This window comes from Streptomyces sp. NPDC050448 (assembly GCF_040655295.1).
In the GTDB taxonomy this organism is placed as follows: domain Bacteria; phylum Actinomycetota; class Actinomycetes; order Streptomycetales; family Streptomycetaceae; genus Streptomyces.
On the sequence record NZ_JBFAJR010000002.1, the window covers coordinates 140,835 to 366,690 of the forward strand.

A 225,856-nucleotide genomic window follows, 5' to 3' on the forward strand; every position below is an offset into this window, starting at 1 on the left:
AGCTGCTGGCCGTCTGGGACGGGAAGCCTGCGTGGGCGTACGGCGGCACCGCCGACGTGGTGGCGCATGCAGAGCGCACCGGGGTCCCCGTGCGGGTTCTCTGGCCCGAGGGTGCAAGTCACTGACCCATGCACGCAAAAAGGCCCCCTCACCTCCTGGTACATCTGGGTCGGCTGATGGGGAGGCCGGGGCCGGGGATCGTCAGCACACGGACAGAGAGAACGAAGCGCTGTTGCGGTCACCCCGCAGGCGCGCCACGAGGCCCTTCAGCAGCAACACGGCCACGCCGACACCGGCCGCGCCTGCGGCATAAGACGACTAACGGCCCGGCCGCACGAAGCGGTCGGGCCGTTGTCATGTGCGCTCTGACCAGCAGCGCAGGGAGATCCCTTGGGCGCCCAAGATCAGGCGGCCTTGGTCTCCCAGAAGATGCGGTCGATCTCGGCGATGAGCTCGAGGGCCTTCTGGCCGGTCGCCGGGTCGTTCGACGCCTTGGCGGCCGAGAGGGCCTTCAGGGTGTCGTTGACCAGGGTGTGCAGCTGCGGGTACTTCTCGAAGTGCGGGGGCTTGAAGTAGTCGCTCCACAGCACCGAGACGTGGTGCTTGGCGAGCTCGGCGCGCTGCTCCTTGATGGTGATGGCGCGCGCGCGGAAGTCGGCGTCCTCGTTGGCCTGGTACTTCTCCTGGACGGCCTTGACGGACTCGGCCTCGATGCGGGCCTGGGCAGGGTCGTACACGCCGCACGGAAGATCGCAGTGGGCGGAGACCTTCGCCTTGGGGGCGAAGAGGCGGGAAAGCATGGAGTGTGTCCTCCTCGTGATCGTCTTCTCAAGAGGGGAGATTACTCCGTGGGACAGGGGATTTCGCGAGCGGCCCCGTGGGCTTAGGACAAAAGTCCAGGGTGGTGTCCGGACCGGTGAGCGAACGTACGGGAGTGTGCGGCAGCATGCGCAGTGAGGCGAGAGCGGGCGAGGAGGTCGCGCATGGCGGAGAGAAGGGGCTCGCGGGTGGCGTTCGAGGTGCTGGAGGTGGCGGGGCCCTCGATGGTGCCGACGCTGCTGCACGGCGACCGGCTGGTGGTCCGGTACGGGGCCTCCGTGCGCCCCGGTGACGTGGTGGTGCTGCGGCACCCGTTCCAGCAGGACCTGCTGGTGGTCAAGCGGGCGGTGGAGCGGCGGCCGGGCGGCTGGTGGGTGCTCGGGGACAACCCGTACAACGAGACCGGCGACAGCACCGTCTACGGGACGGTGCCCGAGGAGCTGGTGCTGGCGACGGCGGTGCTGCGCTTTCGGCCGCGCGCGGCGGATCAGAGTTCGCTGAGGGCGCGGCTGTCCTGGGCGGTGTCGGCGCTGCGGCCGCTCTGGCCGGACGCCTCGGCTTCCAGCCGTTTGCGGGCCCGGTAGGCGGCCACGTTGGCGCGGGTGGCGCAGCGGTCGGAGCAGTAGCGCCGGGAGCGGTTGGTGGAGGTGTCGAGGTAGGCGTTGCGGCAGGGCGCGGCCTCGCACAGGCCGAGGCGGTCGGGGCCGTGCTCGGTGAGGTGGAAGGCCAGGCCGAAGGACGCGAGCGCGGCGTAGCCGGCGGAGGCGTTCGAGGGGTGGTCGGCGAGGTGGATGTGCCAGTTCGGGCGGCCCTCGTCGTCGAGGTACTCGTGGCCGGAGACCTGGGGGCTGACCGGGAACTCCATGAGCAGGGAGTTCAGCAGGTCGACCGCGAGGACGTGGTCGCCGCCGTCGGCTGCCTCGAAGACGGCGCGCAGCCGGCCGCGGACGTTGCGGAAGCGGGTGACGTCGGCGTCGGTGACCCGGCGGGCGGCCTGGACCCCGGTGCCGAAGAGGCCCCGGACGGCGTCCACCGAGGTGAGCGAATCCTTGTTGCGGGCCGGCTCCTCGGTGTTGACCAGGCGCACGGCGTAGTCCGAGTAATGGGCCAGTTCCACTTGTAGTCCTTACGGCTGCGGATTAATGTCTCGGGTAACGGCTGAGACGTATTCGAGGGTATTACGGCTGGAGGGGTGAACGATGGCGGAGACCACGACCGACTGGCAGGCCTGGCAGGAGAGCTGGGACCGGCAGCAGGAGTGGTACATGCCCGACCGCGAGGAGCGGTTCCGGGTGATGCTGGACATGGTCGAGGCGCTGGTGGGCCCTACCCCCCGGGTGCTCGATCTGGCGTGCGGTACGGGAAGTATTACGGACCGCGTCCTCACGCGGTTCCCGGAATCCACCAGTACGGGCGTCGATCTCGACCCGGCACTGTTGACCATCGCCCGCGGCCACTTCGACGGCGACCGGCGCGTCACGTTCGTCACCGCCGACCTCAAGGACCCCGGCTGGACCTCGGCGCTCCCGTACGACACGTACGACGCCGTCCTCACGGCCACCGCCCTGCACTGGCTGCACAGCCCGCAGCTCGCCGTGCTCTACGGGCAGCTCGCCCCGCTGGTGCGCACGGGCGGCGTCTTCATGAACGCCGACCACATGCCCGACCCGGCGACCCCGCGGATCAACGCCGCCGAGCGTGCCCACCGGCACGCCGGGATGGACCGGGCGCGCGCGGCCGGCGCGCTGGACTGGGCCGACTGGTGGGCTCTCGCGGGCGCCGACCCGGTGCTCGCCGAGCCGACGAAGCGGCGGTTCGAGATCTACGGCGAGCACGCCGACGGGGACACCCCCGACGACGCCTGGCACGCCCGGACCCTGCGCGAGACGGGCTTCGCGGAGGCCCGGACGGTCTGGCGCTCGCCCTCCGACGGGCTGGTCCTAGGACTGAAGTAGCACCCTTGTAGGAAAGTGAGAACTTCCACGGCGTGCGAGAGGGGCGGTACGGGAATCCCGTACCGCCCCTCTCACGCATGCGGCTCACGCGTTCGGCGCGCTTACAGCACCTTGGACAGGAACGCCTTCGTCCGGTCGTGCTGCGGGTTGCCCAGGACCTCGCGCGGGTGGCCGGACTCGACCACGACGCCGCCGTCCATGAAGACGAGGTTGTCGCCGACCTCGCGGGCGAAGCCCATCTCGTGGGTCACCACGATCATGGTCATGCCCGACTCGGCCAGGTCCCGCATGACGTCGAGGACGTCGCCGACGAGCTCCGGGTCGAGCGCCGAGGTGGGCTCGTCGAAGAGCATCAGCTTCGGCTCCATGGCCAGCGCGCGGGCGATCGCCACGCGCTGCTGCTGGCCGCCGGAGAGCTGCGAGGGGTAGTTCCCGCCCTTGTCGCCCAGGCCCACGCGGTCGAGCAGCCGGACAGCGCGCTCGCGCGCCACCGCCTTGCTCTCGCCCTTGACCATGATCGGGGCTTCCATGACGTTCTCTATGGCGGTCATGTGCGGGAACAGGTTGAAGCGCTGGAAGACCATGCCGATCTCACGGCGCTGGGCCGCGACCTCGCTGTCCTTCAGCTCGTAGAGCTTGTCGCCCTTCTGGCGGTAGCCCACCAGCTCGCCGTCCACCGAGAGCCGCCCGGAGTTGATGCGCTCCAGGTGGTTGATGCACCGCAGGAAGGTCGACTTGCCGGAGCCGGACGGGCCGACCAGGCAGAAGACCTCGCGCGGGGCGACCTCGAGGTCGATGCCCCGCAGGATGTGGGCGGCGCCGTACGACTTGTGGACGCCCTCGGCCTTGACCATCGGCTGAGTGGTCATCGCGCGACCTCCGTACGGCGGAACATGTTCAGGTTGGCACGCAGGCGCTGGAACGGCGTCGGCGGCAGGTTCCGCGTGGAACCACGGGCGAAGCGGCGCTCCAGGTAGTACTGGCCGACGCTGAACACACTGGTCAGAGCCAGGTACCAGAAGGAGGCCACGAACAGCATCTCCATGATGGCACCGGCCGTGTTGCCGATGTTCGACGAAGCCCGCAGGAGTTCCGTGTACTGCACCGCCGAGACCAGCGACGAGGTCTTCAGCATGTTGATGAACTCGTTGCCCGTGGGCGGGATGATCACGCGCATCGCCTGCGGCAGCACGATCCGGCGCATGGTCTTCGTCTGCGGCATGCCGAGCGCGTGGGCGGCCTCGGTCTGGCCCTCGTCGACCGACTGGATGCCGGCCCGGACGATCTCCGCCATGTACGCGCCCTCGTTCAGGCCGAGGCCCAGGAGGGCGACCATGAACGGGGTCATGACGTCGACGGTCTCGTTCTTGTAGATCGGACCCAGGTTGATGTACTGGAAGATCAGCGACAGGTTGAACCACACCAGCAGCTGCACGTACACCGGGGTACCGCGGAAGAACCAGATGTAGAGCCAGGAGACGGCGCTCGTCACCGGGTTCTTCGAGAGGCGCATCACCGCGAACACGATGCCGAGCGCGAGGCCCAGCGCCATGGACGAGATGCTGATGATCACGGTGTTGCCGAGACCGTTCAGGACCGCCGGGTCGAACAGCTTGTCGCGGACCGTCGCCCAGATGACGTTGCCGTTGGCGAACGCGTAGACGATCCAGGCGAGCAGCGCAATGACCACGACGCCGCTGACCCAGCGGCCGTAGTGCCGCACCGGGATGGCCTTGATGGCCTCGTACGGGGTGCCCGAGGCGCCGGGTCCGGCCGGCTGGTTATCGGCCGGACCCTTTTCGATCTTGTCAGTCACAATGACTGCCCTTCAGTGGAGCGTGGAGCGCTGGACTTACTGACCTGCGTTGACCGTCGCGGCCTTGACGGCACTGTCCTGCACGTTCCACTTCTCCAGCGCCTTGCCGTAGGAGCCGTCCTTGATCGCGGCGTCGAGGGCCTGCTTGAGGGCGTCGCGGAGCTGGTTGTTGTCCTTGCTCACGCCGATGCCGAAGAGGCCGACGTCGCTCTGCTGGCCGGCGACCTCGAAGTCGTTGCCGCCACCGGAGGTCTTCACCGTGTAGGCGGCGACCGGGTAGTCGTTCAGGTCGGCGACGGCGCCGCCGGCCTTGACGCGGGTCTGCGCCTCGGCGTCGGTGTCGAAGGCCTGGATGGTGAGCTTCTTGTCGCCGCACTTGTCGGCCTGGGCCTTGAAGCTGTCCTCGTAGATCGTGCCGCGCTGGACGGCCACGGTCTTGCCGCAGAGGTCGTCCATGGACTTGATGCCCTCGGGGTTGCCCTTCTTGACGAGGAGCGAGAGGCCGGAGGAGAAGTAGTCGACGAAGTCGATCCCCTTTCCGATCTTCTGGCCCTTGTCGTCCAGACCCTCCTGGCGCTTCTTGTTGTCGGTGATCGACGACATGATCGCGTCTTCACGGCCGGTGTAGATCGAGGTGATCAGGCCGTCGAAGGTGCCCGCGGTGAACTGGAACTTCACACCGAGCTGCTTGCCGAGCGCCTCGGCGATGTCGGGGTCGACACCGACGATCTTGCCGCCCTCTACGAATTCCATCGGGGCGTAGGCGGAGTCCGTGCCGACCTTGATGACACCGGCGTCCTGGATCTTCTTCGGCAGGGCCGAGAAGAGCGGGGCGGAGCTGTCCTTCGAGGTACCACCGGAGGGCGTCGACGAGGAGCCCTTGTCCGTCTGGTCTCCACAGCCGGTGAGGATCAGGGCGCCGGCGACCGCGATCGCGCCGACCGCGGCGATCCGGGACCGTGCGGCGGTCGTACGACGGGTGGTGCTTGCGGTCATGAGCTGGTTCCTCCGGGTGGCTGGGGAAAGCATCCGAGAGCGGTCGGGCACGCATCTTCGAGTGTCGCGACCTCGTGTGATTACGGCATCTTGCCATTCGGACTGCCGCATTCAGGCAGTTCGTCAGGTCAAAATCGGATAACGGGTGGGTGGGGGTGCCCAACAGGACTGCGGGAAGGGGCTCCTGCGGCCGCAGAAACCGCCGCGACCTGGCCCTTTTGACGGACTATTTGCGGTCCGTCTCGCCCATTGGACAGAGGCGTTTGGACCTTTCGCCAAAAACAGGACAAGAGGTCTACTGTCGAGCAGGAATCGACTCGTCTGGGTGAGCGTTCTTCGGGTACAACGGATCCTTACACCCCTCATCCGGGGCTCAGGGCGCGCGTGCGGCGCGCCCGCGCGTACGAACCTCCCCTTCGCGGAGACGGGCCAACCGTCGATGCGGAGTACGGACGCGGTGCCCGCCCACCCCTTAACCAGGTGTGGTCACCCTCAATGATTCAAAGACTTAAGGGGCCAAGAAAGTGGCAGCGGAGATCGTCAATCCTCGCAGCGACAGCGCGACGGACAACAACCCGGACGCGGTGTTCGCACTGCACCGGGGCGGCAAGATGGCCATCCAGGCCACGGTGCCGGTCCAGAACAAGGATGACCTGTCCCTCGCGTACACGCCCGGCGTGGCGAAGGTCTGCAGCGCCATCGCGGAGCAGCCCGAGCTGGTGAACGAGTACACCTGGAAGTCCAACGTGGTCGCCGTCGTCACCGACGGCACGGCCGTGCTCGGACTCGGTGACATCGGTCCCGAGGCCTCCCTCCCCGTGATGGAGGGCAAGGCCATCCTGTTCAAGCAGTTCGGTGGTGTGGACGCGGTGCCGATCGCGCTCGCGACCAAGGACACGGACGAGATCATCGAGACGGTCATCCGCCTCGCCCCGTCCTTCGGAGGGGTGAACCTGGAGGACATCTCCGCCCCCCGCTGCTTCGAGATCGAGCGCCGGCTCCAGGAAGCCCTGGACATCCCGATCTTCCACGACGACCAGCACGGCACGGCGATCGTGACGCTGGCCGCCCTGCGCAACGCCGCGAAGCTGACCGGGCGCACGCTCGGCGACCTGCGCGCCGTGATCTCGGGTGCGGGCGCGGCGGGCATCGCCATCGCCAAGATCCTCGTGGACGCGGGCATCGGCGACGTCTGCGTCACCGACCGCAAGGGCGTCGTCTCGGCGGACCGCTCCGACCTGACGGACGTCAAGGCGGAGATCGCGGGCCTGACGAACAAGACCGGCCAGACCGGCTCCCTGGAAGCGGCCCTGAACGGCGCGGACGTGTTCATCGGCGTCTCCGGCGGCACGGTGCCCGAGGAGGCGGTGGCCTCGATGGCGAAGGACGCCTTCGTCTTCGCCATGGCCAACCCGAACCCGGAGGTCCACCCGGACGTCGCGCACAAGTACGCGGCGGTCGTGGCCACGGGCCGCTCGGACTTCCCGAACCAGATCAACAACGTGCTGGCGTTCCCGGGCATCTTCGCGGGCGCCCTGAAGGTCCGCGCCAGCCGGATCACCGAGGGCATGAAGATCGCCGCCGCCGACGCCATCGCCGGTGTCGTGGGTGACGAGCTCGCCGCCGACTACGTGATCCCGTCGCCGTTCGACGAGCGCGTCGCCGAGGCCGTTGCGGCCGCGGTCGCCGCGGCGGCCAAGGCCGACGGCGTGGCCCGCCTGGCCTGACCCGGCGGCAGACGCGAGGAGGGGCCCGACCGGATGAACCATCCGGTCGGGCCCCTCCTTTTTCACGCACCTTCGCGTACTGCGCGCACGGGGCACACCCTCCCCGCCCCCGAACCGGGAGGGGATGCTCCGCCTCTGCGCCTCGACGAAGCTGACGCTTCGTCAACAGGGATGCGGCCAAAAAGTGGCAGGCTCATGACCAGCCGGGCCGCATGGCGTGAATATTACCGCTACCCAAGGCTTGATTTTGACGTTCCGCTTTCCCCCTCCGCCGGCACAAGACCGCACGTGCGACCCATGGTTGAGCGCGCAACGAACGGTTCCGCTCAGGCTCCGCGCGGGCCCAGTACGGACGCACGGAGACCCCCGTCCGGTTCCCGCCGACGGACACCGACTCCTACGGACGGCCGTGCGACGAAGGCCTCACCTGCAGAGCGCCGACAGGACTGGCCCGCCGCGCTACCGGGCGGTAGCGTCGCGGCATGTTCGCTGCCTACGCCGCCCGAATCGACCGTGACCAGCCGCTGAGCGGCCTTGTGCTGGGCGAGCGCCCGGCCCCCGAGGACCGCCCCGGCTGGGTGACCGTGAACGTCAAGGCCGCCTCCCTCAACCACCACGACCTGTGGTCGCTGCGCGGGGTCGGCCTCGGCGAGGACAAACTCCCGATGATCCTCGGCTGCGACGCCGCAGGCGTCGACCAGGACGGCAACGAGGTCGTCCTGCACTCCGTGATCGGCCAGACCGGCCACGGGGTCGGCCCCGACGAGCCGCGCTCGATCCTGACCGAGCGCTACCAGGGCACCTTCGCGGAGCAGGTGACCGTCCCCGCCTGGAACGTGCTGCGCAAGCCCGCCGAGCTGTCGTTCGAGGAGGCCGCGTGCCTGCCGACGGCATGGCTGACGGCGTACCGGATGCTGTTCACCAACGCGGGCGTGCGCCCCGGCGACTCGGTGCTCGTACAGGGCGCGGGCGGCGGGGTCGCGACCGCCGCGATCGCCCTCGGCAAGGCGGCGGGCCTGCGGGTCTTCGCCACCAGCCGCGACGAGGCCAAGCGCAAGCGGGCGGTGGAGCTGGGCGCGGTGGAGGCGTACGAGCCGGGCGCGCGGCTGCCGCAGCGGGTGGACGCCGTGATCGAGACGGTCGGCGCGGCCACCTGGTCACACTCCGTCAAGTCGCTGCGCCCGGGCGGCACCCTGGTCATCTCGGGCGCCACGAGCGGGGACCGTCCCGCGCACGCCGAGCTGACCCGGATCTTCTTCCTGGAACTCAAGGTGGTCGGCTCCACGATGGGGTCGAAGGACGAGCTGGAGGACCTGCTGGCGTTCTGCGCGGCGACCGGGGTGCGACCGGTGATCGACGAGGTCCTGCCGCTCGACCGGGCGCGGGAGGGCTTCGAGAAGCTGGAGGCCGGCGACCTGTTCGGCAAGATCGTCCTGACCGTGTGAGCCGGGACCTCCCGCCGCTTCGTCAACGATGATTGACACCGTCGCGCTCGTCAACCTACATTGACAGGCATGACAGAAGCGACCGATCTCGCCGAGCGGGCCGGCGACCGTGACCCGCGCGTGGGCCTGCGTGCCGTGACCGCGCTCCGGAGGCTGCTGGAGCAGTTGGAGGCCGTACAGGTGCGCAGCGCCCGCGCGCAGGGGTGGTCCTGGCAGGAGATCGCGGCCGAACTGGGCGTCAGCCGCCAGGCCGTACACAAGAAGCACGGGAGGGTCTGATGTTCGAACGCTTCACGCAGGACGCCCGGGACGCCGTGACGGGCGCCGTGGCCGGGGCCCGGCACGCGGGGGCCGCCACCGTCACCGAGGAGCACCTCCTCCTCGCCCTGCTGGACCGGGGCGCCCTGGACCCGCTGGGCGTGGACCGCGCCGCGGTGGCGGCGGACCTCGCCGCGGCCCGCCGCCGGGGCGGCATGTCCCGGGCGGACGAGGAGGCCCTCGCGGGCCTCGGCATCGACCTCACCGAGATCGTCTCGCGGGTCGAGGAGACCCACGGCGAAGGCGCACTGGCCTCGGCGACCCCGCGGCGGCGGTCCCTGGGCTCCTCGCTCCGCTCGGCGCTGGGCCGCCCGGAGCCGGAGAGGCGCCACGTCCCCCTCACGGCGGGCGCGAAGAAGACCCTGGAACAGTCCCTGCGCATCGCGCTGGGCCGCCACGACCGCCACATCGCCACCCTGCACCTGCTACTCGCCCTGCTCTCCCGCCCGGGCACGGCCGCCGAGGTCCTGGCGGACCACGGCGTCACGTACGCGGCGGCCGAAGCGGGCCTGGCGGCCTGATTCGCGACCTATCGCGACGGCCGGAGCGTCGCGGCGAGGCGGTCCGCCGCCGCCGCGAGGTGGGCACGGGCCTCGGCCAGCTTGGCCGGGGTGACACCGTGGTCGCGGGCCGCGTCGCGGACGTCGTCGCGGAAGCGGTCCAGCAGGCGGTCCAGGTCGCGGGCCGGGTCGCCGGTGGGGGTGAGGTCCTCGGCCCAGTGCGGGTCCGCCGCCGCGGCGCCGGCGGTCTCCGCGGCGGCACCGGGCGCGGCATCAGCGCCGGTGCCGGGCCCGGCGCCGGTGGTGGTACCCGCACCGGTCGTGCCGCCGCCGAGCCAGGTGCCGGCCAGATTGCCCAGCACCCCGCCGGACTTCGCGAACTGCTCCTGAAGCTGGCCCGCGATCCGCATGACCTCCTCGCGCGCCCGCTCCTGCGCCTCCTTGGCCTGGCGGCGGGCCTGCTGGGCCTCCTCGCGCGCCCGGCGGCTCTCGTCCTTCGCCCGGCGCGCCTGCTCCTTCCACTCCTGCCTGGCCTTGCGCAGCTCCTCCTTGGCCGCCGCCCAGGACGCGTCCTCGACCGGGGCCGCCGTCGCGGAGGCCGCGGCCCGCATCTCGCGCCGCAGGGCACCCGCCGCACCCCGTACGTCGTCACGGATCTCGGCGGCCAGCTCGGAGACCGAGTCTCGGATCTCCAGCTCCAGGTCGGCGAGCTCACCGCCGCGGTCGGCCAGTTCGGCGCGGCCCGCCTCGGTGATGGAGTAGACCTTGCGCCCGCCTTCGGTGGCGTACGTGACCAGCCCCTCGGCCTCCAGCTTGGCCAGCCGGGGGTACACCGTGCCCGCGGAGGGCGCGTACAGGCCCTGGAAACGCTCCTCCAGCAGGCGGATCACCTCGTACCCGTGCCGCGGGGCCTCGTCCAGCAGCTTGAGCAGGTAGAGGCGGAGGCGGCCGTGGGCGAAGACGGGCGGCATGTCAGAGCACCTTCTTGTCGAGCACGAGAGGAGCGGCAGGGGTGTCGGCGGCCGGGCGGCGCAGCAGGGCGATGGCACCCGAGACGGTGGTGGCCCGCAGGGTGCCGGTGCCGGCGCCGAGGGTGCCGGTGATCCGCTTGGCGCCGAACTGGCCGGAGACGTGCAGGTCCTCGAAGGCGTTGGAGACGCCACCGCTGGCCGTGTTGGCCTCCACCCGCGCGTCGGCGGGGTGCGGAAGGCGGATCGCGACCTGCCCGGACACGGAGTTCAGGCAGATGTCCACCGGCCGCGGCTCGGCCGGATCGAGGGCCAGGTCGATGAGCATGTCACCGCTGACCGAGTCGGCCCGTACGTTGCCGCCCGCGCCGTCGACCACGGTCAGGCCGCCGGAGACGGAGTGGAAGCCGAACTCGCCGGTGACGGACTGGGCCTCGACGCCGCCGGAGACGGTCCTCGCGTTGACCCTGCCGGACAGGCCGACCAGCGTGACGTCGCCGGAGACCCCGCCGACGTCGGTGCCGCCGCCGATGCCGGAGACGACCGAGGTGGCGCTGACCGCCGCCAGCTGGAGGTGGGTGGCGGCGGGGACGGTGAGGGTGACGGTGGCGCGGCGCTCCCAGGCCTTGCGGCCCGCGCCGGAGCGGGACCAGACCTTCCAGGGCTTGGCGTCGAACCACTCCTTGAAGCCCTGGGAACCGTTCCAGGGCAGGTCTTCGTAGGACACGGTGAGGGTGCCGCCCTCCTGCACGACGTACAGGGGCGGTCCGTCGACCGCGGCCACCTCCAGACGGGCCGGACCCTCGTCGGCGACGACGTTCACCGTGCCGCCGACGACACGGACACGGAGCTCGGTCACCGGCTCCTCGAAGGTGAGCTTCTGCGGTTCGGCGACGGACCACGTCTTCTGCTCTGCCATGGTGCAGATCCTCCTCGGCGTACGGACACGGCACGCAACATATCGCGTCTTCTGGCTAACACGATATATCGCGGTAGCGCGAAGTCAAGACCGTTCCGACGCCGAGCCGCTCGCGACACCGAGGACCGCTGCGCGGGGCCCCGCTCCCCGCAGCGGCGGCGCAGGGGGGCAGCGGGGGTCAGCGGTGGTCAGTGGGGGGGCAGCGGGGGTGGCGGTGCTGGGCGGCTACGACCGCGTCCGCGCACCGTGCCGCCCACGCCCCGGTGCCGCCGACGGCTAGGCCGCCAGCAGCGGGCTCGCGTGGTGGTGGAGCCAGGCCCGGTACGGCGGCGTGCGGAGGGCGGCTTCGCGGTAGGCCGCCCGGAGGTCCTCGAAGACCTCGGCATGCGCGCCGGGCCGGGTGGCCAGCAGCAGCCGGACCGCCAGGGGGTCGCCGGACAGCGGCCGGATGGCCATGTCGTCGCGCGGCCCGGAGGTCGGCTGGCAGGGGGCCACCGCCTCACCGGAGACGATCAGCGAGGTCGCGGTGTGGTAGTCGGCGTGCAGTACGGGCGGGTCCAGCCCGGCCCCGGCGAACACCCGCCGCAGACCGTCCCATTCGCCGTCCACGGAGGGGTCCACCGTCCACCGGTCGGCCGCCAGGTCCTGCAACTCCACCACGGGACGCCGCGCCGCCGGATGATCCCGGGACATCGAGACGAACTGCGGCTCCCGCTCCATCAGGACCCGCAGCTCCAGACCGGCCGGCACCCGCAGCGGACTGCCCTCCAGCTCGTGGACGAACGCCACGTCCAGCTGCCCGGAAGCCGCCATCCGGAGCAGGGCGTTGGCGGACACGTCCACCACCAGCGAGGTCTCGGTGTCGGGCAGCCGCCGGTGGATCCGGCGCAGCCATCCCGGCAGGGCGCGGCTGGCCGTGGAGCCGATGTTCAGCCGCGGGCCGCGGGCCAGCGCCCGGGCCTCGGCGACGAGCGCGGCCATCTCGGCCAGCAGCGGGCGGGCCCGGCCGAGGACGGTGCGGCCGAACGGGGTGGGCCGGCAGCCGGTGCGCTCACGCAGGAACAGCTCGCCGTCCAGGGCGCGTTCGATGCGGCGCAGCTGGGTCGTGAGGGAGGGCTGGCTCACGCCGAGCGGCCCGGGCACCTCGTGCCAGAACCCCTACCCGGACAGCACGGAGCGCTCGCGCGTGGACCAGCTGTGGCGCAACGGTCTGGCCGCGTCGGGGCTGGGCACGAAGAGCTAGGGCGCGGGGAACCGGGGACTCGAAGAGCTAGGGCAGCTTCCCCACCTCGGGTATGTATTCCGGGCAGTCCGGGTTCCGGCAGGGACCCGGCACCCACTCCGGGATGAAGATCCCGAGCGCTTTGCGCCGCCGTACGACGGTGTCGACGGAGCGCCCGCAGACCGGGCACGTGTGCTGCTCGTGCCCGGCCTGCGGAGCGACCGTCTCGTGCGGGTACGGGTGGCGCCGATCGTGCCGTTGGTGCTGTTCGCCGGCCATACCTCCACGGTAGGCCGGTTCCGCGCGTTCGGCCGGTTTCAGCGCTTGCGGGCGTACGTGGTGACGATCTGGCCGCCGCCGAAGGTGCGGACGCCGGTCAGCTCCAAGGGGCGCGCCCCGAAACCGGCGCGAGACATCGGCATGCCGGTGCCGGCGAAGAACGGGTAGGTCTTCACGATGATCTCGTCGATCTCGTCGATCAGCTGGGTGGCGAGGTCCGCTCCGCCGCACAGCCAGATGCCGAGCCCGTCCCGGGCCTTCAGCTCCCGCACGCGGGCGACGAGGTCGCCGCTGATCAGCTGCACGTCGGGGTCCGGCGAGGTGGCGAGGGAGCGCGAGACGACGTACTGCTCGGGCAGGTGGCCGTAGGGGCTGGTCATGCCCGCCTTGAGGCCCGGCTCGTACGTTTTGCGGCCCATCAGGATCGCGTCGAAGCGCTTCGGAGGGGTGTCGTCGACCCCGAGCCGGGCGCGCCCCTGGGCGGCGATGGTCTCGGGGTACTCCGCCGCCAGGAACCCGATGAACTCGGGGTCCAGGAAGCCGTAGAAGGACTCGGCGTCACCGTCCGGGGCTCCGATGAAGCCGTCGACCGAGGTGGCGACGAAGTACGTGAGCTTGCGCAAGCGAGGTCTCTTTCGTCAGACAGTGCCGCCACTCCGGGGCACGCCAGTTAAAGTACTGCGCATGCAGTGGTTATGCAATCACGATTTACGCGGCCCCCTGCGGCTTGCGCCACATCGGCCACATCGGCGGCCCTTCCGGCAGCTGCACCGCCTCGCCCGTGAACTCCCAGCCGAGCCGCTCGTACAGCCCCTTGCTGCGCGCGCTGCTCGCCTCCAGGTACGCCGGCACGCCCTCGCGGTCGCAGCGCTCGAGCACCGGCCGCATCAGCGCGGTCCCGAGCCCCTCGCCCTGCCGCCCCGGGGCGACCGCGATCATCAGCAGGTACTCGTGCTCCTCGGCGGTCGGGTGCACCGCGCCCGTCAGCCGGCCGACCAGCTCGCACCGCTCGTTGCCGGGGTCGGCGACCGCGCGCATCTTCGCCGGGACCGGGTCCTCCTCCTCCGGCTCGCCGGCCGGGATCCGCAGCCACAGGGCGGCCGCCGAGCCGTCCACTGCGTAGTCGATCCGGCCCTCGGCCAGCGCCACGTCCACGAAGACGCCCAGGAACGCGCCGTGGACCGCGGCCCGGTGCTCCGGATCCGGGAAGACCCAGCTGCTCACCGGGTCGGTGCGGAAGGCCTCGTCGAGCAGCCGCGCCACCGCGTCCCGGTCCGACTGATCCGCCTGACGTATCTCCAGCGCCACTGGTCACACCCTTCGCTCAGGTTTCAACTACCGCGAGCGATCCTAGAGTTGGCCCGGAACAGCGGAAAGCCCCGTTCCGGCACCATGCGGTGCCGGAACGGGGCTTGCGCACGGCCTCTTCCCCGTTACGGGCTCACCGGGTACGCCGGGTGACGAACTCCGCGAGCGCCAGCAGCCCGCCCGCCGCCCCGAGGTCCGGCACGGCCCGGGACAGCAGCTGCACCGCCCGGCCCATCCGGTCCGCGGCATGGGCCTGCGCCCAGTCGCGCCCGCCGGCCCGGTCCACCGCGTCGGCGGCCTTCCGCACGTCGTCCCCGGTCATGGGACCCGCGTACAGGGCCGCCAGCTCGTCGCCGGCCGCGGTGCCCGAGGTGAGGGCGGCCACGACCGGGAGGGACTTCTTGCGGGCGATCAGATCGGCCCCGGCGGGCTTGCCGGTGTGCCCCGGATCCCCCCAGATGCCGATCAGGTCGTCGATCAGCTGGAAGGCCAGCCCGGCCTCCCGCCCGAAGGCGTCCATCGCGTCGACCTCGTCCGGCCCGGCGCCGGCGTAGAGCGCGCCGAGCGCACAGGCGCAGCCCAGCAGGGCCCCGGTCTTGGCCGTCGCCATGGTCAGGCACTCGTCGAGCGAGACGTACGGCCGCTGCTCGAAGGCGCAGTCCGCCTGCTGGCCGGCGCACAGCTCGATGATGCAGGCCGCGAGCCGCGCCGAGGCCCGCGCCGAGGCCGGGTGCGGATCCTCCGCCAGCAGCCGCAGGGCGAGCGCCAGCATGGCGTCGCCGGTGATGATCGCGTCCGGTATCCCGAACACGGTCCAGGCCGTGGGCCTGCCCCGGCGCTTCGCGTCCTTGTCGATGACGTCGTCGTGCAGCAGCGTGAAGTTGTGCGCCAGCTCCACGGCCGCCGCCGCCCGTACCGCACCCCCGGCCTTGGCGTCCGGGCCCCCCAGGGCCTGGGCCGCGGCGAGCACGAGGGCGGGGCGGATGGCCTTGCCCGCGTTGCCCGCGGCCGGGGCGCCGTCCGCGCGCTCCCAGCCGAAGTGGTACATCGCCACGCGCCGCATCGAACCCGGGAGGCTCTCGACCGTGCGGCGCAGTTCCGGGTTGACCGTTTCTCTTGTCCGCTCCAGCAGGGCCGCAGCCTCCTGCCCCTCGCCGGTCGTGATCGCCTCAGTGGTCCCCATGGCGTGTCCCCGATCCCGATCCCCAGTGGTTCTCGGCAGCCCGCTCAGCGCCAGCGGGCGATCTCGACGTTCTCCAGGATGCCGAGCGCGTCCGGCACCAGCACCGCGGCGGAGAAGTAGGCGGTGACCAGGTAGGAGATGATCGCCTGCTCGCTGATGCCCATGAAGCGGACCGACGTGCTCGGCTCGATCTCGTCCGGGATCCCCGGCTGGTGGAGGCCGATGACGCCGGACTCGTCCTCGCCGGTGCGCATGCAGAGGATGGACGTGGTCCGGGCGTCGCTGATCGGGATCTTGTTGGACGGGAAGATCGGCACCCCGCGCCAGGACGGCACCCGGTGCCCGTCGATCTCGATCGACTCCGGGTACAGGCCGCGCTTGTTGCACTCGCGGCCGAAGGCGGCGATGGCCTTGGGGTGGGCGAGGAACAGCTTGGAGCCGCGCCGCATGCTGAGCAGCTGGTCCATGTCGTCGGGGCTGGGCCCGCCGTCGTGGGGCTGGATGCGCTGGTCGTACTCGGCGTTGTGGAGCAGGCCGAACTCGCGGTTGTTGAGCATCTCGTGCTCCTGGCGCTCGCGCAGCGCCTCGACCGTGAGCCGCAACTGCTGCTCGGTCTGGTTCATCGGCTGGTTGTAGAGGTCGGCGACGCGCGTGTGCACCCGCAGGACCGTTTGTGCAATGGAGAGTTCGTACTCGCGCGGCTTCGCCTCGTAGTCCACGAAGGTGCCGGGGAGGACGGCCTCGCCCTGGTGGCCGGCGGAGAGGTCGATCGCGGCCTCGCCGTACTTGTTGGTGCGCTGGGCGGGCAGGGACCGCTGGGTCTCCACGTGCGCGCGCAGCGAGCCGACCCGGTCGGCGAGGAGCTGGAAGTCCTGGCGGGACAGGACGAGCGCGGTGCCGGAGGTGACGGCGCGGGCGGTGTACTCCCAGATCGCCTCCTCGTCGACGAGGGAGTCCTCGCCGAAGTAGGCGCCGTCCGCGACGGTCCGCAGGACCGCGTCCTCGCCGTAGGGGCCGGGACCGACCTGTTCGACGCGCCCATGGGCGAGCAGGAACACCTGGTCGGAGGCGCTGCCGAAGGAGGTCAGCTCCTGGCCCGCCTCGAAGTCGACCTGCCGGCACCGCTGGGCGAGCTCGGAGAGCACGTCCAGGTCCTCGTAGGTGCGCAGCAGCGGGAGCTCGCCGAGCTCGGCCGGGATGACCTGGACCTGGGTCCCGGTCTTGATGAAGTCCACGCGTCCGTCGCCGACCGAGTAGCTCAGCCGCCTGTTCACCCGGTACGTGCCGCCCTGGACGGACACCCACGGGAGCATCTTCAGGAGCCACCGCGAGGTGATCTCCTGCATCTGCGGCGCGGACTTGGTCGTGGTTGCCAAGTTCCGCGCGGCCGATGTCGCAAGACTCCGCTGCGGTGTCTGGACCTCGGGATCGGAACCTGCCTGGACCGACATGTGTCTCCCTTTCGATCACTCCATGGATCTGCGGGATGCAGCCTTCCAGCACGGAACGTGGTGGGACCATTACACAAAAGGGTGGGACTACTCCGTCGGGGCGTGGGCACCCTTTGGAGTTCACCCCATTCCCACGAGGCCACTCCCATCCCACTGGTTCCAGCCACACCGACCCCCGGAGGGCCGTTAACTTGCATCCCAGATGTGAGTTTTCTAGGGTGAGGCCATGCGGCTGACCCGATTCACCGACCTGGCGCTGCGCGTCCTGATGCGCCTGGCCGTCGCGGAGACGGACCTCCCGACCACGCGCGACGTGGCGGCGACGATGGAGGTCCCGTACACGCACACGGCGAAAGTGGTCGCCAGGCTGCAGCATCTCGGCCTGGTCGAGGCGCGGCGCGGCCGCGGCGGAGGGCTCGCCCTGACCACCGCCGGACGGGCCGCCTCGGTGGGCGGGGTGGTCCGCGAACTGGAGGGCGCGGGCGACGTCGTGGACTGCGAGGGCACCACCCCCTGCCCGCTGCGCGGGGCCTGCCTCCTGCGGGGCGCGCTGCGCCGGGCCCAGGAGGCGTTCTTCGCCGCACTGGACCCGCTGACGGTGGAAGACCTGGTCGCGGCACCCACCGGCCCGCTGCTGCTGGGCATTTCGGGCGGCCCTCCGGGGCGGACCGACAGCCCCTGAACCCGGGAGCGGATGGCCGGTTCCCATGGCCTGCCACCCTCGACCCGAACGGGTGTACCCACACCCAAAAATACGCATCTCACATACCAATTATCGAACGAGGAGCTCCGCATGCTGTCCGAGAAGTCGACCGAGACCGTACGTGCCACCCTGCCCGCCGTCGGCGCGGCCATCGGCGACATCGCGGAACTCTTCTACGCGAAGCTGTTCGCGGCCCACCCGGAGCTGCTCCGCGACCTGTTCAACCGCGGCAACCAGAACGCCGGCCTCCAGAAGCAGGCCCTCGCCGGCTCCATCGCGGCCTTCGCGACCCACCTCGTCGCACACCCGGACACCCGCCCCGACGTGATGCTGCACCGCATCGCGCACAAGCACGCCTCCCTCGGCGTCACGCGTGAGCAGTACCCGGTCGTCCACCGCCACCTCTTCGCGGCGATCGCCGAGATCCTCGGCGAGGCCGTCACCCCCGAGGTGGCCGAGGCCTGGGACGAGGTGTACTGGCTGATGGCCAATGCCCTGATCGCCATCGAGGAGCGGCTCTACGCCGAGCAGCAGGTCCTCGCCGGCGACGTCTGGCGCACCTGGACGGTCGCCGCCCGCGTCGAGGAGACCGCCGACTGCACCACCTTCCACCTGACCCCGGCGGACGACTCCCCCGCCCCCTCCTTCAGGCCCGGCCAGTACGTCTCGGTCCAGGTCGAACTGCCCGACGGCGCCCGCCAGATCCGCCAGTACAGCCTGACCAGCGCCCCCGGCTCCCCGGTCCGCTCGATCACCGTCAAGCGGGTCCACGGCCCGGCCGCCGCGGGCCCCGACGGCGAGGTCTCGAACCACCTCCACGCCCGGGTCGCGGCCGGCGACACGGTGCGGGTCTCGGCCCCGTACGGCGACCTCGTCCTGCGGGACACCGCGGGCCCGGTCCTGCTCGCCTCGGCCGGAATCGGCTGCACCCCGATGCTGTCGATGCTCGAGCACCTCGCCGACACCGGGCACGCCGCCCCGGTGACCGTCCTGCACGCCGACCGCTCCCCCGCCGACCACGCGCTGCGGAGCGACCACCGGGCGCTGACGCACAAGCTGCCCGAGGCGTCGGCCCGCTTCTGGTACGAGGCCGATGCCGAGCCGGGTGACGGCGAGGGCCTCCTCGACCTGTCGGACGTCCCGGTCGCCCCGGGCACCACGGCGTACCTGTGCGGGCCCCTCCCCTTCATGCGGGCCGTACGCGCACAGCTGCTCGCCAAGGGGATCCCGGCCTCGGACATCCACTACGAGGTGTTCGGCCCGGACCTGTGGCTGGCCTCCGCGTAAATCCCGTGACGGGCGGGCCGGTCGGGACGAGTGTCCGGATCGGCTCGCTCGCTGTACGAAGGCACTAGCCCGGAAGAACGACCTCCATTACACCGGAGTGCAACGAGGTGGACACGCAAGGTGACCATCGCGCACCGGGAGAGGAGGCGGCCATGTCCGCACCCATGTCCGCGGACCGGTTCATCAACGCGCTGCGGAACGAGGGCCTGACCGTCGTCGAGGTCGGCGCCTGGCGCACCCACAACCGCAACCACAAGGGCCCCTGGGGCCCGGTGAACGGGGTGATGATCCACCACACCGTCACGCACGGCACCGCGTTCACCGTCGCGCTCTGCCGCGACGGCGACGAGGACCTTCCCGGCCCGCTCTGCCACGGCGTGATCACCAAGGACGGCCGGGTCCACCTGGTCGGCTACGGCCGCGCCAACCACGCCGGGGCGGGCGACTCCGACGTCCTGGCGGCGGTGATCGCGGAGAAGCGGCTCCCGCCGGACCGCCACGCGGACACCGACGGCAACCGGCACTTCTACGGCTTCGAGTGCGAGAACCTCGGCGACGGCGACGACCCCTGGCCGGAGGTCCAGCTCGACGCCATGGCCCGCGCGGCGGCAGCCGTCTGCCGGGTCCACGGCTGGACCGAGCGCTCGGTGATCGGCCACCTCGAATGGAAGCCCGGCAAGATCGACCCGAAGGGCTTCCCGATGGACGCCTTCCGCGCCCGCGTCGGCGAACGCCTGGGATAGCGGGGCGCACGACCGCACCCCGGCCCACGGCCGACACCCGGCCGGATCCTGCCCGCGCACCGCGGGCAGGGCTTCGGCACCCGGGGGCGGGGCGGTATTCGAGGCGTGCACCGACGTGCGGCGTCGGGGGCGCGACCGGCACACAATGGGTGCGTGAACCGCTCCGTGGACCCCGGCGTCCTCCTGCAGCCCCGGCCGCCCTCCCCGCTGCTGGAGGTCCAGGACGAGCGGTTCGGCCGGCACGGCGTACGGCTGCTGCTGAAGCGGGACGATCTCGTGCATCCCGAACTGCCCGGCAACAAGTGGCGCAAGCTCGCGCCCAATCTGCGGGCCGCCGTCGCCGGGGGCTTCCCCGGGGTGGTGACCTTCGGCGGGGCCTACTCGAACCATCTGCGGGCCACCGCGGCGGCCGGGCGGCTGCTGGGGATGCCGACCGTCGGCATCGTCCGCGGTGACGAGCTCGCCGGCCGCCCCCTCAACGACTCGCTGGCCCGGTGCGCGGCGGACGGGATGCGGCTGCACTTCGCCACGCGCTCGGAGTACCGCCGCAAGGCCGAGCCCGAGGTGCTGGCCCGGCTGCTGGCGGGGGCCGGCGCGGCCGACTCGTACGTCGTCCCCGAGGGCGGCAGCAACGCCCTCGCCCTGCACGGGTGTGCGGAGCTCGGGCGCGAGCTGCGGGGCATGTCCGACGTCGTCGCGGTGGCCTGCGGCACGGGCGGCACCCTGGCCGGCCTGGCGGCGGGGCTGGCACCGGGCCAGCGGGCGCTGGGCGTTCCCGTCCTGGCGGGCGAGTTCATCGGGGCGGAGATACGTTCCCTCCAGCAGGCGGCCTTCGGGGGCCCGGCCGGGCTCTGGAGCCTGGCGGAGGGCTTCCACCACGGCGGCTACGCACGCGTCCCCGCGGTGCTGGACGCGTTCGCCGCCGATTTCGAGGAGCGGCACGGGCTCCCGGTCGAGCGGATCTACGTGGCCAAGCTCCTCTGGGCCCTGGCGTCCCTCACGGAATCGGGCGCCTTCCCGCCTGGTACCGCCCTGACCGCCGTCGTCACGGGGCGCCCCTAGGGGGTGTCCGGCGCAGACCGCTCCCGCTGCGCGGAGCCGTCCCCTGCCCGGCCCTTCCCCGTTTCCCGGGACTCCGCCCCGGACCCGCACGGTGCGCCGCCGTTGCCCGGGGCCGGCCCCCGCACCCCGCCCGGGGGTCAGGCCGCGTCCTCGCGGTAGGCCGCCGCCTCCTCCAGGTCCAGCCTGCGCAGCAGACCCCGCAGCATCTCGTCGTCGATCCGGCGGTGGTCCCGCAAGGTCACGAACACCTCGCGCTCGGCCGCGATCATCTCCCGCGCGAGGCGCCGGTAGACGTCGTCCGCCGATTCGCCGGTGACCGGGTTGACCTCCCCCAGCCGCTCCCACACCGCGTTGCGCCGCCGTTCCATCACCGTGCGGAGCCGCTCCGCCAGCGGCGGCGGCAGCGCGTTCTCCGGCTCGGCCAGCAGCTCCGCCAGCCGGTCCTCCGCCGACCGCGAGGCCTCGCTCTGGGCCTGGGCCTCCGCCAGCGTCTCCGCGTGCAGGTCCCGCGGCGGCAGGCGCAGCAGCCGGATCAGCGGCGGCAGCGTCAGGCCCTGCACCACCAGCGTGCCGATCACCGTCGTGAACGTCAGGAAGAGGATCAGGTTCCGGTGCGGCACGCTGATCGGCACCGAGAAGGCGATCGCCAGCGAGACCACCCCCCGCATCCCGGCCCAGCCCACGATCACCGGCGCCTTCCAGCTGGTGTCCGGCTCCCGGGTCCGGATCCGCTCCGACAGCCGGGGCACGAAGGTGGCCGGGAACACCCACACGAAGCGGGCCACCACCACCGCCAGGAACACCGCCAGCGCGTACCAGGCCGCGTGCCAGCCCTCGTACTCCACGAGCCCCTTCAGGACCACCGGCAGCTGGAGGCCGATCAGCGCGAAGACCACCGACTCGAGGATGAAGGCGACCATCTTCCACACCGCCTCCTCCTGGAGCCGGGTCGCGAAGTCGACCTGCCAGTTGCGGTGCCCGAGGTACAGCGCCACCACGACCACCGCGAGCACGCCCGAGGCGTGCACCCGCTCGGCCGCCGCGTACGCCACGAACGGGATCAGCAAGGACAGGGTGTTCTGGAGCAGCGGCTCCCGCAGCCGCTTGCGCAGGTGGTGGATCGGCACCATCAGCACCAGGCCCACGCCGACGCCCCCCACCGAGGCCAGCAGGAACTCCGCGATCCCGCCCGCCCAGCCGGCGCTCACCCCGACCGCCGCGGCCAGCGCCACCTTGTACGCGGTGATCGCGGTGGCGTCGTTCACCAGGGACTCGCCCTGCAGGATGGTCGTGATCCGGTTCGGCAGCCCGAGCTTGCGGGCGATCGCCGTCGCGGCCACCGCGTCGGGCGGCGCGATCACCGCGCCCAGCACCAGCGCCACCGGCAGCGACAGCCCCGGCACCACCAGGTACGCCGCGTACCCGACGGCGAGCGTCGCGAAGAGCACGTACCCGACCGACAGCAGCGCGATGGGCCGTACGTTCGCCCGCAGATCCAGGTACGAGCTGTCCACGGCGGCCGTGTACAGCAGCGGCGGGAGCAGCAGCGGCAGCACGATGTGCGGGTCGAGGGCGTACGAGGGCACGCCCGGGACGTACGAGGCGATCAGGCCGACGGCGACCAGCAGCAGGGGCGCGGGCACCCTGGTCCGGCGGGCGGCCCCCGCAACGACCGCGCTGACCGCCACCAGCGCCACCAGCGGCAATACCTCCATCGAAGATCCACCTTCGCTCGTCGTCGCTGATCGGCATTCGTCCTGCGGCGCCCGCACGTCAGTACGCTGGCCATCATGAGCGAGTGCATCCACGTTCCCGAACTGCCGCGCCCCGAGCCTGTCCCGACTGCCCTGACCTGCCCTGAATGTCAGGCACTCGGCAGCCATCCCGTGCAGTTGCGGATGTGCCTGGGGTGCGGATACGTGGCGTGCTGCGATTCCTCCCCGCACCGGCACGCCACGGCGCATTATCAGAGCACCGGCCATCCGGTCATGCGAAGCTTCGAGCCGGGCGAGACGTGGCGGTGGTGTTTTGTCGACGGTTCGATCGTCTGAGGCGGGGTAGGTCAACCCTCCGCCGGTTCCCCTGATTTGGGCCCGCAGACCCCTAGCCACTGTGCGTACCCATAGGCTTACCATCAGTCACTGGCCGTGGGCGGGGGCACCTGAAACGGGCGCCATGAGGGGTGCCGCGACACGATCGCCCGGATCGCGATAGCGTCACCGGCGAACAGAGCTCGTACCACCTTGGAGGTGAGGGTGTCCCAGATCGCAGGCGAGCCCGGGACCCAGGACTTCGTGGAAGTCCGGCTGCCCGCTGCGGGTGCCTACCTGTCGGTGCTGCGAACGGCCACGGCCGGCCTCGCGGCACGTTTGGACTTCACCCTCGACGAGATCGAGGACCTCCGCATCGCGGTGGACGAGGCCTGCGCGATCCTGCTCCAACAGGCCGTGCCCGGCTCCGTCCTCAGCTGCGTTTTCCGGTTGGTCGACGACTCGCTGGAGGTGACCGTCTCGGCGCCGACCACGGACGGGCGTGCGCCGGAGCGCGACACGTTCGCCTGGACCGTCCTGTCGGCGCTGGCCGGCAAGGTCGAATCCACCGTCGAGGAGGACCGGACGGTGAGCATCAGCCTCTACAAACAGCGCGGCGCGGGTCCAGGCCCGGCGTGAGCGGCGGGGAGATCCCGGTGCGGGGCGGGGATCGGCCCCGGGTACGGCACGAGGTCGACGGCGGCATCCCGGAGCAGCAGCACGCCCGGCCGCACCCGGCTGACGCGGATGCGGAAGACGGCTTTTTGGACTCGGCGGAGCGACGGGCGGGCCCTATGAGCGAGAACCAGCACGAAGAACCACACGTCTCACAGCCACCCGGGGCCGCTGCCACGGCCCCGGGCTCGGAACCGGCACCGACACCGACACCGGTGCTGCCGGCGCCCACGGCGCTGCCCGATCCGCGCGACCGCAGCGGGGCGCGGGCCCTGTTCATCGAGCTGCGGGCGCTGCCCGACGGCTCGGTGGAGAAGGCCGAGCTGCGCAACCGGCTCGTTCGGATGCACCTGCCGCTGGTCGAGCACCTCGCCCGGCGGTTCCGCAATCGCGGTGAGCCGCTGGACGACCTGACGCAGGTCGCCACGATCGGTCTGATCAAGTCGGTGGACCGGTTCGACCCGGACCGCGGGGTCGAGTTCTCCACGTACGCGACGCCCACCGTGGTCGGCGAGATCAAGCGGCACTTCCGCGACAAGGGCTGGGCCGTGCGCGTGCCCCGGCGTCTGCAGGAGCTGCGGCTCTCGCTGACCACGGCCACGGCGGAGCTGTCCCAGCAGCACGGCCGTTCCCCCACGGTCCACGAGCTCGCGGAACGGCTCGGGATCTCGGAGGAGGAGGTGCTGGAGGGGCTGGAATCGGCCAATGCCTACAGCACGCTCTCGCTGGACGTCCCGGACACCGACGACGAGTCGCCGGCGGTCGCGGACACCCTGGGCGCGGAGGACGAGGCGCTGGAGGGCGTCGAGTACCGCGAGTCGCTCAAGCCGCTGCTGGAGGGGCTGCCTCCGCGGGAGAAGCGGATCCTGCTTCTCCGTTTCTTCGGCAACATGACCCAGTCGCAGATCGCGCAGGAGGTCGGCATCTCCCAGATGCACGTCTCCCGCCTGCTGGCCCGCACCCTGGCCCAGCTGCGCGAGAAGCTCCTGGTCGAGGAGTAGGAGCGGGAGCAGGGAGCAGGAGCAGGAAGTACGCGTACGAGCCCTGCCGCTCGTACGGCTATCGGGTCCGCTCGCCGGGCCCGATTCCCAGTGCCTCGGTCGCCGTCGGGTTCACCAGCAGGGCCACGACGGCCACCGCGGCCACGGCCAGCGCCACGGCGGCGGCGATCATCGCCCCGCCCGCGGAGTACAGCGTCCACGCCACCGGCAGCGCCATCAGCTGGGTGATCAGCGCGGGCCCGCGGCTCCAGCGGCGGCCGAGGCGCAGCCCGCGGGCCGCGATCAGCGGCAGCGCGGCGAGCGCGAGCAGGGTGATGCCTCCGGTCTCGGCCTGCTGCGGGGAGTCGGGGTCGCCTGCGATGCCCACGAACAGCATGTAGACGCCGAGGCCGGCCAGCGCCAGGCCCTCCAGGGCGGTCAGCGCGGCGGCGGCGGTGAGCCGTCCGGGCAGCGGGGCGGCCGGCTGGGCCGTGGCGGGGGCGGGCTTCGTACTCACCCCAGCAGGGTAGCCGCGTGCCCGCACGCCCGGAGGGGACGGGCAGTATGGGCCGCATGTGAACGGGTCGGTAGGCTGGCGTTCATGCGTGCACTTCTCGTGGCCAACCCAGCAGCGACGACCACCAGTGCGCGCATGCGCGATGTCCTGACCCACGCCCTGGCCAGCGAGATGAAGCTGGAGGCGGTGACCACCGAGTACCGCGGGCACGCCCGGGACCTGGGCCGCACGGCGGCCGAGAACGGCATCGACCTCGTCGTGGCGCTCGGCGGCGACGGCACGGTCAACGAGGTGGTCAACGGGCTGCTGCACAACGGGCCGGATCCGGAGCGGCTGCCCCGGCTGGCGGTGGTCCCCGGCGGCTCGACCAATGTGTTCGCCCGCGCGCTCGGACTGCCCAACGACGCGGTCGAGGCGACCGGCGCCCTGCTGGACGCGCTGCGGGAGCAACGCGAGCGGACGGTGGGCCTGGGGCTGGCGGCCGGCACCCCCGGCACGGAGGACGAGTCGGTTCCGGCGCGCTGGTTCACCTTCTGCGCGGGCTTCGGTTTCGACGCGGGGGTGGTGGGGCGGGTCGAGCAGCAGCGGGAGCGCGGCAAGCGTTCGACTCACGCTCTGTATGTACGACAGCTGATGCGCCAGTTCTGGGACGACCCGAACCGGCGCCACGGCACGGTGACGCTGGAGCGCCCCGGCGCGGATCCCGTCACCGATCTGGCGCTGTCGATAATCTGCAACACCTCGCCGTGGACGTATCTGGGCAATCGTCCGCTTTATGCCTCCCCGGAGGCGTCGTTCGATACCGCGCTTGACGTATTGGCACTCAACCGTTTGTCAACTCCGGCCGTCGCCCGCTACGCCACACAGCTCCTGACCTCGACTCCTGAGCGCGGCCCGCACGGCAAGCACGCGGTGTCTCTGCACGATCTGACCGACTTCACCTTGCATTCGAAGGTTCCCCTTCCGTTCCAAATGGACGGAGACCACCTCGGCCTGCGCACCAGCGTTCGGTTCACAGGCGTACGCCGTGCACTGCGTGTGATTGTGTGAGTGGAAGGGCCCAAAGTCCTTTCACTCGAACGTTTACACGCCGGTCCACCCTCACGATGTAGGGCTGTGACCTAGTAGACACCGACGAATCAAAAAAAACTTTCCGGAAGGGGTTGTATCCCCGTCCGAGGTTTGCGAATCTCTTCATGGCGATCGGGACAGCCCGCAGAACCCGGCACCCACACAGACCGCCAGAACCCCTCCACGAGTCCCTGACTGACCTTCCAGGAAACTGGGCGGTCGCCCTTCCGTCACGGGGGGATTCGTGAAAGCGTTCACATTCACAAGCAACTTGCCCGCAATACAAGGAGATGGAGCAGCCATGGACTGGCGTCACAACGCCGTTTGCCGCGAGGAAGACCCGGAACTCTTCTTCCCCATCGGCAACACCGGTCCTGCGCTGCTGCAGATCGAGGAAGCCAAGGCCGTCTGCCGCCGCTGCCCCGTCATGGAGCAGTGCCTGCAGTGGGCGCTCGAGTCCGGTCAGGACTCCGGCGTCTGGGGCGGTCTCAGCGAGGACGAGCGCCGCGCGATGAAGCGCCGCGCCGCTCGCAATCGGGCGCGCAACGCCACCGCCTGACATCGACTTTCGAGCCTCGAGCCGCAGCGCGTAGTACCAGACAAGCGCTCAGCAACGTGCTCTTGAGCCCCGGACCGAGAACTTTTCGGTCCGGGGCTCAGTGCTGTCCGGGACGCACTGCGTCACACTGAGTGACGAGTGCGCTGCTGCTTCCGCTGCTACTTCTGCGGGCTGACCGGGATGTCGAGGACGACCTTGGTCCCGCGCGGCTCGGCCCGGAGCATGTCGAACGTGCCGCCGAGCTCGCCCTCCACGAGGGTCCGTACGATCTGCAGCCCGAGATTGCCGGCCCGCTGCGGGTCGAAGCCCTCGGGCAGACCGGAGCCGTCGTCGAGCACCGTGATCAGCAGTCGGCCGTCCGCGCGGCCGGAGCCGGTACGGGTCGCGGACACCTCCACCCGGCCGCCCTCCCCCTGGGTGAAGGCGTGCTCCAGGGCGTTCTGGAGGATCTCGGTCAGCACCATCGACAGCGGAGTCGCGACCTCCGCGTCCAGGATCCCGAAGCGGCCGGTACGCCGGCATTCCACCTTGCCCGGCGAGATCTCCGCGACCATCGCGATCACGCGGTCGGCGATCTCGTCGAACTCGACGCGCTCGTCCAGGTTCTGAGAGAGCGTCTCGTGCACGATCGCGATCGAACCGACACGGCGCACGGCCTCGTTGAGCGCCTCGCGGCCGCTCTCGGAATCCATCCGGCGGGCCTGCAACCGCAGCAGTGCGGCCACGGTCTGCAGGTTGTTCTTCACCCGGTGGTGGATCTCCCGGATGGTCGCGTCCTTGGTGATCAGTTCGCGTTCGCGACGGCGCAGTTCCGTGACGTCCCGGCACAGGACGAGGGAGCCGATCCGGGTGCCCTTCGGCTTGAGCGGGATGGCGCGCAGCTGGATGACCCCGCTGCTGCCCTCGACCTCGGTCTCGCGCGGGGCCCAGCCGCTGGCGAGCTTGACGATCGCCTCGTCCACGGGGCCGCGGGAGGGGGCGAGTTCGGCGGTGGTGGTGCCGAGGTGCTGGCCGACGAGGTCGGAGGCGAGGCCGAGCCGGTGGTAGGCGGAGAGGGCGTTCGGGGACGCGTACGTGACCACGCCGTCGGCGTCGAGCCGCATCAGACCGTCCCCGGCGCGCGGGGAGGCGTCCATGTCGACCTGCTGGCCGGGGAACGGGAAGGAGCCGGCCGCGATCATCTGGGCCAGGTCGGAGGCGGACTGGAGGTAGGTGAGCTCCAGCCGGCTGGGTGTACGCACAGTGAGCAGGTTGGTGTTGCGCGCGATCACGCCCAGGACCCGGCCCTCGCGGCGCACCGGGATGGACTCGACGCGCACAGGCACCTCCTCGCGCCACTCCGGGTCGCCTTCGCGCACGATCCGGCCCTCGTCGAGCGCGGCGTCCAGCAGCGGGCGCCGGCCGCGCGGCACCAGGTGGCCGACCATGTCGTCCTGGTACGAGGTGGGGCCGGTGTTGGGGCGCATCTGCGCGACCGAGACGTACCGGGTGCCGTCGAGGGTGGGAACCCACAGCACGAGGTCGGCGAAGGAGAGGTCGGAGAGCAGCTGCCACTCCGAGACCAGCAGGTGGAGCCACTCCAGGTCGGTTTCACTGAGAGCGGTGTGCTGGCGTACGAGGTCGTTCATGGAGGGCACGTGGCGAGCGTACCCCGGGCATGGGCCATGACTTTCCCCACGGCGACTACTCAGGAGTACCCAGGAAGGGCCGAGTCCGCGTACTGTTGGAGGAAGTGACGGGTTTCCAGGGCCCGACATTGGATGGACAGAACAGAATGGTCTAGTCCACACTGGCTTAAGCTTCCGCCCTCCCCGCACAGGAGGACGGATCGAGGTAAGCGGCGCGCTCTGCCCTGACCGCGCAGGCACCTCCCACCGGCCGCCGGGAACCGCACACCCGCCGGCCGTAAGTACTCCGGGCTACGGTGCCGGATGGGCTGAGGGTCCCGTCCTGCACCGTGGCCCAGAGGAATTTGTGGGGCGGAATTTCAGGGCGGAATTCACGGGACGGCGCGTTCGGGCCCGTTCGCCTACTGCGGCCAGGCCCCCATCGCCAGCTCCGCCACCGCTTCCAGTTCTTCCCGGCTCGCCCCGTCGCGCGACTGCTGGGACATCCCCACGAGCACCGCCAGCGCGTAGCGGGCCAGCGCCTGCGCGTCCGTACCGGCAGGCAGTGCCCCGGTGGCGACATCCGCCCGGATCCTGCGCTCGAACATCTCCAGGTTCGCGTTGCGGCGCTCGCGCAGGGCGTGCGCCACCTCCTGCGAGGTGGTGTTGACGGCCGCGCTGATCACCAGACAGCCGGGCGGGTGGGCCGGGTCGGTGTAGATCTCGGCGGCCTCGCGCAGGACGCGCCGCAGGCCGGCCCGGGCGGTGGGCTCCTCGGCCAAGGCCGCGCCCGCGAAGTCGGCGTACCGGCCGCCGTAGACCACCACGACCTCGTCGAAGAGCTTGCGCTTGTCGCCGAAGGCGGCGTAGAGGCTGGGCGCACTGATGCCGAGCGAAGCGGTCAGATCGGAGATCGAGGTCGCCTCGTAGCCGCGCTCCCAGAAGGCGAGCATGGCCTTGTCGAGGGCGGCGTCGCGGTCGAAGGAGCGGGGCCTGCCGCGCTGTCCGGTCACCATGCGCTCATTCTATAGCGGGCGCTACGGAATCTGGTACGGTTCTTTCTGTAGCGACCACTAGCAAATGCTGAAGGGGGGCGCGTCATGGGCGTGCTCAAGGGGAAGACGGCACTGGTCACGGGCGGCAGCCGGGGGATCGGACGGGCGGTGGCGGAACGGCTCGCCCGGGACGGGGCGCTGGTCGCCGTGCACTACGGGCACGGCGAGGCGGCGGCGAAGGAGACGGTCGCCGCGATCGAGGCGGCCGGCGGCCGGGCGTTCGCGATCGGGGCGGAGCTCGGGGTTCCGGGCGACGCGCAGGCGCTGTGGGCGGCGTACGAGGCGCACCCGCTGCACACCGACGCGGTCGACATCCTGGTGAACAACGCGGGCGCGGCCACCTTCGCCGGCATCGCGGACACCGACGAGGAGGCGTACGACCGGGTGCACGCGCTCAACGCGAAGGCGCCGTTCTTCGTGATCAAGCACGGGCTGACGCGGCTGCGGGACGGGGGGCGGATCGTGAACGTGACCGGTACCCCGGAGATCGCCCTGCCGGCGATCCTGGCCACGATCACGGCCAAGGGCGCGGTGAACGCGCTGACCCGGTCCCTGGCCGCCGAGCTGGCCCCGCGCGGGATCACCGTGAACTCGGTGGGCCCCGGCATCACGGACACCGACCTCAACGCGGCGTGGCTGGCGGACCCCGCGGCACGGGCGCACGCGTCCTCCCGCTCCGTCTTCGGGCGGGTGGGCACGGCCCGGGAAGTCGCCGACGTGGTGGCGTTCCTGGCCTCGGCGGACTCCCGCTGGGTGACGGGCCAGCACCTGGACGCGACGGGCGGCCTCCAGCTGTCGCTGCTCTGAGCGGTGCGGGCCCGGGCCGTCCTCAGTGCGTCTCGGTGACCTTGGCCAGCGCCCGCGGGGCATCCGGGTCCTGCCCGCGGGCGATGGTCACCTCGTACGCGAGGAGCTGGAGCGGGAGGATCTCCAGCAGGGGCTGCAGCTCCTCGGGCACGCCGTCGACGGGCAGCGCGAACCCGGTGGTCGCCTGCTCGACCTGCTCCTTCGGCCCGACGGCGAACAGGTCGGCCCCCCTGGCGCGCAGCCGGTCGAGGACGGGCTGCAGCGCCTCGCCGCCGCGGCCGTCGGGGATGACCGCGATCACCGGGGAGACGTTGTCGACCATGGCCAGTGGCCCGTGCAGCAGGTCGGCGCCGGAGTAGGCGAGGGCGGGGATGTAGCTCGTCTCCATCAGCTTGAGGGCGGCCTCGCGGGCGGTGGGGTAGCCGAAGCCGCGGGAGGTGACCACCATCCGCTCGGCGAACCGGTACCGCGCGGCCAGCTCCCGTACCTCGCCGGCCCGCGCGAGCACCTCCTCGGCGAGCCCCGGCAGCGCCGCTGCGGCCCGGGCCCCGCCCGCATCCCGCAGCGCCTCGGCGAACAGGAACAGCGCGAGCAGCGAGGCGGTGTACGTCTTGGTGGCGGGCAGGGCCTTCTCGGGCCCGGCGAGTACGTCGATCTGGTACTCGGCGACGGCGGCCAGCCCGGAGTCGGGGTTGTTGGTGACGGCGAGCGTGACCGCACCGGCGGTGCGGGCGGCCAGGGTGGAGGCGATCAGATCGGGCGAGCCGCCGGACTGGCTGACGGTGACGACGAGGACGTCGTCGAGCCGCGGCGTGGCGCCGTACGCGGTGATGGTGGACATGGAGCTGAGCCCGCAGGGCAGCCCGTGCCCGACCTCGAGCAGGTACTTCCCGTAGAGCGCGGCGTGGTCGGAGCTCCCCCGGGCGGCGAGCAGCACGAACCGCGGATGCCGCTCGGCGATCGCCCGGGCCGTCTGCGTGATGGGCCCGGCCCCGTCGGCGAGGATCCGCCGCCAGACCTCGGGCTGCTGCGCGATCTCGGCGGCCATGATGCTCCCGTGCCGCTCCACACCGTGCATGCGCCCCACCTCCGCGTACCAGAATCCCGCGCCCGTGGCTGCGCTGCACGTCCTGGCGCCGGGAGGCCGGGGGCGGGGAGCCGGATCACCATGGGAGTGGGCGGAGACCGGTCCGAGGCTCCCCACCTCTGCTAGATTGGTCTATACCACACCGTCCCACTCCAGATCGGCAGGCCCCGCGTGGAAGTTGTCATCGTCCCGGACGCCAAGGCAGGCGGCGAGCTCATCGCGGAGGCCATGGCCGCCCTGCTCCGGCGCAAGCCCGACGCCCTGCTCGGCGTGGCGACCGGCTCCACTCCGCTGCCCGTCTACAAGGCCCTGGCCGCCAAGGTGAAGGCCGGCGAGGTCGACGCGTCCCGGGCCCGCATCTGCCAGCTCGACGAGTACGTCGGCCTGCCGGCCGGACACCCGGAGTCCTACCGCGCCGTCGTGCTCCGCGAGGTCGTCGAGCCGCTCGGCCTGTCGGAGGCCTCCTTCATGGGCCCGGACGGCTCCGCCGCGGACATCGTCGCCGCGTGCGAGGCGTACGACCGCGCCCTCGCCGAGGCCGGCGGCGTGGACCTCCAGCTGCTCGGCATCGGCACGGACGGGCACATAGGCTTCAACGAACCCTGTTCCTCGCTCGCCTCCCGCACCCGCATCAAGACGCTGACCGAGCAGACCCGCGTCGACAACGCGCGCTTCTTCGACGACGACTTGGACCAGGTCCCGCACCACGTCGTCACCCAGGGCATCGGCACCATCCTCGACGCCCGCCACCTGGTCCTGCTCGCCACCGGCGAGGGCAAGGCCGAGGCCGTCGCGCAGACCGTCGAGGGCCCGCTGTCCGCGCGGGTCCCGGCCTCCGCGCTGCAGCTGCACCGGCACGCGACGGTGGTCGTGGACGAGGCCGCCGCCTCCAAGCTGAGGCTGGCGGACTACTTCCGGCACACGTACGCCGACAAGCCCGCGTGGCAGGGGCTTTAGGCGGCACCTTCCCCACGCCGCGTTGGGCCGGGCTCCCCGAGGGGGCCCGGCCCTTCCGCGTCCGGGCACCACAGGCCCCGCAGGTCCTACAGACCCCACAGCCCCACAGGCCGTACGGCAGCGCAGACGGGACCCGGGCATGCCCGTGCCCCCGGGACAGGACGTCCGGGGGGCACGGGACAGGGCGGACCGGGAGGCCCGGGGCTGGTCAGACCCCGGCGATGAGCTCCGCCGCCGCCCTGCCGCAGACCCGCGAGGCACCGTGTGTCGCGATGTACAGCGCCCCTCGGGGCTCAGCCCGCGGGACGCCCATTTCGACGACGACGGTGTCCGGGCGGGCCGCGACCAGGGTGTCCAGGACCTCGGTCATCCACGGATGCCGGTGCGCGTCGCGGACCACCAGCACGACGGTGCGCCCGCCGGCCGCCGCCAGGACGTCCCCCGCCGTGGCGCCCTCCGGGTACACCCCGGACCCGGTCCCCGGTACCAGCGCTGCCAGTTCACCGGCCACGCCCCACGGGGTCTCGTCGCCCACCGCGATGTTCGCGACCGGCGCGAGCGTGGCGACGTACGGGGCGGACACGGGCGCGGCGGCGCCGGAGGCGACCACCGCGCGGCGGGCCGCCGCCAGACCGATGCCGGGCGCGCTCCCCTCCGGCGCGCCCGGTGCGGCGGCGGCCCGCGCCTGACGGGTCCATGCGGCCAGCGCCCGTACCCGGGCGGCGGCGTCGGCGAGCCGCTCCTCCGGGAGCGCGCCCTCCCGTACGGCCGCGACCAGGGCGCCCCGCAGCCGGAGCACGGTGGCCTCGTCGGCGAGCCCGCCGCCGACGCAGATCGCGTCGGCGCCGGCCGCGATGGCGAGGACCGAGCCGCGCTCGATGCCGTACGTCCCGGCGATGGCGTTCATCTCCATGCCGTCGGTGACGATCAGGCCCTCGTAGCCGAGCTCCCCCCGCAGCAGGCCGGTCAGGATCTGCGGGCTGAGCGTGGCCGGGCGCGTCGGGTCGAGGGCGGGCACCAGGATGTGCGCGCTCATCACGGCCTTGGTGCCGGCCTCGATGGCGGCCTTGAACGGGATCAGCTCACGGGCGTGGAGCGTGTCGAGGTCCACGTCGATGCGCGGCAGGGCGTGGTGCGAGTCGACGTTGGTGTCGCCGTGGCCGGGGAAGTGCTTGGTGCAGGCGGCGACGCCGGCGGCCTGGAGGCCCGCGACGTAGGCGGCGGTGTGCCGGGCGGCGAGGTGGGTGTCGGCGCCGAACGACCGGACGCCGATCACCGGGTTGTCCGGGTTGGAGTTGACGTCGGCGGACGGGGCCCAGTTGAGGTTGACCCCGCACTCGGCCAGGCGGCGGCCCAGCTCGCGGGCGACGTCCCGGGTCAGCGCGGTGTCGTCGACGGCGCCGAGGGCCAGGTTGCCGGGGAAGGAGGAGCCGCCGCGGACCTCCAGGCGGGTGACGTCGCCGCCCTCCTCGTCGATGGCGACGAGGACGTCGTCCCGCTCGGCGCGCAGCTGGGCGGTGAGCGCGGCGAGCTGCTCGGGCGAGGCGATGTTGCGGCCGAAGAGGCCGACGGCGGTGAGGCCTTCGCCGATCCGGCGGAGCAGCCACGCGGGGGCGGCGGTGCCCTCGAAGCCGGGCTGGAGGACCGCGAGGGCGTCCCGGGTGAGCTGGTCGTCCGCATCGGACGCCGTGGTGCGGTGCGCAAGGACAGTCATGTGCCGTTATCCCTTCACGGCGCCGGCGGTCATGCCGCCGACGGCCTTGCGCTGGAGGAAGATGAAGATCACCAGGACCGGGACCGCGAACAGCGAGGACGCGGCCATGGTGGCGCCCCAGTCGTTGCCGAAGGCGGTCTGGAACTGGGTCAGCCACAGGGGCAGGGTCTGGGCGGTCTTGTCCTTGTTGAGGATCAGGACCATCGCGAACTCGTTCCAGGCGGTGATGAAGCCGAAGAGCGAGGTGGACATCAGGCCGGGGGCCAGCAGCGGGAGGATCACCTTGCGGAAGGCCTGGCCGCGGGTGCAGCCGTCGATCTGGGCGGCCTCCTCCAGCGTCACCGGGACGGCGGCGATGAAGCCGCGCAGGGTCCAGATGGTGAAGGGCAGGACCATCACGAAGTAGATCGCGGTCAGCAGCGGGAGGCTGTTCAGCATGTCGGCGTCGCGGGCGATCATGTACATCGCGATGACCATGACCTCCCAGGGGGCCATCTGCGCCATCATCACGCCGAGCACCAGGCCCTTGCGGCCCTTGAACTTCATGCGGGCGATGGCGAAGCTCGCGGCGAGGGCGACGAGCAGGGCCAGGGCGACGGCGCCGACGGTGACGAGCAGGCTGTTGCGCACGTACGTCCAGAACAACTCGACGCCGGTGGCCTTGGTGAAGTTGTCCAGGGTCGGGGCGAAGAAGAAGACGGGGTCCTTGGAGAGGATCTGCCCGGACGGCTTGAGGGCCGAGGAGAACATCCAGTAGACGGGGAAGACGAAGACCACGGCCAGGACCAGGGCGCCCAGGTTCTTCGCCACGGCGGCGGGGCGCAGCGGGCGGCGCGTGCGCAGCCGCTGCGCGGGCTTCGGGGCGGCGGGTGCGGGCTTCGGGGCGGTGGTGGTGCTCACTGCTCCTCCTCCTGCTTCAGGATCAGGCGGAAGTAGAAGGACATGACGATCACCAGCATCACGATCGTCAGGACGGAGATCGCTGCCGCGAGCGCGTAGTGGCCCTGGCTCTGGCCCTCGACGAAGGCGAAGACGGGCAGGGTCTCGGAACCGCGGTCGGGGCCGCCGCGGTTCATCGCGTAGACCTGGGTGAAGGCCTTGAAGACCCAGATCACCTCGAGGAACGTGGTGACGAGGAAGAACGGCTTGAGGTTCGGGAAGACGACCTGCCAGAACGTCTGCCAGCCGTTCGCGCCGTCCATCCGCGCGGCCTCGTACAGTTCGCCGCCGACGGTGGTCAGGCCGGCGTACATGTTGAGGGCGACGAAGGGGACGGAGCCCCAGACCACCAGGACGGTGACGATCGCCAGGGTGGAGAAGCCGGACTCGAACCAGTTGTGCTGCTCGTAGCCGGAGAAGCCGAGCGTGCGCATGACCCAGTTCATGACGCCGAACTGCTCGTCGAACAGCCACTGGAAGACGGTGACGGACGCGACGATCGGCATGGCCCAGGCCATCACCAGGGCCATCGACAGCACCAGGCGCATCCACGTGCCGAGGCGGCTCAGCAGGATGCCGAGGAGGCTGCCGATCACCATGATCAGCGCGACGTTGGCCGCGGTGAAGGCGAAGGTGCGGGCGACGACGGTCCAGAAGTGCGCGTCGCCCAGCAGCTGGGTGTAGTTCTCGACGCCGTTGAAGGGCGCCTTCCGCTGGATGAACTCGATCTTGTCGACCTTCTGGAACGACAGGATCACGTTCTTGATCAGCGGATAGAGCAGCAGCGTGGCCAGGCTGAGGACCGCGGGCCCGGTCAGGAGGTACGGCAGCCAGCCCGAGGGAAGCGACGCTCTGCCCCGGCGAGGAGACGACGGGGTGGTCCCGGTGGTGGTGGGCGGCGTCTGCTGCCGTCCGGCGGACTTCGGTGGTGCGTCCTGTGGAGCGGTCGCCGCTCCCTGGGAGTGCACGGTCATGTCTTGGTTACCTCGGCTGCGGTCGGGCGTCGCATACGTCTGTCAATGCGCGACCGGGGGTGCGGCGGGCGCGTGGGCGCCGGCCGCACCCCCCGGTGCTGCGTGCTACTTGTTGATGCGGTCCGCGATTTCCTTGTCCGCGTCCGCGCCCGCCTTGGCGGCGTCCTCACCCTTCAGGACCTTGGTCATGAACTCCTTGAGCGGGTTGGGCTCGGTCTCGACGTTCGCCCAGCCCGGGGTGACCGGGGTGATGCGGCCGCCCACGCCGCCCTTGCCCATGGCCTCGGCGAAGGAGCCCGCGGCGGGGGTGAAGTTCGCGGCGGCCTGGTTCGGGAGCAGCGCGCCCTTGGTCTCGGCGGCGTACTTCGCCATCTGGTCCTTGCCTGCGGCGAGGGCCAGCCACTCCTTGGCGAGGTCCTTGTTCTTGGAGCGCTCGGCGACCGCGAGGTTCGAGCCGCCGAGGAAGACGGTGCCCGGCTTGTCGGCGGTCTTGCCCGGGATCGGGAAGTAGCCGAAGTCGGCTTCCTTGCCCGCGTCCTTCAGGGCCTTCTCCGCTCCGCCGGCCTCCCAGCCGAGACCGATCCAGGAGGCGACGCCGCCCTTGGGAACGACGTCGGTGGACTGCTGCGGGGTGGCCTCGTCCTTGTCCTTCGGGGCGGTGGAGTAGGACTGGAGCTTCTTGTAGAACTCCATCGCGGAGGCGGCCTGGGGGGTGCCGAGACCGCCCTTCCACTTGCCGCCGTCCTTGACGGCGAGCTCGCCGCCCTCGTCCCAGACGAAGCCGGCGAGGACGTACCAGCTCTGGCCGGGGAGGTAGATCGGCTGCGTGGACGGGTCCGCGGCCTTCAGCTTCTCGAGGCCGGCGACCCACTCGTCACGGGTGGTCGGCGGGGTGACGCCGGCCTTCGCGAAGGCCTTCTTGTCGTACACGACGACGCGGTTGGCGGCGTACCACGGAGCGGAGTAGAGCTTGCCCTCGTACTCGGCCGAGGCGAGCATGCTCTTCTGCCAGGCGTCCGCGCCGAGCTCGGACTTGTCCTTGGTCAGGTCGGCGAGGCCGCCGGTGACCGCGTAGCCGGCGGTCTGGGTGTTGCCGAGCTCGAGGACGTCCGGCGGGGTGTTCTCGGAGAGGGCGGTGGTGACCTTCTCCTGGATGCCCTTCCACTGCTGCTCTTCGACCTTGACCGTGACGCCGGGGTGCTTGGCGGAGAACTCCTTGTTGACCTCGTCGATCCAGGTCTTCGGCGCGGAGCCGTCCATCACCCAGACGGTGATCTCCTTGGCGCCGCCCGCGTCGGTCTTCGCCTTGTCGTCGCCGCCGTTGCCGCACGCCGCGACACCGGCCATCATGCCCGCGACACTGACCGCCGCGATGAGCTTGCGCTTCACGCCACCCTCCTCAGGGAGCTGCCTGCAACTTCCCTCGCCCGCCGCGGTGACATGCACCAAGTACTGCCCGTGGGGCCGGGATCTGATCCATATTGGTTTAGACCAGCAACCGGAGCTTGGCCTAGACCTTTAGGGGTGTCAAGGGTCTAATGAGCGGGTGATCGGTCCGTTACCGGACCGACACCTGGGGGAGGGAGGAGGCCTGTCCTCCCACCCGTGTCACGATGTGACCGCACATATCGGAGGAGCCGGTGACGGCAGCGAAACTGGAGTCGGGAAGGCGGGCGGCGATGTCCACCGAAGGGGCGACCACGGAGCCGGAAGGCGGGGCAGCCACTCGCACGGCGCGTGTGCCCAAGTACTACCGACTCAAGCGGCACTTGCTCGACATGACCGAAACGCTGCCCCCCGGCACGCCGGTGCCGCCGGAACGCACGCTCGCGGCCGAATTCGACACCTCGCGGACCACCGTGCGGCAGGCGCTGCAGGAGCTCGTCGTCGAGGGCCGGCTGGAGCGCATTCAGGGCAAAGGCACCTTTGTCGCGAAACCGAAGGTCTCCCAGCCGCTCCAACTGTCCTCGTACACGGAGGACATGCGGGCCCAGGGGCTGGAGCCCACGTCCCAGCTCCTCGACATCGGCTATGTGACGGCCGACGACACCCTGGCCGGGCTGCTCAAGATCACCACGGGAGGCCGGGTGCTGCGCATCGAGCGGCTGCGCCTCGCCAGCGGTGAGCCGATGGCCATCGAGACCACCCACCTCTCGGCCAAGCGCTTCCCCGCGCTGCGCCGCTCGCTCGCCAAGTACACCTCCCTCTACACCGCCCTCGCCGAGGTGTACGACGTACGGCTCGCGGAGGCCGAGGAGACCATCGAGACCTCCCTGGCCACCCCCCGCGAGGCAGGCCTGCTGGGCACCGACGTCGGCCTGCCGATGCTGATGCTCTCCCGGCACTCGCTGGACGCCGACGGCGAACCCGTCGAGTGGGTGCGGTCGGTGTACCGCGGCGATCGTTACAAATTCGTCGCTCGGCTCCAGCGCCCCGCCGTGTGATTCGTAGTTGACTCTCGTTCCGCTATACGGACGGGGGCTTACGTTCACCGGGCGGCCCCCGTAGATTCCCTGCGCTTACGCAGATGATCAACGAGGGGACGAAGATCATGCCGGAACCGGAAGCAACAGGTGCAGAACGCAACGCGGCGAGTCCGAGCACGGCGACGGACTCGCCTTCCGCGTCAGGGGGGATGACCCCGAAGTCGATCGCCGCCTGGGTGCTCGTCGGACTCATCGGGGCCCTCGGCTGGGGCATCCTGGCGCTCTCGCGCGGCGAGGAGATCTCGGCCGCCTGGCTGCTCGCCGCCGCGCTGGGCTCGTACGCCATCGGCTACCGCTTCTACGCGCGCTTCATCGCCGACCGGGTCCTGAAGGTCGACAAGACGCGGGCCACCCCGGCCGAACGCCTTGACAACGGTGTCGACTTCCACCCCACCGACCGCCGGGTGCTCTTCGGCCACCACTTCGCCGCGGTCGCCGGCGCCGGCCCGCTGGTCGGCCCCGTGCTCGCCGCGCAGATGGGCTATCTGCCGGGCACCATCTGGATCGTCGCGGGCGTCATCTTCGCGGGCGCCGTCCAGGACATGGTCACCCTCTTCTTCTCCACCCGTCGCGACGGGCGCTCGCTCGGCCAGATGGCCCGGGACGAGATCGGCCCCGTCGGCGGAATCGCCGCCCTGATCGCCGTGTTCGCCATCATGATCATTCTGCTGGCGGTGCTCGCACTCGTCATCGTCAACGCGCTGGCGCACTCCCCCTGGGGTGTCTTCTCCATCGGCATGACCATCCCGATCGCCCTCTTCATGGGCTTCTACCTGCGCGTGCTGCGGCCGGGCCGGGTCACGGAGATCTCCGTCATCGGCGTCGCGCTGCTGCTGCTCGCCATCGTCGCGGGCGGCTGGGTCGCCGAGTCCTCACTGGCGAGCACCTTCACCCTGGAGAAGGAGACCCTGGTCCTCTGGATGGTCGCGTACGGCTTCATCGCGTCGGTGCTGCCGGTGTGGATGCTGCTCGCGCCCCGCGACTACCTCTCCACCTTCATGAAGGTGGGCACCATCGCGCTGCTCGCCCTCGGCGTGGTCATCGCCATGCCGACCCTGAAGATGCCGGCGGTCACCGACTTCGCCGCCCGCGGGGACGGGCCGGTCTTCGCCGGGTCGATGTTCCCCTTCGTCTTCATCACCATCGCCTGCGGCGCCCTGTCCGGCTTCCACGCCCTCGTCTCCTCGGGCACCACCCCGAAGATGATCCAGAAGGAGACCCAGGTCCGGGTCATCGGCTACGGCGCCATGCTGACGGAGTCGTTCGTCGCCGTCATGGCGATCATCGCGGCCACCATCATCGAACCCGGCCTGTTCTTCGCGGTGAACTCCCCCGCCGGCGTCATCGGCGCCACGGTCGAGACCGCCTCGCAGGCCGTGACCCACTTCGGCTTCGCCGTCTCGCCCGAGTTCCTCACGCAGGCCGCCAAGGACGTCGAGGAGGCCAGCCTGCTGTCCCGTACGGGCGGCGCGCCGACCTTCGCACTCGGAATGTCGGAGATCTTCTCGTCCGTGGTCGGCGGCGCCGGGATGAAGGCGTTCTGGTACCACTTCGCGATCATGTTCGAGGCGCTGTTCATCCTGACCACCCTCGACGCGGGCACCCGCGTCGGCCGGTTCATGCTCCAGGACACCCTCGGCAACGTGCACAAGTCCTTCAAGGACATCAGCTGGAAGCCGGGCGTGTGGCTGGCGAGCGCACTCGTCGTCGGCGGCTGGGGCTACTTCCTGTGGGTCGGCATCAAGGACCCGCTGGGCGGCATCAACCAGCTGTTCCCACTGTTCGGGATCGCGAACCAGCTGCTCGCGGCGGTGGCCCTGGCCGTCTGCACCACGCTGCTGGTGAAGTCCGGGCGGCTCAAGTGGGCCTGGGTGACCGGCGTCCCGCTGGCCTGGGACGTGGCGGTCACGCTCACCGCGAGCTACCAGAAGGTCTTCTCCGACGACGTGAAGGTCGGGTTCTTCGCGCAGCGCGACAAGTACCAGGACGGCATCGACGCCGGGAAGGTGCTCAAGCCCGCGAAGAACATGGACGAGATGCACACCATCGTCACCAACGCCACGGTCGACGGCGTGCTGTCGGCGCTGTTCGCGGCGCTGATCATCATCGTGCTGCTGGACGCGGCGCGGACCTGCCTCAAGGCGGTCCGCAGCCCGGAGGCGGTCAGGCTCTCCGAGGTCCCGTGGGCCGAGTCGAAGATCATCGCCCCGGCCGGGCTCATCGCGACGGCCGAGGAGCGGGCGGAACTCGCCGCCGCCGGCCTCGACTCGGGCGGCGGCCGCGCGAAGGAGCCGGTGGCGTGAGCGGCGTCCGCGCGGCGCTGGCGAAGGCACGGTTCTTCGTACGGGAGTTCTCGGGCGAGGCGGCGTACGACCGGTACGTCGCGCACGCCCGCACGCACGACCCGGAGGCCGAGGTCCTGACCCGGCGCGCCTTCGAACGCGCCCGCACGGACGCCCGCGAGGCCAACCCCCAAGAGGGCTTCCGCTGCTGTTGACCCACCGCGAAAGGGCCCCGTCCACCCGGCGGGGCCCCGACGGTGTCTCCGACGAGAGCGCCGGGCGCCGACAGCGTCCCGCAGACTCGTCGCCATGGACATCGTGATCAGAACAGCCGTGCCCGCGGACTACGCGGAGCTCGGGGACATCACCGCCCAGGCCTATCTCGACGACGGGCTCCTGGACGCCAACGAGGACGACTCCTACGAGCGGGCGCTGCGGGACGTCGCCGGGCGGGCCGCCGATGCCGAGGTGCTCGTGGCCACCCTCGGCGGCATGCTGCTCGGCGGGGTGACCTTCGCGCCGCCCGGCAGCCGCATGGCCGACCTCGCCGGGCCCGGCGAGGCCGAGTTCCGGATGCTGACGGTGGCCCGCGCGGGCCGCGGCCGGGGCGCGGGCGAGGCCCTGGTGCGTGCCTGCATCCAGCGGGCGCGGGCCATCGAGGGCGTGACGCGCCTGGTGCTCTCGACCCAGGCCGCGAGCCCCGCCGCGCACCGGATCTACGAGCGTCTGGGCTTCGTACGGACCCCCGAACGGGACTGGTCCCCGGTCCCGACGGTGCCGTTGCTGACCTACGCATTGGAGCTGCGCGTACCCGGGCGGTAGCGGGCCGACACAACATGTGGGGGGTCGCGCATCAACGGCCCCCCACATGTATGCTCATGCTCGCTGTCGTCGCAGGGGAATCCGGTGCGAATCCGGAACTGTCCCGCAACGGTATGAAGTACACCCATTGGTGTCACCGCAAGTCCGAGGACCTGCCGACAGTGCGCCCGGCTCGACCGAACCGGGTGCCGATACGTCCGGGCCTCGCGGTTGGGCCGGTGGACGCCGTGCGGTGTGAGCGTGCCCTGCCAGGCCCTGCCCCGCGCGCGCCCGCTCGCGCCCGCACCGCAGGTGTCCCGGAGCCGAGCGAGGGAGAGCTCCCCCCGTGACCATCGCGCCTTCCGCACCGCGCGCCGAGTCCGACCCGTCCGACACCGGAATCGAGACCGGGGGACCTGGGGCCGCGCTGCTGCGTACCCTCACCGAGCTGACGGCCGACCTCCCCGACACCGACCCGGGCCGGGTCGCCGCCGCCGCGCTCCGCGGGCGCAGCGCCGCCGCCGACGAGGCCGAGCTGCGCGGGCTGGCCACGGAGGCCGCCGCCGGTCTGATCTCCGAGGACCCGGCGTACTCCCGGCTCGCCGCCCGGCTGCTGACGCTGGCCGTCGCGGAGGAAGCCGCCGGCCAGGGAGCCACCTCCTTCTCCGCCTCCGTCGCGGTCGGCCACCGCGAGGGCCTGATCGCCGACCGCACCGCCGAGTTCGTGACGCTGCACGCGAGCCGCCTGGACGCGCTGGTCGAGCACACGCTCGCCGAGGGCGCCGACGACCGCTTCGGTTTCTTCGGCCTGCGCACCCTGCACAGCCGCTACCTGCTGCGCCACCCGATCACCCGCCAGGTCATCGAGACCCCGCAGCACTTCATGCTGCGCGTGGCCTGCGGCCTCGCCGAGAACGACAGCGTCCAGGCCGTCGAGGAAGTGGCCTCGCTGTACCGGCTGATGAGCCGCCTCGACTATCTGCCGTCCTCCCCCACGCTCTTCAACTCCGGCACCCGGCACCCGCAGATGTCCTCCTGCTACCTGCTGGACTCCCCGCTGGACGAGCTCGACTCGATCTACGACCGCTACCACCAGGTCGCGCGCCTGTCGAAGCACGCCGGCGGCATCGGCCTCTCGTACTCCCGCATCCGGGCCCGCGGTTCGCTGATCCGCGGTACGAACGGCCACTCCAACGGCATCGTGCCGTTCCTGAAGACCCTCGACGCCTCCGTCGCCGCCGTGAACCAGGGCGGCCGCCGCAAGGGTGCCGCCGCCGTCTACCTGGAGACCTGGCACGCGGACATCGAGGAGTTCCTGGAGCTCCGCGACAACACCGGCGAGGACCAGCGCCGTACGCACAACCTGAACCTGGCGCACTGGGTGCCGGACGAGTTCATGCGCCGTGTGAACGCGGACGCAGACTGGTCGCTGTTCTCCCCGGCCGACGTGCCCGAGCTGGTCGACCTGTGGGGCGACGAGTTCGACGCCGCGTACCGCAAGGCCGAGGCGGACGGCCTGGCCCGCAAGACCATGCCCGCCCGCGACCTGTACGGCCGGATGATGCGCACCCTCGCGCAGACCGGCCAGGGCTGGATGACCTTCAAGGACGCGTCCAACCGCACGGCGAACCAGACCGCCGAGCCGGGCAAGGTCGTGCACTCCTCGAACCTGTGCACCGAGATCCTCGAGGTCACCAACGACGGCGAGACGGCCGTCTGCAACCTCGGCTCGGTCAACCTGGGCGCGTTCGTCCTCACCGAGACGGGTGAGATGGACTGGGAGCGGCTGGACGAGACCGTCCGCACCGCCGTGACCTTCCTCGACCGCGTCGTGGACATCAACTTCTACCCGACCGAGCAGGCCGGGCGCTCCAACTCCCGCTGGCGCCCGGTGGGCCTGGGCGCGATGGGTCTGCAGGACGTCTTCTTCAAGCTGCGCCTGCCCTTCGACTCCGCCGAGGCGAGGGCCCTCTCCACCAAGATCGCCGAGCGCATCATGCTCGCGGCGTACGAGGCCTCCTGCGACCTGGCCGAGCGCCACGGCCCGCTGCCGGCCTGGTCGCAGACCCGTACGGCCCGCGGTGTCCTGCACCCGGACCACTACGACACCGAGCGCGCCTGGCCCGAGCGCTGGGACGCCCTGCGCGCCCGCGTCGCCGAGAGCGGCATGCGCAACTCCCTGCTCCTCGCCATCGCCCCGACCGCGACGATCGCCTCGATCGCCGGCGTGTACGAGTGCATCGAGCCGCAGGTCTCCAACCTCTTCAAGCGCGAGACGCTGAGCGGTGAGTTCCTCCAGGTCAACGGCTACCTGGTGGAGGAGCTGAAGCAGCTCGGCGTGTGGGACGCCCAGACCCGCGAGGCCCTGCGCGACTCCAGCGGCTCGGTCCAGGGCTTCGGCTGGATCCCGGCCGAGGTGCGCGAGCTGTACCGCACGGCGTGGGAGATCCCGCAGCGCGGCCTGATCGACATGGCCGCGGCCCGTACGCCGTACCTCGACCAGTCGCAGTCGCTGAACCTGTTCCTGGAGACGCCGACCATCGGGAAGCTGTCCTCGATGTACGCGTACGCCTGGAAGCAGGGCCTGAAGACCACGTACTACCTGCGCTCGCGCCCGGCGACCAAGATCGCCCGCGCCGCGCAGGCGGCCACCCCCGTCGCGCTGCCGCAGGCGGTCGCGGACGCCGAGGCGCTGGCCTGCTCCCTTGAGAACCCCGAGTCCTGCGAGGCCTGCCAGTAATGAGCTCCACCGACAAGAAGAACCTGCTCGACCCTGGCTTCGAGCTGACGCTGCGTCCCATGCGCTACCCGGACTTCTACGAGCGCTACCGGGACGCGATCAAGAACACGTGGACCGTCGAGGAGGTCGACCTCCACTCGGACGTCGCCGACCTCGCGAAGCTGACGCCCGCCGAGCAGCACATGATCGGCCGCCTCGTCGCGTTCTTCGCGACGGGTGACTCGATCGTCTCGAACAACCTGGTGCTGACGCTCTACAAGCACATCAACTCCCCGGAGGCGCGCCTGTACCTGTCGCGCCAGCTGTTCGAGGAGGCCGTGCACGTCCAGTTCTATCTGACGCTGCTCGACACCTACCTGCCCGACCCGGACGACCGCGCGGCCGCCTTCGACGCGGTCGAGGAGATCCCGTCGATCCGCGAGAAGGCGCAGTTCTGCTTCAGGTGGATGGACTCGGTCGAGAAGATCGAGCGGCTGGAGACGCAGGCCGACCGCCGTCGCTTCCTGCTGAACCTGATCTGCTTCGCCGCGTGCATCGAGGGCCTGTTCTTCTACGGCGCCTTCGCGTACGTGTACTGGTTCCGCTCGCGCGGCCTGCTGCACGGCCTGGCCACCGGCACCAACTGGGTGTTCCGCGACGAGACCATGCACATGAACTTCGCGTTCGAGGTCGTGGACACGGTCCGCAAGGAGGAGCCGGAGCTCTTCGACGACGCCCTCCGGCAGCAGGTCACCGACATGCTGAAGGAGGCCGTGGAGGCGGAGCTGCAGTTCGGCCGCGACCTGTGCGGTGACGGCCTGCCGGGCATGAACACCGAGTCGATGCGCGAGTACCTGGAGTGCGTCGCGGACCAGCGCCTGGTCCGCCTCGGCTTCCCGCCGGTCTACGGCTCGCAGAACCCGTTCTCCTTCATGGAGCTGCAGGGTGTCCAGGAGCTGACGAACTTCTTCGAGCGCCGTCCGTCGGCCTACCAGGTCGCGGTCGAGGGCACGGTCGACCTGGACGAGGACTTCTAAGTCCCGTCCGGTCGCCGTCGGTACGGCTTGATAGCGTCCCCGCCCATGGGAAGCAGCATCCGGTTCACCGGGTTCTCGGGCGGGGGCGCTTCGTCATGTCCGGGGCGGGCGGCATGACCGGCACCGGCTGGGCCGGGCGGGCCCGGCTGCGGCCGGGGGGCATGCTGTACGGGGGCGCCGTCGGGTCCGCCACCGCGCACGCGCACCACTCCGTGCAGGTCATCGCCGCGCTGGGCGGGGACGAGCTGCTGCTGGCCGGGCCGGCCGGGGAGCCCTTCAGGTGCCGGGCGTACGTGGTCCCGGCCGGGGTGCGGCACTCCGTGCTGGGCGGGACCGCACGCGGGGTGGTGCTGCACTACGACCCCCTCTCCGTGGCCGGGCGCCGGCTCGCGGCGCTGGCGGGGGACGCGGCAGACCTCGTACCGGCCACCGGCCTGCCCGCCGATCCCTTCGAGGCGGCGTGCGCGCTGGACTCCGTACTCCCCCGGGGCCCGCTGCCGGCCGCGGACCCGCATCCCGGGGTGGTGCGGGTGCTGGACTGGCTGCCCGGACGGGAACACGTACGGCTGTCCCAGGCGGCCGAGGTGGCGTGCCTGTCGGAGAGCCGCCTCGCGCACCTCTTCCGGTCCGAGCTGGGGCTGCCGTTCCGCCCGTACGTGCTGTGGCTGCGGCTGATGAGCGCCGCCGAACTCGCTTCCCGGGGGCACTCCCTGACGGACGCGGCGCACGGCGCGGGCTTCGCCGACGGGGCGCACTTCAGCCGGGTGTGGCGCCGGATGTTCGGGATCGCACCGTCGGACTTCACCCGCACCATCCAGTGGATGTAGCAGGTTCGTTCAAGCGCCGGCGGGCCCTGCGGCCGCACCGTGGACTCATGAAGAACCTGATGAAGAGCTGCATTTCCGCGTGCACGGGCAAGGCCATGCCGGCCGCCGTGCGCGAGGCCTTCGAGGCGGAGCTGCGCCGCGCCCGCGACGCCGCGCCCGACACCCCGGCCATGTGGACCGCCCTGGAGCGGGCCCACATCATCTCCCAGGCCTGGGCCAGGCCCCACACCCGTGCGCACTGGCACATGTTCCGGCTCGCGGTGCGCTGCCGGGACCGGTCGGAGACGGTGGGGCAGGTGGTGCGGATCCTGGTGGCGGGGGCCGGGTCGGTGACCGGGCGCGTGCCGTACGGCAACACGGGGCGTACGGCGGCGGGCCTCTTCACGCCGATGCCCCTCCCGGACGATCTGCGGGTGCTGCTGGGCCGCGCGTAGCCGCCGGTCGATGCGGCGCTCGCGTCGGCCCCGTACAGCGCGGGGCCCGGCAGCGCCTCACGCAGACAGGCCCTGCCCCGGACCGGGCAGGGCCTGTCGGGTGCGGAGGGGTTCTTACGCGTTCGGAACCGTCTCGTAGCGCGGGGTGCCCTCGTCCATCTGGCGCAGGGCGTCCTTGCGGTCGCGCTTCGAGAGCCGGTCGATGTACAGGTACCCGTACAGATGGTCCGTCTCGTGCTGCAGGCAGCGCGCGAAGTAGCCCGTGCCGCGCACCTTGATCGGGTTGCCCTGCGCGTCCTGGCCGGTCACCTCGGCGTAGTCCGGGCGGGCCAGCGAGGCGTACGCGGTCGGGACCGACAGGCAGCCCTCGTTGGAGTCGTCGAGCACACGGGAGCCGGCCGGCAGCTCCACGAGCTTCGGGTTGACCACGGCACCGGTGTGGCGCAGCCCGTCGTCGTCCGGGCAGTCGTAGACGAAGACCTTGGCGTCCACGCCGATCTGGTTCGCGGCCAGGCCCACGCCCTCGGCGGCCTTCTGGCTGGCGAACATGTCGTCGATCAGCTGCGCCAGCTCGTCGCCGAACTCGGTGACGTCCTTGCACTCGCGGTGCAGGACCGGGTTGCCGACCACAGTGATCGGGCGGGCGGTGCCGCGCTCGCGGTGGGCCAGCTCGCGCGCCTCACAGTCCTCGGTGTCCACGACGTACCCGTCGTTCACTACCTCGACGACCTCGTTCTCCTGCTGCGCCATGTCCGCCGTACGCCTTCCGTAAGTCCACCCGTTCACCAATGTGCCGGTACAGCCTACGGTGCCCGCTCAGCAGACTTCCTCGAGATCCCGCCACTCCCGGGTCTCCGGACTGTCCGCGACCCAGCCGTCGAGCAGTCCGCGCACCAGACCGGCCGGCGCCGCGATGCCGCATTCCCGCTCCGGCACCCACAGCGGGCCGGAACCGTTCGTACGGTGCCCCAGCGGTCCGGGATGCCCCGGTTCGCTGTGGTCGTGCGGGTCCAGGTGCTCCCCGTCGCCCTCGCCGCTCGGCATCACGCTCTCCGAGCAGGTCCGGCACAGCAGCCGCACCGACGACGACCAGTCCTCGGCGGCGAAGCCCGCGTCCGAGGCCAGCTGCTCGAGCGCGTCGCGGTCCGCCTCGGTGGCCGCCTCCAGCAGCACCACCCAGGTCGGCACCGGCGAGGGCGCCCACAGCTCGATCTCGTCGAAGACCGGGTACGAGGGCCCGGCCGCGGTGACCCGCTCGCCGTGCGGGACCCCGTCGTGCAGGACGACCTCGCCCCAGCGGCGCCCCGAGGAGGGCAGCGGGATCGAGAGGACCTCCATGCGGGCCGGGTCCAGCCGGCGGCCCCAGACCACCTCGGCCTCCCCCTCGGGGGACAGCCGCACGGCGGCGCTGCCGAGCTCCATGCCGACCGGTTCGCCGCTGCCCTTCGCCGGATGGGTGCCCGAGCCGTGCGGGTCCCCGGGCACCTTCAGCCCGTACGCCTGCCAGGCCCGGCGGGCCAGCGGCCAGTCCTGCAGCGCGGTCGCCGCGATCCCGACGTTCCACCAGTCCGGGGCGCCGGTCTCGCGGTCCAGCAGGGCCACGGCGCGCAGTCCGGCGGACCGCGCCTGCTCCCAGTCGTGCCGGAACTTGTGCAGCAGGGCGAGGTTGAACCAGGACTCGGACAGCCAGGGCTCCAGGTCCGCGGCTCTGGTCAGCAGCGCGCCCGCGTCCTCGTACCGACCGTCGCCGATCAGCGTGAACGCGCGGTCGGTGGCCTGCCGCCACGAGGCGGAGGGCCGATGCCGTACCTTCCCGAAGATCCTCACAATTCCCGCCTGCCTGGGGGCACCTCCCAGCGGTGGCTGGGGGAGAACGGTGCAGCCTTGCGGACACTCCTACTGGCATCCAACCATGCCCACTCGGACGGCCGCTCATTACCCATGGGTTACCCAGGTCGGACGGGAACAACTCTGTCACGTCCGCCCCTGGCCAGAACCCTTGCGAGACACTCCACGACCTCTGGCTGGTAGTCGCGCCCGGTACCCAGCCGGAGCTGCTCCAGGGCCGTCAGTGAGCCGCCCGGGTGACGGGTCCCGCCGAGCAGGTCGTCGTACGCGTTGACCGCCCGCACGATGCGCGCGGCGACGGGCTGCTCCCGGTACGGGTCCGCCTGCCGCTCCACGACCACCGCCACCTCGGCGGGCACCCCGGTCTGCCGGGCCACCTCCCCGCCGAGCACGGCGATCCGGCGGGCCTCGGCGGCGGGCAGCCCGGCGGTGGCCCCGGACCGGACCGGGTCGACGAGGGAGAGCTGGCCGATGTCGTGCATGAGGGCGGCGTATTCCAGCACCGTGAGCTCCCGCTCCGACAGGCCGAGCTCCCGGCCGACGGCGCAGCTCAGCGCGGCGACCCGGCGGGAGTGCCCCGGACGGGTACAGCCGGCGATCTCGGTGGCCCGGGCCAGGGAGGTGATGGTCTGGCGGTAGGTGGTGCGGATCGCGGTGATCCGGTGGAAGGACATCTGGGTCAGCAGCAGGGGCAGGCAGAAGACGGGCAGGGCCCACAGCCCGGCGACGGCCACGCCGAGGGCCATGACCACGCCGGTGGCGCAGATCGCCGAGCCGATGCCGAGCTGGGCGCGCAGCTCGTCGCGCAGCAGCGGCCCGTACGGCCGGCCCGTACGGGCACCGGACAGCGCGGCGGCGAGCACGGCGTCGCACAGGGCGGTGAGGCCGAGCAGGAAGAGCAGGAAGAGGACGAGGTACGGGCCCTGCCCGAGGCCGTGCTCGAGCCGGCCGGAGTTGTAGAGCGGCTGGAAGCAGACGGCGGCGAAGGCGAGGGTGAGGACCCGGCGGGCCAGGTGGTCGGCGGCGGGGCCGCGGCCACGGGCGATGTGCGGGACGATCCCGGCGAGCGTCGCGGACACGACGACCGTGACGATCTGGAGCACCCCGTGGTGGGTGGACTGGGTGGCGTTCGGGCCGAGCAGGGCGTACGCGAGGGCGCCGGCGGAGCCCAGGGGTGCGGGCCGGCGATCGTCGGCCGCGTCGTGGGCGGCCCGGCTGTCACGGGTGTCGCGGCGGGCGAGCTCGCCGCAGGCGATCAGGGCGCCGAAGGCCAGGGCGGTGCCGGGCTCGACGACGCCGTTCCACAGGGTGTGCCCGAGCCCGGCCAGGGTGAGCACCCCGGCGGCCCCGCGCACCGTCCACGCGACCCGGTCCCTCACGCGCCGTCCCCGCTCTCCGCGTCCCCGGCCGGTGTGCGCATGCCACGAGCGAGCAGCCGGCCCGCCGGCTCGTCGCCGCGGGCCGGGGAAGCCGGGGAAGCCGGGGAAGCCGGTGCGGCCGGGGAAGCCGGTGCGGCCGGTGCGGCCCGGCGGGCCGCGGCCGCCTCGCGGCCCTGGGCCGGGAGCGCGGGCAGTGCCGGTGCGGGGGTCCCGCCCGGCAGGGCGGCCGCCCCTGCGGCGGCGCCTGCGGATCCGGAAGCGGAACCGGCCGGGATCACCTGGACGTCGTCGTCCGCGGTGACCACCGGGTGCCAGCCGTCCCGCCCGATGGAGGTGACCAGCGCGAGGACCATCGCCGGATCGAACTGCGCCCCCGCACACCGTTCCAGCTCGGCCAGGGCCACCGGCACCGGCCGGGCCCGGCTGTACGAGCGGGTCGAGGTCATCGCGTCGAAGGCGTCGGCCACCGCCACCACCCGGGCCAGCACCGGGATCTGCTCGCCGGTCAGCCCGTACGGATATCCGGAGCCGTCGACCCGCTCGTGGTGGTGCAGGATCGCGGACCGGGCCTCCCCCAGGGAGCCGATGCCGCGCACCATCTCGTGCCCGTACTCGGGGTGCAGCTCGACGACCCGGCGCTCCTCGGGGGTCAGCGGCCCGTCCTTGCGCAGCAGCCGGGTCGGGACGCCGAGTTTGCCGACGTCGTGCAGGGTCCCGGCGATCCGGACGACTTCGAGCCGGTCCTCGGCCATGCCCAGCTCGCGGGCGATCATCGCCGAGGCCTGGCCGACGCGCTCGCCGTGGCCGCGCGTATAACGGTCCTTGAGGTCGACGGCCTGGACGAGCGCCCGGATCGCGGCCTGGTGGGCGGCCCGCTCGCGGTGGTACTGGGCGAAGACCCAGCAGGAGATGTACATCGGCAGCAGGACGAGCAGCGCGGCCGGGAACCCGTACGAGCTGCGCCACATGACGGCCATCATCAGCCCGGCGAGGCCGTGCACGCAGTACGGGGCCAGGGTGGGGGTCCCTTCGGACGAAGTCCGGGGGAGGGTGAGCAGTCCATGCCACGCCGTCCGTGCGGGCCGGCGCTCGGCGGCGGCCAGGACGCCCCCGTCGAGGGCGGTCAGTACGAGGCAGAAGGCGACGGCCGCGGCCGCCGCGGGGAGCATCGCGTACGGGAACTCTGCGATCCGGCGGCCCGCACCGGTCGGCCCGGACCCCCCGAAGGCCCCGCCGAACGTTCCGTCGAAGGGGCTTCCGCCCAGCGCGGCCGGCCCGCCCAGCAGCCCGAACGTCCGCCCGGCGGCCCAGGCGGCCGTGGCCTGCTGCGCCGCGTGCCACACCCGGCGCACCCAGGCGGGCCGCTGGACCACCGCCTGGACGAACCCGCCGGGCAGCGCCACGAGCGCGGCGGCGGCCGGCGGCAGCAGGAAGACGGCGGCGAGCACCACGGGGAAGAAGGATCCGATGCCCTCGGGGACCCGGCTGCCCGGCAGCGGGCAGATCTTGACGAGTTCGCAGCCGAGGTAGAGGACGGCGAGCAGCCCGACGGCGGGCCAGGGGGTGCCGGGGTCGGCGAGCGTGGGGGCGGTGCAGGCGAGTGCCACGAGGACGGCGCACAGGACGTATCCGCGCGCCGCCGGCGGAAGTATCCGCATGGAGCTCTCCTCCCCTGTGCCGTGCACGCACGGCACCGCATCGCACCGGCACCGCTTGGGGAGAATAGGTGGGGCCCTTTGTGCAGCGGGCCACATTTTCGTATTGCGCCGTACGGGCGCCCCCGGATTAGCACCTTCGGGTGAACGAAGTGGGTTTCCAGGGGCAGTTGTTCGATCAGCCGGTGGCGGGATCCGCGGTCACGTCGTGATCGGGGACGGCCTGGCCCGAACGAATCAGCTCGATCCGTCCCATGACCTTCGAGCGCAGATCGGTCGGCACGTCGTCCGAACCGCAGCAGCGCTTCACCAGCTTCTTCACGGCCTGCTCCAGACCGTACTTCTCCAGACACGGATTGCACTCGCCGAAGTGCGTCTCGAACTTCGTGCAATCACTGTCCGGCATCTCGTGGTCCAGGAACTCGTACAGGTGGTCCAGGACCTCAGAACACTCCGTCTCGTGCGGCTCTCCGCAGCTCATGAGCCTGAGCCTTTCAGGTCGTTCGACTCTCCCGCGCCGGCGGGAACCAGCCCGCGCTCACGGGCATAGTCCTCCAGCATTCCGCGGAGTTGACGGCGGCCACGGTGCAGTCGGGACATGACCGTACCGATGGGTGTACCCATGATGTCCGCGATCTCCTTGTACGCAAAGCCCTCTACGTCGGCAAGATAGACCGCGATGCGGAACTCCTCCGGAATGGCCTGAAGCGCTTCCTTCACATCCGAATCGGGCAGGTGATCGAGTGCCTGCGACTCGGCGGAACGCAGTCCGGTCGACATGTGCGACTCGGCGCGCGCCAGCTGCCAGTCTTCGATCTCCTCCGCCGCGCTGCGCTGCGGTTCACGCTGCTTCTTGCGGTAGGAGTTGATGAACGTGTTGGTCAGAATGCGGTAGAGCCACGCCTTGAGATTGGTGCCCTCGCGGAACTGGTGGAAGGACGCGTACGCCTTCGCATACGTCTCCTGGACCAGGTCCTCGGCGTCGGCCGGATTGCGCGTCATGCGCAGCGCGGCCGAGTACATCTGGTCGAGGTAGCCGAGGGCATCCCTCTCGAAGCGCGCATTGCGCTCCGGGGTCGTCTCCTCCGCGTGGCCTTCGTCGGTCCCAGCGACAGGACCCACCTCCTCCGACTGCGTGACGGCTCCGAAAGCGGACCCGCTCGAATCGGAGAATAGTCGACCATCCCGGCCTTCCGCCGCCTGAAGCAGGCCGCGCTTGGGCCCGGGCAGGACCGTCCAGTCCAGGCCTGCCGCCTGCGGACGGTGCTGGCTGATGACCTGGGTCATGCGCTCCCTCTCCTCCGACGAGTTCCCGTGCGTTCCGACATCCGGGACAACAGAAGGGTCGGGCCGCGCATTCCCGGGCGCGGGCGGGGTTTCCGGCCCCTGTCAGGTCGGCGCCGAAAGGTGAGCCGGATCACCCCGGATTTCCCGGAGTGCGTCATGCCCCCCTCAAGGAGATCTCCGGCGGGCCTCGAGCGGCAGTGCGCCCGGACCCGGGCGGCCGGCCCGGGGCCGAGTCAGCGGCCGGGCCGGGGCCGGGTCAGCGGCCGGGCCGGGTCAGCGGCCGGGCCGGGGCCGGGTCAGCGGCCGGGCCGGGGCCGGGTCAGCGGCCGGGCCGGGGCCGGGTCAGCGGCCGGGCCGGGGCCGGGTCAGAGGGGAAGCCCGGCGAGCCATTCGGCGACCGCTTCCGTGATCACCGCGAGGGCCTCGTCCTGGGTCAGATCCGCCTTCTTCGGCACCGCGAAGCCGTGGTCGCCGTACGGGACCTCCACCAGTTCGTACGCCGCCTGCGCGCTCGGCGGCGGGAACTCCTGCGGCCGCCCGAAGGGGTCCCGGCCGCCCTGGACGACCAGGGTGGGCCGCCCGGCGCCGGTCAGCTCCTCGGCCCGGGACTTCTCGGGCCGGCCCGGCGGGTGCAGCGGGAACGCCAGCGCCAGCACCCCGGCCGCCCCCAGCTCGGCGGCGGTCCGGCAGGCCACCCGGGCCCCGGCGCTGCGCCCGCCCGCCACCACCGGCAGCCCGGGCTTCGCCAGCGCCGGCCACAGGCCCCGCCAGCCCTCGTCGAGCACCTTGGGCGCGGCGGCCACCTTCTTCCCGGCGACCCGCCACGGCTGCTCGACCAGCGCCACGGTGACCCCCTGCGCGGGCAGGGCGGCGGCCAGGGCCCGGAGGTCGCGGGCCTCGATCCCGCCGCCTGCGCCGTGGCTGACGGCCAGCACGAGGCGGGCCGTGCGGGCGGGGGCGGGGTGCCAGGTGATGCGGGCCTCGCCCGCCGGGGTGTCGACGCTCTCGGTACGCGTGGTCATGGACCCATCCTGCACGCGCTAGAAGAGCGTGCTCTCCTCCGGCGCGGCCAGCTCGTGGAGCAGCTCCGGCCCGTTGTTGCGCACGTTGCTGACGGCGGTGGACACCGGGTACGCGCGCATCAGCCCGCCGGGCGGCGGCGCGAGCAGGGCCCGGAGTTCGTCGGTGTCGGTCCGGGCCGGGTCCAGCCAGGCGTCCCAGCGGTCCGGGGTCAGCATGAGCGGCATCCGGGGGTGGATGTCGGCGAGCGCCGCCGGCCCCTCGGCGGGGGCCACCCCCAGCGGCCCGGTCTCGGCCTCGGCGGTGATCACCGAGCAGGTCGCCCACCAGGCACGGGGGTGGTCGCCGGGGAGGGCCGGGTCGCGCCAGAACTCGTATATGCCGGCCATGGCGAAGACGGAGCCGTCGGCGGGGAGCACGAAGTACGGCTGCTTGCGGGCCCGCTTCTTCTTCCCCTCGACCTCCAGCTGCCGCTCGTCGTGGGCGGTGACCCACTCGTAGTAGCCGTCGGCGGGGACGATGCAGCGGCGCTGCGCGAAGGGGCGGCGGAAGGACGGCTTCTCGGCCAGCGTCTCGGACCGGGCGTTGATCATCCGGGCGGCGCCGTCGGGGTTCTTGGCCCAGGAGGGGACGAGCCCCCACCTCAGGACGCGCAGCTGACGAACCGGACGCGGATCCGGAGCGTCCTTCACAGGACGGTCGAGGACGACGTGGACCTCCTTCGTCGGCGCCACGTTCCAGTCGGGTGCCAGGGTCTCCTCCGGCTCCCACCGCTCGACGCCGAAGGCCTCCGCCAGGTCCTCGGGCTTGCGACTCGCTGCATACCTTCCGCACATGGCTGCCACACTGCCATCTCACCCTCTTACCACCGCAAGGAGTCCGCCACTCTATGGACAGCACCACGACCGCCGGCCTGTGGGACCGACTCACCGGCATACAGACCCCGCCGGCCCTGTGGCTGGTGATCGTGACAGGCGTGGTCGCGCTGGCCGCCGTGGCGCCGCGCCCGCTGTGGCGGTTGTCCCGCAACGCCGTGACCATCGCCCACGAGGGCGGCCACGGGCTGATCGCGCTGCTGACCGGACGGAAGCTGGACGGGATCCGGCTGCACTCCGACACCAGCGGGGTCACCGTCAGCGTCGGCAAGCCGACCGGGCCCGGGATGATCCTCACCGCCGCCGCCGGGTACCCGGCGCCCTCGCTGCTCGGGCTCGGCGGGGCCGCGCTGCTGTCGGCCCACCGGATCACGCTGCTGCTGTGGGCGGCCACCGCGCTGCTGCTCGCGATGCTGGTGATGATCCGGAACGCGTACGGCGCCCTGACGGTGGTACTGGCCGGCGGAACGTTCGTCCTGGTCTCCTGGCTCGCCCCGGCCGAGGTCCAGGCCGTCTTCGCGTACCTGGCGGTGTGGTTCCTGCTGATGGGCGGAGTGCGGCCGGTCTTCGAGCTGGGCGCCAAGCGACGGCACGGCGGGGCGCCGGATTCCGACGCGGACCAGCTGGGGCGGCTCACCCACGTCCACCCGGTGGCCTGGCTGCTCCTCTTCCACGCCGTCGCGCTGTGCTCGATCATCGGCGGCGGGCGCTGGCTTCTCAACCTCTGAGACCAACCCCCCACCGGCGGCGCGATCAAGATCTGGGTCCGGGAGGAGCCATTAAAGTGGGGGCCATGACCGAGACCCCCGCGCTCCCCGCCCTCTGGCCCGCTCCGCTTGCCGACGGTACCGTCCACGCCACCGTCACCGTGCCCGGGTCGAAGTCGGTCACCAACCGCGCCCTCGTCCTCGCCGCGCTCGCCGCCGAGCCGGGCTGGGTGCGCCGCCCGCTGCGCTCGCGCGACTCCCAGCTGATGGCGGACGCGCTGCGCGCGCTGGGCGTCGGCATCGAGGAGACCGCCTCCTCCAGCTCCGGCGACGGCGCCGGCGGCGAGGCCTGGCGGATTATCCCCGCGGCCCTGCACGGCCCGGCGACGGTCGACGTCGGCAACGCGGGCACGGTCATGCGCTTCCTGCCGCCCGTCGCCACCCTGGCCGCCGGTGACATCCGCTTCGACGGCGACCCGCGCTCCTACGAGCGCCCGCTCGGCCAGGTCATCAGTGCGCTGCGGACCCTCGGGGCCCGGATCGACGACGACGGCCGGGGCGCGCTGCCGCTGACGGTCCAGGGCGGCGGGGCCCTGGAAGGCGGCGTCGTCGAGATCGACGCCTCCAACTCCTCCCAGTTCGTCTCGGCCCTGCTGCTCTCCGGCCCGCGCTTCAACCAGGGCGTCGAGGTCCGGCACGTCGGCACCGCCCTGCCGTCGATGCCGCACATCCGGATGACGGTGGAGATGCTGCGCGCGGCGGGCGCCCAGGTCGACACCCCCGAGGCGGGCGGCGAGCCGAACGTGTGGCGGGTCGCGCCGAGCGCACTGCTGGGCCGCGACATGATCGTGGAGCCGGATCTGTCGAACGCGCAGCCGTTCATGGCGGCGGCCCTGATCACCGGCGGCACGGTCACGATCCCGGACTGGCCGCGCCGCACCACCCAGCCCGGCGACGAGCTGCGCCGGATCTTCACGGAGATGGGCGGCTCCTGCGAGCTGACCGACGCGGGCCTGGTCTTCACCGGCAGCGGCAAGATCCACGGCATCGACGTGGACCTGGGCGAGGTCGGCGAGCTCACCCCGGGCATCGCGGCCGTCGCGGCGCTGGCCGACTCCCCGTCGACGCTGCGCGGGGTGGCGCACCTGCGGCTGCACGAGACGGACCGGCTGGCGGCGCTGACCGCGGAGATCAACGGGCTCGGCGGTGAGGTCACCGAGACCGCCGACGGCCTGCACATCCGCCCGCGCCCGCTGCACGGCGGCGTCTTCCACACGTACGACGACCACCGGATGGCCACCGCGGGCGCGGTGATCGGCCTGGCGGTGGAGGGCGTACGGATCGAGAACGTGGCGACGACCGCGAAGACCCTGCCGGACTTCCCGAGGATGTGGGCCGACATGCTCGGCCAGGCGTCGCGGGTTGCCGGAGCGTAGGGGCCGTCATGCGCAGGTACGGCAAGCACACCGACGAGGACGACATCCGCCAGCGGCCCAACCCCAAGGGCAACCGGCCCCGGACCACCATCCGGCCCAAGCACGAGGACGCGGCCGAGGGCTTCGTCCTGACCGTCGACCGCGGCCGGCTGACCTGCCTGGTCGACGGCCGCGCGATCCACGCGATGAAGGCCCGCGAGCTGGGCCGCAAGGCGGCGGTGGTCGGCGACCGGGTCTGGATCGTGGGCGACCTGTCCGGCAAGAAGGACACGCTCGCGCGGATCGTGCGGATCGAGGAGCGCAAGTCCGTCCTGCGGCGCACCGCGGACGACGACGACCCGTACGAGCGGGTGGTCGTCGCCAACGCGGACCAGCTGGCGATCGTCACCGCCCTGGCCGACCCGGAGCCGCGGCCCCGGATGATCGACCGCTGTCTGGTGGCCGCGTACGACGCCGGGCTGGAGCCGCTGCTGGTGCTCACGAAGTCGGACCTGACCTCCGCGGACAAGATCCTGGAGATCTACTCGACGTTCGGCCTGAACTATGTGGTGACCAACCGCGAGGAGCTGGCGACCGGCGACGCCGCCGACCGGGTGCGCGAGCGCCTGACCGGCCGGATCACCGCCTTCGTCGGCCACTCGGGCGTCGGCAAGACCACCCTGGTGAACTCGCTGGTCACCGAGGGCCGCCAGCGTGCCACCGGCCGTGTCAACGCGGTGACCGGCCGCGGCCGGCACACCACCACCTCAGCGCTCGCGCTGCCGCTGCCGGACGGCGACGGCTGGGTCATCGACACCCCGGGCGTGCGCTCCTTCGGCCTGCACCACGTGGACCCCTCCCGGGTGATCCTGGCCTTCCCGGACCTGGTTCCCGGTACGGAGGACTGCCCGCGGGCCTGCAGCCACGACGAACAGGACTGCGCGCTCGACAAGTGGGTGGAGGACGGCCACGCGGATCCGGCGCGCCTGTACTCGCTGCGGCGGCTGCTTCAGACCCGCGAGCGCCGCGAAGGAGACTGATCGTCCGGCGGGGTTTGCAGGGCACCACGTCTGGTAAATGCATAATCGCACCACGTGACACGACGTCACCTGACGCGGGGAGGCATGCGCCATGGCGTGGCTGCTGGTGGTCGTCGCGGGAATCCTGGAGACCGGCTTCGCGGTCTGTCTCAAGCTGTCCCACGGGTTCACCCGGCTGTGGCCGACCATCGCCTTCGCCGCCTTCGCGCTCGGCAGCTTCGGGCTGCTGACCCTGGCACTGAAGAAGCTGGACGTGGGCCCGGCCTACGCGGTGTGGACGGGCATCGGGGCCGCCGGGACGGCCATCTACGGCATGGTCTTCCTCGGCGACCTGGTCTCGACCCTGAAACTCGTCTCGATCTCGCTGGTCATCCTGGGCGTCATCGGCCTCCAGCTGTCGGGGTCGGCTCACTGAGCAGGCGGAGCAGCCGCGTCAGTTCACCGAGCCCCGGGTCCTCGCCCGGGGCTATCACGTACGACAGCGCGAGGCGCACGGCGAGCTCGCACCGCTGCGCCCCCTCCCCCGGGGTGAGCGCGACGGAGGCGCGGTCGCGGACGGCCCGGGCCAGCTCCCCCGGCCCCGGGGCCGGTACTCCGGGCCGCGATCCCTGCCCGGGCGGCATCGGCAGGTTCCCGTCCCAGCACCCCGTCAGCAGGGCCCGTACGAGGGGACGCGCGCGGGCCGCCCGGACGGTCCACTCCGCGACCGAGGCGAGGCGCTCGGCGGCCCCGGCCGGCGAGCGCAGGACCCGGTCCACCCCTTCGAGGTACCAGTCGGCCTCGCGGCGCACCAGGGCCCGGCCCAGGCCCGCCTTGCCGCCGAACTCGTTGTAGAGGGTCTGCCGGGACACCCCGGCGGTGGCCGCCACGTCGACCATCCGCACGGACGGCCAGGGGCGCGCCGAGAGCGCCGCTCCCGCCGCTTCCAGCAAGGACTCCCGGGCTGCCGGCATCCGCGCCTCCCCGCTCGACTTCCCGCCAGAGTTGACGGACCGACAGATCCTGTCAAGGGCGCCTGCCGGTCGCACCGTGGACGGCGTTCGCCGGGTCCGGGGAGTCCCGATACTGTTCGGCCATGCCCGAGTATGACGATGACCTCCGCCTTGCCCTTGAGCTCGCCGACGCGGCGGACGCCGCCACGATGCAGCGGTTCCGCGCCCTCGACCTGAAGGTCGAGACGAAGCCGGACATGACCCCGGTGAGCGAGGCGGACAAGGCCGCCGAGGAGATCATCCGGGCCGGGATCGAGGCCGCGCGGCCCGCCGACGCCATCCTGGGCGAGGAGTACGGACTCAAGGGCAGCGGCCCGCGCCGCTGGGTCGTGGACCCGATCGACGGTACGAAGAACTACGTGCGCGGCGTCCCCGTCTGGGCGACGCTGATCTCGCTGATGGCGGAGGGTGCCGACGGGGTGTTCCGGCCCGTGGTCGGCGTGGTCTCGGCGCCGGCACTGGGCCGGCGCTGGTGGGCGGCGCAGGGTGGGGGCGCGTACGCCGGCGGTGCGCTGGGCGGTACGCCCGTACGGCTCGGGGTCTCGAAGGTGGGTGCCCTGGGCGACGCCTCCTTCGCGTACTCCTCACTGAGCGGCTGGGAGGAGCAGGGCCGGCTCGCCGGGTTCCTGGAGCTGACCCGGCAGTGCTGGCGCACCCGCGGCTACGGCGACTTCTGGCCGTACGTGATGGTCGCGGAGGGCTCGCTGGATCTGTGCGCCGAGCCGGAGCTGAACCTGTGGGACATGGCGGCCATCGCGGTCGTGGTCCAGGAGGCGGGCGGCCGGTTCACCAGCCTGGACGGCGCGGAGGGCGTACACGGCGGGAACGCGGCCGCCTCGAACGGGTTGTTGCACGAGGAGATGCTGGGGTATCTGCGCCCGCGCGCCTGAGCCGTTCGGACCCTGCACCCGGACAACCGTGTGCGCCCTCTTGATGACCCTGCGTGTCCATGGGAATCTGAGATTCCTCCGCTTGTGCGCTTGTGAAGGCCTTCTCTAAGTTCTGCGCCCTTCGGTGCGGACCTTCACCGGGTGCACCCACCCAAGCGGAGGAACTCTCCCCAGGAGGTGGCTCTCTTCATGCTCGTCCGTGACGCCATGAGCACCGTGATCCTCACCCTCGGACCCGCCCACACCCTCCGGCAGGCGGCCTGCCTGATGTCCGGCCGACGGGTCGGCGCTGCCGTCGTCCTCGATCCCGACCACAGTGGAATCGGCATCCTGACCGAACGCGACATCCTCAACTCCATCGGCGCGGGACACGATCCCGACCGTGAGTCCGTGGGCGCGCACACCACCAACAACGTGGTGTTCTGCACCCCGCAGGCCACCGTCCAGGAGGCCGCCGAGGCGATGGTCCACGGCGGCTTCCGCCATCTGATCGTGCTGGAGCACGGCGGGCCCGTCGGCATCGTGTCCGTACGCGACGTCATCCGCTGCTGGGTGCCGGCGCGGCGCAGCACCGTACCGGCGTAAGCCGGAGGGCCGGACCCCCGTCGGGGTCCGGCCCTTCAGCTCTCGGCGAGCGATGGGTCAGCCGCGGAGGGCCTGGACCGCGGCCTCCAGCCGCTTGCCGAAGTCACCGTCCGCCTGGCGGAAGTTGTTGATCGCGCGCTCGGCGAGGTCGTCGCGGGAGACCTTGGCGATGAAGCCGGACAGGTTCTCGATCAGACGGGACTTCTCGTCCTCGGACATCAGGCGGTAGAGGTTTCCCGCCTGGACGAAGTCGCTGTCCTCGGAGTGCACCGGGGCGGCGTGGTTGCCCGTGCCGCCGGTGACCGCGGTGGACTGCCACAGCGGACGGTCCGTCTGGAACGGGCCGCCGAAGCTGTTCGGCTCGTAGTTCTTCGCGCCCTTGTGGCGGCCGTCGTACAGGAAGCCGTCACGGGAGTTGGTGCGCGCCTCGGTGGCGTGCGGGCGGTTCACCGGCAGGTGATCGGCGTTGATGCCGACGCGGTAGCGGTGGGCGTCGCCGTACGCGAAGAGACGGCCCTGGAGCATCTTGTCCGGGGACGGGCCGATGCCCGGGACGAAGTGCGCCGGGGAGAAGATGCTCTGCTCGACCTCGGCGAAGACGTTCTCCGGGTTGCGGTTGAGCTCCAGCGTGCCGATCTCGACCGGCGGGTAGTCCTCGTGCGGCCACACCTTGGTGAGGTCGAACGGGTTGAAGCGGTACTCGGCCGCGTCGGCCGCCGGCATGATCTGGACCTGCACGGTCCAGGTCGGGAACTCGCCGCGCTCGATGGACTCGCGCAGGTCGCGCTGGTGCGAGTCGGGGTCCTCACCGGCGAGCCTGTTGGCCTCGGCCTGGGTGAGGTTCTTGATGCCCTGGTCGGTCTTGAAGTGGTACTTGACCCAGAAGACCTCGCCGGCCTCGTTGTTCCACTGGAACGTGTGCGAGCCGTAGCCGTTCATGTGGCGGTAGGACGCCGGGATGCCGCGGTCGCCGAACAGCCAGGTCACCTGGTGGGTGGACTCGGGCGACAGGCCCCAGAAGTCCCAGACGTTGTCCGCCTCCTGCGAGCCGGTGTACGGGTCGCGCTTCTGGGTGTGGATGAAGTCGGGGAACTTGATGGCGTCCTTGATGAAGAACACCGGGGTGTTGTTGCCGACGAGGTCGTAGTTGCCCTCTTCGGTGTAGAACTTCAGCGCCCAGCCGCGGGGGTCGCGCACCGCGTCGGCCGCACCGAGGTTGCCCGCGACGGTGGAGAAGCGCAGGAACGTCTCGGTCTGCTTGCCGACCTCGGACAGGAACTTCGCCCGGGTCCACTGGGAGACGTCACGGGTGAGGGTGAAGGTGCCGTACGCGCCGGCGCCGCGGGCGTGCACCACGCGCTCCGGAATGCGCTCGCGGTTGAAGTGCGCCAGCTTCTCGAGGAGCAGCTGGTCCTGGACCAGAACGGGGCCTCCGACGCCGGCCGTCTCGCTGTTCTGGTTGTCGGCGACCGGAGCCCCGGCCTCCGTGGTGAGCGGTCCCTGCGTCACGTGCGCCTCCTGCGTCATTCCTGCTGTGCCCTGTCCTTGGCCTTTGCCGTACTCGATCCTACGATGGACTTTGTCTAAGTCAAGCAAGCATCCAACTCCACACAGGTTCGGGAGTTACACCGAATCCCCTCGCTGTTAGGCTGGTGTCCATGAGTGACCTGCTGGAACGACTTCGCGGACGCGGATGGCGCATGACCGCACAGCGGCGTGTCGTGGCCGAGGTGCTCGACGGTGACCACGTTCACCTGACGGCCGACGAGGTGCACGCCCGGGCGGTGGACAAGCTGCCGGAGATCTCGCGCGCCACCGTCTACAACACGCTGGGCGAGCTCGTGTCCCTCGGCGAGGTCCTGGAGGTCTCCACGGACCGCCGGGCCAAGCGCTACGACCCGAATGCCCACAAGCCCCACCAGCACCTGGTCTGTGCCCAGTGCGGCGCGATCCGCGACGTACACCCGGCGGGCAACCCGCTGGCCGACCTCCCGGACGCGGAGCGCTTCGGTTTCGTGGTGTCGGCGGTCGAGGTGACGTACCGCGGCCTGTGCCCGTCCTGCGCGGGGGTCTGACGAACGGAAGAGGGGTCCGGGAGCATGGCTCCCGGACCCCTCTTCCGTTCGCGCCTTCGTCGGCGGAAACGACTGAAGGCCCGGATCCAGAGGATCCGGGCCTTCAGCCTTCAGTAGCGGGGACAGGATTTGAACCTGCGACCTCTGGGTTATGAGCCCAGCGAGCTACCGAGCTGCTCCACCCCGCGTCGGTAAACACGACTTTACGTGACGCCACCCGACAGATGCAAATCGCTTAACGTTCCGGCCGCACCGGCACCGTCCAGCCCCGCCGCCGTTTGGTGCGCGGGGGGGGGCAGAGCCCCCGGCAGCGGTGCCGCACCCACATCGCGGCGAAACCCCCGGCCAGGGGTCAGGCCGAGAGCTCCTCCGCGAGCGCCTCGCGGAGCCGAGCGGCACGCTCGGAGACCTCCGCCGGTCCCAGCTCCATGGCGCGGACGCACCACTTCTGCCCCTCCGCCAGGTCCCCGTGGCGCGCGGCGAGGAGCCCCAGCCGCAGCGCCGCCCGGCCGTGGCCGGCCACCGCGGCCCGGGTCCACCACAGCGCGGCCTCCGGCTCGTCCCCCTCACGGGCCAGCAGCAGCCCCAGGTTGAACGCCCCGTTCCGGGAGCCGGCCTCGGCCGCCTCCCGGTACCAGCGCGCCGCGACCGCCAGATCGCCCCGCGCGGCGGCCAGCATCCCGACCCGCACCTGCGCGCGCCGGTGCCCCAGCTCGGCGGCCCGCTCGTACCACTCCTCGCTCTCGCTGCGCTCGGCCCCGCCGACCGGCTCGCCCAGCGCCACCGGCTCCGGTGGCGGAGCCAGCGATTCCAGCAGCGCGGCCAGCCGGAACGCCGCCTCCGCGCTGCCGCCGCCCGCGGCGCAGCGCAGGTGCCGCTCGGCCGCCCGGTCCTCGCCGTCGCGGACCAGCGCGATCCCGACCTGGAGCGCCGCGTCGGTGTGGCCGGCCGCTGCGGCCCGCTCGTACCACTTCAGCGCCGTCCGGTCGTCGTCCCGGCTCGCGAACAGGATCCCGAGGTTGAACGCGGCGTCGACGCTGCCCGCCTCGGCCGCCTTCGAGAACCACGGCTCGGCCCCCGCCGCGTCGCCGACCTGGAGCAGCATGATGGCGAGGGCGTTGGCCGCCTCCCGGTGGCCGGCGTAGGCCGCCCGCCGGTACCACTGCTCGGCCTGCCCGGTCCGCTCCTGTGCGGCGCACAGCAAAGCAAGGTTGTACGCCCCGTTCTGGTCGCCCGCGTCCATGGCGGTCCGGTACCACTTCTCCGCGGTCTGGGTCTCCCCCCGCGCGGCGTGCAGCGCGCCCAGCGCATTGGCGGCGTTCCCGTCGCCGTCCTGCGCGGCCCGGTTCCACCACGCGACGGCGCTCTCCTCGTCGCCGGCGTCGCGCAGCAGGAAGCCGAGCGCGCACGCGGCCCGCGCCTCGCCCTGCTTGGCGGAGGTCAGGTACCAGCGCCCGGCCTCCTTGAGCTCCCCGCGCGCCTCCAGGAGGGCGCCCAGGTGCAGCGCGGCCCGCCGGTGCCCGCGCGCGGCGGCCTGCCGGTACCACTGCTCGGCCTCGGCGGGGTCGCCCTTGCGCAGGTGCCGGGCCAGCCGGTACGCGGCCTCGCGGTGCCCCTGCTCGGCCGCCTGGCGCAGCCAGCGCTCGACGCCCTTGTCACCTCGGTGCTCCAGCAGGTCGGCGAGCCCGTACGCGCCCAGGGCATGGCCGGATTCCGCCGCCTGGCGCAGCCAGTACTCGGCGGCGGGCTCGTCCCCGCGCTCGCGGAAGTGGCGGCCCAGCGCGTGTGCGGCCGGTGCGGATCCGGCCACGGCGGCGACCCGCCACCAGCCGGCGGCCTCCTCGGGGTAGCCCCGCTGGAGCAGCAGCACTCCCAGGTTGTTGGCGGCGGCGCGGTCCCCCTCCGCGGTGGCGCCGCGCAGGTACGGCTCGGCGCCGGCCAGGTCGCCGCGGCGCAGCAGCAGCGCCCCGAGCACGCTCATCGCGCCCGGGTCGCCCCGGTCGGCCGCGCCCCGGTGCCGTGCTTCCAGCTCGGCGTCGCTCGCCGGATCGGTCTCGGCGAACATTTCCTCCGCGAAATCCGCATCGGTCAGTGCGGTCTGCGCGTTAACGACCGGAGCCTCCTCGTTGGCCTCTGCGCCCGATTCGGCTTCCGCCCTCACAAACCGCCCTGTCTCCAGCAGAGTTGACCTGTCCCCCATAAATCCCATCGTCGCATCACCTGCTACCCGCGTACACCTGGTATGTCGCAGCCTGTGAGGTCACTACAGCGTTTTGTCGACATGCCCACAGAGAGATAAGTCAAACACGCCCCAGCCCCAACTCACCCGTCCCAGCTACCACATGGTCCCAGCGTGTCCCCCCTGGACATGACGAAGGCCCGGATCCCATGGATCCGGGCCTTCATCTTCAGTAGCGGGGACAGGATTTGAACCTGCGACCTCTGGGTTATGAGCCCAGCGAGCTACCGAGCTGCTCCACCCCGCGTCGGTGAAACCACAGTATCACGACGCGGGGCTGAGCCATTACCGATCAGCCACCGGGCTTCGGGGCCGTCAGCCTCGCCTCTGCGTCGATCGCCCGCTGCAGCGCCGCCTTGATGTCGTCCTGCGCCTTGCCGAAGGCCGTCCAGTCGCCTGCCTGGCGGGCCTTCTCCGCTGCCTCGACCGCCTTCCTCGCATCGTCGAGGGCCGCCTTGACCGTCGGGTCCTGGGCGGTCGGGGGCGTGGTGGTGCCCTCGCCCGGCGGGGTCACGGGAGTCGTGGGCACCGTCGGCGCCTCGGCTCCGAAGACCACGTTCAGCGCCTTCTCCAGGCTGTCCTCGAACGCGGTCTGGCCGCCGTACGTCACCAGCACCTTGCGCAGCAGCGGGTACTTCAGCCCCGAGCTGCGCACGTACACCGGCTCCACGTACAGCATCCCGCCGTCGAGCGGCACCGCGAGCAGATTGCCGTACTCGACCTCGGAGTCGCCGCCGCGCAGCAGCCGGATCGACTCGGCGATCTTCGGTTCGGACTGGAACTTGCTCTGCACCTGCTTGGGGCCGTCGACCGGCTTGCTGGTCGGCAGCTTCAGGACTCTGATCTTGCCGTAGTCCGGGCTGCCCGGATCGGCGTTGACCGCCATGAAGGCGCTCAGGTTGTCCCGCTCGTTCGGCGTGAACGTCGTCGTGAGCGAGAAGACCTGGTCCTTCTCCTTCTGGCCCGGCATCTTCATCGACAGGTAGTACGGCGGGACCGCCGTGCCTGCCTTGGTCGTCGGGTCGTCCGGGACGGCCCAGGCCTCACTGCCGCTGAGGAAGGTCTGCGGGTCCGTGACGTGGTACCGGGTGAGCAGCTCGCGCTGGACCTTGAAGAGGTCCTGCGGGTAGCGCAGGTGGTCCATGAGCGGCTTGGAGATCTCGCTCTTGGGCTTGACCGTCCCCGGGAACGCCTTCATCCAGGTCTTCAGGACCGGGTCCTGGGTGTCCCACTGGTACAGGCTGACCGTGCCGTCGTACGCGTCGACGGTGGCCTTGACCGAGTTGCGGATGTAGTTGACCTGGTTCTCCTGCGCCACCACCGCGCGCTGGCTGTTGGTGAGCGAGTCCGCGGTGCTCTGGCCCAGCGTGGTGCGCGAGGCGTACGGGTAGCCGTTCGTCGTCGTGTACGCGTCGACGATCCACTTGATCCGGCCGTCGATGACCGCCGGGTACGGGGCACCGTCGATGGTCAGCCACGGGGCGACGGCCTCGACGCGCTCCTTGGGCGTGCGGTGGTAGAGGATCCGCGAACCGTCGCCGATGGCGCCGGAGTACAGGATCTGCGGCTCGCTGAACGCGAGCGCGTACGCCGCCCGGTTGACCGGGTTGTCGAGGTTGACGCCGGAGTCGCCCGAGTAGCTCGTCTCCTTCTCGCCCTTGTCGTCCGAGTAGTCGAGCTCCTTCTGCGGTCCGCCGACGATGGAGTACTGCTTCGTCTGCTCGCCGTAGTAGATGCGCTGCTCGAAGTCCGTGCCGAACATCCCCTTGGAGGGGAGGTCGGACTGGGTGAAGTCCGGGGCGCCGTCCTTGACCGTGGTGCCCTTGGCCGCGACCACGCCGTAGCCGTGCGTGTACTTGAAGTGGTCGTTGATCCAGTTGTTCTTCGGGATGCCGCCGATGTTCAGCTCACGGAGCCCGATGACCGTGTCCTGGCTGCTGTACCGGTCCACGGCGAGCGTGGACGGGAAGGCGTAGTAGCCCTTGACCTGCTGGAGCTGCTGGAAGGCCGGGGAGACGATGTTCGGGTCGAGGAGCCGGATGCTGGCGGTGGTGTCGGCCGCCTGCCGCAGCTTGGTCTTGTCCTCGGTCTGCGGGACGCCCGGGTAGTCCTTGACGTCGGACTGGTCGATCCCGTACGCGTCGCGCGTCGCCTTGATGTTCTTCTCGACGTACGGCGATTCCTTGGCCTGCTCGTTCGGCTGGACCTGGAACTTCTGCACGATCGCCGGGTACAGCCCGCCGATCAGGATCGCCGAGAGCACCATCAGGCCGAAGCCGATGACCGGCAGCTGCCAGGTGCGCCGCCACAGCGTCGCGAAGAAGAGCACGGCGCAGATCGCGGCGATGGCGATCAGGATCGTCTTCGCCGGCAGGTACGCGTTCGCATCGACGTAGCGCAGGCCGGTCCAGTTGTCCGCGGCCTTGAAGTCGCTGGACTTCACGGCGAGGCCGTATCGGTCGAGCCAGTACGCGACCGCCTTGAGCGTCACGAAGAGGCCGAGCAGCACCGACAGGTGCCCGGTCGCCGCGGCGGTGGCCCGGGCGCCCGGGCTCGTCACGCGCAGCCCGCCGTACAGGTAGTGGACGACGACCGCGGCGATCACCGACAGCACGACCGCGGCGAAGCCGAAGCCGAGCAGGAACCGGTACCAGGGCAGGTCGAAGGTGTAGAACGACACGTCCAAGTGGAACTGGGGGTCCTTCTGCCCGAAGGACACCCCGTTCACGTACATCAGCCAGGTCTTCCACTGGCCCGCCGCCGAGGCGCCCGCGATCATGCCGACCAGCGCCGCGATACCGAGGAGCAGCCACTTCTTGTACGGGGCGACGCTCATCCGGTAGCGGTCGAGGCTCTGCTGTTCCATCGACATCGCGGACAGCGGCGGCCGCAGCCGGTACGCCAGCCAGATGTTCAGCCCGACGGCACCCGCCATCAGCAGGCCGAAGACGGCGAAGAGCCCGATCTTGGTCCACAGGGTGGTGGTGAAGACGGTGGAGTACTTCACGGAGCGGAACCAGAGCCAGTCCGTCCAGAAGCCCGCGAACATGATGAACGCCATGCCGAGGACGGCCAGTACGCCCAAGGTCATCAGAAGAGTGCGGGCACGCCGGGAGGGGCGGCCGACTCTCATCCGTGGCCCGGAGGGGCCTCCGCCGCGGTCCGGCATCTGGAAAGCCAAGGTGCGCACCTCGAAAGTCGCTGAGTCTCGTCGCTGGACATTTCAAAAGCTGGGCGCCCCGATGGTAGGCCCCACTCATGCAACTTACTGAGGCTTTAGTCAGTTCCCGTTATCGGGTGGAAAGGAGGCAGGATGTTGTCCATGTCCAACCTTTCGCCTTCCCCGACGCCGCCCGACAAGCCGACTCCGTCGGCGGGGCCGATGGCGGCCACCCCCCTGACGCGTGCCGTCCTCGAGATCGACGAGTACGCCTCCACCCTCGGCTGGGACAAGCCCGCCCGGCTGTTCGCGCTCGTCGACACCGCCAAGCTCCGCAAGTCGGAGCCCCGGCTCGCGAGCCAGCTCGGCCTCGACCAGGACGACGCGGGCAAGAGCCAGCTCACGCCGATCGAGCAGGACGAGGTGCCGAAGGGCACGCCGCTGGACAAGTTCCTGGGAACCCTCGCCTGGCCCCCCTCGATCGTCGGCTGCGCGCTGACGGTGGAGCGGCTGATGCTGCCGCCGTCCGCGGAGGCCTCCGTACCGGAGGGGCTCAGCGACAAGCAGCTGGCCAAGTGGGTCGCCGCGCACCCGGACCGGCAGGAGGTGCGCCTCACCGTGGGCGTCCTGCGCGACGGATCGCGGGAGTCGGCCGTACGCCTGCGCGAGAAGGACTCCTCGACCGAGGTGCTGACCGGCGCGAGCCTGGTGCCGGGGCTGGCCGACGCGCTGGCCGCGACGTTCCTCGACTGAGCGGTCGGCTGAGTGGTCGCCTCGGCGGTCGGCTGAGCGGTCGCCTCGGCGGTCGGCTGAGCGGTGCCGGCGGACCGGTCAGGGCTTGCCGCACTGCGGCAGCCCGGCCGTGTCCCCCTTGCTGATCTTCTCCAGTGCCTTCGTGGCGTCGCCGATGGTGGAGACCTTCACGAGGGTCAGGCCGTCGGGGATGTGCCGGGCGGCGGAGGAGCAGTTCTCGGCGGGCGTGAGGAAGTACTCGGCGCCGGCCTTGCGGGCGCCGATCGTCTTCATCTGGATGCCGCCGATGGGGCCGACCTTGCCCGCGTCGTCGATGGTGCCGGTGCCCGCGACGAACTTGCCGCCGGTCAGATCGCCCGGGGTCAGCTTGTCGACGATGCCGAGGGCGAACATCAGGCCCGCGCTCGGGCCGCCGACGTCGGCGAGCTTGATGTCGATGGTGAACGGGAAGGTGTGGGCGGTGCCCGCCCGGATGCCGACGATGGCGTGCCCGTCGCCCTCCGCCTTGGCGGCGGTGATCACGACCTTGGTCGACCCGGTGGGCTCGCGGTGCGCCTTCTCGGCCTCGGCCGCCTCGGCGGCGGGCACGACGGTGAACTCGACCGGCTCGCCGGGCTTGTGCTTGGTGACGAGCTTGGCCACGTCCTCGGGAGCGTTGACCGGGCTGCTGTCGACGGCCCGGATCACGTCACCGGCGTGCAGCTTGCCCTCGGCGGGGCTGCCCTTGACGACGCTGGAGACCACGACGCGGGTGCTGACCCCCGGCGTGCCCAGCTGCTTGAGGGCCGCCACCTTGGCGCTCTCCTGCGACTGGCTGAACTCCTCGGCGTTCTCCTGGGTGGACTGCTCCTCCGTCTTCCCGTCCGGGTAGAGGTTCTCGTGCGGGACGACGATGTTGTCGTCGGACAGCCAGCCGTAGACCGCTTCCAGCAGGTTCATGTCGTAGCCGGCGCCCGTGACGCGGACCGTCGTCATGTTGAGGTGCCCGCTGGCCGGGTAGGTCTTGTGGTCCGCGATGCTGATGACGGGCTCGCCGTGCGAGTCCCCGAGCGTGTTCACCGTCGGGCCCGGGCTCATTTCCGAGTACGGGACCTTGATGAACACCCCTGCGCAGAGCAGCGCGAACAGCATGAGGGTGGAGGCGAGCATCGTCGCAGTGCGGCGTGGCATGGATCGACAGTACGGGACGGCCCTGACGGGCGGCCGCCGGGGCCGGTCCGTACGGGGGCCGTACGCGGAACTCTCAGCGGATTCTCAGGGGGCCTCGCCCGGGACGCGTCATACCGCGTCGGAACCGGAGTGGGCCGCTGCCTTCGCCCTGGCCTGTTCGGCCTTGTCCATCGCTTCACGGAACCTCGCGTATCCCGCGAGTTCGGATATGTCACCTTGAGTGCGGTCGCGCGCCGCCCAGCTGCCCCATATCGCCGCTCCGATCGCGGCGAACAGCGGAATCAGCAACCACGCCAGTGACGCCATGGACGTGCCTCCCTGCCCCGAAAGTACGTGTCGTTGGTGGCTTCAACGCTCGTGCCCGGGAGGGGGTTACGCAAATCGAGGGCGTGTTGCGCGGCCGAACGGGTGGACAGTACCGCGTCGCGAGATCCTCCCCCCGCCCGGGGCCCCCAAGCCGATCAGCAGGCGCCGACCCGTCGGCCGGAATCCCGCCCGAGGCGTTCAGCAGGCGCCGACCCACTCCTCCGTGCCGTCCGAGAAGGCCCCCTCCCCCATGGCCGCCCTCGCACTGCTCGGCGCGAGGGCGCCTCACAGGCTTCGCGCCGACCGCGCCGGACTCCGCCCGCCGACCCCCCGGCCGGAGTCCCGCCCCAGCCGATCAGCAGGCGCCGACCCACTCCTCCGTGCCGTCCGAGAAGGTCTGGTGCTTCCAGATCGGGACCTCGTGCTTCAGGTCGTCTATCAGCATCCGGCAGGCCTCGAAGGCCTCGCCGCGGTGCGGGCAGGACACGGCCACGATCACCGCGAGATCGCCGACGGACAGGTCGCCGACGCGGTGGACGGCGGCCAGGGCGCGGACCGGGTACTTGGCCACCACGCGCTCGGCGACGCGGCGCATCTCCGCCTCGGCCGTCGGGTGGCAGGAGTAGCCGAGCGCGTCGACGTCCGCCCCGCTGTCGTGGTTGCGCACCGTGCCGACGAAGAGCGTCGTGCCGCCCGTCGCGTCGTCGCCGACGGCCGTGAAGACCTCGTCGATCGAGAGCGGGGTCTGGCGGATCTCGAGCAGCCGGATCGGGTCCGAAGCGGCCTGCTCGCCGGGGTGGTCGAAGTGCGGTGCCATGCAGCCATCGTGCACCACCGCTCTCACATCGCGGAATAGCTGATTCGACCGGCTGTACGACCTCCGGGTATGGAGCCTCCTACAGGATCGGCGGATCCGAGCGGTCGCCCCGGCGCGACCGGAGCGACCAAAGGCGCCTGCCCGAGCCATGACCAGGCCCGCGCCGCACGCCCGGACCGCCGCCCGGCGCCCGGACCGCGGCCGGGTACGGGTACGGGTACGGGGCCCGGCACCGGGTACGGGGACCGGCTCGGGGGCCGGGGGGCGGCTGCGGGGCGGCGGGGTCAGATGCCGCGGCGCTTGCGCGCCCGGCGGACCACCGCGGCAGCGCCCAGCAGCGCGACCGTCGCACCCGCGGCACCCGCGGCGGTGGCGTCCTTGCGCCCCAGCCGGCGGCCCGCGACCGTGTGCCGGCCCGCGACCTCCTGGAGGAGCTCGGCCAGCACCTCCTCGTTGGTCCAGCGCGGCCGCCAGCCCGCCGCGTGCAGCCCGCTGACGCTGACCACCCACGGGTGCATCGTGTACGCGAGGTCGCCGGCCGGGGACGGCGTCAGGCCGATCCGGTGCAGCCGCGCCGCCGCGCCCAGCGCGACCGCCGACGGGAGCTCCATGCGGCGGATGCCGCTCAGCTCCTCGACCTCCTCCTGCTCCAGCCAGCCCTCGCAGCCCACCGCCAGCTCGCCCTCGACCTTCTCCAAGGCGGCGTACTCCAGCGCGCTGACCAGGTCCTCCACGTGGCAGAACTGCCAGGTCGGGCGGGATCCGGCCACCACGAGCAGGCGCGGGGACTCGAAGTACCGGGTCAGTGCCGTGTCCGTGCCGCCGACCAGGACCGCCGGGCGGACCACGGTGACGTTCAGGCCCGGATGTGCGCGCGGGGCCCGGCGGCCGAGGCGCTCGATCTCCAGGAGGTCGCCGACGCCGGTCGCCTCGGCCGTGGCCCGCAGCTCGGAGTCCTCCGACAGCGGGATGTCGTTGTCCGGGAGGGCCCCGTAGACCATCGCCGAGGTGCACAGCACGACCCGGTGCACCCCGGCCGCCGCGGCGGCCGTCAGGACGGTCTGGGTGCCGCGCACGTTGTACGCCGTACGGGCCGCCGGGTCCGTCTCGAGGTCGAGGTCCAGTGCCAGGTGGACGACCACGTCGGCGCCGCGCAGCTTCTCGGCGATCGCGGGGTCCCGTACGTCCAGGACGTGCCACTGCGCGGCCGTGCAGTCGCCGCGCCGCTCGTCGATCGCCACGACCTGCTTGACCTCGTCGCAGGCGGCCAGGCGGGCCACCAGGGCGGCGCCGACCCCCGAGGCGGCGCCGGTCACGGCGATCACGGGTCCTCGTGCGGCCTGGTTTCGCGGCTGGCGAACGCCGTGGGCGCTGGCACCGTGGTCAGGGCGGTTTTCGGCGTCGTGCGGCGCGCGAACCTGCGGATCTGGGGAACTCACCAGGCGTCTCCAGCGGTTGTCTTCAGTAGGGACGCGCCGTGACGCGTACCTACCAGGTGATGTCCATCCTGCCGCAGCCCAGGAGCTGGCGGAGCACCGAGCCCGGAAGCGGGAGTGGTGTCTACGCTGGGTGGTGTTGTCGGACCCATTCCCGTCGGCCTTGCCGGCGGCCCTACGAGCCGAGGAAACCCGTGAGCGACACCCCATTCGGATTCGGCCTTCCGCCGGAGGAGCCTGAGAACGGCGACGAGGGCAAGAAGAAGGGCAATCAGGGCGGTCAGGGCGGCCCGAATCCGTTCGGGTTCCCGGGCATGGGCCTGCCGGGCGGTGCCGGCGGCCCGGGCGGCGCGGACAATCCGTTCGCCGCGATGTTCGGCTCGATGAACCCGAACGACCTGGGTGCGGCCTTCCAGCAGCTCGGCCAGATGCTCAGCTACGAGGGCGGTCCCGTGAACTGGGACATGGCCAAGGACATCGCCCGCCAGACCGTCGCCCAGGGCACGGCGGACGGGGTGAAGGACGCGAGCGTCGGCGTCGCCGAGAAGTCCGCCGTCGAAGAGGCCGTGCGCCTCGCCGACCACTGGCTGGACGGGGTGACCTCACTGCCCTCGGGCGCCACCACGGCCGTCGCGTGGAGCCGCGCCGAGTGGGTCGAGGCGACCCTCCCGGTGTGGAAGGAGCTCGTGGACCCGGTCGCCGAGCGCGTCGGCGCGGCCATGGGCAGCGTGCTGCCCGAGGAGATGCAGGCCATGGCGGGCCCGCTGCTCGGCATGATGCGCTCCATGGGCGGGGCCATGTTCGGCCAGCAGATCGGCCAGGCCGTGGGCGTGCTCGCGGGCGAGGTCGTCGGCTCGACCGACATCGGGCTGCCGCTGGGCCCGGCGGGCAAGGCCGCCCTGCTGCCGCTGAACGTCGAGAGCTTCGGCAAGGACCTGGGCGTCCCCGCCGAGGAGGTGCGGCTGTACCTGGCGCTGCGCGAGGCGGCCCACGCCCGGCTGTTCGCGCACGTGCCGTGGCTGCGCTCGCACCTGCTCGGCACGGTCGAGGGGTACGCGCGGGGCATCAAGGTCGACACCTCGAAGCTGGAGGACGTGGTCGGCCAGCTCGATCCGTCGAACCCGGAGCAGCTGCAGGAAGCCCTGCAGGGCGGCATGTTCCAGCCGCAGGACACCCCCGAGCAGAAGGCCGCGCTGGCCCGTCTGGAGACGGCGCTCGCGCTGGTCGAAGGCTGGGTGGACGCGGTCGTGCACGAGGCGGCCAAGCCCCGGCTGACCTCGGCGGACGCCATGCGCGAGACCATGCGCCGGCGGCGCGCCTCCGGCGGCCCGGCGGAGCAGACCTTCGCGACCCTGATCGGGCTGGAGCTGCGGCCGCGTCGGCTGCGGGACGCCTCGCGGCTGTGGGCCTCGCTGACCGACGCGCGCGGCGTGGACGGCCGCGACGGGCTGTGGGAGCACCCGGACATGCTGCCGACGGCCTCCGACCTGGACGACCCGGACGGGTTCGTGCACCGCGAGCAGCTGGACTTCTCCGAGATCGACAAGATGCTCGGCGAGGCCGCCGAGCAGCGCGACCAGCGCGAGCAGGGCAAGCAGGGCAAGCAGGGCGACGGCGAGGGCGAAGAGAAGAAGTGAGTCTGTACGACGATGCGGTCCTGGTCCTGAAGGGATTCGAGGGCCGGGACGAACAGCAGAGCGCGCTGCGGAACGTCTACCTGGAGCACCTGGCCGCGCACCCCGACGGGGTCTACAAGCCCTGCCAGGCCGGGCACGTCACCGGCAGCGCGCTGGTGATCGACCCGGCGGGCGGGCGCGTCCTGCTGACCCTGCACAAGAAGCTCGGCATGTGGCTCCAGATGGGCGGGCACTGCGAGACCGGCGACGCCACGCTGGCGGGGGCCGCGCTGCGCGAGGCCGTCGAGGAGTCGGGCATCGTGTCCGGGCTGACCCTGCTGCCGGGCGGCCCGGTGCGGCTGGACCGGCATCCGATCCCGGCGCCGTGCAACTGGCACCTGGACGTGCAGTACGCGGCGCTGGCTCCGGCCGACGCGGTGGCGGAGATCAGCGAGGAGTCGCTGGACCTGCGCTGGTTCCCGTACGAGGAGGTGGCGGCGGTGGCCGACACCTCGGTCGTGCGGCTGATGGAGGCGGCCCGGGCGCGGCTCTGACGCCCCGGAACGACGGAAGGGGCGGCCCCGCATCCGCGGAGCCGCCCCTTCCGTGCGCCGAGTGCCTCGTGCCGGGTACTAGTTCCAGGCGTTGTTCTGGTTCTGGGCCTGGACGCCGTGCTGGCCCATGCCGTACTGCGCGGCCATGCCCTGGCCGAGCTGGGCGTTCTGCGGCGGCAGCACCTCGCTCGGCTGCACCAGCGCGAAGCCGGTGCCGAGGAAGCTGAGCTCCCAGCCCTCGCCGGTGTTGCCGCGGCGCCGCCACACGCCGGAGGAGTGCGTCTGGGCCTGCATCTGCACGCGCAGCGAGGTGGACCAGGCGACGATCGCGTCCGCATCGGCGTTGACGTACTTGTCGGGCGTGACCTGCATCATCAGCGGCTGCCCGGAGGTCATCAGCGCGACCTTGCCGCGGCCGCTGATGTTGAGCTGGTACTTGCCGGTCCCGGAGACCCCGTACTGGCTGTCCACGGCGATGGCCTCGGTGTGCAGGGTGGAGTCCAGGGCCAGCACGTAGCTGCTGTCGACCGTGAGACCGCCCTGGTCCACGTCCACGACGTGCACGTGCTGGGCGAGGTTGGCCAGGTAGACCGTGCCCTGCCCGGAGCAGCGCATCAGGTCGAGGCCCTCCCCGGTGCGGGCGAGGGCGGTGCGCTGGGTGGTGCTCTGGTACTCGCCGTCGAAGTCGATGATCCCCTGGTAGGCGACCATCGCGCCCTTGCGGGCGAGTACGTCGTCGGAGCCGGCCAGCGTGACCCGCAGCAGCTGCGGGTTCTGGACGGCGTACCGCTCCTGGGACTGTGCCTCGGCGTGGGCGAAAAGTGGGCTCTGCATGATGTGTCCGCTCCCCCTCAGCCCCGGGTCCGGAGCCGGTCGGTGCTGTCCTCGCTGGGCTGTACGACGACGATGCCCTGGCCGGAGAAGGCCATCTGGTAGGCCTCCCCGCTGCCCCGGCCGATCATCGACGAGGCCTTGAAGCTGCGCTTGCCCTTCACCTTGAGGTTCGGGGACCAGGCGACGAGCGCGTCGGGGTCGACGTACGTCTCGTCCTCGCCGCGGCCGCAGTCGACCACGATCGGGGTGCCGCGGGAGGTGATCGCGACCCAGCCGGTGCCGGAGACCTGCACGTTGAACAGGCCCTGGCCGGCGAACTTGGCCATGCCCTTGACCCGTTCGACGCCCCACTGGAGGTGGGCGTCGAAGGCGAGCAGGTTGGTGCCGTTGACGGAGAGGGCGTCGTTGTTGAGGTTGACGCAGACCACGTTCGCGCCGTAGTCGGCGAGGTACAGCAGGCCGTCGCCGGTGCACTTCATCAGCGGGGCGCCCTCGCCCGTGAGCCACTGGGAGGCCCGCTGGCGCAGGGCCGGCGGGTTGGGCTCGTACTGGACGAATCCCTCGTACGCGACCATCGAGCCGGTGCGCGCGAACAGGTCCTGGCCGCTCTGCATGGCGACCTTGAGCATGGCCGAACCGTGGTTCTCCATGCGGGCCGTGACGGGGGTGGGGGCGTAGCCCGCGAGCTGCTGGTTCATTGCGTTCATGACGGGCTCCCTCAGACCTCGTACGGCTGGACGACGATAAAGTTGCCGGGAGCGCCGCGGAACTGGAGGTTCACGGTCTCCCCGCTGTGGCCGGGGTAGGCGTTGCGCCGCAGCCGGACCTGGCTGGAGACGATCACCTGGGAGGCCGCCGACCACGCGACGATGGCGTTGCTGTCGGCGAAGGTGGTCGGGGTGACGGGCAGCACGACCGGCGTGCCGTGGGTTTTGACGATCACCGTGCCGGAGCCCTGGAACAGCATGGTGAACAGGGCGCCGCCGGGGATGCCGTGGCCCTCGATGCGGCGGACCTCGTACTGGAGGCCCTCGTCGAAGGCGAGGACGCTTTCGGCGGAGACGCAGATTCCGTCGCCCTGGAGCTCGATGGCATGCAGGTGGGCGCCGTTCTCGGCGAGGAAGACCTGGCCGCGGCCGCTGCAGCGCATCAGCTGCATCTCCTGGCCGGTGGCGTTGCCGACGATGCGGCCGGCGAAGCCCGCGCCCTTGTAGCTGAAGTCGACCTTGCCCTGGTACAGGACCATGCTGCCCTGGCGGGCGAGGACGGGCTGGCCGCCCATCGAGAGGTCGACCCGCATGAGCTGGTGGTTCTGCGCGGTCCAGCGGGTGCCGGTGGGGACTTCCTTGTACGGCTGGAGGGCGGCGGCGAGGCCGGCGCCGGCGGCCTGCGGGGCGCCCTGGCCGTAGCCGGGCTGCTGGCCGGGCATCTGGCCGTACGGGGGCGGCTGCTGGCCGGGGACCTGGCCGTAGCCGGGGGGCTGCTGGCCGTACGGCGCGGGGGCCGGGGCCGGCGGCGGGACCTGGCCGTAGCCGGGCATCTGGCCGTACGAGGGGTGCGGCTGCTGGCCGTACGACGGCGGGCCGGGCGGCTGCGGGGCGTGGGGCGGCTGGCCGTACGGCGCGGGGGCCGGCGGGGTGGTCAGCGGGCCGACCATGGTCGGGGCCGAGTGCACCGGGGCGGGCGCGGCGGGCTGCTGGTGCTGCGGGGCGGGGGCCGGGGCCGGCTGCGGGACGTGCGGGGGCTGCGGGGCCTGGGGTGCCTGCGGGGCCTGGACCGGGGCGCCGAACGACGGCGCCGGAGCGGCTCCCTGCGGCGGCGGGGCGAACCCCGGCGCGCCGCCGGCCTGGGCCGGGGCGGGGGCCTGCTGCTGCGGGGCCTGCTGCTCGTCCTCCTCGGCGACCTCGCCGCCGAAGTTCTTCAGCAGTGCGGCGAGTCCGCCGTCGAAGCCCTGGCCGACTGCGGCGAAGCGCCACACGTCCTTGAGGTAGAAGTCGCCGAGCATCACCGCGCGCTCGGTGCTGAACTCCGCGCCCGTGAAGGAGTACCGGACGACCTCCTCGCCGCCGGCCACGATCCGGATGTAACCCGGGCCGATCTGCGACATCTGTCCGGCGCCGTCGACCGTGGCGGTGAAGGACAGCTTGTGGATGCTCGCCGGGACGCGGTCCAGCGTCACCCTGAAGGACTCGGTGTCGCCGGACTGCGCGCCGAGCTGCTGAATGGACTCCTCAGGCGACTTCGGCTGGTTGTAGAAGACGAAGTAGCGGTCGTCCGACAGCTGCTCGTTGGCGTCAAGACCGAAGCAGCTGATGTCGAAGGCGAGTCCGGGCCCGGCGATCCGGACGCCCACGTACAGATCGGTGCCTGCCGTCAGATCGCTGATCCTGGCCTTGTGACCGCGTTGGAATTCCCTGGCCATACGTAACGACCGTCCCCCATCCCGACAGTGAAATGCGTGCCGCTCAGGCTAGCCGCATCTGCCGGCATCCGGCCAAGCCGGTACCGACCCGGTACATACCGCCCGGTACACCCCGAGGCGTCCGCGCCCGGCGGTGCGCGGGGCGGGTCATTCCTCGCGGGCCGCGGGGACCTTGGGCAGGCGCTCGGCGGCGACCACTCCCTCGAGGTAGCCGCGGGCCCGCTCGGTGCGCGGGTAGGCCTCGAGCAGTTCCCAGAAGCGGGGGCCGTGGCCGGGCACGAGGAGGTGGGCCAGTTCGTGGAGCAGCACGTAGTCGACGACGTACTCCGGCATCCCCTGGAGGCGGTGCGAGAGCCGGATGCTGCCTTCGGCTGGGGTGCAGGAGCCCCAGCGGGTGTTCTGGTTGGTGACCCAGCGCACCGAGCGGGGGCGGGCACGGGCGCTGAAGTACTGCTCGGACAAACGCTCGGCGCGCTCGGTGAGTTCCGCGTCCCCGAGGGTGCGCTTGCTCTCCTGCGCGGCCAGCTTGTCGAGCATGACCCCCACCCAGCGCTGCTCCTCGGCCTCGGACATCCGGGCAGGGATGAGGACGACCGTACGGTCACCCTCGCGATAGGCGGATACGGTCCTGCGGCGGCGCGCGCTCCGGCGGACTTCGACGGCGCGCTGCTGTGGGTCGGCGGACACGCCCAAGACCGTACCCGCTCGCCGTGGCCGAAGCCCCCCTGCTCCACGGTTCGAACATGATCGATTCGGAGTCCGTACAGGAAACGTCCTCTTTCTCCATCTCATATGCCTAATAACCCTTGGCTGTGGACAACTGCGCGCGCCGAATGCGGCGGGCGGGCACTCTGCGAGGGAAGGGAATGAGGCGGAGTTCGTACGAGGGGGAAAGCCATGTATCCGAAGGTGAAGCCGGCGCTGGCGAGGGCGTGGCGGGATCTGCAGACGGTGCAGTTCGGGGTGACGCCCGCGCATGCGGTGGTGCTCGGCCCGGTGGACACCGCGACGGGATCGCTCATCGACCGGATCGACGGGACGCGGGGGATGGAGCTGCTGCGTGCCGAGGCGGCGGCCGTGGGGCTGCCGGAGGGGCAGGTGGACACGCTGGTCCGACGGCTGGCGGCGGCCGGGCTGCTGGACGACGCCACCGCGGGCGGGCCACGGGCCCAGGCCGTGCGCAAGCGACCGGAGACCCTGGAGCGGCTCGGGCCGGACCTGGGTTCGCTCTCGCTGGTCCACCGCGATCCGGGAGGCGATCTGCGGGGTGTCGCGGCGCGCCGGGCCATACGGGTCCAGGTGCGCGGGAGCGGCCGGGTGGGCGGGGTGATCGCGGGGGTCCTGGCGGGAGCCGGTGTGGGCCGGGTCGAGGTTCTCGACGGCGGCCGGGTGGAGCCGGCCGATGTGGCGCCGGGCGGCTTGGGACCCGGCAGCGTGGGCCGGCTGCGGGCCGAGGCCGCGGCCGGGCTGGTGCGCGAATCGGCCCCGGGGCGCGCGCCGCGGACCGCGGAGCGCGAGGGGCCCGAGCCGGGGGTGTCCCTGGTGGTGGTCGCACCCCGGGACGGCCTGCAGGCGTGGGCCCCGGATCCGGGCATCGCCGCCGACTGGATCGCCACCGGCACCCCGCATCTGTACGCCGGGGTGCTGGAGGGCACCGGGCTGGTGGGGCCACTGGTGCTGCCGGGTGCCACGGCGTGCGCGGGCTGCATGGAACGCGACCGGGTCGAGGCGGACCCGGCCTGGCCCCGGATGCTGGTCCAGTGGCGCTCGGCGCACCGCCGCCGGGCCACCGCGGCCTGCGACCTGGGCCTGGCCACGGCGGTGGGCGGCCTCGCCGCGGCCCACGCCCTGTCCTTCCTCGACGGCGAACTCCCCGCCTCCACGGCCTCCCGCTGGGAGGCGGCCCTCCCGGGCCTCCACTGGGAGCAGACACCGCTGCGCCCCCACCCCGGCTGCCCGTGCGCGGCGGCCACGGTCCCGGCGGAGCAGGCGGTGAGGTCGTGAAAGGCTCGACCCGCTGTCCGGCCGTGCTGTCCCATGGGGTGGACACTGTCCGGCGATGGCCGGATCGGTGCCGGATTCGGGGCGGGCGCCTCGGCCGGGGCGGGGCGCGGGCGTCATGACAGGATGCGTTTGGCCGAGGGGACATCCCTAACCGCCGCTTGCGGCGCAGCAGTCTGGGAATTGGAGGGGCGCATGTCTGATCTTCCCCGGAAGGCGGTCACCCGTACCGTCAAGCTGGCCGCGCTGCCGCTCGGCTTCGCGGGCCGGGCCACCTGGGGGCTGGGGAAGCGGATCGGGGGCAAGTCGGCGGAGATCGTGGCGCGCGAGCTCCAGCAGCGCACCGCCGAGCAGCTGTTCCGCACGCTCGGGGAGCTGAAGGGCGGCGCCATGAAGTTCGGGCAGGCGCTCTCGGTCTTCGAGTCGGCCCTGCCCGAGGAGATCGCCGGTCCGTACCGGGCGGCGCTGACCAAGCTTCAGGAGGCGGCACCGCCGCTGCCCGCCCAGACGGTGCACCAGGTGCTGGCGGACCGGCTGGGAGCCGACTGGCGGGATCTGTTCGAGGAGTTCGAGGACAAGCCGGCCGCGGCCGCCTCGATCGGGCAGGTGCACCGGGCGGTGTGGCACGACGGCCGGCAGGTCGCGGTGAAGGTCCAGTACCCGGGGGCGGGCGAGGCGCTGCTGTCCGACCTCAGGCAACTGGCCCGGTTCGCCGGGCTGCTGGGGCCGCTGATTCCCGGTATGGACATCAAGCCGCTGATCAAGGAGTTGCGGGACCGGGTCGCGGAGGAGCTGGACTACGAGCTGGAGGCCGAGGCCCAGCGGATCCACGCGGACGCGTTCGAGGGCGACGCGGACGTGTTCGTACCGGATGTCGTGCACCAGGGCGACCAGGTGCTGGTGACCGAGTGGATGGAGGGGACGCCGCTGTCGGAGGTGATAGCGGACGGCACGGAGGAGGAGCGCGACCGCGCCGGTCAGCTGCTGGCCCGGTTCCTCTTCTCGGGGCCCGCGCGCACCGGGCTGCTGCACGCGGATCCCCACCCGGGCAATTTCCGCCTGGTGACGGGGGCGGACGGCCGGATACGGCTGGGCGTGCTGGACTTCGGCACGGTCGACCGGCTGCCCGGCGGCTGGCCCAAGCCCATCGGCACGTCGCTGCGGATGACGCTGGAGGGCGATGCCGAGGGGATCTACGGGCACCTGTGCGCCGAGGGGTTCGTGAGGGAGTCCATCGAACTGGACCCGGAGGCGGTGCTGGATTACCTGTTGCCCATCATCGAGCCCGCCGAGGCCGAGGAGTTCACCTTCACGCGGCCGTGGCTGCGCGGCCAGGCGGCCCGGATCGCCGATCCCCGCTCCCCCGCACACCAGTTGGGCCGGCAGATCAATCTGCCGCCCTCGTACCTGCTGATCCACCGGGTGACACTGAGCACCATCGGGGTGCTCTGCCAGCTGGGCGCGACGGTACGGCTGCGGAGCGAACTCGAGTCCTGGCTCCCGGGGTTCCTGCCCGAGGAGTGAGCGCGCAGGCCGTGCGGGCCCGGGGTCACCACCAGGACGAGTCGAGGCGGCCCTCGATCGCGCGCAGGTTGGCCCGCGCGCAGTCGACGCAGAAGTACTGTCTGGTCCCGTTCTCCACCGAGCAGGTCCAGGTGGGCGGGGCGCCGTCGGGGGCCTTCTTGCCGCAGCGCGCGCAGACGACGGGCTGGGCCTCGGGTCCCGACGGGGCGGGGCGGGGATTCGGCTGGTCCACCTCCAGACGATATCCCCGCAAGGGGTGGACAGCCGTGCGCAACGCACCGGCGGAGGGGGCGGTTCCCCTCCGGTCGGCTCACACCAGGGTGATCGTCACGTCGACGTGGTGCGCCGCGTAGCTCAGGGTCTCCCAGAGCACCGCGCCGGCGAAGGCGTAGAAGGTCGCGCCCAGCCGGGAGACCGGATCGGGCAGCCAGTGCACCGGCTTGGGCGACAGTTCGGTCGCCGCCGTCGCTTCCATGGTCGGTTCTGTACTGATTTCCGACTGGCCGGGTGTCTGCGAGCTGCTTGTGCAACGATTGCACATGGTGTGTCCCTCCGGATATGCCGTGGGCCGGCCCCTCATCGGGTGTTGTGAGAGACGGTCGGTGAGAGGGCGGGCCCGCTGTCAGTGTCGGTTCTTGAAGCGCAGGTAGAGCGTGACCACGCCAGGGATGGCTGAGAACACGGTCATGATCACGGGAATGAGAACCGTGGGGATGTCCGCGGCGATCAGGGTCACCATCAGACTCACGGTGGCCGTGAGGGTTGCGATCGAGGTCGTGCCGAGGACCACGCTGGTCTGTTCGTCTTCCCGGTGCTGCCGAGCCTGGATCGCATCGGCCTTCTCCATGATTCGTGCGTAGCGCTGGTCGGTCAGTGCGCTGTGTCGAGCGTCCTTGCCGGGCATCAGGAACCTCCTTCCATGTGATCTGCGAAGAACGTCACCACGGCGTCGATGTCCGTCACGGCGCTGATGCGGGCATCCGCCTTCGTCGTCCCGACCGAGTTGATGGAGACCCCGAGCCGGTCCGCGGCCAGAGCCATGGGATAGGCGAAGACCCGGCGGGCCTCGAAGACCCGCTTCATCGCGACGGGCATGCTGTCGATGGCGCGCAGCCCCTTCATCACCTCGGGGTCGGCGACGTCGGCGAAGAGTACGGCGTACTCGTTCCGGCTCCAGCTCTTGCCGGACCAGGTGTCCGGCAAGTCCTTGAGCGCCTCGCGAGCGTAGATCTTCACCAGGCGGCGCAACGACTCCACCGCCCGGTTCTGTTGACGCACCCAGTCGGCGCAGAGCCGGGCGTACGCGTCCTCGACGACGCATTCGATGTCCACGCGTGGATCGGAGCACGTGGTGAACGCGATCCGCTGGCACGCCGCGAACTGCTCCGCGATCAGTGTCCGCTGCACAGCGACGATCTCCGGCGTCTTCCGGTAGATCCTGACGCGGCGGTTTACGAGACTGCTCCCGGCGAAACTGTTCACCCACAACTCCTTTCTGCTTGCCCCGCCTTCGTCTACGGTGCCAGGTCGGCGTCAAGGGGCTGTGGCGCGGCCGCGGTGCGGCACGGCGAGCCGGGCTCGGCCGGGACCTCCTGGCCGCGCAGGTGCCGTGCGACCCGGTCCATCCGTTCCAGCAGGTGCGCCACCATCCGGTCCGCCTCGTCCTGGTCGGCCGTGGCGGCATCCCGGTACGCGGCGGCGACACCCTTCATGCTGGACGCGAACTCCACGGCGCGGTCCACGTATGCGGCGAACACCTGTACCGGATTAACCGGGTTAACCAGTTCGGCGGTATCGGCCGCGCCGGCGCCGGAGCGTGCTGCGGATCGAGGCGGCGTCCTGCGCGCGGACTTGGCCCCGCTCATCGCCCGCTCGGCCTCCACCTGCTGCCGCTCGGCGGCCATCCCGCCGATGCGGCGGGCGTCCTTCACCGGGAGTTCGCCGCTGCGCACCTTGTCCTTCAGGTCGTCGGTGAGCTTGAGCAGAGCGAGCCGCTGCGAGACCCAGGCGGCGGTTTTGCCGAGCTTCGCCGCCACGTCCTTCTGCCGCCCGTAGGCCAGGACCAGCTCCTGGATCGCCATGGCCTCCTCCAGCGGCCCCAGATCGGCCCGGTGGATGCTGGTGATCAGCGCCGCCTCGAGCATCTCCTCGGCGCTCGCCGCGAGTTCGTCACGGATCTCGATCCTCAGCTCGGCGAGCCCGGCCACCCGGGCCGCGGCCAGCCTGCGGTTTCCGTCGAGCACGACGTAGCCCGCCTCGCCGAGCACGTGCTCCTGCCCGGTGTGGACGGCGAGGAAGGCCTCGCGCCGCACGACGGTGACGGCCTGGATCTGTCCCCTGGTGGTCAGCGACTGGGCTATCTCCTGGATGTCGCCGAGCCGGACACGCGGATTGAACGGGTTGTGCGCGAGCTCGGCCGGCTTCACTGCCATCGGCGCGCGCCTCGTGTCACGCTGCATGCTCTGCACCCTAGGGCTCCCGGGGGAGGCCGTCGTGCCGGGCGATGCCACACTCCCGGTCCCGCTCCGCTTTGGATACCGAGGCGCCGGCGCCGGTGCCGCGGGAGGGAGGCGAGGCGACATAACTTCCCTGTCCTGCACGGCACATGGGGCTGCGTCAGCAGTACTGGCCCGCCTCGCCGTTGCAGGAGGACGGCAGCTGGGGCCGCGGGCGGGGATCCCTCCGGAAACGGACGTCGGCCCCCACCACCGGTGAACCGAGTGGTGAGGGCCGACGTCCGATGCTGTTCGGCTGTCAGTGCATGACGGCCATGGCCAGTGCGCGCCGGGCGCGCAGCGAGACGCGCTCGGCTCGCCGCTGCATGCGGCGGGCGGCGACCAGGCGCAGGGCTCGACGCTCCGCGTCGGCCTCGCGCATACGGTCGTCCATATGGGCACGGGCCAGGGCTTCTGGGATGAGTTGCATTTCGCGGGTCCTGTTCTGACGCGAGGTGATCGCGCCGGCGGTGATGAAGTCTGCGGTGGCGGAGCCGTGCGGCTGCTCGCTCGTCGTGTGGGCGGTCATGAGGGCCTGCTTCAAGGGGTCGTGCGTCACGGGGCGGTCGATGGTTCCGATGGCGGTCATGCCGCGACAACCGGGTTCTTGCGCGGACGGCCACGGGGGCGCTTCCGGGCTACGACGACACCCTGGACGAAGAGCTCGCCACCCCAGACACCCCAGGGCTCGCGGCGCTCGAGCGCACCGGCGAGGCAGGCCTCGACCAGCGGGCAGGTGGCGCACAGGGACTTGGCGTACTCGACGTCCGCCGGGGACTCGGCGAAGAAGACCTCGGGGTCGTAGGTACGGCAGGCGACGGGTACGCCGAGGTTCTCGATGGCGTCGTCGAGCGCGGTCAGCGCGGTGAGGGGAGTCAAGGTGGAGTCCTCCGGGACTGCGGGCGGGGAGATCGTCTGGGTCTGCGGTACGGACGGGGCGTGCGCTTCGAGTTGCACGGTGTTTTCTTCCTCGTCTTGGTTGGCTAGTCGTTCCGGCCGGGTTCGGCCGGGGGCGGCTGGTACCTGGTCTTGCCAGTCCCGAGGCTCCTTCGTGCCGTCGCCCCCGTTCGGGGACAAACAGAAGGGCCGCGGATCCCGGGTGGGGTTCCGCGGCCCTGAAGGCGCCGGTCTGATCTTGCGATCAGACTGGATCACTCCAGGGTTCGAGCCCGCGGAAGGCCCACATCAGGTGGTGCTGCTGCTTCGTCTGCTTCGTCTGCTGCGTCTGGGATCCGGCACCGGCTGCGGCCGCAAACCCATAGGCGCCATGCGCCTGGGCTTCCAGTACTGCCACCGGTGCCTGGGTCGGTCGCTCATTCCGCTCGCTCGCCAGGCGCGCGGAGGGCGCAGCCAGCAGGGCGCGGCTGTCGGCGCAGATGGCAGACAGACCGGTACCCAGGAGCGGGAGGAGCGAGGAGGAGCCGAGCGTGCAGGAAGCGGCAACCGAGCGATCGGTCATTTTGTTGCTGGTGATGAAGCTGATCACTGGTCTCGCCTCCTCTCGGCGTCTCGGGGACGGGGGCCCGGGGGCCTGTCCCATGCGTATTCGGATAAGTACAGCACGGATCCGGAGCTTCGGAGAAGCCACCGTTTCCGTTGCTAAGAACCTATGGGGATTGGCTGGGCATGTGCAAACTATTTTTCCGACGAGTTTCTACGCGTCGTCAGCATCCTTGCCCCCAGGCTCTTGACCTGCACAGATGGCCAACACGTCGGCTCCGTACCGGTCGAGCTTGCGTCGACCGACTCCAGCGATCATCGAGAGCTCGCCGTCCTCGGACGGCGAGCTCTCGGCGATCGCGACGAGCGTCTTGTCCGTGAACACGCAGTAGGCGGGCAGTCCCTGCTCCTTCGCCTGGCCCGCGCGCCACTCCCGCAGCCGCTCGTACAGGCCTTCGTCCATGTCGGACGGGCAGTCGTCGCAGCGCATCAGTTTCAGCTCGCCGGCCTCGGTCAGGGTCTTGCCGCACACCCGGCACAGCGCCGGGCCGCGGCGGCCGCGCCCCCGGAGCCCCCGCTCGGCCGCGGCGGCGCCCGCCCGGCCGCCCGGGGCCGCAGAGCCCGGCCGCAGCCCGTTCAGGAAGCGGCTGGGGCGTCGGGAGGGCCGGCCGCCCGGAGCCCGGGAGAGCGCCCAGGAGAGCGTCAGGTGCAACCGCGCGCGCGTGACGCCGACATAGAGCAGCCGGCGCTCCTCCTCCACCTGTTCGTCGGTCTTGGCGTACGTGATCGGCATCATGCCGTCGGTCAGGCCGGCCAGGAACACGGCGTCCCACTCCAGGCCCTTCGCCGCGTGCAGCGAGGCGAGGGTGACGCCCTGGACGGTCGGCGCGTGCTGGGCGGCCCTGCGCTCGTCCAGCTCGACGGTCAGGTCCGCAAGAGTCGCCCCGGGCCGGCTCCGGGCGAAGTCCTCGGCGAGCCGGACCAGGGCGGCCACGGACTCCCACTGGTCCCGGACCGCGCCGGAGCCGGCGGGCGGCTCGCTGGTCCAGCCGGTGGAGCTGAGCACGGCCCGGACCTGGGAGGCGAGTTCGACGACGTCGTCGAGCAGCGGGTCGTTGCCGCCGGAGCGGGCGGCGCCGCGCAGGGCGAGGATCGCCCTCTGCACCTCGCCCCGCTCGAAGAAGCGCTCGGCGCCGCGCAGCTGGTACGGGACTCCGGCATCGGCGAGGGCCTGCTCGTACACCTCGGACTGGGCGTTGATGCGGTAGAGCACGGCGATCTCGCCGGCCGGGACGCCGGCCGCGATCAGGTCCCGGATGCGGATGGCGACGCCCTCGGCCTCGGCGGGCTCGTCGGGGTACTCGGCGTAGACCGGGTCGGGGCCGGGCTCGCGCTGGGAGACCAGCTCGAGGCGGTGCTCGGCGGCGCGGCCCTTGGCCTGGGCGAGGACCCCGTTGGCGAGGTGCACCACCTGGGGGGTGGAGCGGTAGTCGCGGACGAGCTTGACCAGGGTGGCCTGCGGGTAGCGGGTGCGGAAGTTCAGCAGGTGGTCCGGGGTGGCCCCGGTGAAGGAGTAGATCGTCTGGCTGGCGTCGCCGACGACGCAGAGGCTGTCGCGCTCCCCGAGCCAGAGGTCCAGCAGCCGCTGCTGGAGCGGGCTGACGTCCTGGTACTCGTCCACCACGAAGTGCTGGTACTGGGTGCGGATCTGCTCGGCGATGTCGTGGCGGTCCTGGAGGATGCCGACCGTGAGCAGCAGCACGTCCTCGAAGTCGATCATGCCGCGGTCGCGCTTGAGCTGCTCGTACGTCCCGTAGATCTGGGCGATCTCCGCCATGTCCCGGGGGGCTTCGCGGCCGGCCTTGAGGGCGGCCGCCGGATAGTCCGAGGGCACGGTCTGGGTGACCTTCGCCCACTCGATCTCGCCGGTGACATCGCGCAGCTCGCCCCGGTCGAGCCGGATGCGGCAGCGCGCGCCCGCCTCGGCGACGAACTGGATCTTGCGCTCGAGGAGCCGGGGCACCTCGCCGCCGATCGCCTTGGGCCAGAAGTACTGGAGCTGACGCAGGGCGGCGGAGTGGAACGTCCGCGCCTGCACCCCGCCCGCGCCGAGGGAGCGCAGGCGGCCGCGCATCTCGCCGGCGGCGCGGTTGGTGAACGTGACGGCCAGCACACTCGCCGGCATCAGCTGGCCGGAGCGGACCCCGTAGGCGATCCGGTGGGTGATCGCCCGGGTCTTGCCCGTGCCCGCGCCCGCCAGCACGCACACCGGCCCGCGCAGGGTCGTCGCGACCTCGCGCTGCTCCGGGTCCAGGCCCAGGAGCACCGCGTCGGCCGAGTCGGCGCCGGCAGGGAAGGATGAGGGGTGCGTTGCTGATGTCACCCCGCCATGCTGCCAGGTCTCCAGGGGCGGGCGGGAAACTTGTCCACAGGGTGCGCGCATCCGTCATATCGGCCTACTTGACGTACTTGACGTACCAGCCGTACCGCGGGTGCGGGAATGGCCCCGCGGTCCCGTACGTTCGAGTACTCGGACCACCCAGACCCCACAGAGGAGAGCGCAGCATGCAGGACACGGGTTCCGTGACGATGTTCAGCACGACCTGGTGCGGCTACTGCCGCCGGCTGAAGACCCAGCTGGACCGGGAAGGCATCGCGTACAACGAGATCAACATCGAGCTGGACCCCGAGTCCGCGGCGTTCGTCGAGAAGGCGAACGGCGGCAACCAGACGGTTCCGACCGTGCTCGTGGTGTCTCCGGCCGGCAGCGAGTCCGTCATGACGAACCCGAGCCTGGCCCAGGTCAAGCAGGCCCTCGCCGTCTGACCGGCATGCCGGTGCGCCGCGTGAACAGAGCTGCGTGAACAGAGCTGCGTGAACAGAAAGGCCCCCGCCGCGGCGGGGGCCTTCTGCTGTGTGAGAAGCCTTACGTCCAGGTTCTGCGGCTCATGCGACCGGGCGCGGCAGCGGCTCTCCGTACCAGCGCTCGACCAGGCGGGCCGCGATGGAGATCCCCGACGGGGGCACCATCTCGCCCGTCTCGAACGCGGCGCGCAGCTCCTCGCGGGAGAACCAGCGGGCCTCCTGGATCTCCTCGCCGTCGACCGTGATCTCGGTGGTGGTGGCGCGCGCCGTGAAGCCCAGCATCAGGCTGTACGGGAACGGCCAGGGCTGGCTGGCGACGTACTCGACCTCGCCGATCCTGACGCCCGCCTCCTCCCACACCTCGCGGACGACCGACTGCTCGATCGACTCGCCCGGCTCCACGAACCCGGCCAGCGTCGAGAAGCGCCCCTCCGGCCAGTGCACCTGGCGGCCCAGCAGCGCGCGGTCGTCCTCGTCGGTGACCAGCATGATCACCGCCGGGTCGGTGCGCGGGTAGTGCTCGGCGCCGCAGCCCGGGCAGCGGCGGATGTGCCCGGCGGCCGCGACCACCGTGCGCTCGCCGCAGCGGGAGCAGAACCGGTGCATCCGCTGCCAGTTCTCCAGGGCCACCGCGTGCACCATCAGCCCGGCGTCGCGCGGGGACAGCAGCAGTCCGGCCTCGCGCAGGCCGGCCGGGCGGGCCGACTGGTCCATCCGGCCCGGCAGCGAGTCCTTCTGGAGCGCGAAGTACCGCACGCCGTCGTCGTCGGTGCCCAGGAAGTAGCGGTGCGTCTCGGTGACCGGGGCCTCGAAGGCCGGGGTCATCACGATCCCGGTCTCCCCGTCGGGGGTGTCGTCGATCAGGACCTGACCGCCGGACACCACGAAGACGCGGGTCGTCGGGTGGCTCCAGGCGGCGGCGAGCCAGGCCTCGTCGAGGCGGTGGTGCGCGGCGCGGTCGATTCCGCTGGGCGCGGTGAGCGAGATCGGCTGCTCGGTATGGGTGCTCACAGGTACTTCCAACTCCCCCGGTGGTGGGACAGGCAGGCTCAGTGACTCGTGACTCGTGACTCGTGACTCGGTACGTGCGGTGCGGCGGTGCGGCGGTGCGTGCGTCAGGCGGGTTTCCCGTGGGAGGCGGCCAGGTCGCCCCACAGGTAGGCGGCCGTCTCGACGCCCTTGAGGAGCAGGTCCAGCTCGACCTTCTCGTTCGGCGAGTGCCAGCCGTCGGACGGCACGGAGATGCCGAGGAACAGGACGGGCGCGTCCAGTACGTCCTGGAGGTCCGCCGCGGGTCCGGAGCCGCCCTCGCGGGTGAAGCGGACCTTCTCGCCGAACGCCCGGCCCATGGCCCGTACGACGGACTGCAGCGCCGGGTGGTCCAGTGGGGTCAGACAGGGCCGGGTGGGGGCGCCGAAGACGATGGAGTGCCGGATTCCGTCGGGGATCCGCGCCGCGACCCAGTCCCGGACGGCCGCCTCGACCTCGTACGGGTCCTGCCCGGACACCAGGCGGAACGACAGCTTCAGGTGGGCGGAGGCAGGCACGATGGTCTTGCCGCCGGGGCCCTGGTAGCCGCCGCCGATGCCATTGACCTCGGCGGTCGGCCGGGCCCAGACCCGCTCCAGCGTGGAGTAGCCCTTCTCTCCCGCGGCTGCGTGCGACTTGGCCGTACGCAGCCACTCGGACTCGTCGAACGGCAGCTCGGCGATCAGCGCCCGCTCCTCGTCCGTGAGCTCGGCGATGTTGTCGTAGAAGCCGGGGATCGTGACCCGCTCGTCGGCGTCGTGCAGCGCCGCGACCAGGCGGGCCGCGACGGTGGCCGGGTTGGGCACGGCACCGCCGAAGGCGCCGGAGTGGATGTCCTGGTCGGGCCCGTGGAGGTCGATCTCGCAGTCGGCGACACCGCGCATGCCGGTGCAGACGGTGGGGGTGGTCTCGGACCACATGCCCGTGTCGGAGACGATCACGACGTCGGCGGCGAGGCGCTCCGCCTCGCGCTCAACCAGGGCGCGGAAGTTCGGGGAGCCCGACTCCTCCTCGCCCTCGATGATCAGCTTGAGGTGCACGGCCGGGGCGTCGGCACCGGTCGCGGCCAGGTGGGCCCGGACGCCGAGGGTGTGGAAGAACACCTGCCCCTTGTCGTCGGCGGCGCCGCGCGCGTACATCCGGCCGTCCTTGACGACGGGCTCGAACGGGTCCGTGTGCCAGCCGTCGGCGACGGCGGCGGGCTGCACGTCGTGGTGCCCGTAGACGAGGACGGTCGGCGCGTCCGGGTCCTCGCTCGGCCACTCGGCGAAGACGGCGGGTGCACCCGGGGTCGGCCAGATCTCCGCGACCGGGAAGCCGGTCTCCTTGAGCTTCGCGGCGAGCCATTCGGCGCTGCGGCGTACGTCGTCCGCGTGCTCGGGCTGGGCCGACACGGAGGGGATGCGCAGCCACTCGGCGAGGTCGTCGAGGAAGGCGGCGCGGTGGGTGCCGATGTACGCGCGGACGACGCTGTCCGCCGGGGTTTCGCTCATGCCTATGAGCCTAACTGCCGGGTTGCCGGTCACTGTCCGTGTCCGATTTGCCTTGGAGGATCCGCTCAAGACGCGGCCGGTCGGGGAGGTTGCGGGGCCGGATCACGCGGCCGCTGCGGACGTGGAGGAACGCGGCGGCGACCCGGTCGAGCGGGGTGCCGGTGGCTTCCGCCCAGGCCAGGCGGTAGACGGCGAGCTGGAGGGGGTCGGCCTCGGTGGTCCGGCCGGTCTTCCAGTCGACGATCTCGTACGAGCCGTCCGGATTCCGGTAGACGGCGTCGATCCGGCCGCGGATGACGCGGCCGGCGAGGGTGAACTGGACCGGGACCTCCATGCGGTGGGGGGTGCGCTCGGCGTACTCGCTCCGCTCGAAGGCGGCCTTGAGGGATTCGAGGTCGGCCTCGTCGGCGATCTCCTGATCGGAGCCGGGCAGCTCGGTGGCGGGGTCGAGGACGTCGAGGAGCGGCAGCGGGAGCTCGTCGAACCGGGACTCGACCCAGGCGTGGAAGCGCGTGCCCTGGCGCGCCGCGGGCTGCGGGGGCTTGGGCATGGGGCGGGCGAGGTCGCGGGCGAAGCCCTGCTCGTCGGCGGCGAGGCGCAGGAGCTGGCTGGCGGAGAGGGCGGCCGGGAGCTCGACGTCGCGCACGGCGGCGCGGGCACGCCGGAGCTCGCCCTCGAGGGCATCGAGATCCCGGTCCCACGAGGCCACGGCCCGGGCCTCCTCGGGCGTGAGCCGAGCCGCTCCCGCGGTACGGCGTCCTCCCCGAGCGGGGCCCCGGTCGTCGCCGGACGGGTCGGTGACCCCGGGCGGTGGGGTCGGGCCGGGCATGGGCGCGGGCGCGGGCTCGTCGGCCCAGGGGTCGGCGTCCGGCCAGGGGTCGCCGTGGGGAGCGGAGTCCTCCCCCACCCCGCCCCTTCCCGAAACCGGGGCTCCGCCCCTGACCCCGTGCATCGGTGCTGCGGCCCAGAGGTCCTCGCCGTCCGGCGTGCCGGAACCGGGCTCGGCACGCGCGTGCGGCGCAGCCGCGCCGGTGCCCTCGTCCGGCGCCCAGAGGCCGTCGCCGTCCGGCGCTCCGGCGCGCGCGTGCGGGACGGCCACGCCGGCGGCCGGCCGGGAAGCGGTGGCCTCGCCCGGAGCCCACAAGCCGTCGCCGTCCGGCGCTGCCGCACGGGCGTGCGGCACGGCCGGGGCGTCGCCCGGCCGGGGACCGAGGGGCTCGTCCGGGGCCCAGACGTCGTCCTCGTACGACGGGTCCTCGCAGTGCGGGGGCCAGAGGTAGGGGTCCGGCTCCGGCTCCGGCTCCGGGGTGGCGAGGTAGGACTCGACCAGGGCTGCCGCCGCGCGGCGGAGGGTCAGGGAGTCCGGGTCCAGGGGGAGGGGCCAGGACCGGTCCGGGGTCGACTCCGTGGCGAGGGAGGGGTTCTCCGCGTCCGGGTCCGGTTCCTCCGCCCAGGCTTCGATCTCGCCGTGGCCCGCCGCGCAGTGGTCGTACAGGGAGGAGAGGAAGGCCGAGGGACCTCGGCGCTTCTTCTGGGTCGGGCCCCACCAGTGCGCCGAGGCCAGGAGGAGCGAGCGGGGCCGGGTGAACGTGACGTAGCCCAGGCGGAGTTCCTCCACCGCCTTGTGCTCCTTCAGGGCGGCCTTGAAGGACTTCAGCCCGGCCGAGTTCCACGCCGGGTCCCCCGGAAGGGTGGATGCGTCGCCGCGCAGCGCGTACGGCAGGACCTTGGCGTACGAGGTCCACGGCTCGGGGGCCTTCTCCTTCGGGAACGAGCCCGCGCACAGGTCCGGGACCACCACCACGTCCCACTCCAGCCCCTTGGACTTGTGGGCGGTGAGCACTTTCACCGTGTTCTCCCCGCCGGGGAGCGCGTGGTCCAGGCCCTTCTCGTACTGGACCGCCGTACGCAGGAACCCGAGGAAGGCCAGCAGGGAGGCCTCGCCGTCCAGGGACGCGAAGCCGGCCGCCACGTCCAGGAAGCCGGACAGCGACTCCCGGCGCCGGGCCGCCAGTGCGTGCGGCGACGCCGACAGCTCGACGTCCAGGCCGGTCGCCGCCAGCACCCGGTGCAGTACGTCCATCAGCGGGTCGGCGAGCGAACGCCGCAGGTCGCGCAGCTCCTGGGCGAGATGCGCGAAGCGGACCCGGGCGGCGGGCGAGAACGGCAGGTCGTCCGCGGCCGCGGCGTGCCCCGCGTGCCCCGCGCCGTCCAGGAACGTCTCCAGCGCGTCCGCCAGCGAGACGACCTCCGCCGGGTCCACGCCCTCCACCGCCGCGGCGAGGCGCTCGTCCGGGTCCACGTCACCTTGCGCGCGGCCGATCAACTGCCGCGCCCGGCGGCCCAGCAGTGCCAGGTCGCGGGCGCCGATCCGCCAGCGCGGGCCGATGAGGAGCCGGACGAGGGAGGCGTTCGCGCCCGGGTCCTGGAGCACCTCGCACACCGCGACCAGGTCCGCGACCTCCGGGAGGTGGAGCAGTCCCGAGAGGCCGACGACCTCCACCGGTACGTCCCGGGCCACCAGCACGGCCTGGATCTGCGCGAAGTCCCGCGCGGACCGGCACAGCACCGCGATCTCGCGCGGCTCCGTCCCCGTACGGACCAGGTGCGCGACCGAGTCCGCGAGCCATTCCAGCTCCTCGGCGTGCGTGTTCAGCAGGGCGCAGCGGACGGTGCCGGCCTGCTCCTCCCCCGGCGCCGCGCGCAGCGCTTCGACGCCCTCGTGCAGGGACCGCAGCGGGGCGGCCAGCCCGTTGGCCAGGTCGAGGAGGCGGCCGCCGCTGCGCCGGTTCTCGCTGAGCGAGAAGCGGGTGGCGGGGCTGCCGTCGGCGTGCGGGAAGTGCTCGGGGAAGTCGTCCAGGTTGGCCACGGACGCACCGCGCCAGCCGTAGATCGCCTGGCAGGGGTCGCCGACGGCGGTCACGGCGTGCCCGCTGCCCCCGCCGAACAGGCCGGACAGCAGCAGCCGCTGGGCCACGGAGGTGTCCTGGTACTCGTCGAGCAGGACCACCTGGAACTCCTCGCGCAGCAGCGTCCCCACCTCGGGCCGGGTGGTGGCGAGCTGCGCGGAGAGGGCTATCTGGTCGCTGAAGTCGAGCAGGTCGCGGGAGCGTTTGGCGGCGCGGTAGCGCTCGGTCAGCTCCAGCAGCTCGAGGCGGCCGCGCACGGCCTCGGGGATCTTGCGCAGGTCGTCGTTGGTGAGCACGGCGTCGGCGAGGGTGTCGAGGAGTTCCGTGTCGTACGTGCGCAGCTCCGCCGGGGTGACCAGGTGCTCGGAGAGCTCGCCGTCGAGCGCGAGCAGGTCGCTGACCAGGTCGGGGACCGATTTGGTGAGCGCCGGGTACGGGCCGGGGGCCTCGCGCAGCACGCGCGCGGCGAGCTGGAAGCGGGTGGCGTCGGCGAGCAGTCGGGCGCTGGGCTCCAGGCCGATGCGCAGGCCGTGGTCCTTGAGGAGCTGGCCGGCGAAGGCGTGGTACGTGGAGATGCGCGGCTCGCCGCCGGCCGCGTCGGCCTCGGCCGGGGACGGGTCCGGGTCGCTGATGCCGGCCCGCGCGAGGGCCTTGCGTACGCGCTCGGCGAGCTCGCCGGCGGCCTTGTTGGTGAAGGTCAGGCCGAGGACCTGCTCGGGCGCGACCGCTCCGGTGCCGACCAGCCAGACCACGCGGGCGGCCATGACCGTGGTCTTGCCGGAGCCGGCGCCGGCCACGATGACCTGCGGGGCGGCCGGGGCGGTGATGCAGGCCAGCTGTTCGGGCGTGAAAGGGATGCCGAGGAGCTCCTTGAGCTGCTCGGGGTCGGTGAGGACGGACGGACGCGCGGACACGTGAAGAGGCTAGCCGCACTCACCGACACTCCCGGCTGCCGTCTCACCCGCCGGTCGGTCACGGGCCGGCCACTGGTCACCCGTCGCCACCCGTCGGCCACCGGTCACTCCACCGTCTGGCGGCCCTCCGGGCGCGCGCTGCACGAGCTGCGGAAGGAGCAGTGGTCGCAGTGCTTGCCGGTGGCGGGCGCGAAGCGCTCGTCCAGGACCCGGCCGGCGGCGGTGGCCAGCAGGTCGCCGACCCATTCGCCGTTCAGCGGCTGCTGCGCCTGGATCTTGGGCACCGCGTCGCCGCCGTCGCGCTGGGTGGCGCCCTGGCGCAGCTGCACCAGCTCGGCACCGCCCGCTTCGGGGCGGTGTCCGTCGAAGACCTCGTCGACGGCGCCTTCGCGTACGGCGAGCTGGTACACGGCGAGCTGGGGGTGCCGCGCGACCTCGTCCTTCGTGGGCGCGGCCTTCCCCGTCTTGAAGTCCACGACGTACGCACGCCCCTGGGGGTCCGATTCGACCCTGTCCATGGAACCCCGGATCCGGACGGCGTACTCGCCCGCTTCGAGCGTGACGTCGAACGCGTGCTCCGTGGCCACGGCCGCCCTGCCCCCGCGGTCGGTGGTGTGCCAGCGCAGGAAGCGCTCCAGGGCGGCGCGGGCGTTGTCCTTCTCCTGGCGCGATTTCCAGGGGGCGTCGAAGGCGAGGGCGTCCCAGACGGAGTCGAGGCGTTCCATCAGGACGGCGAGGTCGGCGGGCGTGCGGCCGGAGGCGACCTCGTCCGCGAGGACGTGGACGACGTTGCCGAAGCCCTGGGCGGCGGTGGAGGGGGCGTCGGCCTTGACCTCGCGGCCCAGGAACCACTGGAGGGAGCAGGTGTTGGCGAGCTGGTCCAGGGCGCTGCCGGAGAGGGCGACGGGCCGGTCCCGGTCGCGGAGCGGGACGCTGCTGCGGGTGGGCTCGTACAGCCCCCACCAGCGCTGCGGGTGCGCGGCGGGGACCAGCGGACGGTCGTCCTCGTCGGTCAGCGCGGCGAGGCGGGCGAGGCGGCGGGCGGCGGCTTCGCGGAGCGCGGGCGTGGCGTCGGGGTCGACGGTGGTGGCGCGCAGCTCGGCGACGAGCGCGGGGACGGCGAGGGGGCGGCGCGGCCGGCCGGCGACGTCCTTCGTGGTGACCCCGAGCTCGGTGAGGAAGCGGGAGGGCTGGTCGCCGTCCTCGGCGGGGGCCTTGACGGCGGTGACGACGAGGCGGTCGCGGGCGCGGGTGGCGGCGACGTAGAAGAGGCGGCGCTCCTCGGCGAGGAGCGCGCCGGGGGTGAGGGGCTCGGCGAGGCCGTCGCGGCCGATGCGGTCGGCTTCGAGGAGGGAGCCGCGACGGCGCAGGTCGGGCCACAGCCCTTCCTGTACGCCGGCCACGACGACGAGGGACCACTCGAGCCCCTTGGAGCGGTGGGCGGTCATGAGGCGGACGGCCTCGGAGCGGGCGGTCCGGCCGGTGAGGGTGTCGGCGGCGATGTCCTCGGCCTCGAGCTGTTCGAGGAAGTTGAGCGCGCCGCGGCCGCCGGTGCGCTCCTCGGCGCGGGCGGCGGTGTCGAAGAGCGCGCAGACGGCGTCGAGGTCGCGGTCGGCGTTGCGACCGGCCGCGCCGCCGCGGCGGGCGCCCCGCTCCAGGCGCTGGGGCCAGGGGGTGCCCTCCCAGAGGGTCCAGAGGGCCTCTTCGGCGGTTCCGCCGCCCTGGAGGAGCTCGCGGGCCTTGCGCAGGAGCAGTCCGAGGCGCTGCGCTCCGCGGGCGTACGAGGGGTCGTGGGCGACGAGCCGTTCGGGTTCGGCGAGGGCGCGCGCGAGCAGCACGTCGGACGGGGCCGGCACCTTGATGCCGGCGGCCCGCTCCTCATCGCGCAGGGCCCTTCCGAGCCGCCGGAGATCCGCGGCGTCCATCCCGCCGAGCGGCGAGCCGAGCAGCGCCAGGGCGGCCTCGACCCCGACCCATCCCTCGCCGGCACGGCCGCCTGCGGCGGGCTCGGATTCGGCGCCGTCGCCTGCTGCGGGCTCGGAGCCGGCATCGCCGCCGGTGCCGTGGCCGGGCAGGCCGGGGTCGGCGTTGCGGGCGGGCTCGCTCGCCTCGGCGCGTACGGCATCCGTCCGGGCAGCGGCGGAATCGCCGTCCTGCCGCGGACCGGTCAGCGCGAGGGCGGCCTCCGGCTCCGCAGCCGGGGCCGCGGTGGCCTCGCGGTCCGCGGGGTCCGGGGCCGGGGAGGCCGGGGGCGCGGTGGGGGTCGCCGGGGCGGCGGCTGTGCGGAGGGCTGTGAGGAGGGGGGCTATCGCCGGTTCGTGGCGGAGGGGGGTGTCCGTACCGTCCGTCTCCGCCGGGACTCCCGCCGAGATCAGGGCCCGGCGCATCACCGGCAGGGTGCGGCCGCCGGAGCGGACCAGAACGGCCATGTCCTGCCACGGCACACCGTCCTCCAGGTGCGCGCGGCGCAGGATGTCGGCGATGTTGTCCAGCTCGGCACCGGCCGTCGGGTACGTGAACACCTCGACCCGGCCGCCCGCGCGGGTCGGCTCCAGGCCGCGGTGTGCGCGGACCGCCGCCGCGGGGAGCCGCGGGACCGGCATGCGGGAGGTCAGGAGGCGGGTCGCCGCGAGGAGGTGCGCACCCGAGCGGCGGGCCACCGTCAGGGCGTGGACCGCCGCGCCCGGGAAGGAGCTCTCGAAGTCCAGGATGTTGTTGATGTCGGCGCCGCGGAAGGCGTAGATCGACTGGTCCGGGTCGCCGAACGCGACCAGTGTGCCCGCCGGTCCGGCCAGGGCCCGCAGCAGGCGCAGCTGGGAGGCGTCCGAGTCCTGGTACTCGTCCACGTAGATCACGTCGTAGGACGTGGACAGCGAAGGGGTGCGCTCCGCCAGGAGGACCGCCCGGTGCAGGAGCTCCGCGTAGTCCAGCGTGCCCTGCATGTCGAGGACGTCCAGGTACTCGGACAGGAACGCGGCCGCCGCCTTCCAGTCCGGGCGGCCCAGCCGGGTCGCGAACGCGTCCAGCGCCGTCGGGCCGAGCCCCAGCTCGCGGGCGCGGGCGAGCACCGCGCGGACCTCGTCCGCGAAGCCGCGCGTGGTCAGCGCGGCCCGCAGGTCGTCCGGCCAGCGGATGGAGCGGATCTGCCGCTGCCCGTCCAGCAGGGTGCGGACCATCACGTCCTGCTCCGGCCCGGACAGCAGCCGCAGCGGATCCGCGAACAGGTCGGTGTCCTGGTGGGCGCGGACCAGCCCGTAGCAGAAGGAGTGGAAGGTGGTGGCCTGCGGAGCCCGCGCCCCGCCGAGCCGCAGGGCGGCCCGGTCGCGCAGCTCCACCGCCGCCTTGCGGCTGAAGGTGAGGATCAGGATCCGGGCGGGGTCCACCCCGGCCTCGACGCGGGCCGCGGCCGCCTCGACCAGCGTCGTCGTCTTCCCGGTACCCGGTCCGGCCAGGACCAGAAGCGGCCCGCCGGTGTGATCAACCACCGCCTGCTGCGCTGCGTCCAGAACAGGGGGATCCACCCGCTGCGGCCCGGTGCGCACGAGGCGGTACGCGTCAGGGATCCGCGTACGCCGCCGCTCGGAGCGGTCGGATGGAGAGGTGATCACGTGGGGTGCCGGTCCTGGTGGGTCTGCGGTTGCTGCGGTCGCTGCGGCGCTTGCCGAAGAGGCAACGCTACGGCAACCGGCGCGCCCAGCGCAGTTCCCCGAGGTCCGGCGCGGGATGCCGCCGAGGCACTCGCCGGCCCTCCGTCCGGTCCCCCGTCCGGTCCCCCGTCCGGTCGCCCGTACGGGCCTTCGCCCGGGCGCTCGACCGCCCGCCCGGGCCCGGCATGGCCGAAGCTGTCAGATGTGACCCTCGTCCCGTGCGGCGCGCTCTTCCCGCCCGTCCCAGCGCGCCCGCGGCATGTTCAGCCGGGCCTCGCCGTCGGCGGTCAGACGCAGCGGGGTGGCCTCCGCGCGGTAGTGCTCCAGGGCCCGGTGCTCGCTGCCGGGCAGCGGTCGTCCGTCCGCCCTGACCACCCGCCACCAGGGCACTGCTCCCCCGTACAGGGCCATCACGCGCCCGACTTGGCGCGGTCCGCCCTCGCCGAGCCATTCGGCGACGTCCCCGTACGTCATCACCCGGCCGGGCGGAATCCGCTCGGCCGCCTCCAGCACCCGCTCCGCGTACGCGGGCAGCTCTTCGCTCATTGCGCCCATGGTGCCGTACATCACGGACCGGTTCCCGGAAGGTTTCCTTCCGTACCGGCGCGCACCCTGATGCCCCGCCCGCCGGTCCGTCCGTGCCACCATCTTCCGGGCGGTGACTGGTGATACGTGATCAAGAAGAGATGGAAGTGACGACGAAGGAGCAGGGTGTGAGCCCTCCGGACGGCGCGGCTGAGGACGACGGCACGCGCCCAGACCCGCGCCCCGGGAAGCTCCCCGACGAGCTCCCCGGCCGGGCCGCACCCGAGCCCGGAGCCGGACCGGGAGCCGGGGCCGGGGCCGTACCGGAGCCCGGAGCCGAACCCGAGCCCGGAGCCGAACCTGGAGCCGAACCCGGAGCCGAACCCGAGCCCGGAGCCGAACCTGGGGCCGGGGCTGTACCCGGAGCCGAACCCGAAGCCGAGCCGGCACCCGAAGCCGGAGCCGGGGCCGCACCCGCGGCCGGGGCTGTACCCGAGCCCGAAGCCGAACCCGAAGCCGGAGCCGGGGCCGAACCCGAGCCCGGAGCCGAGGCCGCACCCGAGCCCGCAGCGGCACCCGAACCGGGAGCCAGGGCCAGGGCCGGGGCGGGCGCCGAGCCCGGGACCGAGGGGGCGCACGGGCGCGCCTCCGCGTCCGCCGACCAGGTCGAGGTCGACGAGCCGCTGCTCGCCGCCCGCGTCCACCGGCCGTCCGACCTCGTACGCCTCCTCGTCGGCGTCCTCGGCATCGCCGTCGTCCTCGGCATCGCCGCCTTCGCGCACCGCACCACCGCCGGCCTCGAGGCCGACATCAGCCAGGGCACCGGCGCCGCACCCGATCTGCTGATCAAGGTCGCCGGGCTGGTCTCCAGCATCGCCGTGCTGCTCGTGCCCGTGGCCTTCGCCATCGAGCGGCTGATCAAGCGGGACGGGCTGCGCATCGCCGACGGCGTGCTCGCCGCCGTCCTCGCGCACGGCGTGACCCTGGCCACCGATCTGTGGGTCTCCCAGGCCGCCTCCGACACCATTCAGGACGCCCTCACCCGTCCCACCAGCGTCGGCGGCCCCATCACCGACCCGGTGCACGGCTACCTCGCGCCCGTCATCGCGTACATGACCGCCGTCGGCATGACCCGCAGGCCGCGCTGGCGGGTCGCGCTGTGGGTGGTGCTGCTGCTCGACGCCTTCGCGATGCTGGTGAGCGGGTACACCACCCCGTTCTCGATCATCCTGACCGTGCTCATCGGCTGGAGCGTCGCGTACGGGACCCTGTACGCCGTCGGCTCGCCGAACGTCCGCCCCACCGGGCAGACCCTCCTCGCCGGCCTGCGCCGGGTCGGGTTCAAGCCGGTCAGCGCCATGCGCGCGGAGCTCCCGGACGGCGCCGACCCCTCGGAGGTGAGCGACCGGGGCCGCCGCTACCACGTCACCCTGGAGGACGGCCCGCCGCTCGACGTCACCGTCGTCGACCGCGAGCAGCAGGCCCACGGGTTCTTCTACCGGGTCTGGCGCCGGCTCACCCTGCGCGGCATCACGACGCGGCGCAGCCTCCAGTCGCTGCGCCAGGCGCTGGAGCAGGAGGCGCTCCTCGCGTACGCCGCCATCGCGGCCGGGGCCAACGCGCCGAAGCTGATCGCCACGTCCGAGCTGGGCCCGGACGCCGTGATGCTCGTGTACGAGCACCTGGACGGCCGCAACCTGGACGCGCTCGCCGACGAGGAGATCACGGACGACCTGACCCGCAACACGTGGAAGCAGGTGCTGGCCCTCCAGTCGCGGCGGATCGCGCACCGGCGGCTCACGGGCGACGCGCTCGTGGTGGATCATTGCGGCAATGTCGTCCTCACCGACCTTCGCGGCGGCGAGATCGCGGCCGGCGACCTGGTGCTCCGGATGGACATCGCGCAGCTGCTGACCACGCTCGGCCTGCGGGTCGGCGCGGAGCGCGCGGTGGCCTCGGCGGTGTCGGTGCTCGGCCCGGAGGCGGTGGCGGACTGCCTGCCGCTGCTCCAGCCGATCGCACTGAGCCGCTCCACCCGGGCGACGCTGCGCCGGCTGGCCCGGGAGCGGGCCGACCGGCAGCGGGAGGCCGTACTGGAGTCCTCGCGGGCGGCGAAGGCGGCACGCGAGGCAGCGGCGGCGGAGGCGAAGCCGGGCCGGCCGGGGAAGCCCGGAGCCAAATCGGCGGCGGCCACGGCAGCCGAGAGGAAGGCCGAGAAGAAGGCGCTGGACGACGCGCTCGAGGGGGCCCGCGAGGAGGACCTGCTGAGCCAGATCCGCCAGCAGGTGCTGCTGATCCGCCCGCAGGCCCCGGTGGAGCCGGCCCGGCTGGAGCGGATCCGGCCGCGCACGCTGGTGTCGTTCATCGCGGGCGCGTTCGGTGCGTACTTCCTGCTCACGCAGCTTGCGCACGTGGACTTCGCGACGATCGTCAGCCAGGCGCAGTGGGGCTGGGTGGGGGCCGCGCTGGCCTTCTCGGCGCTCACCTACTTCGCGGCGGCGATGAGCCTGCTGGGCTTCGTACCGGAGCGGGTTCCGTTCCTGCGGACGGTGCTCGCGCAGGTGGCGGGGTCCTTCGTGAAGCTCGTGGCGCCGGCGGCGGTCGGCGGTGTCGCGCTGAACACGCGGTTCCTCCAGCGGGCCGGGATCCGGCCCGGGCTGGCGGTGGCGAGCGTGGGTGCCTCGCAGCTGTTCAGTCTGGCGAGCCACATCCTGCTGCTGCTGGCCTTCGGCTACCTGACGGGCACCGAGAAGACCCCGGAGATGACCCCGTCCCGGACGGTCATCGCGGGTCTGCTGACGGTGGCGGTGCTGGCGCTGGTCGTGACGGCGGTGCCGATCCTGCGCAAGTTCGTGGCGACGCGGGTGCGGGCGCTGTTCGCGGGTGTGGTGCCGCGCATGCTGGACGTGCTCCAGCGGCCGCAGAAGCTGATGACGGGCATCGGCGGCATGCTGCTGCTGACCGGCTGCTTCGTGATGTGCCTGGACGCGTCGATCCGGGCGTTCGGGGGCGGCCAGGCCCTCAGCTACGCGAGCATCGCGGTGGTGTTCCTGGCGGGCAACGCCCTGGGGTCGGCGGCGCCGACGCCGGGCGGCATCGGCGCCGTGGAGACGACGCTGACGCTGGGCCTGATCGCGGCCGGCCTGGACAAGGAGGTCGCCATCTCGGCGGTGCTGCTGTTCCGCCTGATGACGTTCTGGCTGCCGGTGCTGCCGGGCTGGCTGTCGTTCAACTACCTGACCCGCAAGGAAGCCATCTAGCTCCGCGAGATGGGGGGCGTGCCAGGACTCCGCCTACGGCCCCGTCGCGCCGGGGCCACCTCCCGGCACACCCGCCCGCCGGTACGGTCACCGGCAACACCGCCGCATGGTGATCGCCGAACTCCACCACGCGGTGGGCCCGATGGGCGGACCCTTCGCAGCCCGCGTCGCCCGCCGGGACTGGGCCCCCGCCCCCGTACGACGTGGGCCGCAGCACCCGGATCACCCGCATCCGCGAGGCGGCATCGAAGCTCCATGGGGCCGGCTCTGCGCGGCGCGGCATACGAGGGCGTAGGCGTGGCGACCTGGGTGTCCACGGGCCGCACGGCGGCCCGGGAGATCCTGCCGCTCCCCGCATAGGGCTTCCCTCACCCCCCACGCGCACACGCGTCTCAATGTGTGCGCCGGACAAGGCGCAAAGTTGGATTCCACTCGAACGCCCCACAGAATTGCATTCGATTGCAAACGGCGTGGGGGTGTCGGAGTGGGGTTCGACGAGGAGTGGGGCCGGCTGCGGACGGAGGCCGCGGGGCGAGCGCATGAACCCGCCGCCGATCCTTACGAGTTGGCCCGCACAGCGGCGCTGGAACGGCTGGCGGACTTCCGCAGCCGGGCGGTGCTGGTGCCGCTGGACGAGCAGGGCGGGCTGTGGACGGCCCAACTCGGCGGTCTGGACTGGATCTGCGCGTTCTCCGACGAGGAGGCGCTGGCCCGGTTCACGGTGGCGCGGGACGAGGCCGAGCGGGAGTGGCCGTACCGGCGCACCACGGGTGCCCGGCTGCTCGATGAGGTCATCCCGGCGGTGGACTTCCCGTGCGGGGTGGCCCTCAACGCGGCCGGCCCCGGCGGCGCGGTTTTCCCGCCCATGCGCGGAATCGTTCCTGCCACGGCGGCGCTCGACGGGGAGGCTGCGGCGTGAGCGGGAATCAGCCGGATCTGGACGTCTCGAAGCAGTCGTTGGAGCAGATCGCGAAGGGGATCACGGACACGCTGTCCGAGCTGAAGGAACTCGGCATGGTCGGCACGGCCAGCATGGGCCGAGGTTTCTCGCACCTGGGCCTCTCCGACATACAGACGGGCCACGACGGCCTGGCCTCCACCCTCAGGACGTTCTGTCAACGCTGGGAGTGGGGGGTGCGATCCCTGGTTCAGCAGGGGAACGCGTTCGCAGCGAACGTGGGCTTGTCGGCAGGCCTCATCCACGAGCAGGACCAGAACATCCAGGGCAGCTTCAAGGTCGCCGCGAACGCGGCCTGGGGCAACCCGTACGCCTCCGAGGACGACACCACCAAGAAGGGCTGGAGCGAGGTTCTCTCGGACAACCCCTTCACACAGATCCGCGACGCCGACTACAGCCGCGAGTCCCTCGACCGCGCCTCGGGGAACATCAAGGAGGCCTGGAAGGGTGCGGCCCACGACGTGAACAGCTCCGACATGCTCCTGAGCAACCAGGTCATCGACGCGGTCGGCCTGCGCGACGAAGCGGACGACGCGGTCGAGGACGTGCTCGGCCCGGCACCGGAGGGTCAGGGCCGGTGACAGGCTGGGGACGGCTGGTCGACAAGGGCCTGGACACCGCCAAAAGGTTCACCGGACATGTCGTCGACAAGGCTTCCGAGGGGCTTGGCGGAGCCCTCGACGCGGCCGGCGCGCACGACTGGGCGGACAAGGTCGAGGACTTCGGCGACGAGGTCGCCTCGGGCCTCGGCGTATCCATACGCGAGAAGGAACTCGGCCAGACCGAGCGGGCCAACGAACTGGTCCACGGCTCGCCTTCCGCAATCCGCGAATCCGCGAATCATTTCAAGGATTTCCAGGCCGCCTTCGACAGGGTCGGCCAGGGCATGCGCGCCCTGGACTCGGGGCACTGGAAGGGCGCGGCGGCCGACGCGTTCCGCGAGAAGTTCGCAATGCACCCGACGCAATGGCTGCACGCAGCTGACGCCTGCGAGGCGGCTGGCGGCGCACTCCTGCGCTACCTGGAGACGCTTGAGTGGGCCCAGCGCCAGGCCCAGCACGCGATCGACGCCTACAAGGCCGCCGAGAAGGCGTCGCAGGACGCGGAGGACGCGCACAAGACGAAGACCGAGGCCTACAAGGCAGACCTCGCAGCGGGCCGCGACGCCGGACCGGAACCGGTAACCGGCGCCGACCCGGGCAAGGCGGGCCGCCAACAGGCCAAGGACCTCCTCAGCGAGGCCCGCCGCCAGCGCAACGACGCGGCTTCGGCAGCCCAGCGGGCGCTCGCCGCAGCCCTGGAACATGCCCCAGCCGTACCGTCGGCGATGAAGCAGGCCCTGGCCGAGTTCGCCGACTACGAAGGCGCCCAGGCAGTGGAGTTCGGCCACGTCTTCGGCGGAGTCGTCAAAGGCACAGCCGGTCTCGTCAGCTTCGGCCGCGGCCTCGATCCCGTAGACCCTTACAACCTCACCCACCCCGCCGAGTACTCCCAGCACGTCAACATGACCCTGGCGGGCCTCGTCTCCGCGGCCTCCCACCCCGAACGCATTCCCGGTCCCATGCTCGACAGCTTCTTGGAAGACCCGAGCGAGTTCGTGGGCCGCCTCATACCCGAACTCATCGGCACCAAGGGTGCGGGCGGCGCCGCCCGCACCGGCGCCCGCATCGCGGAGGAAGGAGCGGAGAGCGCAGCCCGAAAGGAGGCGACGCGGGCAGCGCAGAAGGCTGAGCAGGAAGCGGCGGCGCGCGCCAAGAAGGAGGACCTGACCTGCCGTGAGGACCCCGTCGACATGGCGACGGGCCGGATGATCCTCCCGCAGACGGACCTCGTGCTCCCCGGCTCACTGCCGCTGGTTTTCAGCCGGACCTTCGAATCCTCGTACCGCTCGGGCCGATGGTTCGGCCCGACCTGGGCCAGTACGGTCGACCAGCGCCTGGAGACCGACGAGGAAGGCGTCATCCTCGTCCGCGAGGACGGCAGCCTGCTCGCCTACCCGGTCCCCGAGCCCGAGATCGCCGTCCTCCCCTCTCACGGCCAGCGCTGGCCGCTCACCCTCGACGCCGACGGCGCGTACACGGTGACTGACCCCGAGTCCGGGCACGTCCGCCACTTCGCGGAGGACGGCGCCCTCGTACAGGTGGATGACCGCAACGGCGCCTGGATCGCCTTCTCGTACGACGAGTCCGGCGCCCCGAGCACCATCTCCCACAGTGGCGGCTACGAGCTCCGCCTGACGTCATCAGACGGCCGAATAACCGGCCTCGCCCTGGCGGACGGCACCCAAGTCCTCCGCTACGGCTACACGGACGGCCACCTCACCGGCGTCACGAACTCCTCGGGCCGCCCCCTGCACTTCGGATACGACGAACTGGGCCGGATCACTTCCTGGACCGACACCAACGACCGCCACTTCGACTACGTCTACGACGACAGGCACCGCTGCATCGCCCAGTCCGGTACCAACGGCCACCTCAATGTCCGCTTCACGTACGAGCCGGGCCGCACCACCCTCATCGACTCCCTGGGCCACCGCACACGGTTCCTGGTCAACGACCGCGCCCAGATCGCCGCGGAAATCGACCCCACGGGCGCGACGACCCACTTCACCCACGACGCGTACAACCGCCTGCTCTCCCGCACGGACCCGCTCGGTCACACCACCCGCTTCCGCCACGACGATCAGGGCCGGCTCACCACGGTGATCCGGCCGGATGGCCGCGAGATCCACGCGGTGTACAACACCCTGGGGCTGCCGGTCGAGGTCGTCCTTCCCGACGGCCGGGTGACCCGGCAGACGTACGACGACCACGGCAACCGCACCTCCGTCACCGATCCGTCCGGCATCACGACGCGGTTCACGTACGACACCCGCGGCCACCTGTCCACGGTGACGGACGCCTTGGGCCATACGACGACGGTGCGTTGCGATGCGGCGGGCCAGGTGGTGTCGACGACGGACCCGCTCGGCGCGACGACGACGTTCACCCGCGACGCCTTCGGCCGGCCGGTGGCCGTCACCGACCCACTGGGCCACACCACCCGCTTCGCCTGGAGCGTCGAGGGCCGTCTGCTCCAGCGTGTGAATGCCGACGGCAGCACGGAATCGTGGACGTACGACGGTGAAGGAAACTGCCTGACCCACACGGACGCGGTGGGCGGGGTGACCGTCTCCGAGTACGGCGACTTCGACCTCCTCGTCGCCCGAACCGGCCCGGACGGCGCCCGCTACTCCTTCGCGCACGACACGCAGCTCCGCCTCACCGGTGTCACCAATCCACAGGGCCTCACCTGGGACTACAGCTACGACCCGGCGGGCCGGCTGGCCACCGAGTCGGACTTCGACGACCGCACCCTGATGTACGGCTACGACGGCGCCGGCCGCCTCAGCGCACGCACCAACGCGGTGGGCGAGACCACGACGTACGAGCACAACGTGCTCGGCCAGGTGCTTCGCAAGGACGCGGCCGGTCTGGTCACGACGTACGCGTACGACGTCTTCGACGCCCTCTCGAGTGCGGTGTCCCCGGACGCAACGGTCACCTGGCTGCGCGACGAGGCGGCCCGGCTGCTCTCGGAGACGGTCGACGGCCGCACCCTCACGTACGGCTACGACGCCCTGGGGCGCCGCACGAGCCGCATCACCCCCACGGGGTCGGAGTCCTCGTGGGCGTACGACGCGACAGGGAGGCGCTCGACGCTGACCACCGCGGGTCGCACGTTGAGCTTCGACCGGGACGCGGCGGGCCAGGAGCTGACCCGCACGCTGAACCCGTCGCTCTCCCTCACCCACGAGTACGACGACATGGGCCGCCGGACCGCGCAGTCGGTCGTCGGCCAGGACGGGCGGACCCTCCAGCGCCGCGGCTACAACTACCGGGCGGACGGCTACCTCACCGGCATCGACGACTCGCTGACCGGCCCCCGCACCTTCACCCTCGACACGGCGGCCCGCGTCACGGCGGTGGATGCCGCGTCCTGGTCGGAGCGGTACGCCTACGACGAGGCGGGCAACCAGACGAGCGCCTCCTGGCCGACCCGCCACCCGGGCTCGGAGGCGCAGGGCGAGCGCACGTACGCGGGCACCCGCATCACGCGCGCGGGCTCGATCCGGTACGAGCACGACGCACTGGGCCGCGTCGTCGTCCGGCAGAAGACCCGCCTGTCCCGCAAGCCGGACACGTGGCGCTACGAATGGAACGCGGAAGACCGGCTCACGGCGGTCACCACCCCGGACGGCACCCGCTGGCGGTACACGTACGACCCCCTGGGCCGCCGCACAGCCAAACAGCGCCTGTCGGAGACGGACGCGGTCGTCGAGGAAACGCTCTTCACCTGGGACGGCACCACCCTCTGCGAACAGACCACCGGCGGAGTCACGGTCACCTGGACCCACCAGGGCCTGCACCCCCTCACCCAAACGGAAAGCATCGACCAGGCGGAGGTCGACGACCGCTTCTTCGCGATCGTCACCGACCTGGTAGGCACCCCGACCCACCTCCTGGCCGAGGACGGCACGACGGCGTGGTGCACCCGCAGCACCCTGTGGGGCACCACCACGTGGAACCGCGACGCGACGGCGTACACCCCGCTCCGCTTCCCGGGCCAGTACTACGACCCCGAGTCCGGCCTCCACCACAACTACTTCCGCACGTACGACCCCGAAACGGCCCGCTACCTCTCCCCGGACCCGATCGGGTTGGCCGGCGGCCCCAATCAGTACTGGTACGGACCAAATCCCTTCGAATGGATAGACCCTCTCGGCTTGGCACTCTGCCGGGCTAAGCCGAGACTGGAGGATGGGAATTCGAAGGAGGGGTGGCAGCACATTGATGAGCGCCACATATCAGGCAATCATTCCTCCGGACACGGAGACCTCATGCCCCCCTCCACCACTCGCCAACAGGTTGAAGCAGCGGCAGAAAAGATGGTCGATAAGGGAAATCGCCAGTCCGATCCCGCTCGCCGAATTCAGACGTTCGAGAAGCGCATGACCGTCAATGGAATGAGGGCGCAGTATCGACTCATAGTCGACTCGCACGACGGAAACAGAATCATTTCATTCTTCCCGATAGAAAAGAGCTACACCCCATGATCGCAGAATTCACCGTCCGGCCGAATCAGGGCGATCCCAGCGGGTTCGACCTGGGAGACATGCTCTGGCGTGGAGAACTTGGAGAGGCCAGCTCCGCGGGACATACACCCGATCAGGGAATGATGATCTACGTTTCCGTAACGCAGCTTCTTGACTGCGTCAGCGAAACACTGACGGGACGCGCCAAGACTGCCTCTTTCACCGGCGCCGACACTTCCTTCGGATTGACGTTCAGATCAACAAAGAAGGGCATCAGCGTGACATCTCGACTTGGGCCAGTCGCGCTTGTCAGTACCGCCACGCTTGCCCAGACGACCCTTTCAGCGGCGGAAGAATTGGCTCGAAGCCATCTGGATTCCCTGCCCTCTGATGGCGTTCGGGATGACTATCTGGCCGCCCTCGAAAGTTTTCGGCTTACCGCGCACGGATGTTGAGCCCCCCTTCTCACCGCGAGCCCCCACGACACAGACCCGAATGGGTCAGCGCGGGGGCGAGGGGTCCGAGGGGGTCGCAGGATGGGGGCATGGGTCGAAACGTGGTGCGGGGTGCCGTTGCCGTTGTTGTCGCCGTTGGGCTGGCCGGGGCCAGCGGGTGTTCCGACAGCGGTGGGGGCAAGACGCCCCGGGCCGGGGGGACCAAGGGGGCCGCGCCGCTGAAGTGGGGGGTGTGCGAGGCTCCCGATGTCGCCGAAGGCGGGGGGCAGGCGCCGCCCAAGGACTGGGAGTGCGCCACGCTCCACGTGCCCCTCGACTACGCCAAGCCCGAGGGAGAAACGATTCCTCTCGCGCTGATCCGGGCCAAGGCGCGGGACAAGAGCAAGCGGCTCGGGTCGCTCGTGTTCAACTTCGGCGGGCCCGGGGGGTCCGGGATCAGTACCCTGCCCGGCGCCGCCAAGGAGTACGAGGCCCTGCGGGCGCGGTACGACCTCGTGAGTTTCGACCCGCGCGGCGTGGGGCGCAGCGCCCCCGTCCAGTGCGAGGGCGACAAGCAGCTCGATGCCTATTACGCCCAGGACTCCTCTCCGGAGACGCCGCAGGAGGAGAAGGCCTTCGTCGACAACATCGAGAAGTACCAGCAGGCCTGCAAGGACAAGTCCGGGCACGTGCTGCCGTACGTCGGCACCGAGAACGCCGCCCGCGACCTCGACCGGATCCGGCAGGCCCTCGGCGACGAGAAGCTGAACTACTTCGGGATCTCCTACGGCACCGAGCTCGGCGGGGTCTACGCCCACCTCTTCCCGAAGAACGTCGGGCGGGCCGTCTTCGACGCCGTCGTGGACCCGACCAAGACGTCCGAGGAGGGTGCGCTCGGCCAGGCCAAGGGGTTCCAGCTGGCCCTCGGCAACTTCGCGCAGGACTGCGTGAACCGCGGCGACGAGTGCCGGCTCCAGGGCAGCACCGCCAAGGAGATCGAGAACAACATCATCAAGCTGCAGAAGAGCCTGGCCGGGAAGCCCATCCCCGGCATCGGCACCCGGATGCTCACCGACTCCGCCGCGACCAACGGCATCGCGCAGGCCCTGTACTCCAAGGAGCTGTGGCCGTTGCTGGAGCAGGGGCTCGACGAGGCCGAGGGCGGTCAGGGGCAGCTGCTGATGGCATTGTCCGACGCGCTCAACGGCCGTGACCAGCAGGGGCGTTACAGCAACATCGGCGCCGCCAACACGGCGATCAACTGCGCCGACTTCAAGGACCGGTTCACGCTCGAGCAGACCAAGGCGCAGCTGCCGGGCTTCCGCGCCGCGTCCCCGGTCTTCGGAGACTTCCTCGGGTGGGCTCTGATGAGCTGCACCGACTGGCCGGTCGCCGGCGCCTGGGAGACCCCCGACGTGTCCGCCCCCGGCTCGGCGCCCATCCTCGTCATCGGCAACACCGGAGACCCGGCCACCCCCTACGAGGGCGCCCGCAACATGGTGGAGCGGCTCGGCCCGGGCGTCGGCGTGGAGCTCACGTACAAGGGCGAGGGGCACGGCTCGTACAACAGCGGCGACAAGTGCGTGCAGGCGGCGGTGAACTCCTACCTGCTGGACGGCACGGTGCCCGGCGCGAACACCGTCTGCACGCCGTCGCAGAACCCCTCGGAGCCACCCCCGACCTCCGAACCCCTCGGTGTGTAGAACGTGCAGAACACGCAGAACGCGCAGAAGGGGACGACGCAACACGAAAGGGCCGTGTCCGCGCGGCACACGGCGCGGACACGACCCCTTCGGTGACTGCTTAGTAGACCGGCTTCTCGGGCTCGATCTGGTGGACCCAGCCGATCACGCCGCCGCCGACGTGGACCGCGTCCGCGAAGCCCGCGGACTTCAGGACCGCGAGGACTTCCGCACTGCGGACACCCGTCTTGCAGTGCAAGACGATGCGCTTGTCCTGCGGGAGGTCCTGGAGGGCGGTGCCCATCAGGAACTCGCCCTTGGGGATCAGCTTCGCGCCGGGGATCGAGACGATCTCGTACTCGTTGATCTCGCGGACGTCGATGATCTCGATCGGCTCCTCGTTGTCGATCCACTCCTTGAGCTGCTTGGGAGTGATCGTGGAGCCGAGCGCCGCCTCCTGGGCCTCCTCCGACACGACGCCGCAGAAGGCCTCGTAGTCGATGAGCTCGGTGACGGTCGCGTTCGGACCGCAGACCGCGCAGTCGGGGTCCTTGCGGACCTTGACCTGGCGGTACTGCATCTCCAGGGCGTCGTAGATCATCAGGCGGCCGACCAGCGGCTCGCCGACGCCGGTGAGGACCTTGATGGCCTCGGTGACCTGGATGGACCCGATGGACGCGCAGAGAACGCCCAGCACGCCGCCCTCGGCGCAGCTCGGGACCATGCCCGGCGGCGGGGGCTCCGGGTACAGGCAGCGGTAGCACGGCCCGTGCTCGGACCAGAAGACCGAGGCCTGGCCGTCGAAGCGGTAGATCGAGCCCCACACGTACGGCTTGTTCAGCAGCACGCAGGCGTCGTTGACGAGGTAGCGCGTGGCGAAGTTGTCCGTGCCGTCGACGATGAGGTCGTACTGGCTGAAGATCTCCATCACGTTCTCGGCCTCGAGCCGCTCTTCGTGAAGGACCACGTTCACGTACGGGTTGATGCCCAGCACGCTGTCGCGGGCGGACTCGGCCTTGGAGCGGCCGATGTCCGACTGACTGTGGATGATCTGGCGCTGCAGGTTCGACTCGTCGACCTCGTCGAACTCCACGATGCCCAGCGTGCCGACACCGGCCGCGGCCAGGTACATGAGGGCGGGCGAGCCGAGGCCGCCCGCGCCGACGGCCAGCACCTTGGCGTTCTTCAGGCGCTTCTGGCCGTCCATCCCGACGTCCGGGATGATCAGGTGGCGGGAGTACCGACGGACCTCGTCAACGGTGAGCTCAGCAGCTGGCTCGACCAGGGGTGGCAGCGACACGGGGACTCCGTAGATGGGAAAGTCTGAACGGTGGTTCTTGCCGTAACACTGCCACGCCCTTCTTCATTCCGAGACACCCAGTCCGATCCGCGAGACGATTTCGTCCCAGTAGGCGGGCATTGAGGCCCACGGATCGCGGCCGGCGGCGCTGCCCCGGTCGGTGAACCAAATCGTGCCGGCGCCCTGCCAGCGGGCGATCCGGACGGCCTCCTCCAGATGCGTCCGCGGTACCCCGTGGACCAGGTGGCAGAAGCGCTCGGGCGGGTACTCGGCGGTCCACTCCGCCACCTGCGACCAGCGGTAGTCGGCCCAGGCGCCGGAGAAGGTGACCAGCTGGTCGGCGGCCTCCGCGTAGCCCTCGTACGGGTGCGTGCCGTTTCCCAGCACGATACGCAGGCCGTCGCCGAGGCCGCGCAGGGTGTCGGCGACCCGGCGCACCGCGGCCAGTTCGGCCTCGTCCGCCGGGGCTTCGGCCAGGTAGAACCCGTCCACCCGGTACCAGTCGAGGAAGCGGTGGGCGTCGGAGACCAGCTCACCGAACGACCGCGCACCGTCTCGCATCGCGAGATGGCCGAGTACGGTCCCGCCGGCCTCCCTGAGCCTGCCCGCGGCCTCCGTGCAGTGTGGGTCGGGCCGGCCGCCCGGCCCGTCCGTGACATTGAGCACGGTCCAGTGCAGCGGGGTCCCGGGCCGGGTCAGCTCGGCCCATTCGACCGGCGCGAGCAGCGGGTGGGCGTAGCCGGGGACGCCGAGGCCGAGGCGGCCCGCCTCGGTCGCGGCGGCCGCCGTGGCCGCCGTCGTCAGATGCGGCACGCCGCCTCCATCCAGATGTCCGCGAGGGACTCCTCCAGGTTGATCCGGGGCCGCCAGCCGAGCCGGTCCCGGGCCGTGCGCACATCGGCCTGCTGCCAGGCACCGCAGCCGTCGGGGTACGGGTACGCGGGCGGCCCGGCAGCGGCGGCGAGCTGCTCGGCCGTCGCCTCGGAGCGCGGGGAGCCGATGGCGGCGAGCCCGTGCGGCCGGCCCTGGTGCCCGTGACCGGGTCCGTGGCCGTGTCCCTGTCCGTGCTGCCCCTGCTGCGGTACGTCCAGCTCGTGCAGGGCGCCTCCGTACCCGGCGACCCGGGCCAGCACCGCCGCCGCGTCGCGCAGCCGGACCGCGCGGCCGGTGCCGATGTTGACGACGCCCTGGGCGGCGGAGAGCGAAGCGGCGTGCACGGCCCGCGCCACGTCCCGTACGTCCACGAAGTCGCGCTGGACGCCGAGCCCGCTGAGCTTGAGCTCGCCGTCCCCGGACTGCATCGCGCGCCGCATGGCCTCGGCGAGCCGGCCGAGCGGGGATCCGGCCGGGGTGCCCGGTCCGACGGGCGAGAAGATCCGCAGAACGACGGCGTCCAGCCCCGACCCGAGCACCAGCTCGGTGGCGGCGAGCTTGCTGACGCCGTACGGCCCACCGGGTCTGGGCACGGCGTCCTCGGCCGTGGACGAACCGGGCTGGCTGGGCCCGTACTCGGCGGCGCAGCCGAGCTGGACGAGGCGGGCCCCGCAGCCGCTGCGGCGCAGCGATTCACAGATGGTGGCCACGGCGACGGTGTTGTGCCGGGTCAGCTCCCGGGCCCCGCCGCGGGTGGCACCGGCGCAGTTGATGACGACGCCCGGGTGGACGGCGTCGAGGAACCGGGTGAGGGCGCCGGGGCTGCCGGTGGCGAGGTCGAAGCGGACGTCCGCGTCGTCGCCGCGGCCGAGCGCGGTGAGCTGGACGGCGGGGTCGGCGAGCAGCCGGTCGGCGACGTAGCGGCCGAGGTATCCGTTGGCTCCGATCAGCAGCACCCTCATCGCGAGGCCCCTTGGTCGGTTGGCTGGCCGGTCATCCTGTGTCTCCTTGGTCGATGGGCAGGGGGTCGGGGTCGGGGTAGGGGTAGCGGTCGGGGATCCGGGGGACGGCGCTTCGGCGGCGGCTCCGAAGAGCGGCGGCGTGAAAGGCGGGAAAGGAGGGGGCCGCCTCAGGGCCGTGCGTGCTCAGGGCCGTGCGTGCGCGGACGCGCGGGACAGCACGAGGACGGCGTGTACGAGGAGCCCCGCCGCGGCGGCGGGAACCGCCGGCGAGACCGGGACCAGCGCGAGGGCCAGGGCTGCGGCGACGGGCCCGCGCGGGGCGCCGTGCGCGAGCAGCAGCCGGGTCAGGAAGAGCAGCAGGGCGAGCGGTACGGCGACGGCCGGCGGTGTCCCGGCGAGTGCGGCCGCCCCCGCGGCGGCCGCGGTGAAGGCCAGGGCGGCCGCGACCAGCAGCGGCCGGGCGCGGTCGGCGAAGTCCTCCAGGGCGCGGCTGCCGGCGAGCCGGCTCCGGGCCCGGGCGGCGAACACGGCGCCGACCAGGTGGCCGGGGGCCGCGGCCAGCGCGAGGCCGGCTCCGAGGGGGGTGCCGTGGCGGTGCACCGCCCAGCCGACGACGGCCGCGGCGAGCAGGAGCACGGCGTACGGGATCCGGCCTGCGGCGGTCCGCCCGGGCCGGGCGGGCCTGGCGGGCCACACCAGGGCGGCGACGGTGGCGAGCACGGCCACGGACCCGGCGAACGGCATCCCGGCGGCAGCCGCTCCGAGGGCGAGGGCCCCGGGGAGCAGGGCGTACCCGAAGCCGCGTAACGTCCGGGCGTCGGACGGACGGGCGGCGGAGGGCGCGGCCGGCTCGTCCCCGCGCGGGGTGCGGGCGTACAGCTCCTCGGCGAGCGAGAAGACGTCCCGGTGCCGGAAGCGCGCGGCGGTGCGGTCGGTGATGCCCTGCACCTCCAGCCCGGCGGCGATCTCCAGCGGGTCCACGGCCCGCTCGCACAGCGCCCGGTGCCGGTGCAGCAGCGTCTTGACGGGATCCCCGCCGGCCCTGCGGCGGGGGGCCGAGGCGACGGGGGCGGCTTCGTCCAGGGTCATACCGTCGCCTCCGTGGCCGTGGTGGTGGTCGGGGTCTTGACCGGGGCCGGGGCCGGGGCCGATGCCGATGCCGGGGCCGGGGCCGATGCCGGAACCGGGGCTGAAGCCGAGGCCGATGCCGGAACCGGGCCCGTCCCCGCAGCCGCAGCCGGGGCTGAAGCCGGAACCGGGGCTGAAGCCGAGGCCGATGCCGGAACCGGGCCCGTCCCCGCAGCCGCAGCCGCAGCCGCAGCCGGGGCCGAAGCCGGGGCCGCCGATGTGGCCGTCGTCGTGGCCCCCGGGGGCCGGTCCGCGGCCGGAGCCGCCCAGGTGGGGCTCGTCCAGTGGCCCGGTACCCGGGCCTCGGGGGGCTGCTCGAAGGGGATCCCCCCGTCGGGCCGGGCCGATCCGCGGGCCAGCAGCCGCAGGTAGATCTCCCGGAAGGCGGCCACGTTCTGCTCGACGGTGAACAGCTCCAGGGCCCGGGCCCGGGCGGCCGCACCGAGCCGGTGGGCACGCTCGGGGTCCCGCAGCAGCGACAGACAGGCGTCGGCCAGCGCCCGCGGGTTGCGCGGCGGGACGACGAGGCCGGTGCCGCCGATGACCTCGCACACGGCGCCGACGTCCGTGGACACGGTGGCCCGGCCGCAGAGCATCGCCTCGGCGAGGGTGATCGGGAAGCCCTCGATCACCGAGGACAGCACGACGACCCTCCCGGAGCCGTACGCGTCGGCCGGCGAGGGGGCCTCGGGTCCGCCGATCTCCTCGAAGGTGACGGGGTTCTCCCCGGCCGTGACGGCGTCGGCGGCCTCGTCGGGGAAGAGCTGCGCGGCGAGCGAGCGGCAGTCGGCGAGGTAGCCGGGGACCACGGCCGTCGCGAAGATCCGCAGCCGGGCGTCCGGCGCGGCCCTGCGCACCTCGGCGAAGGCGTGCAGCAACGCGATCAGGTCCTTGGCGGGCTCTATCCGGCCGACCCAGACCAGGGTGTCCGGCTCGCCGCACTCCGGGTCCTCGCCGACGGTGGCGAATCGGTCCGCCTCCATCCCGGGGTACACCGTCTGCAGCCGGTCGCGGGTGGCGCCGCAGCGCTCCTGCCAGCGCCGGGCGTGCGCGTTGCCGGGGGTGAGGAGGTCGGCCCGGGCGTAGATCTCGGCGGCGAGCCGCATGTGGAAGGCCGCGAGCAGGGCCCGTACGGCGGGCCTGGGGGCGCCTCCCGGCCGGCCCGGCCCGGGGGGAGCGTCCGCCGAGTGCTCCAGGTAGTGGGCCCGCAGCTGGACCCCGTACTCGGTGACCAGCAGCGGTACCCCGAAGAAGCGTTTGGCCAGCAGGCCGGGGAGCGCGGCAATCCCGCCGGCGGCCGCGTGGCAGACGTCGACCTCGCACAGGTCCTCGTACCAGTCGAGGGACAACGGCCGCAGCAGCCGCTCCAGTTCGTCGACGAAGTCCAGCAGGTCGGCCACCTGGGCGCGCTGTACGGAGCGGCGGGCGCCGGGGGCGCGGCAGGCTGACTCCACCGCCCGGACCGCGGTCTCGGAGCGCAGGGCCGCGTACAACCCGCCCTGTTCCCGGGCGAGTTCGGCCAGTCCGTACAGTCCGGCGGCGAACGGCTCGGGCTCGCCCGCGCAGATGCCGCGGACCAGTTCCTTGAAGCACTCGGCGAAGCGGCGGCGCTCACGCCGGGAGTACGTGCGCCCGTCGTCCGCCGGGGCCCAGAGCGGTGCGGTCCAGACGCGGGTGACGTGCTCGGGCAGGACGACCCGGCCGCGCTCCTCCTGCTCGGCGCTGCGGCTCAGCGCATAGAGCTCGAACTCGTGCTGCGGCAGCCCGCGGACCAGCCGGTCGCACCACAGCCTCGCCTCTCCCGTCGCATACGGATAACCACCTTCCGTGAGCAGTCCGATCCGCACGAGTGGCACCCCCGATCTCCCGTCAGGCGGTCGCCGTCGGTCCGGTGACCCGCCGCGGGAAACTCAAGCGGATATGCCGATGACGCGACGGACGGTTGTCCGTCGCGCCACCGGAAGGGGTGAAGAGTCGTAACTTTCGCCTGCGGTCCGCGTTCGAGCGCGCTAGAAAGGGCCTACGGCCCTCGTGACATCGGCCGAGCCGGGCCGGCCACGCCGAGCCGTCGGCATCAACTCCCGGGGAACACCCAGGGGTTGGGCTTGCACTGGATGCCGTCGATGTCGAGCGACTTCGTCTGCTGCTGCATGATCGGCGCGAGCGAGCCCGCGGTCTGGCAGTTCACGTGCCCGTGCCCGAGCCGGTGCCCGACCTCGTGATTGATGAGCATCTGCCGGTACGCGAACATCTGGTCCGCGCCGTACGTCGGCGAGCCCTGCGCCCAGCGGAACGCGTTGATCATGACCCGGTCGGTGGACGCGGAATCGCAGCTGACGTTGTCGACGGTGGTGTCCAGCCCGGACTTCGCGCACCACACGCCGGTGGTGCCGGGGCTGGCCAGCGTGATCACGAAGTCGGCCTCGCCGCCCGGCACGCGCTCGAAGCTCTTCGTACCGCCGTGGCCCCAGCTGCGGTCGTCGTTGAGGGTGCGGTGCACGGCCTCGGCGAACAGCTGCGCGTCCAGGCCGAGCCCCTGCTCGACGTCGACCCGGTAGCGGACCACCTTGCCCTTGCCGGGCGCCGGCGCCACTCCGGGGACGGTGTCGAAGGTCCCGGGCCCCTTCAGCTTCTCGTCGATGGGGAGCTGCTGGGCCATCTTCTGCTCGTACGACAGCTCCTGCGCGGGAGCCGCGGGGGTCGCCCGGCCGTCGGAGCGGGAGGCCGCGGACTGGCCGGGCTCGGCGCGCTTCGGGTCGTTGCCGGCGGCCCGCGCGGTGGGCGAGGAGGCGCTGTCGCCGTCGGAGGCCATCTGCACGGCCACGACGACGGCGAGCACGGTGGTGACGGCCGCGGCGGCCACGCCGGTGTACACACGGGCCCTCCGCCCGCGCCCGGAGCCGGGCTGTTCCTCGGCGGGAGCCGCCGGTGCGAGGGGGGCGGCGGGTCCGGCAGGCGCGGCAGGCGCCACGGGCGGGGCCGCAGCGGCCGCGGCCATCGGTGCGCGCGGTCCGGGCACCAGGCGGTGCGAGCCGGTGGATGTGGAGGGGTCGGCGGCGGGCGGCGGGAGGGTCACCTGCGGGAAGCCGACCGCGGGCGTGCCGAAGGCCGGGGTGTCGGTGTCCAGTACGGCGGCGGCCGAACGCCGCGTCCGCGGTACGCCTCGCCAGTCCCCGTACACCGCGTCGGGCCCCGCGCCCCAGGCGCCGCCGGGCTCGCGCTGCTCGGGGTGGCCGCCGCGCGGTTCCTCGTACGGGAACTGCTGCTCGTACGGGACGTGGTCCTGATACGGGACGTGCTCCTGGTACGGGGGGCGCTCCGCGTACGGGGGGTGCTCCTGGTACGGGGGGTGCTCCTCGTACGGGGGGTGCTCCTCGTACGGGGGGTGCTCCTCGTACGGGGGGCGCTCCTCGTACGGGGGGCGCTCCTCGTACGGGGGGCGCTCCGCGTACGGCACGTGCTCCTCGTACGGGAACGCCGCTGCGGGCTCCGCCGCCGGTGCCGGGTGGACAGGGGCGGGGGCCGGAGCAGGCCCCTTGCGACTATGTCGTCCCACGGTCCTCAGCCTCTGCCGTCTTCGGTATCTCGGTCGGTGTCGCGCAGCAGCTCCCGGAAGGCGTTCGCCACCACCTCGGGGTACTCCATCATCGCCACGTGCCCGGCCTCGGGCAGGCTCAGCAGCCGCGAGCCGCGGAAGGCCGCCGCCGCCTTTTGCGCCATGCGGTACGAGACCAGTTGGTCCCGGCCACCGTAGACCAACAGGGTCGGGGCGAGCACCCGTTGCGCCTGGCGCCACAGCCCGTGCTGCCCGCCGAGGGTGTACGCGTCGACGATGCCGCGCGAGGAGCGGGTCATCGCCTCCCAGAAGTACGGCAGGGCCATCCGCCGCTCCATCTCCGCGACGGCGCGCCCGAAGCCCTCCGGCGCCACCCGGGAGGGGTCTCCGTAGCAGAGGTCCGTCACCCCGCGGGTGCGTTCCTCGGCGGTCAGGCCGCGGGTCAGCCGGCCGAACAGGGACGCCATCCCGGGTACGGCGAGCAGGGCGGTCGGCACGGCCGACTTCTGCACGCGCAGCTCGGGCAGCGCGGGCGAGATCAGGGTGAGCGTGCGCACGAGGTCGGGGCGGACGGCCGCGACCCGGGTGGAGACGGCGCCGCCGAGGGAGTTGCCGAAGAGGTGCACGGGGCCGCGGTCGGCGGCGTCGAGGTGCCGGATGACCACGCGGGCCATCGCCGTGACCGAGTAGTCACGGTCGGCGGGCGGCGGGGACCAGCCGAAGCCGGGCAGGTCGAGGGCCTCGCCGTCGACGGCGTCCTCCAACTGCACCATGAGGTCCGACCAGTTCGTCGACGAACCGCCGAGCCCGTGCACGAACAGCGCGGGGGGCAGGCCGGTACGCCGCGGGGGCCGGGACCGGACGGCAAGCTCCAGTCCGGGCAGCACGGCGACGCGCAGCTGCTCCCCTTCGGCGATGTGAACCGCTCCCACCTGGGAGGACGGCTCGGCCGTGGATCGCACACCCGGCAGCTCGGTCGAAGACATGCGGCCAATGTTACGAGACGATCACGTCCGGACTCTTGTGTTCGGCATCACAGACGCATGGGGATCCGCGTAGCGGGGTATCCGCGATCCTCCTAGGCTCGTAGGTAGGGCAGGCCCACGAGGGGTGAGGGAAGAAGGGGAGCCACATGACCGTCGACCCCGCAGAGCCGGATACCTTCCAGAACCGTTTCCGGGAATCCCTCGACGACGAGGCGCCCGAGGCCGATGCGGCGGAGCAGCTGGCCGAGTTGCAGCCCGACGACGACGACCGGGTCACCGGGGTGGACCGCGACGAGGCTGCGGACGGGGACGCCGTCGAGCAGGCGCGGGTGGTGACCCTGGACGAGGACGACTACCGCTGACTCCCCCCGGGCCTGGCGGCCCGGGAGGTAACCCCAGCTCCGGCTACCGCCCGGTACCCTGCCGAGCACCGCTGACCAGCGCCTCCGGGCGGTCCGTACAGCGAGAAAACTCGGCTTCGACCCTACAGATTCGGTTACCGAAAAGTACGATGGCGGCGCGGCGCAGAGCGCACTGTGTTCTTAGAGAAAGTGGGAGGCGGCGTGACAGCCATCGAGCAGACCGAGGCAGCGCGTCCCCGGGGCACGCGACTGCCGCGCCGAGCCCGACGCAATCAGCTCCTGGGCGCGGCCCAGGAGGTCTTCGTCGCGCAGGGTTACCACGCGGCGGCGATGGACGACATCGCCGAGCGTGCGGGAGTCAGCAAGCCGGTGCTGTACCAGCACTTCCCGGGCAAGCTCGACCTCTACCTGGCGCTGCTGGACCAGCACTGCGAGGCCCTGCTGCTCGCCGTGCGCACGGCGCTCGCGTCGACGACGGACAACAAGCTGCGCGTGGCCGCGACCATGGACGCCTATTTCGCGTACGTGGAGGACGAGGGCGGCGCGTTCCGGCTGGTCTTCGAGTCCGACCTGACCAACGAGCCGGCGGTGCGCGAGCGCGTCGACCGCGTCTCGCTCCAGTGCGCCGAGGCCATCTCCGACGTGATCGCCGAGGACACCGGCCTGTCCAAGGACGAGTCGATGCTGCTCGCCGTGGGCCTGGGCGGGGTCTCGCAGGTCGTGGCCCGGTACTGGCTCTCCAGCGAGAGCCCGGTCGCCCGCGACACGGCGGTGGGGCTGCTGACCTCGCTGGCCTGGCGCGGTATCGCCGGCTTCCCGCTGCACGGCACGGAGGGCGGACAGCCGGGGCAGGCCTGACCCCGGTCCGACGGGTCTGACCGGCCGCTGTTCGCTGCGAGCATGTCCGGAGCGCCGCATCCGCGTCGCCTCTCCGGGCTAATGTGGACCGGGTACGGCGCGGCTGATCGCGCACAACCGACCATCGGAGGGACAAAGCCGTGGAGGTCAAGATCGGCGTGCAGCACGCACCCCGGGAGATCGTGCTGGAGAGCGACTTGAGCGCCGAGGAGCTGGAGCGCATCGTCACCGCCGCGCTGACCGGTTCGGAGCCGCTGCTGAGCCTCACCGACAACAAGGGCCGCAAGGTCCTGGTGCCGGCCGACCGCCTGTCGTACGTCGACCTGGGCGAGCCGAGCGCGCGCAAGGTCGGTTTCGGCGCGCTCTGACGCATCGCGATCGGCGTTCGAGAACGAGGCGGAACGGCCCGGTGGATGACTCCACCGGGCCGTTTCCCTTTCTTCCGCTTCGGGTAGGACCGCAGTGAACCGGTTTGCCCCTGACCTGCGGGAGGCCCACATGCTGCTGATGGAAGCGCTCGGCTCCGCCCTCCTGGGCCTCGCCCTTGCCGGAGTGGCCGTGCGGGTGCTCGCGCAGCGGCTGCCGTCCCCGAGAGTGGTGCTGGTCAGCGGGATGCTGGGAGCGCTGTTCGGGGCCTATCTCACACAGTTCGCGCTCGGCCCGGGGCACAACACGCTGACCGCGACCCTGATCGGCTCGGTGCTGGTGTCCGCGGTCGTCCTGTCGCTGCTGCTGCGCCCCGGCGCGAGGCCCCGGCGATCATCCCACCGGGCTCCGTTTTCGCTCCCGTCACAGGGCTGACCGACCGGTCCTCCGAGTGACCTGCGTACGTACGTCGGCCCCGGCGCGGGATTCCGCGCCGGGGCCGACGTACGAGTGGCAAGGACAGGCAGGACGATCAGGCGGCGAGGCCCAGTGCGGCCATCCGCTTCGTGTGCGCCTTGGTGATCCGGGTGAACATCTCGCCGACGGCCGCCAGGTCGAAGCCGGCCGCCATCCCGTCCACGCCGCCGACCAGCATGGTGGAGAGCGCGTCGCGCTCGGCGACCACGCGCTGCGCCTGCGAGAGCGCCTCGCCCATCAGCCGGCGGGCCCACAGCGCGAGCCGGCCGCCGCAGCGCGGGTCGGCCTCGATGGCGGCCCGCACCTTCTCGACGGCGAAGCCGCCGTGGCCGGTGTCGTCCAGCACGCTCACGACGAGGGCGCGGGTGTCGGTGTCCAGGTGGCTGGCGACCTCGCGGTAGAAGTCGCTGGCGATCGAGTCGCCGACGTAGGCCTTGACCAGGCCCTCCAGCCAGTCCGACGGCGCGGTCTGGCGGTGGAAGTCGTCGACGCCCTTGGCGAAGGGCTCCATGGAGGCGGTGGGATCGGCGTCGATCTCCGCCAGCCGGTCGCGCAGCCGCTCGAAGTGGTGGAACTCCGCGGAGGCCATCTTCGCGAGCTCGGCCTTGTCGTCGAGGGTGGGCGCGAGCTTCGCGTCCTCCGCGAGGCGCTCGAAGGCCGCGAGCTCTCCGTACGCGAGCGCGCCCAGCAGGTCCACGACGGCGGCCCGGTACTGCGGCGAGGCGGAGGCGGTCGCCCAGTCCTGGGCAGCGATCCCGGTCTCCTCGGCGGCGGCGCTGTCGTCGGAGGGCGATGCGTTTTCAACGGTCGACATGCTCCGCACAATAGCCCGCCGGAACGCCCTTCAAGGCACCGCATCCGGTCACTGTCGACCCGCCTAAACGCGACTACCAGGTGAATTCACCCGACACACCTGCGCGATTCCGGGGTACAGTGGTAATGCGCCTGCCGGATACTCGGCGGGCCATCCGAATGAGGATGCCCGGTCGGTGGCCCGATCGGCTCCAACCCGACCGCCCTCGGCGTGATGCGTACGTCCATGCGTACCGCCTCTCCACGAGGGGCCCCCTCAGCGGCACGAGCGCTTGAGCGAAGGCTAGTGGTCCCGCGCAGCTTCGTAATGGCTCTCCCGAACTTTGGGAGGGCGCAGTACTGCAAGCCAGGCACGGTACGACCCCCCATCGCCGCCTCGCGCCGCGTCTCACAGAAGAGGCAGCACCCTGACTACGTTCCGAGACCTCGGGATCTTTCCCGAGACGGCCGAAGCCCTTGAGGCCGTCGGCATTGTGTCCCCCTTCCCGATCCAGGAGATGACCCTCCCCGTCGCCCTTTCCGGCACGGACGTCATCGGCCAGGCGAAGACCGGAACCGGCAAGACGCTCGGTTTCGGCCTTCCGCTGCTGGAGCGGGTCGTCGTTCCCGCGGACGTCGAGGCCGGCCGGGCCACGCCCGCGCAGCTCACCGACTCCCCGCAGGCCCTCGTCGTCGTTCCGACGCGCGAGCTGTGCACCCAGGTCACCAACGACCTGCTCACCGCGGGCAAGGTCCGCAACGTCCGCGTCCTCGCCATATACGGCGGCCGCGCGTACGAGCCCCAGGTCGAGGCGCTCAAGAAGGGCGTCGACGTGATCGTCGGCACCCCGGGCCGCCTGCTCGACCTGGCCGGTCAGCGCAAGCTCGACCTGTCGCACGTCAAGGCCCTCGTCCTGGACGAGGCCGACGAGATGCTCGACCTGGGCTTCCTGCCCGACGTCGAGAAGATCATCAACTACCTGCCGGCCAAGCGGCAGACGATGCTGTTCTCGGCGACCATGCCGGGCGCGGTCATCGGTCTGGCCCGCCGGTACATGACGCAGCCGACGCACATCCGCGCCACCTCGCCCGAGGGCGAGGGCGTGACCGTCGCCAACATCAAGCAGCACGTCTTCCGTGCGCACAACATGGACAAGCCGGAGCTCGTCTCCCGCATCCTGCAGGCCGAGGGCCGCGGGCTGGCCATGATCTTCTGCCGTACCAAGCGCACGGCGGCCGACATCGCCGAGCAGCTGGAGAAGCGCGGCTTCGCGTCCGGCGCCGTCCACGGCGACCTGGGCCAGGGCGCGCGCGAGCAGGCGCTGCGCGCGTTCCGCAACGGCAAGGTCGACGTGCTGGTGTGCACCGACGTCGCCGCGCGCGGTATCGATGTCGAGGGTGTCACCCACGTCATCAACTACCAGACGCCGGAGGACGAGAAGACCTTCCTGCACCGCGTGGGCCGTACCGGCCGCGCGGGCAACAAGGGCACCGCCGTCACCTTGGTCGACTGGGACGACATCCCGCGCTGGCAGCTGATCAACAAGGCGCTGGAGCTGGACTTCCACGACCCGGCCGAGACGTACTCCACGTCTCCGCACCTGTTCGAGGAGCTGAACATCCCGGCCGGCACCAAGGGCATCCTGCCGCGCGCCGAGCGCGTGCGGGCCGGCCTGAAGGCCGAGGAGCTCGAGGACCTGGGCGAGACCGGCGGCCGTGGTGGCCGTGGCGGTCGCGGCCCGGCCGCCGCCGCTGCGGCGCCGGTCGAGGAGCGTCCCGCCCGTACGCGCACCCCGCGCCAGCGCCGCCGTACGCGGGGCGGTGCCGAGGTGGCCGCGGAGGCCGCTGCCGAGGCCGCTGCCGTCACCCCCGTGGCCGAGGCTCCGGAGGCTCCGGCCGCCGACGAGCCGCGCAAGCCGCGTCGTCGCCGGACGCGTTCCGTGACCACGGCCGCCGCCGCTGCCGCCGTGGCCCCGGCCCGGGAGGCCGCGCCGGTCGTCGAGGCCCAGGTCGTTGCGGCCCAGGTCGTCGAGGCTCCGGCCGCCCCCGCCGAGGAGGCCCCGGTCAAGGCCCGCCGGACCCGGACCCGCAAGGCCGCCGAGGCTCCGGTCGTGGTGGAGGCGGACTTCCAGCAGGCTCCGCCGGCCGAGCCGGTCAAGGCCGAGCCGGTCAGGGCCCGCCGGGTTCCGACCCAGAAGCCCGTCCTCGCCCAGGTGACCCCGATCGCCGAGGCCCCCGCCGAGGAGGCCCCGGTCAAGGCCCGCCGGACCCGGACCCGCAAGGCCGTCGACGCGGCCCCGGAGCCGGACTTCCAGGTGGCCCCGCCCGTGGAGCCGGTCAAGGCCCGCCGCACCAGCACCACCCGGACCCGCAAGGTCGCGGAGGCCGCTCCGGTCGCCGAGGCCGCCGCGGTGGCCGAGGAGGCCCCGGCCAAGCCGAAGCGCACGCGGACCCGCAAGGCCGTCGCGGAGACCACGGAGGCCTGACCCCCGTTCCGCCGTCCGGTGGCCCCGGTCCCCTTCCGAGGGGGCCGGGGCCACCGGCGTACCCGGGCTGGACAGGCCCCTACGGGCCGGTAACCTCTGGCCATGAGCAAGCCGCCCCGCCTCACGCTGCCCTCCGGTGCCCGCGCGCACCTCCTGTCCACCGCCCGTGGCGACTTCGCCGTGCACGAGGCCGGCGATCCGGTCCGCGGCACCGCCCTGCTGGTCCCCGGTTTCACGGGCAGCAAGGAGGACTTCATCGGCCTCCTCGAGCCGCTGGCCGCCGCCGGGTACCGGGTGGTCGCGATCGACGGGCGCGGCCAGCACGAGAGCCCCGGACCGCGCGAGGAGTCGGCGTACGCGCTGGAGGAGCTGGCGCTGGACGTCCTCGCCCAGGCCGCCGCGCTGGACGGGGGTCCGGTCCATCTGGTCGGCCACTCGCTGGGCGGGCTGATCGCGCGGGCCGCCGTACTGCGCGACGCGGCGCCCTTCGCCTCCCTCACCCTGATGAGCAGCGGGCCCGCCGCGATCTCCGAGGAGCAGCAGGAGCGTACGAAGCTGCTGGTCGCCGCTCTGGAGGCGATGCGGGAGGACATGCCGGGCGTGTGGACGGCGATGCGCTCCTTCGACCCCGAGGACGCGGTGCCGGAGTCCCCCGAGCTTGCCGAGTTCCTGCGCGGGCGGTGGCTGGCGACGGTGCCCGAGCAGTTGATCGCCACGGGCCGGATCCTGGTCTCCGAGCCGGACCGGGTGGACGGGCTGAGCGGTGTGGACCTGCCGAAGCTGGTGCTGTCCGGCGAGGTCGACTACGCCTGGCCGGTCCCGCTGATGGACGACATGACACATCGACTGGGTGCGGACCGGGTGGTCGTGCCGGGTGCCGAGCACTCCCCCAATGCGGAGAATCCGCAGGTCACGGCCGGTGCACTGGCTGCGTTCTGGCAGGCTCACCCCCAAGGTTAGTTAGCGAGGGAAAAAATTTCCTTAGCGTAGGGAATGTTTGCCTCTTACACTTCGTTGGAACAGTGCAAGGAGAACACTGACGAAGGGAGAAGCCCCATGCGCTTCGAGATTCTGCGCCTGGACGACGTCGACGGATCGGCCGTGGACAGCACCGTCGTGGACGCGGCCTCCGTCAACCGGATCGTGCAGCAGGCAGCCGCCGTGGGCCAGCGCATTCTGATCCGACCGGCCGAGCGTGCGTCCTCCTGACACCTGCGCACACCGCACATGCACGAAAACGTGCAACGCCCCCGCACCGATCCGGTGCGGGGGCGTTCGCGTACGCAGGAGCAGGTCAGGCGCCGTGCATGACCTGGAGTACGCCGTTGATGATCTGCTGGACGGCGATCGCGGACAGCATCATGCCGGCGAGGCGCGTCACGAGGACGACGCCGCCGTCCTTGATGACCCGGATGATCACCAACGAGTAGCGCATCGTGATCCACAGCACGACGTGCATGGCGATGATCGCGGCCCAGACCGAGACCTGGCCGCTGACCCCGTCCGCCTTCTGCACGGCGAGGATGACGGACACGATCGCACCGGGACCGGCGAGCAGCGGCATGCCGAGCGGGACGAGGGCGACGTTCACGTCCTTGGTCTGCTTGGGCTCGTCGTTCTTGCCGGTGAGCAGGTCGAGTGCGATGAGCAGGAGCAGCAGACCGCCCGCGATCATCAGCGCGGGAACGGAGACGTGCAGGTAGTCCAGGATCTGCTGGCCGCAGATACCGAAGACGGCGATGACGCCGAAGGCCACGCAGACGGCCTGCCAGGCCATGCGGCGCTGCACCTTGGCGGGGCGGCCGGAGGTCAGGGCGAGGAAGATCGGTGTGATCCCCGGGGGGTCCATAATCACAAAAAGCGTGAGAAATAGGGATCCGAAGACGGCGAAGTCAAACACAGTGATGCCTTGCAGGAGAGAGGGGTGTTACGAAGAAAGAAGAAAGGGCGGGGAGGCGCGGTTACGCGCCGGTCGCTCCGCCGGCGCCCGGTACGGGGAAGGCCCCCGTCGCGCGGCGCGTGATCTCGCCGTAGATCTCGGGGTCCGTCGTGTACTCCCCGAGGCGGCAGGTCTTGCGGCTGCCGTGGTAGTCGCTGGACCCGGTCGTCAGGAGTCCGAGCTCGCCGGCCAGGGCGCGCAGCCGCGCGCGCGTGTCGGAGTCGTGGTCCATGTGGTCCACCTCGATCCCGTCCAGGCCTGCGGACGCGAGCTCGGCCATCGCGGACTCGGGTACGCACCGGCCGCGCTTGACGGCGGCGGGGTGCGCGAAGACGGTGACCCCGCCGGCCGCCTTGACCAGGCGGATGGCGTCGAAGGGGTTCAGCTCGTGCTTCTCGGCGTACGCGCGGCCGCCGTCGGCGAGCCAGTCGGGCGTGAACGCGTCGGACACGGTGGGTACGACGCCCAGCTCGACGAGCGCGGTGGCGATGTGCGGCCGGCCGACGGAGCCTTCGCCGGCGATCCGGGCCACCTGCTCCCAGGTGATGCCCACGCCGAGCTCCCGGAGCTTGCCGATCATGGCGTGGGCGCGCGGGGTGCGGTCGTCGCGGACGAGCTCCCGCTCCCGGGCGAGCTCGGGCTCCTCGGGGTCGAAGAGGTACGCGAGCAGGTGCATCCCGATGCCGTCGAGCCGGCAGGACAGTTCCATGCCGGTGACGAGGGTGAGCCCGTGCGGCACCGCGGCGAGGGCTTCGGCGTACCCCCCGACGGTGTCGTGATCGGTCAGTGCGACCACGTCCAGCCCGGCGGCGGCCGCATTGCGGACCAGCTCGGCGGGGGTGTCGGTGCCGTCGGAGGCCGTGGAGTGGGCGTGCAGATCGATGCGCACGGCCGGGGCTCCAGGGGTCTCGCGGGTACGGGGGGACACCCCAGGGTACCGCCCGCCTGTCGCGCGGGTGTCACGCCGCCCGCCGCCCGGCCCCCCGGCGGGGGCCTCAGGGACCCAGGACGCGGGGGCTCAGGGCGCCGCACGGCAGGAGTTCGACCTCGGCACCCGCATCCCGCAGATCCGTCAGCACCAGTTCGTCGTACATCAACAGGCCCGACTGCTCCGGCCAGACGACGGCCCACAGCCACAGCCCGCGCGCCTCGCCGGCGAACACGGCCCGGTCCTCCGGGGCCCCCTTCACGTGCCACAGCGGTGTCGGGCGGCCCGCCGCGACGACCTTGGCGTGCGGCGGGGCCGAGACGTCGATGTACGCACCGGGGTCGGGCCCGTCGATCCCGGCGTACCGCGCGCCGAGGCCGACACCCAACTCCTCCGCGACCAGCAGCAGCTCCCCGATCCCGCCGAGCGGTCCGGGACCCGAGCAGGCCACCGCCGTCGCGCGGCCCCCGCTGCGGTCGTCACCGGCCGCCGCCACCCCGGTGAACAGCCACCCCACCGGCAGCGGCCACGGCATCCACACCGGCACTTCGGCCCGGTTCACCACCACGCCCAGGCCTTCGACGCTGGGCGGGATGACGGGCTGCAGGGGGTGCACCGAGCCATGCACCGCACACTGCCACGAGTCGGAGAAGAGCCCGGGCGCCCTGACCCGGCCACCGCACTTCGGGCAACTTGGTTCGCCCCTCATAAGAAGCCACGCTCCTCCCCGCCCGGCGCCCCGTCAAGACACGATCACCCGTCCGGATGTCTCAGTCCAGCGCCACGGCGGTACGGAGAGGATCCCGCAGATCCGTGCCGTGCGACAGCCAGCGTTCCTGGAGCGCCGCCGCGCCGTGCACCCGCTTCCAGGCGGCCTCGTTCGCCGTCATCGGCAGGAGCGGGAGGAAGTGCACCGGGTCCATCGGCTCCTCGAGTTCCAAGTCCTCGACCAGTCCGCCCGGCTCCGCGACGAGTACGGAGGTGAACGGCGCCCCGTCCCACAGCGGACCGCCGACGTCGAGCGAGGCGCCGGGGGCCACGACCAGCCCCTCCACCTGCGGCGAGGCGCCCAGCACGGCGAGCGGCCGCAGCAGCTTGTCGGTGGGCGCCAGGCCCGCCCGTACGGTCAGCACGAGCTCGGCGCGCGGACCGCGCAGCGGGTCGGCGACCACGGCGGTCGGGTCGGTCATCGGATGCGCGGACATGCCGAGGGTCGCGTACCGCACGAGGTCGCCCTCGGCGAAGCGGAGCACCTCGATGCGGTCGGTGCCGAGGAAGGTGACGGCGGCGCGGGCGTCGGGTTCGCCGAGTGCGCTGCGCAGCCGGGCTTCGACGAGAGCCAGAATTTCTGCCATGAAGCGAGCATAGAACTCGTATCAGCCGGGTAAAGGAAGGGGCTTGACCATCCGTCGGCTGATAACGTTGACCGCTGGTCGGGGCCACACTCTCAAAGAGTTGTTTCGGGGCATCCGGCGACAGGACGTCCTCCACGGGGGACCGGCCGGAGGAGGTGGGGCTGCAATGGATCGAAGTCGATCGTGCAGTACCAACCGCTCTTCCACTTCCTGTACGGGCACGTTCCGGCCCGTTTGATCATCTGATCAGTCGAAGAGCGACGGCAGAACTTTGTCCTCCCGTCCTGTTCCTTCCGTCTGCCCGGGCCTGCCCGCCCGCCGCGGCCGTGCCACCCGGAAGGGACCTCCCACCCGTACGGTCCGCAGCCGTGCGTGCGAAGGAGCCTGCCATGTCGATGCTGCCCTACCTGCGTGCCGCCGTACGTCCGGCCCTGCGCAGGTCCACCCCGGTCCAGCCCGGCTACGACACCACCCGCGACCCGTCCGCGAGCAGCGCGGTCGTCGACTGCGCCGTGTACCGGGCCGGCCGACGCGCCCTGGGATCGGCCTGCCTGACGCCGCGTGAGGCGATGGCCCGGGTCCGCGCGGACGGCGGGTTCGCCTGGATCGGCCTGCACGAGCCGACCGAGTCCGAGTTCGCGGGGATCGCCGCCGCCTTCGGCCTGCACCCGCTGGCCGTGGAGGACGCCGTGCACGCGCACCAGCGGCCGAAGCTGGAGCGCTACGACGACACGCTCTTCACCGTCTTCAAGACGATCCACTACGTGGAGCACGCCGAACTGACCGCCACCAGCGAGGTGGTGGAGACCGGCGAGGTGATGTGCTTCACCGGCCCGGACTTCGTCATCACGGTCCGGCACGGCGGCCAGGGCTCCCTGCGGGCCCTGCGCCACCGGCTCCAGGACGACCCCGAGCTGCTGGCCAAGGGCCCGTCGGCCGTCCTGCACTCCATCGCCGACCACGTCGTCGACGGGTACATCGCGGTCGCGGCCGCCGTCCAGGACGACATCGACGAGGTGGAGAGCGCGGTCTTCGCCGCGCCCGCCAAGGGCAGTGCGCGCGGCGGCGACGCGGGCCGCATCTACCAGCTCAAGCGCGAGGTGCTGGAGTTCAAGCGGGCCGTCGCCCCGCTGCTGCGGCCGATGGAGCTGCTGAGCGAGCGCCCGATGCGGCTGGTGGACCCGGACATCCAGAAGTACTTCCGCGACGTCGCCGACCACTTGGCGCGGGTGCACGAGCAGGTCGTCGGCTTCGACGAGCTGCTGAACTCGATCCTCCAGGCCAACCTGGCGCAGGCGACGGTCGCCCAGAACGAGGACATGCGCAAGATCACCTCCTGGGCGGCGATCATCGCCGTCCCGACGATGATCTGCGGCGTGTACGGGATGAACTTCGAACACATGCCGGAGCTGCACTGGCGCTACGGCTATCCGCTGGTGATGGCCGCCATCGTCGCCAGCTGTCTCACCATCCACCGGGCGCTGCGCCGCAACGGCTGGCTGTAGGCCCCCCGGGCGCCTGCGCGGGTACCCCCTACTCTGTTGCGCATGACTCTCAGCACGCTCGACCTGGCCCTCGTCGAGGAGGCCACCAAGAAGTCCGGCCTGATCTGGGTCCGCGGCTCCGGGGCCGACCGGGCCCTGTGGCACGCCTGGGCGGACGGCGCGGCCTACGTGCTGGGCGACGGACCCGGGGAGCAGCCGTTCCCGGGGCTCGCGGACGGCGGGGCCGCCGAGGTGACCGTGCGCAGCAAGGACAAGGGCGGCCGGCTGGTGGCCTGGACCGCGGCCGTACGGGAGCTCGCGCCCCGCAGTGAGGAGTGGCAGGCGGCCGTCGCCGAGCTCAAGGGGAAGCGGCTGAACGCGCCCGACTCGGAGGAGATGACCGAGCGGTGGGCGCGCGAGTGCCGGCTGCTGCGGCTGGAGCCGGTGGCGGCGAGCACCGACCTGCCGGGCGGATCGCTGGCCGCGGCCCCGCTGGGCTCGCCGGCCGTCACCCGCCGGCCCGTCCCGGCCGGCCTGCCGAAGCTGCTGCTCAAGCGGAAGAAGGCGGCCCGCTAGAGCCCGCCGGAGCCCGGATCGGCTTCCGCTCGAGCCCGCTGGAGCCCGGATCGGCTTCCGCTCGAGCGGCTGCTTCCGGCGGCTGCCCCGTCGGCTACTTCGTCGGGTCCGAGCCCTGGCCGGAGCCCTTGCTCGGGCTCGGGGCCGGGGCGGACCCCCCGCCCTGCTCCTTGGTCGTCGGCATCTGGGACCCGTAGTCCACGGTCTGGTCCTGCGCGGGCGCCTCCAGCGGGAAGGCCTTGCCCCACTCCGCGAGGTCGACCCGGCCGGCGCCGCCGGCCCGCTCCAGGCGCAGCGGGTACGGGGTCCCCTCCAGGGAGACCGACAGCTTGCCGCCCTTGCCCTGATCCGCCGTGACCAGGACCGCGCGGGTGGGCCCGACCTTGGTGTAGTCGCCCTTGGCGAGCTTGCCGTCGAGTCCGAGCAGCCCGTCGAGCAGCACGTGCATGTCGGTGAACCCGCGGAACTGCTTGTACGTGGGGTCGCCCTCGGGCACCTTCACGTACTTGTCGCCGAGCTTGCCCGCCGAGTCGGACTTGCCCCAGAAGGCCGCGCTCGCCTTGAGGTAGAGCTGCTCGCCCACCCGCAGCAGCTGGAAGGTGTCGTCCTTCGACTTCAGCTCGCCGGAGCCGCCGTCCTTCCCCAGCCGCATGTCGAGCGTGAAGGACTTGCCGCCGCTGACGAGCGTGCCGGACAGGTGCACCGAGTCGGCGGCGCCGGCCGCGGCCTTCGCCTTGTTCTCGATCTGGTCGGCGGACAGCTTGCCGACCCCGTTGGTGCCCTCGTCGGGGTCCGGCCCGCAGCCCGCGCCGGTGACGGCCAGGCCCGCGAACAGGACACCGACGAAGGCCGCCCGGCGCAGCCGTGCGGCGGGGAGGTAGGCAGTCACGGGCGGGTACCTCTCGTCGTGCGGTTTCGAGCAGCAGGCAGCGTACCCGGCCGTAGCTCCCGTGCCGGGCGGGTGGTCGGCCCTCCTTCCCCGGCCGCCCCCGGGCGGACCGCCCCACCAGGACGCCCTCCCGGGGCACGGGCTAGCCTGAGGGGCGGCAGGACTGAGGATCGACGCTCTAGGAGGCGCTCGCATGGCTGGTGGCGCCCCACGGATCTTCGTCTCGCATCTGTCGGGTGTGCCCGTTTTCGACCCTGCCGGCGACCAGGTGGGCCGCGTCCGCGACCTCGTCGCGATGCTGCGCGTCGGCGGCCGTCCGCCACGGCTGCTGGGCCTGGTGGTCGAGGTGGTCAGCCGGCGCCGGATCTTCCTCCCGATGACGCGGGTGACGGGCGTCGAGTCCGGACAGGTCATCACCACCGGTGTCGTCAACATGCGGCGCTTCGAGCAGCGGCCCACCGAGCGGCTGGTCCTCGGTGAACTGCTGGACCGCCGGGTGACGCTGGTGGCCACCGGCGAGGAGGTCACCGTCCTCGACGTGGCCATCCAGCAGCTGCCGGCCCGCCGCGACTGGGAGATCGACAAGATCTTCGTACGGAAGGGCAAGGGCGGCGCGCTGCGTCGGCGCGGCGAGACCCTGACCGTGGAGTGGTCGGCGGTGACCGGCTTCTCGCTGGAGGAGGAGGGCCAGGGCGCCGAGAACCTGGTGGCCACCTTCGAGCAGATGCGCCCGGCCGACGTGGCGAACGTCCTGCACCACCTGACGCCGAAGCGGCGCGCCGAGGTGGCCAACGCCCTCGACGACGACCGGCTCGCGGACGTCATGGAGGAGCTGCCCGAGGACGAGCAGGTGGAGATCCTCGGCAAGCTGAAGGAGGAGCGCGCCGCGGACGTCCTGGAGGCGATGGACCCGGACGACGCGGCCGACCTGCTCTCGGAGCTCCCGGAGGACGACAAGGAGCGGCTGCTGACGCTGATGCAGCCGGACGACGCGGCCGACGTGCGCCGTCTGCTGTCGTACGAGGAGAACACCGCGGGCGGTCTGATGACCACCGAGCCGATCGTGCTGCGCCCGGACGCGACGGTCGCGGACGCGCTGGCCCGCGTACGGCAGTCGGACCTGTCGCCGGCGCTGGCCGCGCAGGTGTACGTGTGCCGGCCGCCGGACGAGACGCCGACGGGCAAGTACCTGGGCACGGTGCACTTCCAGCGGCTGCTGCGGGACCCCCCGTTCACGCTGGTGAGCTCGATCGCGGACACGGGCCTGCCGCCGCTGCGCCCGGACGCCTCGCTGCCGGCGGTGACGAGCTACCTGGCGGCGTACAACATGGTCGCCGTGCCGGTCGTCGACGAGAGCGGTTCGCTGCTGGGCGCGGTGACCGTGGACGACGTACTGGACCACCTGCTGCCCGAAGACTGGCGGGAGACGGACTTCCACTCCGAGGAGGCCGTGCGTGGCCACTGAGCGGGGGCGCGGGGATCGCGACGGGGCACGTGAGCGGCGCCGGGAGCAGATCCGGGAGCGGCGCGAGCAGGCGCGGCTCCAGTCGCGCGAGCACGGGCTCGCCGAGGCCAACGACCGGGCCGAGCGTGCGGAGCGGGCGGCGGAGCGCGCCGAGCGCACCAAGGCCGGGCACTCGACCGGATCGAGTGCGCTGACGCGCTCGCGGGTCCGCCTCGACCAGCCGCGGGCGCCGCGCCGCTCGCTGCTGCCCGAGTACGACCCGGAGGCCTTCGGGCGGCTGTCGGAGCGGGTGGCGCGGTTCCTCGGCACGGGCCGGTTCATCGTCTGGATGACCCTGGTCATCATCGTGTGGGTGCTGTGGAACATCTTCGCGCCCGACCACCTGCGGTTCGACCAGTACCCGTTCATCTTCCTGACGCTGATGCTGTCGCTGCAGGCCTCGTACGCCGCCCCGCTGATCCTGCTCGCGCAGAACCGGCAGGACGACCGCGACCGGGTCAACCTGGAGCAGGACCGCAAGCAGAACGAGCGCTCCATCGCCGACACCGAGTACCTGACCCGGGAGATCGCCGCCCTGCGGATGGGCCTGGGCGAGGTCGCGACCCGCGACTGGATCCGGTCGGAGTTCCAGGACCTGATCAAGGAGATGGACGAGCGGCGCCTATTCCCGCTCGAGAGTGACGAAGGCGACCGCTAGCGGCCTTTCCTGAGGCAGGCTACCGAGCCGTACCATCGGGACATGGCTACCGACACAAGCTCCGCCGCCGTGCCAGAGCAGGATGCGATCCTCGACGCGCTGGCGACGGTGAACGACCCCGAGATCCACCGGCCGATCACCGAGCTCGGCATGGTCAAATCGGTGGAGATCGGCGACGGCGGCGAGGTCGCCGTCACGGTGTACCTCACCGTGTCGGGCTGCCCCATGCGCGAGACGATCACCAAGAACGTCACCGAGGCCGTCGAGCGGGTCGCGGGCGTCACCTCGGTCGCCGTCACGCTGGACGTGATGAGCGACGAGCAGCGCAAGGAGCTGGCGGCCTCCCTGCGCGGCGGCACCGCCGAGCGCGAGGTCCCGTTCGCCAAGCCGGGCTCGCTGACCCGCGTCTACGCGGTCGCGTCCGGCAAGGGCGGCGTCGGCAAGTCGTCGGTGACGGTGAACCTGGCCGCGGCGATGGCCGCGGACGGTCTGAAGGTCGGCGTCGTGGACGCGGACATCTACGGTCACAGCGTGCCGCGCATGCTGGGTGTGGACGGCCGCCCGACCCAGGTCGAGAACATGATCATGCCGCCGTCGGCGTACGGCGTGAAGGTCATCTCCATCGGCATGTTCACCCCGGGCAACGCGCCGGTGGTGTGGCGCGGGCCGATGCTCCACCGCGCACTGCAGCAGTTCCTGGCGGACGTCTTCTGGGGCGACCTGGACGTGCTGCTGCTGGACCTGCCGCCGGGTACGGGCGACATCGCGATCTCCGTGGCCCAACTGGTGCCGAACGCGGAGATCCTGGTCGTGACCACCCCGCAGCAGGCCGCGGCCGAGGTCGCGGAGCGGGCCGGCTCGATCGCCGTGCAGACGCACCAGAAGATCGTCGGTGTCGTCGAGAACATGTCCGGGCTGCCGTGCCCGCACTGCGACGAGATGGTCGACGTGTTCGGCTCGGGCGGTGGCCAGAAGGTCGCCGACGGCCTCACCAAGACGGTCGGCGCGACCGTCCCGGTGCTCGGCTCCATCCCGATCGACGTGCGGCTGCGCGAGGGCGGCGATGAGGGCAAGCCCGTCGTCCTGTCGGACCCGGACTCCCCGGCCGGTGCGGCGCTGCGTTCGATCGCGGGCAAGCTGGGCGGCCGTGCGCGCGGCCTGGCCGGTATGTCGCTGGGCATCACCCCGCGCAACAAGTTCTAGATCTCCTGCCCGGATCCGGGCCGCGCAGCGTGAAGGGCACCACCGGCCGGCGGTGCCCTTTCCCGTACTGCTCCCCGTGCCTCGTACCGCGTACCGCTACTCGTACGAGGCGATGTCGCCGATCACCGAGAAGCCGAGCCCGTACGCGCTCATGCCGCGCCCGTACGCGCCCAGGTGCACCCCGCCCCGGGTGGAGCCGGCGAGCACCCAGCCGAACTCGGACTCGCGGTAGTGGAACGGCGTCGGCTCCCCGTCGACGGGGAGCGAGAGCGTCGACCAGTCCGCGCCGTCGAGGTCGTCGGCGAGCTCCCACGCGGCCTCGGTCTGCTGGTCGAGCCAGTCGTCGCGCAGGGTGTGGTCCATCTGGCCGGGCCAGCTGTACGCCAGCAGCCCGGAGCCGGCCAGCCAGGCCGCCGAGGAGACCGAGGTGGCCTCCAGGACGCCGGTGCCGTCGCTGCTGCGGCGCAGCGGGTTGCTCGCGACGGTGACGACCACCGCGAAGCGCTCCTTCTCGCCGGTGGCGATCTCTCCGCGCGCGGAGGGCTCGTCGCCGTGGCCGGTGGAACCGTGCTCGACGGTGCCGTCGGCGCCGGTGCCCACCTGCATGAGCCAGCGGGGGCCCGTGAAGGCCCCGTCCAGCCCGTACCAGGGGAAATCGGCCCGCAGGTACCCCTCGGCCGTCCGGCGGGCCGCCGGGACGGGTGCAGCGGCCTCCTGGGGCTGTGCGGGGGCGGGCTGCGGGGGTGCAGCGGCTGGTTCTGCTGGTGCGGCAGCGGGAGCGGGCGCCTCGGCGGGCTGCACCCCTACCCGGCTACTGCTCGTCGTCTCCATCGATGCGGCCTCTCGTTCCGTGGGGTCCGGAACGGCCCTCCCCCACATCTCGTCGGGGGGACCCCCACCCTGGGGCCTCCTGGGTCCGGACTCATGGAGGATAGCCACCGGACCCCGGATCGCCGGGAAGGCTCGAACTCAGGTGGCGTCGGCGTCGTACGGGGTGCGCTGGTCGGCGGCCGGGGCGGCGGGCTTCTTCAGCAGGTCCGGGCCGGTGGCGGCGGGCGCGGCGGAGGTGGCGGTGGCGGCGGGCGCGGCGGAGGTGCCGGCGGCGGCCGGGGCGGGGTCAGCCTCCCGGCTGTTCACGGCGTCGGTGACGTCGTTCAGCTCCTTGCGGAGATCGAAGCTGCTGCGGATCTCCCGGAGGTCCTCGTTCTCGGTCAGCTGCTTGCGGATGAACGTCTTCGGGTTCAGGTCCTCGAACTCGAAGTCCTTGAACTCGGGACCGAGTTCGGACCGGATGTCCTGCTTGGCGCTGTCGGAGAACGCGCGGATCTTCCGGATGACCCCGGTGACGTCCTGGATCACCTTGGGCAGCTTTTCCGGGCCGAAGATGAGAATGGCGAGCACCACGATCGTGACCAGCTCGAGTGCGCCTATGTCGTTGAACACCTTGCCGCTCCTCGGCTCTCTTCACTTCGGGCCACGACACACGGTACCCGGCGTTGCCGACGGGCCCATACATCGGTGCTGCATCAGCCTCGGTTTCTCCATCTGGTCATGATCCGTTCGCCGAACCGAGGACCAGCTCCAGGGTGCGCTCCCGGCCGTCGCGCAGCACGGTCAGGGTGAGCGGATCACCCGGGCGGTGGGCCCGGATCTTGATGACGAGCTCGTCGCCGCCGTGCACGCGTACGCCGTCCACCTTGGTGATCACGTCGCCGCCCTGGATCCCGGCGCGGGCCCCGGGGCCGTCGGGGGTGACGGCCGGCTTGCCGCCCTCTCCCTTGGCGCCCACGCGGGCCCCGTCGCCCGTGTACTCCATGTCGAGGGTGACGCCGATGACGGGGTGGGTGGCGTGGCCGGTGCGGATGAGCTCCTCGGCGACGCGCTTGCCCTGGTTGACCGGGATGGCGAAGCCGAGCCCGATGCTGCCGCTCTGCTTCTCGGGGTCCCCCTTGTCGGCCCCCCGGATCGCGCTGTTGATGCCGATCACGCGGGCCTTGGCGTCGAGGAGCGGGCCGCCGGAGTTGCCGGGGTTGATGGGGGCGTCGGTCTGGAGGGCGTCGACGTAGCTGATGTCGCTGCCGTCGCCCTTGTCGCCGCCCGCGGTGATGGGCCGGCCGGTGGCGCTGATGATGCCGGCGGTGACGGTGTTGGAGAGGTCGAAGGGCGCGCCGATGGCCACCACCGGGTCGCCGACCTTCACGTTCTCGGAGTTGCCGAGGGAGAGCGGTTGCAGGCCCCGTACGCCTTCGACCTTGACCACGGCCAGGTCGTAGCCGCCGTCCCGGCCGACCAGTTCGGCGGCGACGCTCTCACCGGTGCTGAAGGTGACCGTTATGTCCTTGGCGTCGGCGACGACGTGGTTGTTGGTGAGGATGTGGCCCTGCTGGTCGAGTACGAAGCCGGTTCCCGTGCCGCCGCCCCCGCTGCCGCGGACGTGCAGGGTCACGACGCCGGGCAGCGCGGTGGCGGCGATCCCGGCCACGCTCTCGGGGGCGCGGCCCTTGCTCTCGACGGCGGCCTGCGGGAGTTCGAGGCGGGTGCTGCTCTGCCGCTCGGCGAGGACGCCGAGCCAGCCGCCGACGCCTCCGGCGAGGAGGGCGATCCCGAGGCCGAGGGCCACGGCGTGGCGCAGGCGGATGCCGCGGCCGGCCGGTGCCTTGCCCTGGTCGGCGACCTGGAGGGGCCGGCCGGCCCAGGGGTCGTACCGCGGCCCCGGCTCCGGAGTCTGTGGCGCGGGCTCGGCCGCCGGAGCGGAATCCTCTGTTCCCGGCACGGCATCCGACCCGGACTCCGCCCCGGCCGCTGCCGCCGGGGCGGCGGGGCGGCTCCACCACGACGGAGCCGTGTCGGACTGCTGCTGGTCGGCCATGGGCGCTCCCCTCGGGTCCCCCGGAAGGGGGCACCTCCCAGCGGTGGCTGGGGGGAGAGTCCGGGGAGTACCTGTAGCACCGCCGGGCGGCGCATCTGCCGCAGATTCAACCAGGTCCCCCGCCCGGGGCCACACCCCCGGTCCCCTGCTGCCGGGGGCCGGGGAGCGGGCACGTCAGTGCGTCAGCAGGTCAGCGGGTCAGGGAGACCGGGCGGGGAGACGCGGAGATCGACGGATGGACCGGCGGCAGCGGGCCCGTGGGCCGCGGGCCGGCAACGAACCCCGGGGTGGGCGCCCGGTCCCGGACCACCGCATCGGCCACCGGCACCGCGGGGCCGGGCCGCGACGCCGGGACCTCGCCCCGCACGTTCGGCTCGAGGGTGTCGACCGGCAGCGAGCCGCCCAGCGCGATCGCGGCCAGCGAGACCGCCCCGGCCGCCACGAACGCGAGACGGTGGCGCGGACGCCCCACCTCGTGTATGCGGAAGCCCTGCTGCGGTGCGGCCGGTGCCACGTACCCGAAGAGCTCCGCCCCGGGCGGAGCGGACGGCCCGTCGGGACCGTCGCCCGGCAGCCCCTGCAACCGTGCCAGCAGCCCGGCCGACAGCGGCGGCGGCGCGCTCTCCACGAACAGGCTCTTCACGCGGCGCTGCGCATCGGCCTCGGCCTTGCACTTGGCGCACGTGGCCAGATGCGCCAGGACCCGCTCGCGCACGTCATGGCTCAGCTCCCCGTCGACCAGGGCGGCGAGACGGTCGCCCAGGTGCTGTTCGGCGGGAGACGGACTGACTCCGCTCACTCGGCTCCGCCCTCTCCCCCGGCACCCGGCGCGCCCACCGCCACTCCCGCCAGCGCACGCTGCTCGGCACGGGCCTCGGGAGACCGGTGCTTGAGCGCCTTGCGCAGATGCGAACGGCCTCGGTGGATGCGGCTGCGCACGGTGCCGAGCTTCACGCCCAGCGTGGCCGCGATCTCCTCGTACGACAGGCCCTCGATGTCGCACAGCACCACGGCCGCGCGGAACTCGGGCGCAAGGGTGTCCAGCGCCTGCTGCACGTCCGCGTCGAAGTGGGTGTCGTGGAGGACCTGTTGCGGGGACGGCTCACGGCTCGGCAGCCGCTCGGCGGCATCGTCGGCGAGCGCGTCGAAGCGGATCCGCTGCTTGCGGCGGACCATGTCCAGGAACAGGTTGGTGGTGATCCGGTGCAGCCAGCCCTCGAACGTGCCCGGCGTGTACGTGGACAGCGAGCGGAAGACGCGGACGAAGACCTCCTGGGTCAGGTCCTCGGCGTCGTGCTGGTTGCCCGTCAGGCGGTAGGCGAGGCGGTAGACCCGCGCACTGTGCGTGCTGACGATCTCCTCCCATGAGGGAGGCGTCCACGCCTGGGTGCCCGCATCGGCGGCAAAGGTCGCGGTGGTTGCGGTGGCATTGGTGTGGAAGCGGTCAGCAATGTTGGTCACGGATTTCGGCTCACCCGCCGACCAGAAGAGGCGTCTGAATACGCCCCCACGATCCACAGGCGCAGCCGCACCTCCCCTATCGGCTCTGGTGGTGTCCAGTGGAGTCCCTACCATAGCCACCCCTCCCGTCAGCTCCGGATAAGCATTTTTGCAGTAACTTTGCACGTGCCTTCGATACGCCGGGCCGTCGATCTGCCCGGTGCCGTCCCCATCTATCCCGGGTGCGCCCTGCCCGTACGCCCCTTTTGCCGCGCTCGGTCTTTCCGCCGCTGTTTTCTTCAACGCCCGGTCCCATCTGCGGGTTCCCGACGTCAACGGATACAGTCACCGTTGCGCCAACTATGGGGACAGGAGAGGGTCATTACCGGCAACCGGCAGACGAGCTGGGCGTTCGCCGACGCGTTTGTCGCCGAGGACGACGCTCTGCGGTGGGCCCGCGACCGGGCCAGGGAAGCGGGCCTGCGCTCCGTCTCCCCCGGCACCGGGGCCGCGCTGCGCCTGCTCGCCGCCACCGCGGACGCCAAAGCGGTCGCCGAGATCGGCACCGGCACCGGCGTCTCCGGCATCCACCTCCTCCACGGCATGCGCCCCGACGGGGTGCTGACCACCGTGGATCCCGAGGCCGACCGGCAGGCCTTCGCCCGCCAGGCCTTCCGCGCCGCCGGCTTCGCGGGCAACCGCGCCCGGTTCATCCCCGGCCGCGCACTCGACGTACTCCCCCGGCTCGCCGACGGCGGGTACGACCTCGTCTTCTGCGACGGGGACCCGTCCGAGTCCCTCGACTACCTCGCCGAATCGTTGCGCCTGCTGCGCCCCGGCGGCCTGGTGTGCTTCGAGGGGGTCTTCTCCGACGGCCGCACCGTCGACTCCGCGGCCCAGCAGATCGAGGTGCTGCGCGTACGCGAGCTGCTGCGCAGCGTCCGGGAGAGCCCGGCACTGGAGGCGGCCCTGCTCCCGGTGGGCGACGGCCTGCTGTGCGCGGTCCGGCGCTGAGACCGGTACGCCCCGTACCGCCGGGCCGGCCGGCCGCCGGAAACAACGCTGCCCCGGCCGCGGGAAGCGGACGGGGCAGCGCAGAGAATACAGAGAATGCAGATGGTGCGCGGTGCTGCCGACGGGTTAGCCGACGACCTTCTTCAGGGCGTCACCCAGGGCGTCCGCCTCGTCCGGAGTCAGCTCGACGACGAGCCGACCGCCGCCCTCGAGCGGTACGCGCATGACGATGCCCCGCCCCTCCTTGGTGACCTCGAGCGGGCCGTCGCCCGTCCGCGGCTTCATGGCCGCCATGCTCGTTCCCCTTCCTGAAACCAGCTCATCGTCAGCCGACGGCCCCATTCAGGCGCCTGGAACCCGGCATCGAACACATTGCTTCTTGGCCATTATCCCGCATGTCAGGACCCGATGACCAACATCGGCAGGGAACGCTTGCGCAACGCGCTCGACCAAAACCACTCATTTCGGGGATGTGCCTGCGATACTTCGCCGCCGCACCCTGCGTCTGCCCTCCGCTTTCTTTGACGCACATCACATGCCCCGGGACGGTCCGGTCCGCCATGCTGGCCCTTGCACCGGCCGGTACCGGCCGGTAGCCAAGCCTGCGACGAAGGGGGACCCCCTGCCATGGCCGACAGCGTGCTCTACGAAGTGACCGACGGACTCGCGAAAATCACGATCAACCGTCCCGACGCCATGAACGCGATGAACACCGAGGCCAAGGTCGCGCTCCGCGACGCGGTCCAGGCGGCGGCCGCGGACACGGCCGTCCGCGCGGTGCTGCTGACCGCGGCCGGCAACCGGGCCTTCTGCGTCGGCCAGGACCTCAAGGAGCACATCGGGAACCTGGCGGCGGACCGCGAGAACGGTTCCTCGCTGACCATGAGCACGGTCGCGGACCACTACAACCCGATCGTGCGCGCCCTGACCGAGATGCCCAAGCCGGTGGTGGCGGGCGTCAACGGCGTCGCGGCCGGAGCGGGCTTCGGCTTCGCGCTGGCGGCGGACTTCCGGGTCGTCGCCGACACGGCCTCCTTCAACACCTCCTTCGCGGGGGTGGCGCTCACCGCGGACTCGGGCGTCTCCTGGACCCTCCCCCGCCTGATCGGCGCCTCCCGGGCCTCCGACCTGCTGCTCTTCCCCCGCTCCGTGAAGGCGCAGGAGGCATACGAGCTCGGCATCGTGAACCGTCTGGTCCCCTCGGACTCCCTGCACGCCGAGGCCGAGGCGGTGGCCCGCACCCTGGCGGCCGGCCCGACGGTGGCCTACGCGGCCCTGAAGGAGTCCCTGGCCTACGGGGCCTCCCACTCGCTGGCGGAGGCCCTGTCCCACGAGGACACCCTGCAGGCCCGCGCGGGCGCCTCCGAGGACCACTCCATCGCCGTCGAGGCCTTCCTCGCCAAGCAGCCGCCGAAGTACCTGGGCCGCTGAGCCCGACGCCCCCGCCGCCGCCTGCCCCCGCCGCCTCTCAGGCGGGGGTACGGGCGGCGCAGGCGGCCAGGTGGTCGTTGACCAGCCCGCAGGCCTGCATCAGGGCGTAGGCCGTCGTGGGGCCGACGAAGCGGATCCCGGCCTTCTTCAGGGCCTTGGACAGGGCCGTGGACTCGGGCGTCACCGCCGGGACTTCGGAGATCGCCTCGGGGGCCGGGCGGCCCGGCTCCGGCACGTGCGACCAGATCAGGGCGTCCAGTTCGCCCGGCTCCCACCCCGCCAGGACCTTCGCGTTGGCGAGCGTGGCCTCGATCTTGGCCCGGTTGCGGATGATCCCCTCGTCCGCGAGCAGCCGCTCCGCGTCGGCCGGCCCGAATTCCGCGACCTCGGCGATCACGAAGCCCGAGAAGGCCGTACGGAAGGCCTCCCGCCGCCGCAGGATCGTCAGCCAGGACAGCCCGGACTGGAAGGCCTCCAGGCACAGCCGCTCGTACAGGGCGTCGTCCCCGTGCACCGCGCGGCCCCACTCCGTGTCGTGGTACGCGATGTAGTCCTCGGTGGCCAGGGCCCACGGGCAGCGCAGGCTCCCGTCCGGACCGGCGACCGCCGTCACTGCCCCTCCTTGTGCAGGTCGACCGCGGCCGGGCCCTGCACGCGGCTGTGCGCGGCCGCAGCCGTCAGCTCCGCGATCCGCGCGTCCCGCTCGGCGAGTTCCGCCGCGAGCCGCTCCAGTACGTCGTCCACCTCGGCCATCCGGTACCCGCGCGGCGCGACCGGCAGCCGAAGCGCGTCGATGTCGGCCCGTACGACCGGGCGGCTCTCCGGCAGCGCGTCGGCCACCCGGTCCGGCTCCGCCTCCGGCAGCACGGCCTCGGAACCACCGCCCACCACGGCCAGGGTGACCGCCGCGACGACCACGACCAGCGCGATCAGCAAGAACCAGAACACGAGCAACTCCCTGAGAGACATCGGCCCACCGGCCACCAGGTTAAGGTCGCAGCGAGGCGCGAGGGCCGCCGGAGGAGGAAAGAACGGGATGCTGCGACTGGGCAGGCGCGAGTTCGACACCCACGAGCCGGTGATCATGGCCATCGTGAACCGGACTCCGGACTCCTTCTACGACCAGGGCGCGACGTTCCGCGACGAGCCCGCGCTGGACCGGGTCGAGCAGGCGGTCGCCGAGGGCGCCGCGATCATCGACATCGGCGGGGTCAAGGCGGGCCCCGGCGAGCACGTGGACGCGGTCGAGGAGGCCCGGCGCACGGTCGGCTTCGTGGCGGAGGTACGGCGCCGCCACCCGGACGTGGTGATCAGCGTCGACACCTGGCGGCACGAGGTCGGCGAGGCGGTCTGCGAGGCCGGGGCGGATCTGCTGAACGACGCCTGGGGCGGCGCGGACCCGAAGCTGGCGGAGGTCGCCGCACGCCACGGCGTCGGCCTGGTCTGCACCCACGCGGGCGGGGTCGAGCCGCGCACCCGGCCGCACCGGACGACGTACGACGACGTGATGGCGGACATCCTGCGGGTCACGGTGGGACTGGCCGAACGCGCGGCCGCGCTGGGGGTCCGCCGGGACGCGATCATGATCGACCCGGGCCACGACTTCGGGAAGAACACCCGCCACTCGCTGGAGGCCACCCGCCGCCTGGGCGAGATGACCGACTCGGGCTGGCCGGTGCTGGTCTCCCTGTCCAACAAGGACTTCGTCGGCGAGACCCTCGACAAGCCGGTCAAGGAGCGCCTGTTGGGCACCCTGGCCACGACGGCCGTCTCGGCCTGGCTGGGCGCCCAGGTCTACCGCGTCCACGAGGTGGCGGAGACCCGGCAGATCCTGGATATGGTCCGCTCGATCCAGGGCCACCGCCCCCCGGCAGTAGCCCGCCGCGGACTGGCCTGAGCCCGACGGCCGGAGGCCGACGCAGCCGCTCGAAGCCGGTAAGGCGCCCCGGCGCCGCACCGCGCGAGAGCGGCGTCGAGAAGGGGCTCCTGGATATGGTCCGCTCGATCCAGGGCCACCGCCCCCCGGCAGTAGCCCGCCGCGGACTGGCCTGAGCGGCATCACGAAGAGCCCCCGGCGATTGTCCGCCGGGGGCTTGCGCAACGGCTACTTGCTGACTTCCTTGGTCACGAGCGCGATCGCCTCGTCCACGTTGTCCGTGACGTGGAAGAGGTACAGATCGCGCTCCGAGGCCTTGCCCTGCGCGATCACCGTGTGCTTGAGCCAGTCGACCAGGCCGGACCAGTACTCCGTCCCGAACAGCACGATCGGGAACCGGGTGATCTTCTGGGTCTGCACCAGGGTCAGGGCCTCGAACAGCTCGTCCAGCGTGCCGAGTCCGCCCGGCAGGACCACGAAGCCCTGGCTGTACTTCACGAACATCGTCTTGCGGACGAAGAAGTACCGGAAGTTCAGACCGAGATCCACGTGCTGGTTGAGCCCCTGTTCGAAGGGCAGCTCGATGCCCAGGCCCACGGAGATGCCGTTGGCCTCCCGGGCTCCCTTGTTGGCCGCCTCCATCGCGCCCGGACCGCCGCCCGTGATCACCGCGAAGCCCGCCTCGACGAGCGCGCTGCCGATCTGCACGCCGGCCTCGTACTCCGGCGAGCCGGCGGGCGTACGGGCCGAGCCGAACACGCTGATCGCCGGCGGCAGCTCCGCCAGCGTCCCGAAGCCCTCGATGAACTCCGACTGGATGCGCAGGACCCGCCAGGGATCGGTGTGCACCCACTCGGAAGGCCCGGCCGAATCCAGCAGCCGCTGGTCCGTCGTACTGCCCGCCTGCACCTGGCTCCGCCTGCGCAGCACCGGCCCGAGCTGCTGCTCCTCGGGTCGACGACGAGCGTTGCCTTCGGGGTTGCCCATGATGTGCTCCCTCCTGCTGATCGTTGGATCAGGGTAGGCGCACAAAGGTGACGGCAAGCGGAATTCAGGTGGTCAGCCAGGCGCGGAGTCGTTCCTCGCAGTGGAGGATCGCCTTGGTCTCCACCCGCTCGTCCACCTTGTGGGCCAGCAGGGCGTCGCCCGGGCCGTAGTTCACCGCCGGGACGCCGATGGCGCTGAAGCGGGACACGTCCGTCCAGCCGAACTTCGGCATGGCGCGGCCGCCGACCGCCTCCATGAAGGCCGCCGCCGCGGGGTGGGAGAGGCCGGGGAGGGCGCCGCCGGAGAAGTCGTCGATCACGAACTCCTCGACGCCGCAGTCCGCGAAGACCTCCCGGACGTGGGCGATCGCGTCGTCCATGCTGCGGTCGGGGGCGAAGCGGAAGTTGACCGTCACCGTGCACGCGTCGGGGATGACGTTGTTGGCGACGCCGCCCTCGATGCGGACCGCGTTGAGGCCCTCGTGGTATTCGAGGCCGTCGATGACGGGCTTGCGGGGCTCGTACGCCGCGAGTTTGGCGAGAATCGGGCTCGCCGCGTGGATGGCGTTGGAGCCCATCCAGCTGCGCGCGGAGTGGGCGCGCTCGCCGGAGGTGCGGAGCAGGACGCGCAGGGTGCCCTGGCAGCCGCCCTCGACCTCGGCGTTCGACGGCTCCAGCAGGACCGCGAAGTCACCGGTCAGCCAGTCGGGGTGGGTCTCGGCGACCTTGCCCAGGCCGTTGAGGTCGGCGGCGACCTCCTCCTGGTCGTAGAAGACGAAGGTGAGGTCGCGGTTGGGCTCGGGCACGGTCGCGGCGATGCGCAGCTGTACGGCGACGCCGGACTTCATGTCGGTCGTTCCGCAGCCCCACAGGACGTCATTCTCGTCCAGACGGGACGGGACGTTGTCGGCGATCGGCACGGTGTCGAGGTGGCCGGCGAGGACGACGCGCTCGGCCCTGCCGAGGTTCGTGCGGGCCACGACGTTGTTGCCGTACCGGTCGACCGTGAGGTGCGGGAGGGCGCGCAGCGCCTGCTCCACCAGATCGGCGAGGACCTTTTCGTCGCCGCTCACGGACGGGATGTCGACGAGCCGGGCGGTCAGCTCGGCGGCGTCCAGGGTGAGGTCCAGCTCGGATTCGGACATGGCTCTGACCCTAACGCCCCGGGCTGCGACGAACCTCCCACGTCCGGCCGGTGGACGCGCCGCGTGGCTCAAGTACGGTGGGCGGCGTGTCCCAGAGCGATCACCCCCGCCCTCGCCGCCGCCGGCCGCTGCTCAAAGTCGCCGGTGCGTTCGTGCTGCTCGCGCTGATCGGCTACTTCGCCGTGCAGTACAACTCGACGAACGGCGGTGGCGGTGCCCCGCACTGCACGGCCGGCCCGCGGACGGGCTCGGGCGGTGTCGACATGACCCCCGAGCAGGCGGCCAACGCGGCGACGATAGCCGCGGTCGGCGTGGCCAAGGGCCTGCCGGACCGGGCCGTGACCATCGCGCTGGCGACCGCGATGCAGGAGTCGGCGCTGCGCAACCTCGACCACGGCGACCGGGATTCGCTCGGCCTGTTCCAGCAGCGGCCCTCGCAGGGCTGGGGCACTCGGGAGCAGATCATGGACCCGGTGTACTCGGCCGGGATCTTCTACGAGCGCCTCGTCGCGATCAAGGGGTACTCGCGGCTCCCGCTGACGGAGGCCGCGCAGCAGGTGCAGCTCAGCGGCTTCCCCCAGGCGTACGCGAAGCACGAGCCGGACGCGACCGTCCTGACGGCCGCCTTCGCCGGTGACGGCGAGCTCACCTGCGGCGGGCCGGCGCCCACCGCGCCGGGCAACCCGGAGAAGGTGCGGACGGAGCTCACCCGGATCTTCGCCAAGGACAAGACGCACACCGCTCCGGCGCAGCCGAGCCGGACGCAGGACGCGGCCGGGAAGGTCAAGGAGGCCGAGGTGACCTTCGTCGAGAAGCGGGACGGCGGCGCGTCCGCGGCGCGCGGCAGCAAGGCGATGGCGGGCTGGGCGGTGGCCAACTCCCGCGGGATGGGCATCGCCCGGGTCTCGTACGGCCGGCAGGGCTGGGTGGCGGGCGAGGCGAAGGGCAAGTGGCAGCAGCAGGCCGGCCAGGGGGCGAAGGCCGGCGCCGGCGATCCCCGCGACGCGGAGCCCGGCGCGGTACGGATCTTCGTCGCCCAGTGACCCGGCGTTCCTCCGGGCCGGCGTTCCGCTGCCCGGGCGCCCGCTGACGCGCCGACCGCGCCGCACGGTCGCCTGTACGAGACGTCCCCCGCACGGGGGTGACCCGGCGGGCGGCCCGATCCGCCCCCGGGCGGAAGGAAGCCCTGGTCGGCGCACATTCAATGAGCTTGTCGCGGAAGCCGATTAAACGATGCGTTACTGATCCTTTACCCGGTGGCTCCGCAACTCCACCCACCCCCCGAGCGGTTGTACACGGCGTACTCAGCCGCTACCGCTTAGGAGCATCATGTCCCTCCCCCTGACCCGCCGGATCGCCCGTACCGCGCTGCTGCTCGCAGCCGGGGCAGCTCCCGTGGTCGGTGCGGCCGGCGCGGCCAGCGCCGCGGGCCTGGAGTCCGTGCCGCAGCTGGGCGCCCTCACGAGCCCGGACACCGCGGGCGACGTGGTCGGCACCGGTGAGGCCGCCGCCGCCACCGCGACGGGCACCGCCGCCAAGGCCGTACCCGGCGCCCCCACCGAGGTCACCGACACCGCGGGCGCCCTGCTCGGCGGTCTGCCGGCCAAGGGCCTGCCGACCGGTGAGCTGCCGACCGGCAACCTGACCGGCGCGGTTCCCACCCAGGGGCTGCCGCTGGGCGGCCTCCCGCTGGGCGGCTGATCCGCCGCAAGCAGGAACGCCGAGGGGCCGGGAGTGCGCACTCCCGGCCCCTCGGGCTGTCTGCGGGTCCCGGACCGGACCCGGACCGGCGCGGAGGCGGCGGATCAGGCGAGGCGCTTGACCGCCGCGTCGACGCGCTCGTCCGTGGCCGTGAAGGCGACGCGGACGAACTGCGCGCCCGCCTCGCCGTAGAAGTCGCCCGGCGCGACCAGGATGCCCAGCTCGGCGAGGTGCGCGACCGTCTCCCAGCAGGGCTCGTCCCGGGTCACCCACAGGTAGAGGCTGGCCTCGCTGTGCTCGACCCGGAAGCCGTGCGACTCCAGGGCCGCCCGCAGCGCCGCGCGCCGCGCGGCGTAGCGCCCGCGCTGCTCCTCGACGTGCGCGTCGTCGCCGAGCGCGGCGACCGTGGCCGCCTGCACCGGGGCCGGGGTCATCATGCCGCCGTGCTTGCGGATCTCCAGCAGTTCGCCGAGCACGCCGGCGTCACCGGCGATGAAAGCGGCCCGGTAGCCCGCCAGGTTGGAGCGCTTGGAGAGGGAGTGGACGGCGACGATGCCCTCGTACGAGCCGCCGCAGACGTCGTCGTGCAGGACGGAGACCGGCTCGGCCTCCCAGCCCAGCTCCAGGTAGCACTCGTCGCTGAAGAGCAGGATCCCGTGCTCGCGCGCCCAGGCCACGATCCGGATCAGGTCTTCCTTCGGGATGACCTTCCCGGTGGGGTTGGACGGGGAGTTGAGCCACAGCAGCTTCACGCCGGCCGGGTCGAGCTCGGTCGGGTCGTCGTAGACCACCGGCTCGGCGCCGCACAGCCGCGCGCCGACCTCGTACGTCGGGTAGGCGAGCCGGGGGTACGCGACCTTGTCCCCGGCGCCCAGGCCCAGCTGGGTCGGCAGCCAGGCCACCAGCTCCTTGGAGCCGACGACCGGCAGGACGTTGCGGTGTCCGGCGGCGCTCGCGCCCAGGCGGCCCTGCAGCCAGCCGGTGATCGCGTCGCGCAGCGCGACGGTGCCCCACACCGTGGGGTAGCCGGGGGAGTCGGCGGCCGCGACGAGGGCGTCCTGGATCAGCTGCGGGACCGGGTCCACGGGCGTGCCGACCGACAGGTCGACGATGCCGTCCGGGTGGGCCGCCGCCGTCTTCTTGTACGGCTCCAGCTTGTCCCAGGGGAAGGCGGGAAGACGTGCGGATACTGCGGCCACGGTGTTCTCTGCTCTCTACTGGTGCTGGACGTACTGGACGTGCCGGTCGTACCGGACGTACGGGCAAACGACTCGGTCCCGCGCGGCACGGGGGCCGTACGGGACCGAAGCACGCGTTCTGCCGTGTGGGGCAGTGGCCGTCAGTGGCCTTCGCCCATGGGCGGCAGCGCGGCGATGAAGGGGTGATCGCGCTCGATCAGGCCCAGCTTGGAGGCACCACCGGGCGAACCGAGCTCGTCGAAGAACTCGACGTTCGCCTTGTAGTACTCCTTCCACTCTTCCGGAGTGTCGTCCTCGTAGAAGATGGCCTCGACCGGGCAGACCGGCTCACACGCACCACAGTCGACGCACTCGTCCGGGTGGATGTACAAGGACCGCTGGCCCTCGTAGATGCAGTCGACGGGGCACTCTTCGATGCATGCCTTGTCCTTGACGTCGACACAAGGCTCCGCGATGACGTAGGTCACGCTCTCGTTCCTCCTCGGTAGGGCTTTCCATATCGCGCGGGAGCGCGGCGTCGTCGATGCCCACGCCTAGTATCTCCGTTCCCGGGCACGATCCGAACAGGAGGGGCGGACAGAGCTGTGGAAATCACTGCCGGTGGGCTGCTGGAGATCCGTATTACCCCGGCTGACGTGGGTAAACGTGTCTCTGTACGACGGGTGGAGAGCGGGTGGAGCGAGTCACCGTCGTTCACCGACACGGTAGGGGTTCTCACATCCTGGAACCAAGGTGTGCTGACGATCACACGAAAGAGCGGTGAGTCCGTCCGCATCGCGGAATCGACGCTGGTGGCGGGCAAGGTCGTGCCCCCGGCACCGGCCCGGCGGAGGGGTCCCGCAGCTTCCTTCGCGGAGCTGGCGCGGGTCGGGGCGCGGGCCTGGCAGCCGCTGGAGAGCGAGCCGCTGGGCGAGTGGACGCTGCGGGCGGCCGGCGGGTTCACCCGGCGGGCCAACTCCGTGCTGCCGCTCGGCGACCCGGGAATTCCGCTGGACGAAGCACTCGCGCGGGTGACGTCCTGGTACACGGACCGCGAGCTCCCGGCATACGTGCAGACGGCGACGGGGGCGGCCGGCACCCAGGAGCTGCTGTGCGCGGAGCTGGAGCGCCGGGGCTGGGTGAACGAGGTGTCGGCGGAGGTCCGGATCGCGGCGCTGGCGCCGATCGCGGACGTCGACACCGATGCCGCCGCCGGCGCCGCCGGCGCCGCCGGCACCGCCTCGGAGGTACGGCTGACCCGTGCCCCGGACGAGGAGTGGCTCGGGCGGTACGGGCGGGTCAAGGACCCGGAGGTGGCCCGGCGGGTGCTGGTCGCGGGGCCGTCGGTGTGGTTCGCGACGCTGCCCGGCCGGGCGATCGGACGGCTGGTGGTGGACGGCCGGTGGGCCGGCTTCGCGGCGGTCGAGGTCGACCCGGCGCACCGGCGCGCGGGCCTCGGCACGACGGTGATGGCGGTGCTGGCCCGGCAGGCGCTGCAGGAGGGCGCGTCGGCGGCGTGGCTGCAGGTCGAGGCGGACAACGCGGGGGCGCGGGCGCTGTACGACGGCCTGGGCTTCGCGACGCACCACGCGTACCACCACTTCCGGGCGGCGCGATGAGCGCGGAATCCCGGGAGCGGTTCGCGGAGGAAGCCCGCTCGGAGCGGCCCGACCTGGCGCTGCTGTGCCTGCTGCTCGCCGCCGAGGCGGACCCGGAGCTGGACGAACGGGCCATGGACTGGGCTCAGATCGAGCTGGACCGGCTGGCGGGGCTGCTGCCGTACGGGCTGCGCGGCGGGAAGGCGTGGGCCTCGGCGGTGACGGAGCTGCTGGGCGGCCGGATGGGCTTCCACGGCACGCCCGGGGACTACGACCGGCTGTCGTCCTCGCTGCTGCACGAGGTGCTGCGGCGGCGCCGGGGCCTGCCGATCCTCCTGTCCGTCGTCTGGCTGGAGGTCGCACGGCGGGCGGGTGCGCCCGTGTACGGGCTGGGGCTGCCGGGGCACTTCGTGGTGGGCTTCGGGGATCCGGACGAGGGGCTGGTGGTGGACCCCTTCGCCGGAGGCGCCTCGCTGGGCGCCGGTCCGGCGGAGCTGGCCGCCGAGCCGCGCACGCCGGCCCGGACGCTGGACATCGTCCTGCGGATCCTGAACAACATCAGGGCGTGGGCCTCGGCCCGTCCCGAGCAGTCGGCGGTGGCGCTGTGGGCGCTGGACCTCTCGCTGCTCCTGCCCTCGCACCCGGCGTCGCTGCGGTACGAGCGGGCGAAGCTCCTGGTGGAGCGCGGCGAGTTCGCCTCCGGCGCGGCGGAGCTGGAGTCCTATGCGGTGGTCGTCGACGCGATCGATCCGCCGGCGGCGGCCCGCATCCGGGGCGAGGCCCTGGCAGCCCGCGCCCTGCTGAACTGACCCGGGCCCCTGCCCCGGCCGGGGTTGGCTACAGCCAGCCCTTTTCGCGGGCCACGCGGACCGCTTCCGCGCGGTTGCGGGACGCCAGCTTCTGGATCGCCGTCGAGAGGTAGTTGCGAACCGTGCCCTGGGACAGGTGCAGGCGGGCCGCCAGTTCGGCGTTCGTCGCCCCGTCCTCGGCCGCCCGCAGGATCTCCCGTTCCCGGTCGGTCAGCGGGTTCGCGCCCTCCGCCAGGGCCGCCGCCGCCAGGGTGGGGTCGATGACGCGCTCGCCGGCCAGGACCTTGCGCACCGCGTCCGCCAGCTGCGCGGCCGGGGCGTCCTTGACCAGGAACGCCGAGGCCCCCGCCTCCATCGCGCCGCGCAGGTAGCCGGGGCGGCCGAAGGTCGTGAGGACGACGATCTTGAGGTCCGGGACCGCGGTCCGCAGGGCCGCCGCCGCCTCGATGCCCGTCATGCCCGGCATCTCGATGTCGAGCAGCGCGACGTTCACGTCGTGCGCCCGGGCAGCCGCCACCACCTCGTCGCCGCGGGCGACTTGGGCCAGCACCGAGATGTCCGGCTCCAGTCCGAGGAGGGCCGCGAGGGCTTCCCGGACCATGGACTGGTCCTCCGCCAGGAGGATCCGGATGGGGCGTGCGCTCATGAGCCCGATCCTAGGGGGACGCGGGCCAGCAGGCGGAAGCCCTTCTTGCCGGACTGGCCGGCCGACAGCGTGCCGCCCACCGCCTCCAGGCGTTCCGTCAGGCCCGTCAGGCCGTTGCCCGCGGCCGAGGGGCCGCCCGCGCCGTCGTCCGCGACCGACAGCTCCACCACCGGTCCGGCCAGGGTCTGGAGGGTCTCCAGCCGGACCGTGCACCGCTGCGCCCCGCTGTGCCGGACCACGTTCGTCACCGCTTCCCGGAGCGACCAGGCCAGGGCCGACTCCACCTCCTCGGGGAGTTCCCCCACCGGCTCCCCGGGGAGGTCCGCCAGTACGCCCGCCGCCGTCAGTGCGGTCCGCGCGCCGGCCAGTTCGCCCGGCAGGGTCGGCCGCCGGTAGCCGCTCACGGCCTCCCGTACGTCGACCAGCGCCTGCCGGCTCACCTTTTCGATGTCGGCCACCTGCTGGGCCGCCTGCTCGGGGCTGCCCGGCAGCATCCGCCCCGCCAGCTCGCTCTTGAGCGTGATCAGGGACAGCGAGTGGCCGAGGAGATCGTGCAGGTCCCGGGCCATCCGCAAGCGCTCCTCGTTCGCCGCGAGCTGCGCCACCGTGGCCCGCGCCTCGCGCAGTTCCATCGTCGTCCGGATCATCGCGCGGATGCCGACCATCGCGAACCCGCCCATCAGGGCCGGGATCAGCAGTCCGGCCATGTACGCGTCGCCGCCCGGCACCGCGAGGGCCGTCAGCGCGAGCAGGGCGGTGGCGCCGGGCACCGTGAAGCGGGAGATCTCCCCCGGCAGCGCGGCGCCGGAGGAGATGGACACGTACACGAAGAGGACGAGCCATTCGCGGCCCAGGGTCAGCGACAGGATCGTGGCCTGCGCGGAGAGGACCGCCACCGAGAGCAGCACGCGCCGCACCTCGGTCTGCCGGGCGGTGCGGAAGACCAGGAGCAGGTACCAGGCGACGAAGGTCACGAGCCCCAGGCCGCCGAGCAGCCGGGCCCCGAGGCTGTGTCCGCCGCTGATCAGGTCGGTGACGGGGGCGCTGAGGTAGAACAGCCAGAGGCCGATCCACAGCGACTTCACGACCTTCTGCCGGCGGTTCTCGGGGCGGAGCCCGATCCGGGGCCCGCCCTTCATCCCCGTCATACCGGTCTCGATCACCGGCACCGTCGCGCTGCTCACGCTCGTCACACCCGTCATGCCTTCAGTGAGTCCTTGCGGTACAGCCAGGCGGCGGCACCGGTGAACAGTACGAAATACACCGCCAGGATCGCCACGTCCTTGAGGTGCGGCGCCCCGCCGAGCTCGATGGCCTGGCCGAGGCCCGCGTAGGCCCGGGTCGGCAGCCACTCGCAGATGTTCTGGAGCCACTGCGGGAAGTTGCCGGTCGGCATCCACAGGCCGCCGAGGATCGACAGGCCGAAGTAGAACAGCATCGTGATCGGGCGCACGGTGTCGCCGCTCGCGAGGTAGCCGATGGCCACGCCGAGGGCGGCGAAGACCAGGCTGCCGGCCCAGATGGAACCGGTGAGGGCGAGCCACTGCCAGGCGTCGAACCGGACGCCCTTGACGCCCGCGGCGACCGCGAACACGACGAGGATGGCGGGCAGGGAGAGCACGGCGGCGCTGGCGGTCTTGCCCAGGACGTAGCCGCGGCCGGGCAGGGCGGTCAGCCGGAGCTGGCGCACCCAGCCCTTCTCGCGCTCCTTGGCGATGCGCTCGCTGTTGCCCATCAGGACGGCGGTCAGGGCGCCGAAGGAGGCCATGGAGACCATATAGAAGGCGGGCATGGTCAGTTCGGTGCCCAGGACCTTCGTCGTGCCGTCCAGGGTGCCGCCGAGCATCAGGAAGAGGGCGGCCGGGTAGAGGACGGTGAAGAACAGGTACTTCTTGTTGCGCAGGGCGCGGCTGATCTCGAGCTTGATGAGCTTGATCGTTCCGGTGGTCAGCATGACGCGTTGGCCTCCTCGGCCTCGGTGAGGGCGATGAAAGCCTGTTCCAGGCCCAGCCCGGCGACTTCCAGGTTCCGGGGGTAGAGCCCCAGGGCGTACACGGCGTGGACGGTGGCGTCGGCGTCGCGCGACTGGAGCCTGACCGTGTCGCCGTGGCGCTCGAAGGCCGTCAGGTGCGGCAGGGCGCGCAGCGCGGCCTCGTCCACCGGGGCGTCCCCGGCGAGGTCGAAGGCGATCCGGCGGGCGCCGGCCTTGGCCTTGATCTCGGCGGCGGTGCCGTCGGCTAGCAGCCGGCCCTTGTTCAGTACCAGGACCCGGTCGGCGATCGCGTCGGCCTCTTCCAGGTAGTGCGTGGCGAAGAGGACCGTGCGGCCCTGGGCGGCCTGCTCGCGCATCGTGGCCCAGAAGGCCTGGCGGGAGGTGACGTCCATGCCGGTGGTCGGCTCGTCGAGGACGATGAGGTCGTTGCGTCCGGCCGTGGCGAGAGCGAAGCGGACGCGCTGCTCCTGGCCGCCGGAGAGCTTGTTGACCATGCGGTCGGCTATCTCGGTGATCCCGGCGCGGCTGAGCACCTCGTCCACCGGGTGGCGGCGGGGGTGCAGGGCGCAGCCGAGGGCGACGACCTCCCGTACGGTCACGTCCTCCATGAGGCCGCCGCTCTGGAGCATCGCGCCGACCCGGCCGGCCGCGACGGCCTCGCGCGGGGTGGTGCCGAAGAGGTGGACGGTGCCGGAGTCGGCGGGGCGCAGGCCCAGCAGCAGGTCGAGGGTGGAGGACTTGCCGGCGCCGTTGGGACCGAGCAGGGCGACGGTCTCCCCGGGGTGGAGTTCGAGGGAGAGGCCGTCGACGGCGCGGACCGCGCCGTAGCTCTTGGTCACGTTCTGAAAGGCCACCACGGGGCCGGCACCGGGACCGGTGTCCTGCGCGGCGGTGGTGTGCGCCGAGGTCGTCATCGTCATGACTGAAGACTCCCTCGTACGGGGGTGCGCGCGGCAGTGTCTGCGGTCGTGAGTGGCGGATGACAGATGTCATGCGGTCGGGGTGACGACCCGGCCGGGCCCGGTGCTGCGGGGCATGGCGGCGGGCATGGCGGAGCCCCCGTCCGAAGGCCGGACGGGGGCTCCGCCAACGCGGCCGGCCGTCAGCTGGCGTTGGTGTTGATCGTGCCGGTCCGCTCGGCGGGCGTCTTGCCGCGCAGGGCCGTGCCGAGGGCGCCGGCGACGTCCTGCGGGGTGACCGCGGTCTTCTCGCCCGTACCGCGCATGATCAGGACGCCGTCGAAGGTGTTCCCGTACGTCGCCTTGAGCGCCTCGAGGTCGTACTTCTCGACCAGGTGCCCGTCCACGACCTGCATGCTGAGGATCTTGGGGAGGGACTTGGCGCCGAAGGCCAGGGACTTGCCGCCCGCCTTGACGATGGCGTTGCCGGACATCGCGGGCTCGGCGAACTCCTTCATGGCCCGGTCCAGTTCGGCCTGGTCGACGACCGGGTTCTTGGTGGTGACCGGGAGTTCGAGCGGGGCCGCCTTGCCGGTGGCCACCATGTCGCGGAAGGCCTTGGTGACCAGGGCCGCGGAGGCGTCCGCGTCCAGGGTGGAACCGGCCTTGCCGGGGACGGCGACGGCCTTGCCCGTGTCGAACTTGATGGTGCCCTCGGTGGCGGTGCCGGCGGTTGCGGCCAGCTCCTGGAGCGCGACCTGCAGCTTCTCCTCGTCGACCGGCATCACGGGGTCGGCGATGCGCTCGTTGCCGAGGAGCGAGCCGATGACCGTGACGGGGTTGTAGTCGCTGCCCGCCGCGTTGCGGACGGTGGTCTGGGCGTCCAGGCTCAGGCCCGCCTTGTCGGGCTTGAGCTCGACCTGCTTGCCGCCGACGGTGAGCGTGAGCGGGGAGGCCGCACGGTTGCCGAAGGCCGTCTGGAGCTTGGCGACGGCCTCGTCGCGGCTGCCGCTGATGTCGACGCCGAGGACGGTGGTGCCCTTGGGGACGTCGGAGTGGTTCAGGAGCAGCCCGGCGCCGTAGGCCACGCCGAGCAGCGCGATGAGGCCGCTGCCGACGAGGAGCAGCCTGGAGCGGCCCTTCTTGATCTTGGTCGGCGTCACGGAGGCGGGCTTCGGACGCGCGGGGGCGGCCGGCACCGGGGCGGGCACCGGGGTCGGAAGCGGCTCGTCCAGCTCCGGTCCGGGCCAGCGGGGCGACTCGCCGTCGTGGGGGGCGCCGACGGGGGCGGTGCCGAGCGCGGGGCCGCCGGTGGGGCCCGCCGGGGCGCCGGGGCCCCCGGGGCCCGGGCCCGCCGGGCCGCCGTACACGGGGAACGCTTCGGTCGAGGGTCCTTCGCCGCCGCCGTAGCCGGGCAGGCCCGGGGTCGTGCCGACGCCGGGGCCGCCGGGCCGGCGGGGGGCGAAGGGCGCGTCGGGGCCGGCGCCGGGGCCGCCCGGACCGTAGCCGGGGCCGGCCGGAGCGGGCACCGGGGCCGGGGCGAAGCCGTGGGCGGGCGTGTCGAAGCCGGGGCCGGCCGGGGCGCCCGTACGCGGGCCCGCTGGGCGGGGAGCGCCCGGGGCGCCCGGGGCGAAGCCGGACACCGGAGCACCCGGGGCGCCGGCGCCGGGCGGCGCCGGGGTGCGGGTGGGCAGCGCCGGGGAGGGACCGGCCGGCGTACGGGTGGGCAGCGCGGGCGCGGGGCCCACGGCGGCCGGGGTGCGGATCGGCAGCGCCGGGGCCGGTGCCGGGGTGGGCGCGGGCGCCCCGGCGGGCGACTTGCGGGGGGCGAACCAGTTGCTGGCCGGCTCCTCCGGCCCGGCGGCGGGCGCGGGCTCCGGCGCGGCCTGCACGGCCACGGGCTCGGCCTCGGGCTCCGGCTCCGGCTCGGCGGCAGCCGCCACGGGCTTGCGTACGACCACCGGCGGGATCGGCCGCGAACCCGGGATGTTGATCCGGATCCGGGTCGTCAGGGTGGTCTCGGTCTTCGGCCCGTCGGTGTCGGGCGTGGACGGGTTCGAGGTCACAGGGTTCTCCTCCGAGACAGTCGCCGCACCGGGCCCGGACGGCACGGGCAAGGACGGGTACTGGCCGGTTCCGTACGGCGGTGTACCCGAGGGGTAAGCGGCTCCACCGCGCCCCTGGGGCCCGGAGGACGAACTGTCGGTTTCACGACTCAAGGCAGGTTCTCCCGGTTGGCTCCGCCGCCCGCGTGCCGTGCGCGGGCAGCTCGGCGGCCCGACCACCATACTGGCCGCCGCCCTCGCGCAACTGTCCTAGGGGAATCAGGGATTCCTCTTCGCCCCCTCCAGAGGCCCTCCGAGCAGCCCGGGGACCCCGGCCCAACCCCCGTGAACGCGCACCTCGGCGGAGTTCAACGGCACGTCACTTGCCGGACTGCGCGGCCGAAACCGGCCGCTCGAACGGGCCGCGCAGCGTGGCGCACATCACAGCCAGCACCGTCCCACCCAAAAGGTAGGCGTACGTGGCGATTCCGGACGAACCGAGCAGGAAGTCCCCCTCGGGGCGCGGGGCGCTGAGCAACACGTACGCGAGGAACCAGCCGATCGCACCGGCGCCCACCCCGAACCCGGTCCCGACGGCGATCCGGCCGCCGAGGAACAGACCGAAGAGGGCCAGCAGTCCCAGCAGCAGCCCGGCGGGGAACCACAGGTCCACGACGAGCCAGCCGGCGGCGCCGGTCAGCAGACCCGCCGCCAACAGGCCGAACAGGGTGGCGATCCGCGCGGGGGTCAGGGTCGCGGTCATGCCTGCACCCCCGCGAACAGGTCGTGCTCGCGCTCGCCCGCCGGAGCGCCCGGCCGGCCCGCGGCCAGTTCGTAGTACTCGCGGGCGAACAGCGGCTGCGCGAGGTCGTTGGAGAGGGCGAAGAAGGGCCCCTCCACGGCGATCTGGGTGGCGTGGGCGCGCATCGCGGCCGCCTTGGCCGCCACGAAGGCCTCGTCGGCCCCGATCTCGGCGGTGATCCGCTCGTCGGCGACGACACCGGGCACGTCGTCCGGCGAAGCCAGCCCCGGGAAGGGGGCCTTGGCCTCCCCCTCGGCTGCCGTCGGGGGGTGCCCCCAGGCCGCCTTCAGCCGGGCGAAGCCCTCCTCGACCACCGAGCGCGGGACCCGGTTCCAGTAGATCTTCGCGATCTCCCACGGGTCGCCGAGGTCCCGGCGGTACGTGGCCTCCGCGGCCAGCTCCGCGCCGCGCATGGCGACCCGGTGGGCCTGGATGTGGTCGGGGTGCCCGTAGCCGCCGTCCGGGTCGTAGGTGACCAGCACCTGCGGGCGCAGCTCGCGGATGACCTCGACGAGGTGCGCGGCGGCCTCGTCCACGTCGGCGGACCAGAAGGACCCGGGCCGGCGGTTCTGCTCGGCGCCCATCATCCCGGAGTCCCTGAAGTGGCCGGGGCCGCCGAGGAACCGGTGGTCGGTGACGCCGAGTTCCGCCATGGCGGCGGCGAGCTCGCCGATGCGGTGGGCCCCGAGGGTGTCGTCACGGTCGGGCGCCAGGTGGGCGAGCTCGGGCGGGATGACCTCGCCCTCCTCACCGAGGGTGCAGGTCACGAGTGCGACGTGGGCACCCTCGGCCGCGTACTTGGCCATGGTGACGCCGTTGTTGATCGACTCGTCGTCCGGGTGCGCGTGGACGAGGAGAAGCCGACGGGCGGGAAGACCGTTCATGGAGCCAAGCCTACGATCAAGCGGCGAGCGGCCTACAACTTGAGGCCACTGATCATGCTGGCCACGTTCGTGGTCAGCTGGCTGAGGGTCGGCGCGATGGTCGAACTCGCCAGATAGAACCCGAGGAGCACACAGACAACGGCGTGTCCCGCCTTCAGGCCCGACCGGCGGACCAGCAGGAAGACGACGATCGCCAGCAGCACCACGGCCGAGATCGAGAGTGCCACGGCGTTTCACCTCCACGTCGAGCGGACATCGGTACGCGTACTCGTACTCAGTGCTCGGCGGAGTCATACCCACCGTGCGCTACGGATCATAACTATCCGTACCAGCGCATCGATCGAATTCCGGCAGCACGAGGGGCGCACCCCGCGCACGCGCAGGGTCACACGGGAGGCCGGCCGGGGAGCCTGTACACCTCCCCGGCCGGCTGTCGGCACCCGCACGGCCGCACGGGACCCAGGCTGCACGCCTCAGATCTCGGGACAGAAACGGTCAAGTTGCCTGCGTGTAAACCGCGTTGGCGGGAAAGCGGCCCTGACGGAGCGAATCCGCGCGGGGTGGCGTGAAATCGCCCCTCGGGCTGCGCCGGTCACTCCTGCGTCGGCGGGGCCGGCGAGGAGGGGGGCGGGGGAAGATCGCCGGGAGGCGGGACGACCTGTTTCTCCGCCGCGAAGTGGCAGGCCGAGGGGTGGGCCGCCGGGCCGGAGCGGAAGGCCTCGGGGACGGCCAGCAGCGGGACCTCGTCCGTGCAGCGCTGGCGGGCCTTCCAGCAGCGGGTGCGGAAGGGGCAGCCCGACGGCGGGTTGGCCGGGGAGGGGACGTCACCGCTCAGGATGATCCGCTCGCGGTGGGCGCGGGCCTGCGGGTCCGGGACGGGCACCGCCGACAGCAGGGCCTGGGTGTAGGGGTGGGTGGGGTGGTCGTAGATCTGGGTGTCGGTGCCGATCTCCACCACCCGGCCCAGGTACATCACACCGACCCGGTCGGAGATGTGCCGGACGATCGAGAGGTCGTGCGCGATGAAGACGTAGGAGAGGTCGAACTCGTTCTGGAGCCGCTCCAGAAGGTTGACCACCTGCGCCTGGACCGAGACGTCGAGCGCGGACACCGGCTCGTCCGCCACGATGATCTCCGGCTGGAGGGCGAGGCCGCGGGCGATGCCGATGCGCTGGCGCTGGCCGCCGGAGAACTGGTGCGGGTACCGGTTGATGTACTCGGGATTGAGCCCGACCACGTCGAGGAGTTCCCGGACCTTGCGGCGCCGGTCGCCCTTCGGGGCCACCTCGGGGTGGATGTCGTAGGGCTCCCCGATGATGTCGCCGACCGTCATGCGCGGGTTCAGCGAGGTGTACGGGTCCTGGAACACCATCTGGATGTTGCGTCGGACCGCTTTGAGGGCCTTGCCGGACAGCCTGGTGATGTCCTCGCCCTTGTACGAGATCGCGCCGGCCGTCGGGCGTTCCAGGTTGACCAGCATCTTGGCGACGGTGGACTTGCCGCAGCCGGACTCGCCGACGATGCCCAGGGTTTCGCCCCGGGCGAGGCCGAACGAGACCCCGTCGACCGCCTTGACCGCGCCGACCTGCTTCTTGAAGAGGATGCCCTGGGTCAGCGGGTAGTGCTTGACCAGGTCCCTGACCTCCAGGATGGTCTCAGCCACGGAGGCACTCCTTCCAGAAGAAGCACGCGCTCGCGCGGTCCGGGCCGGCCTCCGCCAGCGGCGGGACGTCGGTGCGGCAGACCGGCTGCGCCATCGGGCAGCGCGGGTTGAAGGCACAGCCGGCCGGGATGGCCAGCAGGTTCGGCGGCAGGCCCTTGATCGCGTACAGCTCCTGGCCCTTCTGGTCGAGGCGCGGGATGGAGTCGAGCAGTCCCCTCGTGTACGGGTGCGCGGGCGCGGCATAGATCTCGTGGACGGGGGCCGCCTCGACGATCCGGCCCGCGTACATGACGGCGATCTTGTCGGCGACGTCCGCGACCACGCCGAGGTCGTGGGTGATGAGGATGAGCCCCATGTTGAGCTCGCGCTGGAGCTCCGCCAGCAGGTCCATCACCTGGGCCTGGACGGTGACGTCCAGCGCGGTCGTCGGCTCGTCCGCGATGATCAGGGAGGGCTCCAGGGCCAGCGCCATCGCGATCATGATGCGCTGGCGCATGCCGCCCGAGAACTGGTGCGGGTAGTCCCCCACCCGTTCCTTCGCCCCGGGGATCTTCACCCGGTCCATCAGCTCGACGGCCTTGGCCTTGGCGGCCTTGCGGGACATCCCGCGGTGGACCTCGTACATCTCGCCCAGCTGGTCGCCCACGCTCAGCACCGGATTGAGGGAGGACAAGGCGTCCTGGAAGATCATCGCCATGTCGGCGCCGCGGATCCTGCGCCGCTCGTCCTCCTTCATCTTCAGCAGGTTCCTGCCCTTGAACAGGATCTCGCCGCCCGCGATCCGGCCCGGCGGCACGTCCAGGATGCCCATCACGGCCTGGGCGGTCACCGACTTGCCCGAGCCGGACTCGCCGAGCACGGCGAGCGTCTCGCCCTCGTCCACCGAGTAGTTGACGCCGTTGACGGCCTTGGCGACTCCGTCCCGCGTACGGAACTCCACATGGAGGTCGCGGACTTCGAGCAGCATGGTGCCCACTCCTCAGCGCAGCTTGGGGTCGAGGGCGTCGCGCACCGCGTCGCCGAGCATGATGAACGCGAGCACGGTCAGGCTCAGCGCGCCCGCCGGCCAGAGCAGCATGTGCGGCGCGTTGCGGATCTGCGAGGCCGCGTTGGAGATGTCGATGCCCCAGGAGACGGTGGGCGGGCGCAGGCCGACGCCGAGGAAGGACAGGGTGGCCTCCAGGGAGATGTACGTGCCCAGGGCGATGGTGGCGACGACGATGACGGGCGCGATGGCGTTGGGGGCGACGTGCCGGAGCAGCATCCGGCCGTTGCCGGCGCCCAGGGCCCGGGCGGCCTGGACGTAGTCGTTCTGTTTGGCGGCGATGACGGAGCCGCGGCCGATGCGGGCGATCTGCGGCCAGCCGAGGAGCACGATGAAGCCGACGACGGGCCAGACGGTGGTGCTCGTGACCACGGACAGGAAGACCAGGCCGCCCAGGACGACGGGGATGCCGAAGAAGATGTCCGCGACCCGGGAGAGCAGCGAGTCGCCCCAGCCGCCGAAGAACCCGGCGAGCCCGCCGAGCACCGAGCCGAGCAGGGCCGCGCCGAGGGTGGCGCAGACGCCGACGGTGATGGAGGCGCGGGCCCCGTAGACGGTCCGGGTGTAGACGTCGCAGCCCTGGGTGTCGTAGCCGAAGGGGTGGCCGGGGGCGGAGCCCTGCTGGGACTTGGACAGGTCGCACTGCAACGGGTCGCCGCTCGCGATCAGCTGCGGCCAGATCGAGATGATCACGAGGAACAGGATCACCAGCGAGGAGATGACGAAGACGGGGTTGCGGCGCAGCTGGTGCCAGGCGTCGGACCACAGGGAGCGGGCCTTCTCCTTGGGCCCGGGCCCGGTGGGGTCGTCGCCGAGTGTCTTCTCCAGGCTCTCGGCCTCGTCCAACGCGAGGTCTATGGGCCCGCCCTGGCCGGTGGGAGCGATGGCTTCCCCCTCTCCGGGCTGCAACGGGTCGTAGACGGGTCCCTCGGGCTCAGGCATAACGGATCCTCGGGTCCAGGACCGCGTAGAACAGGTCGACGAGCAGGTTCGCCACCAGGAAGACGATGACGAGGATGGTCACGAAGCCGACCACCGTCGGGGAGTTGTTGCGCAGGATGCCCTGGTAGAGCTGGTACCCGACGCCGTGGATGTTGAAGATCCGCTCGGTGACAATGGCGCCGCCCATCAGGGCGCCGATGTCGGTGCCGATGAAGGTGACGACGGGGATGAGCGAGTTGCGCAGCAGGTGGCGGGTGACGACCCGGCGGCGCGGGAGTCCCTTGGCGGTCGCGGTGCGGACGTAGTCGGCCTTCGTGTTCTCGGCGATGGAAGTGCGCGAGAGCCGCGTGACGTAGGCGAGGGAGACCAGGGCGAGCACCATGCCGGGCAGGATCAGCTCGTTGAAGGGGGCGTCCGGGGAGACGGTGGGCCGCACCCAGCCCCATTTGACGCCGAAGAGGTACTGGAGCAGGTAGCCCATCACGAACGTCGGCACGGAGATGACGACGAGGGTGAGGACGAGGACGGTGGTGTCGACGGACTTGCCGCGGCGCAGGCCGCTGATCACGCCGAGGGTGATGCCGATGACGATCTCGAAGAAGATCGCGACGATGGTCAGGCGCAGGGTGACGGGGAAGGCCGAGGCCATCAGCTCGGTGACCGGCTGGCCGTTGAAGGCCGTGCCGAAGTCGCCCTGGAAGATCTGGCCCATGTAGTGCAGGTACTGCTCCCACAGGGGGCGGTCGAGGTAGAGGTCCTTGCGGATGCGCGCGGCGGTGGCGGGGTCGGGCGCCTTGTCGCCGAAGAGGGCGGCGACCGGGTCGCCGAGCGCGTACACCATGAAGAAGATCAGGAACGTGCTGCCGATGAACACCGGGATCATCTGGAGCAGCCGCCGGATCACATAACGTCCCATGGACTGCTCCAGGATCGATCCGACGGAGGGTCAGCTGACCTTGATCTCGTTGTAGACGGGGACGCTGAACTGGTTGAGTGCCACGTCCGAGAGCCGCTCGGCGTAGCCTGCGCTGCCGTTCTGGTACCAGAGCGGGATGGCCGGCATCTGCGCGGCGAGGATCTTCTCGGCGTCCTGGAACTTCACGATGGCCTTGGCCGCGTCGCTCTCCTGGTTGGCCTCGTCGACGAGCTTGTCGAAGTCCGGGTTGCTGAACTTCCCGTAGTTGGAGGAGGCGCCGGTGTAGTAGAGCGGCTGGAGGAAGTTCTGGATCAGCGGGTAGTCGGCCTGCCAGCCGGAACGGAAGGGGCCGGTGAGCTTGAAGGAGCTCTGCTGGTTGCGGAAGTCGGCGAAGGTGCCGATCGGGTTGACCGTGCAGACCGGGCCCTCGCCGAGCGCGTTGTTGATGCTGTTGCAGACGGCGTCCATCCACTCGCGGTGCGAGCCGGTGTCCACGTTCGACGTCAGCGCGACCTTGCCGCCGGGGAGCCCGCCGGCGTCCTGGATGAGCTTCTTGGCCGCGGCCGGATCGTACTTGCAGGCGTCGCCGCAGAGCGTGGCGTTGAAGCCGCCCTTCTCGCCGAGGGCCGGGGAGGTCCAGTCCTTGGCCGGGGTGCGGGTCTCCCGGAAGATCTGCTTGGTGATCTCGTCGCGGTTGATCGCCATCGAGATGCCGCGGCGGACGTTCTCCATGCCCTCCTTGCTCCACTGGGGGTCGTACAGGGGGAAGGTGAGGGTCTGGATGATGAGGGCCGGCTGGTTGATGTACCGGTCGCCGAGGTCGTTCTTGACGTTCTTCAGCTGCTGCGCGGGGACGTCGTCGACGAGGTCGAGGTTGCCGGAGATCAGGTCGGTGTAGGCGGTGTTGTTGTCGGTGTAGACCTTGAGGTCGACGCCGCCGTTCTGCGCCTTGTCCTCGCCCGGGTACCCGGCCCACGTGCGCAGCTTCATGCCGGTGCCCTTGGTGTAGGAGTCCACCGTGTACGGGCCGTTGCCGATCGGCTTGTTCAGCCAGCCGGCGTGGTCGGTGAAGAAGGCCTTGGGCAGCGGGGAGAAGGCCTGGTAGCCGAGGGTCTCGGGCCAGGTGGAGAACTTGTTCTTCAGGGCGACCGTGAAGGTCTTGGGGTCCTTGACGACCAGTCCGGACATCGTCTTGGCCTTGGGCTCGCCGGACGCGGGGTGGACGTCCGCGTAGCCGACGATGTCGGAGAAGAACGGCGAGTTGTTCTGTTTGTTGCGCACGTCCGCGCCGTAGTTCCAGGCGTCCACGAAGGACTGGGCGGTGACCGGCTCGCCGTTGCTGAACTTCCAGCCGTCTTTCAGCGTGATGGTGAAGTTCTGGCTGTCGGTCGTCTCGATCTTCTCGGCGAGCATGTTGTCGGCCTGCCCGGTCTTCGGGTCGTACCGCTTGAGGCCGCGGAAGATCATGTCGAGGACCTTGCCGCCCTGCACCTCGTTGGTGTTGGAGGGCTCCAGCGGGTTCTGCGGATCACCCCACGAGGAGCTGACGATCCCCGCGCCACCCCCGCCTCCGCCGCTGTCGCTACCGCCGCATGCCGTCGCCGCGAGGGCGACGGCCACCGCACATGCGGCCCACTGGGCCTGGATGGCTCCACGCATGGAGTGCCTCCTGTGACTCCTTCCCCCGGACGAATCCGGGGGACTTCTCACTCGGCTCCGTGGAACCTCGTGACGGCCAAGCCCTGACCGCTGCCCGAGGGCAGAGCCACAGCATACCCGCCAATGTCACCCCATGTGCCGCTCTATGCACGTTCGGTTAAACCGATTGCACGCCTGTGTCTCGCGCCTGTCACCCGCGCGAGTGCAAACTCAGCTCCCAGGTGTCGACCGCATAGTGCAGGCTCATGCCGTGCGCCTCGTAGAGCGCGAGTGCGCCGCTCTCGTTGTGGACGTCCACGCCGAGGCCGGCGGTGTCCCGGCCGCGGGCCGCGTAGGCGGCGAAGCCGTGGCGGAGCAGGAAGCCGCCGATGCCCCGGCCCCGCATCTCCCCGCGGACGCCGATGTGGCTGAGCCAGCCCATGCTGGTGCGGTCGTCGCGGGTCAGCAGGACGCCGACGTCGCCCTCGCCGGGCAGGCTCGCGATCCAGACCAGCGACCAGTCGAGCTCGCGGGCGTCGAGGTGGTCCAGCCATGCCTCGTACGGCCGCTCCACATGGCCGAAGTGGGCGGCGAAGGTCTCCTCCACGAGGGCGTGGGCCCGGCGGCGGTCGGCCTCGTCGGCGGCGCAGTCGCGCAGGACGAGGCTCTCGGGCGGGGCGGGAAGCAGGTCGGCGGCCGGCGAGAGGGCGCGGGTCATCACCTGGTAGCGGCGGACGGTGCGGTAGCCGCGGCCGGGCAGCAGGTCGGCGTCGAGGGTGGGTTTCACGTTGAGCTGGAGCCGCAGGACGGCCTCCCCCGCGCCGGCGGCGAGCTCGCGGGCCCGGACCTCCATCAGCTCCAGCAGCCGGACGGCGGCCTCGCGGTGGCCGGGCAGCACGTAGTGGTCGGCGTCGGCCCTGCCGGGTCCGGAGTCGGTCCACACCAGGGCGTACGCCACGAGCCGGCCGCCCTCGAAGGCCAGCCAGGAGTCCTTCGCCAGGTCGATGTCGGGGTGGTGGAGATCGGCCTCGACGGACCCGAGGTCGGTCTCCGGCCTGCCGATCTCGATGACGTCGACGGCGTTGAGCAGGGCGCAGATGCCGGCCGCGTCCCCGGGCCCGGCGGGCCGCACGGTCAGCATGCGCCCCCCTCGCGTCGGGTGCGGTTCCGGTCGCGGCCGTGGTTTGGTGTGTCGGTCATCCGGACACTGTCCGCCCGGCCGCGTCGCGGCCGCAACTCCCTTATGCAACCCGGCCGATCGGCGGAAACCGACCCGCGCGAGAGTTCGACCCCGCACTCACGCGGCCGACGGTGCCACCGCCAAAGAAAACGGCTGGTTCCCGACACCCTGAGGCATCGGGAACCAGCCGTTCGGTCAAGCAGAGCCCGTCAGAGCGCTCCGACCACGTTCCGCACCTCCGCGAAGTGGCACGCCGACTCGTGCGCGGCCGGGGTGTTCACCCCCTGGAAGCGCGTCGGGATCGCCAGCAGCGGCTCCTCCGTGGCGCACCGCTCCTCGGCCTTCCAGCAGCGGGTGCGGAAGCGGCAGCCCGACGGCGGATTGGCCGGGGAGGGGACGTCACCGGTGAGGATGATCCGCTCGCGGCCCTCGCGGGCCTCCGGGTCGGGGACCGGGACGGCCGACAGCAGCGCCTGGGTGTACGGGTGCGTCGGGTGGTCGTAGATCTGGGCGTCGCTGCCGATCTCGGCCATCTTGCCCAGGTACATGACGCCCACGCGGTCCGAGATGTGCCGGACGATCGACAGGTCGTGCGCGATGAAGACGTAGGACAGGTCGAACTCGTCCTGGAGCTTCTCCATCAGGTTGATGACCTGCGCCTGCACCGACACGTCGAGCGCGGAGACCGGCTCGTCGCAGATGATGATCTCCGGGTTGAGCGCGAGGCCGCGGGCGATGCCGATGCGCTGGCGCTGGCCGCCGGAGAACTGGTGCGGGTACCGGTTGATGTACTCGGGGTTGAGGCCCACGACGTCCAGGAGCTCCTGGACCTTGCGGCGCCGGTCGCCCTTCGGAGCCACCTCGGGGTGGATGTCGAAGGGCTCCCCGATGATGTCGCCGACCGTCATGCGCGGGTTCAGCGAGGTGTACGGGTCCTGGAACACCATCTGGATGTTGCGTCGGACGGCCTTCAGGGCCTTGCCGGACAGCTTGGTGATGTCCTGGCCCTTGTAGAAGACCTCGCCGGCGGTGGCCTTCTCCAGGCTCATCAGCAGCTTGGCGACGGTGGACTTGCCACAGCCGGACTCACCGACGATGCCGAGGGTCTCGCCCCGGTACAGGTCGAAGGAGACCCCGTCGACCGCCTTGACCGCGCCGACCTGCTTCTTGAACAGGATGCCCTGGGTCAGCGGGAAGTGCTTGACCAGGTTGCGGACCTGGAGGATCGGCTCTCGCTCGGTGGCGTTCTTGGTGAGCTCAGCCATGGAGCTGCTCCTTCCAGAAGTGGCACGCGCTGCCGCGGCCCGGCATCTCGGTGCCGTCCTGCTCGGTGACCGAGTGCAGGACCGGCACGTCGGTGCGGCAGATGTCCTGCGCCTTCGGGCAGCGCGGGTTGAACGCGCAGCCGCTCGGGATGTTCAGCAGGTTGGGCGGCAGGCCCTTGATCGCGTAGAGCTCCTGGCCCTTCTGGTCCAGGCGCGGGATCGAGTCGAGCAGGCCGCGGGTGTACGGGTGCGCCGGGCGGCTGTAGATCTCGTGGACCGGGGCGTTCTCGACGATCCGGCCGCCGTACATGACGGCGATCTTGTCCGCGACGTCGGCGACGACGCCGAGGTCGTGGGTGATCAGGATCAGGCCCATGTTCATCTCGCGCTGGAGTTCCGCGAGCAGGTCCATGACCTGGGCCTGGACCGTCACGTCGAGAGCCGTGGTCGGCTCGTCGGCGATGATCAGGTCCGGCTCCAGGGCCATCGCCATGGCGATCATGATGCGCTGGCGCATACCGCCGGAGAACTGGTGCGGGTAGTCGCCCACGCGCGCCTTGGCGGCGGGGATCTTCACCCGGTCCATGAGCTCGACGGCCTTGGCCGTGGCGTCCTTCTTGGACATCCCGCGGTGGACGCGGAACATCTCGCCGAGCTGGGCGCCGACGGTGTGCACCGGGTTCAGCGAGGACAGGGCGTCCTGGAAGATCATGGCGATCTTCTGGCCGCGGATCTTGCGGTACTCCTCGGCCGGGAGCTTGAGCAGGTCCGTGCCCTGGAAGAGGATCTCACCGCCCGCGATCTTGCCGGGGGGCATGTCGAGGATGCCCATGATGGCCTGCGCCGTCACGGACTTGCCCGAGCCGGACTCGCCGAGGACCGCGAGGGTCTCGCCGGCGTTCACGGAGTACGAGACACCGTTGACGGCCTTGGCGACACCGTCGCGGGTGTGGAACTCGACGTGCAGGTCGCGCACTTCGAGCAGGGGGGTCCCCTCCGGCGCCGAGCGCGGCGCGGGGACGTTCGAGGTCTTGTCGATGATGGTCAACGTACGCCCTTCCTCAGCGCAGCTTCGGGTCGAGGGCGTCGCGCACCGCGTCGCCGACCATGATGAACGCGAGCACGGTGACGCTCAGCGCGGCGGCCGGGAAGAGGAGCACGTGCGGAGCCTGCAGCCAGCGGACGGAGGCGTCGCTGACCATGAGGCCCCAGGAGATCTCCGGGGGCTGGACACCGATGCCGAGGTACGACAGGGCCGCCTCGGCGGAGATGTACACACCCAGGCTGATCGCGCCGACCACGATGACGGGGGCGATGGCGTTCGGCAGGATGTGCCGCATGGTGATGCGCAGGGTGCCGGCGCCGAGGGCGCGGGCGGCGACCACGTAGTCGTTGTTCTTGTTCTGCAGCACCGAGGACCGCATGATGCGGAAGATCTGCGGCCAGCCGAGGATCGCGAGCACCAGGGAGACCGTCCAGGCGTTGCCCGGCAGGGCGGACATGATCAGCATGCCGCCGAGCAGGAGCGGGATCGCGAAGAAGATCTCGGTGAAGCGGGACAGGAAGCTGTCCAGCATGCCGCCGGCCCAGCCGGCCAGCAGGCCGAGCGCACCGCCGACGACGGTCACCAGCGTGGTGGTGACGATGCCGACGATCACGGAGTTGCGGGCGGCCCACACCGTACGGGTGTAGACGTCGCAGCCCTGGATGTCGTAGCCGAACCAGTGATCCGCGCTCGGGGTCTTGAGCGAGTTCTGCAGGGTGCAGGCGGTGGGCTCGAACGGGCTGCCGTCGGTGAACCACTGCGGGAACGCGGAGATGACCAGCATGCAGACGACCAGGAACGCACCGATCAGGAAGACCGGGTTGCGACGCAGGTCGCTCATGGCGTCGGACCAGAGGCTGGCCTCGCGGTCCTTCTTCTTCTTTCCGCCGGCCTTGACCGCGGCGCCGGTGGAGGGGGCTCCGGCGATCTGGGTGTCGGTCATCGAGTCCTCCACCGTAGTTGTGTCACGCATAGCGGATCCTCGGGTCGAGCACGGCGTAGAGCAGGTCCACGAGCAGGTTGCCGATCAGGTAGACGAAGACGAGGATCGTCACACCGCCGACCACGACCGCACCCTGCTTGAGGTACACGGACTGGGCGAGCAGGCCGCCGACTCCGTGGATGTTGAAGATCCGCTCGGTGATGACCGCACCGCCCATGAGGCCACCGAGGTCGGCGCCGAGGAACGTGACGATCGGGATGAGGGCGTTGCGCAGCGCGTGGTTCACGACGACGCGGCGGCGGGGCAGGCCCTTCGCGGTCGCGGTGCGGACGTAGTCGGCGCGCATCGTCTCCATGAGGCTGGTGCGCGTCAGGCGGGCCACGTACGCGAGGGACGTGGAGGCCAGGACGAACGCCGGCAGGAGGTAGGCGCGGATCCCGTCGTTCTCGTTGAAGGAGACGGGGAAGAAGTCGATGCCCCAGTTGTTCTTCAGCTGCACGCCGAGCGTCAGCTGCAGCACGAAGCCGGTGACGAAGACGGGGATGGAGATGACCATCAGCGTGGAGATGAGAACCAGCTGGTCGATGAACTTGCCGCGGCGCAGGGCGGCCATGACACCGGCCAGCACGCCGACGACGGCTTCGATGGCGAAGGCCACGAGGGCCAGGTTCACCGTGTAGGGGAACGCCTCGGAGAACAGGTCGAGCACCTTGCGCCCGGTGAGGGTCTCACCGAGGTCGCCCTGGAACACACCGGTGATGTAGTTCCAGTACTGGAGCAGGAACGGGTCGTCGAGGTGGTACTTGGCGCGCAGCATCGCCGTGACGAGCGGGTCTGCCTTCTTCTCGCCGGCGAGCAGCTGGATCGGGTCAGCGCCCGGCATGGCGAACGTCAGCGCGTAGATCAGGAACGTGGCACCGATCAGTACAGGGATCGCCTGTATGAGTCGGCGGATGAGGTAGCGGCCCATCAGACCTCCAACAGAAGAACAGGGGGAAAGGGCGGGCAGACGGAAACCTGATTCCGCCCGCCCGCCCCCGGGATCCCCTTAGTGAAGAGGGGTGTTAGTTGAGCTCGACGTTCGCCAGGTCCATACGGCCCTGGGCGTCGACCTCGACGTTCTTCACGGTCTTGGAGTAGGCCGAAGAAGACATGTACGTGAAGACCGGGATGTACGGCAGGTCCTTGATGATGATGTCATCGGCTTCCTGGTACAGCTTCAGGCCTGCAGCGGCGTCGGTGGCCTTGTCGGCCTCGGCGAGCTTCGCCTCGAACGCGTCGTTCTGGTAGTGGCCGTAGTTGGAGCCGTTCTCGATCGCGACCTTCGAGAAGATCGGACGGAGGTAGTTCTCCGCGGCCGGGTAGTCCATCGACCAGGCCATGCGGAAGGCGCCCTTGTACTTCGAGGCACCCAGGTCGTCCAGCATGTCGCCGAACTTGGCGTACGGCTTGGCGGTGACCTCGATGCCGAGGTTCGCCTTCAGCTGGTTGGCGACGGCCTCGATCCACTCCTTGTGGCCGCCGTCGGCGTTGTAACCGAGCTCGATCTTGTTGCCCGGGATGCCGCCGGCCTGCTGGAAGAGCTCCTTGGCCTTGGTCGGGTTGTAGGTACCCGCCTCGCCCAGCGCGCCCTTGCGGTAGCCCGGGATGATCGGGCTGATGAAGTCGTCGGCCGGCTTGCGGGTGCCGTTGAAAATGGTCTTGCCGATGGCGTCCCGGTCGATGGCCATGGAGATGGCCTTGCGGATCTCCACCTTGCCGAACGCCTCGGGGTTCTGCTCCAGCGGGAGACCGATGTAGCCGACGCCGGACTCGGGCTTGTAGATGTAGCGGTCGCCGAACTCCTGGGAGACGGTGGCCATCGCCGAGATCGGGAGCTTGTCGACGATCTGGATGGTGTCGGCGCGCAGGTCGTTGTACGCCGTGTCCAGGTTGTCGTAGATCTTGAAGGTGACGCCGTCGAGCTTGGCGCGACCCTCCGCCGGGTACTTGTCGTACTTCTTGATCTTGATCTGCTTGTTGTGCTCCCAGGCGCCGTCCATCTGGAACGGGCCGTTGCCGATCGGAGCCTCGCCGAACTTCTTCGGGTCGGCCTCGAACGCCTTGGGCAGCGGGTAGAAGGCGTTGTAGCCCAGCATCGTCTTGAACTGGGAGAACGGGTCCTTCAGGGTGACGGTGAAGGTCTTCTCGTCGACGACCTTCAGGCCCTTGAGCTCCTTGGCGGTGGGCTTCTTGTCCTTGCCCGGCGCAAGCTCGTCGGAGCCGTCGATCTTCGAGAAGAACGGCATGCCCTCAGCCGCGTTGTCCTGGTTGGCGCCCCAGTTCCAGGCGCGGACGAAGGACGCGGCGTCGACCTTCTCACCGTTGTGGAAGGTGAAGCCGTCCTTGATCTTGATCGTCCAGGTCTTCGAGTCAGTCGTCTCGATGGACTCGGCGACCGCGAGCTTCGGCTCGTTGGTCTTGTTGTCGTACTTGACCAGGCCGGTGAAGAGCGAGTTGAGAACCTCGGCACCTTCGGACTCGGCGGTGTTCTGACCCACCAGGCCGTGCTGCGGCTCGCCGAGCACCACGGTGATGTTGCCGCCGGACTTGCCCCCGGCGTTCGAGTCCTTGCTGGTGCTGCATGCCGTGGCGGCCATCGCCACGATGACGGCACCCGCGACCCACTTGGCGCTCGTTGCTCCGCGCATGGGTAATTGCCTCCTCAGGAGTCACTGTCGATACGTGAAGGACCCGGTCCTCGCTGACACCCCTGACAGCGAAATCCGGCCCCATCGTGTGTGCTCGTGAGTCGACGCTCCCCACAGCGTGTGACCCATTGACCCGAGCTCAATGGAGCCATCCTCAGGGACCGCCAGACCGTAAACCACACTTAAGTGGTCTCGTTTTCACAACATCGCCGCATGGCGAAAACCCGAAATCCGGACAAACGGATAGGAGACAGACACGTGCGAAACGGACGGTTAGCTCATCTTCCGGAGTGTCACGGTCGGTATCCGGACGCCAGAACGCAACAATCCGCTTGACAAACGCGAACAGCCCCTCCCGCCACAGACAACTGTGGGGAAGGGGCTGCTCGTTGGAACGGTGCCCTAGGGGCGTCCGGGAACTACCGCACTACTTGCCGGACTTGGCGCGCGACGCGGTGCGCGAACGCTCCTTCTGGTCCAGGACGACCTTGCGGATGCGGACGGCCTCCGGGGTCACCTCGACGCACTCGTCGTCGCGGCAGAACTCCAGGGACTGCTCCAGGGACAGCTTGCGGGGCGGAACCACGTTCTCCGTGTTGTCCGCGGAAGCCGCACGCATGTTGGTGAGCTTCTTCTCCTTGGTGATGTTCACGTCCATGTCGTCGGCGCGCGAGTTCTCGCCAACAATCATGCCCTCGTACACCTCGGTGCCGGGGTCGGTGAACAGGACGCCGCGCTCCTGCAGGTTGATCATCGCGAACGGCGTGACCGAACCGGCGCGGTCGGCGACCAGCGAACCGTTGTTGCGGGTGACCAGCTGGCCGAACCACGGCTCGTGGCCCTCGTGGATCGAGTGGGCGATACCCGTACCGCGGGTGTTCGTCAGGAACTCCGTACGGAAGCCGATGAGGCCGCGCGACGGGACGACGAACTCCATGCGGACCCAGCCGGAGCCGTGGTTCGACATGTTGTCCATGCGGCCCTTGCGGATGCCCATGAGCTGCGTGACCGCGCCCATGTGCTCCTCGGGGACGTCGACCGTCATGCGCTCGACCGGCTCGTGCACCTTGCCGTCGATCTCCTGCGTGACGACCTGCGGCTTGCCGATGGTCAGCTCGAAGCCCTCGCGGCGCATCTGCTCGACCAGGATGGCGAGCGCGAGCTCACCACGGCCCTGGACCTCCCAGGCGTCCGGGCGCTCGGTGTCGAGCACGCGGAGCGAGACGTTGCCGACGAGCTCGCGGTCGAGGCGGTCCTTGACCTGGCGGGCGGTGACCTTGCGGTCCTTGACCGCGGACTTGGCGTCCGCGCCCTTGCCGCTGCCGCCGCGGCCGACCATCGGGGAGGTGTTCGTACCGATGGTCATGGAGATCGCCGGCTCGTCGACCGAGATCAGCGGAAGCGCGATCGGGTTCTCCGGGTCGGCCAGGGTCTCGCCGATCATGATGTCGGGGATACCGGCCACCGCGCAGATGTCACCCGGGCCCGCCACCTCGGCCGGCTTGCGGGTGAGCGCCTCGGTCATCATCAGCTCGGTGATGCGGACGTTCGACATGCTGCCGTCACGCTTGATCCACGCGACGGTCTGGCCCTTGCGCAGCTCGCCCTGCTCGACGCGGAGCAGCGCGATGCGGCCGAGGAAGTTGTCGGCGTCCAGGTTGGTGACGTGGGCCTGGAGGGGGGCCTCGTCGTCGTACACCGGGGCGGGGACGTGCTCCAGGATGGTGGAGAAGAACGGCTCCAGGCTGTCGCTGTCCGCGGGGACGGTGCCGTCCTCGGGCTTGGTCAGCGAGGCGACGCCGTCACGGCCGCAGGCGTAGACGATCGGGAACTCGATCTGCTCCTCGGTGGCGTCCAGGTCCAGGAAGAGGTCGTAGGTGTCGTTGACGACCTCGTCGATCCGGGAGTCCGGACGGTCCGTCTTGTTGATGCAGAGGATGACCGGCATGTTCGCCTGCAGGGCCTTGCGCAGGACGAAGCGGGTCTGGGGCAGCGGACCCTCGGAGGCGTCCACCAGCAGAACGACGGCGTCCACCATCGACAGACCGCGCTCGACCTCACCACCGAAGTCGGCGTGGCCGGGGGTGTCGATGATGTTGATCGTGATCGGGGCCCCGCCGTCCTTGGGGTGATACTTCACCGCCGTGTTCTTGGCGAGGATCGTGATGCCCTTCTCACGCTCCAGGTCGTTCGAGTCCATCATGCGGTCGTCGAGGTGCTGGTGGGCGGCGAAGGCACCGGCCTGCTTGAGCATGGCATCGACGATGGTCGTCTTGCCATGGTCGACGTGGGCGACGATGGCGACGTTACGGATGTCGTGGCGCGTGGGCACTTCGGCGCTTCTCCCGGGATCGTGGATGGCGTCGCGTACGGTCCGGCACGCGCGCCTCGACCGGGCGGAAAACCTGCCACGGCCTTACCCCATGGTACGTCGCGTGGCGGGAACCGCTCGCCGGGGGGTCTGTCAAGGGGCCGGACGACTGAGAAGGGCCGGGTGTGGGGTGGGGGATCCCGGCCGTGGGTATTGCGGGTATTGCTGCGGGTCAACAGGTATCCACGACCTTGCCCGCCGGAGATCCCGGCGGGCAAGCGACTTGAGTCACATCTGAGCTTGTGACCCGAAGCTCAATCTGTCTGGCCCCGTTTTGTCACTTCTTCTTCTCCTGGTTTTCCTTCGCGCCCTGAGCCTTCTTCCAGCCGATGTCCTGGAAACGGGGGGTGCCGAGGCCGAAGGCGCCGGCATTGGCCAGGTTCGACTTGGCGGCCACCAGCTCGGGGCGCTGGAAGAGGGGGATGGAGCCGGCGGCGGCCCAGATCCGGGCGTCGGCCTTGCGCATCAGCTCGCGCGAGGCCTCCTCGTCCAGCTCGCCGACCGCCTGGTCGAAGAGCTGGTCGATGTGGTCGGTGCCGACCCGTGTGTAGTTCTGTTCGACGAGGAGCGAGCCGTCGGCGGCGGGCTCCGGCTTGGCGAAGATGGGGCGGGCGTCGGTCGCCGGGTAGGCCGTCGCCGGCCACGAGTAGAGCGCCAGGTCGTAATGGCCCGAGGCGATGTGGTCCTTGAAGAAGCTCTCGTCGGCCACCTTGGTCAGCTCGGTGTGCACGCCGACCTTCTCGAGCATCTGGGCGATCCGCTCGCCGACCGTGCGCAGGGCCTCCGAGCCCGGTCCGGCCGGGAGGACGAAGCGCAGGGAGAGCGCCTTGCCGTCCTTGGCCAGCACGTTTCCGGAGTTGCGGATCTGCTTGGCCGGGGCCGGCGCCGGGCTGGGGCTGCTCCCGGCCTTGCCGGGCCCGGGGGCCTCGCCGTCGCGGGCCGGGCCGCTCTTGGCGTCGTCCGCGGAGCCCGCCGTGGCGAGGGCGTCGGCCTGGGCCAGCAGTGCGGCCTTCTGTTCGTCCGCGAGCCGGACCGCGGCCGGCAGCAGGGAGAGCCGCTCGCCCCGGGCGGACGTTTCCCCGTTCGTCTTGATCGCGGACCCGACCACCGGGAGCCCCCGGTCCAGGCTGTCGCCGTTGCGCTCGTCGTCCTGGCCCACGATGTAGAGGCCGTCGTTGCCCGTGCCCGGACCCGACGGGGTCTTCGAGTCGTTCTTGCCGTCCGCGTTCTCGGCTCCGGCCTTCGCGCCCACCGGCTCGGTGAGCTTGCCGCCCCGGCGCCAGCCCGCGTCCGCGAGCAGGGCCTCGGCCGCGTGGATGTCCTTGCCGCCGAGCGCGTCGCTGTTGTCCGCGTACGCCCGCTGCCCGGCCAGCGCCACATGGCTGCCGACCGGCTTCGCCGGCAGGCCGAGGGGCTTCAGTGCGATCTCGGCCAATTCCTTGCGGTCCAGGGCCCGGGCCACCGCCCGCCGGACCCGCTCGTCGGCCAGCGGGCCGGAGGCCCCGTTCATGGCGAGCTGGGTGTAGGCGGGCTCCAGGGACTTGCGGACCGTGAAGGTGCGCAGGGCCGACTGCTCGTCCGCGTACTTCTTCGCGGCCGCGGCATTCTGCGCGCGGGTCTCCTGCTCCGTCCTCGCCTTGCCCTCGTCGGAGCCGTACGCGATCGCCCACGACAGCATGGCCTGGGCCGGGGTCACCGAGGCGCCCGGCCCGTGCGCCGGGGCCCCGCCCGAGCCCGGGGTGTGCTCGGCGTCCCGGTGGGCCAGCGCGATCCGGTCGGCACCCGCACGGTCGATCTCCGCCAGGTCGACCTGGCCGGCGGCCAGCGCGGCCGGGCGCTGGGCCCGGGGCACGGCGGTCAGGACCAGCGTGTCCAGCTTGGCCGGCCGGCCCCACCAGCGGGCGCTGCGGGTCAGCGCGGCGGTGCCGGTCTTCTTGTCGATGGCCCCGAGGTTGAAGGGTCCGGCGGTGACCTTGAGGGTTCCGCGGGCGCCCTCGTTGAAGGCGTCCGGGGTGCCGGTGACCTGCTTGGGGTAGAGCGGGGAGAACAGCGAGCGCCAGTCGGTGTACGGCTTGGCGAAGGTGACCTTGACCTCGAGGTCGGTCTTGCCGCGTTCGATCTTCTCGATCCGCTCGTATCCGGCGTTGCGGGCCGTCCAGTAAGCGGAGTCCTTGCCGTTCAGGGCCCGCCACTGCGCCACGAAGTCGGCGGCGCCGATCTCGCGGCCGTCACTCCACACCGCCTGCTGGTTCAGCTTGTACAGGACGACCTGCTTGGGCTCCCGCTCGACGACCGCGGCCTTCTCCAGGTAGTCCGGGTTGGCCACCGGCCGGCCCTTGTCGTCCATCGTGAACAGCTGGGGCAGCACCGCCCCGGCGATCCGGGTGGTGGTGGCGTCCGCATCGGCCTGGAAGGTGTTCAGGGTGTCCGGGAGGGTGTCCACGGCCCAGCGCAGCACGCCGCCGTCGGCGACCTTGTCGCGGGTCGTGGCCGCGATGTCCTGGCCGGCGGCCACGGGACCGCCCTCGTCGTCACCAGCGCCGCAGCCCGCGAGCAGCGGCAGTGCGAGGACTCCCGAGGTCAGGAGCGCCAAGGACCGGCGCCTTCTCTGGGACATGGGTGGTACCTCCGGGGCGGGGCGCGAAAAGGGCAGCTTGATCACGTTTGGCGGTATATGGAGCTGATCACACTGGGTGCCGCAACACACTGAAATCCACAGCGCGCCGCAGCTCTCGCAGCCGGCCCTCGCCACGCCGCGAACCCCACCCGTGCGGACCAATCCCACTTGCGTCACGGACGGGCGTTCCCTCGGAAGAGGGATCAAAATGGGAGCAGGGAGGGGCGCACAGATTGCGCCTGCGCGCCCGCAATCGCTGCACGTCCCTTCACAACGGGGGACGGGAGGCGCGACACTCGCAGGCGCACATGAGCGTTGCCACCGCAATCAGCGGAAGTGAGGGCAAGTCATGTCCCTGCAAGACGATTTGACCGCCGTACGACGCAACCTGAACGAGCTGGTCCGCTCGGTGGAACGGCTGGAGCAGGACATCGCCCGGAAGGCCCCGGCCACCCCGCGGGCGCCACGCCAGGAGGGGATGGTCCCCGTCCCGGACACCCCGTACGACAGCTCGCTGTGGCAGGACGTCGACGACGAGGGTCTCGGCGCCCGCGACCGCCGGGCACCCTGACCTGGCGGACGCATCCCAGCACCCCCGCACACCCAGCACCCCACCAGGCCCAGCCGTCCGCGGCTGGGCCTCGTGGGTCACCCCTCATCACTCCACCCGGAGTCCCCTTTGGCCACAGGCACGGAACCACCCCGGCAGCTCACCGGCGTCCACGACGGCTCCCGGGCCGCGATCGCCGCCCGGCACCTGCGCACCGACCGGTGGTGGCTGGCCCCCGCCGCCACCGCGGCCGGGCTGCTCGCCTTCATCGCCTACTCGACGTGGCGGGCCTTCGCCAACGCCGACTACTACGCCGCTCCGTACGTCTCCCCCTTCTACTCCCCGTGTCTCGCGGAGAACTGCCGGGAGATGCGCGGCGGCCCCAACCTGGACCTGTTCGGCAGCTGGTGGGGCCTGTCCCCCGCCCTGCTGATCCTGGTCTTCCCGCTCGGCTTCCGGCTGACCTGCTACTACTACCGCAAGGCGTACTACCGGGGCTTCTGGGCCTCCCCGCCCGCCTGCGCCGTCGCCGAGCCGCACACGAAGTACACCGGCGAGACGCGCTTCCCGCTGATCCTGCAGAACGTGCACCGGTACTTCTTCTACACGGCGCTGCCGGTCGCGGGCATCCTCACGTACGACACGGTGCTGACCTTCCGCAACGACCGTTACGAGTGGGGCCACATGGGCCTCGGGACGCTGCTGTTCGTCGTCAACATCACGCTGATCTGGGCCTACACGCTGTCCTGCCACTCCTGCCGGCACATCATGGGCGGCCGCCTGCGGCACTTCTCCAAGCACCCGGTGCGCTACCGGCTGTGGGGCTGGGTGAGCCGGCTCAACACCCGCCACATGCAGCTCGCGTGGGCCTCGCTGATCAGCGTCGCCCTGTGCGACTTCTACGTGTACCTGCTGGCCGGCGGCACCATCACGGACCCGAGGATCTTCTGACATGGCTCAAGTCGACCGGCAGCAGTGGGACGTGGTCGTGGTCGGTGCGGGCGGCGCCGGGCTGCGGGCCGCGATCGAGGCCCGCGAGCGGGGTGCCCGTACGGCCGTGATCTGCAAGTCCCTGTTCGGCAAGGCCCACACGGTGATGGCCGAGGGCGGGATCGCCGCCTCCATGGGCAACGTCAACGAGGGCGACAACTGGCAGGTGCACTTCCGCGACACCATGCGCGGCGGGAAGTTCCTGAACCAGTGGCGGATGGCGGAACTCCACGCGAAGGAGGCTCCGGACCGGGTCTGGGAACTGGAGACCTGGGGAGCGCTCTTCGACCGCACCCCGGACGGAAAGATCTCCCAGCGCAATTTCGGCGGGCACGAGTACCCGCGCCTCGCGCACGTGGGCGACCGGACCGGCCTGGAGCTGATCCGCACCCTCCAGCAGAAGATCGTCCAGCTCCAGCAGGAGGACTTCAAGGAGACCGGGGACTACGAGGCCCGGCTCAAGGTCTTCCAGGAGTGCACGGTCACGAGGGTCCTGAAGGACGGGCAGAGCGTGTCCGGGGCCTTCTGCTACGAGCGGGAGTCCGGCCGGTTCTTCGTGCTGGAGGCCCCGGCGGTGGTCCTGGCCACGGGCGGGATCGGCAAGTCCTTCAAGACCACCTCGAACTCCTGGGAGTACACGGGCGACGGCCACGCGCTGGCCCTGCTCGCGGGCGCCCCGCTGCTGAACATGGAGTTCGTGCAGTTCCATCCGACCGGCATGGTCTGGCCGCCCTCGGTGAAGGGGATCCTCGTCACCGAGTCGGTGCGCGGCGACGGCGGGGTGCTGCGCAACAGCGAGGGCAAGCGGTTCATGTTCGACTACGTCCCGGACGTCTTCAAGGAGAAGTACGCGAAGTCCGAGGAGGAGGGCGACCGCTGGTACGAGGACCCGGACCACAACCGGCGTCCGCCCGAGCTGCTCCCCCGCGACGAGGTGGCCCGGGCCATCAACTCCGAGGTCAAGGCGGGCCGCGGCTCCCCCCACGGAGGCGTGTTCCTGGACGTGTCCACCCGGATGCCGGCCGAGAGGATCCGCCGACGCCTTCCTTCCATGTACCACCAGTTCAAGGAGCTGGCGGACGTGGACATCACCGCCGAGCCGATGGAGGTCGGCCCGACCTGCCACTACGTGATGGGCGGGATCGCGGTGGACTCCGACACCGCGGCCACCGTCGGGGTCCCGGGCCTGTTCGCGGCGGGCGAGGTCGCGGGCGGCATGCACGGCTCGAACCGGCTCGGCGGGAACTCCCTCTCCGACCTGCTGGTGTTCGGCCGGCGGGCCGGTCTCCACGCGGCGGAGTACGCCACGGGCCTCGCCGATGCGCTGCCCGCGGTCTCCCAGGAGGAGATCGACGCGGCGGCGGCGGAGGCGCTGGCCCCGTTCCACGCCGCCGAGGGCGCGGAGAACCCGTACACGCTCCACCAGGAGCTCCAGACAGCCATGAACGACCTGGTCGGCATCATCCGTCGCGAGGGCGAGATGGCCGAGGCCCTGCAGAAGCTGGCGGGCCTGCGCGTACGGGCGGCCCGGGCCGGGGTCGAGGGGCACCGGCAGTTCAACCCGGGCTGGCACCTCGCCCTGGACCTGCGGAACATGCTGCTGGTCAGCGAGTGCGTGGCCCGGGCGGCCCTGGAGCGCACCGAGAGCCGCGGCGGGCACACCCGGGAGGACTGCCCCGCGATGGAGCGGTCCTGGCGCCCGGTGAACCTGCTGTGCCGTCCGGTGGCCCCGCCGCCCGAGGACCCGGCCGCCGACCGGATCTCCCTCGTCCGGACCCGTACCGAACCCATCCGCCCCGACCTGCTCGCGCTCTTCGAGAAGGAAGAGCTGGCCAAGTACCTCGCCGAAGAGGAGCTGTACGAGTGACGACCTACGATGCCGCGTTCCGGATCTGGCGGGGCGACGCGGAAGGCGGGGAACTGCGGGACTTCACCGTCGAGGTGCACGACGGCGAGGTCGTCCTGGACATCGTCCACCGGCTCCAGGCCACCCAGGCCTCGGACCTGGCGGTGCGCTGGAACTGCAAGGCGGGCAAATGCGGCTCGTGCAGTGCGGAGATCAACGGCCGGCCGCGGCTGATGTGCATGACGCGCATGTCCACCTTCGACCGGGACGAGACGATCACGGTCACCCCGCTGCGCGCCTTCCCGGTCATCCGGGACCTGGTCACGGACGTGTCGTTCAACTACCGGAAGGCGCGCGAGGTCCCGGCCTTCGTGCCGCCGGAGGGGGTGGCTCCGGGCGCGTACCGGATGCAGCAGGTGGATGTGGACCGCTCGCAGGAGTTCAGGAAGTGCATCGAGTGCTTCCTGTGCCAGGACACCTGCCACGTGGTGCGCGACCACGAGGAGAACAAGGCGGTGTTCGCCGGCCCCCGCTTCCTGATGCGGGTCGCGGAGCTGGACATGCACCCGCTGGACGCGGCGGCGGAGGCTGGCCTGGACCGCAAGCGCACGGCCCAGGAGGAGCACGGGCTCGGCTACTGCAACATCACCAAGTGCTGCACGGAGGTCTGCCCCGAAGGCATCAAGATCACCGACAATGCGCTGATCCCGCTGAAGGAGCGGGCGGTGGACCGCAAGTACGACCCCCTGGTGTGGCTGGGGAACAAGATCCGCAGGCGTGCTGACCTGTAGCACCCCCGCCCGTTCACTTCACAGGACACAATGCCCCCTGGGAAAACGTCGCATGACGTGATGTCAGGGGGCTTTGCGGTGCGGGTGGGGGATCAGCTGGTCGGCCGGTACCGGCTGGACCAGCGGCTCGGCCAGGGCGGCATGGGCGAGGTGTGGCGCGGGTTCGACCTGGCGCTGGACCGCTCCGTGGCGGTCAAGGTGCTGCTGGAGGCGGCCACGAACGACGAGGTGGTCGCCCGTTTCAGACGCGAGGCCACGATCGGGGCGCGGCTCCAGCACCCGGGCATCACCGTGGTGCACGACGTGGGGCAGCAGGACGGGCGGCTCTTCATCGTGATGGAGCTCCTCGCCGGCGAGGACCTGGCCACGATGCTGGCGCGGGACGGCGGGCTCGCGGTGGACCTCGCGGTGGACCTGGCCGCGCAGACGGCGGAGGCCCTGGCCGCCGCCCACGAACAGTCCGTGGTCCACCGGGACCTGAAGCCCGCCAACCTCTTCCTGCTGCCCGGCCTGCGGCTCAAGATCTGCGACTTCGGCATCGCGTACTCCGCGGACGCGACGGCGGGCTGGACGGTCACGGGCCGGATGTTCGGCACCCCCGCGTACATGGCGCCGGAGCAGTGGCGGGGCGAGCGGGTGGGCGCCCGGTGCGATCTGTACGCGCTGGGGTGCGTGCTGTACGCGCTGCTGAGCGGGGCGCCGCCGTTCGGCCAGGCCGAGGGGCCGTACGTCCTGATGCGCCGGCACATCGAGGAGGCACCGCTCCCGCTGCGCGCGGTCGGCGCGCCGGTGCCCGCGGAGCTGGACCGGCTGGTGCTGACCCTGCTGGCGAAGGACCCGGCGGACCGGCCGGAGTCGGCGGAGGCGGTGGGCAAGGCCCTGCGGGGGCTGTGCGGGGACGGGGACGGACCGGGGCCGGGGCAGCCGGGGCCCGGGTACGCGCCGACGGAGCCGTCGGCGGGGGCGTCGGCCGCCCCCGGGCCGGTGCCCGCGCCCGGGCCGGTGCCGGTGCCCGCGCCCGGGCCGGTGCCGGTGCCCGGGCCGGTGCCGGTGCCCGGGCCCGTGGGCGAGGATCCGGATCCCGTGGCTCCGGGTCCTGTGGCTCCGGCCCCCGCGCCGGCACCTGGGGCGGAAGCACCCAGGGCGGAGGCACCCGGGGCGGGGGCACCCAGGGGCGAGGCACCCGGCGCGGGGGCACCCCGGGTCGAGGCACCCGGGGCGGAGGCACCCCGGGTCGAGGCACCCGGGGCGGAGGCACCCCGGGTCGAGGCACCCGGGGCGGAGGCACCCCGGGTCGAGGCACCCGGGGCCGTGGCCTCTGGCGTACGGGAGTTCGTACGGGATCTCCTGCGGGAGGCGGAGGAGGACCTCGGGGACCTGCCGCCCGCCGCGGGCGCCCGCGTGGAGGTGCTGGCCGTCGCCGCGGACGCCGCGGCCCGCTTCGACGCGGACCTCGCGGCCCGGCTGCTCGCCGACGCCGAGGTCGCGGCCTGGCACGCGGGCGAGGGCGACGGGGCCCAGGTGGCCCGGCTGCTGACCACGCTGGCCAAGGGCACCGCCCCGCACGCCCCGGTGCGGGCCCGGCGGCTGCTGACCGACGCGCAGCAGGCGCTGTTCACGGTGTTCGGCTCCAACCGGACGGGCCCGCTGCGCGCGGTGGCGGAGCAACTGGCCCGGGTCGCCCCCGAGCAGGCCGGCGAGCTCGCCGGCCACCACTTCGCCGGCGGCCCGGCGGAGAACCGGCTGCGGTCCCTGATCGCCACCGCCGTGGCCGCGGCCCACCCCGAGGAGGCCGAGCGCCAGCTGACCCGGATCCAGGACCCGGGGCTGCGCGCGGCCGCCACCTACGACATGGTGCTGGCCGTCGCCCCGCGGGACCTCGGCACCGCCCTGCGCCTGAGCGAGCGGCTCGGCTCCGCCGGGGCCCGGCTGCTGGCGATGTGCCAGGTGGCGTGCGACCTCGCCGAGGCCGGGGATCCGGCGGGCGGAGCCCGGGCCCTGGAGCAGGCCGAGGCCGAACTCCCCGAGGTCCTGGAGGAGCGGGCCGCCTGGCTGCGCGAGGAGGCGGCCCGGCACGAGGCGCGCGGCCGGCTCGGCCAGGTCCAGGCCGAGCGGCTGCGCACCCGGGCCGCCGCCCTGCTGCGCCGCCGTCCGGAGACGGCCGGCGACGAGAAGGCCGACCACGCCCTGGCCTCCGTCGCCACGGCCCGGGACCGGGTGGCGCAGGGCGCCCGGCCCGCCGTGGACCCGGCGCAGGCCCGGGAACGCGCCGAGCGGGCCCGCGGTCTGTCCGATCCGGCGGGCCGGGCCCGCGCGCTGGCCGGGATCGCGCGGGACTGTGTGGCCACCGCGCGTACGCCCTGGCTGCCCGAGGTGGCGGCCGAGCGGGGAAGCCCGCCGCCACCGGGGACGACGGTCCTCGCCGAGCGGGTCCCGGCACTCCGGCTGACCGGCGGGGACGGACGCCGTTGGCGGCAGGGGGTCCGCCCGGACGCTCTGCACTCCGCCGGGGACGGCCTGGTGTGGCGGTCGGGTCGCGAGGTCGGCTGCGTACGGGCCGACGTGGGCGCGACCCGGTGGACGGCCTACGCCGACGAGGGCGCGGCCGCGCCGCCGCTGCCCGGGGCCGGCCCGGTGCTGGTGTCCTGCGTGGCGGACGCCGCCACGGTGTACGTCGATGTACGCCGCGACGGCGTGCCCGGGGCGCGCCTGGTGGCGCGGGAGCCGCGCGACGGGCGGGTGCGCTGGTGGCGGGACCTGCCGCAGGCGGGTCCGCTGCGGAGCGCCGGGCCGGTGCTGGTGCACGAGGCACGGGGCGCCCTGACCGTGCTGCGGGCGACGACGGGCGAGGTCGTGTGGCAGCGTTCGCTGCCGGACGCCACCCGGTCCCTGGCGGCGGTGGGCGACTGCCTGGTCCTGACGGACGGCCGGCAGCTCCAGGCGCTGCACCTGCCGGACGGACGGCCGATGTGGTCGCAGCTCCGGGGCTCGGAGGCCTTCGGCCGGACGCCCGACGTGCAGCCGGTACACCTGCTGGACGGCGAGCTCGTACGCGCCCTGGACCGCGGCACCGGCCGGGAACTGTGGCACTTCGCGCCGGGCACCCCGGCGGCGCGGCTGCTGGTCGAGCGCGGCACGGTGTACGTGGCCGCGCACCGCCCGGATCCGGGCTGGGACCTGGTGTTCGCGCTCAACGCGCAGACCGGGGCGCTGCGCTGGCAGCGGTTCGTGATCCGGCGCGAGGGGACGGTGTGCGCGCTCGAACTGCTGGGCCTGCGGCCGGGCGCCCTGTACGTGAAGGCCGCGCGCGGTGGCCGCCGCAGGCTGCTGAGCCGGGAGTCGGGCCCGTTCGTCGCCGTCCTGGATCCGGCGACGGGCAGGCAGCACCGCCTGTGGGAGCAGCCGGGGCTCGCCGAGGGGGACGCCCTGCTGATCGGTGACCACCTCGCCCTCTCCCGCCCGGAACTGTCGGCGTACGCCCGCCCGTGACGGGCCCCCGGGCCCGGGGCTCTCCGGGTGCGGGTGGGCATGACCGCCCATACTCTCCCAAATGTGATCTCGCCGAGAAGCAGGACGAGGGGACGCACCGCCGCCGGGATATCCGGACGGGCCGGGCTCGTCCTGGCTGCGGCCCTGCTGGGGCTCGGCGGCTGGGGGGTGGCCGGGGCGCCGGCCGTCCGGGCCGATGATCCCGTCACCCTGTCCCAGCAGGGGCAGATCACCGACCGCGTGGGCACCCTCGGCGACCGGGAGGCCTCCGTCACCTCCGCGCTGGACAAGCTGTACGCCGGCCACCGGATCCGGCTCTTCGTGACGTACGTGCACGATTTCTCCGGGCGCTCCGCGCAGAGCTGGGCGGATGCCACCGCGCAGAAGAACGGCCTCGGCCAGGACGACGTGCTGCTGGCCGTGGCGACCGGGGCCCGCCAGTACGCCTATTCGGCGGACGTCGGCTCCGGATTCACCGAGGAGCAGCTCGCGGACGTCGCCCGGACGGCCATCGAGCCCGCGCTGAAGCAGAACGACTGGGCGGGCGCCGCGATCGGCGCCGCCGACGGCTACGCCGCCGTGCTCGGCGGAAAGCCCGTACCGGTGCCCGCCATCACCGCCGGCGAGGCGAACCCCGGCGGCGGCGCGAGCGACGGGAACGGGGCCGGCGACTACGTCCTCCCGGTGGTCGCCGTCGGCGCGGCCGGCGCCCTCGGGGCGTACGCGTACCGCCGCAAGCGCAAGCGCGGCGCGGGCGGTGGTGGCACGAAGGGCTGGGGCGAGCAGCCCGCGACCACGACCGTCCTCCCGCTGCCCGAGCTGGACGCCAAGGCCGAGGCCCTGCTGGTGGAGACCGACGACGCGATCCGCACCAGCGCCGAGGAGCTCGGCTTCGCCTGCGCGCAGTTCGGCGACGCGGCGGTCGGCGCCTTCGCCGAGGCGGTGGCCTTGGCGCAGAGCGAGCTGACGGCCGCGTTCCGGCTGCGTCAGCAGCTCGAGGACGCGTCCCCCGAGGACGACCCCGCCCGGCGGCGGATGCTGGACGAGATCGTGGCCCGCTGCACCGAGGCGAACCGGCGGCTCGACGCCGAGTCGGCGGACTTCGACCGGCTGCGGGACCTGGAGAAGAACGCCCCGCAGGCGCTCGCGACGGTGGAGGCGCGCGTCCGCGACCTGACGGGCCGTACGGCGACGGCGCGGGCGACCCTGACGGCGCTGGCCGTGCGCTACGCGGACTCGGCGTCCGCGCCGGTGGCCGCCCACGCCGAACGGGCCGAGGACCGGCTGCTGTTCGCGACCACCGGCCTCGGCGAGACCCGGGCGGCGCTCGACGGCGGCGACAACGGGAGGGCCGCCGTCCACGTACGGGCCGCCGAGGGTGCGGTGGACCAGGCGGCGACACTCGTGGACGCGGTGGAGCGGCGGGCGCAGGAGCTGGCGGAGGCGGCCGGGAAGCTGCCCGGGGCGCTCACGGAGACGGAGGCCGACCTCGCCGATGCCCGCGGCCTGCTGACCGGCACCGTGGAAGGGGCCTCCACGGCGGATCTGCGCGGCCGGATCGGCCGGGCGGAGGCGGTGCTGGCCGACGTACGGCGGGAGCAAGCGGCCGGCCGGTACGACCCGATCGATGCCCTGCGCCGGGTCGGGGAGGCCGACGCCGTCCTCGACGAGGCGCTGGCCGGGGGCCGGGAGCGCGAGGCGGGCGGCCGGCGGGCGGCGGCCCTGCTGGACCGGGCGATGCTCTCGGCGCGCAGTGCGACCGGCGCGGCGGCGGACTACATCACCACCAGCCGGGGCGCGGTCGCCAGCCGGGCCCGCACCCGGCTGGCCGAGGCGCAGCGGCGCATGGAGCGGTCGACGGCCCTGGCGGGCTCGGACCCGGCGGCCGCGCTGGCGGAGGCCCGGCAGGCGGACGGGCTGGCGCGGCAGGCGCAGCAGCTGGCCGAGCAGGACGTACGGGCGTACCGGAACCCGTACGGCGGCGGGCAGCGGCAGGGCGGCGGCATGGGCGGCGCGGTCCTCGGCGGGATCATCCTGGGCGCGATCCCGGGCGGCGCCCGGGATCGCGGCGGCGGCTTCGGCGGCGGCTTCGGCGACGGCTTCGGCGGCGGCTTCGGCGGCGGCTTCGGCGGCGGGGGCTTCGGCGGCGGCTTCGGCGACGGGGGGCCGGGCCCGGGCTCGTTCGGCGGCGGGGGCACCCGCCGCCGCATGGGCGGCGGCGGCCGCTACGACCCACCGCCGCGCAGCAACGCCTCCTGACACTTCCCGTGGTTTCACCGAAGGGGGCCGGATGTCCCGCAGGACCGGCCGGCCTCCGGGACCGGTCAGCCGTACATGCTCAGCAGCTGTTCCGCGGAGAGCTCCGAGACCGCTTCCGCCGCGGCGCCCGGGAGGGGGAGCTCGAACCAGACCGTTTTGCCGCGGTGGGTGCGGCGCGTGCCCCAGCCCGCCGACAGCATGCCGACCAGCTGGAGGCCCCGCCCGCCCTCGTCCGTGTCCCGGGCCCGGCGCCGCCGCGGCTGCACCAGGTTCCCGTCCCAGACCTCGCAGACGAGGGTGCGGTCGAGCAGCAGCCGGAGCCGGATCTCGCCCTCCCCGTACCGGAGGGCGTTCGTCACCAGCTCGCTCACCAGCAACTCGGTGGTGTCCAGCAGCCCCTCCAGCCCCCAGGCCGGCAGTTTCGCCCGGGCCAGCTCCCGCGCCCGGCCCACCGACCGCGCCTCGCGCGGCAGCTGCCAGTCCCCCACCGCATCCACCGGCAGCCCCTGCACCCGCGCCATCAGCAGCGCGATGTCGTCCTCACCGTGCCGCGTGTCCAGCGTGTTCAGCACGTGGTCGCACACGTCCTCCAGCGGCCGCACCGGGTCGGACAGCGCGTCCCGCAGCCCCCGCAGCCCTTCCTCCAGCGGGTGGTCCCGCGATTCCACCAGCCCGTCCGTGTACAGGGCGAGCAGGGCCCCCTCCGGGAGGTCCACCTGCACCTCCTCGAACGGCTCTCCGCCCACGCCCAGCGGCATCCCCGGCGGCACCTCCAGCAGCAGTGCGGGCCGGGGCGGAGCGCCCGGTTCGGGCGGTTCCACCAACACCGGCGGCATGTGGCCCGCGTTGGCGATGGTGCAGCGCCGGGTCACCGGGTCGTAGACGGCGTACACGCAGGTCGCGAGGTACACCTCCGAGCGGTCCGCGTCCCGCGAGTGCAGGGCGGCCCGGGAGGCCTGCTGGGAGCCGCCGGGCGCGCCGAGCCCCCGGGCGATCTCGTCCAGCGCGGTCAGTACCTCCGCCGGCTCCAGGTCCAGCAGCGCCAGGGTCCGTACGGCGGTGCGCAGTTCGCCCATGGCGACGGCCGCCCGCAGCCCGCGGCCCATCACGTCGCCGACGACCAGCGCCGTGCGGTGCCCGGGCAGCTCGATGACGTCGAACCAGTCCCCGCCGACCTCGGTGGCCGCGTTCCCCGGCAGGTACCGGCAGGCGATGTCCAGGCCGGCCGCCTCGGGGTCCCCGGGCGGCAGCAGGCTGCGCTGGAGTATCAGCGCCCGCTCGTGCTCGCGCCGGTACAGGCGGGCGTTGTCGATGCAGACGGCGGCCCGGGCGGCGAGTTCCACGGCCACCGCCCGGTCCCGTTCCCCGAAGGGCTCGCTGCCCTTCGTACGGGAGAACTGGGCGAGCCCGACCACGGTGTCGTGCGCGACCATCGGCACGACGAGCGTCGACTGCACGAGGCCGTCCGGCCCGCCGCCCTCGATCAGCCGCGGCCGCGCGGTCCGCAGGGCCAGCGCTCCCGGCGAGGCCGCCGGGTAGCGGTGGATCTCCCCTACGGAGACCAGCGCGCCCGGACCGGACAGCGGGGCGTCCGACACGGCCGAGGCGAAGGCGACCCGCCGCAGCGGCGCGGAGGGCGCCCGTCCGGCGCCCAGGCCGGGCGGCAGCGAGGGCACGCCGGGGCCTTGCGGCCGGGCGGGCCGGTCGTCGTCGCCGAGCAGCAGCCCCTGGTAGAGGTCGACGGCGGCGAGGTCACAGAAGCCCGGGACGGTCACGTCCAGCAGTTCGCGGGCGGTGGTCTCGAGGTCGAGGGAGTTCCCGATGCGGTGCCCGGCCTCGTTGAGCAGGGCGAGATTGCGACGGACTCCGGCGGCCTCGCGGGCGGCGAGGTGGCGGCGGGTGACGTCGGTGCCGAGGCCCGCGACGCCGATCGGGCGGCCGGTGCCGCCGTGGACGCGGTAGAGGTTGATGGACCAGTGGCGGTGCTCCCGGCTGCCGGGTGCGGAGCCGGTGATCTGGAGGTCGGTCACGGAGTCGCCGGTCTCCAGGACCCGTCGCAGGGCCTCGGCCATCCGGTCGGCCTCCTGGCGCGGGAGGTAGTCGTGGACGGTGCGGCCGCGGTGCTCCTCGACGGCGCCGCCGAATACGGTCGCGAAACGGCGGTTGGCCCGCTGCACGGTGAGGTCCGTGCCGAAGAGCAGGAAGCCGAAAGGAGATTGGCCGAAAATGGCCTGCGAGGCGGCAAGATCGGATTCGATCCGGCGCAGCGCACGCACGTCGACCACGACGCACAGCGCGGCCCGCGCGCCGGTCTCGGTCTGGGTGGGCATTACATAGATCTCGGCCACCCCGTGCGCGCCGTCCCCGCCCGGGATCCGGAAGGGGACGAGGCCGGTCCACTCCTTGCCGTCGAGGATCTCGGCCATCCTGCGGTGCCCGTCGGCGCGCAGCTCCGGTGGCATGAAGGCGTCCACCGGGTCCCGGCCCACGGCCTGCGCGGCGGTCAGCCCGAACAGGTCCTCGGCGCGCAGGCTCCATTGGTCGATGAGCCCGTCGGGTCCGATGGAGAAAGACGCGACCTTTATGTAGTCATATATCGAGCCAGGCGGGCTGCTGTGCCACAGGGAGTCGTGCCATGTCTCCCCGGGCACACGGGCCTGATGTGCCTGCGCAGGTATCTCGCTCACGCGACCGTCCCCTCCAGCTCACCGCAACCGGACCGGCCATGACCGAATTATTCAGCACCACGGCCCCGCACGGCACGGCGTTCACGATCACAAAAAGGTCCCGACTATTTCGAGCCATGCCGTGTGATCGTCGGCCATCCTTCACCTTGTTACTCACCAGGAAGTGCCAACTCGAACCACACAGTCTTGCCTGATTTCCCGTGCCGCGTCCCCCAGCGCTGCGCCGAGACGGCCACCAGATGAAGTCCCCGGCCACCCTCGTCCTCCGGCGTCGCGACCCGCTCGCGGGGCGGATCCGGAAGCGGATCGGAAACCTCCACGAGCAGCGCGGCGCCGCCCGTCGGACTCCCACTGGCCGGATTGCGCCGCACCAGCCGGACCCCGATGGGGCCGGAGGCGTACCTCAGTGAATTGGTGACCAGCTCGCTGACCAGCAGGACGGTCACGTCGCCGACGGACTCCAGACCCCAGGAGCCGAGTGCGCCGCGGACGGCGTGCCGGGCGGTGCGGACGGCGCCGGGCTCGGCGGGAAAGGCCCACTCGGCGGCTTCACCGTCTGTGTCGATCACGCCGATCACTTCCCGGGCCGGCAACGACCCCAGTCCGATTCCGCAGGGACAGAGCCACGAGGGGGCAGTACACGATTGGGACTAATAGCGACATACCCGATATTTAAGGCGTCGTACCACCCGATCCTTCACGTACCAGCGCACTGTGGCGCAGACGGCCTAGAGCACGCGCGTCACGCGCCCCCGTGCGACCTGGTGTGCTGCCCGTCGCGCTCACTGCGCCCATCGCACCTGTCGCGCCCCTCACGCTCGATGCGCAGCCGGCGTCCGGCCTCCGCGACCGCCGGCCGGTCCTGGTCGAGCCAGTCCACCGAGTCCAGCTCCTCGGGCCCGAGCCAGCGCAGCTCGTCGTGGTCCTCCAGCGGCGCGGGTTCACCGGACAACAGCCGGGCGGTCCACACGTGCAGGACGAGCCCCGGCCTGAGCGGCCACTCCCCCGGGATCCGCTCCAGCGGCTCGGCCTCCACGCCGAGCTCCTCGCGCAGTTCGCGTACGAGCGCATCGGGGACGGACTCGCCCGCCTCGGCCTTCCCGCCCGGCAGCTCCCAGCGTCCGGCCAGCTCCGGGGGTGCGCTGCGGCGGGCGGCCAGCAGGCGGCCCTCACGACAAAGGGCTCCGCCCACGACCACTCGTACCGTCATGGGGCGGAGCCTATGCCAACGCCGGGTTGCTCAGTTCGTCGTGGCGGTCTGACCGACCCGCTCGACCCAGTACAGCTGCTTGTGGCCTCCGTCTTCGAGGCTGTCGACGACCTTCTGGGCCTCGGCCCGGGTGGGATACCGGCCCACCCGGTAGCGGTTGCCGTTGTCGTCCTGCCGTATGACCAGCCATGGGAGCAGGGCACCGCTGTCGTTCATCGCGTTTTCACCCTCCGCCGATGTACCTGCCCGGGAACCGCATTGCGCATATGCCCGACCTTACGCCCGACCTTCACGGAGCGGATACGGTTTTTCACGAAGAGGCACTTCGCACGCGTACGCATCCGGCCATGCGTACGAGTGGGCCGTGTACGCCGGTTCAGATCCGGCGCACCGCGGGCATCGGCAGCACCACCGCACCGCCCTGCGGCGCCGTACGGCAGACGCCCCCGCAGGTGGCGTCGGGGGAAACGGCGGAGGGAGCGGACCGGCCCCGCCCGGACGGGGCGGTCGGCGATGCCGGGAAGTTCGCACGCCGGCGGCGGTCATACCGCCGGACGGCGGGGCCGGTCCGTGACGCACCGTCACGCGTGGACACGGCCCCGGGGTTACGCCCCGCGCCCCCGCACCACCACCCGGTCAACGCCCGGGAATACCCGGGAACACCCGGGAACTCCCCGTCCGCTCACCGCACCGGCAGGTGGTACGACAGGCGGTAGCGGTCCGCCGGGACCACCACGTCGGCCGTCTCGACCGCCCGTCCGGACGCGAAGTACGTGCGGCCGATCACCAGGACCACATGGCCCGGCACCCCGCCCAGCAGCATGATCTCCTCCGCCAGGCCCGGCCGCGCCCCGACCTCCTCGACCACGTTGTCCACGACGACGTCGATCGCGGCCATCCGGTCGACGACCCCCGAGCCCCCGAGCGGCCCCTCCTCCGGCAGCATCACCGGGGTCCGGCCGGTGACCGCGAGCGGCTCCCAGGAGGTCGACAGCATCATCGCCTCCCCCGCGTCGCGGAACACGTACCGCGTCCGCATCACCCGCTCGCCCGGCTCGATACCGAGCCGCTTGGCGATCTCCGCCGGTGCGGCCGTCTGCTCGCTGCCGGACTCCCACGTACCCCGCGCCCCCGCCTCGGCCTGCTCCTGCCGGAACGGCGTCGACGTCCCGCCCGAGCGGTATCCCGAGCGCGCGACCCGTCGCGGCACGGGCTGCTCCCGTACGTACGTGCCCGACCCGGACCGGCCCTCGACCAGCCCCTCCGCCATGAGGACCTTGCGCGCCTCCAGCGCCACGGTGTCGGAGACCCCGTACTCCTCGCGGATCCGGGCCTGCGAGGGGAGCCGGGCGTGCGGGGGCAGGGACCCATCGACGATCTTCCGTCGCAGATCCCCGGCGACGCGCAGATAGGCCGGCTGCTCACCGAAAGTCACTGGCCACTCCCATCAGGTTGACAGACAGCTACACCCTGGCAACCGACGGTTGTATGCCGCAAGCGAAGGCCAGAGTTTCACCCGAAGTGATGAAGCCAGGTCACTGAAACCCGTTACCGCGCGTTACCACACTCTATTCTCGACGGCTCCTCACACCGCGGCCGAAGAGGACCCGTCCGAGTCGCCGTCAGAGTCGCCGCCCGACCGCTCCGCGAGCCAGTCCGGCACCGTCGTCGACAGCCCGTACGCCCCGCGCAGCGCCTTCTCCGTGTTCACGGACAGTGCACCCGAGGCGCTGTCCCACGCGTCCTGGAACTCCGCCGGCTTCGTCGCCTTCGCCGCCCGCTGCCACTGCGCGCGCGCCGCCTCGACCTCCTTGAGCTGCGCCCGCACCGGCCCGGCCAGCTCCGGGCGCTCCTTCACCCCGTCCAGCAGCCCCGCCTCCGCGGCCAGCGCCCGGTCCGCCTCGCGGGCCCACTCCCGGTACTGAGGCAGCGCCTCGTCGATGTCCTCCTCCGGCACGCCGCCCAGCGCCAGGTCGGCCTCGTTCATCACGCGCAGGAAGGCCGCCTGATCCGGCTTCAGCATCCCGGCGTCCTTGCGCAGGCTGCCGCGGTGCTCCTCCTCCGCCGTGCCGATGACGCAGAGCAGCCGCCGGTCGCCGCCGCTCCACGACTCGCGCGAGGGCGCGAAGTAGAACATCTCCGCGTACGAGGGCAGCGCCCACGTGTCCATCGCGTACGCGTCCTGCGCCTTCCAGCACGCCTCCGCGGCGGTCTTCTTCAGCTCGGACCCGCCGGGGAAGGCGTCGTTGCCGAACCGGGTCGAGGAGGTGACCTCCCCGTCGTGCATCTCCGTGCACGCGATCCGGTAGATGAGGGGGCTCTCTTCGAGCAGGTCCCCGCCGGGGACGTTGAAGCAGTCGCCGGCGCGCATGTCGTCGATGCCGGTCAACTCGCCCTCGACGTGCTCGAACTGCTGCAGCGTGTCCAGCCGGTCGAACAAGTGCCCCGCCACCCGGTCCGTGACGAGGACGACGGCGGCGGTCATCGCGAGCGACACCGCCAGACCCGTGATCGCGAGCGCTCTGCCCCGCTCCCCCTTCCGCGCGATCTGGACGAGCGCCACGATCCCGAAGACGATGCCGAGCGGCGGCAGGCACAACAGCCCGACCAGCAGCGACGCGAGCGCGAAGCCGTTGAGCGCCGGCTCCCGGTACGCCTGCTGCGGGGGCGGAGCGGGCCAGTAGGGCGGCGGCGGGATGCTCACGGGGAGAGGGGCTCCATCACAGGGGGCGCGAACGAATGCGCGAAATAGTACGCAGCGGGGGCGACCACCGTGACGGTCGCCCCCCGCAGTTCAGGACGGCGCACGCGTAACATCCGTGCCATACAACGGCCATGAAGGAGCAAAGGTGCTCTGCACATGACGCACGCACTCCCCGGTTCCGTCTGCCTCGGGCCTCAAGGCGGGCCCGGCCGCCTGACCGGGGAATCGGCTCCTCCCACGTACATGTCGGAAAATAGCCAGCCGACGGCGGGCCCGGTCTGGTGAACTGGCGGCATGACCACCACTGTTGATCTCGCCCGCCGCTTCGCCGAACTGCACGACCCCGCCGCGCCGCTTGCCTTGGCCAACGCCTGGGACGTCGTCAGCGCCCGGCTCGTCGAGGCCGCCGGCGCCCCCGCCGTCGCCACCACCAGCGCCGGTGTCGCCTGGTCGCTCGGCGCGCCCGACGGGGACGCCCTGACCCGCGACCGCGCCCTCGACCTCGTCGCCCGGGTGGCCGCGGCCGTCGCCGTCCCCGTGACCGCCGACATCGAAGGCGGCTTCGGCGCCGATCCCGCCGGGGTCGCCGAGACCGTCACCGGGGTCCTCGCCGCCGGCGCGGTCGGCATCAACATCGAGGACGGCACCCGGCCCGCCGCCGAGCACGCGGAGCGGGTGGCCGCCGCCCGGGCCGCCGCCGACACCGCCGGGGTCCCGCTGTACGTCAACGCCCGCATCGACACGTTCCTGTTCGGCCTCGGGGAGGAGGCGAGCCGCCTCGACGAGACCCTCGCCCGCGCCGCCGCCTACCTCCGTGCGGGCGCCAACGGCATCTTCGTCCCCGGCGTCACCGACCCGGCCACCGTCACCGAGCTGGTGAAGGGCATCGATGCCCCCCTCAACATCCTCGTCGGCCCCGGCGCCCCGTCCGTCGCCGAGCTCGGCGCCCTCGGCGTCGCCCGCGTCAGCCTCGGCTCCTCGGTCGCGTCGGCCGCGTACGACGTGGTCCGCCGCGCCGCCGAGGAGCTGATCGCGGGCGGTACGTACGCCACGCTCGGCGACTCCCTCCCGTACGGCGAGCTGAACGCCCTGCTCAAGGGCTGAGACCCGCAAGCGTGTCCGGGGTCAGTCCCGCGCGGCCTGCTCGTAGAGTGCCTTGGCCTTCTCGTCGAACAGGGCGGCGGTGGAGTCCACGTCCGTCTCCCCGCCGCTCAGCACCCCGATCAGCCGCCCCGGATTCCCCGGACCGCCGCGGTCGGCGATCCAGGGGCTTCCGCTGGTGCCCGTCCAGAAGCCCGCGCAGCCGATGTACAGCATCGCCGGGTCCTCCTGGTCGTGGCTGGTCTGGGTGGTGCAGGAGACGGGCTTGTTCTGCGGGTTGCGGTCGGACTCCGGATAGCCGACGACCGTCACCTCGCGCTCGTACCCGGAGGTCCAGTCGGGCTTCGGGGCCTCCTCGGCGCCGCCGACCGCCTGCTGCACGGTGCGGCCGTCCTTGTCCGGCTCGATGCTGAGGAAGGCGAAGTCGGCGGTGTCCTCGCCCCACTTCGTCCAGCGCTCGTCCACGTGGACCGCGCGGACCTTCCACACCCCGAGGGGCTGCCGGCCCACGCCTTCTCCGGTGAACGCGGGGGCGAAGGAGAGATCGCCGATGGCCCGGCCGTCGTGCGCGACCTCGCCGGGCGTGCCGTCCTCGCCCGCCGGGGCCACGCAGTGCGCGGCGGTCGCGACGACCGTGCCCTTCGGGCTGTCGACGACGCTCGCCGTGCACCAGTGCTCCCCGTTCGCCATGAGCACGCCGACGCCGGGGAAGGGGTGCACCGCGTTCGCATCCTGGTCCGTCGCCCTGAGGAAGCCGACAGCCAGGACCGCCGCCACTCCGGCGACGGCCGCCGCCGACGCACCCTTCGCCACTGCGTTCATCGCACGCCGGGGTCGGGTGTCGGTGCCAGCATCACCTTGCTGATCCACTCCAGAGCGCCCTCCCTCATGCCGCGTACGTACGACTTTCCGTTGTGCTCACCATCCTGGATCACCTGGAGCTGGGTGTGCACGGGGCCCTTCCCATACTCCTTCATGAACTTCTCGGCCTTCTCGCGGCCGCTCTCCCTGGTGCCGATCTGGAAGTTGATGTAGACGTCCGGACCACCATCCTTGATCAGCTTCTCGGCGAGCTTCTCGGGGTTGTTCTCGTCCATGGCCTGCGTGTTCCCCTTCCACAGCGGGGAATCGGGGACGATGTCGACCCCGCTCGCGATGGCCGCCTTGAAGCGGTCGGGGTACTTCAGGACGTGCTTGAAGGCACCGAATCCGCCCGCGGAGGAGCCCATGAAGGCCCAGCCGTCCCGGGCGGTGAAGGTCCGGAAATTGGCCTTCGTGAAATCCGGGATGTCCTCGACCATCCAGGTGCCCATCTTGGGCTCGCCGGGGATGTCCGAGGCGTCGAAGTGGTGCTTGGTGTCCGCGTTGTGCACCGGCATGATCAGGATGAAGGGCAGGCTCGTACCGGCCTTCGCCCCGTCGCTCACGGCCTTCTGGAGGCCGAGGCCGGGGCCCGTTCCCCAGTAGTTCGTGGGGTAGCCCCGGCCGCCGGGCAGGGAGATCAGGACGGGGAAGGCGCTCTTGGCGTACCTCGGCTCGTCGTACTCCTTGGGGACCCACACCCACACGTCACCGGTGAACCCCGACTTCGCGCCGGTCAGGGTCGTCCGGGCGATCTGCGTGCCGTCGGGCAGCCGGTAGGTCCGGACGAACCCGGCCTTCGGCCCGGTCGGCATGCTCACCCCCGGCCGGATGTCCTCGGCCGCGGCCGACGCCTGGACCTTCCCGAAGGACACCGGATCCCCTATGTCCGAGAAGAGACCGTACCTGTACGCCGCGGCGCCGCCGGCGGCAAGGGTGAACGCCAGCACACCGCTGATCAGAAGTCTGCGCCTGCGCTGGGGGCGGCGGCCCGTGGTCAGCGGGCCTTCCTCGGCCGTGAGGTCGCCGTCACCTTGAAGCTGGTCATGCTGCACGGATTTGTCCCGTTTCTTGTCCGGCGCTCCCGAAGAGCGCGGGTCGGACCGATCGGTCCCCCTTACACCCCTTACAGAGGTGTCAACGATCGGATGGGTTGCCTGGGACCGGCGGGACGTGGCGTGTGCCACCCCGGCCTCCGGGCTCCGTGCGTACGGCCTGGTCAGCCGGCCTCGGGCCGGGGCCCCTTGAGCACCTTGCTGATCCACTCCAGGGAGCCTTCCTTCATGCCCCGGACGTAGTGCCAGCCGTTGTGCTCGCCGTTCTGGATGTCGCGGATGGTCGTCTTGACGGGGCCCTTGCCGAACTGCTGCTGGAATGTGACCATCCGGTCCTTCCCGGTCTCCTTGGTGCCGACCTGGAAGTTGATGTAGACCTCGGGACCGTTGCTGTCGATCAGCTTCTTCGCGAGCTTCTCGGGATTGTTCGCGTCCATCTCCGCCTGGTGGCCCTTCCAGAGCGGGGAGTCGGGGACGATCTCGCCGCCGCTGGCGATCACGGCCTTGAACCGGTCCGGGTACTGCAGGACGGTCTTCATGCCGACGAAGGCACCCGAGGAGGAGCCCATGAAGGCCCAGCCGTCGCGGGACTTGTACGTACGGAAGTTGGCCTTGGTGAACTCCGGGACGTCCTCGGCGATCCAGGTGCCCATCTTGGGCTGGCCGGGGATGTCGGCGCCGTCGTAGTAGTACTTGCTGTCCGGGTTGAGCACCGGCATGACCAGGATGAACGGCAGGCTGGTCCCGGCCTGGACGCCCTCGCCGATGGCCTTCTGGAGGCCCAGGCTGCGGTCGGCCCAGTAGTTGCTCGGGAAGCCGTTGCCGCCCGGGAGGGAGATGAGCACCGGGAACGCGCTCTTCTCGTACTTCGCCTCGTTGTACTCCTTCGGCGTCCACACCCAGACGTCGCCCTCGAAGCCGGACTTCGCGCCCGCGAGGCGGGTCTTCGCGATGACCGTGCCGTCGTCGAGCTTGGCGGTCTGCTTGAAGTCGGACTTCGGGCCGGTCGGCAGGAGTACGTCCGGATCGCCGGTGGGCTTGGCGGGGGCCGGCGGCGTGCCCGGGGACTGCTTGCCCGCGTCGGGGGCGGCGGACGCGGGGGTCCTGCTGAAGCTCACGGAGTCGCCGTTGGCGGAGAACCACTCGAGCTTCCAGGCGGCGAAGCCTCCGCCGCCGAGCAGGAGCGCGAAGGCCACGACGGCGGATATCCACAGGGCGCGGCGGGAGCGACGGGGCTCGTGCGGTTCGGAGGCCGGCGGCTGGTCCGACTGGTCGTCAGGCCGCGGGCGCTGCGGGTACTGATGCACGAACTTCGCTCCGAACGGTCATGACTGCCCCAGTTGGGACAGAACGGCTGGGCACTCCTTAGTCCTGATGTGCGAATCCTGCGGACAGTTCCAAAACCCTGCAAAAACATGGCCTGAATCTCATACGTCCGGAACCCCGACAGCAGAACTCACCTCTGGGCGTCGAGTGCCTCGGCACACCGCCCCAGCAGGCTGATCAGCTGCTCCCGCTCCTGCGCCGAGAACGCGGCGGCGAGCGCCCGCTCCACCCGTACGGCGCCGGCGTCGGCGAGCTCCATCGCGGCCCGGCCCTCCTCCGTGAGCCGGGTCTCCAGCACGTTGCGGTGCCACTCGTGCGGGGTCCGCTCGATGAGCCCGCGCTCCTGGAGGTTCTTCAGCACGGTGTTCATGGTCGGCGGCGTCACCCCGCACAGCCGGGCGAGCGCGGCCGCGGAGATGCCCGGCTTCTCGGAGAGCCAGAGCAGTGCGGCGTACTGCGGAACCGTTACTGCGGCGGGCTTGCACGCAGCGTTCTTGGCCGCGAGAAGCGCCTGCTCGGCGCGCTTGACGTGCGAGCCGATGCGCTCCTCGGGAGGCATGGAGGTCATCCCTGCATCCTAAGGCCCTTGCATGCATTAGAGCTCTAACCTATCTTCGTGTTCACCCACACGGAAGAGGACACTCGCTGTGCTGAAGAAGTTCCTGCCCGCCACACTCCTGACCCTGACCACCGCGCTCACGCTGGGCACGACCCTGGCCGCACAGGCTGCGGAGGCCGCCCCGGTCTCCGACAGCCGCATCGCGACGGCTTTCACCCTCCCAGGCGAGAAGGTCTACCCCGAAGGCATAGCCACCGACCCCCGCAACCAGACCGTCTACGTCGGCTCGTACGCGGACGGCACCGTCTACCGGGCCCGCCCCGGCACACACACCGCCGAAGTGTTCCTGCCCGCCGGCACCGACGGCCGCCACACGGCGAACGGCCTGCGCATCGACGCCCGCGGCCGCCTGTGGGTGACCGACTCCACCTCCGGGGTCTCCGTCTACGACACCGCGTCGCGCACGCGCCTGGCCCACTTCGAGGTCGCCGGCACCGGCGGGCTCTTCGTCAACGACCTGGCCATCACCCCGGACGGCACCGCCTACCTGACCGACAGCGCCCGCGCGGTGATCTACCGCGTCACCCCGGCCCAGCTGGCGGCCGGCTCGGGCCCGCTGCTCCCCGCGTACGACCTGCGCGGGCACCTCACCCCATCGCCTGCGGGCACCTTCACGCTGAACGGCATCGTCTCCGACCCGGCAGGCCGCTTCCTCCTGGCCGTGGACATGACCGCGGGCGACCTCCACCGCATCGACCTGCGCACCGGCGCGATATCCCGCGTCGACCTCCAGGGCGGCGGCCTCACCCACGCCGACGGCCTCGACCTCGCGCCCGACGGCACCCTGCGCGTGGCCCACAACGCCACGAACACCCTGACCAGGTGGCACCTCAGCCCCGACGGCACCCGGGCCCGGCTGACCCGGACGATCACGGACCCGTCGCTGCAGATCCCGACCACGCTGAGCCACACCCCGGGCCGCACGCTCGTGGTCCGCTCCCAGTTCGACAAGGGCGGCCCCATGGGCCCTGGTACGCCGACGACCTTCACGATCGCCTCGGTCCGCGGCCTCTGACGGCAGGCGGCGGGAAGGCAGGCGGGAGGCAGGCGGCGCCGCCCCGGGTCAGCGGGCGGCGCCGAGCCGTGCCTGCTCCTCCTCGACGATGCGCCGGGCCAGCGAGGTGTCCGAGACGTCGACCGCCTCGGGCGCCGACTCCGCCACCACGCTGCGCCGGGCGTACGCGTCGAAGAGCCGTGCCTTGCGCTCCAGCATCTCCAGCATCCGCTGGTCCACCCCGTCGGTGGCGAGCAGCCGGTGCACCCGTACGGCGCGCACCTGTCCCATCCGGTGGGCACGGGCCACCGCCTGCTGCTCCGTGGTCGGCTTGACCTGCGGCTCGCAGAGGATCACCACGGACGCCGCCTGCAGGTTGATCCCGATGCCGCCCGCCTCGATCTGCGCGAGCAGCACGGCGTGCCCGGCCGCCGCGCCGAACCCGTCGACGAGCCGCTGCCGGCGCGCGGCCGGCACGCTCCCGGAGATCGGCCCGAACAGCCGGCCGCCATGGGCTGCGTCGTCCCCGTCGCCGCCGAGCGGCTGGCGGCCGAGCGCTTCCTCGACAGCCCCGAGCACCTCGCGGAACGAGGAGAACACCACGACCTTCAGCCCGTTGGCGGCGGCGTCCGCCACCAGCTCGCGCAGCCGTTGCAGCTTCGCCGACTTCTCCGGCTTCGCGTACGCGGCCCTGCGCATCGCCATGAAGTTGCCGGCCCGCACCGCCGCCCGGTAGGCGTCCCGGTCGGCGGCGCTCAGCTCCTCCCACTCGTCGGTCCACTGGAGCTCGGGCAGTTCGGCGAGTACGTCGCGCTGGTTGCGCCGCAGGTACGCGGGCGCCACCGCCTTGCGGAACGCCTTGGACCCGGCGACCGTGTCGACGTCCCCGATCCCGGAGGCCGTCCCGGGCTGCAGGATCCGTACGAGGCTGCGGAACTCCGAGACCCTGTTCTCCATCGGGGTGCCCGTGAGGAACAGGACGTACGTGCAGCGGGCGGCCCAGGCCGCGACCGCCAGGGAGCGCTGCGCGCGCGGGTTCTTGACGTGGTGCGCCTCGTCCACGACGAGCATCCCCAGATCGCCGGCGGCGAGTTCGGGGAATCCGGTCAGCGCCTGGAAGGTCGTCACGGCCACCCCGCCCTGCCCCCGCCAGTCCGCGAAGGCGTCGTGCCGGTCGGGGCCGTGGAGGGCGACCGCGCGCAGGGTGCTGCGCGCCTCGATCTCGCGGGTCCAGTTGATCAGGACTCCGGCCGGGCAGACCACGAGGAAGTGGCTCTGCCCCTGCGCGGCGAGGTGCGCGAGGGCGGCGAGCGCCTGGATCGTCTTGCCCAGGCCCATCTCGTCGCCGAGGATCACCCGCCGCTGGGCGAGGGCGAAGCGGGCGCCGAAGGACTGGTACCCGCGCAGCGAGACCCGGCGGTGCGTGCCGTCGAGGGCCTGGGCGCGGACCCGTTCGGCCAGCGCGTCGGGCAGGAACCCCTGGGCGGCGGCCGGGTCGGGGCCGCTCCCGGCGCGCTCGGTGATCTCCGCGAGCAGCCCGTAGTACTCGGCGGAGCGCAGCTCGAAGTCGACCCAGGCGGCCGCCTCGTCGGCCGGGCCGCGCAGCAGGTCGACCGAGGCCTGCCCGAGCAGCACGGGCACACCGCTGCCGGCGGCCTCCGCGGACAGCCGGGCGATCTCCCGGGCGGCGGCCGACGCCCGCTCCCGCCGCTCCCGTCCGGCGAACCACATCCGCAGCCGGCCGCCGGCGGGCCTGGCGTCGGCGAGCAGCGGCCCGAGCCCGGCGTCCAGTTGACCGGCCGCCTCGACGGCCCGGCGTGCGTCGGGCCCGGCTTCGACGAGCAGGTGCAGGGCGGTCACCAGCGCGGTGGTCCGGGGTTCGGGGCGGTCCACGTCGAGGTGCACGGCGACGGTCTCCCCGACGGCCTCGGCGAGCTGCCGCGCGGCGCCGAGCGCCTGGTCGGCGGTCTGCTGCCCGACCCCGGGGATCTGCCGCAGCCGGTGGCGGCCGGCGTCCAGCACCTTCTGCACGGTGTCGAAACCGGCCGCCTCGATGGCGGCCACCCGCAGCCGCCCCTCGGTGACCTGGGTCAGCCGGTCGGCGGGGATCCGCCGCAGCTCGAGGCGGGCCAGCTCCGCGTGGATCGGCGCCCAGGCCTCCCGTACGGCTTCGACGGCCCGCCGGTGGTCGGCCAGCAGTGCGCCGGCCGCCGCATGCAGCCGCTCGCCCGCGTCGATCACCTCGGACGCCCTGCGCCGCATGCCCCTCACCCCCCGACTGCTCCCGGCTGCGCCGGGTAACGACTGCACGCAACCTACCGCCAGCGGCGCGGCGCCCGCCCGCGGGCGAGTACGGCCAGTGCCGCCAGGGTGACGACCCCGGCGGACTCGACGACGAGGGTGGGGCGCACCAGTTCCGCGTCGAAGGTCTCGCGGAAGCCGAACAGCCCCGAGGTGAGGGCGAGGACCAGCCCGGCGAGGGTGCCGGCCGTGAACAGGGCCCCGAGGGCGGCCACGGCGCCGAGATACCGGGCGGGGGCGGCCGCGAGCGCGAGCGCCAGCAGGCCGCCGCCGATCCCGTTGAGCAGGAACAGCGCGCCGATCACGTGCAGGTCCGCGTACCCCGTGGCCCAGAGGCGGAGGTGGATCGCGGCCATCGCCGCGGTCAGGCCGGCGCCGAGCAGCCGCAGGGCGAGGACGGCGCCGGCGCCGGGGCGCCCGGCGGCGCGCTCACCGGCCATTGACGGCGCCGCCCACGGTGATCTCGGTCTTCATCCCGAGGTCCTTGTGTCCGTCGACGGGGCAGTAGAGCTCGTACGTACCGTCCTTGAGGGTGACGTCGAGCTTGTCGCTCTCTCCCGGTGCCAGGGTCTTGGAGCGCTGCTCTGCGCCCGGCCCCTCGACCTCCAGGGCGTGGTCCTGGTGGCCGGTGTTCTTGACGGTGAACGTGTAGGCGCCTGCCTTGAACGTCTTCTGGGACAGGGCGATGTGGAAGTCGCTGAGGTCCGCCGTGACCTGGGTCGCGGCCGCCTCGGCACTGGTGGCCGGCGGGGGTGCGGCGACGGTCGCCGCCGAGCCGCTTCCGGCTCCGCCGTAGCCGCCCCCGCAGGCGGCGAGCACCCCGGCCAGTGCTCCGGCCGCCAGCGCCGCCCCCACGCGCCTGCTCCGGGTGAGTGTTCCTCTCATGACTCGGCCCTCCGGCTCGGCCCTCCGCAGAAGTTCTGACGCAGGGGGTACGGATGACGGGCGCCGGGAGATTGGCCGGGCAGGGCGGCGTACGGGGGCGGGGAAGCGGACGGGAGGACAATGAAGAGGTGTTTCCCCGCACGCCAGAGCCAATCCATTCGGGGAGGCCGAACGTATCCACTGATGTGCAGAGAATGGGCCTCCCGCTCGCGCGTGCGCCGGACGAGGCATTGCTGTCGGGCCTGGCGACCGGCGATCCCGAGATCGCCGTCGCGTTCGTCCGCCGCTTCCAGCGCACGGTGTTCGGCGTGGCCATCGCCGTCGTCGGCGATGCGCAGCTCGCCGAGGACATCGCGCAGCAGACGTTCGAGCGGGCGTGGCGGCACGCGCAGGTCTACGACGCGCGCCGCGGTTCGGTACGGACCTGGCTGACGGCGATCGCGCACCATCTGGCGATCGACGCGGTCCGGGCCCGCCGGGCCAACCCGGTCGCCCCCGAGGACCTGGACGCCCTCCTCGACATCGTGACGGAGACCCCCGAGCAGCACGCGCTCGCCGCCGAGACGTCGGCCGGGATACGGGCGGCGGTGGCGGCCCTGCCCCGGGAGCAGGCCCGTGCCCTGGTGATGGCGGGGATCTACGGGATGACCGCGCAGCAGATCGCCGACATGGAGCGGATCCCGCTGGGGACGGCCAAGACGCGGATCCGGACGGCGATGCACAAGCTGCGCAGGACCCTGGGGGCCGAGGAGAGCCGGCGATGAGCGAGATGACCTGCGAGCAGCTGAGGGAACTCGACGCCGAGCTGGCGCTGGGCATCCTTTCGGCCCGGGAGCGCGCCCGTGCGGTCGCCCACCTGGACCAGTGCCCCGGCTGCCGGGTGCACATCGAGCAGCTGGCCCTGGCCGGTGACCGCCTGCTCGACCTGCTGCCGGGCACAGAGCCGCCGGTCGGCTTCGAGAGCCGCGTCGCCGCCCGGATCCAGCCGCCCCCGCCCCCGCAGCCGGCGCCGGCCCGGCGCCGGCTGCTGCGGCCCCGGGTCGCGGCCGCGGCGGCGGCCCTGGCCGTGGCGTGCGGCTTCGGCGGCTGGGCGGCGGGCACGGCGATCGAACAGGCCTCGGCTCCCGCGTCCCCGACGGCCGGCGCGCGCGCCCAGCTGCTGCAGGCGCCACTGATGGCGGACGGCCAGGAGGTGGGCCGGGTCTTCGCCCATCCGGGCCGGCAGGGCTGGGTGTACATGTCGGTGGACCTGGAGAAGCCGACCCCCACGGCCAGCTGTGTCCTCGTCCACAAGGACGGCACGAAGACCCCCCTCGGCACGTTCTCGCTCCATGACGGCTACGGCTACTGGGTGGCGCCGGCCGAGGTGAACCCCGCGACCCTCGCGGGCGCCCGCCTCCTCGCCCCGGAGGGCACGGTCCTCGCAACGGCCCGCTTCGCCTGACCGGTCACCGAGGGTCACGTCTCGACATGCGGGAGTCACCATCGGGTGCGAGGGTGGTGGACGTCCCCAGTGGACGTCCCCTCACCCTCTTCGAGGAGCGAAACCCGCATGGTCAAGAAGCAGCCGCCCCAGGACAAGGCCAACAAGCTCAAGCAGCAGGACAAGCAGAAGATGCAGGAAGCAAAGAGCCAGACGAGGAAGCCCACGTCCGAGGACATGGACATGGAGATGCCCGAAGACCGCCCCCGCCCGTCGGGCACGCCCGGCACGCACTAGCTGCGCCGCCGAGAGGCGCGCCCGCCCCGTCGGGCGCGCCTCTCGCCTGCTCCGCCCCGCGCCCCCGGCTCAGGAGACGACGAGCGTCAGTGTGGCCGGGGGGCCGGCCGGCCGGGGCACGGAGATGCGGGTGGTGCCCTCGTGTACCGCACGCAGTTCCCACTCACGATGGCCCGTGGGCGTCACGTTGCTGATGCGGATCAGCAGGACCGACTCGCCCTGAGCGGTGGGTTCCGGGCCGCCCTCCGGGAGGGGGAGCCGGAGCTGGGCCGTCTGCCCGGCCGTGAGCCGCCCCACGAAGCCGTCGTCGGCCTCGGTGAGTACGCGGCCCTGCGCCGGCGTCGGCGCGCCGGCGCCCGTGGCGCCCGTACCGCCCGCGGCGCCCGTACCGCCCGGGTCACGCGTCCGTTTCACCGGCGGACGCGCCTGGCCGCCCCCGCACCCGGTGAAGAGCGCGAGGGCGGCGAGGCATACCAGTCGCCGGTCAGCCACCGTCACGCACGGTGAACCGCAGCAGGACCGACACCTGGTTCAGCAGGACCGACCGCAGGGTCGCGGCCGGCGCGACGTCGGCGACGGTGACCGTCGTCGAGTCGGTGTCGGCGTTGCCGGCGCTGTCGGTCACCCGGAGTCCGACGGTGAAGACGCCGTCCTGGCCCACCTGGCCGAAGGTGGTGGTGACCCCGGTGGCGTCGTCGTACTGCCCGTCGTTGTCGAGGTCCCACGCGTACGTCGTCGGTCCCCCGGCCGACGGCGCGGTCCCTTTGGCGGAGCCGGCGGCGCTGAGCGTGACGTCCCTGCCCTCGTCCGTCGTGTACGGACCGCCGGCGGCCGCGGTCGGCAGGCAGGCGGCCGGGACGGTCCCATCGGCCGTGACGGTGTTCTGGTCCGCACTCGACGCGGCGCCCGCGCCCATGCCGCGGCCGGCGAAGACCCGCCACAGCAGGCATTGGTTCGCGCCTGCGTTGTTGGTCATGTCGGCGGCCAGGATGCCGTCGCGCGCGTCGAGGTAGCTCGGCGCGGTGACCGTGTTCTTCATGCCGTCGATGATGAGCTGCTGGGTGAAGGCGATGCCCTTCGCCTTGCGGATGTCGTACATCGTCGCGGCCCAGATCTCACCGTTGCGGTGTACGCCGCGGGCCGGGCGGAAGGTGCCCCACTTCTCGGTGGAGGTGTCGTACGCCTGCGAGCGGATGCCGGTCGCGGTGTTGCCTGTGACGTACTCGCCGACCGTCGCGTCGCCCCACTTGAGGAAGGAGATCGTGTCGCTCCAGCCCTCCCCGAGGGCGCCGGTCTGGGCTCCGCCGCCGAGGTTGCCGCCGCCGACCAGGCGGTTGGACACGCCGTGGCCGTACTCGTGCGCGATGACGTCGCCGTCGAGCGAACCGTCGCGCCACGGCCGGCCCGCCGGCTGCCACATGTACATCTGCATGCGCGGGCTGGCGCCGTCCCCGGGGGTGCCGAAGTTGGCGTTGTTCGTGCACCGGATCGCGTTCGGCGGCGCGCTGCCGTCCAGGCAGCCGAAGTCCCAGCCGTCCTGCGCCTCGGCCAGCACCGGGTCGTTGCCCGAGCCGCCGCGGCCGAAGTTGTCGACCTGGAAGTTCCGCGACGCCTCGTCGAACCCCAGGCCGTAGAGGTAGTCGTGCATCACGTTGGCGTAGTAGAAGAGCTGCGTGATGACGGGGTTCACGTCCGCGTCGAGGTTGGCCTGCGTCCCGCTGGCGTTGGTGCGCCAGGTGTCGTTGAACGTGTAGCCGAAGTGCTGGTGGTCCGGGTCGCCACTGGCCGGGGACTGCGGCCGGAGGGCGTCGTTCCCGGTGTCCGGCACCGTGTTGTCGCCGTCCTCGTCCCGGTACGCGTTGACGTTGTTGCCCTGGGTCAGCCGGCCCGCCACCCAGGAGCCGTCGCGCCCGGTGAACGGCGTGACCGTACGCGTGGCGCCGCTGATGTCAGGGTGCTGCGCCGTGAAGACGGTCCCTTCCGGACCGGCATGGTGGTACCGGCTCTCGCGGCTCAGGAGACGCCCGTCGGCGGCGTCGACCACCGTCTCGTACCAGGACGTACCGGAGACCTCGATGTCGGTGAGCCAGGCCGGGCGCAGCTCGCGGCCGGAGTCGGTGGGGAACCAGACCAGTTCCGCGGTCACGTCGTTGGGCTTCGTCAGCCTCTTGGCGTAGACGTTCTTGAACTTCTGCCGGCCCTTGTCGCGGTTGTCCGTGCCCGTCAGCTCGTGCTGGGCCCGCGCGCCCTGGGCCTCGGCCGCGTGGTCGAGGGCCTGCTTCGCCGTCAGCTCGACGGTGCCGGCCGGCTCGGCGGTCACGACCGCGCCGCCGAGGATGACCAAGCGGCCGCGCTTGTCGACGGTGGCGGTGAGCAGCCCGCCGTGGACGCGCATGCCGGCGATGCTCTGACCGATCGTCAGCTGCCGTGCCCCGTTGTGCTTCGTCGGGTACGAGGAGACGACGACGAGCTGCCCGGCCTGCTCGGCCGTCAGGCCGAACTCGGCGTGGTGGTGGCGTACGTAGGCGAGCGCGATGTGCTCGGGGGCCCCGGCGGAGGGCTCGGTCAGATAGCCTCCGGAGTTGAAGATCATCCGGGTGTGCCCCGTCGCGGGGTCGCGCCGCACGGTCGGATCGGCGGGGTCCGCGGCGTCGGGCGCCGCGGCGGTGGCCAGCCCCGGGGCCAGAGCCGTGAGCAGGCTCGTGGTGGTCACCGCGGTCCACAGCCTCGTGCGGAATCGCCATCTGGTCACGGCGTGAGCCTCCCGAGCGCCAACGCTCCCCCGGGTCTGCTGTCGAGACCGCGCGCGCTCCGTGAACATACTCAGCAAGATCCGCAGGTCAACGAGGCTCTCCGCCCATCCCGGCCGCCCGCCCGCGGCTCCCCCGTTTGCGGCCCCCGAGCATCCGGCGGACGTCTGCGGCTGCCGGGTCACCCGCACCAGCCGTTGCACGGAATCAGCACGGTGGAGCGAGCTCTCTCCACGCCGACGGCGGCTGCACCTCCAGGATCGTCGCCGTCCCGCCGGCCACCGCGGTCTCGTAGAGCGTGATCCGGTCGCCCGGGGCGAGGTGCCTCCACCGCGGCGAGGTCAGGGGCAGGAGCCGCACCGGGGCCCGGGCGCCGGGCGCGAGATCGCCAGCGGACTCGACCCAGACCCGGGCGATGTCCAGGTCACGCTCTCCGTCGTCCCTGCGGTTGCCGATGTCCCACATCGGCCGCAGCACCCCGGCTCCGGGAATCGGCGTACTCCGGGACGTCTCACCGGCCGGCCGGAGCGCGAGATCAGCCCGGATGACGCCCACTCGCGTCTCGGCGCCCCGCCACCGGCACCACTCCCGGCTCCGTTCGAGCCCCGTCATCGCGGCCGCGCGCCCGAGCTCCTCCCAGAAGCCGGCCGGTGCGGCCCATCCGTCATTCAGCTCCTGGAGCAGGCCGAGCGCCACTTCCCACTCGTCGTGCGCGAGGCACTCCCAGACGTCGGACGCCGTGATGTCGTTCTCGGTGGCAACCCCTTCGGGCACCAGCAGCGAGGCGGCTTCGAGCATCCCGACGACGTCCATGCGCCGATTGTCGATCAGCGGCACGACTTCCCCCTCGTGACGGCCACAATCGCTAGGGTTGTCCCATGACCGCACTGCCCGACTGGATGCGCCCGCCGCGCGCGGAAGGCTGGTTCGCGGAGGACCTGGACCGCCTCCCCGAGGCACCCCGCCACACCGAGCTCATCGACGGAGCCCTCGTCTTCAAGACGTCGCCCCAGCGGTCCTGGCATGGCCGCCTCGTCACCGCCCTGACCACCACGCTCATGGCGCAGGCACCGGCTGGCTTCGAGGTCGAGCGGGAGATGACGATCCGCCTCGATGCCCGCAACCGCCCCGAGCCGGACCTCTTGCTGACGGACCTGCCCTATGACCCCGACCGCACCTGGTACGCCCCGGAGGACGTGAAGCTCGTCGTGGAGGCCGTATCCCCCGAGTCCGCCCACCGGGACCGCACGGTCAAACTCCGGAAGTACGCAGAGGCCGGCATCCCGCACTACTGGTGCATCGAGGACGAGGGCGGGGCGCCGGTCGTGCACGTCTACGAGCTCGACGAACCGACCGGCGTCTACGCGCCCGCCGGCATCTTCCGGGGCACCCTCCAGCGCCCGGTGCCCTTCGAGATCAGCCTGGACCTCGACAAGCTCACACCGCCCCGAAGCAGCTGAAACGTCGGCACCTTGCCGGCACGGGAACGCAGAAGGGGCCGGACTCGTCGAGTCCGGCCCCCTCTGGCCTGCATGTTTGACGAAACTGTCTAACACGCAGTGAAGAACCGGCTACACGTTGAAGCGGAACGTCGAACACAGGGCCCCCCTGCGGAAACGCGACTCCCGGCGATCGCATCCAGCACAGATCCAGCACGGTGGGCATCTATCCAGCACCACCGACGGACCAGCACAGACCTCCAGCCATTGTGTACACATGAGACACTCGGTACGCTTGCGCGCATGACGCAGCCGTTGCCCATGGAGTCCATCCGCGACGTGCGCGCACACCTGGCGGAGGTGGTGGAGCGTGCAGACCGCGACGACGTGCCCACGGTGATCACACGCCGAGGCAAGGAGGTCGCCGCCGTCGTCTCCATCGAGGTGTTGCGCAAGTACCAGGAGTGGGAAGAGCGCGAGATCAACCGGATCATCGACGAGCGCATGGCCAACCCGGCCCCCGGCATCCCCATTGAGGACATCATGAGGGAGACGCTGGCGCGCGGTAAGTGAGTACCGAACCGTCTTCCGCCCCGAGGCGCAGGCCGAGCTTCGGAAGATCCCTCGCGACATGGCGCTCCGCATCCTGGCCAAGCTGACCGAGCTGGAGACCGACCCTCTCGGCTTCAACACCACCGCACTCGTGTCCCAGCCCGAGCGACGCCGTCTGCGCGTCGGCGACTACCGCATCGTCTACACGATCGACAACGGAGAGCTGGTGGTCTGGGTCGTTCATGTGGGACACCGGTCCACCGTCTACGAGACCTGATTTGCCGCTGACCTCACGTCAGAATATCCAGCACCCATCCAGCACGGCGGCCCGGTGCAGCTTCGCAATCAGCGCGCCGACCTGGCCCCAGGTCGCCCGGCCGGTGTCGAGGACCGCCTGCCGGACGGCCTGCTGCTCGGCCTGCGACAGCACCTGACGGTCCCCGATACGTCGCCCGCATGAGCGGGCCGGCAGTGCCTCCCGACCCCCGGCCGGCCAGCTTGCCCACCACTTGTCGACGGCCTTCAACGACACGCCGAACAGCGCGGCCGCCGCCCGCAGCCGCAGAGCCTCCTGCGCCGACGGCGACAGAGGCCGGGCGTCCCCCACCAGATCATTCACACACAGCCAACGCCCCGGAGCCCCAGCCGCTTCGAGTCAATAATCCTCAAACTACGCAGCGTTGATTGCGCTTTGATTACTCCACAGATACGTTCATGTCCGCACAGCGAGCGAGCAGCCTGCTGTGCCGCGTACGGGGTGGGTTAAAGATCCGCAGTATTCATGCGGACTCATGGGGGAATTTTGGCTTCCATCCTTCACGTTGAGTGTTGACCAGGGGGGGTGTAGGACCGCCGGAGTACGGCGGTTTCGACCCGCGCTTCTCACTGCCATTTCTCGACGAACCTGCCGGAGGAACTATCCGTTCTCAATCCTCAGGGGGCAGCGAGCCATGAATATCAAAAGTCCGGGAATTCGACGTGCCGCGACCATCGCCGGAGTCATGACTCTTGCGTGCGGGATAGCCCCGGCGCATGCCGAGGGTAGTCGCAGCACGTACATCTCCTACTGGTCAACCGGAGGCGAGTCGAGCCGCTGGCACGACGCAAACCGCGACAACGCGCAGACGGCGGTGCGATTCAACAATTGCACAGCCCCTAGCTCCCCTGACACGGCCGCCTCCGCCACCGTTCAGGTGTGGAAGAACGTCGACTTCGCCCCTGACACAAACTTGGGCGGGAAGCAGGTTTGTGGCGTTACCCAATACTGGGGAGTTGTCTCTTCCGGAGACTACTATTTCCGCCTCGACAAGATCAACGGGACTTACTACGGATTCCATCTGGATTCTGATCCCGTGTGGATCAACTACTGACCTGCAATATGGCTCGGTGAGGGATTCATTTCCTCGCCGAGCCATTCGGCATCTCCATGAACGGCCAGGATCGAATGTCTCTGCACTTCTCCCGTTGCTCGTACCGCTACGGTCGAAAGGTCCAGGTTCTCGACGGACTGGACCTGCAGATCGAGGGCCGGTGCACAGTCCTGCTCGGCCCCAACGGAGCCGGTAAGTCGACGCTCATGGGAGTTGGCTCGTCCTGGCTCACGCCCGCGGACGGCACCGTAGTGTGGCGTCGCCTCGATCCATCGAAACGGCGCGAACGCACCGCATACCGCAAGGCGGTTGCCTGGTTGCCGCAGAGCATCAAGCCTATGCCGGGGCTGACGGTGCGCGAAAACGTCGCCTACATCGGATGGCTCAAGGGTATGTCGAGGTCCGCGGCTTGGTCGGAATCAGCTGGGGCTCTTGACCGGGTGAAACTCGGCAAGCTCGCGGATCGCAAAAGCCATCAGCTTTCAGGTGGGCAGCTACGGCGTCTCGGGATAGCGGGGGCTCTGGTCCACCAGAGCGAGATCATGCTGCTCGACGAGCCGACCGCCGGCCTGGACCCGGCGCAGCGTCAGGTGCTCCGTGATCTGATCGCCGGACTCTCCGAGGATGTCCATATCGTCGTTTCCACCCACCAGACGGAAGACCTGGGTGATCTCTACGACTGTGTCGTCATTCTCGAGCAGGGCCAAGTCCGCTACCAGGGGGACACAGCGGGGTTCCTTTCTCTCGCGGCAGCCGACAGCCCCGAGGGAAAACGTGCGGAAGCCGCGTATACCCGGCTGATCCGTCAGGAGGTCTGATTCCGTGCTCTGGCGCACTGCATTGCGTTCATCGTCCGCGAGTCGGACCGCCCCGGTGGTGGCGGTGTTCGTCATGTTCTTGCTCCAGGAAAGTCTCACCGCTAACACGACGCACGGCTATTGGACCGGCGCGACCGGCGCAGCCAGTTACGCGCTGACTTTCGTGGTCTCCGCGTGCGCAGGTACCGGAGCCTGGGAAGGGTCCCGTTTTTCGCGTGGTCACGTCACGCACTGGGCACCCGCGCGCAATCCTCTTTCGGTGGCTCTGCCGATACTCACCCCCATCGCACTGTTGGGGATTCTCGGCATGGGGCTGGCGCTGACCGTGTCCGCATGGTCGGCGGATACGGGGTGGGGGGCGCCGCATCCGGGAATCACCATCATGTGGCTGGTAATGATAGGTGCAGCCACCGTGACCGGCTTCCTTGCCGGACGCGTCATCCCCCCCTTTATCGCGGTCCCGCTATCGCTCCTTTCCGCCTTCTGCATCACTGCCTACCCCGCTTCCATCGAACCCTTGTGGATCAGGCATCTGGTCGGCGGGGCCATGTTCGACTGCTGCGCTTTGGACCAGACGCCCGACTGGCGCGGGCTGGACAGCACCATCGCCACCGCGCTGGGAGTCACGCTGGCCGGCCTGGTACTCATCTCCTACTCGGTCAAGGTTCGCACGGCGCTTCTCGCATTCACGCTGTTGGTAGGCGGACTGGGAACCGGCGTGTGGCTTGCGCACAACCTTCCCGCCCAACCGTACGTGGAGCGCTCCAGCAACGACTTGGTGTGTTCTGGTGAATCACCCCGAGTGTGTCTATGGCCGGAACTCGCCTCACGAAGCGCCATGATTCGCCAAGCCGCCATCGCGGCGAGCCTCCGATTGCGGGCAGCCGGTCTGGTCATTCCCGACACTTTCACCATGGCCGGGCCTCCCCCCGAGAACCAGCTGCTGATCGGCACTGGAGCGCAGCCCACGCCGGATGAGGTCACGAGTGGTGTCGCCGGAGGTTTTCTGCCCCTCGCACCACCCGCCTGTGCACAGAGCGGTCCGTATCCCGGGGCCGAGGCATACGGCTCTGTTGCCGCTTGGCTCGCCCTGACCGCGGGGGTGAAGCCGGCCGAACTCACCAACCGCTACGCCCCACGGGACATCGCGATGGCCCAGGACGTCATCCACCAGCCGAGGAGCGCACAACTCAACTGGTACAACCGCAACAGCCAGGCGCTGCGCGATTGCACCAGCAAGCCGGTGCTCCCGCCCAAGACCGTCGAGGACCGGTCCCCTGGAGCAGCGCAGTGATCTGGTGGCTGCACGCTCGGGCCATCCCTCTGGTCGCTGCGACCGTCGTCGGCGCGTTCCTCGCAGCTCTTCTCGTCGGAAGAACGGCCATCCCCGTACCCAATCTCGCGGGTCCCGCCGGCGAACTCCTCGTCGTACAGCTGCTCGGAGCGGCCCCGGTGTTGATGCTTCTGCACGGCATCGAACGCGGAGACACCGCCGCCGAGGCCGTTGCCGTCCGCTCCGCGCGTATGCGCAACTTGGCGCTTTGCCTCACTCTCACCGTGACGTGTTCCGTCGCAGCGGCAGTCCTCCGCGTCGCGGTGAACTCCTCCGAGTGCGTCTCCCTGGCGCGGAATGTCGCCGGATTCCTCGGCGTCGCACTACTGATCCGGGGAATAGCCGGACCAGCGTTGGCCTCCGTGGTGGTAGCCGTGCTGCCGCTGCTGTGCGCGGCGGCAGGATGGGGTCCCGGAGGGCGGCCGTATGCGTGGGCGTGGCCCGTCCATCCCGCCAACTCACACGTCGCGATCGTGGAAGCATTCGTGCTGCTCGTTCTCGGTTGCACGATGGTGCTCCTGCGAGAGCAGCCCATCGTGACGGTGCAGCGGCCGTATTCATAGCCACGGTCAGTGAGCGGTATCGCGGTCGGCCGCACCCGGTCTCGCCGGCAGCCGCGACGGCGACGCAGCACGCATGCCCTCGGGGCAGTGACTCACGTGGGTGACTGCCCCCGAGTGCCTGCGGCGTCACTGGCTCGTTCCCGGCGGGCGTACCTCATATTGAGCCGAAACTGATGGGTTTCCCACTGGATTGTGTGGCGGACGTGCCGGGCGGCGAAGCGGCCGCAGACGATCCGGGTTGACGTTGTCCGCGGTGCAGGGAACGCCGGGTCTCGCGGGCGAGGTCGTCGATGGACGTGACACGGGCGGCATGGACGTGGTATTCCAGGTCGGCGTTGAGCAGCTCGTCGGAGTTGAGTTCCGGGCTGTACCCGGGCATCAGGTGCAACTCGATCCGGTCGGCGTTGCAGTGGAGCCAGGCCCGTACCGTCTCGCCGCGGTGCACCGGGTGCCGGTCGACGATGACGTGGACCTTCCGTCCGGTCTGGTGGGCGAGGAGGTCGTGGAACGCAACGTCACCTTCGCGGTGAACTTCGGCGAGGGCCTTCGGAGCCGTGAAGAAGAGTGTGAGCGCGGGTCGATCGACCGCACCTGCTCCCCCTCCTGCAGCGCTGCGACGCACGAGTCAGCACGGGGGCGACTCGCCGGCATCCCAGCACGGTAAGGGTGAGCAGGGGCGATGATGGGTGACGAGGAGTCAGCTTTCCTGGCGCCATCCCAGCACGGGAGGGGCATCCCAGCACGCACTGCCTCAGTGGACCGCCCCGCAAGAAGTAGCCGGCAACTCGGAAACATCGACCGCGAGGCGCCAGCCCACTCAAGCGCCGGCCATAGGCGACTGCTCCGCGTCCGTCCACGATCAGGACGGCGTGCCGCGAGCTGGCGGCATGAGGAGGCGGGAAGGGGCGAGCTGTGGTCAAGCACAGGCAGGGCAACCGTCTCGGTCAGGGGAGGATGATCTTCTCCGCCAGTAGGCTTGGGCCGATCCGACTGGCGATCTTCCGGAGGCAGCATGCTGACCCGCATCGAAGTCCACGGGTTCAAGAACCTCCTGGACCTGTCCATCGACTTCGGCCCCTTCACCTGCATCGCAGGTGAGAACGGCACCGGTAAGTCAAATGTTTTCGACGCCATCCAGTTCCTCTCCCTACTCGCCGACCAATCGATGATGGAGGCGGCCCAAGAGGTCAGAGGGGTACACGGCGAGCGTCAGGGAGACCCTCGCGATCTCTTCTGGAAAGGCTTCGAGCCTGGCCATCACAAAATGCGGTTCGCTGCCGAGATGATCGTCCCCCTCCATACACAGGACGACTTCGGCCGGGCCGCGAAGGCCACTACCACGTTTCTGCGGTATGAGCTAGAAGTCGGCTATCAGGAGCCGTCCGGCCTGGACCGCTTCGGCCGCCTCACACTCCTCCACGAGACGCTGAGCCACATCACCAAAGGCAAAGCTCCCCGACACCTCCTCTTCCCTCATAGCGCCAAGGACTTCCGCAACAGCGTCATTCAGGGCCACCGTAGCGGCGCTCCCTTCATCTCAACGACGACCGAATCTGGCGAGTCGGTGGTCAAAATTCACCAGGACGGTGGCAGCCGGGGGCAGCCGAAGCCCGCCGCAGCGTCCCGGGCACCCGCAACGGTCGTCTCCACCATCACCAGCAGTGACGACCCGACCATCCTCGCGGCTCGCCGTGAGATGCAGTCCTGGCGGCGACTCGCTCTTGAACCGTCGGCTCTGCGCAGATCCGACCGGTACGTCGACCCGGCGGAGATGGGTGCCGACGGCTCACACTTGCCAGCGACGCTCTTCCGTGTGGCCCACGACACTCTTGGCGCGGATCCCAGCCAGATCTACGCCCGGGTGGCGGGCCGCCTCTCAGACCTAACCGGTATCCACATCCGCGATCTAGATGTCGATCAGGACGAGGTTCGGCAGCTCCTCACTGTCAACGTGCGCGAAGTAGCCGGCATCACGCTGCCCGCCCGCAGCCTCTCCGAAGGCACATTGCGCTTCCTCGCCCTGTGCGTCCTACTCGAAGACACGTCCGTTCGAGGTCTGATCTGCATGGAGGAACCCGAGAATGGGATCCATCCCGCGAACCTCAACGCCATGGTCGCCCTTGTTCAGGACCTTGCAGTCGACCCGACCGAGGAACCTGGCACAGACAATCCGTTCAGGCAGGTGCTGATCAACACGCACTCACCTGGGGTTGTACAACTCGTCAAGTCTGAAGATCTCTTGTTCGCCGACACTGCGATCCACAGGGGCAAGAACGGCTCTCTGAACCGGGCACTGCGTCTACGGCCGCTTGCCGACACGTGGCGGGCCACAAGAGGGGGCGTGGACTTTGTGACGAAGGCTGACATCCTGCCGTACCTCACCACACCTGTCGGAGCTCAGCTCTCGCTGGGCTGGGGGGCAGCGTGACCGCTCGCGTTCTGTTCATCGGCGAGGGAAGCAGCGAGACAACGGCCTCGTACCGCACGTCGAGTCCATAGCTGTTCGCAGGGGGCTCGATGTCTCGATCACCGTCCCTGACTTCGGCTTGCTTCAGCTACCGACCGGCCATTCCGTCCAGGACAAACTGCGGGTAGCCCGTGAACTACACGGGGCCTACGACTTGGTGGTGGTGCAACGCGATGCCGACCGCGGCCCCGCCCAAGACCGCAGAGACGAGATCGAGCAGGCAGTATGCGCCGAATGGCCCCGCCTCCCGCATGTCGCCGTAGTGCCCGTCCGGATGCTGGAGGCATGGCTACTTCTCGATGAGGCATGTCTGCGCCAGGTCGCCGAGAACCCACGCGGGCGCGTCAGCCTAGATCTCCCCAAAGGCCTCGCTGCCGAAAAGGTCGCCGACCCGAAGCAGCTCCTCAAAGACTCACTCGCGCGGGCAAGCGAGTACAAAGGCCGCCGCCTGGCCCAGTTCCAGAAGCGTTTCTCGCAACACCGGCTGCGGATGCTTGAACTCCTGGATCCGGAAGGACCGGTGGCCTGCCTTCCGTCATGGCAGCATTTCATGAAGGACCTCGATGAGGCGTTTGAGAGCCTCAGCGGTGACCTACGAAACTCACACTCGGCCCTGCTGCGCAGCAAACAACCGAATCCCATCACTGTCGGGGTGAGCAGGGGCGATGAGAGGTGATACGGGGTCAGGTTTCCCGGCACCATCCCGGCACGGGAAACAGCCAGGGGCCCGGCTCATCAAAGCCGGACCCCCCTGACCTGCATATTTGTCAGATCAGCGAAGCGACGGTATGCCGCCTATTACACGTTGAAGCGGAACTCGACCACGTCGCCGTCCTGCATGACGTAGTCCTTGCCCTCCATGCGGGCCTTGCCCTTGGCGCGGGCCTCCGCGACCGAGCCGCAGGCGACCAGGTCCGCGAAGGAGATGACCTCGGCCTTGATGAAGCCGCGCTGGAAGTCGGTGTGGATCACGCCGGCCGCCTCGGGGGCCGTGGCGCCCTGCTTGATGGTCCAGGCACGGGTTTCCTTCGGGCCGGCCGTCAGGTACGTCTGGAGGCCCAGGGTGGCGAAGCCGACGCGGCCGAGGGTGGCCAGGCCGGGCTCGTCCTGGCCGACCGACTGGAGGAGCTCGAGGGCTTCCTCGTCGTCCAGCTCGGAGAGGTCCTGCTCCAGCTTGGCGTTCAGGAAGATCGCCTCCGCCGGGGCGACCAGCGCGCTCTGCTCCGCCTTGAAGGCGTCGTCCACCAGCTCGTCCTCGTCGACGTTGAAGACGTAGAGGAACGGCTTCGTGGTCAGGAGGTGCAGCTCGTGCAGGAGGTCGCCCTGCTCCGTGCCCTTGGTGATGCCCTTGGAGAAGAGGGTGTCGCCGGCCTCGAGGATCTTCTTGGCCTCGACGACCGCCGCCAGGACCGCGACCTTCTCCTTCTGGAGACGGGACTCCTTCGTCAGGCGCGGCTCCGCCTTCTCGATGGACTGGAGGTCGGCGAGGATCAGCTCGGTGTTGATCGTCTCGATGTCGTCCTTCGGCGAGACCTTGCCGTCGACGTGCACGACGTTCTCGTCCTTGAAGGCACGAATGACCTGGCAGATCGCGTCCGACTCACGGATGTTCGCGAGGAACTTGTTGCCCAGGCCCTCGCCCTCCGAGGCGCCGCGGACGATGCCCGCGATGTCGACGAAGTCGACGGTCGCCGGGAGGAGCCGCTGCGAGCCGAAGATGCCGGCGAGCACGGCCAGGCGCGGGTCCGGGACGCCGACGACGCCGACGTTCGGCTCGATGGTGGCGAACGGGTAGTTGGCCGCCAGCACGTCGTTCTTGGTCAGGGCGTTGAACAGGGTCGACTTGCCGACATTCGGCAGGCCGACGATTCCGATCGTGAGCGACACGTTGGCGACTTCCCGTAGCTGGAGGGGGCGGCGGCCCGGGAGTGGGCCACCGGACAGTTTACTTTCCGATGAGTGGCAGTCGTTGTACGCGTGTCCCCACACCGATACCGCGCTCGGCCCGCCTAGTTTTGTGGGGTGGAGCAATACAGGACGCGTTCGGTGGATCACCCCCAGCGACAGCAGCCGCGGCGCCCGGCCCAGGGTCCGGCCCAGCCCATCGGCAGCGTGCCCGCCCAGGGCGGCCGGCTCCGGCCCGCACCGGCCCGGCGGCTGCCGCGGCCCCGGCTCACCGGTCTGGGCGGCGGGCTGTTCGCGTGCGCCGCGATGACCCTGGTCGCCGGGATCGCCTGGCTGCTCTTCGACGGCTCGCTGTTCGCGTACGGGCTGCTCTTCCTGCCCGTCGCGGCCGCCACCGCCCTGTGGGTGCGCCCCGCCGACCTGATCACCGCGCCGATCACGGCCCCGATCGCCTTCGCCGCCGGAGTCTGGCCCGTCTCCGGCGGCTCCGGCAGCTTCGCCGCGCAGCTCATGGGCATCGTGTCCGCCCTGTCGCTGCACGCCGGCTGGCTGTACGGGGGGACCCTCGTCTCCGCGCTGATCGTCGTCGTACGGAAGGCCGTGCTCATCTCACGGCGGAAGCTGCCCCGCCGGACGGCCTGACCGGACGGCCTAGCTGTCCGAGCCCTTCGCCTGCATGGCCGCCATGGCCGCCCCCACGATGCCCGCGTTGTTCTGGAGCTTCGCCGGGACGATCTCGGCCCGGACGCCCTGGATCAGCGGGAGGAACTTCTCCGGTTTGCGGCTGACGCCTCCGCCGATGATGAAGAGGTTCGGGGAGAAGAGCATCTCCACATGCTCCAGGTACCTCTGCACCCGGTGCGCCCAGCGCTCCCAGGTGAGGTCCCCGTCCTCCTTCGCCTTGACCGACGCCCGCTTCTCCGCGTCGTGGCCCTTCAGCTCCAGGTGGCCGAGCTCCGAGTTCGGGACCAGCCGGCCGTCCGTGAACAGCGCGCTGCCGATGCCGGTGCCCAGCGTCAGCATGATCACCGTGCCGTCGCGGCCCCGGCCCGCGCCGTACGTCATCTCCGCGATCCCGGCCGCGTCCGCGTCGTTGAGGACCGTGACGGGCCGGCCGTCGAGCCGCCCCGACAGCAGGGCCGCCGTGTCGACGCCGATCCACGCCTTGTCCATGTTGGCCGCCGTACGGGTGATGCCGCCCGTGACGACTCCCGGGAACGTCACCCCCACGGGGCCGCCCCAGTCGAAGTGGCGCACCACCTCGACGACGGAGCCGGCCACCTCGTCGGGGGTGGCCGGCTGCGGTGTCAGTACCTTGTGGCGCTCCTGCGCCAGCTCGCCACGGTCCAGGTCCGCGGGAGCGCCCTTGATCCCGGAACCACCGATGTCCACGCCGAAGATCTGCATGGACTCACCGTACGAAACGGGCTACTTCTCGGCGACCAATGCGGCCGCTTCCGCGCGCAGGTCGCGGCGCAGCTCCTTCGGCAGCGAGAAGACGATCGACTCCTCGGCGGTCTTGACGATCTCCACGTCCTCGAAACCGCGCTCCGCGAGCCATTCGAGCACCTGCTCGACCAGCACCTCCGGCACCGAGGCGCCCGAGGTCAGGCCGATCGTGGTGACGCCCTCCAGCCAGGCCTCGTCGATCTCGCTCGCGAAGTCGACGAGGTGCGCGGCGCGCGCGCCCGCGTCGAGGGCGACCTCGACCAGCCGGATCGAGTTCGAGGAGTTCTTGGAGCCGACGACGATGACCAGGTCGGAGTCGGCGCCCATCACCTTGACCGCGGCCTGGCGGTTCGAGGTGGCGTAGCAGATGTCGTCGCTCGGCGGCGAGACCAGCAGCGGGAACTTGGTCTTCAGCGCGTCGACCGTCTCCATGGTCTCGTCGACCGAGAGCGTGGTCTGCGACAGCCAGACGACCTTCGACTCGTCGCGCACGACGACCTTGTCCACGTCGTCCGGGCCGTCCACGATCGTGATGTGGTCCGGGGCCTCGCCGGAGGTGCCGATGACCTCCTCGTGGCCCTCGTGGCCGATGAGGAGGATGTCGAAGTCCTCGTTCGCGTACCGGATGGCTTCCTTGTGCACCTTGGTGACCAGCGGGCAGGTCGCGTCGATCGTCGCGAGCTTGCCGCGCGACGCCTCCTCGTGCACCACGGGCGCCACGCCGTGCGCGGAGAACATCACGATGGAGCCCTCGGGCACCTCCTCCGTCCGCTCGACGAAGATGGCGCCCTTCTTCTCCAGCGTCTGGACGACGTACTTGTTGTGCACGATCTCGTGCCGCACGTAGACCGGCGCACCGTACTGCTCGAGGGCCTTCTCGACGGCGATCACGGCTCGGTCCACGCCCGCGCAGTAGCCGCGCGGGGCGGCGAGCAGGACGCGTCGGGAAGCGGGAGCAGGTGCGGCAGCAGTCATGCGGTCCATCGTACGGGGGTCTCCAGGAGGCCGGGCGTCGCCCGTTCGGCACAGACTGGGTCGACCGTACGAAGCGACCGCCCCTCGGAGGAATGATGGCGTCCGTGACGGACCCCGGTACGGCGCCGAAGCCGGCCCTCCGGCGGACCCTCGGATTCCGGGACCTGGTCGTGTACGGACTCCTCTTCATCGCCCCCATGGCCCCGGTCGGGGTCTTCGGCGCCCTCGACGCGAAATCACACGGCGCGGTCGCCCTCGTCTACCTCAAGTACCTCAAGGCGTGCTCTTCGCCCAGCGCGGGCGGCGCGCCCCGGGCCGGGGGCCGGGCCGCCGCGTAGGAAGCCCCCGCCGCCGCTCGGGCGGCCTGGCGATGCCCCTGCCGGCTCCGGTGGCGAGGCAGCCGGCGGGGCAACCCGGGCGGCACGCCTACGTCCCAGCACCCCGGCCGGCCCCGACGGCGGGCCCCGGCTTGGCCCGGCGAAGGCCTCGGCGGAGCCGAGCGCCGTCCCGGCGATGGCCCGGGTATGCCCGGCACGCACGCCGACCTGGCACCCACGCCGACCCGGCGACCCGGCGACCCGGCGACCCGGCGACCCCAACGGCGGGGCGGCGGCGCGGTGACGGCCTGGCGGCGGGGCCGTGTGGCGGGTTGGCGGCGGGGCCGAACGCGGTCTCGGCCGGGGCGGGGCCGCCGGCTGGAGCACGACACCATCGCCGGACCCTGAGACGCTGTCAGCCCGGGCGGCTAGCCTGCGTGCATGGGTCTGAATACGTCGGCTGACGCGCCGCTGCCGGTCGGCCAGGTGTCCCGGCTCATCGGGGGCTGGATCGACAAGCTCGGCCAGGTGTGGGTGGAGGGGCAGATCACGCAGCTCTCGCGGCGGCCGGGGGCGGGGGTGGTCTTCCTGACGCTGCGCGACCCCTCGCACGACATCTCGCTCAGCGTGACCTGCTACCGCCAGGTCTTCGACGAGGTCGCGGACGCGGTGACGGAGGGCGCGCGGGTCGTCGTCCTGGCCAAGCCGGAGTGGTACGCCCCGCGCGGGCAGCTGTCGCTGCGGGCCACCGAGATACGGCCCGTCGGCATCGGCGAGCTCCTCGCCCGGCTGGAGAAGCTCAAGCGGTCACTCGCCTCCGAGGGCCTGTTCGCGCTGGACCGCAAGAAGCCGCTGCCCTTCCTGCCGCAGCTGATCGGGCTGGTGGTCGGGCGGGCCTCGGCGGCCGAGCGCGACGTCCTGGAGAACGCCCGGCGCCGCTGGCCGGCGGTCCGCTTCGAGGTACGGAACGTCGCCGTCCAGGGGGTCCACGCCGTGCCCCAGGTGATCCAGGCGGTCAAGGAGCTCGACGCGCTGGACGAGGTCGACGTGATCATCGTGGCGCGCGGCGGCGGCAGCGTGGAGGACCTGCTGCCGTTCTCCGACGAGGAGGTCGTACGGACCGTCGCGGCGGCCCGTACGCCGGTGGTCTCGGCGATCGGGCACGAGCCGGACTCCCCGCTCCTGGACCTGGTCGCCGACCTGCGGGCCTCCACCCCCACGGACGCGGCGAAGAAGGTGGTCCCGGACGTGGGCGAGGAGCTGGAGCGGGTGCGCCAACTGCAGGGCCGGGGGCTCCGGGCGGTGCGCGGGCTGCTCGACCGGGAGGAGCGGGGGCTCGCGCACGCGCTCGCCCGCCCGGTCTTCGTCCATCCGCAGCGGATGGTGGAGACCCGCGAGGCCGAGCTCGAGGCCCTGCTGGGACGCACCCGGCGCACCCTCGGGCACCTGCTGGACCGGGCGGACTCCGAGCTCGCGCACACCCTGGCCCGGGTGGTGGCACTCTCCCCGGCGGCGACGCTGGAGCGGGGATACGCCGTACTGCAGCGGGCGGACGGGCACGTGGTGCGCTCGCCGGAGGACGTCTCGGCGGACGAGGTGCTGCGTGCGCGGGTGGCGGAGGGCGAGTTCTCCGTACGGGTGGACGGGCAGCGCGGCGAGTGAGCCGTGCGCCCGCGCGCCGGGCCCGCACATATTCGATGCACTGCACACATAAGGTGGGACGGGAATGACTGAAACCGATACCTCGTTGGGGTACGAGCAGGCCCGGGACGAGCTCATCGAGGTCGTCCGCAAACTGGAGGCCGGCGGCACCTCCCTCGAGGACTCCCTCGCGCTCTGGGAGCGCGGCGAAGAGCTCGCGAAGGTCTGCCGGCACTGGCTGGAAGGGGCCCGCGCCCGGCTCGACTCGGCACTGGCGGCCCGCGACGCGGGGGCCGGCGGGGCGGGCGGGAGTGACGAGCGGGACGCCTGAGGCCGGGCCGAGCGCGGGGTCAAACGTGATCCAGGTCACCCCGACCGGGATTTAGTTGAAAATTATACGACTTTCGGCTTAAAGTCGGGACATCGCTTCACCTCCGTATGGAAGAAGGCTTTCCGATGTCTCTCGTTCTTGACTCCGCCGCCCAGGACCTGCTGTTCCGCGAGGCCCGCACCGCCAACTCGTTCTCCGACGAGCCGGTGACCGAGGAGCAGGTCCAGGCGATCTACGACCTGGTCAAGTACGGCCCCACCGCCTTCAACTCGACGCCGCTGCGCATCACGCTGGTCCGCTCCCCCGAGGCCCGCGAGCGCCTCGTGAACCTGATGATGGAGGGCAACCGGGCGAAGACCGCGGCCGCGCCGCTCGTCGCGATCCTCTCCGCGGACAACGAGTTCCACGAGGAGCTCCCGACCCTGCTGCCGCACTTCCCGCAGGCCAAGGACGCCTTCTTCGGCGAGCGCCCGGTCCGCGAGCAGGCCGCGCTGATGAACGCCGCCCTGCAGGCCGCGTACTTCATCGTCGGCATCCGCGCCGCCGGCCTGGCCGCGGGCCCGATGGGCGGCCTGGACTTCGCCGGCGTCCAGAAGGAGTTCCTGGACGACGACCACACCCCCCTGATGGTCGTCAACATCGGCAAGCCGGGCGAGGACGCGTGGTTCGCGCGCGGCCCGCGCCTGAGCTTCGACGAGGTCATCACCACCGTCTGAGTCCCGTCTGAGTCCCGTCCGAGTCCCGTCCGAGTCCCGTCCGAGTCCCGTCCGAGTCCCGTCCGAGTCCCGGACGGGTCCCGTCCGGGTCCGGACACGGGTACGCAGAAGGCCGCTCCCCCGGGATTCCGGGGGAGCGGCCTTTTCGCATGTCAGCGGCGTGCCGTCCGACCAGCCGTGCCGTGCCCTGCGGCTACTGGGCGGCGCCCTGCTTGAACTCCAGCGCCGCCGCCATCCTGCCGAGGTCCTCGAAGGGGGCCGTGCCGGTCACCACCGTGACGTGGCCCTGCTCCTGCCGCACGAGGGCGTCGTACTTCTCGCCCTCCCAGCGCTCCCAGGTCAGGTCGCCGACCTGCTGCGTCTGCCCGGTGGCCTTCGCCCGCTGGGTGACGCCGGCCACGTGCTTGGCCGAGGCGTCGCTGGACTGCTCGATCGCGACGTACTGCCCCTGCGGATCCAGGAAGCCCAGATGCCAGGCGTTCGCGGCCCTGCGGTCGAACGCCACCGACGTCGCCCGCCACTCCGCGGGGAGCCCCACGGGCGCCGCCACCGGGTACGGCGCCGCGCGCCGCGCGGTGATCGTCTCCACCCGGTAGTCGACCACGTGTGTCGGGTCGGCCTTCTCGTCATGTGGGACGAAGATGTAGATCCCCGCGACGACCACACCGATCACCGCCAGCGACCGGACCATGTCCCAGACCGTCTGCTTGCCCTTCATACCTGCCACGCCACCATCGTCCCCCATGGCCGGGAGCGATCTCCGCCGGGGTGGTCGCCGCGCCCGCCCCGGTGCGCAAGATGTCCGCTCAGGCCAATCGCGCGACCGATATACCGCTCATACGTGACCCGGTCTGCTCATTTTGTCGATGTACCGATAGAGTTCCAGCACCCTCACTTCCCGGCCGTCGCCGTACAGAAAGGTGCGCTCCGATGACCGAGCACAACCTGCCGCCCCAGCTCGAGGTCTCTCCGGAGGCCCCCGACCGCAACCTCGCCCTGGAACTCGTCCGGGTGACCGAGGCCGCCGCCATGGCCGCGGGCCGGTGGGTCGGGCGCGGCGACAAGCTCGGCGCCGACGGCGCCGCGGTCAACGCGATGCGGACCCTGATCTCCACCGTCTCGATGAACGGCGTCGTCGTCATCGGCGAGGGCGAGAAGGACGAAGCCCCGATGCTGTTCAACGGCGAGCGGGTCGGCGACGGCACCGGCGCCGAGGTCGACATCGCCGTCGACCCGATCGACGGCACCACCCTGAACGCCAAGGGCATGCCGAACGCCATCGCCGTGCTCGCCGCCGCCGACCGCGGCACCATGTTCGACCCGTCCGCGGTCTTCTACATGGAGAAGCTGGTCACCGGCCCCGAAGCCGCCGACTTCGTCGACATCAACGCACCCGTCTCGGTGAACATCCGCCGCGTCGCCAAGGCCAAGAACATGGCCGTCGAAGACGTCACCGTGATCATCCTGGACCGTCCCCGCCACGAGGGCATCGTCAAGGAGATCCGCGAGACCGGCGCCCGGATCAAGTTCATCTCGGACGGCGACGTCGCCGGATCGGTCATGGCCGTGCGCGAGGGCACCGGCGTGGACCTGCTCCTGGGCATCGGCGGCACCCCCGAGGGCATCATCTCGGCCTGCGCCATCAAGTGCCTCGGCGGCACGATCCAGGGCAAGCTGTGGCCGAAGGACGACGCCGAGCGCCAGAAGGCCATCGACGCGGGTCACGACCTGGACCGGGTCCTGCACACCGACGACCTGGTCTCCGGCGAGAACGTCTTCTTCGTCGCCACCGGCATCACGGACGGCGAGCTGCTGCGCGGCGTCCACTACCGCTCGGAGACCGCGACCACGTCCTCGCTGGTCATGCGCTCGAAGTCGGGCACGATCCGGCAGATCGACTCGACCCACCGCCTGTCGAAGCTGCGCGCCTACAGCGCGATCGACTTCGACCGCGCGAAGTAGGAGCGGACCGGCCGGAACGGGCCGGCCCGTACGCAGGCACGGCGAGAGGGGCGGTACCGCGTGCGGCGGTAGCGCCCCTCTCGCCGTGCCTGCGTACGGGCCTCAGCCCGCGGCGGCTATCGGCCCGCCTCCCGGGGCCTGGCGCAGTTCCGCCGCCCGGCGCCGGCGGCGGCCCAGCACCACCCGGCGCTCGGCGGCGGTGAGCCCGCCCCAGACCCCGTACGGCTCGGGCTGGAGCAGTGCGTGCTCGCGGCAGGCGACCATCACGGGGCAGCGCGCGCAGACGCGCTTGGCGGCCTCCTCGCGGGAGAGCCTGGCCGCCGTCGGCTCCTTGGAGGGAGCGAAGAACAGCCCCGCCTCGTCACGGCGGCACACCGCCTCCGCATGCCATGGGCCGTCCTCTTCCCTCGCCGGCACCCGCGGCTTCGGTACGGCGGCCGGACGCGCCTGAAGGCTTTGTACGGCGACTACCTGCAGGGACTGATGCGGCGGATGCTGCACGGTCTACTCCTGACGACGTATACGCAAGCGAGAGACGATGCACCTGTCCCTACCCGCTGTACGCGCCCCTATGCACTGCGTGCAGCAAGCGCGCCGTCCCGGGAAAGTTCGACCGAAACGCGACGCCGCCATGCGCCCTCGCGCGTCCGGCGGCGTCCGGTCGAAACGGCGGCCGGCCCGGCACCGCGGGCCCGGCCGTCGAGATCCGGCCGACAAGATCCGGCCGACAAGATCGAAAGAGGCGGCCTATCCCTCCGAGCGCTTGCGCAGCTTGAGGGCCAGGTCGACCAGGCGGGCGCCGGGCTTGGGCCGGGCCTCGATGTTGCCCAGCAGCGAGAAGCCCCGGACGATCACCACCGGCGCGTTCGGGTCGGTGGTCTCGGCGCGGCCCTCGCCGTGCACCTCGAAGTTGCCGAGGACCCCGCCGCCGTAGCCGCGGAGCGTCACGTTCTCCGGGACCGTGATCTCGACGTTCCCCAGCACGCTCGTCACGTTGATCTCGGTGACCTGCTGCTCGAAGACGGCCTCGGTGAGGTCGATGGCGACGTCGCCCAGGACGGAGACCACGCGGGTGTGCGCGCCCGGCCGCCAGCGGCCCTTTCGGGCGGCGCTGCTGCACACGGCGACCACCGTCTCCGAGACCGCGGCCTGGCCGGCCTGCGCCGGAACCGCCGGAGCCTGCGCGTACGCGGGCGTCGCAGGCGTGCCGCCGGGCGCGGGCAGGTCCCGTACGAGCATCTCGAGCTCCCCGACCGTCTTCACGGCGTACAGCGAGTCCAGGCGCTCGGAGTGCTCCTCGGCGGTCAGCCGGCCCTCGGCGATGGCGTCGGCCAGGATGTGCGCGATCCGGTCGCGGTCGGCGTCGGAGGCCCGCAGTTCGGCGGGGACGGCTGCGGGGGTCGCTCCGGGGGCGGCAACGGGCTTCTTTTCCAGGTCCACGTCAATCAGCATAGCGATACGCGATAGATCGCGATAGTCGCCAGTGAGCCTTACCTCACAGACACAGCCCGGGACGGAGGTCCTACGCTGGATAGCCGCGCTGCCAATTGGTCGCCAGCGCCGTCTGCCGAGTGAGGAATGACTGCCGTCATGCCAGAGTTTGCGTACACCGACCTGCTCCCCCTGGGCGAGGACACCACCCCGTACCGGCTGGTGACCTCGGAGGGCGTCTCGACCTTCGAGGCCGACGGCCGTACGTTCCTCAAGGTCGAGCCCGAGGCGCTGCGCAAGCTCGCCGAAGAGGCCATCCACGACATCCAGCACTTCCTGCGCCCCGCGCACCTCGCGCAGCTGCGCCGCATCATCGACGACCCCGAGGCGAGCGCGAACGACAAGTTCGTGGCGCTGGACCTCCTCAAGAACGCGAACATCGCGGCGGCCGGCGTCCTGCCGATGTGCCAGGACACGGGCACGGCGATCGTGATGGGCAAGCGCGGCCAGAACGTCCTCACCGAGGGCGGTGACGAGGCGGCCCTCTCCCGC

At 71.6% G+C, this 225,856-nt stretch carries 211 protein-coding genes, 2 tRNA genes, 6 pseudogenes and 1 riboswitch (2 of these 220 only partly in view); of the genes and pseudogenes, 91 read left to right on the forward strand and 128 right to left on the reverse strand.

Annotation, left to right across the window (positions count from 1 at the left end; genetic code table 11):
* Positions 1-125, forward strand: the 3' portion of a protein-coding gene (locus tag AB0I68_RS03385; RefSeq protein ID WP_363175482.1) for a hypothetical protein. Its footprint begins 349 nt before the window's first position; 125 of the gene's 474 nt are visible here — the last part of the coding sequence; the start codon falls outside the window, past its left edge; it ends in the stop codon at positions 123-125.
* Positions 126-404: 279 nt separating this feature from the next.
* Here AB0I68_RS03385 and sodN read toward each other — a convergent pair whose 3' ends face one another.
* Positions 405-800, reverse strand: coding sequence for a superoxide dismutase, Ni (gene sodN / locus AB0I68_RS03390; protein WP_008741558.1), 396 nt, complete (start codon positions 798-800; stop codon positions 405-407).
* A 183-nt stretch (positions 801-983) separates the two neighbouring features.
* On the opposite strand from sodN, the gene sodX reads away from it, so the two are divergent.
* The gene (gene sodX, locus AB0I68_RS03395; RefSeq protein ID WP_363175483.1) at positions 984-1,403 is read left to right on the forward strand and encodes a nickel-type superoxide dismutase maturation protease; all 420 of its coding nucleotides are present in this window, start codon (positions 984-986) and stop codon (positions 1,401-1,403) included.
* On the opposite strand, the gene AB0I68_RS03400 is transcribed toward sodX, so the two are convergent.
* Positions 1,307-1,936 carry a CGNR zinc finger domain-containing protein gene (locus AB0I68_RS03400; RefSeq protein ID WP_363175484.1) on the reverse strand — a complete coding sequence of 210 codons (630 nt, stop codon included), beginning with the start codon at positions 1,934-1,936 and terminating at the stop codon, positions 1,307-1,309. The two genes, sodX and AB0I68_RS03400, sit on opposite strands and share 97 nt — an antisense overlap.
* Positions 1,937-2,018: 82 nt before the next feature.
* Here AB0I68_RS03400 and AB0I68_RS03405 point away from each other — a divergent pair, with 82 nt between their 5' ends.
* Positions 2,019-2,774, forward strand: a complete 756-nt coding sequence (locus AB0I68_RS03405) for a methyltransferase domain-containing protein (protein WP_363175485.1) — start codon at positions 2,019-2,021, stop codon at positions 2,772-2,774.
* A 101-nt stretch (positions 2,775-2,875) separates the two neighbouring features.
* Here the strand turns inward: AB0I68_RS03405 and AB0I68_RS03410 are convergent, their stop codons facing one another.
* The 3 genes from AB0I68_RS03410 to AB0I68_RS03420 are packed head-to-tail and all read right to left on the reverse strand — an operon-like array spanning position 2,876 to position 5,586.
* Complete coding sequence (locus AB0I68_RS03410; RefSeq protein WP_363175486.1) at positions 2,876-3,643, reverse strand: amino acid ABC transporter ATP-binding protein; 768 nt, start codon at positions 3,641-3,643, stop codon at positions 2,876-2,878.
* A complete protein-coding gene (locus tag AB0I68_RS03415; RefSeq protein ID WP_363175487.1) occupies positions 3,640-4,590 on the reverse strand; it encodes an amino acid ABC transporter permease in 951 nt (316 codons plus the stop codon). The genes AB0I68_RS03410 and AB0I68_RS03415 overlap by 4 nt, the downstream gene beginning before the upstream one ends.
* 36 nt (positions 4,591-4,626) lie before the next feature.
* On the reverse strand, positions 4,627-5,586 hold the full coding sequence (locus AB0I68_RS03420; protein WP_363175488.1) for an ABC transporter substrate-binding protein: 960 nt from the start codon (positions 5,584-5,586) through the stop codon (positions 4,627-4,629).
* A gap of 536 nt (positions 5,587-6,122) precedes the next feature.
* On the opposite strand from AB0I68_RS03420, the gene AB0I68_RS03425 reads away from it, so the two are divergent.
* The 4 genes from AB0I68_RS03425 to AB0I68_RS03440 all read left to right on the forward strand — a co-directional run bounded on the left by AB0I68_RS03425 (position 6,123) and on the right by AB0I68_RS03440 (position 9,597).
* The gene (locus AB0I68_RS03425) at positions 6,123-7,313 is read left to right on the forward strand and encodes an NADP-dependent malic enzyme (protein ID WP_363175739.1); all 1,191 of its coding nucleotides are present in this window, start codon (positions 6,123-6,125) and stop codon (positions 7,311-7,313) included.
* Positions 7,314-7,795: 482 nt separating this feature from the next.
* Positions 7,796-8,758 carry a zinc-binding dehydrogenase gene (locus tag AB0I68_RS03430; RefSeq protein WP_363175489.1) on the forward strand — a complete coding sequence of 321 codons (963 nt, stop codon included), beginning with the start codon at positions 7,796-7,798 and terminating at the stop codon, positions 8,756-8,758.
* A gap of 69 nt (positions 8,759-8,827) precedes the next feature.
* On the forward strand, positions 8,828-9,037 hold the full coding sequence (locus AB0I68_RS03435; protein WP_363175490.1) for a helix-turn-helix domain-containing protein: 210 nt from the start codon (positions 8,828-8,830) through the stop codon (positions 9,035-9,037).
* On the forward strand, positions 9,037-9,597 hold the full coding sequence (locus tag AB0I68_RS03440) for a Clp protease N-terminal domain-containing protein (RefSeq protein WP_363175491.1): 561 nt from the start codon (positions 9,037-9,039) through the stop codon (positions 9,595-9,597). Before AB0I68_RS03435 ends, AB0I68_RS03440 begins: the two co-directional genes overlap by 1 nt.
* A gap of 8 nt (positions 9,598-9,605) precedes the next feature.
* On the opposite strand, the gene AB0I68_RS03445 is transcribed toward AB0I68_RS03440, so the two are convergent.
* The 3 genes and pseudogenes from AB0I68_RS03445 to AB0I68_RS03455 all read right to left on the reverse strand — a co-directional run.
* Complete coding sequence (locus AB0I68_RS03445) at positions 9,606-10,547, reverse strand: helix-turn-helix transcriptional regulator (RefSeq protein ID WP_363175492.1); 942 nt, start codon at positions 10,545-10,547, stop codon at positions 9,606-9,608.
* Between the two features lies 1 nt (position 10,548).
* Complete coding sequence (locus tag AB0I68_RS03450; RefSeq protein ID WP_363175493.1) at positions 10,549-11,463, reverse strand: DUF4097 family beta strand repeat-containing protein; 915 nt, start codon at positions 11,461-11,463, stop codon at positions 10,549-10,551.
* Between the two features lie 276 nt (positions 11,464-11,739).
* A pseudogene (locus AB0I68_RS03455) lies at positions 11,740-12,594 on the reverse strand (LysR family transcriptional regulator); the annotation flags it as partial.
* On the opposite strand from AB0I68_RS03455, the pseudogene AB0I68_RS03460 reads away from it, so the two are divergent.
* A pseudogene (locus tag AB0I68_RS03460) lies at positions 12,584-12,706 on the forward strand (snapalysin family zinc-dependent metalloprotease); the annotation flags it as partial. The pseudogenes AB0I68_RS03455 and AB0I68_RS03460 overlap by 11 nt on opposite strands.
* Before the next feature lie 27 nt (positions 12,707-12,733).
* Here AB0I68_RS03460 and AB0I68_RS03465 read toward each other — a convergent pair.
* From AB0I68_RS03465 to AB0I68_RS03485, 5 genes are all read right to left on the reverse strand, one after another.
* Positions 12,734-12,964, reverse strand: coding sequence for a hypothetical protein (locus AB0I68_RS03465; RefSeq protein WP_363175494.1), 231 nt, complete (start codon positions 12,962-12,964; stop codon positions 12,734-12,736).
* 38 nt (positions 12,965-13,002) lie between these two features.
* A complete protein-coding gene (locus AB0I68_RS03470) occupies positions 13,003-13,587 on the reverse strand; it encodes a dihydrofolate reductase family protein (RefSeq protein ID WP_363175495.1) in 585 nt (194 codons plus the stop codon).
* 85 nt (positions 13,588-13,672) lie between these two features.
* Positions 13,673-14,272 carry a GNAT family N-acetyltransferase gene (locus AB0I68_RS03475; protein ID WP_363175496.1) on the reverse strand — a complete coding sequence of 200 codons (600 nt, stop codon included), beginning with the start codon at positions 14,270-14,272 and terminating at the stop codon, positions 13,673-13,675.
* Between the two features lie 133 nt (positions 14,273-14,405).
* Positions 14,406-15,455, reverse strand: coding sequence for a family 2 encapsulin nanocompartment cargo protein polyprenyl transferase (locus AB0I68_RS03480; RefSeq protein WP_363175497.1), 1,050 nt, complete (start codon positions 15,453-15,455; stop codon positions 14,406-14,408).
* A 44-nt stretch (positions 15,456-15,499) separates the two neighbouring features.
* Positions 15,500-16,906, reverse strand: a complete 1,407-nt coding sequence (locus AB0I68_RS03485) for a family 2B encapsulin nanocompartment shell protein (RefSeq protein ID WP_363175498.1) — start codon at positions 16,904-16,906, stop codon at positions 15,500-15,502.
* A 226-nt stretch (positions 16,907-17,132) separates the two neighbouring features.
* Here AB0I68_RS03485 and AB0I68_RS03490 point away from each other — a divergent pair, with 226 nt between their 5' ends.
* From AB0I68_RS03490 to AB0I68_RS03505, 4 genes are all read left to right on the forward strand, one after another.
* Entirely contained in the window at positions 17,133-17,588 is a 456-nt protein-coding gene (locus AB0I68_RS03490; protein ID WP_363175499.1) for an Rrf2 family transcriptional regulator, read from the forward strand.
* A gap of 111 nt (positions 17,589-17,699) precedes the next feature.
* Complete coding sequence (locus AB0I68_RS03495; RefSeq protein ID WP_363175500.1) at positions 17,700-18,896, forward strand: globin domain-containing protein; 1,197 nt, start codon at positions 17,700-17,702, stop codon at positions 18,894-18,896.
* Positions 18,897-19,048: 152 nt separating this feature from the next.
* Entirely contained in the window at positions 19,049-19,639 is a 591-nt protein-coding gene (locus AB0I68_RS03500) for an N-acetylmuramoyl-L-alanine amidase (RefSeq protein ID WP_363175501.1), read from the forward strand.
* A gap of 153 nt (positions 19,640-19,792) precedes the next feature.
* Complete coding sequence (locus AB0I68_RS03505; RefSeq protein WP_363175502.1) at positions 19,793-20,701, forward strand: pyridoxal-phosphate dependent enzyme; 909 nt, start codon at positions 19,793-19,795, stop codon at positions 20,699-20,701.
* Between the two features lie 137 nt (positions 20,702-20,838).
* On the opposite strand, the gene AB0I68_RS03510 is transcribed toward AB0I68_RS03505, so the two are convergent.
* On the reverse strand, positions 20,839-22,416 hold the full coding sequence (locus AB0I68_RS03510; protein ID WP_363175503.1) for a Na+/H+ antiporter: 1,578 nt from the start codon (positions 22,414-22,416) through the stop codon (positions 20,839-20,841).
* Positions 22,417-22,491: 75 nt separating this feature from the next.
* Between AB0I68_RS03510 and AB0I68_RS03515 the strand changes: the two genes are divergently transcribed.
* The 3 genes from AB0I68_RS03515 to AB0I68_RS03525 all read left to right on the forward strand — a co-directional run bounded on the left by AB0I68_RS03515 (position 22,492) and on the right by AB0I68_RS03525 (position 24,407).
* Positions 22,492-22,752 (forward strand): UBP-type zinc finger domain-containing protein, encoded by a 261-nt coding sequence (locus tag AB0I68_RS03515; protein ID WP_363175504.1) that lies wholly within the window; start codon positions 22,492-22,494, stop codon positions 22,750-22,752.
* A gap of 204 nt (positions 22,753-22,956) precedes the next feature.
* Entirely contained in the window at positions 22,957-23,370 is a 414-nt protein-coding gene (locus AB0I68_RS03520) for an anti-sigma regulatory factor (protein ID WP_030153599.1), read from the forward strand.
* On the forward strand, positions 23,367-24,407 hold the full coding sequence (locus AB0I68_RS03525; protein WP_363175505.1) for an RNA polymerase sigma factor SigF: 1,041 nt from the start codon (positions 23,367-23,369) through the stop codon (positions 24,405-24,407). Before AB0I68_RS03520 ends, AB0I68_RS03525 begins: the two co-directional genes overlap by 4 nt.
* A gap of 58 nt (positions 24,408-24,465) precedes the next feature.
* On the opposite strand, the gene AB0I68_RS03530 is transcribed toward AB0I68_RS03525, so the two are convergent.
* The gene (locus AB0I68_RS03530; RefSeq protein ID WP_363175506.1) at positions 24,466-24,903 is read right to left on the reverse strand and encodes a hypothetical protein; all 438 of its coding nucleotides are present in this window, start codon (positions 24,901-24,903) and stop codon (positions 24,466-24,468) included.
* Between the two features lie 84 nt (positions 24,904-24,987).
* On the opposite strand from AB0I68_RS03530, the gene AB0I68_RS03535 reads away from it, so the two are divergent.
* Positions 24,988-25,953 (forward strand): diacylglycerol kinase family protein, encoded by a 966-nt coding sequence (locus tag AB0I68_RS03535; RefSeq protein WP_363175507.1) that lies wholly within the window; start codon positions 24,988-24,990, stop codon positions 25,951-25,953.
* A gap of 322 nt (positions 25,954-26,275) precedes the next feature.
* The gene (locus tag AB0I68_RS03540; RefSeq protein ID WP_004937597.1) at positions 26,276-26,533 is read left to right on the forward strand and encodes a WhiB family transcriptional regulator; all 258 of its coding nucleotides are present in this window, start codon (positions 26,276-26,278) and stop codon (positions 26,531-26,533) included.
* A 158-nt stretch (positions 26,534-26,691) separates the two neighbouring features.
* On the opposite strand, the gene AB0I68_RS03545 is transcribed toward AB0I68_RS03540, so the two are convergent.
* Together AB0I68_RS03545 and AB0I68_RS03550 are read right to left on the reverse strand one after the other, a co-directional pair.
* Complete coding sequence (locus tag AB0I68_RS03545; protein ID WP_363175740.1) at positions 26,692-28,161, reverse strand: PAS domain-containing sensor histidine kinase; 1,470 nt, start codon at positions 28,159-28,161, stop codon at positions 26,692-26,694.
* A gap of 401 nt (positions 28,162-28,562) precedes the next feature.
* Positions 28,563-29,156, reverse strand: a complete 594-nt coding sequence (locus AB0I68_RS03550) for a TetR/AcrR family transcriptional regulator (RefSeq protein ID WP_363175508.1) — start codon at positions 29,154-29,156, stop codon at positions 28,563-28,565.
* Between the two features lie 84 nt (positions 29,157-29,240).
* On the opposite strand from AB0I68_RS03550, the gene AB0I68_RS03555 reads away from it, so the two are divergent.
* Positions 29,241-30,002 (forward strand): SDR family oxidoreductase, encoded by a 762-nt coding sequence (locus AB0I68_RS03555; protein WP_363175509.1) that lies wholly within the window; start codon positions 29,241-29,243, stop codon positions 30,000-30,002.
* Positions 30,003-30,024: 22 nt separating this feature from the next.
* Here the strand turns inward: AB0I68_RS03555 and AB0I68_RS03560 are convergent, their stop codons facing one another.
* Complete coding sequence (locus tag AB0I68_RS03560; protein WP_363175510.1) at positions 30,025-31,080, reverse strand: SIS domain-containing protein; 1,056 nt, start codon at positions 31,078-31,080, stop codon at positions 30,025-30,027.
* A 180-nt stretch (positions 31,081-31,260) separates the two neighbouring features.
* Between AB0I68_RS03560 and nagB the strand changes: the two genes are divergently transcribed.
* A complete protein-coding gene (nagB, locus tag AB0I68_RS03565) occupies positions 31,261-32,046 on the forward strand; it encodes a glucosamine-6-phosphate deaminase (protein WP_363175511.1) in 786 nt (261 codons plus the stop codon).
* A 208-nt stretch (positions 32,047-32,254) separates the two neighbouring features.
* On the opposite strand, the gene AB0I68_RS03570 is transcribed toward nagB, so the two are convergent.
* The 4 genes from AB0I68_RS03570 to AB0I68_RS03585 form a co-directional block, all read right to left on the reverse strand.
* The gene (locus tag AB0I68_RS03570) at positions 32,255-33,760 is read right to left on the reverse strand and encodes a glycoside hydrolase family 3 protein (protein ID WP_363175512.1); all 1,506 of its coding nucleotides are present in this window, start codon (positions 33,758-33,760) and stop codon (positions 32,255-32,257) included.
* 6 nt (positions 33,761-33,766) lie between these two features.
* The gene (locus tag AB0I68_RS03575) at positions 33,767-34,603 is read right to left on the reverse strand and encodes a carbohydrate ABC transporter permease (protein WP_363175741.1); all 837 of its coding nucleotides are present in this window, start codon (positions 34,601-34,603) and stop codon (positions 33,767-33,769) included.
* A gap of 53 nt (positions 34,604-34,656) precedes the next feature.
* Entirely contained in the window at positions 34,657-35,673 is a 1,017-nt protein-coding gene (locus tag AB0I68_RS03580) for a sugar ABC transporter permease (RefSeq protein WP_363175513.1), read from the reverse strand.
* A 105-nt stretch (positions 35,674-35,778) separates the two neighbouring features.
* On the reverse strand, positions 35,779-37,062 hold the full coding sequence (locus AB0I68_RS03585; protein ID WP_363175514.1) for an extracellular solute-binding protein: 1,284 nt from the start codon (positions 37,060-37,062) through the stop codon (positions 35,779-35,781).
* A 290-nt stretch (positions 37,063-37,352) separates the two neighbouring features.
* On the opposite strand from AB0I68_RS03585, the gene AB0I68_RS03590 reads away from it, so the two are divergent.
* From AB0I68_RS03590 to AB0I68_RS03625, 8 genes are all read left to right on the forward strand, one after another.
* Positions 37,353-38,117, forward strand: coding sequence for a GntR family transcriptional regulator (locus tag AB0I68_RS03590; RefSeq protein ID WP_363175515.1), 765 nt, complete (start codon positions 37,353-37,355; stop codon positions 38,115-38,117).
* 191 nt (positions 38,118-38,308) lie between these two features.
* Positions 38,309-40,462 carry a carbon starvation CstA family protein gene (locus tag AB0I68_RS03595; protein ID WP_363175516.1) on the forward strand — a complete coding sequence of 718 codons (2,154 nt, stop codon included), beginning with the start codon at positions 38,309-38,311 and terminating at the stop codon, positions 40,460-40,462.
* Positions 40,459-40,656, forward strand: coding sequence for a YbdD/YjiX family protein (locus AB0I68_RS03600; protein WP_363175517.1), 198 nt, complete (start codon positions 40,459-40,461; stop codon positions 40,654-40,656). The genes AB0I68_RS03595 and AB0I68_RS03600 overlap by 4 nt, the downstream gene beginning before the upstream one ends.
* Positions 40,657-40,750: 94 nt before the next feature.
* Complete coding sequence (locus AB0I68_RS03605; RefSeq protein WP_363175518.1) at positions 40,751-41,263, forward strand: GNAT family N-acetyltransferase; 513 nt, start codon at positions 40,751-40,753, stop codon at positions 41,261-41,263.
* A 43-nt stretch (positions 41,264-41,306) separates the two neighbouring features.
* Positions 41,307-41,438: riboswitch (cobalamin riboswitch) on the forward strand.
* 156 nt (positions 41,439-41,594) lie between these two features.
* On the forward strand, positions 41,595-43,982 hold the full coding sequence (locus AB0I68_RS03610) for a ribonucleoside-diphosphate reductase subunit alpha (protein ID WP_363175742.1): 2,388 nt from the start codon (positions 41,595-41,597) through the stop codon (positions 43,980-43,982).
* Positions 43,982-44,998 carry a ribonucleotide-diphosphate reductase subunit beta gene (locus AB0I68_RS03615; protein ID WP_363175519.1) on the forward strand — a complete coding sequence of 339 codons (1,017 nt, stop codon included), beginning with the start codon at positions 43,982-43,984 and terminating at the stop codon, positions 44,996-44,998. Before AB0I68_RS03610 ends, AB0I68_RS03615 begins: the two co-directional genes overlap by 1 nt.
* A gap of 113 nt (positions 44,999-45,111) precedes the next feature.
* On the forward strand, positions 45,112-45,825 hold the full coding sequence (locus AB0I68_RS03620; RefSeq protein WP_363175520.1) for a helix-turn-helix domain-containing protein: 714 nt from the start codon (positions 45,112-45,114) through the stop codon (positions 45,823-45,825).
* A gap of 47 nt (positions 45,826-45,872) precedes the next feature.
* Positions 45,873-46,259 carry a DUF3703 domain-containing protein gene (locus AB0I68_RS03625; protein ID WP_363175521.1) on the forward strand — a complete coding sequence of 129 codons (387 nt, stop codon included), beginning with the start codon at positions 45,873-45,875 and terminating at the stop codon, positions 46,257-46,259.
* 114 nt (positions 46,260-46,373) lie between these two features.
* Here the strand turns inward: AB0I68_RS03625 and def are convergent, their stop codons facing one another.
* From def to AB0I68_RS03665, 8 genes are all read right to left on the reverse strand, one after another.
* Positions 46,374-47,009 carry a peptide deformylase gene (def, locus tag AB0I68_RS03630; protein WP_363175522.1) on the reverse strand — a complete coding sequence of 212 codons (636 nt, stop codon included), beginning with the start codon at positions 47,007-47,009 and terminating at the stop codon, positions 46,374-46,376.
* 66 nt (positions 47,010-47,075) lie between these two features.
* Positions 47,076-48,086: a hypothetical protein gene (locus tag AB0I68_RS03635; RefSeq protein ID WP_363175523.1), complete on the reverse strand. Its 1,011-nt coding sequence runs from the start codon at positions 48,084-48,086 to the stop codon at positions 47,076-47,078.
* A gap of 119 nt (positions 48,087-48,205) precedes the next feature.
* On the reverse strand, positions 48,206-49,462 hold the full coding sequence (locus AB0I68_RS03640; protein ID WP_363175743.1) for an HD domain-containing protein: 1,257 nt from the start codon (positions 49,460-49,462) through the stop codon (positions 48,206-48,208).
* A 20-nt stretch (positions 49,463-49,482) separates the two neighbouring features.
* A complete protein-coding gene (locus AB0I68_RS03645) occupies positions 49,483-51,144 on the reverse strand; it encodes an HD-GYP domain-containing protein (protein ID WP_363175524.1) in 1,662 nt (553 codons plus the stop codon).
* Positions 51,145-51,319: 175 nt separating this feature from the next.
* The gene (gene rsrA, locus AB0I68_RS03650) at positions 51,320-51,622 is read right to left on the reverse strand and encodes a mycothiol system anti-sigma-R factor (RefSeq protein ID WP_053784609.1); all 303 of its coding nucleotides are present in this window, start codon (positions 51,620-51,622) and stop codon (positions 51,320-51,322) included.
* Positions 51,619-52,263, reverse strand: a complete 645-nt coding sequence (locus tag AB0I68_RS03655; RefSeq protein ID WP_008741505.1) for a sigma-70 family RNA polymerase sigma factor — start codon at positions 52,261-52,263, stop codon at positions 51,619-51,621. The genes rsrA and AB0I68_RS03655 overlap by 4 nt, the downstream gene beginning before the upstream one ends.
* Positions 52,264-52,793: 530 nt before the next feature.
* Positions 52,794-53,450 (reverse strand): alpha/beta family hydrolase, encoded by a 657-nt coding sequence (locus AB0I68_RS03660; protein WP_363175525.1) that lies wholly within the window; start codon positions 53,448-53,450, stop codon positions 52,794-52,796.
* Between the two features lie 18 nt (positions 53,451-53,468).
* Positions 53,469-54,284 (reverse strand): SOS response-associated peptidase, encoded by an 816-nt coding sequence (locus AB0I68_RS03665; RefSeq protein WP_363175526.1) that lies wholly within the window; start codon positions 54,282-54,284, stop codon positions 53,469-53,471.
* Between the two features lie 53 nt (positions 54,285-54,337).
* Between AB0I68_RS03665 and AB0I68_RS03670 the strand changes: the two genes are divergently transcribed.
* The 4 genes from AB0I68_RS03670 (at position 54,338) to AB0I68_RS03685 (ending at position 57,900) form a co-directional block, all read left to right on the forward strand.
* On the forward strand, positions 54,338-55,051 hold the full coding sequence (locus AB0I68_RS03670; protein WP_363175527.1) for a M50 family metallopeptidase: 714 nt from the start codon (positions 54,338-54,340) through the stop codon (positions 55,049-55,051).
* A 65-nt stretch (positions 55,052-55,116) separates the two neighbouring features.
* Positions 55,117-56,466, forward strand: a complete 1,350-nt coding sequence (aroA, locus tag AB0I68_RS03675; RefSeq protein WP_363175528.1) for a 3-phosphoshikimate 1-carboxyvinyltransferase — start codon at positions 55,117-55,119, stop codon at positions 56,464-56,466.
* Positions 56,467-56,474: 8 nt separating this feature from the next.
* The gene (gene rsgA / locus AB0I68_RS03680; RefSeq protein ID WP_363175529.1) at positions 56,475-57,485 is read left to right on the forward strand and encodes a ribosome small subunit-dependent GTPase A; all 1,011 of its coding nucleotides are present in this window, start codon (positions 56,475-56,477) and stop codon (positions 57,483-57,485) included.
* A 91-nt stretch (positions 57,486-57,576) separates the two neighbouring features.
* Positions 57,577-57,900, forward strand: coding sequence for a multidrug efflux SMR transporter (locus AB0I68_RS03685; protein WP_030153546.1), 324 nt, complete (start codon positions 57,577-57,579; stop codon positions 57,898-57,900).
* Here AB0I68_RS03685 and AB0I68_RS03690 read toward each other — a convergent pair.
* Positions 57,866-58,438: a TetR/AcrR family transcriptional regulator gene (locus tag AB0I68_RS03690; protein ID WP_363175530.1), complete on the reverse strand. Its 573-nt coding sequence runs from the start codon at positions 58,436-58,438 to the stop codon at positions 57,866-57,868. The genes AB0I68_RS03685 and AB0I68_RS03690 overlap by 35 nt on opposite strands.
* 122 nt (positions 58,439-58,560) lie before the next feature.
* Between AB0I68_RS03690 and hisN the strand changes: the two genes are divergently transcribed.
* A complete protein-coding gene (gene hisN, locus AB0I68_RS03695; RefSeq protein ID WP_363175531.1) occupies positions 58,561-59,367 on the forward strand; it encodes a histidinol-phosphatase in 807 nt (268 codons plus the stop codon).
* A 189-nt stretch (positions 59,368-59,556) separates the two neighbouring features.
* Positions 59,557-59,952 carry a CBS domain-containing protein gene (locus AB0I68_RS03700; RefSeq protein ID WP_053784601.1) on the forward strand — a complete coding sequence of 132 codons (396 nt, stop codon included), beginning with the start codon at positions 59,557-59,559 and terminating at the stop codon, positions 59,950-59,952.
* Positions 59,953-60,009: 57 nt separating this feature from the next.
* On the opposite strand, the gene AB0I68_RS03705 is transcribed toward AB0I68_RS03700, so the two are convergent.
* Positions 60,010-61,479 (reverse strand): catalase, encoded by a 1,470-nt coding sequence (locus AB0I68_RS03705; protein WP_363175532.1) that lies wholly within the window; start codon positions 61,477-61,479, stop codon positions 60,010-60,012.
* Positions 61,480-61,610: 131 nt separating this feature from the next.
* Here AB0I68_RS03705 and AB0I68_RS03710 point away from each other — a divergent pair, with 131 nt between their 5' ends.
* Positions 61,611-62,027 carry a Fur family transcriptional regulator gene (locus AB0I68_RS03710; protein WP_363175533.1) on the forward strand — a complete coding sequence of 139 codons (417 nt, stop codon included), beginning with the start codon at positions 61,611-61,613 and terminating at the stop codon, positions 62,025-62,027.
* Between the two features lie 114 nt (positions 62,028-62,141).
* On the opposite strand, the gene AB0I68_RS03715 is transcribed toward AB0I68_RS03710, so the two are convergent.
* The 4 genes from AB0I68_RS03715 to AB0I68_RS03730 form a co-directional block, all read right to left on the reverse strand.
* Positions 62,142-62,215: transfer RNA gene (locus AB0I68_RS03715), tRNA-Met, on the reverse strand.
* Between the two features lie 164 nt (positions 62,216-62,379).
* Positions 62,380-64,236, reverse strand: coding sequence for a tetratricopeptide repeat protein (locus tag AB0I68_RS03720; RefSeq protein ID WP_363175534.1), 1,857 nt, complete (start codon positions 64,234-64,236; stop codon positions 62,380-62,382).
* A 203-nt stretch (positions 64,237-64,439) separates the two neighbouring features.
* Positions 64,440-64,513: transfer RNA gene (locus AB0I68_RS03725), tRNA-Met, on the reverse strand.
* Between the two features lie 45 nt (positions 64,514-64,558).
* Complete coding sequence (locus tag AB0I68_RS03730; RefSeq protein ID WP_363175744.1) at positions 64,559-67,435, reverse strand: UPF0182 family protein; 2,877 nt, start codon at positions 67,433-67,435, stop codon at positions 64,559-64,561.
* A gap of 153 nt (positions 67,436-67,588) precedes the next feature.
* On the opposite strand from AB0I68_RS03730, the gene AB0I68_RS03735 reads away from it, so the two are divergent.
* Positions 67,589-68,179 carry a PPA1309 family protein gene (locus AB0I68_RS03735; protein WP_363175535.1) on the forward strand — a complete coding sequence of 197 codons (591 nt, stop codon included), beginning with the start codon at positions 67,589-67,591 and terminating at the stop codon, positions 68,177-68,179.
* Between the two features lie 78 nt (positions 68,180-68,257).
* Here the strand turns inward: AB0I68_RS03735 and AB0I68_RS03740 are convergent, their stop codons facing one another.
* The 4 genes from AB0I68_RS03740 to AB0I68_RS03755 form a co-directional block, all read right to left on the reverse strand.
* A complete protein-coding gene (locus AB0I68_RS03740) occupies positions 68,258-69,349 on the reverse strand; it encodes a PDZ domain-containing protein (protein WP_363175536.1) in 1,092 nt (363 codons plus the stop codon).
* Positions 69,350-69,457: 108 nt separating this feature from the next.
* A complete protein-coding gene (locus AB0I68_RS03745) occupies positions 69,458-69,655 on the reverse strand; it encodes a hypothetical protein (protein ID WP_363175537.1) in 198 nt (65 codons plus the stop codon).
* A 355-nt stretch (positions 69,656-70,010) separates the two neighbouring features.
* On the reverse strand, positions 70,011-70,472 hold the full coding sequence (locus AB0I68_RS03750; protein ID WP_363175538.1) for a molybdenum cofactor biosynthesis protein MoaE: 462 nt from the start codon (positions 70,470-70,472) through the stop codon (positions 70,011-70,013).
* Positions 70,473-70,756: 284 nt separating this feature from the next.
* Entirely contained in the window at positions 70,757-71,911 is a 1,155-nt protein-coding gene (locus AB0I68_RS03755; RefSeq protein WP_363175539.1) for an SDR family oxidoreductase, read from the reverse strand.
* A 191-nt stretch (positions 71,912-72,102) separates the two neighbouring features.
* Here AB0I68_RS03755 and AB0I68_RS03760 point away from each other — a divergent pair, with 191 nt between their 5' ends.
* Both AB0I68_RS03760 and AB0I68_RS03765 read left to right on the forward strand, forming a co-directional pair.
* Positions 72,103-73,545: a zinc-dependent metalloprotease gene (locus AB0I68_RS03760; RefSeq protein WP_363175540.1), complete on the forward strand. Its 1,443-nt coding sequence runs from the start codon at positions 72,103-72,105 to the stop codon at positions 73,543-73,545.
* On the forward strand, positions 73,542-74,078 hold the full coding sequence (locus AB0I68_RS03765) for an NUDIX hydrolase (protein WP_363175541.1): 537 nt from the start codon (positions 73,542-73,544) through the stop codon (positions 74,076-74,078). Before AB0I68_RS03760 ends, AB0I68_RS03765 begins: the two co-directional genes overlap by 4 nt.
* Before the next feature lie 78 nt (positions 74,079-74,156).
* Here AB0I68_RS03765 and AB0I68_RS03770 read toward each other — a convergent pair whose 3' ends face one another.
* From AB0I68_RS03770 to AB0I68_RS03785, 4 genes are all read right to left on the reverse strand, one after another.
* Entirely contained in the window at positions 74,157-74,912 is a 756-nt protein-coding gene (locus AB0I68_RS03770; RefSeq protein WP_363175542.1) for an AIM24 family protein, read from the reverse strand.
* Between the two features lie 17 nt (positions 74,913-74,929).
* A complete protein-coding gene (locus AB0I68_RS03775) occupies positions 74,930-75,610 on the reverse strand; it encodes an AIM24 family protein (protein ID WP_363175745.1) in 681 nt (226 codons plus the stop codon).
* A gap of 20 nt (positions 75,611-75,630) precedes the next feature.
* Positions 75,631-77,334: a TerD family protein gene (locus tag AB0I68_RS03780; RefSeq protein WP_363175543.1), complete on the reverse strand. Its 1,704-nt coding sequence runs from the start codon at positions 77,332-77,334 to the stop codon at positions 75,631-75,633.
* A 147-nt stretch (positions 77,335-77,481) separates the two neighbouring features.
* Positions 77,482-78,021 carry a M48 family metallopeptidase gene (locus AB0I68_RS03785; RefSeq protein ID WP_107093392.1) on the reverse strand — a complete coding sequence of 180 codons (540 nt, stop codon included), beginning with the start codon at positions 78,019-78,021 and terminating at the stop codon, positions 77,482-77,484.
* A gap of 210 nt (positions 78,022-78,231) precedes the next feature.
* Here AB0I68_RS03785 and AB0I68_RS03790 point away from each other — a divergent pair, with 210 nt between their 5' ends.
* Together AB0I68_RS03790 and AB0I68_RS03795 are read left to right on the forward strand one after the other, a co-directional pair.
* Positions 78,232-79,338: a ThiF family adenylyltransferase gene (locus AB0I68_RS03790; RefSeq protein ID WP_363175544.1), complete on the forward strand. Its 1,107-nt coding sequence runs from the start codon at positions 78,232-78,234 to the stop codon at positions 79,336-79,338.
* A 192-nt stretch (positions 79,339-79,530) separates the two neighbouring features.
* Positions 79,531-80,859: an AarF/ABC1/UbiB kinase family protein gene (locus tag AB0I68_RS03795; protein ID WP_363175545.1), complete on the forward strand. Its 1,329-nt coding sequence runs from the start codon at positions 79,531-79,533 to the stop codon at positions 80,857-80,859.
* 25 nt (positions 80,860-80,884) lie between these two features.
* On the opposite strand, the gene AB0I68_RS03800 is transcribed toward AB0I68_RS03795, so the two are convergent.
* The 9 genes from AB0I68_RS03800 to AB0I68_RS03840 all read right to left on the reverse strand — a co-directional run bounded on the left by AB0I68_RS03800 (position 80,885) and on the right by AB0I68_RS03840 (position 87,237).
* Complete coding sequence (locus AB0I68_RS03800) at positions 80,885-81,091, reverse strand: hypothetical protein (RefSeq protein ID WP_053694142.1); 207 nt, start codon at positions 81,089-81,091, stop codon at positions 80,885-80,887.
* Between the two features lie 78 nt (positions 81,092-81,169).
* A complete protein-coding gene (locus AB0I68_RS03805) occupies positions 81,170-81,334 on the reverse strand; it encodes a hypothetical protein (protein ID WP_363175546.1) in 165 nt (54 codons plus the stop codon).
* A 147-nt stretch (positions 81,335-81,481) separates the two neighbouring features.
* The gene (locus tag AB0I68_RS03810) at positions 81,482-81,763 is read right to left on the reverse strand and encodes a hypothetical protein (protein ID WP_363175547.1); all 282 of its coding nucleotides are present in this window, start codon (positions 81,761-81,763) and stop codon (positions 81,482-81,484) included.
* Positions 81,763-82,341, reverse strand: a complete 579-nt coding sequence (locus AB0I68_RS03815; RefSeq protein WP_363175548.1) for a hypothetical protein — start codon at positions 82,339-82,341, stop codon at positions 81,763-81,765. The genes AB0I68_RS03810 and AB0I68_RS03815 overlap by 1 nt, the downstream gene beginning before the upstream one ends.
* 32 nt (positions 82,342-82,373) lie before the next feature.
* On the reverse strand, positions 82,374-83,291 hold the full coding sequence (locus AB0I68_RS03820; RefSeq protein ID WP_363175549.1) for a ParB/RepB/Spo0J family partition protein: 918 nt from the start codon (positions 83,289-83,291) through the stop codon (positions 82,374-82,376).
* 322 nt (positions 83,292-83,613) lie between these two features.
* Complete coding sequence (locus AB0I68_RS03825) at positions 83,614-83,943, reverse strand: hypothetical protein (RefSeq protein WP_363175550.1); 330 nt, start codon at positions 83,941-83,943, stop codon at positions 83,614-83,616.
* Complete coding sequence (locus tag AB0I68_RS03830) at positions 83,940-84,311, reverse strand: WhiB family transcriptional regulator (RefSeq protein WP_030153506.1); 372 nt, start codon at positions 84,309-84,311, stop codon at positions 83,940-83,942. The genes AB0I68_RS03825 and AB0I68_RS03830 overlap by 4 nt, the downstream gene beginning before the upstream one ends.
* Before the next feature lie 184 nt (positions 84,312-84,495).
* Entirely contained in the window at positions 84,496-84,840 is a 345-nt protein-coding gene (locus tag AB0I68_RS03835) for a hypothetical protein (RefSeq protein ID WP_363175551.1), read from the reverse strand.
* Between the two features lie 168 nt (positions 84,841-85,008).
* Positions 85,009-87,237, reverse strand: coding sequence for an ATP-dependent DNA helicase UvrD2 (locus AB0I68_RS03840; protein ID WP_363175552.1), 2,229 nt, complete (start codon positions 87,235-87,237; stop codon positions 85,009-85,011).
* A 122-nt stretch (positions 87,238-87,359) separates the two neighbouring features.
* Here AB0I68_RS03840 and AB0I68_RS03845 point away from each other — a divergent pair, with 122 nt between their 5' ends.
* On the forward strand, positions 87,360-87,620 hold the full coding sequence (locus AB0I68_RS03845) for a glutaredoxin domain-containing protein (protein WP_363175553.1): 261 nt from the start codon (positions 87,360-87,362) through the stop codon (positions 87,618-87,620).
* A gap of 120 nt (positions 87,621-87,740) precedes the next feature.
* On the opposite strand, the gene nudC is transcribed toward AB0I68_RS03845, so the two are convergent.
* From nudC to AB0I68_RS03870, 5 genes are all read right to left on the reverse strand, one after another.
* Positions 87,741-88,682: an NAD(+) diphosphatase gene (nudC, locus tag AB0I68_RS03850; RefSeq protein ID WP_363175554.1), complete on the reverse strand. Its 942-nt coding sequence runs from the start codon at positions 88,680-88,682 to the stop codon at positions 87,741-87,743.
* Between the two features lie 92 nt (positions 88,683-88,774).
* Positions 88,775-90,181, reverse strand: coding sequence for a dipeptidase (locus tag AB0I68_RS03855; protein WP_363175555.1), 1,407 nt, complete (start codon positions 90,179-90,181; stop codon positions 88,775-88,777).
* Positions 90,182-90,191: 10 nt separating this feature from the next.
* On the reverse strand, positions 90,192-94,004 hold the full coding sequence (locus tag AB0I68_RS03860; RefSeq protein ID WP_363175556.1) for a UvrD-helicase domain-containing protein: 3,813 nt from the start codon (positions 94,002-94,004) through the stop codon (positions 90,192-90,194).
* Positions 94,005-94,108: 104 nt separating this feature from the next.
* Positions 94,109-97,612: an ATP-dependent DNA helicase gene (locus AB0I68_RS03865; protein WP_363175557.1), complete on the reverse strand. Its 3,504-nt coding sequence runs from the start codon at positions 97,610-97,612 to the stop codon at positions 94,109-94,111.
* Between the two features lie 237 nt (positions 97,613-97,849).
* Positions 97,850-98,197 (reverse strand): MGMT family protein, encoded by a 348-nt coding sequence (locus AB0I68_RS03870; RefSeq protein ID WP_363175558.1) that lies wholly within the window; start codon positions 98,195-98,197, stop codon positions 97,850-97,852.
* Positions 98,198-98,343: 146 nt separating this feature from the next.
* Here AB0I68_RS03870 and AB0I68_RS03875 point away from each other — a divergent pair, with 146 nt between their 5' ends.
* From AB0I68_RS03875 to AB0I68_RS03900, 6 genes are all read left to right on the forward strand, one after another.
* The gene (locus AB0I68_RS03875; protein WP_363175559.1) at positions 98,344-101,436 is read left to right on the forward strand and encodes a lysylphosphatidylglycerol synthase domain-containing protein; all 3,093 of its coding nucleotides are present in this window, start codon (positions 98,344-98,346) and stop codon (positions 101,434-101,436) included.
* Between the two features lie 565 nt (positions 101,437-102,001).
* Complete coding sequence (locus AB0I68_RS03880) at positions 102,002-102,355, forward strand: SseB family protein (protein ID WP_363175560.1); 354 nt, start codon at positions 102,002-102,004, stop codon at positions 102,353-102,355.
* Entirely contained in the window at positions 102,352-102,975 is a 624-nt protein-coding gene (locus AB0I68_RS03885) for a hypothetical protein (protein WP_363175561.1), read from the forward strand. The genes AB0I68_RS03880 and AB0I68_RS03885 overlap by 4 nt, the downstream gene beginning before the upstream one ends.
* Complete coding sequence (locus AB0I68_RS03890) at positions 102,972-107,489, forward strand: putative T7SS-secreted protein (RefSeq protein ID WP_363175562.1); 4,518 nt, start codon at positions 102,972-102,974, stop codon at positions 107,487-107,489. Before AB0I68_RS03885 ends, AB0I68_RS03890 begins: the two co-directional genes overlap by 4 nt.
* Positions 107,486-107,923 (forward strand): hypothetical protein, encoded by a 438-nt coding sequence (locus AB0I68_RS03895; RefSeq protein WP_363175563.1) that lies wholly within the window; start codon positions 107,486-107,488, stop codon positions 107,921-107,923. The genes AB0I68_RS03890 and AB0I68_RS03895 overlap by 4 nt, the downstream gene beginning before the upstream one ends.
* Positions 107,924-108,012: 89 nt before the next feature.
* Positions 108,013-109,605 carry an alpha/beta hydrolase gene (locus AB0I68_RS03900; RefSeq protein WP_363175564.1) on the forward strand — a complete coding sequence of 531 codons (1,593 nt, stop codon included), beginning with the start codon at positions 108,013-108,015 and terminating at the stop codon, positions 109,603-109,605.
* 100 nt (positions 109,606-109,705) lie between these two features.
* On the opposite strand, the gene moeZ is transcribed toward AB0I68_RS03900, so the two are convergent.
* From moeZ to AB0I68_RS03935, 7 genes are all read right to left on the reverse strand, one after another.
* Entirely contained in the window at positions 109,706-110,884 is a 1,179-nt protein-coding gene (moeZ, locus tag AB0I68_RS03905; protein WP_363175565.1) for an adenylyltransferase/sulfurtransferase MoeZ, read from the reverse strand.
* Between the two features lie 63 nt (positions 110,885-110,947).
* Positions 110,948-111,697 carry a spherulation-specific family 4 protein gene (locus AB0I68_RS03910; RefSeq protein ID WP_363175566.1) on the reverse strand — a complete coding sequence of 250 codons (750 nt, stop codon included), beginning with the start codon at positions 111,695-111,697 and terminating at the stop codon, positions 110,948-110,950.
* Positions 111,685-112,719, reverse strand: a complete 1,035-nt coding sequence (locus AB0I68_RS03915; RefSeq protein ID WP_363175567.1) for an NAD-dependent epimerase/dehydratase — start codon at positions 112,717-112,719, stop codon at positions 111,685-111,687. Before AB0I68_RS03915 ends, AB0I68_RS03910 begins: the two co-directional genes overlap by 13 nt.
* A gap of 183 nt (positions 112,720-112,902) precedes the next feature.
* On the reverse strand, positions 112,903-113,808 hold the full coding sequence (locus tag AB0I68_RS03920; protein WP_363175568.1) for a hypothetical protein: 906 nt from the start codon (positions 113,806-113,808) through the stop codon (positions 112,903-112,905).
* Positions 113,805-115,694: a GT4 family glycosyltransferase PelF gene (pelF, locus tag AB0I68_RS03925; RefSeq protein WP_363175569.1), complete on the reverse strand. Its 1,890-nt coding sequence runs from the start codon at positions 115,692-115,694 to the stop codon at positions 113,805-113,807. Before pelF ends, AB0I68_RS03920 begins: the two co-directional genes overlap by 4 nt.
* 227 nt (positions 115,695-115,921) lie before the next feature.
* A complete protein-coding gene (locus AB0I68_RS03930) occupies positions 115,922-117,403 on the reverse strand; it encodes a DUF3152 domain-containing protein (protein ID WP_363175570.1) in 1,482 nt (493 codons plus the stop codon).
* Positions 117,404-117,408: 5 nt separating this feature from the next.
* On the reverse strand, positions 117,409-118,389 hold the full coding sequence (locus tag AB0I68_RS03935) for an alpha/beta hydrolase (protein WP_363175571.1): 981 nt from the start codon (positions 118,387-118,389) through the stop codon (positions 117,409-117,411).
* A 146-nt stretch (positions 118,390-118,535) separates the two neighbouring features.
* Here AB0I68_RS03935 and AB0I68_RS03940 point away from each other — a divergent pair, with 146 nt between their 5' ends.
* From AB0I68_RS03940 to AB0I68_RS03955, 4 genes are all read left to right on the forward strand, one after another.
* Positions 118,536-118,751, forward strand: coding sequence for a hypothetical protein (locus AB0I68_RS03940; protein ID WP_363175572.1), 216 nt, complete (start codon positions 118,536-118,538; stop codon positions 118,749-118,751).
* A 201-nt stretch (positions 118,752-118,952) separates the two neighbouring features.
* Positions 118,953-119,609, forward strand: coding sequence for a TetR/AcrR family transcriptional regulator (locus AB0I68_RS03945; protein ID WP_363175573.1), 657 nt, complete (start codon positions 118,953-118,955; stop codon positions 119,607-119,609).
* A 140-nt stretch (positions 119,610-119,749) separates the two neighbouring features.
* Positions 119,750-119,977 carry a DUF3107 domain-containing protein gene (locus AB0I68_RS03950; protein ID WP_352211690.1) on the forward strand — a complete coding sequence of 76 codons (228 nt, stop codon included), beginning with the start codon at positions 119,750-119,752 and terminating at the stop codon, positions 119,975-119,977.
* A gap of 130 nt (positions 119,978-120,107) precedes the next feature.
* A complete protein-coding gene (locus tag AB0I68_RS03955) occupies positions 120,108-120,410 on the forward strand; it encodes a hypothetical protein (protein ID WP_363175574.1) in 303 nt (100 codons plus the stop codon).
* Between the two features lie 97 nt (positions 120,411-120,507).
* On the opposite strand, the gene AB0I68_RS03960 is transcribed toward AB0I68_RS03955, so the two are convergent.
* Positions 120,508-121,266 carry a ferritin-like fold-containing protein gene (locus AB0I68_RS03960; RefSeq protein WP_363175575.1) on the reverse strand — a complete coding sequence of 253 codons (759 nt, stop codon included), beginning with the start codon at positions 121,264-121,266 and terminating at the stop codon, positions 120,508-120,510.
* Positions 121,267-121,762: 496 nt separating this feature from the next.
* Here AB0I68_RS03960 and AB0I68_RS03965 point away from each other — a divergent pair, with 496 nt between their 5' ends.
* The 3 genes from AB0I68_RS03965 (at position 121,763) to AB0I68_RS03975 (ending at position 124,939) form a co-directional block, all read left to right on the forward strand.
* A complete protein-coding gene (locus AB0I68_RS03965) occupies positions 121,763-123,730 on the forward strand; it encodes a DEAD/DEAH box helicase (RefSeq protein WP_363175576.1) in 1,968 nt (655 codons plus the stop codon).
* 102 nt (positions 123,731-123,832) lie between these two features.
* Entirely contained in the window at positions 123,833-124,690 is an 858-nt protein-coding gene (locus AB0I68_RS03970; RefSeq protein ID WP_363175577.1) for an alpha/beta hydrolase, read from the forward strand.
* Positions 124,691-124,786: 96 nt separating this feature from the next.
* Positions 124,787-124,939: a hypothetical protein gene (locus AB0I68_RS03975; protein WP_363175578.1), complete on the forward strand. Its 153-nt coding sequence runs from the start codon at positions 124,787-124,789 to the stop codon at positions 124,937-124,939.
* An 85-nt stretch (positions 124,940-125,024) separates the two neighbouring features.
* Here AB0I68_RS03975 and AB0I68_RS03980 read toward each other — a convergent pair whose 3' ends face one another.
* From AB0I68_RS03980 to AB0I68_RS03995, 4 genes are all read right to left on the reverse strand, one after another.
* Complete coding sequence (locus AB0I68_RS03980) at positions 125,025-125,630, reverse strand: MarC family protein (protein WP_363175579.1); 606 nt, start codon at positions 125,628-125,630, stop codon at positions 125,025-125,027.
* A gap of 61 nt (positions 125,631-125,691) precedes the next feature.
* A complete protein-coding gene (locus tag AB0I68_RS03985; RefSeq protein WP_363175580.1) occupies positions 125,692-126,558 on the reverse strand; it encodes a PHP domain-containing protein in 867 nt (288 codons plus the stop codon).
* 106 nt (positions 126,559-126,664) lie between these two features.
* Positions 126,665-127,306 carry a DUF6758 family protein gene (locus tag AB0I68_RS03990; RefSeq protein WP_363175581.1) on the reverse strand — a complete coding sequence of 214 codons (642 nt, stop codon included), beginning with the start codon at positions 127,304-127,306 and terminating at the stop codon, positions 126,665-126,667.
* Positions 127,307-127,367: 61 nt separating this feature from the next.
* A complete protein-coding gene (locus AB0I68_RS03995; RefSeq protein WP_363175582.1) occupies positions 127,368-127,952 on the reverse strand; it encodes a suppressor of fused domain protein in 585 nt (194 codons plus the stop codon).
* Positions 127,953-128,341: 389 nt separating this feature from the next.
* On the opposite strand from AB0I68_RS03995, the gene AB0I68_RS04000 reads away from it, so the two are divergent.
* Both AB0I68_RS04000 and AB0I68_RS04005 read left to right on the forward strand, forming a co-directional pair.
* Positions 128,342-129,457 (forward strand): magnesium and cobalt transport protein CorA, encoded by a 1,116-nt coding sequence (locus tag AB0I68_RS04000; protein ID WP_363175583.1) that lies wholly within the window; start codon positions 128,342-128,344, stop codon positions 129,455-129,457.
* A 42-nt stretch (positions 129,458-129,499) separates the two neighbouring features.
* Entirely contained in the window at positions 129,500-130,012 is a 513-nt protein-coding gene (locus tag AB0I68_RS04005; RefSeq protein ID WP_363175584.1) for a hypothetical protein, read from the forward strand.
* A 94-nt stretch (positions 130,013-130,106) separates the two neighbouring features.
* Here the strand turns inward: AB0I68_RS04005 and AB0I68_RS04010 are convergent, their stop codons facing one another.
* A complete protein-coding gene (locus AB0I68_RS04010) occupies positions 130,107-130,901 on the reverse strand; it encodes a hypothetical protein (RefSeq protein WP_363175585.1) in 795 nt (264 codons plus the stop codon).
* A 193-nt stretch (positions 130,902-131,094) separates the two neighbouring features.
* Between AB0I68_RS04010 and AB0I68_RS04015 the strand changes: the two genes are divergently transcribed.
* From AB0I68_RS04015 to AB0I68_RS04025, 3 genes are all read left to right on the forward strand, one after another.
* Positions 131,095-132,366 carry a CBS domain-containing protein gene (locus tag AB0I68_RS04015; protein ID WP_363175586.1) on the forward strand — a complete coding sequence of 424 codons (1,272 nt, stop codon included), beginning with the start codon at positions 131,095-131,097 and terminating at the stop codon, positions 132,364-132,366.
* 190 nt (positions 132,367-132,556) lie between these two features.
* Positions 132,557-133,063 (forward strand): DUF1003 domain-containing protein, encoded by a 507-nt coding sequence (locus AB0I68_RS04020; protein WP_363175746.1) that lies wholly within the window; start codon positions 132,557-132,559, stop codon positions 133,061-133,063.
* 42 nt (positions 133,064-133,105) lie between these two features.
* Positions 133,106-134,266: an Mrp/NBP35 family ATP-binding protein gene (locus AB0I68_RS04025; RefSeq protein ID WP_363175587.1), complete on the forward strand. Its 1,161-nt coding sequence runs from the start codon at positions 133,106-133,108 to the stop codon at positions 134,264-134,266.
* Between the two features lie 96 nt (positions 134,267-134,362).
* Here the strand turns inward: AB0I68_RS04025 and AB0I68_RS04030 are convergent, their stop codons facing one another.
* The 5 genes and pseudogenes from AB0I68_RS04030 to sigE form a co-directional block, all read right to left on the reverse strand.
* The gene (locus AB0I68_RS04030; RefSeq protein WP_363175588.1) at positions 134,363-135,097 is read right to left on the reverse strand and encodes a hypothetical protein; all 735 of its coding nucleotides are present in this window, start codon (positions 135,095-135,097) and stop codon (positions 134,363-134,365) included.
* A 138-nt stretch (positions 135,098-135,235) separates the two neighbouring features.
* Entirely contained in the window at positions 135,236-135,709 is a 474-nt protein-coding gene (locus AB0I68_RS04035; protein ID WP_363175589.1) for a sec-independent translocase, read from the reverse strand.
* A gap of 106 nt (positions 135,710-135,815) precedes the next feature.
* Positions 135,816-137,135: a trypsin-like peptidase domain-containing protein gene (locus tag AB0I68_RS04040; protein WP_363175590.1), complete on the reverse strand. Its 1,320-nt coding sequence runs from the start codon at positions 137,133-137,135 to the stop codon at positions 135,816-135,818.
* A 388-nt stretch (positions 137,136-137,523) separates the two neighbouring features.
* Positions 137,524-137,934 (reverse strand): annotated as a pseudogene (locus AB0I68_RS04045) (zf-HC2 domain-containing protein); the annotation flags it as partial.
* Positions 137,931-138,710 carry an RNA polymerase sigma factor SigE gene (gene sigE, locus AB0I68_RS04050; protein ID WP_363175591.1) on the reverse strand — a complete coding sequence of 260 codons (780 nt, stop codon included), beginning with the start codon at positions 138,708-138,710 and terminating at the stop codon, positions 137,931-137,933. The pseudogene AB0I68_RS04045 and the gene sigE, both read right to left, overlap by 4 nt.
* A gap of 216 nt (positions 138,711-138,926) precedes the next feature.
* On the opposite strand from sigE, the gene AB0I68_RS04055 reads away from it, so the two are divergent.
* Positions 138,927-139,589, forward strand: a complete 663-nt coding sequence (locus AB0I68_RS04055) for a class I SAM-dependent methyltransferase (RefSeq protein ID WP_363175592.1) — start codon at positions 138,927-138,929, stop codon at positions 139,587-139,589.
* Between the two features lie 126 nt (positions 139,590-139,715).
* On the opposite strand, the gene AB0I68_RS04060 is transcribed toward AB0I68_RS04055, so the two are convergent.
* The gene (locus tag AB0I68_RS04060; RefSeq protein ID WP_003966491.1) at positions 139,716-139,883 is read right to left on the reverse strand and encodes a DUF3117 domain-containing protein; all 168 of its coding nucleotides are present in this window, start codon (positions 139,881-139,883) and stop codon (positions 139,716-139,718) included.
* A 333-nt stretch (positions 139,884-140,216) separates the two neighbouring features.
* On the opposite strand from AB0I68_RS04060, the gene AB0I68_RS04065 reads away from it, so the two are divergent.
* Positions 140,217-141,020 carry an enoyl-CoA hydratase-related protein gene (locus AB0I68_RS04065; RefSeq protein WP_363175593.1) on the forward strand — a complete coding sequence of 268 codons (804 nt, stop codon included), beginning with the start codon at positions 140,217-140,219 and terminating at the stop codon, positions 141,018-141,020.
* A gap of 37 nt (positions 141,021-141,057) precedes the next feature.
* Here AB0I68_RS04065 and AB0I68_RS04070 read toward each other — a convergent pair whose 3' ends face one another.
* The gene (locus AB0I68_RS04070; protein WP_363175594.1) at positions 141,058-141,633 is read right to left on the reverse strand and encodes a DNA-3-methyladenine glycosylase I; all 576 of its coding nucleotides are present in this window, start codon (positions 141,631-141,633) and stop codon (positions 141,058-141,060) included.
* Between the two features lie 50 nt (positions 141,634-141,683).
* A pseudogene (locus AB0I68_RS04075) lies at positions 141,684-141,989 on the reverse strand (DivIVA domain-containing protein); the annotation flags it as partial.
* Positions 141,990-142,056: 67 nt separating this feature from the next.
* On the opposite strand from AB0I68_RS04075, the gene folP reads away from it, so the two are divergent.
* Entirely contained in the window at positions 142,057-142,917 is an 861-nt protein-coding gene (gene folP / locus AB0I68_RS04080; protein ID WP_363175595.1) for a dihydropteroate synthase, read from the forward strand.
* A 207-nt stretch (positions 142,918-143,124) separates the two neighbouring features.
* Here folP and AB0I68_RS04085 read toward each other — a convergent pair whose 3' ends face one another.
* Together AB0I68_RS04085 and dapE are read right to left on the reverse strand one after the other, a co-directional pair.
* Positions 143,125-143,883 (reverse strand): TIGR00730 family Rossman fold protein, encoded by a 759-nt coding sequence (locus AB0I68_RS04085; protein ID WP_363175596.1) that lies wholly within the window; start codon positions 143,881-143,883, stop codon positions 143,125-143,127.
* Positions 143,884-143,947: 64 nt separating this feature from the next.
* The gene (gene dapE / locus AB0I68_RS04090) at positions 143,948-145,027 is read right to left on the reverse strand and encodes a succinyl-diaminopimelate desuccinylase (RefSeq protein ID WP_363175597.1); all 1,080 of its coding nucleotides are present in this window, start codon (positions 145,025-145,027) and stop codon (positions 143,948-143,950) included.
* A gap of 86 nt (positions 145,028-145,113) precedes the next feature.
* On the opposite strand from dapE, the gene AB0I68_RS04095 reads away from it, so the two are divergent.
* Positions 145,114-146,070: a hypothetical protein gene (locus AB0I68_RS04095; protein ID WP_363175598.1), complete on the forward strand. Its 957-nt coding sequence runs from the start codon at positions 145,114-145,116 to the stop codon at positions 146,068-146,070.
* A 286-nt stretch (positions 146,071-146,356) separates the two neighbouring features.
* Positions 146,357-146,728 carry an ATP-binding protein gene (locus tag AB0I68_RS04100; RefSeq protein ID WP_363175599.1) on the forward strand — a complete coding sequence of 124 codons (372 nt, stop codon included), beginning with the start codon at positions 146,357-146,359 and terminating at the stop codon, positions 146,726-146,728.
* Positions 146,729-146,832: 104 nt separating this feature from the next.
* On the opposite strand, the gene dapC is transcribed toward AB0I68_RS04100, so the two are convergent.
* Together dapC and fdxA are read right to left on the reverse strand one after the other, a co-directional pair.
* Positions 146,833-147,927 (reverse strand): succinyldiaminopimelate transaminase, encoded by a 1,095-nt coding sequence (gene dapC / locus AB0I68_RS04105; protein ID WP_363175600.1) that lies wholly within the window; start codon positions 147,925-147,927, stop codon positions 146,833-146,835.
* A gap of 140 nt (positions 147,928-148,067) precedes the next feature.
* On the reverse strand, positions 148,068-148,394 hold the full coding sequence (fdxA, locus tag AB0I68_RS04110) for a ferredoxin (protein ID WP_114054017.1): 327 nt from the start codon (positions 148,392-148,394) through the stop codon (positions 148,068-148,070).
* A 117-nt stretch (positions 148,395-148,511) separates the two neighbouring features.
* Between fdxA and AB0I68_RS04115 the strand changes: the two genes are divergently transcribed.
* Together AB0I68_RS04115 and AB0I68_RS04120 are read left to right on the forward strand one after the other, a co-directional pair.
* Positions 148,512-149,525, forward strand: a complete 1,014-nt coding sequence (locus AB0I68_RS04115) for a GNAT family N-acetyltransferase (protein WP_363175601.1) — start codon at positions 148,512-148,514, stop codon at positions 149,523-149,525.
* Positions 149,522-150,313: a transglutaminase-like domain-containing protein gene (locus tag AB0I68_RS04120; protein ID WP_363175602.1), complete on the forward strand. Its 792-nt coding sequence runs from the start codon at positions 149,522-149,524 to the stop codon at positions 150,311-150,313. Before AB0I68_RS04115 ends, AB0I68_RS04120 begins: the two co-directional genes overlap by 4 nt.
* A 28-nt stretch (positions 150,314-150,341) precedes the next feature.
* Here AB0I68_RS04120 and AB0I68_RS04125 read toward each other — a convergent pair whose 3' ends face one another.
* The 21 genes from AB0I68_RS04125 to AB0I68_RS04225 all read right to left on the reverse strand — a co-directional run bounded on the left by AB0I68_RS04125 (position 150,342) and on the right by AB0I68_RS04225 (position 175,897).
* A complete protein-coding gene (locus tag AB0I68_RS04125) occupies positions 150,342-150,959 on the reverse strand; it encodes a response regulator transcription factor (RefSeq protein ID WP_363175603.1) in 618 nt (205 codons plus the stop codon).
* Entirely contained in the window at positions 150,956-152,098 is a 1,143-nt protein-coding gene (locus AB0I68_RS04130) for a sensor histidine kinase (protein ID WP_363175747.1), read from the reverse strand. Before AB0I68_RS04130 ends, AB0I68_RS04125 begins: the two co-directional genes overlap by 4 nt.
* Before the next feature lie 59 nt (positions 152,099-152,157).
* Positions 152,158-152,913, reverse strand: coding sequence for an ABC transporter permease (locus tag AB0I68_RS04135; protein ID WP_363175604.1), 756 nt, complete (start codon positions 152,911-152,913; stop codon positions 152,158-152,160).
* Complete coding sequence (locus tag AB0I68_RS04140) at positions 152,907-153,866, reverse strand: ABC transporter ATP-binding protein (protein WP_363175748.1); 960 nt, start codon at positions 153,864-153,866, stop codon at positions 152,907-152,909. The genes AB0I68_RS04135 and AB0I68_RS04140 overlap by 7 nt, the downstream gene beginning before the upstream one ends.
* A 188-nt stretch (positions 153,867-154,054) precedes the next feature.
* The gene (locus AB0I68_RS04145; RefSeq protein ID WP_363175605.1) at positions 154,055-155,917 is read right to left on the reverse strand and encodes a peptidoglycan binding domain-containing protein; all 1,863 of its coding nucleotides are present in this window, start codon (positions 155,915-155,917) and stop codon (positions 154,055-154,057) included.
* Between the two features lie 358 nt (positions 155,918-156,275).
* Complete coding sequence (locus tag AB0I68_RS04150) at positions 156,276-156,659, reverse strand: DUF6113 family protein (protein WP_363175606.1); 384 nt, start codon at positions 156,657-156,659, stop codon at positions 156,276-156,278.
* Positions 156,656-157,582 carry an N-acetyl-1-D-myo-inositol-2-amino-2-deoxy-alpha-D-glucopyranoside deacetylase gene (gene mshB / locus AB0I68_RS04155; RefSeq protein WP_363175607.1) on the reverse strand — a complete coding sequence of 309 codons (927 nt, stop codon included), beginning with the start codon at positions 157,580-157,582 and terminating at the stop codon, positions 156,656-156,658. The genes AB0I68_RS04150 and mshB overlap by 4 nt, the downstream gene beginning before the upstream one ends.
* A gap of 32 nt (positions 157,583-157,614) precedes the next feature.
* The gene (locus AB0I68_RS04160) at positions 157,615-157,809 is read right to left on the reverse strand and encodes a hypothetical protein (protein WP_030291103.1); all 195 of its coding nucleotides are present in this window, start codon (positions 157,807-157,809) and stop codon (positions 157,615-157,617) included.
* Between the two features lie 365 nt (positions 157,810-158,174).
* Entirely contained in the window at positions 158,175-159,245 is a 1,071-nt protein-coding gene (locus tag AB0I68_RS04165; protein ID WP_363175608.1) for a dipeptide ABC transporter ATP-binding protein, read from the reverse strand.
* Complete coding sequence (locus AB0I68_RS04170; RefSeq protein WP_363175609.1) at positions 159,238-160,212, reverse strand: ABC transporter ATP-binding protein; 975 nt, start codon at positions 160,210-160,212, stop codon at positions 159,238-159,240. Before AB0I68_RS04170 ends, AB0I68_RS04165 begins: the two co-directional genes overlap by 8 nt.
* Before the next feature lie 12 nt (positions 160,213-160,224).
* A complete protein-coding gene (locus tag AB0I68_RS04175) occupies positions 160,225-161,232 on the reverse strand; it encodes an ABC transporter permease (protein ID WP_363175610.1) in 1,008 nt (335 codons plus the stop codon).
* The gene (locus tag AB0I68_RS04180; RefSeq protein ID WP_352211650.1) at positions 161,225-162,148 is read right to left on the reverse strand and encodes an ABC transporter permease; all 924 of its coding nucleotides are present in this window, start codon (positions 162,146-162,148) and stop codon (positions 161,225-161,227) included. Before AB0I68_RS04180 ends, AB0I68_RS04175 begins: the two co-directional genes overlap by 8 nt.
* A gap of 30 nt (positions 162,149-162,178) precedes the next feature.
* Entirely contained in the window at positions 162,179-163,807 is a 1,629-nt protein-coding gene (locus AB0I68_RS04185) for an ABC transporter substrate-binding protein (protein WP_363175611.1), read from the reverse strand.
* A 190-nt stretch (positions 163,808-163,997) separates the two neighbouring features.
* On the reverse strand, positions 163,998-164,927 hold the full coding sequence (locus tag AB0I68_RS04190; RefSeq protein WP_363175612.1) for a GNAT family N-acetyltransferase: 930 nt from the start codon (positions 164,925-164,927) through the stop codon (positions 163,998-164,000).
* Between the two features lie 248 nt (positions 164,928-165,175).
* The gene (locus AB0I68_RS04195; protein ID WP_363175613.1) at positions 165,176-166,231 is read right to left on the reverse strand and encodes a dipeptide ABC transporter ATP-binding protein; all 1,056 of its coding nucleotides are present in this window, start codon (positions 166,229-166,231) and stop codon (positions 165,176-165,178) included.
* Positions 166,224-167,279, reverse strand: coding sequence for an ABC transporter ATP-binding protein (locus tag AB0I68_RS04200; protein ID WP_363175614.1), 1,056 nt, complete (start codon positions 167,277-167,279; stop codon positions 166,224-166,226). Before AB0I68_RS04200 ends, AB0I68_RS04195 begins: the two co-directional genes overlap by 8 nt.
* Positions 167,280-167,292: 13 nt before the next feature.
* Positions 167,293-168,249, reverse strand: coding sequence for an ABC transporter permease (locus tag AB0I68_RS04205; RefSeq protein ID WP_363175615.1), 957 nt, complete (start codon positions 168,247-168,249; stop codon positions 167,293-167,295).
* The gene (locus AB0I68_RS04210) at positions 168,242-169,189 is read right to left on the reverse strand and encodes an ABC transporter permease (RefSeq protein ID WP_363175616.1); all 948 of its coding nucleotides are present in this window, start codon (positions 169,187-169,189) and stop codon (positions 168,242-168,244) included. Before AB0I68_RS04210 ends, AB0I68_RS04205 begins: the two co-directional genes overlap by 8 nt.
* A 94-nt stretch (positions 169,190-169,283) precedes the next feature.
* Complete coding sequence (locus tag AB0I68_RS04215; RefSeq protein WP_363175617.1) at positions 169,284-170,909, reverse strand: ABC transporter substrate-binding protein; 1,626 nt, start codon at positions 170,907-170,909, stop codon at positions 169,284-169,286.
* Between the two features lie 427 nt (positions 170,910-171,336).
* A complete protein-coding gene (gene typA, locus AB0I68_RS04220; RefSeq protein WP_363175618.1) occupies positions 171,337-173,241 on the reverse strand; it encodes a translational GTPase TypA in 1,905 nt (634 codons plus the stop codon).
* A 316-nt stretch (positions 173,242-173,557) separates the two neighbouring features.
* Positions 173,558-175,897, reverse strand: a complete 2,340-nt coding sequence (locus AB0I68_RS04225) for an ABC transporter family substrate-binding protein (RefSeq protein WP_363175619.1) — start codon at positions 175,895-175,897, stop codon at positions 173,558-173,560.
* A gap of 349 nt (positions 175,898-176,246) precedes the next feature.
* Between AB0I68_RS04225 and AB0I68_RS04230 the strand changes: the two genes are divergently transcribed.
* The 6 genes from AB0I68_RS04230 (at position 176,247) to AB0I68_RS04255 (ending at position 185,822) form a co-directional block, all read left to right on the forward strand.
* Positions 176,247-176,468, forward strand: a complete 222-nt coding sequence (locus AB0I68_RS04230; protein ID WP_363175620.1) for a hypothetical protein — start codon at positions 176,247-176,249, stop codon at positions 176,466-176,468.
* Positions 176,469-176,576: 108 nt separating this feature from the next.
* On the forward strand, positions 176,577-177,398 hold the full coding sequence (locus tag AB0I68_RS04235) for a hypothetical protein (protein ID WP_363175621.1): 822 nt from the start codon (positions 176,577-176,579) through the stop codon (positions 177,396-177,398).
* A gap of 1 nt (position 177,399) precedes the next feature.
* Positions 177,400-179,304, forward strand: a complete 1,905-nt coding sequence (locus tag AB0I68_RS04240) for a fumarate reductase/succinate dehydrogenase flavoprotein subunit (protein WP_363175622.1) — start codon at positions 177,400-177,402, stop codon at positions 179,302-179,304.
* Positions 179,301-180,074 carry a succinate dehydrogenase/fumarate reductase iron-sulfur subunit gene (locus AB0I68_RS04245; RefSeq protein ID WP_363175623.1) on the forward strand — a complete coding sequence of 258 codons (774 nt, stop codon included), beginning with the start codon at positions 179,301-179,303 and terminating at the stop codon, positions 180,072-180,074. The genes AB0I68_RS04240 and AB0I68_RS04245 overlap by 4 nt, the downstream gene beginning before the upstream one ends.
* A gap of 60 nt (positions 180,075-180,134) precedes the next feature.
* Complete coding sequence (locus tag AB0I68_RS04250; RefSeq protein WP_363175624.1) at positions 180,135-183,563, forward strand: protein kinase; 3,429 nt, start codon at positions 180,135-180,137, stop codon at positions 183,561-183,563.
* Between the two features lie 168 nt (positions 183,564-183,731).
* Positions 183,732-185,822, forward strand: coding sequence for a TPM domain-containing protein (locus AB0I68_RS04255; protein ID WP_363175749.1), 2,091 nt, complete (start codon positions 183,732-183,734; stop codon positions 185,820-185,822).
* Positions 185,823-185,887: 65 nt separating this feature from the next.
* Here AB0I68_RS04255 and AB0I68_RS04260 read toward each other — a convergent pair whose 3' ends face one another.
* The 6 genes from AB0I68_RS04260 to AB0I68_RS04285 form a co-directional block, all read right to left on the reverse strand.
* The gene (locus AB0I68_RS04260; protein ID WP_363175750.1) at positions 185,888-188,473 is read right to left on the reverse strand and encodes a SpoIIE family protein phosphatase; all 2,586 of its coding nucleotides are present in this window, start codon (positions 188,471-188,473) and stop codon (positions 185,888-185,890) included.
* Between the two features lie 185 nt (positions 188,474-188,658).
* Positions 188,659-189,087, reverse strand: coding sequence for an ATP-binding protein (locus AB0I68_RS04265; protein ID WP_363175751.1), 429 nt, complete (start codon positions 189,085-189,087; stop codon positions 188,659-188,661).
* A 164-nt stretch (positions 189,088-189,251) separates the two neighbouring features.
* Entirely contained in the window at positions 189,252-189,719 is a 468-nt protein-coding gene (locus AB0I68_RS04270; protein ID WP_363175625.1) for a (deoxy)nucleoside triphosphate pyrophosphohydrolase, read from the reverse strand.
* Between the two features lie 30 nt (positions 189,720-189,749).
* Entirely contained in the window at positions 189,750-189,935 is a 186-nt protein-coding gene (locus AB0I68_RS04275; protein ID WP_363175626.1) for an SPOR domain-containing protein, read from the reverse strand.
* Between the two features lie 466 nt (positions 189,936-190,401).
* Positions 190,402-191,154: a GntR family transcriptional regulator gene (locus AB0I68_RS04280; RefSeq protein WP_363175627.1), complete on the reverse strand. Its 753-nt coding sequence runs from the start codon at positions 191,152-191,154 to the stop codon at positions 190,402-190,404.
* Positions 191,155-191,304: 150 nt separating this feature from the next.
* Positions 191,305-192,423 carry a DUF4190 domain-containing protein gene (locus AB0I68_RS04285; RefSeq protein WP_363175628.1) on the reverse strand — a complete coding sequence of 373 codons (1,119 nt, stop codon included), beginning with the start codon at positions 192,421-192,423 and terminating at the stop codon, positions 191,305-191,307.
* A 294-nt stretch (positions 192,424-192,717) separates the two neighbouring features.
* On the opposite strand from AB0I68_RS04285, the gene AB0I68_RS04290 reads away from it, so the two are divergent.
* Positions 192,718-193,527 carry an isocitrate lyase/phosphoenolpyruvate mutase family protein gene (locus AB0I68_RS04290; protein WP_363175629.1) on the forward strand — a complete coding sequence of 270 codons (810 nt, stop codon included), beginning with the start codon at positions 192,718-192,720 and terminating at the stop codon, positions 193,525-193,527.
* Positions 193,528-193,548: 21 nt separating this feature from the next.
* Here the strand turns inward: AB0I68_RS04290 and AB0I68_RS04295 are convergent, their stop codons facing one another.
* From AB0I68_RS04295 to AB0I68_RS04310, 4 genes are all read right to left on the reverse strand, one after another.
* Entirely contained in the window at positions 193,549-194,346 is a 798-nt protein-coding gene (locus tag AB0I68_RS04295) for a trypsin-like peptidase domain-containing protein (RefSeq protein WP_363175630.1), read from the reverse strand.
* Positions 194,343-195,440 (reverse strand): alpha/beta hydrolase-fold protein, encoded by a 1,098-nt coding sequence (locus tag AB0I68_RS04300; RefSeq protein WP_363175631.1) that lies wholly within the window; start codon positions 195,438-195,440, stop codon positions 194,343-194,345. The genes AB0I68_RS04295 and AB0I68_RS04300 overlap by 4 nt, the downstream gene beginning before the upstream one ends.
* Before the next feature lie 164 nt (positions 195,441-195,604).
* Entirely contained in the window at positions 195,605-196,747 is a 1,143-nt protein-coding gene (locus tag AB0I68_RS04305) for an alpha/beta hydrolase-fold protein (protein WP_363175632.1), read from the reverse strand.
* A gap of 149 nt (positions 196,748-196,896) precedes the next feature.
* Positions 196,897-197,334 (reverse strand): MarR family transcriptional regulator, encoded by a 438-nt coding sequence (locus AB0I68_RS04310; protein ID WP_363175633.1) that lies wholly within the window; start codon positions 197,332-197,334, stop codon positions 196,897-196,899.
* Between the two features lie 79 nt (positions 197,335-197,413).
* On the opposite strand from AB0I68_RS04310, the gene AB0I68_RS04315 reads away from it, so the two are divergent.
* The gene (locus tag AB0I68_RS04315; protein ID WP_363175634.1) at positions 197,414-198,400 is read left to right on the forward strand and encodes an SMP-30/gluconolactonase/LRE family protein; all 987 of its coding nucleotides are present in this window, start codon (positions 197,414-197,416) and stop codon (positions 198,398-198,400) included.
* Positions 198,401-198,448: 48 nt separating this feature from the next.
* On the opposite strand, the gene AB0I68_RS04320 is transcribed toward AB0I68_RS04315, so the two are convergent.
* Genes AB0I68_RS04320 through AB0I68_RS04330 form a run of 3 tightly spaced genes read right to left on the reverse strand, consistent with a single transcriptional unit; the run spans position 198,449 to position 201,565 of the window.
* On the reverse strand, positions 198,449-200,641 hold the full coding sequence (locus tag AB0I68_RS04320; RefSeq protein WP_363175635.1) for a DEAD/DEAH box helicase: 2,193 nt from the start codon (positions 200,639-200,641) through the stop codon (positions 198,449-198,451).
* Positions 200,642-200,694: 53 nt separating this feature from the next.
* On the reverse strand, positions 200,695-201,120 hold the full coding sequence (locus tag AB0I68_RS04325) for a hypothetical protein (RefSeq protein WP_363175636.1): 426 nt from the start codon (positions 201,118-201,120) through the stop codon (positions 200,695-200,697).
* Positions 201,110-201,565, reverse strand: a complete 456-nt coding sequence (locus tag AB0I68_RS04330) for a cupredoxin domain-containing protein (protein ID WP_363175637.1) — start codon at positions 201,563-201,565, stop codon at positions 201,110-201,112. The genes AB0I68_RS04325 and AB0I68_RS04330 overlap by 11 nt, the downstream gene beginning before the upstream one ends.
* Before the next feature lie 194 nt (positions 201,566-201,759).
* Here AB0I68_RS04330 and AB0I68_RS04335 point away from each other — a divergent pair, with 194 nt between their 5' ends.
* The 3 genes from AB0I68_RS04335 to AB0I68_RS04345 all read left to right on the forward strand — a co-directional run bounded on the left by AB0I68_RS04335 (position 201,760) and on the right by AB0I68_RS04345 (position 203,285).
* Entirely contained in the window at positions 201,760-202,329 is a 570-nt protein-coding gene (locus AB0I68_RS04335) for a sigma-70 family RNA polymerase sigma factor (RefSeq protein ID WP_363175638.1), read from the forward strand.
* Positions 202,326-203,009: a hypothetical protein gene (locus AB0I68_RS04340; RefSeq protein WP_363175639.1), complete on the forward strand. Its 684-nt coding sequence runs from the start codon at positions 202,326-202,328 to the stop codon at positions 203,007-203,009. Before AB0I68_RS04335 ends, AB0I68_RS04340 begins: the two co-directional genes overlap by 4 nt.
* Positions 203,010-203,117: 108 nt before the next feature.
* Positions 203,118-203,285: a hypothetical protein gene (locus AB0I68_RS04345; protein ID WP_363175640.1), complete on the forward strand. Its 168-nt coding sequence runs from the start codon at positions 203,118-203,120 to the stop codon at positions 203,283-203,285.
* Positions 203,286-203,354: 69 nt separating this feature from the next.
* Here AB0I68_RS04345 and AB0I68_RS04350 read toward each other — a convergent pair whose 3' ends face one another.
* From AB0I68_RS04350 to AB0I68_RS04360, 3 genes are all read right to left on the reverse strand, one after another.
* Positions 203,355-203,777, reverse strand: a complete 423-nt coding sequence (locus AB0I68_RS04350; protein ID WP_363175641.1) for a hypothetical protein — start codon at positions 203,775-203,777, stop codon at positions 203,355-203,357.
* The gene (locus AB0I68_RS04355; protein ID WP_363175642.1) at positions 203,770-206,037 is read right to left on the reverse strand and encodes a M36 family metallopeptidase; all 2,268 of its coding nucleotides are present in this window, start codon (positions 206,035-206,037) and stop codon (positions 203,770-203,772) included. The genes AB0I68_RS04350 and AB0I68_RS04355 overlap by 8 nt, the downstream gene beginning before the upstream one ends.
* Before the next feature lie 205 nt (positions 206,038-206,242).
* Positions 206,243-206,848: a hypothetical protein gene (locus AB0I68_RS04360; RefSeq protein WP_363175643.1), complete on the reverse strand. Its 606-nt coding sequence runs from the start codon at positions 206,846-206,848 to the stop codon at positions 206,243-206,245.
* A 65-nt stretch (positions 206,849-206,913) separates the two neighbouring features.
* Here AB0I68_RS04360 and AB0I68_RS04365 point away from each other — a divergent pair, with 65 nt between their 5' ends.
* From AB0I68_RS04365 to AB0I68_RS04375, 3 genes and pseudogenes are all read left to right on the forward strand, one after another.
* Complete coding sequence (locus AB0I68_RS04365) at positions 206,914-207,495, forward strand: Uma2 family endonuclease (RefSeq protein WP_363175644.1); 582 nt, start codon at positions 206,914-206,916, stop codon at positions 207,493-207,495.
* A 282-nt stretch (positions 207,496-207,777) separates the two neighbouring features.
* On the forward strand, positions 207,778-208,047 hold the full coding sequence (locus AB0I68_RS04370) for a type II toxin-antitoxin system Phd/YefM family antitoxin (protein ID WP_363175645.1): 270 nt from the start codon (positions 207,778-207,780) through the stop codon (positions 208,045-208,047).
* A pseudogene (locus tag AB0I68_RS04375) lies at positions 208,040-208,303 on the forward strand (type II toxin-antitoxin system RelE/ParE family toxin); the annotation flags it as partial. The gene AB0I68_RS04370 and the pseudogene AB0I68_RS04375, both read left to right, overlap by 8 nt.
* An 18-nt stretch (positions 208,304-208,321) precedes the next feature.
* On the opposite strand, the gene AB0I68_RS04380 reads toward AB0I68_RS04375, so the two are convergent.
* Positions 208,322-208,645 (reverse strand): helix-turn-helix domain-containing protein, encoded by a 324-nt coding sequence (locus AB0I68_RS04380; protein WP_363175646.1) that lies wholly within the window; start codon positions 208,643-208,645, stop codon positions 208,322-208,324.
* Between the two features lie 807 nt (positions 208,646-209,452).
* Between AB0I68_RS04380 and AB0I68_RS04385 the strand changes: the two genes are divergently transcribed.
* The 3 genes from AB0I68_RS04385 to AB0I68_RS04395 are packed head-to-tail and all read left to right on the forward strand — an operon-like array spanning position 209,453 to position 212,110.
* Complete coding sequence (locus AB0I68_RS04385) at positions 209,453-210,214, forward strand: ATP-binding cassette domain-containing protein (RefSeq protein WP_363175647.1); 762 nt, start codon at positions 209,453-209,455, stop codon at positions 210,212-210,214.
* 58 nt (positions 210,215-210,272) lie between these two features.
* The gene (locus AB0I68_RS04390; protein WP_363175648.1) at positions 210,273-211,508 is read left to right on the forward strand and encodes a hypothetical protein; all 1,236 of its coding nucleotides are present in this window, start codon (positions 210,273-210,275) and stop codon (positions 211,506-211,508) included.
* Positions 211,505-212,110 (forward strand): hypothetical protein, encoded by a 606-nt coding sequence (locus AB0I68_RS04395; RefSeq protein WP_363175649.1) that lies wholly within the window; start codon positions 211,505-211,507, stop codon positions 212,108-212,110. The genes AB0I68_RS04390 and AB0I68_RS04395 overlap by 4 nt, the downstream gene beginning before the upstream one ends.
* A gap of 154 nt (positions 212,111-212,264) precedes the next feature.
* Here AB0I68_RS04395 and AB0I68_RS04400 read toward each other — a convergent pair whose 3' ends face one another.
* Positions 212,265-212,732, reverse strand: coding sequence for a transposase (locus AB0I68_RS04400; RefSeq protein WP_363175650.1), 468 nt, complete (start codon positions 212,730-212,732; stop codon positions 212,265-212,267).
* Between the two features lie 390 nt (positions 212,733-213,122).
* Between AB0I68_RS04400 and AB0I68_RS04405 the strand changes: the two genes are divergently transcribed.
* Both AB0I68_RS04405 and AB0I68_RS04410 read left to right on the forward strand, forming a co-directional pair.
* On the forward strand, positions 213,123-214,538 hold the full coding sequence (locus AB0I68_RS04405) for an AAA family ATPase (RefSeq protein WP_363175651.1): 1,416 nt from the start codon (positions 213,123-213,125) through the stop codon (positions 214,536-214,538).
* 199 nt (positions 214,539-214,737) lie between these two features.
* On the forward strand, positions 214,738-215,253 hold the full coding sequence (locus AB0I68_RS04410; RefSeq protein WP_363175652.1) for a hypothetical protein: 516 nt from the start codon (positions 214,738-214,740) through the stop codon (positions 215,251-215,253).
* Positions 215,254-215,375: 122 nt separating this feature from the next.
* Here AB0I68_RS04410 and ychF read toward each other — a convergent pair whose 3' ends face one another.
* Positions 215,376-216,464: a redox-regulated ATPase YchF gene (gene ychF / locus AB0I68_RS04415; protein ID WP_363175653.1), complete on the reverse strand. Its 1,089-nt coding sequence runs from the start codon at positions 216,462-216,464 to the stop codon at positions 215,376-215,378.
* Between the two features lie 135 nt (positions 216,465-216,599).
* On the opposite strand from ychF, the gene AB0I68_RS04420 reads away from it, so the two are divergent.
* Complete coding sequence (locus AB0I68_RS04420) at positions 216,600-217,124, forward strand: DUF6542 domain-containing protein (RefSeq protein WP_363175654.1); 525 nt, start codon at positions 216,600-216,602, stop codon at positions 217,122-217,124.
* Positions 217,125-217,133: 9 nt separating this feature from the next.
* Here AB0I68_RS04420 and ppgK read toward each other — a convergent pair whose 3' ends face one another.
* Together ppgK and AB0I68_RS04430 are read right to left on the reverse strand one after the other, a co-directional pair.
* On the reverse strand, positions 217,134-217,889 hold the full coding sequence (gene ppgK, locus AB0I68_RS04425) for a polyphosphate--glucose phosphotransferase (protein ID WP_363175655.1): 756 nt from the start codon (positions 217,887-217,889) through the stop codon (positions 217,134-217,136).
* A gap of 21 nt (positions 217,890-217,910) precedes the next feature.
* Positions 217,911-218,915, reverse strand: a complete 1,005-nt coding sequence (locus AB0I68_RS04430; RefSeq protein WP_363175656.1) for a 4-hydroxy-3-methylbut-2-enyl diphosphate reductase — start codon at positions 218,913-218,915, stop codon at positions 217,911-217,913.
* A gap of 86 nt (positions 218,916-219,001) precedes the next feature.
* Here AB0I68_RS04430 and AB0I68_RS04435 point away from each other — a divergent pair.
* The 4 genes and pseudogenes from AB0I68_RS04435 to AB0I68_RS04450 form a co-directional block, all read left to right on the forward strand.
* Positions 219,002-219,172, forward strand: a pseudogene (locus tag AB0I68_RS04435) (amino acid permease); the annotation flags it as partial.
* A gap of 492 nt (positions 219,173-219,664) precedes the next feature.
* Positions 219,665-220,885: an exodeoxyribonuclease VII large subunit gene (gene xseA / locus AB0I68_RS04440; protein WP_363175657.1), complete on the forward strand. Its 1,221-nt coding sequence runs from the start codon at positions 219,665-219,667 to the stop codon at positions 220,883-220,885.
* Positions 220,886-220,949: 64 nt separating this feature from the next.
* Positions 220,950-221,195: an exodeoxyribonuclease VII small subunit gene (locus tag AB0I68_RS04445; RefSeq protein ID WP_363175658.1), complete on the forward strand. Its 246-nt coding sequence runs from the start codon at positions 220,950-220,952 to the stop codon at positions 221,193-221,195.
* Between the two features lie 125 nt (positions 221,196-221,320).
* Positions 221,321-221,911, forward strand: coding sequence for a malonic semialdehyde reductase (locus tag AB0I68_RS04450; protein ID WP_363175659.1), 591 nt, complete (start codon positions 221,321-221,323; stop codon positions 221,909-221,911).
* Between the two features lie 193 nt (positions 221,912-222,104).
* On the opposite strand, the gene AB0I68_RS04455 is transcribed toward AB0I68_RS04450, so the two are convergent.
* Entirely contained in the window at positions 222,105-222,629 is a 525-nt protein-coding gene (locus AB0I68_RS04455) for a DUF4245 domain-containing protein (RefSeq protein WP_363175752.1), read from the reverse strand.
* 212 nt (positions 222,630-222,841) lie between these two features.
* Between AB0I68_RS04455 and glpX the strand changes: the two genes are divergently transcribed.
* Positions 222,842-223,873: a class II fructose-bisphosphatase gene (gene glpX, locus AB0I68_RS04460; protein WP_363175660.1), complete on the forward strand. Its 1,032-nt coding sequence runs from the start codon at positions 222,842-222,844 to the stop codon at positions 223,871-223,873.
* A 102-nt stretch (positions 223,874-223,975) separates the two neighbouring features.
* On the opposite strand, the gene AB0I68_RS04465 is transcribed toward glpX, so the two are convergent.
* Entirely contained in the window at positions 223,976-224,350 is a 375-nt protein-coding gene (locus AB0I68_RS04465) for a WhiB family transcriptional regulator (protein WP_363175753.1), read from the reverse strand.
* A gap of 270 nt (positions 224,351-224,620) precedes the next feature.
* Positions 224,621-225,313, reverse strand: coding sequence for a DUF1707 domain-containing protein (locus tag AB0I68_RS04470; RefSeq protein WP_363175661.1), 693 nt, complete (start codon positions 225,311-225,313; stop codon positions 224,621-224,623).
* A gap of 150 nt (positions 225,314-225,463) precedes the next feature.
* On the opposite strand from AB0I68_RS04470, the gene AB0I68_RS04475 reads away from it, so the two are divergent.
* A protein-coding gene (locus tag AB0I68_RS04475) for a fumarate hydratase (RefSeq protein WP_363175662.1) crosses the window boundary here: on the forward strand, positions 225,464-225,856 show its 5' portion. Its footprint extends 1,278 nt past the window's final position; the window shows 393 of its 1,671 coding nt (coding positions 1-393); the start codon lies at positions 225,464-225,466; its stop codon lies off the right edge, out of view.

Coding starts and splice junctions, on each gene's coding strand:
- AB0I68_RS03710 (WP_363175533.1), top strand. CDS start 61,611: ATGAGTGACCTGCTGGAACGACTTCGCGGACGCGGATGGCGCATGACC.
- AB0I68_RS03700 (WP_053784601.1), top strand. CDS start 59,557: ATGCTCGTCCGTGACGCCATGAGCACCGTGATCCTCACCCTCGGACCC.
- mshB (WP_363175607.1), bottom strand. CDS start 157,582: ATGAACGGTCTTCCCGCCCGTCGGCTTCTCCTCGTCCACGCGCACCCG.
- AB0I68_RS04025 (WP_363175587.1), top strand. CDS start 133,106: ATGGCTACCGACACAAGCTCCGCCGCCGTGCCAGAGCAGGATGCGATC.
- AB0I68_RS04240 (WP_363175622.1), top strand. CDS start 177,400: ATGGCTCAAGTCGACCGGCAGCAGTGGGACGTGGTCGTGGTCGGTGCG.
- AB0I68_RS03825 (WP_363175550.1), bottom strand. CDS start 83,943: ATGACCGCCATCGGAACCATCGACCGCCCCGTGACGCACGACCCCTTG.
- AB0I68_RS04360 (WP_363175643.1), bottom strand. CDS start 206,848: ATGGACGTCGTCGGGATGCTCGAAGCCGCCTCGCTGCTGGTGCCCGAA.
- AB0I68_RS03855 (WP_363175555.1), bottom strand. CDS start 90,181: ATGAGCGAAACCCCGGCGGACAGCGTCGTCCGCGCGTACATCGGCACC.
- AB0I68_RS03790 (WP_363175544.1), top strand. CDS start 78,232: ATGTATCCGAAGGTGAAGCCGGCGCTGGCGAGGGCGTGGCGGGATCTG.
- AB0I68_RS03620 (WP_363175520.1), top strand. CDS start 45,112: ATGACCGGCACCGGCTGGGCCGGGCGGGCCCGGCTGCGGCCGGGGGGC.
- AB0I68_RS03990 (WP_363175581.1), bottom strand. CDS start 127,306: ATGAGGGGCGAACCAAGTTGCCCGAAGTGCGGTGGCCGGGTCAGGGCG.
- AB0I68_RS04275 (WP_363175626.1), bottom strand. CDS start 189,935: ATGAACGACAGCGGTGCCCTGCTCCCATGGCTGGTCATACGGCAGGAC.
- AB0I68_RS03550 (WP_363175508.1), bottom strand. CDS start 29,156: ATGGTGACCGGACAGCGCGGCAGGCCCCGCTCCTTCGACCGCGACGCC.
- AB0I68_RS03430 (WP_363175489.1), top strand. CDS start 7,796: ATGTTCGCTGCCTACGCCGCCCGAATCGACCGTGACCAGCCGCTGAGC.
- AB0I68_RS03705 (WP_363175532.1), bottom strand. CDS start 61,479: ATGACGCAGGAGGCGCACGTGACGCAGGGACCGCTCACCACGGAGGCC.
- AB0I68_RS04450 (WP_363175659.1), top strand. CDS start 221,321: ATGTCTCTCGTTCTTGACTCCGCCGCCCAGGACCTGCTGTTCCGCGAG.
- AB0I68_RS03870 (WP_363175558.1), bottom strand. CDS start 98,197: ATGAGCGAAGAGCTGCCCGCGTACGCGGAGCGGGTGCTGGAGGCGGCC.
- AB0I68_RS03845 (WP_363175553.1), top strand. CDS start 87,360: ATGCAGGACACGGGTTCCGTGACGATGTTCAGCACGACCTGGTGCGGC.
- AB0I68_RS03495 (WP_363175500.1), top strand. CDS start 17,700: ATGCTGTCCGAGAAGTCGACCGAGACCGTACGTGCCACCCTGCCCGCC.
- AB0I68_RS04100 (WP_363175599.1), top strand. CDS start 146,357: ATGTCCCTCCCCCTGACCCGCCGGATCGCCCGTACCGCGCTGCTGCTC.
- folP (WP_363175595.1), top strand. CDS start 142,057: ATGCTGCGACTGGGCAGGCGCGAGTTCGACACCCACGAGCCGGTGATC.
- AB0I68_RS04180 (WP_352211650.1), bottom strand. CDS start 162,148: ATGGGACGTTATGTGATCCGGCGGCTGCTCCAGATGATCCCGGTGTTC.
- sigE (WP_363175591.1), bottom strand. CDS start 138,710: ATGGTAGGGACTCCACTGGACACCACCAGAGCCGATAGGGGAGGTGCG.
- AB0I68_RS03735 (WP_363175535.1), top strand. CDS start 67,589: ATGTCCAACCTTTCGCCTTCCCCGACGCCGCCCGACAAGCCGACTCCG.
- AB0I68_RS04225 (WP_363175619.1), bottom strand. CDS start 175,897: ATGTCCCAGAGAAGGCGCCGGTCCTTGGCGCTCCTGACCTCGGGAGTC.
- AB0I68_RS03895 (WP_363175563.1), top strand. CDS start 107,486: ATGATCGCAGAATTCACCGTCCGGCCGAATCAGGGCGATCCCAGCGGG.
- AB0I68_RS03555 (WP_363175509.1), top strand. CDS start 29,241: ATGGGCGTGCTCAAGGGGAAGACGGCACTGGTCACGGGCGGCAGCCGG.
- AB0I68_RS04250 (WP_363175624.1), top strand. CDS start 180,135: ATGTCAGGGGGCTTTGCGGTGCGGGTGGGGGATCAGCTGGTCGGCCGG.
- AB0I68_RS03995 (WP_363175582.1), bottom strand. CDS start 127,952: ATGGCAGAAATTCTGGCTCTCGTCGAAGCCCGGCTGCGCAGCGCACTC.
- dapE (WP_363175597.1), bottom strand. CDS start 145,027: ATGTCCGAATCCGAGCTGGACCTCACCCTGGACGCCGCCGAGCTGACC.
- AB0I68_RS04005 (WP_363175584.1), top strand. CDS start 129,500: ATGACTCTCAGCACGCTCGACCTGGCCCTCGTCGAGGAGGCCACCAAG.
- AB0I68_RS03545 (WP_363175740.1), bottom strand. CDS start 28,161: ATGAACGACCTCGTACGCCAGCACACCGCTCTCAGTGAAACCGACCTG.
- AB0I68_RS03590 (WP_363175515.1), top strand. CDS start 37,353: ATGTCCACCGAAGGGGCGACCACGGAGCCGGAAGGCGGGGCAGCCACT.
- AB0I68_RS03560 (WP_363175510.1), bottom strand. CDS start 31,080: ATGCACGGTGTGGAGCGGCACGGGAGCATCATGGCCGCCGAGATCGCG.
- AB0I68_RS04120 (WP_363175602.1), top strand. CDS start 149,522: ATGAGCGCGGAATCCCGGGAGCGGTTCGCGGAGGAAGCCCGCTCGGAG.
- AB0I68_RS03645 (WP_363175524.1), bottom strand. CDS start 51,144: ATGCGGATACTTCCGCCGGCGGCGCGCGGATACGTCCTGTGCGCCGTC.
- AB0I68_RS03465 (WP_363175494.1), bottom strand. CDS start 12,964: ATGGCCGGCGAACAGCACCAACGGCACGATCGGCGCCACCCGTACCCG.
- AB0I68_RS04190 (WP_363175612.1), bottom strand. CDS start 164,927: ATGCTGACCGTGCGGCCCGCCGGGCCCGGGGACGCGGCCGGCATCTGC.
- AB0I68_RS03435 (WP_363175490.1), top strand. CDS start 8,828: ATGACAGAAGCGACCGATCTCGCCGAGCGGGCCGGCGACCGTGACCCG.
- AB0I68_RS04370 (WP_363175645.1), top strand. CDS start 207,778: ATGACGCAGCCGTTGCCCATGGAGTCCATCCGCGACGTGCGCGCACAC.
- xseA (WP_363175657.1), top strand. CDS start 219,665: ATGGGTCTGAATACGTCGGCTGACGCGCCGCTGCCGGTCGGCCAGGTG.
- ppgK (WP_363175655.1), bottom strand. CDS start 217,889: ATGCAGATCTTCGGCGTGGACATCGGTGGTTCCGGGATCAAGGGCGCT.
- AB0I68_RS03625 (WP_363175521.1), top strand. CDS start 45,873: ATGAAGAACCTGATGAAGAGCTGCATTTCCGCGTGCACGGGCAAGGCC.
- AB0I68_RS03940 (WP_363175572.1), top strand. CDS start 118,536: ATGACCGTCGACCCCGCAGAGCCGGATACCTTCCAGAACCGTTTCCGG.
- AB0I68_RS04030 (WP_363175588.1), bottom strand. CDS start 135,097: ATGGAGACGACGAGCAGTAGCCGGGTAGGGGTGCAGCCCGCCGAGGCG.
- AB0I68_RS04330 (WP_363175637.1), bottom strand. CDS start 201,565: ATGAGAGGAACACTCACCCGGAGCAGGCGCGTGGGGGCGGCGCTGGCG.
- AB0I68_RS04065 (WP_363175593.1), top strand. CDS start 140,217: ATGGCCGACAGCGTGCTCTACGAAGTGACCGACGGACTCGCGAAAATC.
- AB0I68_RS03900 (WP_363175564.1), top strand. CDS start 108,013: ATGGGTCGAAACGTGGTGCGGGGTGCCGTTGCCGTTGTTGTCGCCGTT.
- rsrA (WP_053784609.1), bottom strand. CDS start 51,622: ATGAGCTGCGGAGAGCCGCACGAGACGGAGTGTTCTGAGGTCCTGGAC.
- AB0I68_RS03510 (WP_363175503.1), bottom strand. CDS start 22,416: ATGGAGGTATTGCCGCTGGTGGCGCTGGTGGCGGTCAGCGCGGTCGTT.
- AB0I68_RS03750 (WP_363175538.1), bottom strand. CDS start 70,472: ATGGCACCGCACTTCGACCACCCCGGCGAGCAGGCCGCTTCGGACCCG.
- AB0I68_RS03965 (WP_363175576.1), top strand. CDS start 121,763: ATGACCCTCCCCGTCGCCCTTTCCGGCACGGACGTCATCGGCCAGGCG.
- AB0I68_RS03570 (WP_363175512.1), bottom strand. CDS start 33,760: ATGACTGTCCTTGCGCACCGCACCACGGCGTCCGATGCGGACGACCAG.
- AB0I68_RS04340 (WP_363175639.1), top strand. CDS start 202,326: ATGAGCGAGATGACCTGCGAGCAGCTGAGGGAACTCGACGCCGAGCTG.
- AB0I68_RS04205 (WP_363175615.1), bottom strand. CDS start 168,249: ATGCGTGACACAACTACGGTGGAGGACTCGATGACCGACACCCAGATC.
- AB0I68_RS04270 (WP_363175625.1), bottom strand. CDS start 189,719: ATGACGGTACGAGTGGTCGTGGGCGGAGCCCTTTGTCGTGAGGGCCGC.
- AB0I68_RS03595 (WP_363175516.1), top strand. CDS start 38,309: ATGACCCCGAAGTCGATCGCCGCCTGGGTGCTCGTCGGACTCATCGGG.
- AB0I68_RS03480 (WP_363175497.1), bottom strand. CDS start 15,455: ATGGGGACCACTGAGGCGATCACGACCGGCGAGGGGCAGGAGGCTGCG.
- aroA (WP_363175528.1), top strand. CDS start 55,117: ATGACCGAGACCCCCGCGCTCCCCGCCCTCTGGCCCGCTCCGCTTGCC.
- AB0I68_RS04365 (WP_363175644.1), top strand. CDS start 206,914: ATGACCGCACTGCCCGACTGGATGCGCCCGCCGCGCGCGGAAGGCTGG.
- AB0I68_RS04455 (WP_363175752.1), bottom strand. CDS start 222,629: ATGAAGGGCAAGCAGACGGTCTGGGACATGGTCCGGTCGCTGGCGGTG.
- AB0I68_RS03665 (WP_363175526.1), bottom strand. CDS start 54,284: ATGTGCGGAAGGTATGCAGCGAGTCGCAAGCCCGAGGACCTGGCGGAG.
- AB0I68_RS04230 (WP_363175620.1), top strand. CDS start 176,247: ATGTCCCTGCAAGACGATTTGACCGCCGTACGACGCAACCTGAACGAG.
- AB0I68_RS04000 (WP_363175583.1), top strand. CDS start 128,342: ATGTCGATGCTGCCCTACCTGCGTGCCGCCGTACGTCCGGCCCTGCGC.
- AB0I68_RS03805 (WP_363175546.1), bottom strand. CDS start 81,334: ATGGAAGCGACGGCGGCGACCGAACTGTCGCCCAAGCCGGTGCACTGG.
- AB0I68_RS03660 (WP_363175525.1), bottom strand. CDS start 53,450: ATGACCACGCGTACCGAGAGCGTCGACACCCCGGCGGGCGAGGCCCGC.
- AB0I68_RS03445 (WP_363175492.1), bottom strand. CDS start 10,547: ATGCCGCCCGTCTTCGCCCACGGCCGCCTCCGCCTCTACCTGCTCAAG.
- AB0I68_RS04040 (WP_363175590.1), bottom strand. CDS start 137,135: ATGGCCGACCAGCAGCAGTCCGACACGGCTCCGTCGTGGTGGAGCCGC.
- AB0I68_RS03440 (WP_363175491.1), top strand. CDS start 9,037: ATGTTCGAACGCTTCACGCAGGACGCCCGGGACGCCGTGACGGGCGCC.
- AB0I68_RS03740 (WP_363175536.1), bottom strand. CDS start 69,349: ATGCCACGCCGCACTGCGACGATGCTCGCCTCCACCCTCATGCTGTTC.
- glpX (WP_363175660.1), top strand. CDS start 222,842: ATGACCGAGCACAACCTGCCGCCCCAGCTCGAGGTCTCTCCGGAGGCC.
- AB0I68_RS03450 (WP_363175493.1), bottom strand. CDS start 11,463: ATGGCAGAGCAGAAGACGTGGTCCGTCGCCGAACCGCAGAAGCTCACC.
- AB0I68_RS04295 (WP_363175630.1), bottom strand. CDS start 194,346: ATGAACGCAGTGGCGAAGGGTGCGTCGGCGGCGGCCGTCGCCGGAGTG.
- AB0I68_RS03535 (WP_363175507.1), top strand. CDS start 24,988: ATGCGTGCACTTCTCGTGGCCAACCCAGCAGCGACGACCACCAGTGCG.
- AB0I68_RS04215 (WP_363175617.1), bottom strand. CDS start 170,909: ATGCGCGGAGCAACGAGCGCCAAGTGGGTCGCGGGTGCCGTCATCGTG.
- AB0I68_RS03935 (WP_363175571.1), bottom strand. CDS start 118,389: ATGTCTTCGACCGAGCTGCCGGGTGTGCGATCCACGGCCGAGCCGTCC.
- AB0I68_RS03500 (WP_363175501.1), top strand. CDS start 19,049: ATGTCCGCACCCATGTCCGCGGACCGGTTCATCAACGCGCTGCGGAAC.
- AB0I68_RS04175 (WP_363175610.1), bottom strand. CDS start 161,232: ATGCCTGAGCCCGAGGGACCCGTCTACGACCCGTTGCAGCCCGGAGAG.
- AB0I68_RS04210 (WP_363175616.1), bottom strand. CDS start 169,189: ATGGGCCGCTACCTCATCCGCCGACTCATACAGGCGATCCCTGTACTG.
- AB0I68_RS03580 (WP_363175513.1), bottom strand. CDS start 35,673: ATGACCGTGCACTCCCAGGGAGCGGCGACCGCTCCACAGGACGCACCA.
- AB0I68_RS04195 (WP_363175613.1), bottom strand. CDS start 166,231: ATGGCTGAGCTCACCAAGAACGCCACCGAGCGAGAGCCGATCCTCCAG.
- AB0I68_RS04130 (WP_363175747.1), bottom strand. CDS start 152,098: ATGAAGGGCGGGCCCCGGATCGGGCTCCGCCCCGAGAACCGCCGGCAG.
- AB0I68_RS04150 (WP_363175606.1), bottom strand. CDS start 156,659: ATGACCGCGACCCTGACCCCCGCGCGGATCGCCACCCTGTTCGGCCTG.
- AB0I68_RS03405 (WP_363175485.1), top strand. CDS start 2,019: ATGGCGGAGACCACGACCGACTGGCAGGCCTGGCAGGAGAGCTGGGAC.
- AB0I68_RS04290 (WP_363175629.1), top strand. CDS start 192,718: ATGACCACCACTGTTGATCTCGCCCGCCGCTTCGCCGAACTGCACGAC.
- def (WP_363175522.1), bottom strand. CDS start 47,009: ATGGCGCAGCAGGAGAACGAGGTCGTCGAGGTAGTGAACGACGGGTAC.
- AB0I68_RS03780 (WP_363175543.1), bottom strand. CDS start 77,334: ATGGCCAGGGAATTCCAACGCGGTCACAAGGCCAGGATCAGCGATCTG.
- AB0I68_RS04125 (WP_363175603.1), bottom strand. CDS start 150,959: ATGAGCGCACGCCCCATCCGGATCCTCCTGGCGGAGGACCAGTCCATG.
- AB0I68_RS04445 (WP_363175658.1), top strand. CDS start 220,950: ATGACTGAAACCGATACCTCGTTGGGGTACGAGCAGGCCCGGGACGAG.
- rsgA (WP_363175529.1), top strand. CDS start 56,475: ATGCGCAGGTACGGCAAGCACACCGACGAGGACGACATCCGCCAGCGG.
- AB0I68_RS03485 (WP_363175498.1), bottom strand. CDS start 16,906: ATGTCGGTCCAGGCAGGTTCCGATCCCGAGGTCCAGACACCGCAGCGG.
- AB0I68_RS03820 (WP_363175549.1), bottom strand. CDS start 83,291: ATGGCAGTGAAGCCGGCCGAGCTCGCGCACAACCCGTTCAATCCGCGT.
- AB0I68_RS03955 (WP_363175574.1), top strand. CDS start 120,108: ATGCTGCTGATGGAAGCGCTCGGCTCCGCCCTCCTGGGCCTCGCCCTT.
- AB0I68_RS03720 (WP_363175534.1), bottom strand. CDS start 64,236: ATGGGATTTATGGGGGACAGGTCAACTCTGCTGGAGACAGGGCGGTTT.
- AB0I68_RS04060 (WP_003966491.1), bottom strand. CDS start 139,883: ATGGCGGCCATGAAGCCGCGGACGGGCGACGGCCCGCTCGAGGTCACC.
- AB0I68_RS03745 (WP_363175537.1), bottom strand. CDS start 69,655: ATGGCGTCACTGGCGTGGTTGCTGATTCCGCTGTTCGCCGCGATCGGA.
- AB0I68_RS03840 (WP_363175552.1), bottom strand. CDS start 87,237: ATGCGCGCACCCTGTGGACAAGTTTCCCGCCCGCCCCTGGAGACCTGG.
- AB0I68_RS04140 (WP_363175748.1), bottom strand. CDS start 153,866: ATGACGACCTCGGCGCACACCACCGCCGCGCAGGACACCGGTCCCGGT.
- AB0I68_RS03795 (WP_363175545.1), top strand. CDS start 79,531: ATGTCTGATCTTCCCCGGAAGGCGGTCACCCGTACCGTCAAGCTGGCC.
- AB0I68_RS04325 (WP_363175636.1), bottom strand. CDS start 201,120: ATGGCCGGTGAGCGCGCCGCCGGGCGCCCCGGCGCCGGCGCCGTCCTC.
- AB0I68_RS03960 (WP_363175575.1), bottom strand. CDS start 121,266: ATGTCGACCGTTGAAAACGCATCGCCCTCCGACGACAGCGCCGCCGCC.
- AB0I68_RS04085 (WP_363175596.1), bottom strand. CDS start 143,883: ATGGGCAACCCCGAAGGCAACGCTCGTCGTCGACCCGAGGAGCAGCAG.
- hisN (WP_363175531.1), top strand. CDS start 58,561: ATGCCCGAGTATGACGATGACCTCCGCCTTGCCCTTGAGCTCGCCGAC.
- AB0I68_RS03975 (WP_363175578.1), top strand. CDS start 124,787: ATGCGCTTCGAGATTCTGCGCCTGGACGACGTCGACGGATCGGCCGTG.
- AB0I68_RS04320 (WP_363175635.1), bottom strand. CDS start 200,641: ATGCGGCGCAGGGCGTCCGAGGTGATCGACGCGGGCGAGCGGCTGCAT.
- AB0I68_RS03770 (WP_363175542.1), bottom strand. CDS start 74,912: ATGCAGAGCCCACTTTTCGCCCACGCCGAGGCACAGTCCCAGGAGCGG.
- sodN (WP_008741558.1), bottom strand. CDS start 800: ATGCTTTCCCGCCTCTTCGCCCCCAAGGCGAAGGTCTCCGCCCACTGC.
- AB0I68_RS03670 (WP_363175527.1), top strand. CDS start 54,338: ATGGACAGCACCACGACCGCCGGCCTGTGGGACCGACTCACCGGCATA.
- AB0I68_RS04430 (WP_363175656.1), bottom strand. CDS start 218,915: ATGGACCGCATGACTGCTGCCGCACCTGCTCCCGCTTCCCGACGCGTC.
- AB0I68_RS03915 (WP_363175567.1), bottom strand. CDS start 112,719: ATGAGGGTGCTGCTGATCGGAGCCAACGGATACCTCGGCCGCTACGTC.
- AB0I68_RS03490 (WP_363175499.1), top strand. CDS start 17,133: ATGCGGCTGACCCGATTCACCGACCTGGCGCTGCGCGTCCTGATGCGC.
- AB0I68_RS03810 (WP_363175547.1), bottom strand. CDS start 81,763: ATGCCCGGCAAGGACGCTCGACACAGCGCACTGACCGACCAGCGCTAC.
- AB0I68_RS04335 (WP_363175638.1), top strand. CDS start 201,760: ATGGGCCTCCCGCTCGCGCGTGCGCCGGACGAGGCATTGCTGTCGGGC.
- AB0I68_RS03685 (WP_030153546.1), top strand. CDS start 57,577: ATGGCGTGGCTGCTGGTGGTCGTCGCGGGAATCCTGGAGACCGGCTTC.
- AB0I68_RS04015 (WP_363175586.1), top strand. CDS start 131,095: ATGGCTGGTGGCGCCCCACGGATCTTCGTCTCGCATCTGTCGGGTGTG.
- sodX (WP_363175483.1), top strand. CDS start 984: ATGGCGGAGAGAAGGGGCTCGCGGGTGGCGTTCGAGGTGCTGGAGGTG.
- AB0I68_RS04405 (WP_363175651.1), top strand. CDS start 213,123: ATGCTGACCCGCATCGAAGTCCACGGGTTCAAGAACCTCCTGGACCTG.
- AB0I68_RS03615 (WP_363175519.1), top strand. CDS start 43,982: ATGAGCTCCACCGACAAGAAGAACCTGCTCGACCCTGGCTTCGAGCTG.
- AB0I68_RS04345 (WP_363175640.1), top strand. CDS start 203,118: ATGGTCAAGAAGCAGCCGCCCCAGGACAAGGCCAACAAGCTCAAGCAG.
- AB0I68_RS04185 (WP_363175611.1), bottom strand. CDS start 163,807: ATGCGTGGAGCCATCCAGGCCCAGTGGGCCGCATGTGCGGTGGCCGTC.
- AB0I68_RS03515 (WP_363175504.1), top strand. CDS start 22,492: ATGAGCGAGTGCATCCACGTTCCCGAACTGCCGCGCCCCGAGCCTGTC.
- AB0I68_RS04135 (WP_363175604.1), bottom strand. CDS start 152,913: ATGCTGACCACCGGAACGATCAAGCTCATCAAGCTCGAGATCAGCCGC.
- AB0I68_RS03970 (WP_363175577.1), top strand. CDS start 123,833: ATGAGCAAGCCGCCCCGCCTCACGCTGCCCTCCGGTGCCCGCGCGCAC.
- AB0I68_RS03410 (WP_363175486.1), bottom strand. CDS start 3,643: ATGACCACTCAGCCGATGGTCAAGGCCGAGGGCGTCCACAAGTCGTAC.
- AB0I68_RS03605 (WP_363175518.1), top strand. CDS start 40,751: ATGGACATCGTGATCAGAACAGCCGTGCCCGCGGACTACGCGGAGCTC.
- AB0I68_RS03920 (WP_363175568.1), bottom strand. CDS start 113,808: ATGACCCTGGACGAAGCCGCCCCCGTCGCCTCGGCCCCCCGCCGCAGG.
- AB0I68_RS03775 (WP_363175745.1), bottom strand. CDS start 75,610: ATGAACCAGCAGCTCGCGGGCTACGCCCCCACCCCCGTCACGGCCCGC.
- AB0I68_RS04170 (WP_363175609.1), bottom strand. CDS start 160,212: ATGCTGCTCGAAGTCCGCGACCTCCATGTGGAGTTCCGTACGCGGGAC.
- AB0I68_RS03730 (WP_363175744.1), bottom strand. CDS start 67,435: ATGCCGGACCGCGGCGGAGGCCCCTCCGGGCCACGGATGAGAGTCGGC.
- AB0I68_RS03690 (WP_363175530.1), bottom strand. CDS start 58,438: ATGCCGGCAGCCCGGGAGTCCTTGCTGGAAGCGGCGGGAGCGGCGCTC.
- AB0I68_RS04385 (WP_363175647.1), top strand. CDS start 209,453: ATGAACGGCCAGGATCGAATGTCTCTGCACTTCTCCCGTTGCTCGTAC.
- AB0I68_RS04310 (WP_363175633.1), bottom strand. CDS start 197,334: ATGACCTCCATGCCTCCCGAGGAGCGCATCGGCTCGCACGTCAAGCGC.
- AB0I68_RS03540 (WP_004937597.1), top strand. CDS start 26,276: ATGGACTGGCGTCACAACGCCGTTTGCCGCGAGGAAGACCCGGAACTC.
- AB0I68_RS03420 (WP_363175488.1), bottom strand. CDS start 5,586: ATGACCGCAAGCACCACCCGTCGTACGACCGCCGCACGGTCCCGGATC.